At 71.2% G+C, this 227,554-nt stretch carries 205 protein-coding genes, 14 tRNA genes, 1 other RNA gene, 2 pseudogenes and 1 riboswitch (2 of these 223 only partly in view); of the genes and pseudogenes, 119 read left to right on the top strand and 103 right to left on the bottom strand.

Features of this window, described 5'->3' with window-relative positions; translation table 11 throughout:
* From ACFYZ4_RS25625 to ACFYZ4_RS25605, 5 genes are all read right to left on the bottom strand, one after another.
* A protein-coding gene (locus tag ACFYZ4_RS25625; protein ID WP_390784882.1) for a DEAD/DEAH box helicase crosses the window boundary here: on the bottom strand, positions 1–286 show its beginning. The gene continues 2,075 nt to the left of window position 1, outside the view; 286 of the gene's 2,361 nt are visible here — the first part of the coding sequence; it begins with the start codon at positions 284–286; its stop codon lies off the left edge, out of view.
* A 297-nt stretch (positions 287–583) separates the two neighbouring features.
* Positions 584–1,150: a hypothetical protein gene (locus ACFYZ4_RS25620; RefSeq protein WP_351290024.1), complete on the bottom strand. Its 567-nt coding sequence runs from the start codon at positions 1,148–1,150 to the stop codon at positions 584–586.
* Between the two features lie 94 nt (positions 1,151–1,244).
* The gene (crcB, locus tag ACFYZ4_RS25615; protein ID WP_384347953.1) at positions 1,245–1,619 is read right to left on the bottom strand and encodes a fluoride efflux transporter CrcB; all 375 of its coding nucleotides are present in this window, start codon (positions 1,617–1,619) and stop codon (positions 1,245–1,247) included.
* The gene (locus tag ACFYZ4_RS25610; RefSeq protein ID WP_390784881.1) at positions 1,616–2,122 is read right to left on the bottom strand and encodes a CrcB family protein; all 507 of its coding nucleotides are present in this window, start codon (positions 2,120–2,122) and stop codon (positions 1,616–1,618) included. The genes crcB and ACFYZ4_RS25610 overlap by 4 nt, the downstream gene beginning before the upstream one ends.
* Positions 2,119–2,469: a metallopeptidase family protein gene (locus ACFYZ4_RS25605; RefSeq protein WP_030012899.1), complete on the bottom strand. Its 351-nt coding sequence runs from the start codon at positions 2,467–2,469 to the stop codon at positions 2,119–2,121. Before ACFYZ4_RS25605 ends, ACFYZ4_RS25610 begins: the two co-directional genes overlap by 4 nt.
* 127 nt (positions 2,470–2,596) lie before the next feature.
* Here ACFYZ4_RS25605 and ACFYZ4_RS25600 point away from each other — a divergent pair.
* The 3 genes from ACFYZ4_RS25600 (at position 2,597) to ACFYZ4_RS25590 (ending at position 2,881) form a co-directional block, all read left to right on the top strand.
* Positions 2,597–2,669, top strand: a tRNA-Glu gene (locus tag ACFYZ4_RS25600).
* A gap of 39 nt (positions 2,670–2,708) precedes the next feature.
* A tRNA-Asp gene (locus ACFYZ4_RS25595) sits at positions 2,709–2,782 on the top strand.
* A gap of 22 nt (positions 2,783–2,804) precedes the next feature.
* Positions 2,805–2,881, top strand: a tRNA-Phe gene (locus ACFYZ4_RS25590).
* Between the two features lie 38 nt (positions 2,882–2,919).
* Here the strand turns inward: ACFYZ4_RS25590 and ACFYZ4_RS25585 are convergent.
* From ACFYZ4_RS25585 to ACFYZ4_RS25575, 3 genes are read right to left on the bottom strand one after another with little or no spacing between them, the layout of a single operon-like run.
* Complete coding sequence (locus tag ACFYZ4_RS25585) at positions 2,920–3,762, bottom strand: cytochrome c biogenesis CcdA family protein (protein WP_390784880.1); 843 nt, start codon at positions 3,760–3,762, stop codon at positions 2,920–2,922.
* Complete coding sequence (locus tag ACFYZ4_RS25580; RefSeq protein WP_351290017.1) at positions 3,759–4,505, bottom strand: thioredoxin domain-containing protein; 747 nt, start codon at positions 4,503–4,505, stop codon at positions 3,759–3,761. Before ACFYZ4_RS25580 ends, ACFYZ4_RS25585 begins: the two co-directional genes overlap by 4 nt.
* Before the next feature lie 54 nt (positions 4,506–4,559).
* Positions 4,560–5,000, bottom strand: coding sequence for a hypothetical protein (locus ACFYZ4_RS25575; protein WP_390784879.1), 441 nt, complete (start codon positions 4,998–5,000; stop codon positions 4,560–4,562).
* A gap of 111 nt (positions 5,001–5,111) precedes the next feature.
* On the opposite strand from ACFYZ4_RS25575, the gene hrpA reads away from it, so the two are divergent.
* Together hrpA and ACFYZ4_RS25565 are read left to right on the top strand one after the other, a co-directional pair.
* Complete coding sequence (gene hrpA / locus ACFYZ4_RS25570; protein WP_390784878.1) at positions 5,112–9,047, top strand: ATP-dependent RNA helicase HrpA; 3,936 nt, start codon at positions 5,112–5,114, stop codon at positions 9,045–9,047.
* Between the two features lie 69 nt (positions 9,048–9,116).
* Positions 9,117–9,190 (top strand) — tRNA-Asp (locus tag ACFYZ4_RS25565).
* 639 nt (positions 9,191–9,829) lie between these two features.
* Here ACFYZ4_RS25565 and bldC read toward each other — a convergent pair.
* Both bldC and ACFYZ4_RS25555 read right to left on the bottom strand, forming a co-directional pair.
* On the bottom strand, positions 9,830–10,036 hold the full coding sequence (bldC, locus tag ACFYZ4_RS25560) for a developmental transcriptional regulator BldC (RefSeq protein ID WP_003949541.1): 207 nt from the start codon (positions 10,034–10,036) through the stop codon (positions 9,830–9,832).
* Between the two features lie 567 nt (positions 10,037–10,603).
* Positions 10,604–11,458, bottom strand: coding sequence for a hypothetical protein (locus ACFYZ4_RS25555; RefSeq protein ID WP_351290011.1), 855 nt, complete (start codon positions 11,456–11,458; stop codon positions 10,604–10,606).
* Between the two features lie 206 nt (positions 11,459–11,664).
* Here ACFYZ4_RS25555 and ACFYZ4_RS25550 point away from each other — a divergent pair, with 206 nt between their 5' ends.
* Positions 11,665–12,759 (top strand): Glu/Leu/Phe/Val dehydrogenase dimerization domain-containing protein, encoded by a 1,095-nt coding sequence (locus tag ACFYZ4_RS25550; protein WP_351290009.1) that lies wholly within the window; start codon positions 11,665–11,667, stop codon positions 12,757–12,759.
* Between the two features lie 290 nt (positions 12,760–13,049).
* Positions 13,050–13,313: a DUF3073 domain-containing protein gene (locus ACFYZ4_RS25545; protein ID WP_319723731.1), complete on the top strand. Its 264-nt coding sequence runs from the start codon at positions 13,050–13,052 to the stop codon at positions 13,311–13,313.
* A 91-nt stretch (positions 13,314–13,404) separates the two neighbouring features.
* Here ACFYZ4_RS25545 and purM read toward each other — a convergent pair whose 3' ends face one another.
* Both purM and purF read right to left on the bottom strand, forming a co-directional pair.
* A complete protein-coding gene (gene purM, locus ACFYZ4_RS25540; protein WP_351290007.1) occupies positions 13,405–14,475 on the bottom strand; it encodes a phosphoribosylformylglycinamidine cyclo-ligase in 1,071 nt (356 codons plus the stop codon).
* 105 nt (positions 14,476–14,580) lie between these two features.
* Positions 14,581–16,098, bottom strand: coding sequence for an amidophosphoribosyltransferase (gene purF, locus ACFYZ4_RS25535; RefSeq protein ID WP_351290005.1), 1,518 nt, complete (start codon positions 16,096–16,098; stop codon positions 14,581–14,583).
* Between the two features lie 148 nt (positions 16,099–16,246).
* Here purF and ACFYZ4_RS25530 point away from each other — a divergent pair, with 148 nt between their 5' ends.
* Together ACFYZ4_RS25530 and ACFYZ4_RS25525 are read left to right on the top strand one after the other, a co-directional pair.
* The gene (locus ACFYZ4_RS25530; RefSeq protein ID WP_324617183.1) at positions 16,247–16,342 is read left to right on the top strand and encodes a putative leader peptide; all 96 of its coding nucleotides are present in this window, start codon (positions 16,247–16,249) and stop codon (positions 16,340–16,342) included.
* Positions 16,343–16,458: 116 nt separating this feature from the next.
* Positions 16,459–17,892: a sulfatase-like hydrolase/transferase gene (locus ACFYZ4_RS25525; RefSeq protein ID WP_390784877.1), complete on the top strand. Its 1,434-nt coding sequence runs from the start codon at positions 16,459–16,461 to the stop codon at positions 17,890–17,892.
* A gap of 42 nt (positions 17,893–17,934) precedes the next feature.
* Here the strand turns inward: ACFYZ4_RS25525 and ACFYZ4_RS25520 are convergent, their stop codons facing one another.
* The 5 genes from ACFYZ4_RS25520 to purS form a co-directional block, all read right to left on the bottom strand.
* Positions 17,935–18,786 carry an META domain-containing protein gene (locus tag ACFYZ4_RS25520; RefSeq protein WP_390784876.1) on the bottom strand — a complete coding sequence of 284 codons (852 nt, stop codon included), beginning with the start codon at positions 18,784–18,786 and terminating at the stop codon, positions 17,935–17,937.
* 8 nt (positions 18,787–18,794) lie between these two features.
* A complete protein-coding gene (locus ACFYZ4_RS25515; protein WP_390784875.1) occupies positions 18,795–19,586 on the bottom strand; it encodes a sterol carrier family protein in 792 nt (263 codons plus the stop codon).
* Positions 19,587–19,671: 85 nt separating this feature from the next.
* On the bottom strand, positions 19,672–21,921 hold the full coding sequence (gene purL, locus ACFYZ4_RS25510; RefSeq protein WP_351289996.1) for a phosphoribosylformylglycinamidine synthase subunit PurL: 2,250 nt from the start codon (positions 21,919–21,921) through the stop codon (positions 19,672–19,674).
* Positions 21,918–22,598: a phosphoribosylformylglycinamidine synthase subunit PurQ gene (gene purQ, locus ACFYZ4_RS25505; protein ID WP_351289994.1), complete on the bottom strand. Its 681-nt coding sequence runs from the start codon at positions 22,596–22,598 to the stop codon at positions 21,918–21,920. The genes purL and purQ overlap by 4 nt, the downstream gene beginning before the upstream one ends.
* Before the next feature lie 2 nt (positions 22,599–22,600).
* A complete protein-coding gene (purS, locus tag ACFYZ4_RS25500) occupies positions 22,601–22,846 on the bottom strand; it encodes a phosphoribosylformylglycinamidine synthase subunit PurS (RefSeq protein ID WP_030009438.1) in 246 nt (81 codons plus the stop codon).
* A gap of 351 nt (positions 22,847–23,197) precedes the next feature.
* On the opposite strand from purS, the gene ACFYZ4_RS25495 reads away from it, so the two are divergent.
* From ACFYZ4_RS25495 to ACFYZ4_RS25460, 8 genes are all read left to right on the top strand, one after another.
* Complete coding sequence (locus ACFYZ4_RS25495) at positions 23,198–23,515, top strand: Lsr2 family protein (RefSeq protein ID WP_351289992.1); 318 nt, start codon at positions 23,198–23,200, stop codon at positions 23,513–23,515.
* Positions 23,516–23,603: 88 nt separating this feature from the next.
* A tRNA-Gly gene (locus ACFYZ4_RS25490) sits at positions 23,604–23,675 on the top strand.
* Positions 23,676–23,747: 72 nt separating this feature from the next.
* A tRNA-Gly gene (locus tag ACFYZ4_RS25485) sits at positions 23,748–23,820 on the top strand.
* 151 nt (positions 23,821–23,971) lie between these two features.
* A complete protein-coding gene (locus ACFYZ4_RS25480; RefSeq protein WP_351289990.1) occupies positions 23,972–24,916 on the top strand; it encodes an ABC transporter ATP-binding protein in 945 nt (314 codons plus the stop codon).
* Positions 24,913–25,677 carry an ABC transporter permease gene (locus ACFYZ4_RS25475; protein WP_390784874.1) on the top strand — a complete coding sequence of 255 codons (765 nt, stop codon included), beginning with the start codon at positions 24,913–24,915 and terminating at the stop codon, positions 25,675–25,677. Before ACFYZ4_RS25480 ends, ACFYZ4_RS25475 begins: the two co-directional genes overlap by 4 nt.
* A gap of 29 nt (positions 25,678–25,706) precedes the next feature.
* Positions 25,707–26,945, top strand: coding sequence for a histidine kinase (locus tag ACFYZ4_RS25470; RefSeq protein ID WP_351289986.1), 1,239 nt, complete (start codon positions 25,707–25,709; stop codon positions 26,943–26,945).
* On the top strand, positions 26,942–27,553 hold the full coding sequence (locus ACFYZ4_RS25465) for a response regulator transcription factor (RefSeq protein WP_351289984.1): 612 nt from the start codon (positions 26,942–26,944) through the stop codon (positions 27,551–27,553). The genes ACFYZ4_RS25470 and ACFYZ4_RS25465 overlap by 4 nt, the downstream gene beginning before the upstream one ends.
* A gap of 24 nt (positions 27,554–27,577) precedes the next feature.
* A tRNA-Gly gene (locus ACFYZ4_RS25460) sits at positions 27,578–27,650 on the top strand.
* A gap of 50 nt (positions 27,651–27,700) precedes the next feature.
* Here ACFYZ4_RS25460 and ACFYZ4_RS25455 read toward each other — a convergent pair.
* The 6 genes from ACFYZ4_RS25455 to ffs form a co-directional block, all read right to left on the bottom strand.
* Positions 27,701–28,606, bottom strand: a complete 906-nt coding sequence (locus ACFYZ4_RS25455) for a phosphoribosylaminoimidazolesuccinocarboxamide synthase (protein WP_351289983.1) — start codon at positions 28,604–28,606, stop codon at positions 27,701–27,703.
* An 88-nt stretch (positions 28,607–28,694) separates the two neighbouring features.
* On the bottom strand, positions 28,695–30,173 hold the full coding sequence (locus ACFYZ4_RS25450; protein WP_390784873.1) for a N,N-dimethylformamidase beta subunit family domain-containing protein: 1,479 nt from the start codon (positions 30,171–30,173) through the stop codon (positions 28,695–28,697).
* Positions 30,174–30,407: 234 nt separating this feature from the next.
* Positions 30,408–32,207: a hypothetical protein gene (locus ACFYZ4_RS25445; protein ID WP_390784872.1), complete on the bottom strand. Its 1,800-nt coding sequence runs from the start codon at positions 32,205–32,207 to the stop codon at positions 30,408–30,410.
* Positions 32,208–32,494: 287 nt separating this feature from the next.
* Positions 32,495–33,748 (bottom strand): phosphoribosylamine--glycine ligase, encoded by a 1,254-nt coding sequence (gene purD / locus ACFYZ4_RS25440; protein WP_390784871.1) that lies wholly within the window; start codon positions 33,746–33,748, stop codon positions 32,495–32,497.
* Between the two features lie 60 nt (positions 33,749–33,808).
* Positions 33,809–36,004, bottom strand: coding sequence for a DNA polymerase III subunit gamma and tau (locus ACFYZ4_RS25435; RefSeq protein ID WP_390784870.1), 2,196 nt, complete (start codon positions 36,002–36,004; stop codon positions 33,809–33,811).
* Between the two features lie 65 nt (positions 36,005–36,069).
* Positions 36,070–36,168, bottom strand: an RNA gene (ffs, locus tag ACFYZ4_RS25430) — signal recognition particle sRNA small type.
* Between the two features lie 107 nt (positions 36,169–36,275).
* On the opposite strand from ffs, the gene ACFYZ4_RS25425 reads away from it, so the two are divergent.
* From ACFYZ4_RS25425 to ACFYZ4_RS25415, 3 genes are all read left to right on the top strand, one after another.
* Positions 36,276–36,363, top strand: a tRNA-Ser gene (locus ACFYZ4_RS25425).
* 175 nt (positions 36,364–36,538) lie between these two features.
* On the top strand, positions 36,539–36,754 hold the full coding sequence (locus tag ACFYZ4_RS25420; protein ID WP_351289973.1) for a type II toxin-antitoxin system VapB family antitoxin: 216 nt from the start codon (positions 36,539–36,541) through the stop codon (positions 36,752–36,754).
* Positions 36,751–37,173, top strand: a complete 423-nt coding sequence (locus tag ACFYZ4_RS25415) for a PIN domain nuclease (RefSeq protein WP_390784869.1) — start codon at positions 36,751–36,753, stop codon at positions 37,171–37,173. The genes ACFYZ4_RS25420 and ACFYZ4_RS25415 overlap by 4 nt, the downstream gene beginning before the upstream one ends.
* A 68-nt stretch (positions 37,174–37,241) precedes the next feature.
* Here ACFYZ4_RS25415 and ACFYZ4_RS25410 read toward each other — a convergent pair whose 3' ends face one another.
* From ACFYZ4_RS25410 to ACFYZ4_RS25395, 4 genes are all read right to left on the bottom strand, one after another.
* On the bottom strand, positions 37,242–38,786 hold the full coding sequence (locus ACFYZ4_RS25410) for an MFS transporter (RefSeq protein WP_390784868.1): 1,545 nt from the start codon (positions 38,784–38,786) through the stop codon (positions 37,242–37,244).
* Between the two features lie 124 nt (positions 38,787–38,910).
* Positions 38,911–40,314 carry a serine hydrolase domain-containing protein gene (locus ACFYZ4_RS25405; protein ID WP_390784867.1) on the bottom strand — a complete coding sequence of 468 codons (1,404 nt, stop codon included), beginning with the start codon at positions 40,312–40,314 and terminating at the stop codon, positions 38,911–38,913.
* A gap of 124 nt (positions 40,315–40,438) precedes the next feature.
* Complete coding sequence (locus ACFYZ4_RS25400) at positions 40,439–41,026, bottom strand: hypothetical protein (RefSeq protein ID WP_390784866.1); 588 nt, start codon at positions 41,024–41,026, stop codon at positions 40,439–40,441.
* 338 nt (positions 41,027–41,364) lie between these two features.
* On the bottom strand, positions 41,365–42,177 hold the full coding sequence (locus ACFYZ4_RS25395; protein ID WP_351289964.1) for a VOC family protein: 813 nt from the start codon (positions 42,175–42,177) through the stop codon (positions 41,365–41,367).
* A 113-nt stretch (positions 42,178–42,290) separates the two neighbouring features.
* Here ACFYZ4_RS25395 and ACFYZ4_RS25390 point away from each other — a divergent pair, with 113 nt between their 5' ends.
* A complete protein-coding gene (locus ACFYZ4_RS25390) occupies positions 42,291–42,893 on the top strand; it encodes an HhH-GPD-type base excision DNA repair protein (RefSeq protein ID WP_390784865.1) in 603 nt (200 codons plus the stop codon).
* Between the two features lie 55 nt (positions 42,894–42,948).
* Positions 42,949–43,422, top strand: a complete 474-nt coding sequence (locus tag ACFYZ4_RS25385) for a cupin domain-containing protein (protein ID WP_351289960.1) — start codon at positions 42,949–42,951, stop codon at positions 43,420–43,422.
* Here the strand turns inward: ACFYZ4_RS25385 and opcA are convergent.
* Together opcA and ACFYZ4_RS25375 are read right to left on the bottom strand one after the other, a co-directional pair.
* Positions 43,371–44,303 (bottom strand): glucose-6-phosphate dehydrogenase assembly protein OpcA, encoded by a 933-nt coding sequence (gene opcA, locus ACFYZ4_RS25380; protein WP_351289958.1) that lies wholly within the window; start codon positions 44,301–44,303, stop codon positions 43,371–43,373. The two genes, ACFYZ4_RS25385 and opcA, sit on opposite strands and share 52 nt — an antisense overlap.
* Positions 44,304–44,381: 78 nt before the next feature.
* Positions 44,382–45,992 carry a helicase HerA-like domain-containing protein gene (locus tag ACFYZ4_RS25375; RefSeq protein WP_390784864.1) on the bottom strand — a complete coding sequence of 537 codons (1,611 nt, stop codon included), beginning with the start codon at positions 45,990–45,992 and terminating at the stop codon, positions 44,382–44,384.
* Between the two features lie 88 nt (positions 45,993–46,080).
* Here ACFYZ4_RS25375 and ACFYZ4_RS25370 point away from each other — a divergent pair, with 88 nt between their 5' ends.
* Both ACFYZ4_RS25370 and ACFYZ4_RS25365 read left to right on the top strand, forming a co-directional pair.
* Positions 46,081–46,377 (top strand): type II toxin-antitoxin system VapB family antitoxin, encoded by a 297-nt coding sequence (locus ACFYZ4_RS25370; protein WP_030010424.1) that lies wholly within the window; start codon positions 46,081–46,083, stop codon positions 46,375–46,377.
* 114 nt (positions 46,378–46,491) lie between these two features.
* The gene (locus tag ACFYZ4_RS25365; RefSeq protein WP_390784863.1) at positions 46,492–47,175 is read left to right on the top strand and encodes a LytR C-terminal domain-containing protein; all 684 of its coding nucleotides are present in this window, start codon (positions 46,492–46,494) and stop codon (positions 47,173–47,175) included.
* A 75-nt stretch (positions 47,176–47,250) separates the two neighbouring features.
* Here the strand turns inward: ACFYZ4_RS25365 and upp are convergent, their stop codons facing one another.
* A complete protein-coding gene (gene upp, locus ACFYZ4_RS25360) occupies positions 47,251–47,886 on the bottom strand; it encodes a uracil phosphoribosyltransferase (RefSeq protein ID WP_030010426.1) in 636 nt (211 codons plus the stop codon).
* Positions 47,887–48,049: 163 nt separating this feature from the next.
* Between upp and ACFYZ4_RS25355 the strand changes: the two genes are divergently transcribed.
* The 10 genes from ACFYZ4_RS25355 (at position 48,050) to ACFYZ4_RS25310 (ending at position 54,881) form a co-directional block, all read left to right on the top strand.
* Positions 48,050–48,991: a universal stress protein gene (locus ACFYZ4_RS25355; RefSeq protein ID WP_351289952.1), complete on the top strand. Its 942-nt coding sequence runs from the start codon at positions 48,050–48,052 to the stop codon at positions 48,989–48,991.
* Positions 48,992–49,075: 84 nt separating this feature from the next.
* Entirely contained in the window at positions 49,076–49,255 is a 180-nt protein-coding gene (locus ACFYZ4_RS25350; RefSeq protein ID WP_030027564.1) for a hypothetical protein, read from the top strand.
* Between the two features lie 358 nt (positions 49,256–49,613).
* Entirely contained in the window at positions 49,614–50,162 is a 549-nt protein-coding gene (locus ACFYZ4_RS25345; protein WP_390784862.1) for a hypothetical protein, read from the top strand.
* Between the two features lie 59 nt (positions 50,163–50,221).
* Positions 50,222–50,650: a tRNA adenosine(34) deaminase TadA gene (tadA, locus tag ACFYZ4_RS25340; RefSeq protein ID WP_051836524.1), complete on the top strand. Its 429-nt coding sequence runs from the start codon at positions 50,222–50,224 to the stop codon at positions 50,648–50,650.
* A gap of 59 nt (positions 50,651–50,709) precedes the next feature.
* Positions 50,710–50,796 (top strand) — tRNA-Ser (locus ACFYZ4_RS25335).
* A 108-nt stretch (positions 50,797–50,904) separates the two neighbouring features.
* Positions 50,905–51,195, top strand: coding sequence for a hypothetical protein (locus ACFYZ4_RS25330; protein WP_351287782.1), 291 nt, complete (start codon positions 50,905–50,907; stop codon positions 51,193–51,195).
* 356 nt (positions 51,196–51,551) lie between these two features.
* Positions 51,552–51,713 (top strand): hypothetical protein, encoded by a 162-nt coding sequence (locus tag ACFYZ4_RS25325; protein WP_199808029.1) that lies wholly within the window; start codon positions 51,552–51,554, stop codon positions 51,711–51,713.
* A 254-nt stretch (positions 51,714–51,967) separates the two neighbouring features.
* Complete coding sequence (locus ACFYZ4_RS25320) at positions 51,968–52,954, top strand: RNA polymerase sigma factor SigF (RefSeq protein ID WP_351287785.1); 987 nt, start codon at positions 51,968–51,970, stop codon at positions 52,952–52,954.
* Between the two features lie 230 nt (positions 52,955–53,184).
* On the top strand, positions 53,185–54,027 hold the full coding sequence (locus ACFYZ4_RS25315; RefSeq protein ID WP_351287788.1) for an RNA polymerase sigma factor SigF: 843 nt from the start codon (positions 53,185–53,187) through the stop codon (positions 54,025–54,027).
* Between the two features lie 50 nt (positions 54,028–54,077).
* A complete protein-coding gene (locus ACFYZ4_RS25310) occupies positions 54,078–54,881 on the top strand; it encodes a hypothetical protein (RefSeq protein ID WP_390784861.1) in 804 nt (267 codons plus the stop codon).
* 81 nt (positions 54,882–54,962) lie between these two features.
* Here ACFYZ4_RS25310 and ACFYZ4_RS25305 read toward each other — a convergent pair whose 3' ends face one another.
* Entirely contained in the window at positions 54,963–55,205 is a 243-nt protein-coding gene (locus ACFYZ4_RS25305; protein ID WP_351287794.1) for a hypothetical protein, read from the bottom strand.
* A gap of 122 nt (positions 55,206–55,327) precedes the next feature.
* Here ACFYZ4_RS25305 and ACFYZ4_RS25300 point away from each other — a divergent pair, with 122 nt between their 5' ends.
* A complete protein-coding gene (locus tag ACFYZ4_RS25300) occupies positions 55,328–55,810 on the top strand; it encodes a MarR family winged helix-turn-helix transcriptional regulator (RefSeq protein ID WP_390784860.1) in 483 nt (160 codons plus the stop codon).
* Positions 55,811–55,896: 86 nt separating this feature from the next.
* On the top strand, positions 55,897–57,477 hold the full coding sequence (locus ACFYZ4_RS25295) for an MDR family MFS transporter (RefSeq protein ID WP_390784900.1): 1,581 nt from the start codon (positions 55,897–55,899) through the stop codon (positions 57,475–57,477).
* Positions 57,478–57,533: 56 nt separating this feature from the next.
* On the opposite strand, the gene ACFYZ4_RS25290 is transcribed toward ACFYZ4_RS25295, so the two are convergent.
* The 9 genes from ACFYZ4_RS25290 to ACFYZ4_RS25250 all read right to left on the bottom strand — a co-directional run bounded on the left by ACFYZ4_RS25290 (position 57,534) and on the right by ACFYZ4_RS25250 (position 67,006).
* Positions 57,534–58,208: a TetR/AcrR family transcriptional regulator gene (locus tag ACFYZ4_RS25290; protein WP_390784859.1), complete on the bottom strand. Its 675-nt coding sequence runs from the start codon at positions 58,206–58,208 to the stop codon at positions 57,534–57,536.
* 119 nt (positions 58,209–58,327) lie between these two features.
* Positions 58,328–60,595 (bottom strand): ArnT family glycosyltransferase, encoded by a 2,268-nt coding sequence (locus tag ACFYZ4_RS25285; RefSeq protein WP_390784858.1) that lies wholly within the window; start codon positions 60,593–60,595, stop codon positions 58,328–58,330.
* Positions 60,592–61,860 carry a bifunctional glycosyltransferase family 2/GtrA family protein gene (locus ACFYZ4_RS25280; RefSeq protein ID WP_351287805.1) on the bottom strand — a complete coding sequence of 423 codons (1,269 nt, stop codon included), beginning with the start codon at positions 61,858–61,860 and terminating at the stop codon, positions 60,592–60,594. Before ACFYZ4_RS25280 ends, ACFYZ4_RS25285 begins: the two co-directional genes overlap by 4 nt.
* A 25-nt stretch (positions 61,861–61,885) precedes the next feature.
* Positions 61,886–63,430, bottom strand: a complete 1,545-nt coding sequence (locus ACFYZ4_RS25275; protein ID WP_390784857.1) for a sensor histidine kinase — start codon at positions 63,428–63,430, stop codon at positions 61,886–61,888.
* Between the two features lie 86 nt (positions 63,431–63,516).
* Positions 63,517–64,284, bottom strand: a complete 768-nt coding sequence (locus tag ACFYZ4_RS25270; RefSeq protein ID WP_390784856.1) for a response regulator transcription factor — start codon at positions 64,282–64,284, stop codon at positions 63,517–63,519.
* A 76-nt stretch (positions 64,285–64,360) separates the two neighbouring features.
* A complete protein-coding gene (locus tag ACFYZ4_RS25265) occupies positions 64,361–65,242 on the bottom strand; it encodes an amidohydrolase family protein (protein ID WP_351287813.1) in 882 nt (293 codons plus the stop codon).
* The gene (locus ACFYZ4_RS25260; protein ID WP_351287816.1) at positions 65,226–65,564 is read right to left on the bottom strand and encodes an antibiotic biosynthesis monooxygenase; all 339 of its coding nucleotides are present in this window, start codon (positions 65,562–65,564) and stop codon (positions 65,226–65,228) included. The genes ACFYZ4_RS25265 and ACFYZ4_RS25260 overlap by 17 nt, the downstream gene beginning before the upstream one ends.
* Before the next feature lie 126 nt (positions 65,565–65,690).
* Complete coding sequence (locus ACFYZ4_RS25255; protein ID WP_390784855.1) at positions 65,691–66,575, bottom strand: DUF2797 domain-containing protein; 885 nt, start codon at positions 66,573–66,575, stop codon at positions 65,691–65,693.
* On the bottom strand, positions 66,572–67,006 hold the full coding sequence (locus ACFYZ4_RS25250) for an Lrp/AsnC family transcriptional regulator (protein WP_351287821.1): 435 nt from the start codon (positions 67,004–67,006) through the stop codon (positions 66,572–66,574). The genes ACFYZ4_RS25255 and ACFYZ4_RS25250 overlap by 4 nt, the downstream gene beginning before the upstream one ends.
* 107 nt (positions 67,007–67,113) lie before the next feature.
* On the opposite strand from ACFYZ4_RS25250, the gene ACFYZ4_RS25245 reads away from it, so the two are divergent.
* Positions 67,114–68,025 carry an SMP-30/gluconolactonase/LRE family protein gene (locus ACFYZ4_RS25245; protein WP_390784854.1) on the top strand — a complete coding sequence of 304 codons (912 nt, stop codon included), beginning with the start codon at positions 67,114–67,116 and terminating at the stop codon, positions 68,023–68,025.
* A 6-nt stretch (positions 68,026–68,031) separates the two neighbouring features.
* On the opposite strand, the gene ACFYZ4_RS25240 is transcribed toward ACFYZ4_RS25245, so the two are convergent.
* The 4 genes from ACFYZ4_RS25240 to ACFYZ4_RS25225 all read right to left on the bottom strand — a co-directional run bounded on the left by ACFYZ4_RS25240 (position 68,032) and on the right by ACFYZ4_RS25225 (position 69,822).
* The gene (locus ACFYZ4_RS25240; RefSeq protein WP_351287826.1) at positions 68,032–68,397 is read right to left on the bottom strand and encodes a PH domain-containing protein; all 366 of its coding nucleotides are present in this window, start codon (positions 68,395–68,397) and stop codon (positions 68,032–68,034) included.
* Between the two features lie 186 nt (positions 68,398–68,583).
* A complete protein-coding gene (locus tag ACFYZ4_RS25235) occupies positions 68,584–69,357 on the bottom strand; it encodes a DUF6193 family natural product biosynthesis protein (RefSeq protein WP_390784853.1) in 774 nt (257 codons plus the stop codon).
* An 83-nt stretch (positions 69,358–69,440) separates the two neighbouring features.
* Positions 69,441–69,513: transfer RNA gene (locus tag ACFYZ4_RS25230), tRNA-Arg, on the bottom strand.
* Positions 69,514–69,731: 218 nt separating this feature from the next.
* Positions 69,732–69,822: transfer RNA gene (locus ACFYZ4_RS25225), tRNA-Ser, on the bottom strand.
* 186 nt (positions 69,823–70,008) lie between these two features.
* Here ACFYZ4_RS25225 and ACFYZ4_RS25220 point away from each other — a divergent pair.
* The 3 genes from ACFYZ4_RS25220 to ACFYZ4_RS25210 all read left to right on the top strand — a co-directional run bounded on the left by ACFYZ4_RS25220 (position 70,009) and on the right by ACFYZ4_RS25210 (position 74,586).
* Positions 70,009–70,440: an SSI family serine proteinase inhibitor gene (locus ACFYZ4_RS25220; RefSeq protein WP_384339962.1), complete on the top strand. Its 432-nt coding sequence runs from the start codon at positions 70,009–70,011 to the stop codon at positions 70,438–70,440.
* A 119-nt stretch (positions 70,441–70,559) separates the two neighbouring features.
* On the top strand, positions 70,560–73,997 hold the full coding sequence (locus tag ACFYZ4_RS25215) for a PAS domain-containing protein (protein WP_390784852.1): 3,438 nt from the start codon (positions 70,560–70,562) through the stop codon (positions 73,995–73,997).
* Positions 73,998–74,010: 13 nt separating this feature from the next.
* Positions 74,011–74,586: an antibiotic biosynthesis monooxygenase gene (locus ACFYZ4_RS25210; protein ID WP_351287837.1), complete on the top strand. Its 576-nt coding sequence runs from the start codon at positions 74,011–74,013 to the stop codon at positions 74,584–74,586.
* A 34-nt stretch (positions 74,587–74,620) separates the two neighbouring features.
* Here ACFYZ4_RS25210 and ACFYZ4_RS25205 read toward each other — a convergent pair whose 3' ends face one another.
* From ACFYZ4_RS25205 to ACFYZ4_RS25135, 15 genes are all read right to left on the bottom strand, one after another.
* Positions 74,621–76,270 (bottom strand): long-chain fatty acid--CoA ligase, encoded by a 1,650-nt coding sequence (locus tag ACFYZ4_RS25205; RefSeq protein ID WP_384339966.1) that lies wholly within the window; start codon positions 76,268–76,270, stop codon positions 74,621–74,623.
* Between the two features lie 152 nt (positions 76,271–76,422).
* Entirely contained in the window at positions 76,423–76,956 is a 534-nt protein-coding gene (locus ACFYZ4_RS25200) for a SigE family RNA polymerase sigma factor (RefSeq protein ID WP_351287869.1), read from the bottom strand.
* Positions 76,957–77,089: 133 nt separating this feature from the next.
* A complete protein-coding gene (locus ACFYZ4_RS25195) occupies positions 77,090–78,256 on the bottom strand; it encodes a lipid-transfer protein (protein WP_384339968.1) in 1,167 nt (388 codons plus the stop codon).
* Positions 78,253–78,636, bottom strand: a complete 384-nt coding sequence (locus ACFYZ4_RS25190) for a MaoC family dehydratase (RefSeq protein WP_351287874.1) — start codon at positions 78,634–78,636, stop codon at positions 78,253–78,255. The genes ACFYZ4_RS25195 and ACFYZ4_RS25190 overlap by 4 nt, the downstream gene beginning before the upstream one ends.
* Complete coding sequence (locus ACFYZ4_RS25185; protein ID WP_390784851.1) at positions 78,633–79,676, bottom strand: acyl-CoA dehydrogenase family protein; 1,044 nt, start codon at positions 79,674–79,676, stop codon at positions 78,633–78,635. The genes ACFYZ4_RS25190 and ACFYZ4_RS25185 overlap by 4 nt, the downstream gene beginning before the upstream one ends.
* Positions 79,676–80,731 (bottom strand): bifunctional MaoC family dehydratase N-terminal/OB-fold nucleic acid binding domain-containing protein, encoded by a 1,056-nt coding sequence (locus ACFYZ4_RS25180; RefSeq protein ID WP_390784850.1) that lies wholly within the window; start codon positions 80,729–80,731, stop codon positions 79,676–79,678. The genes ACFYZ4_RS25185 and ACFYZ4_RS25180 overlap by 1 nt, the downstream gene beginning before the upstream one ends.
* Positions 80,728–81,885, bottom strand: a complete 1,158-nt coding sequence (locus tag ACFYZ4_RS25175; RefSeq protein ID WP_390784849.1) for an acyl-CoA dehydrogenase family protein — start codon at positions 81,883–81,885, stop codon at positions 80,728–80,730. Before ACFYZ4_RS25175 ends, ACFYZ4_RS25180 begins: the two co-directional genes overlap by 4 nt.
* 206 nt (positions 81,886–82,091) lie before the next feature.
* Positions 82,092–82,403: a hypothetical protein gene (locus ACFYZ4_RS25170; RefSeq protein WP_351287883.1), complete on the bottom strand. Its 312-nt coding sequence runs from the start codon at positions 82,401–82,403 to the stop codon at positions 82,092–82,094.
* Positions 82,404–82,925: 522 nt separating this feature from the next.
* The gene (locus ACFYZ4_RS25165) at positions 82,926–83,351 is read right to left on the bottom strand and encodes a DUF6344 domain-containing protein (RefSeq protein WP_384339976.1); all 426 of its coding nucleotides are present in this window, start codon (positions 83,349–83,351) and stop codon (positions 82,926–82,928) included.
* Positions 83,352–83,584: 233 nt separating this feature from the next.
* Positions 83,585–83,669 (bottom strand) — tRNA-Ser (locus ACFYZ4_RS25160).
* A gap of 151 nt (positions 83,670–83,820) precedes the next feature.
* A complete protein-coding gene (locus tag ACFYZ4_RS25155; RefSeq protein WP_390784848.1) occupies positions 83,821–84,768 on the bottom strand; it encodes a trypsin-like serine peptidase in 948 nt (315 codons plus the stop codon).
* A gap of 195 nt (positions 84,769–84,963) precedes the next feature.
* Complete coding sequence (locus ACFYZ4_RS25150) at positions 84,964–86,010, bottom strand: YeiH family protein (RefSeq protein WP_390784847.1); 1,047 nt, start codon at positions 86,008–86,010, stop codon at positions 84,964–84,966.
* On the bottom strand, positions 86,010–86,558 hold the full coding sequence (locus ACFYZ4_RS25145; protein ID WP_351584102.1) for a cysteine dioxygenase family protein: 549 nt from the start codon (positions 86,556–86,558) through the stop codon (positions 86,010–86,012). The genes ACFYZ4_RS25150 and ACFYZ4_RS25145 overlap by 1 nt, the downstream gene beginning before the upstream one ends.
* Positions 86,559–86,637: 79 nt before the next feature.
* Positions 86,638–87,543 carry a LysR family transcriptional regulator gene (locus ACFYZ4_RS25140; protein WP_351287896.1) on the bottom strand — a complete coding sequence of 302 codons (906 nt, stop codon included), beginning with the start codon at positions 87,541–87,543 and terminating at the stop codon, positions 86,638–86,640.
* Positions 87,544–87,633: 90 nt separating this feature from the next.
* Positions 87,634–89,184: a trypsin-like peptidase domain-containing protein gene (locus ACFYZ4_RS25135; RefSeq protein WP_390784846.1), complete on the bottom strand. Its 1,551-nt coding sequence runs from the start codon at positions 89,182–89,184 to the stop codon at positions 87,634–87,636.
* A gap of 237 nt (positions 89,185–89,421) precedes the next feature.
* On the opposite strand from ACFYZ4_RS25135, the gene ACFYZ4_RS25130 reads away from it, so the two are divergent.
* The 3 genes and pseudogenes from ACFYZ4_RS25130 to ACFYZ4_RS25120 all read left to right on the top strand — a co-directional run bounded on the left by ACFYZ4_RS25130 (position 89,422) and on the right by ACFYZ4_RS25120 (position 92,123).
* Positions 89,422–90,210 carry a glycerophosphodiester phosphodiesterase gene (locus ACFYZ4_RS25130; RefSeq protein WP_351287987.1) on the top strand — a complete coding sequence of 263 codons (789 nt, stop codon included), beginning with the start codon at positions 89,422–89,424 and terminating at the stop codon, positions 90,208–90,210.
* An 85-nt stretch (positions 90,211–90,295) separates the two neighbouring features.
* Positions 90,296–90,897: pseudogene (locus tag ACFYZ4_RS25125) on the top strand (ATP-binding protein).
* A 251-nt stretch (positions 90,898–91,148) separates the two neighbouring features.
* Complete coding sequence (locus tag ACFYZ4_RS25120) at positions 91,149–92,123, top strand: DUF5926 family protein (RefSeq protein ID WP_351287901.1); 975 nt, start codon at positions 91,149–91,151, stop codon at positions 92,121–92,123.
* A gap of 181 nt (positions 92,124–92,304) precedes the next feature.
* Here ACFYZ4_RS25120 and ACFYZ4_RS25115 read toward each other — a convergent pair whose 3' ends face one another.
* Positions 92,305–92,880, bottom strand: a complete 576-nt coding sequence (locus tag ACFYZ4_RS25115) for a hypothetical protein (protein ID WP_390784845.1) — start codon at positions 92,878–92,880, stop codon at positions 92,305–92,307.
* A 109-nt stretch (positions 92,881–92,989) separates the two neighbouring features.
* Positions 92,990–93,778 carry a bifunctional DNA primase/polymerase gene (locus tag ACFYZ4_RS25110; RefSeq protein ID WP_351287907.1) on the bottom strand — a complete coding sequence of 263 codons (789 nt, stop codon included), beginning with the start codon at positions 93,776–93,778 and terminating at the stop codon, positions 92,990–92,992.
* 407 nt (positions 93,779–94,185) lie between these two features.
* Here ACFYZ4_RS25110 and ACFYZ4_RS25105 point away from each other — a divergent pair, with 407 nt between their 5' ends.
* Together ACFYZ4_RS25105 and ACFYZ4_RS25100 are read left to right on the top strand one after the other, a co-directional pair.
* A complete protein-coding gene (locus ACFYZ4_RS25105) occupies positions 94,186–95,739 on the top strand; it encodes a PP2C family protein-serine/threonine phosphatase (protein ID WP_351287910.1) in 1,554 nt (517 codons plus the stop codon).
* 81 nt (positions 95,740–95,820) lie between these two features.
* A complete protein-coding gene (locus ACFYZ4_RS25100; protein WP_351287913.1) occupies positions 95,821–97,287 on the top strand; it encodes an aminopeptidase P family protein in 1,467 nt (488 codons plus the stop codon).
* 80 nt (positions 97,288–97,367) lie between these two features.
* Here the strand turns inward: ACFYZ4_RS25100 and ACFYZ4_RS25095 are convergent, their stop codons facing one another.
* On the bottom strand, positions 97,368–97,811 hold the full coding sequence (locus tag ACFYZ4_RS25095; protein WP_351287916.1) for an ATP-binding protein: 444 nt from the start codon (positions 97,809–97,811) through the stop codon (positions 97,368–97,370).
* 225 nt (positions 97,812–98,036) lie between these two features.
* Here ACFYZ4_RS25095 and ACFYZ4_RS25090 point away from each other — a divergent pair, with 225 nt between their 5' ends.
* From ACFYZ4_RS25090 to ACFYZ4_RS25040, 11 genes and pseudogenes are all read left to right on the top strand, one after another.
* Complete coding sequence (locus ACFYZ4_RS25090) at positions 98,037–98,882, top strand: hypothetical protein (protein ID WP_390784844.1); 846 nt, start codon at positions 98,037–98,039, stop codon at positions 98,880–98,882.
* 112 nt (positions 98,883–98,994) lie between these two features.
* Positions 98,995–99,717 (top strand): YcnI family protein, encoded by a 723-nt coding sequence (locus ACFYZ4_RS25085; protein ID WP_384339992.1) that lies wholly within the window; start codon positions 98,995–98,997, stop codon positions 99,715–99,717.
* Between the two features lie 66 nt (positions 99,718–99,783).
* Positions 99,784–100,437, top strand: a complete 654-nt coding sequence (locus ACFYZ4_RS25080; protein WP_390784843.1) for an SCO family protein — start codon at positions 99,784–99,786, stop codon at positions 100,435–100,437.
* On the top strand, positions 100,434–100,913 hold the full coding sequence (locus tag ACFYZ4_RS25075; RefSeq protein WP_351287927.1) for a copper chaperone PCu(A)C: 480 nt from the start codon (positions 100,434–100,436) through the stop codon (positions 100,911–100,913). Before ACFYZ4_RS25080 ends, ACFYZ4_RS25075 begins: the two co-directional genes overlap by 4 nt.
* Before the next feature lie 22 nt (positions 100,914–100,935).
* Complete coding sequence (locus ACFYZ4_RS25070; protein WP_390784842.1) at positions 100,936–102,978, top strand: copper resistance CopC/CopD family protein; 2,043 nt, start codon at positions 100,936–100,938, stop codon at positions 102,976–102,978.
* The gene (gene efeB / locus ACFYZ4_RS25065; RefSeq protein ID WP_390784841.1) at positions 102,903–104,276 is read left to right on the top strand and encodes an iron uptake transporter deferrochelatase/peroxidase subunit; all 1,374 of its coding nucleotides are present in this window, start codon (positions 102,903–102,905) and stop codon (positions 104,274–104,276) included. The genes ACFYZ4_RS25070 and efeB overlap by 76 nt, the downstream gene beginning before the upstream one ends.
* 42 nt (positions 104,277–104,318) lie before the next feature.
* Entirely contained in the window at positions 104,319–105,254 is a 936-nt protein-coding gene (gene pheA, locus ACFYZ4_RS25060) for a prephenate dehydratase (RefSeq protein WP_351287936.1), read from the top strand.
* A 538-nt stretch (positions 105,255–105,792) separates the two neighbouring features.
* Positions 105,793–107,070 (top strand): serine--tRNA ligase, encoded by a 1,278-nt coding sequence (gene serS / locus ACFYZ4_RS25055; RefSeq protein ID WP_351287939.1) that lies wholly within the window; start codon positions 105,793–105,795, stop codon positions 107,068–107,070.
* The gene (locus ACFYZ4_RS25050) at positions 107,067–107,879 is read left to right on the top strand and encodes an HAD family hydrolase (RefSeq protein ID WP_351287942.1); all 813 of its coding nucleotides are present in this window, start codon (positions 107,067–107,069) and stop codon (positions 107,877–107,879) included. The genes serS and ACFYZ4_RS25050 overlap by 4 nt, the downstream gene beginning before the upstream one ends.
* A gap of 179 nt (positions 107,880–108,058) precedes the next feature.
* Positions 108,059–108,610, top strand: a pseudogene (locus ACFYZ4_RS25045) (histidine kinase dimerization/phosphoacceptor domain-containing protein); the annotation flags it as partial.
* 456 nt (positions 108,611–109,066) lie between these two features.
* Positions 109,067–109,726 (top strand): response regulator, encoded by a 660-nt coding sequence (locus ACFYZ4_RS25040; protein WP_390784899.1) that lies wholly within the window; start codon positions 109,067–109,069, stop codon positions 109,724–109,726.
* Here the strand turns inward: ACFYZ4_RS25040 and ACFYZ4_RS25035 are convergent.
* The 5 genes from ACFYZ4_RS25035 to ACFYZ4_RS25015 form a co-directional block, all read right to left on the bottom strand.
* Positions 109,719–110,369 (bottom strand): rhomboid-like protein, encoded by a 651-nt coding sequence (locus ACFYZ4_RS25035; protein WP_351287951.1) that lies wholly within the window; start codon positions 110,367–110,369, stop codon positions 109,719–109,721. The genes ACFYZ4_RS25040 and ACFYZ4_RS25035 overlap by 8 nt on opposite strands.
* A gap of 83 nt (positions 110,370–110,452) precedes the next feature.
* Positions 110,453–111,172: an ABC transporter permease gene (locus ACFYZ4_RS25030; RefSeq protein ID WP_030707808.1), complete on the bottom strand. Its 720-nt coding sequence runs from the start codon at positions 111,170–111,172 to the stop codon at positions 110,453–110,455.
* A gap of 15 nt (positions 111,173–111,187) precedes the next feature.
* Positions 111,188–112,099, bottom strand: coding sequence for an ABC transporter ATP-binding protein (locus tag ACFYZ4_RS25025; RefSeq protein ID WP_351287955.1), 912 nt, complete (start codon positions 112,097–112,099; stop codon positions 111,188–111,190).
* Positions 112,096–112,983: an ABC transporter permease gene (locus ACFYZ4_RS25020; protein ID WP_351287958.1), complete on the bottom strand. Its 888-nt coding sequence runs from the start codon at positions 112,981–112,983 to the stop codon at positions 112,096–112,098. The genes ACFYZ4_RS25025 and ACFYZ4_RS25020 overlap by 4 nt, the downstream gene beginning before the upstream one ends.
* Complete coding sequence (locus ACFYZ4_RS25015; RefSeq protein WP_351287961.1) at positions 112,973–113,962, bottom strand: ABC transporter ATP-binding protein; 990 nt, start codon at positions 113,960–113,962, stop codon at positions 112,973–112,975. Before ACFYZ4_RS25015 ends, ACFYZ4_RS25020 begins: the two co-directional genes overlap by 11 nt.
* A gap of 217 nt (positions 113,963–114,179) precedes the next feature.
* Here ACFYZ4_RS25015 and ACFYZ4_RS25010 point away from each other — a divergent pair, with 217 nt between their 5' ends.
* The 3 genes from ACFYZ4_RS25010 (at position 114,180) to ACFYZ4_RS25000 (ending at position 117,937) form a co-directional block, all read left to right on the top strand.
* A complete protein-coding gene (locus ACFYZ4_RS25010; RefSeq protein ID WP_351287964.1) occupies positions 114,180–115,049 on the top strand; it encodes a M24 family metallopeptidase in 870 nt (289 codons plus the stop codon).
* 5 nt (positions 115,050–115,054) lie between these two features.
* Positions 115,055–116,836 carry an SDR family oxidoreductase gene (locus tag ACFYZ4_RS25005; protein WP_351287967.1) on the top strand — a complete coding sequence of 594 codons (1,782 nt, stop codon included), beginning with the start codon at positions 115,055–115,057 and terminating at the stop codon, positions 116,834–116,836.
* A 180-nt stretch (positions 116,837–117,016) separates the two neighbouring features.
* On the top strand, positions 117,017–117,937 hold the full coding sequence (locus ACFYZ4_RS25000; protein WP_351287970.1) for a MerR family transcriptional regulator: 921 nt from the start codon (positions 117,017–117,019) through the stop codon (positions 117,935–117,937).
* Between the two features lie 90 nt (positions 117,938–118,027).
* Here ACFYZ4_RS25000 and ACFYZ4_RS24995 read toward each other — a convergent pair whose 3' ends face one another.
* Positions 118,028–118,849 (bottom strand): aquaporin, encoded by an 822-nt coding sequence (locus tag ACFYZ4_RS24995; protein ID WP_390784840.1) that lies wholly within the window; start codon positions 118,847–118,849, stop codon positions 118,028–118,030.
* Between the two features lie 134 nt (positions 118,850–118,983).
* Here ACFYZ4_RS24995 and ACFYZ4_RS24990 point away from each other — a divergent pair, with 134 nt between their 5' ends.
* The 3 genes from ACFYZ4_RS24990 to ACFYZ4_RS24980 all read left to right on the top strand — a co-directional run bounded on the left by ACFYZ4_RS24990 (position 118,984) and on the right by ACFYZ4_RS24980 (position 124,655).
* A complete protein-coding gene (locus tag ACFYZ4_RS24990) occupies positions 118,984–119,523 on the top strand; it encodes an RNA 2'-phosphotransferase (RefSeq protein ID WP_390784839.1) in 540 nt (179 codons plus the stop codon).
* A 201-nt stretch (positions 119,524–119,724) separates the two neighbouring features.
* Positions 119,725–121,581: an HSP90 family protein gene (locus ACFYZ4_RS24985; RefSeq protein WP_384340010.1), complete on the top strand. Its 1,857-nt coding sequence runs from the start codon at positions 119,725–119,727 to the stop codon at positions 121,579–121,581.
* Positions 121,578–124,655: a tetratricopeptide repeat protein gene (locus ACFYZ4_RS24980; protein WP_390784838.1), complete on the top strand. Its 3,078-nt coding sequence runs from the start codon at positions 121,578–121,580 to the stop codon at positions 124,653–124,655. Before ACFYZ4_RS24985 ends, ACFYZ4_RS24980 begins: the two co-directional genes overlap by 4 nt.
* Positions 124,656–124,702: 47 nt before the next feature.
* On the opposite strand, the gene ACFYZ4_RS24975 is transcribed toward ACFYZ4_RS24980, so the two are convergent.
* Entirely contained in the window at positions 124,703–125,608 is a 906-nt protein-coding gene (locus ACFYZ4_RS24975) for an LLM class flavin-dependent oxidoreductase (protein ID WP_351290069.1), read from the bottom strand.
* 122 nt (positions 125,609–125,730) lie between these two features.
* Here ACFYZ4_RS24975 and ACFYZ4_RS24970 point away from each other — a divergent pair, with 122 nt between their 5' ends.
* Positions 125,731–126,600: a Cof-type HAD-IIB family hydrolase gene (locus ACFYZ4_RS24970; RefSeq protein ID WP_390784837.1), complete on the top strand. Its 870-nt coding sequence runs from the start codon at positions 125,731–125,733 to the stop codon at positions 126,598–126,600.
* Between the two features lie 39 nt (positions 126,601–126,639).
* On the opposite strand, the gene ACFYZ4_RS24965 is transcribed toward ACFYZ4_RS24970, so the two are convergent.
* The 4 genes from ACFYZ4_RS24965 to ACFYZ4_RS24950 are packed head-to-tail and all read right to left on the bottom strand — an operon-like array spanning position 126,640 to position 134,647.
* Positions 126,640–128,415: a GAF domain-containing sensor histidine kinase gene (locus tag ACFYZ4_RS24965; protein WP_390784836.1), complete on the bottom strand. Its 1,776-nt coding sequence runs from the start codon at positions 128,413–128,415 to the stop codon at positions 126,640–126,642.
* A 24-nt stretch (positions 128,416–128,439) separates the two neighbouring features.
* Complete coding sequence (cydD, locus tag ACFYZ4_RS24960) at positions 128,440–132,081, bottom strand: thiol reductant ABC exporter subunit CydD (protein ID WP_390784835.1); 3,642 nt, start codon at positions 132,079–132,081, stop codon at positions 128,440–128,442.
* 40 nt (positions 132,082–132,121) lie between these two features.
* On the bottom strand, positions 132,122–133,123 hold the full coding sequence (cydB, locus tag ACFYZ4_RS24955; protein ID WP_351290077.1) for a cytochrome d ubiquinol oxidase subunit II: 1,002 nt from the start codon (positions 133,121–133,123) through the stop codon (positions 132,122–132,124).
* Positions 133,124–133,141: 18 nt separating this feature from the next.
* Positions 133,142–134,647 carry a cytochrome ubiquinol oxidase subunit I gene (locus tag ACFYZ4_RS24950; protein ID WP_351591856.1) on the bottom strand — a complete coding sequence of 502 codons (1,506 nt, stop codon included), beginning with the start codon at positions 134,645–134,647 and terminating at the stop codon, positions 133,142–133,144.
* 190 nt (positions 134,648–134,837) lie between these two features.
* Between ACFYZ4_RS24950 and ACFYZ4_RS24945 the strand changes: the two genes are divergently transcribed.
* Positions 134,838–135,206 (top strand): cyclophilin-like fold protein, encoded by a 369-nt coding sequence (locus tag ACFYZ4_RS24945; RefSeq protein ID WP_351290081.1) that lies wholly within the window; start codon positions 134,838–134,840, stop codon positions 135,204–135,206.
* A 42-nt stretch (positions 135,207–135,248) separates the two neighbouring features.
* Here ACFYZ4_RS24945 and hisC read toward each other — a convergent pair whose 3' ends face one another.
* Positions 135,249–136,328 (bottom strand): histidinol-phosphate transaminase, encoded by a 1,080-nt coding sequence (gene hisC / locus ACFYZ4_RS24940; protein ID WP_030707773.1) that lies wholly within the window; start codon positions 136,326–136,328, stop codon positions 135,249–135,251.
* A 361-nt stretch (positions 136,329–136,689) separates the two neighbouring features.
* Between hisC and ACFYZ4_RS24935 the strand changes: the two genes are divergently transcribed.
* From ACFYZ4_RS24935 to ACFYZ4_RS24920, 4 genes are all read left to right on the top strand, one after another.
* Complete coding sequence (locus ACFYZ4_RS24935) at positions 136,690–137,805, top strand: LacI family DNA-binding transcriptional regulator (RefSeq protein WP_327414982.1); 1,116 nt, start codon at positions 136,690–136,692, stop codon at positions 137,803–137,805.
* 230 nt (positions 137,806–138,035) lie between these two features.
* Positions 138,036–139,271, top strand: a complete 1,236-nt coding sequence (locus tag ACFYZ4_RS24930; RefSeq protein ID WP_384340024.1) for a metallophosphoesterase — start codon at positions 138,036–138,038, stop codon at positions 139,269–139,271.
* 148 nt (positions 139,272–139,419) lie between these two features.
* Positions 139,420–140,238, top strand: a complete 819-nt coding sequence (locus tag ACFYZ4_RS24925; RefSeq protein WP_351290086.1) for a hypothetical protein — start codon at positions 139,420–139,422, stop codon at positions 140,236–140,238.
* A 113-nt stretch (positions 140,239–140,351) separates the two neighbouring features.
* Positions 140,352–141,461 carry a glycosyltransferase gene (locus tag ACFYZ4_RS24920; protein WP_390784834.1) on the top strand — a complete coding sequence of 370 codons (1,110 nt, stop codon included), beginning with the start codon at positions 140,352–140,354 and terminating at the stop codon, positions 141,459–141,461.
* A gap of 62 nt (positions 141,462–141,523) precedes the next feature.
* On the opposite strand, the gene thiC is transcribed toward ACFYZ4_RS24920, so the two are convergent.
* Positions 141,524–143,311, bottom strand: coding sequence for a phosphomethylpyrimidine synthase ThiC (gene thiC / locus ACFYZ4_RS24915; RefSeq protein WP_351591864.1), 1,788 nt, complete (start codon positions 143,309–143,311; stop codon positions 141,524–141,526).
* Positions 143,305–143,450: riboswitch (TPP riboswitch) on the bottom strand. It overlaps the preceding gene by 7 nt.
* 72 nt (positions 143,451–143,522) lie before the next feature.
* Between thiC and ACFYZ4_RS24910 the strand changes: the two genes are divergently transcribed.
* Positions 143,523–144,950, top strand: a complete 1,428-nt coding sequence (locus tag ACFYZ4_RS24910; protein ID WP_351290092.1) for a YibE/F family protein — start codon at positions 143,523–143,525, stop codon at positions 144,948–144,950.
* A 10-nt stretch (positions 144,951–144,960) separates the two neighbouring features.
* Here ACFYZ4_RS24910 and ACFYZ4_RS24905 read toward each other — a convergent pair whose 3' ends face one another.
* From ACFYZ4_RS24905 to ACFYZ4_RS24890, 4 genes are all read right to left on the bottom strand, one after another.
* Positions 144,961–145,410 carry an SsgA family sporulation/cell division regulator gene (locus tag ACFYZ4_RS24905; protein ID WP_351290094.1) on the bottom strand — a complete coding sequence of 150 codons (450 nt, stop codon included), beginning with the start codon at positions 145,408–145,410 and terminating at the stop codon, positions 144,961–144,963.
* A 97-nt stretch (positions 145,411–145,507) separates the two neighbouring features.
* The gene (locus ACFYZ4_RS24900) at positions 145,508–146,245 is read right to left on the bottom strand and encodes an IclR family transcriptional regulator (protein WP_384340135.1); all 738 of its coding nucleotides are present in this window, start codon (positions 146,243–146,245) and stop codon (positions 145,508–145,510) included.
* A 302-nt stretch (positions 146,246–146,547) separates the two neighbouring features.
* Positions 146,548–146,772, bottom strand: a complete 225-nt coding sequence (locus ACFYZ4_RS24895; RefSeq protein WP_390784833.1) for a DUF5326 family protein — start codon at positions 146,770–146,772, stop codon at positions 146,548–146,550.
* Positions 146,773–146,915: 143 nt separating this feature from the next.
* Positions 146,916–147,233, bottom strand: coding sequence for a cupin domain-containing protein (locus ACFYZ4_RS24890; RefSeq protein ID WP_319721218.1), 318 nt, complete (start codon positions 147,231–147,233; stop codon positions 146,916–146,918).
* A gap of 89 nt (positions 147,234–147,322) precedes the next feature.
* Here ACFYZ4_RS24890 and ACFYZ4_RS24885 point away from each other — a divergent pair, with 89 nt between their 5' ends.
* The 5 genes from ACFYZ4_RS24885 to ACFYZ4_RS24865 all read left to right on the top strand — a co-directional run bounded on the left by ACFYZ4_RS24885 (position 147,323) and on the right by ACFYZ4_RS24865 (position 150,991).
* Positions 147,323–147,703 (top strand): phage holin family protein, encoded by a 381-nt coding sequence (locus ACFYZ4_RS24885; protein WP_351290100.1) that lies wholly within the window; start codon positions 147,323–147,325, stop codon positions 147,701–147,703.
* A 20-nt stretch (positions 147,704–147,723) separates the two neighbouring features.
* Positions 147,724–148,215, top strand: coding sequence for a low molecular weight protein-tyrosine-phosphatase (locus ACFYZ4_RS24880; protein ID WP_390784898.1), 492 nt, complete (start codon positions 147,724–147,726; stop codon positions 148,213–148,215).
* Positions 148,212–149,369, top strand: coding sequence for a cystathionine gamma-lyase (locus ACFYZ4_RS24875; protein ID WP_351290104.1), 1,158 nt, complete (start codon positions 148,212–148,214; stop codon positions 149,367–149,369). Before ACFYZ4_RS24880 ends, ACFYZ4_RS24875 begins: the two co-directional genes overlap by 4 nt.
* Positions 149,370–149,545: 176 nt before the next feature.
* Positions 149,546–150,451: a LysR family transcriptional regulator gene (locus ACFYZ4_RS24870; RefSeq protein WP_390784832.1), complete on the top strand. Its 906-nt coding sequence runs from the start codon at positions 149,546–149,548 to the stop codon at positions 150,449–150,451.
* A gap of 60 nt (positions 150,452–150,511) precedes the next feature.
* A complete protein-coding gene (locus tag ACFYZ4_RS24865) occupies positions 150,512–150,991 on the top strand; it encodes an NUDIX domain-containing protein (protein WP_384340034.1) in 480 nt (159 codons plus the stop codon).
* A gap of 32 nt (positions 150,992–151,023) precedes the next feature.
* Here ACFYZ4_RS24865 and ACFYZ4_RS24860 read toward each other — a convergent pair whose 3' ends face one another.
* Complete coding sequence (locus ACFYZ4_RS24860) at positions 151,024–152,211, bottom strand: globin domain-containing protein (RefSeq protein ID WP_351290110.1); 1,188 nt, start codon at positions 152,209–152,211, stop codon at positions 151,024–151,026.
* A 142-nt stretch (positions 152,212–152,353) separates the two neighbouring features.
* A complete protein-coding gene (locus tag ACFYZ4_RS24855; protein WP_351290112.1) occupies positions 152,354–153,004 on the bottom strand; it encodes an HAD-IB family phosphatase in 651 nt (216 codons plus the stop codon).
* Positions 153,005–153,107: 103 nt separating this feature from the next.
* Between ACFYZ4_RS24855 and ACFYZ4_RS24850 the strand changes: the two genes are divergently transcribed.
* The 3 genes from ACFYZ4_RS24850 to ACFYZ4_RS24840 are packed head-to-tail and all read left to right on the top strand — an operon-like array spanning position 153,108 to position 155,731.
* The gene (locus ACFYZ4_RS24850) at positions 153,108–154,019 is read left to right on the top strand and encodes a GNAT family N-acetyltransferase (protein ID WP_384340037.1); all 912 of its coding nucleotides are present in this window, start codon (positions 153,108–153,110) and stop codon (positions 154,017–154,019) included.
* A gap of 17 nt (positions 154,020–154,036) precedes the next feature.
* Positions 154,037–154,498, top strand: a complete 462-nt coding sequence (locus ACFYZ4_RS24845) for a GNAT family N-acetyltransferase (protein ID WP_390784831.1) — start codon at positions 154,037–154,039, stop codon at positions 154,496–154,498.
* A gap of 57 nt (positions 154,499–154,555) precedes the next feature.
* Positions 154,556–155,731: a winged helix DNA-binding domain-containing protein gene (locus ACFYZ4_RS24840; RefSeq protein ID WP_390784830.1), complete on the top strand. Its 1,176-nt coding sequence runs from the start codon at positions 154,556–154,558 to the stop codon at positions 155,729–155,731.
* Positions 155,732–155,805: 74 nt separating this feature from the next.
* On the opposite strand, the gene ACFYZ4_RS24835 is transcribed toward ACFYZ4_RS24840, so the two are convergent.
* Together ACFYZ4_RS24835 and dnaB are read right to left on the bottom strand one after the other, a co-directional pair.
* Positions 155,806–157,191, bottom strand: a complete 1,386-nt coding sequence (locus ACFYZ4_RS24835) for a serine hydrolase domain-containing protein (RefSeq protein ID WP_384340043.1) — start codon at positions 157,189–157,191, stop codon at positions 155,806–155,808.
* Positions 157,192–157,200: 9 nt separating this feature from the next.
* Entirely contained in the window at positions 157,201–158,667 is a 1,467-nt protein-coding gene (gene dnaB / locus ACFYZ4_RS24830) for a replicative DNA helicase (protein ID WP_351290175.1), read from the bottom strand.
* A gap of 452 nt (positions 158,668–159,119) precedes the next feature.
* Here dnaB and ACFYZ4_RS24825 point away from each other — a divergent pair, with 452 nt between their 5' ends.
* Positions 159,120–160,457: an MATE family efflux transporter gene (locus ACFYZ4_RS24825; RefSeq protein ID WP_390784829.1), complete on the top strand. Its 1,338-nt coding sequence runs from the start codon at positions 159,120–159,122 to the stop codon at positions 160,455–160,457.
* A 129-nt stretch (positions 160,458–160,586) separates the two neighbouring features.
* Here the strand turns inward: ACFYZ4_RS24825 and rplI are convergent, their stop codons facing one another.
* The 4 genes from rplI to rpsF form a co-directional block, all read right to left on the bottom strand.
* Entirely contained in the window at positions 160,587–161,033 is a 447-nt protein-coding gene (gene rplI, locus ACFYZ4_RS24820; protein WP_351290121.1) for a 50S ribosomal protein L9, read from the bottom strand.
* A gap of 18 nt (positions 161,034–161,051) precedes the next feature.
* A complete protein-coding gene (gene rpsR / locus ACFYZ4_RS24815) occupies positions 161,052–161,288 on the bottom strand; it encodes a 30S ribosomal protein S18 (protein ID WP_005315025.1) in 237 nt (78 codons plus the stop codon).
* 43 nt (positions 161,289–161,331) lie between these two features.
* Positions 161,332–161,931, bottom strand: a complete 600-nt coding sequence (locus ACFYZ4_RS24810; RefSeq protein WP_351290123.1) for a single-stranded DNA-binding protein — start codon at positions 161,929–161,931, stop codon at positions 161,332–161,334.
* Positions 161,932–162,003: 72 nt separating this feature from the next.
* On the bottom strand, positions 162,004–162,294 hold the full coding sequence (gene rpsF, locus ACFYZ4_RS24805; RefSeq protein WP_004950685.1) for a 30S ribosomal protein S6: 291 nt from the start codon (positions 162,292–162,294) through the stop codon (positions 162,004–162,006).
* 249 nt (positions 162,295–162,543) lie between these two features.
* Between rpsF and ACFYZ4_RS24800 the strand changes: the two genes are divergently transcribed.
* From ACFYZ4_RS24800 to ACFYZ4_RS24790, 3 genes are all read left to right on the top strand, one after another.
* On the top strand, positions 162,544–162,846 hold the full coding sequence (locus ACFYZ4_RS24800; protein ID WP_351290125.1) for a hypothetical protein: 303 nt from the start codon (positions 162,544–162,546) through the stop codon (positions 162,844–162,846).
* A 142-nt stretch (positions 162,847–162,988) separates the two neighbouring features.
* The gene (locus ACFYZ4_RS24795; RefSeq protein WP_351290127.1) at positions 162,989–164,107 is read left to right on the top strand and encodes a peptidoglycan bridge formation glycyltransferase FemA/FemB family protein; all 1,119 of its coding nucleotides are present in this window, start codon (positions 162,989–162,991) and stop codon (positions 164,105–164,107) included.
* Positions 164,108–164,158: 51 nt separating this feature from the next.
* Positions 164,159–165,190 carry an alanine racemase gene (locus ACFYZ4_RS24790; protein ID WP_351290129.1) on the top strand — a complete coding sequence of 344 codons (1,032 nt, stop codon included), beginning with the start codon at positions 164,159–164,161 and terminating at the stop codon, positions 165,188–165,190.
* Between the two features lie 9 nt (positions 165,191–165,199).
* Here ACFYZ4_RS24790 and ACFYZ4_RS24785 read toward each other — a convergent pair whose 3' ends face one another.
* Both ACFYZ4_RS24785 and ACFYZ4_RS24780 read right to left on the bottom strand, forming a co-directional pair.
* The gene (locus tag ACFYZ4_RS24785) at positions 165,200–166,660 is read right to left on the bottom strand and encodes a glycosyltransferase family 87 protein (protein WP_390784828.1); all 1,461 of its coding nucleotides are present in this window, start codon (positions 166,658–166,660) and stop codon (positions 165,200–165,202) included.
* A 94-nt stretch (positions 166,661–166,754) separates the two neighbouring features.
* Positions 166,755–169,373 carry a transglycosylase domain-containing protein gene (locus tag ACFYZ4_RS24780; RefSeq protein ID WP_351290133.1) on the bottom strand — a complete coding sequence of 873 codons (2,619 nt, stop codon included), beginning with the start codon at positions 169,371–169,373 and terminating at the stop codon, positions 166,755–166,757.
* A gap of 272 nt (positions 169,374–169,645) precedes the next feature.
* Here ACFYZ4_RS24780 and ACFYZ4_RS24775 point away from each other — a divergent pair, with 272 nt between their 5' ends.
* The 3 genes from ACFYZ4_RS24775 to ACFYZ4_RS24765 all read left to right on the top strand — a co-directional run bounded on the left by ACFYZ4_RS24775 (position 169,646) and on the right by ACFYZ4_RS24765 (position 172,755).
* The gene (locus tag ACFYZ4_RS24775; protein ID WP_351290135.1) at positions 169,646–170,248 is read left to right on the top strand and encodes a PadR family transcriptional regulator; all 603 of its coding nucleotides are present in this window, start codon (positions 169,646–169,648) and stop codon (positions 170,246–170,248) included.
* Positions 170,249–170,297: 49 nt separating this feature from the next.
* Positions 170,298–171,380, top strand: a complete 1,083-nt coding sequence (locus ACFYZ4_RS24770) for an inositol-3-phosphate synthase (protein ID WP_351290137.1) — start codon at positions 170,298–170,300, stop codon at positions 171,378–171,380.
* A gap of 106 nt (positions 171,381–171,486) precedes the next feature.
* Positions 171,487–172,755 (top strand): MFS transporter, encoded by a 1,269-nt coding sequence (locus ACFYZ4_RS24765; RefSeq protein WP_351290139.1) that lies wholly within the window; start codon positions 171,487–171,489, stop codon positions 172,753–172,755.
* 64 nt (positions 172,756–172,819) lie between these two features.
* On the opposite strand, the gene ACFYZ4_RS24760 is transcribed toward ACFYZ4_RS24765, so the two are convergent.
* The gene (locus tag ACFYZ4_RS24760) at positions 172,820–174,286 is read right to left on the bottom strand and encodes a CCA tRNA nucleotidyltransferase (RefSeq protein ID WP_390784827.1); all 1,467 of its coding nucleotides are present in this window, start codon (positions 174,284–174,286) and stop codon (positions 172,820–172,822) included.
* 185 nt (positions 174,287–174,471) lie between these two features.
* Between ACFYZ4_RS24760 and ACFYZ4_RS24755 the strand changes: the two genes are divergently transcribed.
* From ACFYZ4_RS24755 to trxA, 7 genes are all read left to right on the top strand, one after another.
* Positions 174,472–176,736, top strand: a complete 2,265-nt coding sequence (locus tag ACFYZ4_RS24755; protein ID WP_351290143.1) for a DUF6049 family protein — start codon at positions 174,472–174,474, stop codon at positions 176,734–176,736.
* A 46-nt stretch (positions 176,737–176,782) separates the two neighbouring features.
* A complete protein-coding gene (murJ, locus tag ACFYZ4_RS24750; protein WP_351290145.1) occupies positions 176,783–178,957 on the top strand; it encodes a murein biosynthesis integral membrane protein MurJ in 2,175 nt (724 codons plus the stop codon).
* Between the two features lie 117 nt (positions 178,958–179,074).
* On the top strand, positions 179,075–180,802 hold the full coding sequence (locus tag ACFYZ4_RS24745; RefSeq protein WP_390784826.1) for a protein kinase family protein: 1,728 nt from the start codon (positions 179,075–179,077) through the stop codon (positions 180,800–180,802).
* A 143-nt stretch (positions 180,803–180,945) separates the two neighbouring features.
* Positions 180,946–181,647, top strand: coding sequence for an RNA polymerase sigma factor SigM (sigM, locus tag ACFYZ4_RS24740; protein WP_351290149.1), 702 nt, complete (start codon positions 180,946–180,948; stop codon positions 181,645–181,647).
* The gene (locus tag ACFYZ4_RS24735; RefSeq protein ID WP_390784825.1) at positions 181,644–182,564 is read left to right on the top strand and encodes a hypothetical protein; all 921 of its coding nucleotides are present in this window, start codon (positions 181,644–181,646) and stop codon (positions 182,562–182,564) included. The genes sigM and ACFYZ4_RS24735 overlap by 4 nt, the downstream gene beginning before the upstream one ends.
* 124 nt (positions 182,565–182,688) lie before the next feature.
* Positions 182,689–183,654, top strand: a complete 966-nt coding sequence (trxB, locus tag ACFYZ4_RS24730) for a thioredoxin-disulfide reductase (RefSeq protein ID WP_384340061.1) — start codon at positions 182,689–182,691, stop codon at positions 183,652–183,654.
* A 46-nt stretch (positions 183,655–183,700) separates the two neighbouring features.
* Complete coding sequence (gene trxA / locus ACFYZ4_RS24725; protein ID WP_351290154.1) at positions 183,701–184,036, top strand: thioredoxin; 336 nt, start codon at positions 183,701–183,703, stop codon at positions 184,034–184,036.
* A 67-nt stretch (positions 184,037–184,103) separates the two neighbouring features.
* Here the strand turns inward: trxA and ACFYZ4_RS24720 are convergent, their stop codons facing one another.
* The 9 genes from ACFYZ4_RS24720 to rpmH all read right to left on the bottom strand — a co-directional run bounded on the left by ACFYZ4_RS24720 (position 184,104) and on the right by rpmH (position 190,601).
* Positions 184,104–184,721: a GNAT family N-acetyltransferase gene (locus ACFYZ4_RS24720; RefSeq protein WP_030707724.1), complete on the bottom strand. Its 618-nt coding sequence runs from the start codon at positions 184,719–184,721 to the stop codon at positions 184,104–184,106.
* Between the two features lie 102 nt (positions 184,722–184,823).
* The gene (locus ACFYZ4_RS24715; protein ID WP_390784824.1) at positions 184,824–185,915 is read right to left on the bottom strand and encodes a ParB/RepB/Spo0J family partition protein; all 1,092 of its coding nucleotides are present in this window, start codon (positions 185,913–185,915) and stop codon (positions 184,824–184,826) included.
* On the bottom strand, positions 185,912–187,000 hold the full coding sequence (locus ACFYZ4_RS24710) for a ParA family protein (protein WP_384340064.1): 1,089 nt from the start codon (positions 186,998–187,000) through the stop codon (positions 185,912–185,914). The genes ACFYZ4_RS24715 and ACFYZ4_RS24710 overlap by 4 nt, the downstream gene beginning before the upstream one ends.
* A gap of 275 nt (positions 187,001–187,275) precedes the next feature.
* The gene (gene rsmG / locus ACFYZ4_RS24705; protein WP_030707721.1) at positions 187,276–187,992 is read right to left on the bottom strand and encodes a 16S rRNA (guanine(527)-N(7))-methyltransferase RsmG; all 717 of its coding nucleotides are present in this window, start codon (positions 187,990–187,992) and stop codon (positions 187,276–187,278) included.
* A gap of 162 nt (positions 187,993–188,154) precedes the next feature.
* Complete coding sequence (locus tag ACFYZ4_RS24700) at positions 188,155–188,667, bottom strand: R3H domain-containing nucleic acid-binding protein (protein ID WP_326589132.1); 513 nt, start codon at positions 188,665–188,667, stop codon at positions 188,155–188,157.
* Positions 188,668–188,682: 15 nt separating this feature from the next.
* Positions 188,683–189,786, bottom strand: coding sequence for a membrane protein insertase YidC (gene yidC, locus ACFYZ4_RS24695; protein WP_351290161.1), 1,104 nt, complete (start codon positions 189,784–189,786; stop codon positions 188,683–188,685).
* A gap of 3 nt (positions 189,787–189,789) precedes the next feature.
* The gene (gene yidD, locus ACFYZ4_RS24690; RefSeq protein WP_076043740.1) at positions 189,790–190,071 is read right to left on the bottom strand and encodes a membrane protein insertion efficiency factor YidD; all 282 of its coding nucleotides are present in this window, start codon (positions 190,069–190,071) and stop codon (positions 189,790–189,792) included.
* Positions 190,068–190,442: a ribonuclease P protein component gene (gene rnpA, locus ACFYZ4_RS24685; RefSeq protein ID WP_078892724.1), complete on the bottom strand. Its 375-nt coding sequence runs from the start codon at positions 190,440–190,442 to the stop codon at positions 190,068–190,070. Before rnpA ends, yidD begins: the two co-directional genes overlap by 4 nt.
* A gap of 21 nt (positions 190,443–190,463) precedes the next feature.
* On the bottom strand, positions 190,464–190,601 hold the full coding sequence (gene rpmH / locus ACFYZ4_RS24680; protein WP_008741645.1) for a 50S ribosomal protein L34: 138 nt from the start codon (positions 190,599–190,601) through the stop codon (positions 190,464–190,466).
* 357 nt (positions 190,602–190,958) lie between these two features.
* On the opposite strand from rpmH, the gene dnaA reads away from it, so the two are divergent.
* The 11 genes from dnaA (at position 190,959) to ACFYZ4_RS24625 (ending at position 205,254) form a co-directional block, all read left to right on the top strand.
* On the top strand, positions 190,959–192,755 hold the full coding sequence (gene dnaA / locus ACFYZ4_RS24675; protein ID WP_351290163.1) for a chromosomal replication initiator protein DnaA: 1,797 nt from the start codon (positions 190,959–190,961) through the stop codon (positions 192,753–192,755).
* Positions 192,756–193,630: 875 nt separating this feature from the next.
* On the top strand, positions 193,631–194,761 hold the full coding sequence (dnaN, locus tag ACFYZ4_RS24670; protein WP_351290165.1) for a DNA polymerase III subunit beta: 1,131 nt from the start codon (positions 193,631–193,633) through the stop codon (positions 194,759–194,761).
* 190 nt (positions 194,762–194,951) lie between these two features.
* Entirely contained in the window at positions 194,952–195,827 is an 876-nt protein-coding gene (gene gnd / locus ACFYZ4_RS24665; RefSeq protein ID WP_351290167.1) for a phosphogluconate dehydrogenase (NAD(+)-dependent, decarboxylating), read from the top strand.
* Between the two features lie 74 nt (positions 195,828–195,901).
* Positions 195,902–197,038: a DNA replication/repair protein RecF gene (gene recF, locus ACFYZ4_RS24660; protein WP_351290169.1), complete on the top strand. Its 1,137-nt coding sequence runs from the start codon at positions 195,902–195,904 to the stop codon at positions 197,036–197,038.
* Entirely contained in the window at positions 197,035–197,568 is a 534-nt protein-coding gene (locus ACFYZ4_RS24655) for a DUF721 domain-containing protein (protein WP_351290171.1), read from the top strand. Before recF ends, ACFYZ4_RS24655 begins: the two co-directional genes overlap by 4 nt.
* 381 nt (positions 197,569–197,949) lie before the next feature.
* The gene (gene gyrB, locus ACFYZ4_RS24650; RefSeq protein ID WP_351293268.1) at positions 197,950–200,010 is read left to right on the top strand and encodes a DNA topoisomerase (ATP-hydrolyzing) subunit B; all 2,061 of its coding nucleotides are present in this window, start codon (positions 197,950–197,952) and stop codon (positions 200,008–200,010) included.
* A gap of 43 nt (positions 200,011–200,053) precedes the next feature.
* Positions 200,054–202,669: a DNA gyrase subunit A gene (gene gyrA / locus ACFYZ4_RS24645; protein ID WP_351293271.1), complete on the top strand. Its 2,616-nt coding sequence runs from the start codon at positions 200,054–200,056 to the stop codon at positions 202,667–202,669.
* 3 nt (positions 202,670–202,672) lie between these two features.
* A complete protein-coding gene (locus ACFYZ4_RS24640) occupies positions 202,673–203,335 on the top strand; it encodes a DUF3566 domain-containing protein (protein ID WP_351293274.1) in 663 nt (220 codons plus the stop codon).
* A gap of 118 nt (positions 203,336–203,453) precedes the next feature.
* Positions 203,454–203,527 (top strand) — tRNA-Ile (locus ACFYZ4_RS24635).
* Positions 203,528–203,671: 144 nt separating this feature from the next.
* Complete coding sequence (locus tag ACFYZ4_RS24630) at positions 203,672–203,806, top strand: DLW-39 family protein (protein WP_208809277.1); 135 nt, start codon at positions 203,672–203,674, stop codon at positions 203,804–203,806.
* Between the two features lie 122 nt (positions 203,807–203,928).
* On the top strand, positions 203,929–205,254 hold the full coding sequence (locus ACFYZ4_RS24625; RefSeq protein ID WP_390784897.1) for a hypothetical protein: 1,326 nt from the start codon (positions 203,929–203,931) through the stop codon (positions 205,252–205,254).
* Here the strand turns inward: ACFYZ4_RS24625 and ACFYZ4_RS24620 are convergent.
* Together ACFYZ4_RS24620 and ACFYZ4_RS24615 are read right to left on the bottom strand one after the other, a co-directional pair.
* Entirely contained in the window at positions 205,241–206,527 is a 1,287-nt protein-coding gene (locus tag ACFYZ4_RS24620; RefSeq protein ID WP_390784823.1) for a protein kinase, read from the bottom strand. The genes ACFYZ4_RS24625 and ACFYZ4_RS24620 overlap by 14 nt on opposite strands.
* A 42-nt stretch (positions 206,528–206,569) precedes the next feature.
* The gene (locus tag ACFYZ4_RS24615; RefSeq protein WP_030707692.1) at positions 206,570–207,118 is read right to left on the bottom strand and encodes a transcriptional regulator; all 549 of its coding nucleotides are present in this window, start codon (positions 207,116–207,118) and stop codon (positions 206,570–206,572) included.
* Positions 207,119–207,279: 161 nt separating this feature from the next.
* Here ACFYZ4_RS24615 and ACFYZ4_RS24610 point away from each other — a divergent pair.
* The 11 genes from ACFYZ4_RS24610 to ACFYZ4_RS24560 all read left to right on the top strand — a co-directional run bounded on the left by ACFYZ4_RS24610 (position 207,280) and on the right by ACFYZ4_RS24560 (position 217,789).
* Positions 207,280–207,352, top strand: a tRNA-Ala gene (locus ACFYZ4_RS24610).
* 173 nt (positions 207,353–207,525) lie between these two features.
* Positions 207,526–208,080, top strand: coding sequence for a methylated-DNA--[protein]-cysteine S-methyltransferase (locus ACFYZ4_RS24605; RefSeq protein ID WP_384340075.1), 555 nt, complete (start codon positions 207,526–207,528; stop codon positions 208,078–208,080).
* Between the two features lie 67 nt (positions 208,081–208,147).
* Complete coding sequence (locus ACFYZ4_RS24600; protein WP_390784822.1) at positions 208,148–208,939, top strand: 2OG-Fe(II) oxygenase; 792 nt, start codon at positions 208,148–208,150, stop codon at positions 208,937–208,939.
* Between the two features lie 251 nt (positions 208,940–209,190).
* Positions 209,191–210,276: a class I SAM-dependent methyltransferase gene (locus tag ACFYZ4_RS24595; protein ID WP_351293286.1), complete on the top strand. Its 1,086-nt coding sequence runs from the start codon at positions 209,191–209,193 to the stop codon at positions 210,274–210,276.
* 70 nt (positions 210,277–210,346) lie between these two features.
* Positions 210,347–211,762, top strand: a complete 1,416-nt coding sequence (locus ACFYZ4_RS24590; RefSeq protein ID WP_390784821.1) for an iron-containing redox enzyme family protein — start codon at positions 210,347–210,349, stop codon at positions 211,760–211,762.
* Positions 211,753–212,130 carry a Rieske 2Fe-2S domain-containing protein gene (locus ACFYZ4_RS24585; RefSeq protein WP_351293292.1) on the top strand — a complete coding sequence of 126 codons (378 nt, stop codon included), beginning with the start codon at positions 211,753–211,755 and terminating at the stop codon, positions 212,128–212,130. Before ACFYZ4_RS24590 ends, ACFYZ4_RS24585 begins: the two co-directional genes overlap by 10 nt.
* A 144-nt stretch (positions 212,131–212,274) precedes the next feature.
* Positions 212,275–213,525, top strand: a complete 1,251-nt coding sequence (locus tag ACFYZ4_RS24580; RefSeq protein WP_390784820.1) for an ATP-grasp domain-containing protein — start codon at positions 212,275–212,277, stop codon at positions 213,523–213,525.
* Positions 213,522–214,850 carry an MFS transporter gene (locus tag ACFYZ4_RS24575; protein WP_390784819.1) on the top strand — a complete coding sequence of 443 codons (1,329 nt, stop codon included), beginning with the start codon at positions 213,522–213,524 and terminating at the stop codon, positions 214,848–214,850. Before ACFYZ4_RS24580 ends, ACFYZ4_RS24575 begins: the two co-directional genes overlap by 4 nt.
* Before the next feature lie 41 nt (positions 214,851–214,891).
* Positions 214,892–215,866, top strand: a complete 975-nt coding sequence (locus ACFYZ4_RS24570) for an alpha/beta hydrolase (RefSeq protein WP_351293300.1) — start codon at positions 214,892–214,894, stop codon at positions 215,864–215,866.
* 4 nt (positions 215,867–215,870) lie between these two features.
* Positions 215,871–217,148 (top strand): ATP-grasp domain-containing protein, encoded by a 1,278-nt coding sequence (locus tag ACFYZ4_RS24565; protein WP_390784818.1) that lies wholly within the window; start codon positions 215,871–215,873, stop codon positions 217,146–217,148.
* Positions 217,149–217,171: 23 nt separating this feature from the next.
* Positions 217,172–217,789, top strand: a complete 618-nt coding sequence (locus ACFYZ4_RS24560) for a LysE family translocator (RefSeq protein ID WP_351293306.1) — start codon at positions 217,172–217,174, stop codon at positions 217,787–217,789.
* Between the two features lie 17 nt (positions 217,790–217,806).
* Here ACFYZ4_RS24560 and ACFYZ4_RS24555 read toward each other — a convergent pair whose 3' ends face one another.
* Complete coding sequence (locus ACFYZ4_RS24555; protein WP_351293309.1) at positions 217,807–220,008, bottom strand: BTAD domain-containing putative transcriptional regulator; 2,202 nt, start codon at positions 220,006–220,008, stop codon at positions 217,807–217,809.
* A 446-nt stretch (positions 220,009–220,454) separates the two neighbouring features.
* Between ACFYZ4_RS24555 and ACFYZ4_RS24550 the strand changes: the two genes are divergently transcribed.
* Both ACFYZ4_RS24550 and ACFYZ4_RS24545 read left to right on the top strand, forming a co-directional pair.
* Entirely contained in the window at positions 220,455–221,060 is a 606-nt protein-coding gene (locus ACFYZ4_RS24550; protein ID WP_351293311.1) for an RNA polymerase sigma factor, read from the top strand.
* Complete coding sequence (locus ACFYZ4_RS24545) at positions 221,057–221,833, top strand: MGMT family protein (protein WP_351293314.1); 777 nt, start codon at positions 221,057–221,059, stop codon at positions 221,831–221,833. The genes ACFYZ4_RS24550 and ACFYZ4_RS24545 overlap by 4 nt, the downstream gene beginning before the upstream one ends.
* Positions 221,834–221,925: 92 nt before the next feature.
* Here the strand turns inward: ACFYZ4_RS24545 and ddaH are convergent, their stop codons facing one another.
* Entirely contained in the window at positions 221,926–222,792 is an 867-nt protein-coding gene (ddaH, locus tag ACFYZ4_RS24540) for a dimethylargininase (RefSeq protein ID WP_351293317.1), read from the bottom strand.
* Between the two features lie 335 nt (positions 222,793–223,127).
* Here ddaH and ACFYZ4_RS24535 point away from each other — a divergent pair, with 335 nt between their 5' ends.
* The 4 genes in view from ACFYZ4_RS24535 to ACFYZ4_RS24520 are tightly spaced (at most 54 nt apart) and all read left to right on the top strand, a layout consistent with a single transcriptional unit that may run on beyond the window.
* Positions 223,128–224,441: a SidA/IucD/PvdA family monooxygenase gene (locus tag ACFYZ4_RS24535; RefSeq protein ID WP_351293320.1), complete on the top strand. Its 1,314-nt coding sequence runs from the start codon at positions 223,128–223,130 to the stop codon at positions 224,439–224,441.
* 54 nt (positions 224,442–224,495) lie between these two features.
* The gene (locus ACFYZ4_RS24530) at positions 224,496–224,864 is read left to right on the top strand and encodes a cupin domain-containing protein (protein ID WP_351293323.1); all 369 of its coding nucleotides are present in this window, start codon (positions 224,496–224,498) and stop codon (positions 224,862–224,864) included.
* On the top strand, positions 224,861–226,480 hold the full coding sequence (locus ACFYZ4_RS24525) for a class I tRNA ligase family protein (protein ID WP_351293326.1): 1,620 nt from the start codon (positions 224,861–224,863) through the stop codon (positions 226,478–226,480). The genes ACFYZ4_RS24530 and ACFYZ4_RS24525 overlap by 4 nt, the downstream gene beginning before the upstream one ends.
* Positions 226,481–226,495: 15 nt before the next feature.
* On the top strand, positions 226,496–227,554 hold the 5' portion of the coding sequence (locus ACFYZ4_RS24520) for an MFS transporter (RefSeq protein WP_384340101.1). 264 nt of this gene lie beyond the right edge of the window; the window shows 1,059 of its 1,323 coding nt (coding positions 1–1,059); the start codon lies at positions 226,496–226,498; its stop codon lies beyond the right edge, outside the window.

Below are 227,554 nucleotides of genomic sequence, written 5' to 3'. Positions count from 1 at the left end.
GGATGGTCGCGGCCTGGATCGGGAAGGGGGCGGTGACGCCGTTCTGGGCGAGCTTGCGCACGATGCCCTCGGGCAGACCGAGGTCTCCGAAGGTGATCGAGGGCTCGGCGTCGGCGGCGTCGTCGTCGAAGTCGGTGTCGTCGTCGATGGAGTCCTCGACGGACTCACCGTTCGTCACGTCGGCCTCAAGGGCCTCGATGATCTCGTCGGCCTCTGCGGCCTCGATGGCCTCGGTGACCACAAGGGCCTCGGCGTCGACGATCTCGTTGGAGTCGTTCTCGGGCATGACGGAACGGTCAGAACTGGAAATGGACATGCGAAATGCGAAACCTTCCGGAGTCTCGGCACGCGCCCAAACTCCGTGAATCGCAAATCGACCGCCTCAATGCGGTCAGCCACGGCTAGGGAGAGTACGCGCCACACGGCGCTCTTCGGATTCGGCGCCGGGCAATGGGATCAAACGATCTATAACCATACGCACCCTCCCCGGGGTCTGGCAAGTCGATCCGGCCGAAACGCCTCTGACCTGCGAAAACACCCCATGCCCGGCTCCCCCGCCGGACCCGGGAGGCCACCGGCGGCCCTAGGGCTGGGGCACCGGCTGGGTCGTGGGCTCGGGCTGCGGACTCGGCGACTGCGGCGTGGGTTCCGTCACAGGGGGAGTCGTGGCCGGGGGCTGCGGGGTCGGGCTGGCCGGCTGCTGCCCACCGCCTGAACCGCCCGATCCGCCGGAGCCCCCGGAGCCGCCCGACCCGCCGGAACCGGCCGCGCCGCCCGAAGCACCCGCCGGGGGCTCCTGCGGGCCCTGCCCGCCCGCGCCGCCGCCCGCGCCCGCCGACGGCGCGGGCACGCCCGGCTGGCCGCTCGGCGCGCCCGGGCTGGGCGAGGCACCGGTCGCGCCGGAGGCCTTGCCGTCCTCCTTGGGCTTGCCGTCCTGGTTCCCCGTACCGTCCTTCGTGCCGTGCCCGTTGCCGTGGACCCCGGAGCCCCGCCCGGAGACGGACGCGCCCGCCTCGGCGCCGCCCCGGCGGTCCGCCGAGGAGGAGGGACCGGGCTTCGCCGCGTCCTCGCCGACGCTCATGCAGCCGGCCGTCGCCGCGACCGCGAGCGCGGTGACGGCCAGTCGGAGGGAAGCGGACAACTGGCGCACGGGGGCACCTCCGGAGCCTGAGGGTGAGAGTCCGCATGAGCGGGTCAATGTGCCCAACTCCCTTTGACCCGCAAGGGACACGCCCTCGGCGCCCTCAGCCGAACAGTTGCTCCGCCACCTGCGACCCGAGATGCACCGCGCCGAGCCCCACCAGCACCGACATCACCACGTTCGCCGCCGCCAGGAACCGCCAGCCGCGCTCGGCCAGCCGCAGCGTCTCGTACGAGAACGTCGAGTAGGTGCTCAGCGCCCCGCACAGCCCCGTCCCCAGCAGCAGTTGCAGCCGCGAGGAGGCGGCCCCCGCCAGCAGCGCGCCGGTCAGCACCCCGAGCATCAGGCAGGCGGCGGCATTGACCACGAAGGTGCCCCACGGGAAAACGGAGTCGTGCCGCGCCTGCACCGCACGGTCCGTCAGATAGCGCAACGGCGCCCCGACGACCGCGCCCACGACCACGAGCAGCCAGTTCACCGGGCGGCCCGGCCCGGCCGCCGCCGGCCGCCGCGGCCGTCCCCGACCGCGAGCCGGGTCACCGCGGCCGCCGCCCACACCGCGCCCAGCGCCGCCACCACCGTGAGTCCGGCGTAGACCAGCGCGGTCCCCGCCTCCCCCTCGTCGAGGAGCCGCGAGAAGTCCACCGCGTAGGTGGAGAAGGTGGTGAAGCCGCCCAGCACCCCGACCCCGGCGAAGGGCCGCAGCAGCGGATGCGGCGCGGTCCGGCCGCCCTCGCTGATCAGCACCATCAGTACGCCGATCAGCGCGCACCCGGACGTGTTGATCCAGAGGGTCGCCCACGGGAAGGCCCCGGGCCCGGCCGGCCACAACAGGGCGACCCCGTACCGCGCGGCGGCCCCGACGGCCCCGCCCGCCGCCACCGCCGCGAGCACCCGGCCCTGCGGCTCGGCGCGCTGCGCGGAGACGTGCAGGTCGACGTCCGGATCGATCGCCTCGGCGCCGGGAACCGGCCGGGTCACCCGTACCCCAGCGCGTGCAGCCGCTCGTCGTCGATCCCGAAGTGGTGGGCGATCTCGTGCACCACGGTGACCTCCGTCTCCGCGACCACGCTCTCCCGGTCCTCGCACATCCGCAACGTGGGGTTGCGGTAGATGGTGATCCGGTCCGGGAGCACCCCGGCGTACCACTCGCCGCGGTCCGTCAGCGGAGTCCCCTCGTACAGCCCGAGCAGCTCGGGGTCGTCGGCGGGTGGTTCGTCCTCGACGAACACCGCCACGTTGTCCATCAGCCGCGTCAGCTCCGGCGGGATCCGGTCCAGCGCCTCTGCGACGAGCTCTTCGAACTCCTCGCGCGTCATCTCCAGCACCCGGTCATTGTCCCTCCGGTGGGGGCGCCTCCCGCTTGCGGGGAGAAACCGTTTTGGCGATAGCTCCCCGGATCCCATATGCTTCTCACGTCCCCGACGCGCTGAAGAAGTGCCCGGCGGGCCTTTAGCCCTCATCGTCTAGTGGCCCAGGACGCCGCCCTTTCAAGGCGGTAGCACGGGTTCGAATCCCGTTGGGGGTACGCATTACCGTGTGCAAGACTTGGTCTCGCACACTGCAAGGACCTGTGGAGCAGTTGGTTAGCTCGCCACCCTGTCAAGGTGGAGGTCGCGGGTTCAAGTCCCGTCAGGTTCGCTGAAGCCGGAAACGGTTTCGTGGCTGGGTAGCTCAGTTGGTACGAGCGATCGCCTGAAAAGCGATAGGTCGCCGGTTCGACCCCGGCCCCAGCCACCATCAAGAAGGCCCCGTCCATCGGACGGGGCCTTCTGTGGTTACTCCCCCTCGGCCTCCGCCGCCGTCCGCGCCCTGCGGCGCCACTGCACCAGGCCGACGGCGAGCGCGCCCGCCGCGACCAGCCCGAGCAGCGCCCAGTCCGGAACCGCGTCCGCCACGGAGGCGACCCACTGCTCCACCGCGAACGAGTCGTCCACGTCCAGCAGCCCCGGCAGCGCGCTCGCCCCGTCGTAGACGAGGAACAGCGTGCCCAGGGTGATGAAGAACAGCCCGGACAGCAGCGAGGTGGTGTGCAGCTCGAAGCGGCCCACCGTGAAGGTCCGCCCGCGCAGCCAGCGCCGCCGGCCCAGCTCGAACCGCTCCCACAGCAGGGCCATCAGGAAGAGCGGCACGGCCATGCCCAGGGCGTAGACCGCCAGCAGCAGGCCGCCGTAGACGGGGCTGCCGCTGACTGCCGCGACCGTCAGGACGCTGCCCAGGATCGGGCCGGCGCAGAAGCCGGCCAGCCCGTAGACCGCGCCGAGGGCGTACACCGACAGGGCGGTGGTCGGCCGGATCCGGCCCGACAGCTCCGAGATCCGCCGCGAGGCGAAGCCCAGGCCCAGGATCTGCGCGAGACCGAGCGCGATGATCAGCCAGCCGCCGGCGAGGACGAGCTGGTCGCGGTTGCCGTGGAAGAACCGCCCGGCGTACGAGCCGGCCGCCCCGAGCGGTACGAGGGTGCTCGCGAGGCCCGCGTAGAAGATCCCGGTGCGCGCCAGCAGCCGGGAGGTGGAGTCGATCGAGTACGCGAAGAAGGCGGGCAGGAGCAGCGCGCTGCACGGGCTGAGCAGCGCGAGCAGGCCGCCCAGCAGGGCGGCCAGGTATCCGATGTCGGTCACTGCTTCGCCGCCGCGGCCTTGGCCTCGGCGATGGCGGCCGTGAAGGTGCCGAGCGGCTGGGCGCCGGCGATCGGCTTGCCGTTGAGCAGGAAGGACGGGGTGGAGGTGACGCCGATGCGGTAGCCCTCCTCCTGGTCCTTGCGCAGGGCCGCCGCAGCCTGCTCGCCGGCCATGTCCTTCTTGAAGCGCTCCAGGTCGGGGACGCCGGCCTCCCGGGCCAGCTCCACGAGCCGCGGCTCGCCGAAGCCCTTCTCCTTGGAGCCGTCGGCGTACGCGGCCGCGTGGAAGGCGGTGAACCGGTCCTGCTGCCCGGCCGCCCAGGCGGCCTTGGCGGCGGCCTCGGAGTCGGCGCCGAAGATCGGGAAGTTGCGCCACTCGATGCGCAGGGTGCCTTCCTCGACGTACTTCTTCACCAGTTCGGGTTCGGTGTCCCGGGCGAACTTGCCGCAGTAGCCGCACTTGAAGTCGGAGTACTCGATGAGCACGACGGGCGCGTCGGCGCGGCCCACGGCGAGCTTGTCGCCGGCCTCGCGGCGGGCCAGTGCCCTGAGTTCGGCGGCGGGGTCGGTCCGGGGCGCGGCCGCCGTGGAGGAGGCGGCGGAGCGCTTCTCGGCGGGTGCGGTGGCCTGCCAGGAGACGAGGCCGAGGGTGATCGCGGCGACGGCGACCCCGGCGGCGTACAGGAGGGGCTTGCGGGAGGAGGAAGGAGAGGAGGAAGGCTTGCGGGAGGAAGAAGAGGACATGCGGGTGCTCCAGTGCTGCGGGTGGTGAGGCGGACCGGTGGGGGAGCGGTCCTCCTAGACCCGCATCACGGACAGCTCCACCGGGCCGGGCGCCGGCCGGTCCGGACCGCGTACGAGGACCCGTACGGGCATCGCCGCGTACGGCCGCGCCCCCTCGGGCACCGGCCGCGCCGGCGGTACGTGCGCGTGCTCGCCCCCGGCCCGGGCCGGGGCGGCGGGGAGCCCGCCGTGATCGGGGACTCCGGGGGAACAGGCCGGACGGCCGTCGTCGGAGGCCGAGGCCGCGGCCGCTGCCGCGAGGAATCCGGAGGCGGCGGCCACCGCCGGGGCGGGCGCCACCGCCGGGGCCGAGCCCGCCGCCACCGCCGGGGCCGGCGCGGCAGCGGGCACGGGAGCCGGAGCGGACGCGGCCGGGAGCAGCACTGCGAGAACCGCCACCGCCAGGCCGGCCCACACCGTCAGAACGGCGCGGGCCAATCGGCGGGGGCGGGACAAGGTGGGCTGCCTCTCATACGTACGGCTGACTGAGTCGTCCCGAAATGGTACGGGTCCGCCCGACAAATGCGTTCGCCACCCGGAGGGCCCAGGTGAGATCCTCGACCAGGTATGTCTACTTCCTTCGCCGCCCTGCAGACGCTTCTCGGTGAGATCTCCCTCCGTGACGCGCACCGCCTCGGCCGCCGCCTCGAAGGCGCCCGCCGCATCCGCAAGCCCGAGGCCAAGCAGGCCGTGCTCGACGAGATCGCCGCGGAGGCCGAAAAGGCCGCCGCGCGACTGGCCGGGCGCGCCTCGCGGATGCCGGAGGTCACGTATCCCGAGAACCTTCCCGTCAGCCAGAAGAAGGACGAGATCGCCGAGGCGATACGCGACCACCAGGTCGTGATCGTCGCCGGTGAGACCGGTTCCGGCAAGACCACGCAGATCCCCAAGATCTGCATGGAGCTGGGGCGCGGCGTCCGGGGCATGATCGGGCACACCCAGCCCCGCCGGATCGCGGCCCGCACGGTCGCGGAGCGCATCGCGGAGGAGCTGAAGTCCGAGATCGGCCAGACCGTCGGCTGGAAGGTCCGGTTCACCGACCAGGTGGACCAGGACGCGACCTTCGTGAAGCTGATGACGGACGGCATCCTGCTCGCCGAGGTCCAGACGGACCGCGAGCTGCGCGCGTACGACACGATCATCATCGACGAGGCCCACGAGCGGTCGCTGAACATCGACTTCCTGCTCGGCTACCTGGCCACGCTGCTGCCCAAGCGCCCCGACCTCAAGGTGATCATCACCTCGGCGACGATCGACCCCGAGCGCTTCTCCCGGCACTTCGGCGACGCGCCGATCGTCGAGGTCAGCGGGCGGACGTACCCGGTGGAGGTCCGCTACCGGCCCCTCCTGGAAGAGGATTCCGAGGATGCGGACCGCGACCAGATCACCGCGATCTGCGAGGCGGTGGACGAGCTCCAGTCCGAAGGCGGGGGCGACATCCTGGTCTTCCTCTCCGGCGAGCGCGAGATCCGCGACACGGCGGACGCCCTGAACAAACGCAATCTTCGCTTCACCGAGGTGCTCCCCCTTTACGCGCGCCTCTCGCACGCCGAGCAGCACCGGGTCTTCCAGCAGCACACGGGCCGAAGGATCGTTCTCGCGACCAACGTCGCCGAGACCTCCCTCACCGTTCCCGGCATCAAGTACGTGATCGACCCGGGCAACGCCCGGATCTCCCGCTACAGCCACCGCACCAAGGTCCAGCGGCTGCCGATCGAGCGGATCTCGCAGGCCAGCGCCAACCAGCGCAAGGGCCGCTGCGGCCGTACCTCCGACGGCATCTGCATCCGGCTGTACTCCGAGGACGACTTCAACGCCCGCCCGGAGTTCACCGACGCCGAGATCCTGCGCACCAACCTGGCCTCCGTCATCCTCCAGATGACCGCGGCCGGCCTCGGCGAGATCGAGAAGTTCCCCTTCATCGACCCGCCGGACCACCGCAACATCCGCGACGGCGTACAGCTCCTCCAGGAGCTCGGGGCGCTCGACCCCGCGGAGAAGGACCCCAGGAACCGGCTCACGCAGATGGGCCGCCAGCTCTCCCAGCTCCCGGTGGACCCGCGGCTCGCCCGCATGGTCATCGAGGCCGACAAGAACAACTGCGTCCGCGAGGTCATGGTCATCGCGGCGGCCCTGTCCATCCAGGACCCGCGCGAGCGGCCCTCGGACAAGCAGACCCAGGCCGACCAGAACCACGCCCGCTTCAAGGACGAGACCAGCGACTTCCTCTCGTACCTGAACATGTGGCGCTACGTCCGCGAGCAGCAGAAGGAGCGCGGCTCCTCCTCCTTCCGCCGGATGTGCAAGCAGGAGTACCTGAACTTCCTGCGGATCCGTGAGTGGCAGGACATCTACTCGCAGCTGCGCACGGTCGCCAAGACCATGGGCATCCACGTCAACGAGGCCGATGCGCCCGAGCAGGTCATCCACGTCTCGCTGCTGGCCGGTCTGCTGTCCCACATCGGGCTCAAGGACACCGACAAGAACGAGTACCTGGGCGCCCGCTCGGCGAAGTTCGCGATCTTCCCCGGCTCCTCGCTGTTCAAGAAGCAGCCGAAGTTCGTGATGTCGGCCGAGCTGGTGGAGACCTCGCGGCTGTGGGCCCGGGTGAACGCCAAGGTGGAGCCCGAGTGGGTGGAGCCGCTGGCCCAGCACCTGATCAAGCGCACGTACAGCGAACCGCACTGGGAGAAGGACCAGGCGGCCGTGATGGCGTACGAGAAGGTCACGCTGTACGGCGTCCCGATCGTCGCCCAGCGGAAGATCAACTACGGCCGGATCGACCCCGAGGTCTCGCGCGAGCTGTTCATCCGCAACGCGCTGGTCGAGGGCGACTGGCGCACGCACCACAAGTTCTACGCCGACAACCGCAAGCTCCTCACCGAGGTGGAGGAGCTGGAGAACCGGGCCCGGCGCCGCGACATCGTCGTGGACGACGAGACCCTCTTCGACTTCTACGACCAGAAGATCCCCGAGCACGTGGTCTCCGGGGCGCACTTCGACTCGTGGTGGAAGCACAAGAAGCGCGAGGAGCCCGAACTCCTCGACTTCGAGCGGGAGATGCTGCTCACCGAGAAGGCGGCCGGGGTCACGAAGGCCGACTACCCGGACACCTGGCGGCAGGGGCAGCTGAAGTTCCGGGTGACCTACCAGTTCGAGCCGGGCGCGGACGCGGACGGCGTGACCGTCCACATCCCGCTCCATGTGCTGAACCAGGTCACCGACGAGGGCTTCGACTGGCAGATCCCGGGCCTGCGCGAGGAGGTCGTCACCGAGCTGATCCGCTCGCTGCCGAAGCCGATCCGCCGGCACTACGTGCCCGCGCCGAACTTCTCGACGCGTTTCCTCGACACGGCGGTGCCCCTGCAGGAGCCACTGCCCGTCACGCTGGCGCGCGAGCTCCAGCGGATGGTGGGGGTCCCGGTCTCGGCCGAGGACTTCGACCTCGGCCGGATCCCGGACCACCTGAAGATCACCTTCCGGATCATCGACGAGCGCCGCAAGAACCTCGCCGAGGACAAGGACCTGGAGGCCCTGCGGCTGAAGCTCAAGCCGAAGGCCCGCCAGGCCCTCTCCCAGGCCGCCGCGGCCACCGCCGAGCGGTCGGGCGGGGAGTCGGTGGAGCGGACCGGGCTGACGGACTGGACGATCGGCACGCTGACCAAGGTCTTCGAGACCCGTCGGGCCGGGCAGCCGGTGAAGGCGTACCCGGCGCTGGTGGACGGGGGCGCGACCGTCTCCGTACGGCTCTTCGACACCGAGGCGGAGCAGCAGCAGGCGATGTGGCTGGGCACCCGGCGCCTCATCCTGCTGAACATCCCGGTGAACCCGGCGAAGTTCGCCTCGGACCACCTGACCAACCAGCAGAAGCTGGCCCTGTCCAGGAACCCGCACGGCTCCATCCAGGCGCTGTTCGACGACTGCGCGACCGCGGCGACCGACAGGCTGATCGCCGACCACGGGGGCCCCGCGTGGGACGAGGCGGGCTTCCGCAGGCTCTACGAGGCCGTCCGCGCCGACCTCGTGGACACGACCGTGCGGACGGTGAGCCAGGTCCAGCAGGTGCTGGCCGCCTGGCAGGCCTGTGAGCGCCGCCTGAAGGCCACCAACAGCCTCGCCCTGGTCGCCAACATCCAGGACGTCAAGACGCAGCTGGCGGCCCTCACGCCGGCCGGGTTCGTCACGCTCACCGGGCTGCGCCGGCTGCCGGACCTGATGCGCTACCTGGTGGCGGTGGACCGGCGGCTCCAGCAGATGCCCACGGGCGTCCAGCGCGACACCACGCGCATGGAGAAGGTCCACGAGATGCAGGACGAGTACGCCTGGCTGCTGGAGCAGCTGCCGAAGGGACGGCCGGTACCCGCGACGGTCACCGACATCCGCTGGATGATCGAGGAACTGCGGGTCAGTTACTTCGCGCACGCCCTCGGAACGGCGTATCCGATCTCCGACAAGAGGATCGTGAAGGCGGTGGATGCGGCGGCCCCGCCGTCGGCTCGATGATCCGGTTCGACTGCACCCCCTGAGCTGCGGTACAGTCTGATTCGTAGCCGCCCAGCGGCTGCAAATCGAGGACCTGTGGAGCAGTTGGTTAGCTCGCCACCCTGTCAAGGTGGAGGTCGCGGGTTCAAGTCCCGTCAGGTTCGCAGAAACGTCAGGGCCCGTATCCCCCAGGGGATACGGGCCCTGACGCGTTGGCGGGTCAACACGGGCCACAGGCCAACACGGGCCAACGCCCGGGCGCCTGGGGGCTCCGGGGCCGCCGGAGGCCCACACGGAGCCGGTACGAGGTCCGTGCGCGCCCACGAGGCCACGGGCCGGCGCCGGCGCCACCCTTGGGAACCGCGAGGGCTGCGTGGGCTGCGAGGGGCCGCGGGAGCCGTGGGAGTCGTGGTGCACCCCTGTGACGGCTCCGGGGGAAAATCCACCGTTCGCGTGATGCGCCCTGCGAGGCACATCCCCTTTACGGGGTGCATTACCGGATATACAAGAGTGATCATCTGTGACGGGAGTCACCGCACGAGTTTTTGAGACTCCTACTTTTATCGCACCCCTACGCCCGCTCGATTTAATATGTGCAATGGCACCTACCCCCGTCGAGCTCCGCACGGCCGTTCGCACCGCCCTGACCTGGGCATAGAAAAGATCGCGCTGGACCCGGCGGAGTCCAGCGCGATCGAACGACAGAGGCCTGTTGGGGCAGGCTCCGTCGTATGAAGCCATGTGGGTTTCATCGGATTGGGGCACCCGATAAAGACCCGTTAAAGCGGGGTGTTTACGCGACCTCAGGCCTCGCTGCGCTGCTGCGGAATTCCCGCGAGCAGTGCGCGAACCTCGGCCTCGCGGTATCGGCGGTGTCCACCCAGGGTGCGGATGGACGTGAGCTTGCCAGCCTTGGCCCAGCGGGTGACCGTCTTCGGGTCCACGCGGAACATCGTGGCAACCTCAGCCGGGGTCAGCAGCGGCTCGGCATCAGGGGTGCGAGCGGTCATGAGCGGCCTCCTCGGGAGAACCGAACCATCTCGGTTCTTTCCTCTAAATTCTGCACCTTGGCCCGCGTTGCCCGAAATGGACATACGCGGGCCGAGTCGGTTATAGGACGAACGGCTTGTCCTCGGCACTACAACTACACCATCCGTCCAGCCTCGACGGCCAAACCGATGGAATTGCCCTCCGAGGTGTTCATCAGCGGCGGAAGCCGATGGACCGTCCCATAACGGACAGTCACCCCACTGTGACGATCAGTCACAGAGCGATCAGGAGTCGTCAGACCCCCCGTAGAGCGCAATGCCGAGCATTCCGCCCTTAGTTGGGCGGAAGGAACCCTCCCCGGACTCCTTGTCCTATTTTGGCACGAGGGTAGGGGAAGGGCGCAAGGGTGTAGTTAGTGCGGTCCGTCACGCTTGGGCCAATGGCCCGTATCGGGACGTAGGTCCTGGTACTACGTCCCGAATCTTACGATCAAGCCTCTGATCAGCCATTATTGGCCGATCGCCCGATACGCCACAGTACGTACGCGGGCCATCAGGGAGAAATAAGCCACACAGGACACTTTCGGCCTAATTCGCGAAAAGTCGCTCCCGGACCGCCCGCCACCGCTCCGCCAGCTCCCCGTACACCTCGGACGCCCCCTCCCTGTCCCCGGCCCGGAGCGCCGCGATCCCCGCCGCCAGGTCCCCGGCCGAGCGGTCGGCCGCCAGCCGGTCCGCCGGCAGTGCGTGCAGCAGCCCCCCGTAGTCCAGCTCGACCATCGACCGCGGGTGGAACTCCTCCAGCCAGCTCCCGACCTCCACCAGCCCCTCGGCGAGCATCCCGTACCCCTCCGCGTCGCGCAGGGTCCGCAGGGCGCGGGCGAGCCGCCGGCGGGCCTGCACCATCGGCGTCCGGTAGCGCAGCCGCTCGCCCGGCACGTACTCCCGCTCCTCGTCGGCCACCAGGACGAACCAGCGCAGCGGGATCTGCCACACGCCCGTGCGGATCCAGGGGCGCGCGTCCGGGTTCCGCTCGCGCCAGCGCTCGTACTCCTCGGCCGCCCGCCGGCGCGTCCCCGGCGGGAGCGCGGCGTCCAGCACCGGAAGCGGGAACGACGCGACCAGTTCCTCCAGCGCCAGCCAGCCGCGGAGCCGGGTGCGCCACGGGCAGACCAGCAGCACCCCGCCCACCTCCGCCGTGAAGGCGTCCGCGCTCTCGTGCGCCGGCACCCCCACCACGGGGACCCGAACCAAGTCCGCGAGCGACTTGCGCAGTTCGTCCTGAGCGGTCGGGGTCACCCCGCGCCGGGCGTACGCGGCCCAGTGCGTGCGCTCCGGCTCCGCGAACGCGGCCAGGGGCTCGTAGACGCGCAGGTAGGAGGCGTACGGGACGGTCGGCGCCGAGCGCGCGGACGGCAGCAGGGGTTCGGAGGATTCGCTCACGCTCTCGTACTCCCCTTTTTGAGGGCCCGGTTCACCTCCGGGGCGCTCCGGGCCCGGCCCGGGGGGCCTCGTACTCCGAGTGTGTTCCGATCCCCGGACAGGTCGCCTACGCGGGGCCCACAGGTCTTACTCTGCTCCCAGCACGCCCTCCCCCACCCGCAGGGCGGGCGTCTTTCCGCCGCATCTCTTCCATGGGAGTCACCACCGTGACCGAAATGACCGACGGCGTCCTGCACACCCTGTTCCGTACGGAGCAGGGCGGCCACGAGCAAGTCGTGCTGTGCCAGGACCGAGCCTCCGGCCTGAAGGCCGTCATCGCGATCCACTCCACCGCCCTGGGCCCGGCCCTCGGTGGCACGCGCTTCCACGCGTACGCCTCGGACGAGGAGGCCGTCCTCGACGCGCTGAACCTCTCGCGCGGCATGTCGTACAAGAACGCCCTCGCCGGTCTCGACCTCGGCGGCGGCAAGGCCGTCATCATCGGCGACCCGGACGTCATCAAGAGCGAGGAACTGCTCCAGGCCTACGGCCGGTTCGTGGAGTCCCTCGGCGGCCGCTACGTGACCGCCTGCGACGTCGGCACCTACGTGGCCGACATGGACGTCGTGGCCCGCGAGACCCGCTGGGCGACCGGCCGCTCCCCCGAGAACGGCGGCGCGGGCGACTCCTCGGTCCTCACCGCCTTCGGCGTCTTCCAGGGCATGCGCGCCAGTGCCCAGCACCAGTGGGGCGACCCGACGCTGCGCGACCGCAAGGTCGCCGTGGCCGGTGTCGGCAAGGTCGGCCACTACCTGGTCGAGCACCTGCTGGCGGACGGCGCCCAGGTCGTGATCACGGACGTGCGCGAGGAGTCGGTGCGCCGGATCCTCGACAAGCACCCGGGCAAGGTCACCGCGGTCGCCGACACGAACGCGCTGATCCGCGTCGAGGGCCTGGACATCTACGCCCCCTGCGCGCTCGGCGGCGCCCTGGACGACGACACGGTCCCCGCCCTCACGGCCAAGATCGTCTGCGGTGCGGCGAACAACCAGCTCGCGCACCCGGGCATCGAGAAGGACCTCGCGGACCGCGGCATCCTCTACGCGCCCGACTACGTGGTCAACGCCGGCGGCGTCATCCAGGTCGCCGACGAGCTGCACGGCTTCGACTTCGACCGCTGCAAGGCCAAGGCCACGAAGATCTTCGACACCACGCTGGAGATCTTTGCTCGCGCGAAGGCGGATGGCATTCCGCCGGCCGCCGCGGCCGACCGGATCGCCGAGCAGCGGATGGCGGACGCCCGCGCCGCCCGCGCGCTCTAGGCCCCTTCCCGGACCCCCGGACGCGCCCGCCGGGGTGCGGCGAGACGGAACTCACTGCACTTCGGCGGGTCGCCCGCCAGGAAAAGGTTAAAATCGCAGCTGACCAGCGAGGACGGGGTGCCTCGTTGGTTCTGCACCGGGGCGCGTCATGCGGGCGGCGTACCGTATGGCCGCGGAAGCAGGTACCGTTAAACCCCTACGGACGGTCTCTCCACGGAGAGCCCGCTCCGAACCATGAACGCGTGTCAGACTCTGGGGCCGTCGAGCCCCGTCACCGAGGGGGTCGAGCCATGGGGCGCGGCCGGGCAAAGGCCAAGCAGACGAAGGTCGCCCGCCAGCTGAAGTACAGCAGCGGCGGGACTGACTTGTCGCGTCTGGCCAACGAGCTGGGCGCATCGACCGCGGAACCGCTGCCTGTCAGCGAGCCGGTCGAGGTAGACGACGACGAGCTGGACGAGGACGACCCGTACGCTCGGTACGCGGAGCTCTACAACCGCGATGACGACGACGAGGACGAAGAGTCCGGTCCGTCGGCTCACCGCCGTGGGGCTTGACGCGCGGATCCTTCTGCACGGCAGCATCTGCGTCTGACAGAACATCGAAACCCGGTCCAGGGCCTAGCCCCGGACCGGGTTTCCGTGCTGCTCAGGCCTCGTAGGACCCGGTCAGGGTCGCGCCCTCGGCGTGGTCGCCGCGGTCCAGGATCTCGCCGGCGACCCAGGCGTCGACGCCCCGGTCGGCCAGCGCGGTCAGGGCCACGTCCACCGACTCCTGCGGGACCACGGCCATCATGCCGACGCCCATGTTCAGGGTCTTCTCCAGCTCCAGCTGCTCCACCCGGCCGGCCTTGCCGACCAGGTCGAAGATCGCGCCGGGGGTCCAGGTCGAGCGGTCGACCGTGGCGTGCAGGTGGTCCGGGATGACCCGGGCCAGGTTGGCCGCGAGGCCGCCGCCGGTGATGTGCGAGTAGGCGTGCACCTCGGCCGTACGGGTGAGTGCCATGCAGTCCAGCGAGTAGATCTTGGTGGGCTCCAGGAGCTCCTCGCCCAGGGTGCGGCCGAGCTCCTCGACGTGCTGGTCCAGGGACATCCCGGCCCGGTCGAAGAGGACGTGCCGGACGAGCGAGTACCCGTTCGAGTGAAGGCCGGACGATGCCATCGCGATGACGGCGTCACCCGTACGGATGCGATCCGCGCCGAGCAGGCGGTCGTACTCGACGACACCGGTGCCGGCGCCCGCCACGTCGAAGTCGTCCGGGCCCAGCAGGCCGGGGTGCTCGGCGGTCTCGCCGCCCACCAGGGCGCAGCCGGCGAGGACACAGCCCTCGGCGATGCCCTTCACGATCTGCGCGACGCGCTCGGGGTGGACCTTGCCCACGCAGATGTAGTCGGTCATGAAGAGCGGCTCGGCGCCGCAGACGACGATGTCGTCCATGACCATCGCGACCAGGTCGTGGCCGATGGTGTCGTACACGCCGAGCTGGCGGGCGATGTCCACCTTGGTGCCGACGCCGTCGGTGGCCGAGGCGAGCAGGGGGCGCTCGTAGCGCTTGAGGGCGGAGGCGTCGAAGAGGCCGGCGAAGCCGCCGAGGCCGCCGAGGACCTCGGGGCGCTGCGTCTTCTTCACCCACTCCTTCATCAGTTCGACGGCGCGGTCGCCCGCTTCGATGTCCACGCCTGCGGCTGCGTAGCTGGCACCGGTGGTCTTCTCTGTCATGACAGGAGAGAGCTTTCGTGTCGTTACTGCGTGTGGTGCTGGGCCCCCGGAGAAGCCTCAAAGAGAGGGCCCAGCGCAGGTTGAGCGGGGCGAACCGAGAATCGCCTACGGACGGCGGAGCGCGTCGGCGGCGTCGGTGCCGCCCGCGAGCTCGCTCTCCAGGAGCTGCTTGCCGAGGAGCTGCGGGTCGGGCAGGTCCATCGGGTACTCGCCGTCGAAGCAGGCACGGCAGAGGTTGGGCTTCTGGATGGTGGTCGCCTCGATCATCGCGTCGAGCGAGATGTACGAGAGCGAGTCCGCGCCGAGCGACGTGGCGATCTCGTCGACCGTCATGCCGTTGGCGATCAGCTCGGCCCGGGTGGCGAAGTCGATGCCGAAGAAGCACGGCCACTTCACCGGCGGCGAGGAGATCCGGATGTGGACCTCCGCCGCGCCGGCCTCGCGGAGCATCTTGACGAGGGCGCGCTGGGTGTTGCCGCGGACGATCGAGTCGTCGACGACCACGAGGCGCTTGCCGCGGATGACTTCCTTGAGGGGGTTGAGCTTCAGACGGATGCCGAGCTGGCGGATCGTCTGCGAGGGCTGGATGAAGGTCCGGCCGACGTAGGCGTTCTTGACCAGGCCGACGCCGTACGGGATCCCGCTGGCCTCGGCGTAGCCGACGGCGGCGGGCGTGCCGGATTCCGGCGTCGCTATCACCAGGTCGGCGTCGACCGGGGCTTCCTTGGCCAGGCGCCGGCCCATCTCGACACGCGAGAGGTAGACGTTCCGGCCGGCGATGTCGGTGTCCGGGCGCGCCAGGTAGACGTACTCGAAGACACAGCCCTTGGGCTTCGCTTCCGCGAATCGAGAGGTGCGCAGACCGTTCTCGTCGATCGCGATGAGCTCGCCCGGCTCGACCTCGCGGACGAAGCTGGCGCCGCAGATGTCGAGGGCGGCGCTCTCGCTCGCGACCACCCAGCCGCGCTCCAGGCGGCCGAGGACCAGCGGGCGGATGCCCTGCGGGTCACGGGCGGTGTAGAGGGTCCCCTCGTCCATGAAGACGAGGGAGAAGGCGCCCTTGACCTTCGGGAGGACCTTGGTGGCCGACTCCTCGATCGTCAGGGGCTTGCCGTCCTCGTCGGTCTGCCCTGCGAGCAGGGCGGTGACCAGGTCGGTGTCATTGGTGGCGGCCACCTGGGTGGCCCGCCCGTCCTGACGGGGGAGGTCGGCGACCATCTCGGCGAGCTCGGCGGTGTTCACCAGGTTGCCGTTGTGACCCAGGGCGATCGAGCCGTGGGCGGTCGCGCGGAAAGTGGGCTGCGCGTTCTCCCAGACGGAGGCCCCGGTGGTCGAATAGCGGGCGTGACCGACCGCGATATGACCTTGGAGCGAGCCGAGAGAGGTTTCGTCGAAGACTTGGGAAACGAGGCCCATGTCCTTGAAGACGAGGATCTGGGAACCGTTGCTCACAGCGATTCCCGCGGACTCTTGTCCGCGGTGCTGCAGTGCATACAGTCCGAAGTAGGTGAGCTTGGCGACCTCTTCACCCGGAGCCCAGACACCGAAGACGCCGCAAGCGTCCTGGGGGCCCTTTTCGCCGGGGAGCAGGTCGTGGTTGAGTCGTCCATCACCACGAGGCACGCTTCCGAGTGTAGGCGAGATCGACCACTGGTCCGAATTGGGGATGGCCGGGAAATGTCACAGCACAGAGGGTGACCGGACGCCTCCGTCTCGGTATTCGGATCACCTTGTTGACATGTACGAAGGCATTCGTACAGGCTCTCGGTTCATGCAGCCTCTCGGTGACCGCACCGTCACCCTCGTCGAGCGCCGGCACGTGGACCTGGTCCGTGTCGCGAGCGCCATCTGTCGCTGTTCCGCGTAGCCACAACTCGTCCTCTCCTTTTCTCATTTCCGCTCCGCCCCGCCCTGCTCCGCCGTGCCGCGCGCCGTCCCGCGCCCCGCCCGGAGCCGGCCGGCGGACCGTGCCTTGGAGTACCTGTGTCTTCGTACGAGAACAAGCTGTCCCGTCGTGCCTTCGGAGGCGCCGTCGGAGTGACCGCGGCGGCCGCCGCCGTGGGGCTGGGAGCCGCCCCCGCCGAGGCCTCCGAGGGCGCCGACGCCCGGGCCGCGGGCCCTCAGGAGCGGGAGTTCCGGGCCGACCGCGGACGGCGTGCCCGCCGGCCCAACATCCTGTTCATCCTGGGTGACGACCTGGGCTGGGCCGACCTCTCCGCCTACGGCTCCCCGCACATCAAGACCCCGAACCTGGACCGGCTGGCCCGCCAGGGCGTCCGGTTCACCGACGCCTACTCCGGCTCCGCGACCTGCTCGCCGACCCGGTTCAGCCTGTACACGGGGCGCTACCCGGGCCGTACCAAGGGCGGGCTGGCCGAGCCGATCGCCGACAAGTCCGCGGGCCTCGACCCCACCCACCCGACGCTGGCCTCACTGCTGAAGGGGGCCGGCTACGCCACCGCGCTGATCGGCAAGTGGCACGCGGGCTACCTGCCCGACTACAGCCCGACCAGGTCCGGCTGGGACGAGTTCTTCGGCAACTTCGGCGGGGCCCTGGAGTACTACTCCAAGCTGGGCCTGGGCGGCGAGTACGACCTCTACGAGGGCGACGCCGAGTACAAGGACCTGCGGTACTACACGCGGATCATCACGGAGCGGGCGAGCGAGTACGTCTCCCGCGACCACCACGGCAAGCCGTGGCTGCTGAACCTCAACTTCACCACCCCGCACTGGCCGTGGATCGCCGACGGGGACACCGAGGAGAGCGCCGAGATCGTCCGCCGGATCAAGGCGGGCGACGGCCGCGCCCTGTGGCACCAGGACGGCGGCTCCCTCGCGAAGTACAAGGAGATGGTCGAGGACCTCGACCGCTCGGTCGGCGAGGTGCTGAAGGCGCTGAAGCGCTCCGGCCAGGAGGAGGACACCCTGGTCGTCTTCTCCAGCGACAACGGCGGCGAGCGCTTCTCGTACAACTGGCCGCTGTCCGGCAACAAGGCCTCCCTGCAGGAGGGCGGGATCCGGGTGCCGAACATCGCGCGCTGGCCCGCCCGGCTGGACGGCGGCCAGGTCAGCCGCGTCCCGGTGTTCAGCCCGGACTGGACGGCGACGCTCCTGGAGGTCGCCGGGGCGCGCCCGCACCCCGCCTACCCGCTGGACGGGGTGAGCCTGGCCGGGTACCTGCTGCGCGGCGAGAAGGTCGCCGAGCGGGACCTGTTCTGGCGGGTGCGGGGGGAGCGGGCGCTGCGCCGCGGCGACTGGAAGTACTACCGCGGCAAGGCGGGCAGGGACCAGCTGTTCAACCTGGCCGGGGACGTCCGCGAGCAGGCCGACAAGGCCGCCGTGGACCCGGCCCGCCTGGCGCAGCTCCGTACGGCCTGGGAGCACGTGGACGCGGGCCTGCTGCCGTACCCGGGCTGACCCTTGCCATGAGCACGGCCCGCCCCGCGGCGCCCGTACGGGTCACTCGGCGGCGGAGGCGGCCTTTGCGGTGAGGCCCTTGCCGTCGGTGGCGGTGAGGGTCAGGGTCCGGCCGTCGATCTTCGAGGTGAGCGGGCCACTGGCGAACAGTGCGGTCAGCGTCCGCTCGACCTCGCCCGCCGGGCCCTCGCAGGCCATCCGGGTCGTGGTGAGCGGGCCGAAGGTGACCGTGGAGCCGTCCACGGTCGCCTTGGCGCTGAACCGGTTGCAGCCGAGGATGCCGCTCGCCGTGCCGTCCGCGGCGAGGGAGAACCGGGCCTTGCCGGCGGCCTCGGCGGGTACCGAGGACACGGTCTCCCCGCTGATCAGCGAGTCGACGGTCCAGTCGGTGACGATCAGCGGGGCGTCCGGGTCACGGGGCTGCGAGGTCATGGCGATGGTGCTCCCGTCGGCGGCCTTCAGGGTGAGCCGATCGGGCCCCCGGTCGATCGTCAGCCGGCCCGAGAACAGCTTGGCGAAGGCGGTCTCGAATTCCATCTCCGGGCAGGCCATGGCGGTCGACATGCCGGGGGTGACGGTCATGGCGGTGGTGCCGTCGAGGACGACCTCCGCCTGGAAGCCGTTGCAGCCGTAGCTGCCCTTGGCCGTGTCCTGCGCGAAGTCGACGCGGGCGGCTTCGGGAGCGTGCAGGGTGCGGCCGCCGGTGGTCAGGGACTCGACGGCCCAGGAGCCCACGACGGCGGGCAGCGGGGCGCTCCCGTTCTCCTCGGCCTTGCCGCAGCCGGCCAGGCCGAGGGCGAGTACGAGGACGAGGGCCGGCCCCGCGGGGATGTGGACGTGCCGGAAGGTACGCATGCCCCTGGGACGGACGGGGCGGCGGGACGGTTCCGTCATGGCCGCGCTCAGCTCATCAGCGGCAGCAGCGCGGACAGGTCGGCCCGCTCGCCGCCGGCGCTGACCCGCGCCCCGTCGAGTGCCTCGGCCCATCCCATACGGCCGGTCGCGAGCCGGATCCAGGTCAGCGGGTCGGTCTCCACCACGTTCGGCGGGGTGCCGCGGGTGTGGCGCGGCCCCTCGACGCACTGGACCACCGCGAAGGGCGGGATCCGTACCTCGACCGCGCCGCCCGGGGCCTTGAGCGCGAGGGCGTCGGCGAGCAGCCGGGTGCAGGCGGCCAGCGCCTGCCGCTCGATCGGGATGTCCAGTCCGGCGGCCCGGTTCAGGTCGTCGGTGTGGACCACCAGCTCGACGGTCCGGGTGACCAGGAAGTCGGCCAGGGTCATGTCCCCGATCCACAGGTCCAGCACGCGGGCGTCCGGGTTCGCCGCGAGCGCCTCGGCCATGCGGGCGGCCGCCCGCTCGTACAGCTCGGGCAGCGGGGCGCCGGCGAGGGTCTCCCGGGCCGCTTCGGAGATCTTCCCGGCGAGGGAGGCGGTGGCGAAGGGCCATTCGACGGGGGCCAGTTCGGCGACGGCGGCGGGCGGCCGGGCGAGGCCGGCGGCCAGCGAGTCGGCGATCCAGGCGATGTGTGCGGCGAGGTCGGCGACGGTCCAGTCCCCGAGCCCGCTGGGCCGCGCCAGCTGTTCGGGCCCCAACTCCCCGACGGCGCGGCCGACATGCGCGAACTGCGCGGTGACGGCCGTGCGGATCCGGGCCGGGTCGTAGGTACGCGGCTTCTTCCCTCGGGGCGGCATGGGCCCGACCCTACTGGGCGCGAAGAGCCCCCGGCCGGAACAACCGGTCGGGGGCTCGTCGTACGAGGTGGCGCGAGCGCCGTGATCAGGCCAGGAGGGCCGGGATCGTCGCCTCGTGGGCCTCGCGGAGCTCGGCCAGCGGGAGGGTGAACTCGCCCTGGACCTCGATCTCCTCGCCGTCCACCACGCCGATGCGGGCGACCGGCAGGCCCCGCGCACCGCACATGTCGGTGAAGCGGAGCTCCTCGCTGCGCGGGACGGCCACGATGGCACGGCCCGCGGACTCGGAGAACAGGAAGGTGAAGGCGTCCAGGCCCTCGGGCACCACGATCCGCGCACCGTTGCCGCCGCGCAGGCAGGACTCGGTGAGCGCCTGGATCACGCCGCCGTCGGACAGGTCGTGCGCGGCGTCGATCATGCCGTCGCGGGACGCCGAGATCAGGATCTCGCCGAGCAGCTTCTCGCGGCCCAGGTCCACCTTCGGCGGCATGCCGCCGAGGTGGTCGTGGACGACCTGGGACCAGGCCGAGCCGCCGAACTCCTCGGCCGTGTCGCCCAGCAGGTACAGCAGCTGGCCGGCCTCCGCGAACGCCATCGGCGTACGGCGGTTGACGTCGTCGATCACACCGAGGACCGCCACGACCGGGGTCGGGTGGATCGCGATGTCGCCCGTCTGGTTGTAGAGCGAGACGTTGCCGCCGGTCACCGGGGTGCCCAGCTCGAAGCAGCCGTCGGCGAGACCGCGGGTGGCCTCGGCGAACTGCCACATGACGCCCGGGTCCTCGGGGGAGCCGAAGTTCAGGCAGTCGGAGATGGCGAGCGGCTTGGCGCCGGTCGCGGCGACGTTGCGGTACGCCTCCGCCAGCGCGAGCTGCGCGCCCGTGTACGGGTCGAGCTTCGCGAAGCGGCCGTTGCCGTCGGTGGCCATGGCCACGCCGAGGTTGGACTCCTCGTCGATGCGGACCATGCCCGCGTCCTCGGGCTGCGAGAGCACCGTGTTGCCCTGCACGAAGCGGTCGTACTGGTCGGTGACCCAGGACTTGGAGGCCTGGTTCGGGGAGGAGACCAGCGCCAGGACCTGCGCGCGCAGCTCCTCCGAGGTCTGCGGCCGCGGCAGCTTGCCCGCGTCGTCGGCCTGGAGCGCGTCCTGCCACTCGGGGCGGGCGTACGGGCGGTGGTAGACCGGGCCCTCGTGGGCGACCGTGCCCGGGGGCACGTCCACGATCTGCTCGCCGTGCCAGAAGATCTCCAGGCGCTCGCCGTCGGTCACCTCACCGATGACGGTGGCGATGACGTCCCACTTCTCGCAGATCTCCATGAAGCGGTCGACGTACTGGGGCTCGACGATCGCGCACATGCGCTCCTGCGACTCGCTCATGAGGATTTCCTCGGGCGAGAGCGTCGCGTCGCGCAGCGGGACGGTGTCCAGCTCGACGCGCATGCCGCCGGAGCCGGCGGAGGCGAGCTCGGAGGTCGCGCAGGAGAGCCCGGCGCCGCCGAGGTCCTGGATGCCCGCGACCAGCTTCTCCTTGAAGATCTCCAGGGTGCACTCGATGAGGAGCTTCTCCTGGAAGGGGTCGCCGACCTGGACGGCGGGGCGCTTGGTGGGCTTGGTGTCGTCGAAGGTCTCGGACGCGAGGACCGAGACGCCGCCGATGCCGTCGCCACCGGTGCGGGCGCCGTAGAGGATGACCTTGTTGCCGGGGCCGGAGGCCTTGGCGAGGTGGATGTCCTCGTGCTTCATCACGCCGATGCAGCCGGCGTTGACGAGCGGGTTGCCCTGGTAGCAGGCGTCGAAGACGACCTCGCCGCCGATGTTCGGCAGGCCCAGGCAGTTGCCGTAGCCGCCGATGCCCGCGACCACGCCCGGCAGGACGCGCTTGGTGTCGGGGTGGTCGGCCGCGCCGAAGCGCAGCGGGTCCACGACGGCGACCGGGCGGGCGCCCATGGCGAGGATGTCGCGGACGATGCCGCCGATGCCGGTGGCCGCGCCCTGGTAGGGCTCGATGTACGAGGGGTGGTTGTGCGACTCGACCTTGAAGGTGACCGCGTAGCCCTGGCCCACGTCGACGACGCCGGCGTTCTCGCCGATGCCGACGAGCATCGCGTCGTTCTGCGGGACCTTCTCGCCGAACTGCTTCAGGTGGACCTTGCTGCTCTTGTACGAGCAGTGCTCGGACCACATGACGGAGTACATGGCGAGCTCGGCGCCGGTGGGGCGGCGGCCGAGGATCTCCCGGATGCGGGCGTACTCGTCCTCCTTGAGGCCGAGTTCCTTCCACGGCTGGGAGGCGTCCGGGGTTTCGGTGGCGTTCTTGACGGTGTCGAGGCTCATGCGCTGACCAGCTTCTTCAGGACCGAGGTGAAGAACGGGAGGCCGTCGGTGCGGCCGGTCCCGATCAGCGGCTCGACCGCGTGCTCGGGGTGCGGCATGAGGCCGACGACGTTGCCCGCGGCGTTGGTGATGCCGGCGATGTCGCGCAGCGAACCGTTCGGGTTGACGTCGAGGTAGCGGAAGGCCACGCGGCCCTCGGCCTCCAGTTCGTCGAGCACGTGCTCGTCGGCGACGTACCGGCCGTCCATGTTCTTCAGCGGTACGGAGATCTCCTGGCCGGCGGTGTAGTCGCCGGTCCACGCGGTCTCCGCGTTCTCCACCCGCAGCTTCTGGTCGCGGCAGATGAAGTGCAGGTGGTTGTTCCGGAGCATCGCCCCCGGCAGCAGGTGGGCCTCGGTGAGGATCTGGAAGCCGTTGCAGATGCCCAGGACGGGCATGCCGCCCTTGGCCTGCTCGATGATGGTCTCCATCACCGGCGAGAAGCGGGAGATGGCCCCGGCGCGCAGGTAGTCCCCGTAGGAGAAGCCGCCCGCGAGGACGACCGCGTCGACCTGGTGCAGGTCCTTGTCGCGGTGCCACAGCGAAACGGGCTCGGCCCCGGCGAGGCGGACGGCGCGCAGCGAGTCACGGTCGTCGAGCGTTCCGGGGAACGTGACGACTCCGATGCGAGTGGTCACCGTCAGGCCTCGACCTTCACGGTGAAGTCTTCGATGACGGTGTTGGCGAGGAACGTTTCGGCCATCTTGTGGATGCGGTCGAGGGCGGCCTGGTCGACCGGTCCCTCCACCTCCAGTTCGAAGCGCTTCCCCTGGCGGACGTCGGCGATCCCTTCGAAGCCCAGGCGCGGCAGCGCACGCTGCACCGCCTGGCCCTGGGGGTCGAGGATCTCCGGCTTGAGCATGACGTCGACTACGACGCGTGCCATCGGGCACTCCCGTGTGGTGGTTGGTGCGAAGGCGGTTCCCTCAGCGTACCCGGCCAAAATTTCTACGCGGGTAGATATCGGGCGGGTGCGATCACCGCGCCGTTTCGGCTTCACCAACGCTTCGCAAAATCCGCCGGAAAACCGCGTACCCGGCATTGCGGCGGGACACGCGGAGAGAATTAACTGGGCTTCGCAATGCAATGGGAATCGGGGTACAAAGGAATCACTCCGCGCGAGTGACTTTTGCCGCTTCGCAACGGGGGATGAATGATGCATTGCCCCGAAACATCCACACAGGCGACATCGCCCCACGTCAGCAGGTGGCGGCGTCGCACGAAGGGACCGATATCCGTGGCGCAGCGCGTAGTAGTCACGCTCTCCGACGACATCGATGGCGGAGAAGCGGCGGAAACGGTCGTGTTCGCTCTGGACGGTAAGTCGTACGAGATCGACCTCAATCTGGCCAACGCAAAGAAACTGCGGAAGGGCCTCGCGCCCTTCGTCGCCGCCGGCCGCCGCCAGTCGCGCTCGGGGAAGGCCTTCAAGCACACCTCCGTCGCCCCCGACCCCGCGGTCGTCCGGGCCTGGGCGCGGTCCAACCAGTACGAGGTGCCCCCGCGCGGCCGCATCCCGAAGAAGATCTACGAGGCCTACAACGCGGCCCACTGAGGGCCGATTTGCCATCCACCCCCATCCGTCGGCTAGTGTGTGGATCACGCCAAGGGGCCAGGCCGCAGGTCAGAGCCTCCAAGGTCGTGCGGGTGTAGTTCAGTAGCAGAACATCCCTCTTCCAGAGGGAAGGCGCAGTGTGCGATTCCTGTCACCCGCTCTGCATGACTTTCCGACCACCACGGTGGATCGGGTAGAGTGATGCACGCACCGCCCAGGCGGTGCACTGCTTGCGGACGTAGCTCAGTTGGTAGAGCACCACCTTGCCAAGGTGGATGTCGCGCGTTCGAGTCGCGTCGTCCGCTCTGTATGAAGAAGGCCCCGATCATTGCGATCGGGGCCTTCTTCGTACCTTCTTCGCGCCTTCTTCGGATTCCTGCCCTTTCTGACAAATGTCATCGCGGGCCATGACAGCGCGCACTGCCGACCCCGTCCGGCCGCCCCGAGGCTTGAGTCATGACTGACACCGTGATCGAAGCCCAAGGCCTGCGCCGCGGCTACGCCGGCGGCTTCGAGGCCGTCCGGGGCGTCTCCTTCTCCGTGGCGCGGGGCGAGGTGTTCGCCCTCCTCGGGACCAACGGCGCGGGCAAGACCTCCACCGTCGAGCTGCTGGAGGGGCTGGCCGCGCCGAGCGAGGGCCTGGTGCGCGTCTTCGGGCTCGACCCGTACACGCGCCGGGACCGGGTCCGCCCGCGCACCGGGGTCATGCTCCAGGAGGGCGGTTTCCCCTCCGACCTGTCGGTCGCCGAGACCGTCCGGATGTGGGCCGGGCTCACCACGGGCGCCCGCCCGGCGGCGGAGGTGCTGGACCTGGTCGGCCTGGGCGCGCGGTCCTCCGTACGGGTCAAGCAGCTGTCCGGCGGTGAGCGGCGGCGCCTCGACCTGGCGCTCGCCCTGCTCGGCCGGCCCGAGGTGCTGTTCCTCGACGAGCCGACCACCGGCATGGATCCCGAAGGGCGCCGGGACACCTGGGCGCTGGTACGGGAGCTGCGCGCGCAGGGCACCACGGTGCTGCTGACCACGCACTACCTGGAGGAGGCCGAGGAACTCGCGGACCGCCTCGCGATCCTCCACGAGGGCGAGCTCGTCCTGTCGGGCACCCCGGCCGAGGTCACCGCCACCCGGCCGGCCCGGATCCGCTTCACCCTGCCGGACGGGGTGCCCGCGGCCCGGCTGCCGCTGTCGCTGCACGCGGCGGCCTTCGGGCAGCGCGTGGAGATCCGTACCGAACGGCTCCAGGCGGACCTGACCGAACTGCTGGGCTGGGCCCGGGAGAGCGGAGTGGTACTGGACGGGCTCGATGCCCGGTCCGCCTCCCTGGAGGAGGCCTTCCTGGAGATCGCGGAGAGCCGCCGCAGCGCCGGCGGCCGCACCGAGGACACGATGGCGGGGACCCGATGAACACACTGACCCTGAACCCCGGCCGGCTCGTCTCGCTCGGCCGCTCCGAGATCACCCTGCTGGTGCGCAACCGGGCGGCGCTCGGCGTGGCCTTCCTGATGCCCCTGCTGATGGTGTTCGTCCTGCGCTCCTCCCTCAGCGGGGTCGAGGGCGCGCAGGCCATCGGCGAGGCCACCGTGACCGGCGGGATCGGCATGGTGCTGATCCTCGTCGTCTACATGAACCTGGTCTCCGCCTACGTCGCCCGGCGCGAGGAACTCGTCCTCAAGCGGCTGCGCACCGGCGAGGCCAACGACCTGGAGATCCTCGCCGGGACGGCACTGCCCTCCGCGGTCCTGGCGCTCGGCCAGATCGCGGTGCTCGCGGTGGCCGGAGCCGCCGTGCTCGACGTGCGCATGCCCCGCAACCCGCTGCTGCTCGTGGCGGCCGTCCTCGCCGGCGTCCTGCTGCTGGCCGGGCTGTCCGCGCTGACCAGCGCCTTCACCCGCACCGTGGAGACCGCCGGCTTCACCACGCTGCCGCTGTTCCTGATCACCGTGCTCGGCTCGGGGCTGTTCATGCCGGTGGACTCGCTGCCGGACCTGGCGGCCTCCCTGTGCGAACTGCTTCCGTTGAGCGGGGTGATGACCCTCGTGCGGGCCGGCTGGAGCGGTGGCGCCGAGGCCTACGACCTGCTGGGGGCCGCACTGAACACGCTGGCCTGGACCATGATCACCGTGTTTGCTGTGCAGAAGTGGTTCCGCTGGGAACCGCGCAGGTAGGGCGAGTCGGGGGACGGGGAGACGCGGAGATGCCGAAGCTGACGGGGTGGTGGAAGAGCCGCAGCAGTGCGGGGAAGCTGGAGCTCTACACCCGGTGGTCGTTCCACCTCTTCGTGCTCCTCGAGATCCTGTCCTTCGGGCTGCTTCCGCTGGCCGGCGCGGCGGGCAAGTCCTCGGCCCTGGTGCCCGGCACGCTCTTCGTGGTGCTGTGCGCCCACGCGGTGCTGTGCGGTGTGCTCAACTCCAGGGCGCTGGACTGGGTGGTGGGGCGGCGCGAACGCCCCGTCCGGCTCGCGGTGTTCATGGCCGTCGCGACGGGCGCCGCCACCCTGGCCGTCCTCGTCCTGGAGGCCGGCGGAAAGCTCGCGGACCGCTCGGTGGCGCCGGCGCTGGTGTCCGGGCTGACCTCGTTCGGCTCCGGCTCGCTGGTGCTGTGCCTGCGGTCGGTGCGCAGGATGCGGTACGTGCCCCCGGTCACGGCGGCCGGGACGAGCCTGGCCGCACTCGTCCTGGGGCTGCCCGGCGGAGAGGTCCTGGGGTATCTCGTCGGAGTCCTGCTGGGCAGCCTGTTCCTCGCCTTCACCAGCGGGTTCTCCGCGTGGCTGCTGAACACGGTCTACGAGCTGGACCGCTCGCGCGAGGTCCAGGCGCGCCTCGCGGTGGCGGAGGAGCGGCTGCGCTTCGGCCGCGATCTGCACGACGTGATGGGCCGCAATCTGGCGGTGATCGCGCTCAAGAGCGAACTGGCCGTACAGCTGGCGCGGCGCGAACGGCCGGAGGCGGTGGAGCAGATGATCGAGGTGCAGCGAATAGCCCGGGAATCCCAGCGCGAGGTACGGGACGTGGTGCGGGGCTACCGGGAAGCCGATCTCGCGGTGGAGCTGGAGGGTGCGCGCGGGGTGCTGAGCGCGGCCGGCATGGACTGCCGGGTCGACTTCCGGGCCGGCCGGGAGCTGCCCTCCGAGGTCCAGTCGGCGCTCGGCTGGGTGGTCCGCGAGGCGACGACGAACGTCCTGCGGCACGGGGACGCGCACCGCTGCCTGATCCGGCTGTCCGCCCCGGAGACCGGCCCGGTGACGCTGGTGGTGGAGAACGACGGGGCGCCCGACACCCCGGCCGGGCCGCCGGGCTCGGGGCTGGCCGGGCTGCGGGAACGGCTCGCGGCACTGGACGGGACCCTGCAGGCGGGCTTGGTGGGCGACGGCCGGTTCCGGCTGCTCGCGGAGATCCCGGACCGGGAAACGCAACGACTGGAGGTGCGGGCGTGAGCCCCGTACGCGTACTGCTCGCCGACGACGAGCACCTGATCCGCGGGGCGCTGGCGGCCCTGCTCGCCCTGGAGGACGACCTGCTCGTCGTCGCGGAGGCGGCCTCGGGGCCCGAGGCGCTCGCGATGGCACGGGCGCACCGGCCGGACGTGGCGGTGCTGGACCTCCAGATGCCGGGAGCCGACGGTGTGAGCGTCGCCACATCGCTGCGGGCCGAGCTCCCCGACTGCAAGATCATGATCGTGACCAGTCACGGCCGCCCGGGGCACCTGAAGCGGGCGCTGGCAGCGGGGGTGCGGGCCTTCGCGCCGAAGACGGTCTCGGCGCAGCGGCTGGCCGAACTGATCCGGACCGTGCACACGGGTGGCCGTTACGTGGACCCGGAGTTGGCTGCCGATGCCATCAGCGCGGGGGACTCGCCGCTGACCGCGCGGGAGGCCGAGGTGCTCGAACTGGCGGCGGACGGGGCACCGGTCGCGGAGATCGCCGAGCGGGCGGCGCTGTCGCAGGGGACCGTACGGAACTACCTGTCCTCGGCGGCGACGAAGCTGGGCGCCGAGAACCGCCACACGGCAGTGCGTCTCGCACGCGAGCGAGGTTGGGTATAGTGGTTCTCGCGCTACGGCGCACCTGCGGACATAGCTCAGTTGGTAGAGCACCACCTTGCCAAGGTGGATGTCGCGCGTTCGAGTCGCGTTGTCCGCTCTGTAGTGAAGAAGCCCCCCGGTCCTCGGACCGGGGGGCTTCTTCGTGTCTCAGGACCAGGTCTGGCCGGTGAGCCGCTCGTACGCCTCGATGTACTTGGCGCGGGTCTGCGCGATGACCTGCGTGGGCAGGGCCGGCGGCGGGAGCTCGCTCTTGGGGTCCCAGCCGGAGGCCGGGGAGGCCAGCCAGTCGCGGACGTACTGCTTGTCGAAGGAGGGCTGCGAGCGGCCCGGCTCCCACTGGTCGGCCGGCCAGAAGCGGGAGGAGTCCGGGGTCAGCACCTCGTCGGCGGCGATGAGGGTGCCGTCCTTCGGGTCGAAACCGAACTCGAACTTGGTGTCGGCCAGGATGATGCCGCGCTCGCGCGCGATGTCCCGGGCGCGGCCGTATACGGCCAGGGTGGTCTGGCGCAGCAGCGCCGCCGTCTCGGCGCCGGTGGTGCGCGCCACCTCCTCATAGGAGACGTTCTCGTCGTGCTCGCCGACCTCGGCCTTGGCGGCCGGGGTGAAGATCGGGCCGGGCAGCTCGGAGCCGTCCACGAGCCCCTCGGGGAGGCCGAGTCCGCACACCGTACGGGTCTGCTTGTACTCGGCGAGGCCGGAGCCGGTGAGGTAGCCGCGGGCCACGCACTCGACCGGGACCATGTCCAGGTTGCGGCAGATCAGCGTGCGGCCGGCCCAGTCGGCGGGGGCGCCCGCGGGCAGGTCGGTGGAGATGACGTGGTTCGGGACGAGGTCGGCGAGCTGGTCGAACCACCACAGGGAGAGCTGGGTCAGGACGCGGCCCTTGTCCGGGATCTCGGTGGGCAGGACCCAGTCGAAGGCGGACATGCGGTCGCTGGCGACCATGACGAGGCGGTCGTCCTCGTCACGGTAGAGGTCGCGCACCTTGCCGGTGTGGAGGTGGACGAGGCCCGGAACCTGAACCGGCTCGGGCTTTTCGACGAATCCGGACACGGGGTCTCCCTGTGGTTCTGTATGAAGCGCACCCCGATTCTCGCGCACCTTCGTCCCCTCCCGCGGACAGGGGTGGGTCGGCCGCGGCTCAGTCGCGCTTGCAGATCCGGTCGAGGAGGTTGGCGGTGGCCCGCTGCACCCGCTCGTCCACGTGGCCCGGGCGGTCGAGGGCCGGGGACCAGGCGAAGGTGCCGGAGGCGAAGACCAGGGCCCCGCTGGGCGCCCGGTAGAGGGAGGTCTCCTGGTGGCGCCGGTGGCCCTCGCTGTCGAGGTACGGGGAGTGCGCCAGCAGGATCCGGTCCTGGTGCTCGGGGAGCTGGGTGCGCGGGAAGTAGCGGTCGGCCTCGCCCGCGACCAGGCCGGGCAGCTCGTCGTTCTCGCCCGCTCCGGTGGAGTCCCAGAGCCAGTGCGTGGCGTTGCGCACGATCAGCGGCGCGGGCTCGGGGACCCGGCCCGCGTACTGGATGCCGAGCAGCTGCTGCTCCGGGCGGTCGACCTCGCGCCACAGGCTGGGGCGGCCCGGACCGCGCCGTTTTCGGCAGGTGAGGAGCCGGTCCTCGACCCCGGAGGGGGAGGGGGAGAGCTCGACCTGCCAGTACATGGTGTTGGCGGAGAGGAAGACGAGCGAGGTGCCGTGCAGGCGGGCGCGCTCGACGGTGCGGCGCATGGGGGCCGACCAGTACTCGTCGTGGCCGGGGAAGACCAGGCCCCGGTAGCGGGTGGGGTCGACGCGGCCGGCGTGCAGGTCGCGGGTGTCGGCGTAGGCGATGTCGTAGCCGTAGCGCTCGGCCCAGCGGATGAAGTCGTAGGCGTGGCCGACGTGCAGGGGCAGGCCGGCGCCCGCGTAGGGGCGGTCGAAGGAGACGGTGTGGGCCGCGTCCTGCTCGCCGAGCAGCCGGCCGTCCTCGTCCCAGGCGTGGTAGAGGCTGGCGCCGGTGTGGCCGTCCTCCGGGTAGAGGTTGTAGGCCTGCCAGGTGATGTCCGGGAGCAGGAGCAGGAGGTCGGCGGGGTGGTCGTCGCGGACCGTGAAGGGGATGTGGGAGCGGTAGCCGTCGGCGGTGGTCAGGACGGCGACGTACGCGCCGACGCTCCAGTAGGAGGGGACCTGCAAGCGCCAGGACAGCCACCAGTGGTGGCAGGAGACCGTGCGGTCGGCCGCCAGCGGGGCCGGCTGGACGATGCCGGACAGCCGCGGGCTCGTGGTGATCTTGGAGGCTCCGTCGCCGCCGTAGTGGCCGATCCGGTAGACGTCGACCGAGAACTGCTGGGGCGGGTCGACGGTGATGTGGAAGTCGATGGCCTCGCCGGGGGTGACGGCGCCGGTGGAGGCGAAGCCCTTGATCTGGCGGTGCACGTCGTCGGCGGTGCGGGGGCCGCCGTTGCCCCGGGCGCGGGGGATCTGGCCGGTGCCGGCGGCCGGGTCCACGTACCAGGGGACGACCTGGCCGGTGTCGTCGAAGTAGAGCTCGCTCCCCCGGAACCAGGGCAGGGGGCCCTGTCCGAAGGGGTCGTTCACCGCGTGCGCGAGCGCACCTGACTCCCAACGCCGGATCTGGTCCGCACCCATGACCGCTCCCCTCCCTCGCTCCCCCGAACGGGCGTACATCCTGTCGGTGCGCGGCAGACTCCCTGCTGAGACGGCAGTTCTCGGACACCCCGTTTCAGGACATCCAGCCGCGACCGATCCCAGCACATCACATAACGCACTCAGTCCGTCACCGTTCGTCGCGAATTGACGGGACCGGAACATTCACATCCGCTTGTTCGTACGAGCCGTAGCCCCTCCGGGGACGCAGCCGGCTCAGACCAGGCGGACCGGCTTCTCCGGGCGGACGCCGAGGTCGGCGAGCCAGTCCCGCAGCGGTTCCGGGTTCCCGTCCTCGACCAGGCACAGCACGCGCGGGGCCAGGTCGGAGCGGCGGTCGCCGCCGATCAGCAGGACCGGCCCGTCGAGCCAGTCCAGCCCGGGGGCCGCCCCGGCCGAGTCCACGGCTGCGCAGCACACCATCGCCGTCACGTGGTCGGCCAGCAGGTCCCGGCCGCTGCGCGGCGGCTGGAGCGGGAACAGCGGCACGGCGTCCGCGCCGCGCGCCTTCCCGGCGGAGGGCTGCGCAGCACCGGCGGCCCGCTCCTCGCGGGCCAGGTCCCCGCTGAGCCGGCCGGCCAGGGCCTCCGAGGCCGCGCCCGCGCCGGCGGGGTCCGTGAGGTAGCCCAGCACCCGCTCCAGCGTGGGTCCGGCGAAGCCGTCCACGGCGGGCCGGGCGGAGCCGGTGGCCTCGATCGTGGCCGGTCCCGCCGCGGCGGACGGGGACGGTGAGCCCTGTGAAGCCTGTGCTGCCGACGTGCCACCGGGCAGGGCTCCAGGTCCGGCGGATCCGGATCCGGCGAGGCCCGTAGGAGCGGCGGCCGGTCCGGCGGGGCCGGCGGGCCGTCCCGCCGGGACGGCCAGGGCGTCGAGCGCCGCGTGCAGCCGGGCGGCCTCCGCACGCCACTTGCGGTCCACGACCTCCTCCGGATACGCCGCCCAGTCCACCGGGGACCAGTCCGGCCCGGGCTCGGCCGGCCCGCCGTGGAAGAGCCGCGCGGCCAGCAGCGAGGTCGCCTCGTCGACCGCCCCGGGCTGCTCCAGCAGGTCACAGGCGGGGCGCTCGCCGAGCCGTGAGGTGAACCCCTCGGCCAGCCGGTCCCGCCGCGACAGCTCGGTCAGCGCGGAGACCACTCCGGCGTCGAGGTGCGCGGGCCAGCGGCCCATCCGCCAGGCGGGCAGCGCGACCCGGGTCAGCAGCCGGTCCCAGCCCGCGTAGGCGAGGCCGACCTGCTCCTGGGCGACGATGCGCAGCCCGTAGTCCACACCCTGTGCACGCTCCGAGGCGGCCGCGGCCACCCCGCGCTCCATTTCGGTGGCGTCCGTCCGGCACAGCCGCAGCAGCAGCCGGGCCGGGGCGCCGATCCAGCCGAGCCCGCGCCGGTTGCCCACGTCCACGGCCGCGTCCAGGCCCCGTACGAAGCCGCGCGCGTCGGCTATGTCCGGGTGCGCGGAAGGACCCGTACCGGCGACGACCGGCGCGAGGACGGCCCGTAGCTCCGCGACCCGCATCCACCACAGGAACGGCGAACCGATCACCAGCACGGGGGCGGCGCCCTGCTCGGACTCCGGGCCGGCGGATATGGCGCTCCGGCGGTGGGCCGCGTGGGTGCGGTCCTCCAGCCAGCTGTCGCAGTCCGGCGTCAGGGCTATCGCGGAGGGCGGCGGCACGTCCATGCGGTCGGCCAGGTCCCGCACCAGCCGGTAGAGATCGGGCGCGGCGGCCTCCGACAGCGGCACCGTCGGCGTGACGGCGGGGCTCGCCCGCAGCACCACGGCCGCGAAGACGCCGCCGACGAGCAGCACCACCGCCGCGACCACGCACACGACGAGGGTCACCACGGGCCAGGGGTCAGCGGACAGCCGCCCCGTCATCCGGGCGGCCACCAGCACCACCGCGAAGGCGGCGGGCAGCAGCCCGACCGCCAGGGCCCTGCTGCGCACGCGCAGCACGGCGAGAGCGCGGGAACGTGCGGACGGCACGCCCGCTTCCTTGATCGAACCGGTTCCGGACACGGCCGGACCTCACCCCCTCTGCCCTGCGGCGACGTTGCTCACTCCCCCACTGTGACACCCGCCACTGACATCGCAATGCCGGTGGGCCAAGTGCCGGAATGCTTGCGCCGCACCCTAGTTGGGGCACGCCCGGGCGTCAGGCAGACCGGGTGACGATCACCCGATGGAATGGCTTTGGGTAAAGGTGGGTGCGTTCGAACGCGGCCGGATGCACTCGCACGCGAACACGCCCGCGGGCCCGGGCGCAGGATCTGCGCACCGGGCCCGCGGGTCTGCGGAGCCGCTGGTCAGCCGAGTCCGGCGGCCTTCGCCGCGATGTCCGTACGGTGCTGCGAACCGTCCAGCCGGATGCGTGCCACCGCCTTATACGCCTTCTCGCGGGCCTGTGCCAGATCGGAACCGGTCGCCGTCACCGACAGCACGCGGCCGCCCGCGCTGACGATCGCGTCGCCCTCGCGCCGGGTCCCGGCGTGCAGCACATACGCGTCGGGCGCGTCCTCGGCGGCCACCTCGGCCAGGCCCTCGATCGGGTCCCCGGTGCGGGGGGTCTCGGGGTAGTTGTGGGAGGCGATGACCACCGTGACGGCCGCGTCCTCGCGCCAGACGAGCGGCTCCTCGGACTCCAGGGTGCCGTTGGCGGCGTTCAGCAGCACGCTCGCGAGCGGGGTGCGCAGCCGGGCCAGGACCACCTGGGTCTCGGGGTCGCCGAAGCGGGCGTTGAACTCGATGACCCGCGTACCGCGGCTGGTGATCGCGAGGCCGGCGTAGAGCAGCCCCGAGAAGGGGGTGCCGCGGCGGCGGAGCTCGTCGACGGTGGGCTGGAGGACCAGCTCCATGACCTCGTCGACCAGCTTCGGATCGGCCCAGGGCAGCGGGGAGTACGCGCCCATGCCGCCGGTGTTCGGGCCCTCGTCGCCGTCCAGGGCGCGCTTGAAGTCCTGCGCGGGCTGGAGCGGGACCACGGTGACGCCGTCGGTGATGGCGAAGAGGGAGACCTCCGGGCCGTCGAGGTACTCCTCGATGACCACGCGGTCGCAGCCGAGCGCGTGGGCGCGGGCGGCGGCCAGGTCCTCGGTGACCACGACGCCCTTGCCGGCCGCGAGTCCGTCGTCCTTGACGACGTACGGGGCGCCGAAGGCGTCGAGGGCCGCGTCCACCTCTTCCGGGGTGGTGCAGACGTAGCTGCGCGCGGTCGGGACCCCGGCCGAGGCCATCACGTCCTTGGCGAACGCCTTGGAGCCTTCGAGCCGCGCCGCCTCGGCGGACGGCCCGAAGACGGGGATGCCCGCGGCGCGGACGGCGTCGCCGACCCCGGCGACCAGCGGGGCCTCCGGGCCGACGACGACCAGGTCGGCGCCGAGTTCGGTGGCGAGGGTGGCGACGGCATCGCCGTCGAGGGCGTCGACCGGGCGGAGCTCGGCCACCTCGGCGATGCCGGCGTTGCCGGGAGCGCAGTACAGCGCGGAGACGTCGGGGTCGAGGGACAGAGAGCGGCACAGGGCATGTTCGCGGGCGCCGCCGCCGATGACGAGGACCTTCACGCCGCCCAGGGTAGCCCGGCCGCGGTGGCGCGTTTCGTGCGGCCACCCAATCGGGAGGCGCTACTCATTCGTGTATTCCTCCACAACGGTGGCTCCCAGCTCGCGCACGATCAGGTCGTGTCCGGTCAGGGCGCTCTCCACGAGGTCGGGATCGTCCTCCTCCGCGAAGTCGTCCTCGGGGGCGACCGGCGGGGGCGCCTGCTGCACGGGGGGCTGGGCCGGAGCCGACTGCTGGGGCGGTTGCTGCTGCGGGTACTGGGGCGCGGGGGCCGCCTGCGGGGCGGGCTGCGCCGGCGGCGGGTTGTAGGCGGGGGCCGGCGGGGCGGCGTAGGAGGAGGAGGCCTGGGTCAGGGGGGCCGGGCCGCCGCCGCCCACCACGGCGTCGATCTTCCAGTTGACCTGGAACTGCTCGGCCAGGACCGCCTTGAGCACGTCCTCGCTGCCGCTGCTGGCGAAGTTGTCGCGGGCTCCGGCGTTGGGGAAGCCGAGCTGGAGGGTGGTGCCGTCGAAGCCGGTGACCTGGGCGTTCTGGCTGAGCAGGATCCAGGTGAAGCGGCGGCGGTTCTTCACGGCCTCCAGGACGCCGGGCCACATCGCCTGGATCTGCCCCGCACCGGCGGCCATGCCGGGGGAGGGGGCGGGGGCCGCGGCGGCCGGGGCCGGTGCGGATGCCGCGGGCGGGGCGACGGGCGCGGGCGCGCCCTGGCCGGGGGCGGACGCGCTGGGCCAGGCACCGGCGGCCGGGGCGGCAGCCGGGGCTGCGGGGGCGGCCGGGGTCGCGGGGGCCGCGGCTCCGGGCCAGGCGCCGGGGGCGCCGCTGCCGGGCTGTGCGGCTCCGGGCCAGGCTCCGGGGGCGGGCGCGGGGGCTGCGGGTGCGGGCGCGGCGGGGGCCTGGGCGGCGGGCGCCGGCTGAACCGGAGCCTCCGGCTGCGCGGGAGCCCGTACCGGCGCGGGAGCCGGCACCTGGGCGGGCGGCTGGACGGCAGCGGCGGCGGCGCGCGCGGCGGCGGGGCCCCCACCGGGACCGGCCGGCGCCATGGCGTGCGCCTCGGGCCCGGGTACGTAACCCATGGCGGGCGCGGCCGCGAAGGCGACGGCCCCGCTGCGCTCCAGCCGGTCGAGCCGGGCCTGGAAGGACCGCTCGTCGTCGAAGGCGGCGGGCAGCAGCACGCGGGCGCAGATCAGTTCGAGCTGCAGCCGGGGCGAGGTCGCGCCGCGCATCTCCGTGAGCCCGGTGTTGACCAGATCGGCGGCGCGCGACAGCTCGGCGGCGCCGAACACGGACGCCTGGGCCTGCATCCGCTCCACCACATCGGCGGGGGCGTCGATCAGCCCCTTCTCCCCGGCCTCGGGCACGGCGGCCAGGATGACGAGGTCGCGCAGCCGCTCCAGCAGGTCGGAGACGAACCGGCGCGGGTCGTTCCCGCCTTCCACGACCCGGTCGACGATCTCGAAGGCCGCAGCGCCGTCCCCGGCGGCGAAGGCGTCGATGACGGAGTCGAGCAGGGACGCCTCGGTGTACCCGAGCAGGGAGGTCGCCATGGCATACGTCACACCCTTCTCACCCGCACCGGCGAGCAGCTGGTCCATGACGGACATCGAGTCACGCACGGACCCGGCGCCGGCGCGCACGACGAGCGGCAGCACGCCGTCCTCGACCGTGGCGCCCTCGCGCCCGCAGACCTCGCCGAGGTAGTCCCGCAGGGTGCCGGGCGGCACCAGCCGGAAGGGGTAGTGGTGCGTCCGGGACCGGATGGTCCCGATCACCTTCTCCGGCTCGGTGGTGGCGAAGATGAACTTGAGGTGCTCCGGCGGCTCCTCGACCACCTTCAGCAGGGCGTTGAAGCCCGCCGGGGTGACCATGTGGGCCTCGTCGATGATGTAGATCTTGTAGCGGCTGGACGCCGGCCCGAAGAAGGCCTTCTCGCGCAGGTCACGGGCATCGTCCACACCACCGTGCGAGGCGGCGTCGATCTCGATGACGTCGAGGGATCCGGGGCCGTTCCTGGCGAGGTCCCGGCAGGACTGGCACTCGCCGCAGGGGGTCGGAGTGGGACCCTGCTCACAGTTCAGGCACCGGGCGAGGATGCGCGCGCTGGTGGTCTTCCCACAGCCGCGCGGCCCGCTGAACAGGTACGCGTGATTGACCCGGTTGTTCCGCAGGGCCTGCATCAGCGGTGCAGTGACATGCTCCTGCCCGATGACCTCGGCGAACGACTCGGGGCGATAGCGGCGGTACAGCGCAAGGGACGACACGTCTACGAGGTTATCCGGGCCCACCGACAACAGCGGCCCCGCCGACGCCACGAAGGCCCCCGGGAACGCAAAGCGCCCCCCACGCACCCGCCAGAGCCCACTTACCCTTGCTGCCTTCCGGCCCTGGGGGAGTTGGGTGAGATAGCGCCACGTGAGGGGCTGGCCCCACCCTAGCGGATGGATGCCCCCGGAATCGAGCCGGACCCCGGCCCGTCCTCCCGCCGACGATCACGTTCGCGAGCACCCCTCAACGTCTTGTATTGTTTGCGGCGGAGGATTCGCCTAGTGGCCTAGGGCGCACGCTTGGAAAGCGTGTTGGGGGCAACCCCTCACGAGTTCGAATCTCGTATCCTCCGCCAGTGCCTCACCGGGCACTTGAAGGCCCCGACCGGGAAACCGGCCGGGGCCTTCTGCGTTCCCGGGCTCCGAATGGCCTCGCACCTCGCTTCGACAATCCACCGACCTCTCACCCCACCCATGGACATCGGGCGAGATATACTCGGCACACGACTTGATATCAGAGGAGGTGTCCGGATGAGTCGAACCGTGATCGACCTCGACGACGAGCTGCTGGCCGATGTGGCCCAGGCGCTCGGGACGAGCACCAAGAAGGAGACGGTCAACACCGCCCTGCGCGAGGTGTTGGAGAACCGCCGACGTGCGCTCGCGCTCACCCGGCTCCGGGCTGTCGCAGAAGAAGGCGGATTCGATCTGGACCTCTTCGAGGACAAGAGGAACTACCGGCGGTGAGCGCGGCACAGTTCCTGATCGACACCAGCGCGCTCGCGCGGTTCCTGCGGGGCGACGCCGAACAGTACGGCTGGGATCAGGCGGCGGCGGCCGGGCTCATCGCGACCTGCCCGATCACCGAGCTGGAGTTCTTCTCCAGCGCACGCTCCGCCGGGGACCGCGCGCGGGGCATCGAGGACATGCGGTCGGTGTTCGGCTGGGTGCCCGTCGACGACCGGGCGTACGACCGCGCCTGGCAGGTCCAGGAGTTGCTGACCCAGCGCGGGCAACACCTCAGTGCGGGTGCGGTCGACCTCGTCGTGGCCGCCACCGCGGAACTGCAGGGGCTGACCCTCCTGCACCGTGACCACGACTTCGCGTGCATCGCCGCCGTCACGGGCCAGGCCATGCAGTGGTACGGCCCGGAGGCCGGCAAGTGAGCACGGCAGCCCGCCCCGGGTCGGGCCGCTGAAGCCGCCGGCGGCGGCCGGCGACCGCACGGCACGCGTCAGTGCGCGACAGACTGCGCCGGTTCGGGGGCTGCGGTGTGGGTTCGGTCGCGCATGAGGATCAGGGCCAGGGCTGCGGCGGCCAGGACTCCGGCCGCCGCTGCCGTGAAGGTCGCCGACATCGCCGAGGTGAAGGCTTCGCGGGCGGCGGCCGCCAGGGCCGGGTCGGTCAGCGCCGCGGCGACGGAGTGGCGGGCGGCGTCCGGGGCCGAGCCGGGCAGCCCGGCGGCGTAGGTGGTGGAGAGCACGGCTCCCAGTACGGCCACGCCCAGGGCGGCTCCGGCCTGCTGGACGGTGTCGTTGAGGGCGGAGCCGACGCCGGCGTGCTCCTCGGGGACGGCTCCCATCAGGGCTGCGGTGGCGGCCGGCATGGCCAGCCCGCTGCCGATGCCCATCAGCACCATGGCGGTGACCAGCGGCGCGAGGCCGACGCCCGCTTCCAGGCCGGCCAGGACGCCGAAGCCGGCGGCGATGACCGCGAGGCCGACGGCGGTCATGACGCGGTTGCCGATCTTCTTGCCGAGCGTGGCGCCGAGGCCGTTGAACAGGAGCGCGGCGACCGCCAGCGGGGTGAAGGCGAGGCCGGTCTCGGTCGGGGTGTAGCCGCCGACGAACTGCAGGTACTGGGTCAGGACCAGCATCAGGCCGCCGTTGGCGAAGGTCAGCAGGACGAGGGAGAAGCCGGCGCCGCTGAACATCCGGTCGCGGAAGAGGGCGAGCGGGACCATCGGGGAGTCGGTCCGGACCTCGTGGACGACGAAGGAGGTCAGCGCGGCCACGGCGATGCCGAGCGAGGTGAGGGTGGACGCGGCGGTGAGGCCGTCCTTCGGGAGGGCGATGATCGTCCAGATCAGGGCGGTCATACCGGTGACGGACAGGGCCATGCCCGCGAAGTCGGGCCGCCGCCAGGGGCCCTTGGACTCCGGCATGAGGATCAGCGCGGCGGCGATGGCGAGCAGCGCGATCGGCACGTTCATCAGGAAGACCGCGCCCCACCAGAAGTGGGCGATGAGCACGCCGCCCAGCCCCGGGCCGCCGACGAGGCCGAGCACGGCCACCGCGCCCCAGGCGGAGATGGCCTTGCGGCGCTCCTCCTCGTCGAAGACGGTGATCAGGATGGAGAGGGTGCTCGGCATCACGAGGGCGCCGCCGATGCCCATCACCACGCGGCCGGCGATGAGCTGGGCGGGGGAGTCGGCGTAGGCCGCGAGGAGCGAGGCGACTCCGAAGAGGGCCAGCCCGATGATCATCACGCGGCGGCGGCCGAACCGGTCGGAGAGGCTGCCCGCCGTGAGCAGCAGTCCGGCGAAGACCAGGATGTACGACTCGATGATCCACTGGATGGCCTCGGCGCCGGCGCCGAGGTTCTCCGCGATCGGCGGGATCGACACGGTCAGCACCATGTTGTCGACGACCAGCACCAGGGTGCTGAGGCAGAGCACGATCAGGATGAGCCAGCGCCGCGGATTGCGGGCCCCGCCCCCGACTCCGCCCCCGACCCGGCCCCCGCCCTCGTGCCCGTCCCCGCCCTCGTACCCGTCCATGGCGATCCCTTCCCCTTTTCCCCGCGTCGCTGCGTACAGCGTTCGCTTGAACCAGAACAACGTACGCCGATGCGTACAGCGTTCGCAAGCGGCCGTTCTGACGGCCCTGCGGCCCTCCGCCGGATCACATGGAGGCGGCCGGCACCCGGCCGAACAGCCGGCCCGCCAGGTCGACCCCGACGACCGCCCCGCCGGCGTCGCGGGTGAAGAAGCCGCGCTGGCCCTTCAGACCGCCGCTGGTGACGATGTACTCGTCCCCCTCGCCCGGCAGCAGCCCCATGGACTCCGCCGGATAGTCCGCGGGCATCTCGCTCTCCGCGGCCGCGCGGATCTCCGGCTTGATCCCGACCTCCAGCGTCAGACCGGTCCCGTCGGCGGCGATCACGAGCGCCATGGCGTCGTTCTCGTACCGCCCGGCCAGCTCCGGGGCACGCGCCGGGTCGTACGGCAGCGGCTCCGGGTCCCGGTCGACCACGCCGAGGCAGTGCTCCAGCGCCCACCGGACGACGGCCTGGTTGAAGAGGTACCCGTTCGCGTGGTTGGCCAGCGAGACCACCGCGAGGTCGTGCCCGGGCACGAAGAGCAGCTCGGAGAACTGGCCGTCGACCGATCCGCCGTGCCCGACGGTCCGCACGCCGTCCACGTCGCGCAGGAACCAGCCGAGGCCGAAGGCGTCGCCGAGCGTGCTGCCCCGCAGCTCGACCGACGGCTCCCGCATCCGCGCGAGCAGCCCGGCGGGCAGGATCCGCCCGCCGCCCTCGCCGAGGCCGTCACCCAGGTGGAACCGGGCCGCGCGCAGCTGGTCGGCCACCGAGGACACGAGGCCCCCGCCCGGGTTGTCGCAGCGCTTCCCCTTCCACATCCCGGAGACCGACGGCCTGCCGTCCCCGTCGGGGTTGTGGCCCACGGCGAACCGCCGCGTCACGACGTCACCGGCGAAGAAGAGGCTGTCCGACAGCCCCATCGGCTCGAACACGAGCCGGGTGACCGCCTGCTCGTAGGTCAGCCCGGTGACCTTCTCGACGATCCGCCCCAGCAGGTTGAAGCCGGCCTGGCTGTACGAGGGCCGGGCGCCGGGCTCCCCGATCAGCGGCAGCGAGGCCAGCTCCGCGACGAAGCCCTCCAGGGCGTCGTCCCCCTCGCCGGTGTCGGTGACGAGGTTCCAGTCCAGCCCCGCGGTGTGGTTGAGCAGCTGCATCACGGTGATCTGCGCCGCGGCCCGTTCGTCGGCGAGCACGAGCTCGGGCAGGTACCGGCGCACCGGCGCGTCCAGCTCGACCCGGCCCTCCGCGACCAGGCGCATCAGTACGGTCGCCGTGTAGGTCTTGGTGACCGAGCCCAGTACGAACAGCGTCCGCTCGTCCACGGGCAGCGGGTTGGCCACGCTCGTCACGCCGTGGCAGGCGTAGGAGGCCCGGCCGTCCGCCCACACGCCGACGGCGACGCCCGGAATCCCGAACTCCGCGGCCTTCGCCGCGACGAACTCGGACAGTGCGGCCTGCGTCTTCGTGTTCTGGTCGCTGCTCATCGTGGTCTCTCCTCGGTGTCGTCCGTCTCGGTGGACAGGACGATGCCCGCACCGGCTGATACCGGGCCCTCCACCACCGCTGACAGCGGTGGTGGAGGGCCCGCGAAGATTGCCCGGGCAGGGCTTAGCCGACGTACGCGTCGAACGCCGGGAAGCAGACGGCGTTGTCCGCGCTGCAGATGTCGGGGCCGCCGCGCGGCGCGACGTCCGCGGCGGGGAGCTCGTACGTCAGCAGGCTCAGCGTCCGGCCCGAGGCGAAGACGGCCGTGGCGTCGCGGACCGGCCCGGCGCCGGGGCCTGGCGTCGCGGATCCGGCGTAGCGGTACGGGCCGTGGCCGCCGTCCACGACGGCGAGGAAGACCGTACGGGTGCCGGTCGCGCCGGGCTCGCCGGGGTACAGCCCGCCCTTGGTCACCAGCCGGATCCCGATCCGCGCCCAGAACGTGGGCAGCGGCCTGCAGCTGAGGTCCGCCCGCTCGGCACGGACCACGGCGAGGCAGTAGTGGCGGTCGTCCGGCATCCAGGCGAGCTCGCCCGCGCCGGCCGCGGGCTCACGGTGGATCACGATGATCGAGTCGTCGCCCTGAGCCCTGGCCCCCGGGTGCTGCCGGCGGACCGCTTCCAGCAGCGGGGCGTCGGCGGGGGTGACCTGCCCCTCCCCGACGGGCGCGGCCGGCCCGGACGTCGAGGGCGCCCCGGGCGTCGCCGGCACGGGCGAAGGGGACGCGGGCGAAAGCGAAGGCGACGCGGACGGCGAGGGCGGCACGGACGGCGACGACGGCACCGGCGAGGGCGGGAGCATCAGCGAAGGCGCGGGCGAGGGCGGTGCCCCCGGCGACAGCGGCGGTGCCGGGGGCGGTGCGCACGAGGCCGCCGCCAGCATCGCCAGCCCGCATCCCGCCGCCGCCAAGACCGTTCCACGTCTCATCAGATCCGCCCCCGCACCACTCGAACGTACGTGTAGGGGCGAAGTCTGCCGGGCGGTGCGGCGCAACGGTCCGGCGGGCCGCGAGACCCGCGACCCGCCGCATCTCCCCACACGCGCCCGGCTCAGCCGAAGGAGGGCATCTCCCCGACCGTCGTCGTCATGTCGATCACCGCGAAGGCGGCGCCCTGCGGGTCCGTGACCGCCGCGAACCGGCCGAACGGGCTGTCCATCGGCCCGAAGTGCAGCTTCCCGCCGTGCTTCTTCGTCTTCGCGACCGCCTCGTCGCAGTCCGGGACCCCGAAGTAGATCTGGATGTACGGCGGGAGCTCCGGCGGGAAGTCGTCGTCCATCTTCATCCGGCCGAGCACCGGGTTCCCGCCCCCGCCGACACTGAAGATCTTGAAGTCCATGTTCGCCATCTCGGGGTCGTCGCCCGGGTCCATCTGCTGGGCTCCGTACGGGAACACCTTCGGAAGGAACGCGTCCGGCTTGGCCGGCTCCCGGGTGAAGACCTCCGCCCAGGCGTACGCCCCGGCCTCGCCCATCTTCTCGAAGCCCTTGTGCTCGCCCGGCTGCCAGACGCCGAAGACGGCGCCGCTCGGCTCCTTGGCGATCACCATCGTGCCGAAGGCGCCCACCTGCATCGGGCCCATCAGCACCTCGCCGCCGGACGAGGTGATCTTCTCGGCCGTGGCCGCCGCGTCGGGCGAGGCGAAGTACAGACACCACTGCGAAGGGGCGTCGACCCCCGGCATCGGCGGCACGACGGCCGCCACGGCCTTGCCGTCGGAATAGGCCTGCGTGTAGTTGCCGTACTCGCTGCTGGCTTCGCCGAAGGTCCAGCCCAGCACGTCGGCGTAGAAGGTCTTGGCACCTTCCACATCGGTGAACATCGCGTCCACCCAGCACGGCGCGCCCTCGGAGAACTCAGGCATGTTCGATCGACTCCTCGACTCGTAGCTGTCGTCTCGTACCGGTCGTCGTACTCACGCTAGGCGCGCGGTGTGCCGACCGCGCGGGGAGCGCGCCCACGCGGGACGCTGGTGCCATGGACAAGGACATCACCATCCGGCTGGCGCAGCAGCCGGAGGCCGACGCACTGCTCGGCCGGAGCCCGCTCGCCGCGCTCGTCGGGATGCTGCTGGACCAGCAGGTACCCATGGAGTGGGCGTTCTCGGGGCCCTGGACGATCGCGCAGCGGATGGGCGCCGACGATCTGGACGCGCACGCCATCGCCGCGTACGACCCGGAGGCCTTCGCCGCCCTGCTCTCCGAGAAGCCCGCCGTGCACCGGTATCCGGGGTCGATGGCGACGCGGATCCAGCAGCTGTGCGCGTACCTGGTGGAGCACTACGGCGGGAACGCGGAGGCGGTCTGGGCCGACGCCGCGACGGGCGGGGAGCTGCTGAAGCGGCTCAAGGCGCTGCCGGGCTTCGGGGAGCAGAAGGCGCAGATCTTCCTCGCCCTGCTGGGCAAGCGGCTCGGCGTGCGCCCGACGGGGTGGCGGGAGGCCGCGGGCGGGTACGGCCAGGCCGGCGTCTACCGTTCGGCGGCCGACATCACGGGCCCGGAGTCACTGGCCAAGGTGCGGGCGCACAAGCAGGAGATGAAGGCCGCCGCCAAGGCCGCGAAGGCCGCCGGCGGGTCCTGACGGGCCCGGGAAAAGGAAGATCCAATTCCCCTGCCGGGACCGTAGATTGAGGCACATGACAGAGAATCTGACGCGCGCCGCCACGGCCGAAGCCATCCACGACGCCCCCGGCAGCCTCATCACCCTGCTCACCGACACCGCCGAACTCACCTGCAACACCGCGACCTTCGAGGAGGGCGCGGCCGGGGCCCCGGTGCACTTCCACACCAAGGCCACCGAGTTCTTCCACGTCACCTCCGGGCAGCTCGACGTCCTCGTCGGCGACGAGATCCACACCCTGGGCGCCGGCGACTTCATGGCGGTCCCGCCGGGCGTCAAGCACGCCTTCGCCCCCGCCGCCGGCCACACGGCCGGCGTCTTCGTCGGCTTCACCCCCGGCATGGCCCGCTTCGACTACTACCGGCTCCTCGGCCGGGTCAACGCGGGCGAGGCCACCGTGCAGGACATCAAGGACAGCTCGGCGACCTACGACAACCACTACGCGGAGAGCGCCGCCTGGAGCGGCCGCCGCCGCAGCGCGGAGCCGTAGACCACGTCCGCGTCGAGGCGGCGCAGCTCCTCCGAGATCAGTTCGGCGTTGCTGCGGATCTTCAGGGCCACCCTGCGGTCGACGCTCCCCGGCAGGACCAGGGTGGCCAGCGCGCCCGCGGGCCGGTCCACCCGGATCTCGCCGCCCGTGGTCCGCAGGCTGACCCGGGTGATCACCGGGCCGGGGCTCTCCACCCGGTCGACCGGCACGCCGAGCCGGTCCTCCAGCCAGCGCGCCAGCAGCTCCGCGCTCACGTTGCCGGCCTCGCTCTCCACCGTCGCTCCCGTCACGGGCAGCGGCTTCTGGTCGAGGGCGGCGGCCAGCAGCGCCCGCCACTGGGTCAGCCGGGTCCAGGCCAGGTCGGTGTCGCCGGGCTGGTAGCCCGCGGCCCGCTCGTCGAGCACGGCCACGGGGTCCGCGGCGGCGGACGCGTCGGTGATCCGGCGCTGCGCGAGCGCGCCCAGCGGATCCCCCGCCAGGTCGGCGGGGGCGTCGGCCGGCCACCACGCCACCACGGGCGCGTCCGGCACGAGCAGCGGCAGGACGACCGAGGCGGTGTGGTCGGCCAGCGCCCCGTGCAGGCGCAGCAGCACGATCTCCCCGGTCCCGGCGTCGGTGCCGACGCGCAGTTCGGCGTCCATCCGGGTGGCGCGGAGCGTGAGCGGGCCGCGCGAGACCCGCCTGATCACCGCGATGATGCGGCACGGGTGCTCGCGCGAGGCCTCGGAGGCCGCGCGCACGGCGTCGTAGGCGTTCTCCTCGTCGGTGACGACGACGAGGGTCAGCACCAGCCCCATGGCGGGGCTGCCTATGGCCCGGCGGGCTTCGAGCAGGGCCCGGTTGACCTTGCTGGACGTGGTGTCGGTGAGTTCGGTCCGCATACGACGAGTCTGTCAGCGCGCACCCGGGTAACGGCAATCGGTTCGCTCGACTCCGCCTCGAAGGCCCGCCCACCGCTGTCACCGACGTTTGCGGGCCGTCCCGAAGACGGAGCGCGAGATCTCCCGGCCAAGCTGGGTCCCGATCGACCGTGCCAGCGAGCGGAACAACCCGCTCCCCACCACCTGTTCGGCCAGTGAGGGATCCGGCTTCCGAGCGCTGCGCGCGGCCCTCGCCGCCTCCTTCTCCGCCTCCTTGGCCTGCTTCTCGGCCTCGGCGGCGGCCGCCGCGGCCTCCGCCCGCGCCTCGGCCGCGGCCTGCTCGGCGCTGATCTTCTCGTACGCCGACTCGCGGTCGACCGGCTCCGCGTAGCGCGACCAGAGCAGCGAGGACTTCACCGCCCGGTCCAGGGCGGCGGGTTCGATCGGCCCCATCAGCGACTGCGGGGCGCGCAGCCGGGTCGCGGCGACCGGGGTCGGGGCGCCCTTCTCGCTGAGCACGGTGATGACGGCCTCGCCGGTCCCCAGCCCGGTGAGCAGCTCCTCCAGGTCGTACGCGGAGTTCGGGAAGGTCTTCACGGTCGCCTTCAGCGCCTTGGCGTCGTCGGGGGTGAAGGCGCGCAGTGCGTGCTGCACCCGGTTGCCGAGCTGGGCGAGCACGTCCGCCGGTACGTCCTTGGGGGTCTGCGTCACGAAGAAGACGCCGACGCCCTTGGAGCGGATGAGGCGCACGGTCTGGGTGATGGAGGTGAGGAAGGCCTTCGAGGCCCCGCTGAACAGCAGGTGCGCCTCGTCGAAGAAGAAGACGAGCTTGGGCTGCTCCAGGTCGCCGACCTCCGGCAGGTCGTTGTAGAGGTCGGCCAGCAGCCACATCAGGAAGGTGGAGAAGAGCTGGGGCTTGTCCTGGACCGCCGGGAGTTCCAGTACGGAGACCAGTCCGCGGCCGTCCGGGGCCGTGCGCAGGAATTCGCTCGTGTCGAACTCCGGCTCCCCGAAGAACTCCGCGGCGCCCTGCTGCTCGAAGGCGGTCAGCGCCCGCAGGATCACCCCGGCCGTCACCGTGGACAGTCCGCCGATGCCCTTGAGTTCGGGTTTCCCCTGGTCGGAGACGAGGAAGGCGACGACCGCGCGCAGGTCCTTGAGGTCGATCAGCTCCAGGCCCTTGGTGTCGGCATAGTGGAAGATCAGGCCGAGGGACTGCTCCTGCGTCTGGTTGAGCTGGAGCACCTTGGACAACAGGACCGGGCCGAAGCTGGTGACGGTGGAGCGGACCGGGATCCCGGGGCCGATCCCGCCGAGGGAGTAGAACTCGCTCGGGTACGCGGTCGGCTCCCACTTCTGGGCCACCTCCCGGGCCCGTTCGTCGATCCTCGGGCCGGCCGTGCCGGGCGCCGAGATCCCCGAGACGTCCCCTTTGACGTCCGCCAGGAAGACGGGCACGCCGTTGGCCGACAGCTGCTCGGCGATGAGCTGGAGCGTCTTGGTCTTGCCGGTGCCGGTCGCGCCGGCGACCAGCCCGTGGCGGTTGAGCATCGACAGCGGGATGCGGATCTGACGGTCGGGCAGGCAGCCGCCGTCCCAGAGCAGGGCCCCGAGATCGAGCGTGGGTCCGGTGAAGGCGTACCCGGCGGCGATCTTGTCGGCCGGGCCCGTCTGGTCCGCCGGGACGGCGGGGTCGGTGCTCTCGCTCATGGATCACTCCCCAAATAGCGCTGTTCGTCACTTTTGCACCACCGCTTCGAGGCTGCGCCCGCAGGCGCGGGCCCGGTAGGCTTTCCGTGTGATCTTCAAGCGCATCGGAAGCGGGCGGCCGTACCCCGACCACGGCAGGGAAACCACCCGGCAGTGGGCGGACGTCGCGCCGCGCCCGGTCCGGCTCGACCAGCTCGTGACGACCAAGGGACAGCTGGACCTCGAAACGCTGCTCGCCGAGGACTCCACCTTCTACGGCGACCTGTTCGCCCATGTCGTGAAGTGGCGGGGCGACCTCTACCTGGAGGACGGGCTGCACCGCGCCGTGCGCGCCGCCCTCCAGCAGCGCCAGGTCCTGCACGCCCGCGTCCTCGAGATGGACTGACGTGTTCGCGTAATGGACTGACGTGTTCGCGTAGATTGCGCCTTTCGGGTCACCATTGACCTATCAGCAGATCATTTAGTAGGCATCGCCACCGGGCCGCACTACGCTGCGCCCATGAGCATGCTCACTCCCCCCGGCATGGGCGGAAAGTACCGCGTCACGGGAGCCGCCTACCCCCGTATGAGCCGCAAGCGGAGCCGTCCTCGGATCGTCCTCGCCATCCTCGGCTCGGTCCTCGCGCTTGCCCTGGTCGGCTACGGGGCAATGCAGCTCATCGACGTGTTCCGCGGCGACGGCCCGAAGCGGAACACGGCTGCCGGCGCCAAGGACTGCCCGACGACGCCTCCCAAGGGCGCTGCCAAGGGCGGCCCCACCGCCGCCTCCAACACCTCGGCCACCGCCTCGGCCGCCGCGAAACCCGCGGTCGTGCTCCCGCCGCCCGGCGAGATCACGGTCAACGTCTACAACGCGACCCCGCGCGCGGGCCTGGCCAAGGCCGTCGGCGACGAACTGGCCAAACGCGGCTTCGTCATCGGCCACGTCGGCAACGCCCCGGCCGACTTCGACAAGAAGGTCCCCGGCACCGGGATACTGCTGGGCTCCCCCGCGACGGACAAGGCCGCCTTCTCCGTCCTGGGCACCCAGCTCGCCGGCACCACCCAGCAGACCGACACCCGCGAGGGCGCGGACATCGACCTGATCCTGGGCGACGCCTTCAAGGAGCTCAGTACGAAGGAGGACGCGGACAAGGCGCTGGCCGTCCTGGCCAACCCCCTGCCCGCGCCCGCCAAATGCTGAACGCCTGAACCGCGTACCGGCGTGCCGGCCGGCCGCTCTCCCGCTGGAGCGCGGTGTCGGCCGGCCGCCGGACGGCTATTCGGCCGAGCCGTACATCCGGTCGCCCGCGTCGCCCAGCCCCGGCACGATGTAGCCGTGCTCGTTGAGCCGCTCGTCCACCGCGGCCGTCACCACGGTCACCGGCGTGCCCGCCAGCTCGCGCTCCATGATCTCGACGCCCTCGGGCGCCGCCAGCAGCACCACGGCGGTGACGTCGTCGGCGCCGCGCTTGATCAGCTCCTGGATCGCCGCGACGAGCGTGCCGCCGGTGGCGAGCATCGGGTCGACGACGTAGACCTGGCGTCCGGAGAGGTCCTCCGGCATGCGCGTCGCGTACGTGGAGGCCTCCAGGGTCTCCTCGTTGCGGACCATGCCCAGGAAGCCCACCTCGGCGGTCGGCAGCAGTCGCACCATGCCGTCGAGCATGCCGAGGCCGGCCCGCAGGATCGGCACGACCAGCGGCCGCGGGTGGGACAGCTTCACGCCGGTGGTCGGGGCGACCGGCGTCTCGATGTCGGCCTGCTCGGTGCGCACGTCGCGGGTGGCCTCGTACGCGAGCAGGGTGACCAGCTCGTCGGCGAGCCGCCGGAAGGTGGCGGAGTCGGTGCGCTTGTCGCGCAGGGTGGTGAGTTTGTGCGCCACCAAGGGGTGATCGACGACCTGCAAACGCACAACATCCTCCAAAACTGAGCCTGCGACCAGCAAAAACGGCCGCACGACGCGACCTGCACCCAAAAGGCTACGCGGTGACGCGGCCCCTTCGCGTCCGCAGCGGCAGCCACGCCCGCAGCGGCCTGCGGATGCGACCCGCCCGGACGCCCAGCACGCTGGACGGATGAGCAACGCACCGGTGATCGCAGCCGTCGACGGGTCCGAACACAGCCTCAAGGCCCTGGAGTGGGCGAGGGCCGCAGCCGTCCGGCACGGTACGGAGCTGATGATCGCCCATGTTCTGCCCGACCACGCCCAGTTGTATGCGGGCCGCCGGGCTGCCCTGCACGACGCCTCGCAGCCGGCGGAGTTCGCCGACCCCGTCAAGGACTGGGTACGGGCCCTGCTCGGCGGCGGCTCCGAGCTGCCCGAGGGGGTCCGGTACGAGGCCCTGGAGGGCTCGGTCCCCGAGGCGCTGCGGGTGATCGGTGCGGGGGCCCTGATGCTGGTGATGGGCTCCCGGGGGCGCGGCGGCTTCGCCAGCCTGCTGCTCGGTTCGAGCAGCAGGGCGGTGGCGTCGTCGGCCCCGTGCCCGGTGGTGGTGGTCCCGCACGCGGAGCGCAACGCCGAGGCGGCCGCCTCCGAGGAGTCCGCCGGGCGCGTGGTGCTCGGGCTGCACGCCGCCGAGACGCCCGACGACGTACTGACCTTCGCCTTCGCGGAGGCGGCCGTGCGGGGGACCACCGTCCAGGTGGTCTCCGCGTACGCCGTCCCGCCCGCACCGGCCCTGATGATCGACCGCCCCTTCGAGGTGATCCCGCCGGAGGGCCTCGCCGACGAGGGGGACGGCGTACCGGCCGAGCGGGAGATGCTCCGCTCCCAGACGGCGCGGCTGGCGCCCCTGCGCACGCGCTACCCGGACGTCCCCGTCGAGCAGGCCGCGGTCCCCGGCGACCCGGCGGGCCGGCTGGTCGACGCCTCGCGGTCGGCGGCCCTGGTGGTGGTCGGCCGCCACCACCCGCGGCGCACCGCCATGTCCCTGCAGATCGGCTCGGTGGCCCATGCGGTACTGCACCACGCGCACGGCCCGGTGGCGATCGTGCCGACCCTCAAGGACGACGTCTGACCTGCACAGGGGTGGCATCAAACGCCCCGTCCGGGGCAAGGTGGGTGCAGGGGGAAACGACCGACCTGCCCAGGGTGGTGGCCGATGCCCGACACGCAGCCGAGCGACGATGCGCCGGAGACCGCGGCCCAGCGCCGAGCACGCCGCGCGCAGTTCCTGCGCGACCTCATGGAGGCCCGCGCCCTGCGCGACCGCGTCCAGCCCCGCCGCGCCCGCGCGGCCCGCATGCGCCAACAGATGCGCATGCGCACCTTCCGCTGGTAACCACCCCATCCAGCCCCGCCTGCCCCCCATCCAGCCCCGCCGGCGTTTGAGGCGCGGGGTCCGGGGCGGAGCCCCGGGGGCCGGCCGCAGGCCCGGCACGCCGCGACACGGCCGAGCCGAACCGCCCGCCGCGCACCCCCCGGCACGGCCCCGCCACCCCGCCCCCACAACCCCGCAAGCCCCCCGCAGGGACACGGCACGGCACGACGCAAGCGCCGAAGACCTCTCGCAAAGCCGCTGTTTCTGCCACGATGCCGATTGGGCGGGGCACAAGCGGCGAGCACGCGGCCGTTGCGGCCCCAACCTCCGGCCGGGGGGACCTCCAACCGGCACGCCTAAGACCAGTGGGAGAGTCACGGTGTATTTCGCCGCACTGCTCGCGCGCACCGAAGACGGGTGGGAAGCGAGCGACATGGAACTCGACGACGTCGAGTCCCTCAGTGATCTGATCGATCTCGCCCGTTCCGCCGCTGTCGACGACGACACGGTGGTCGCCCTCATCGAGCAGGAGGACGCCTGGTTCGGCGTCGTCCGCGTGGACGGCGAGGAGGACCCGCGGTACTTCGTATCGAACGCCTCCGCGGCCGCCCGCAGCTCCTACGGCTCGATGCTGACCAAAGAGCTGCTGGGCAGCGACGAGGAGGACGACGAACTCGACGAGCTGGACCTGGACGGCACCGAGGACGGCGAGGAGGATGCCGTCGCCGCCTACACGGACGAGGACGCCGACGAGGACGGGACGGGCGGGGCCGGCGCGGAACCGGTACCAGCCGGTCCGCTCGGCGACCCCCGGCTGCTGGACGACCTCGGGGTGACCAACAAACAACTGATGACCCTCGACGGGGACGCCCTCTCGGAGATCGCCGAGTCCCTCGGCGCCACCGAGGTCCTGGAGGCCGTCCGCTAGTGATCCGCACGCACGACACGCACACCACCGATCCCGTACGGGACCCGTGGCGGGACTCCATGCGCCTGGCGCTCCAGGAGGCCGCCCGGGCGGTGCCGGCCGGCGATGTGCCGGTCGGCGCCGTCGTGCTGGGCCCGGACGGGGAACTCCTCGCCACCGGGTACAACGAACGCGAGGCGACCGGCGACCCCACGGCGCACGCCGAGGTCGTGGCGCTGCGCCGGGCGGCCGCCGCGCGCGGCGAATGGCGGCTTCCGGGGTGCACCCTCGTGGTGACCCTGGAGCCGTGCGTGATGTGCGCGGGCGCTCTCGTGCAGTCGCGCGTCGCCCGGGTCGTCTACGGCGCGGACGACGAGAAGGCGGGCGCGGCCGGGTCCCTGTGGGACCTCGTACGGGACCGCCGGCTCAACCACCGTCCCGAGGTGGTCCGCGGCGTCCTCGCCGAAGAGTGCGCCCGGCAGCTGACGGACTTCTTCCGTGAGCTGTGACGGCGGGGCCGCGGATACGGATTTCGGCGCACGGGCCACCTTGGGCTAAGCTCTCTCTCGGTAGCGTGTCCGAGCGGCCGAAGGAGCACGCCTCGAAAGCGTGTGATGGTGCAAGCTATCCGTGGGTTCAAATCCCACCGCTACCGCTCTGAACGAGAGCCCCGCCCCGCAAGGGTCGGGGCTCTCGTCGTTCGTGGCGCTCCCGTCCGGCGGACAGCCGCGTGACCGCCCGCCCCTTCGGCCGTTGTCACGGCATGACCAAGACCCAGCGCATCCTCGCCGCCATCGCCCTCGCGGGGGCCGCCGCGGGCCTCGCCGCACCCGCCGCCTCGGCCGCCCCGATCGCCCCCCTCGCCCTCCCGGACCTGCCGACGGCCGCGCCCGGGATGCCGGCGGGGGCCCAGCCCACTTCCGTCGCGGAGATCGGGTCGAAGCTCAGCGAGGGCGCGAACCAGCTCAACGCGGTCATGGAGGTGCCGAACCAGCTGTACCCGGTGGTCGCGCCCGTGGAGCCCGTGCTGGGCCTGGCCGGCGGCATCGAGTAGCCCGTACGGCACGAAGAAGGCCCCGACCGGGGTCGGGGCCTTCGACGAGTGGGACGGGGGAAGTGGCATCGGGGGGACAAAACCACTTCCCCCGACGAGGACGGACCTACCGGTCCGGGCCGCAGTCAGGGGGAAGCCGGCGGCTCGGACCCCGCAGTGAGGTCCTGTCCCTCACCCACCGATTTCCTGCCAGAACCGGTGGGCTCACACCCATCCTGTGCCCGCCGCGACCCCGGACCCAGCGGCAAAGGACCCGGAGTGCCGGGTCATTGGTCCTTAAAGGACACGTCAGTGTCCAATCTTGACCGGTTAGACTCACCCGACTTGCAAGGACCGGTTGGGGAGGCCGCCCGCTCGTGGACACCAGGAAACTCATCACGGGTGCCCTCACCGTGTTCGTCCTCTTCGTGATCATCACCCAGCCGAAGAGGGCGGCCGAGATGGTGGAAATAGGCTTCCAGGGGATATCGGATGCCGCATCCGGCATCGGCGAGTTCATGACCGAACTGGTGCGCTGACCCCGTACGCTGAAGCGGTTCCCGGAATTCCGGCCCCCCACTCCGACGGGTGGGGGGCTTTTTGCATACCCATCACTGGGCGTATTGCCCTGATATGCCCAACTTGCCCTCAACACGGCGTTATACGGTGCTTGCACACAGTGCACATCTCTTGTGATGCTATGACCGCTTTTGACGGATGAGTTGACTGAAGGGGTGGCGTGACCGTGCCGGCCAGTACTGCGCCTCAAGTGCCACCCCAGCAGGACCCCCAGGTGCCGACCCAGCAAGAGCCCCGCCAGGAATCCCGCCCGGATTCCCGCCCGGAATCCGGCCAGGAGTCCGGCCCGGAATCCGGTCAAGCGCCTGGTCAAGGGTCCGGCCGGGAGTCCGGCCGGGAAGGCCCGCGAGAAGCCCCCGGGGAAGCCCGCCCGGAGCCCCTTCCGGAGGCCCGCCAGGAGCCGCCCGAGGAGCCCCCGGCCCCACCGAGACCCCCGAGCCGGGGCGCGGACACCCGCGCCCTCACCCAGGTCCTCTTCGGCCAGCTGAAGGGCCTGGAGCCGGGCACCGGCGAGCACACCCGGGTGCGCGGGGCCCTCATCGAGGCCAACCTCCCGCTCGTCCGGTACGCGGCCGCCCGCTTCCGCAGCCGCAACGAGCCGATGGAGGACGTGGTCCAGGTCGGCACCATCGGCCTGATCAACGCCATCGACCGCTTCGACCCGGACCGCGGCGTGCAGTTCCCGACCTTCGCGATGCCGACCGTCGTGGGCGAGATCAAGCGGTACTTCCGCGACAACGTCCGCACCGTCCACGTACCGCGCCGCCTCCACGAGCTGTGGGTCCAGGTCAACGCCGCCACCGAGGACCTCACCACGCTCCACGGGCGCACCCCGACCACCCCGGAGATCGCCGAACGCCTGCGCATCACCGAGGACGAGGTGCTGTCCTGCATCGAGGCCGGGCGCAGCTACCACGCGACCTCGCTGGAGGCCGCCCAGGAGGGCGACGGCATGCCCGGGCTGCTGGACCGGCTCGGCTACGAGGACCCGGAGCTGGCCGGGGTCGAGCACCGCGACCTCGTCCGCCACCTCCTCGTACAACTGCCCGAGCGCGAACAGCGGATCCTGCTCCTGCGGTACTACAACAACCTGACGCAGTCACAGATCAGCGCCGAGCTCGGGGTCTCCCAGATGCACGTCTCACGGCTGCTCGCCCGGAGCTTCGCCCGACTGAGATCCGCAAACAGGATCGAGGCGTAACCGTAACGAGTGGAGATCATTCGCATGTTTCCCGACAGATCGGGCTGATCGCCTTCCGAGCGCTCCTGTCGCTGGAGATATATGTCGACTTGGCGCTACAGCGTGTTGCCGACATGTGACATTCTGCTTGAACCGCGTTTGCCGCAGCCCCGCCTCCGGTATTCAGGTGGAGGCTGCGTTCCTCCGACGGGCGCGCCGTACGCGACCGTCCGCGACCTCAAGGGGGTGGCATGTCCGTAGACCAGGGCAGCTCCAAGGTGCTCACACTCGTCAAGAGCGTGACGCCGCCGGCAGTGTCCGACCGCTCGGAAGCCATCGACACCCGCACCCTCTCCCGCTCCCTCTTCCAGCGACTCGCCACCCTGGACGCGGACAGCCCCGACCGGGCGTACGTACGCGACACCCTGATCGAGCTGAACCTGCCCCTTGTGCGGTACGCCGCGGCCCGCTTCCGCAGCCGCAACGAACCGATGGAGGACATCGTCCAGGTCGGCACCATCGGCCTGATCAAGGCGATCGACCGGTTCGACTGCGAACGCGGCGTGGAGTTCCCGACGTTCGCGATGCCGACCGTCGTGGGCGAGATCAAACGATTCTTTAGGGACACCTCCTGGTCCGTCCGCGTCCCGCGGCGGCTCCAGGAGCTGCGCCTGGCGCTGACCAAGGCCAGCGACGAGCTCGCCCAGAAGCTGGACCGCTCGCCGACCGTGCCGGAGCTCGCCGCCGTGCTCGGGGTCTCGGAGGAGGACGTGGTCGACGGTCTCGCCGTCGGCAACGCCTACACCGCCTCCTCGCTCGACTCGCCCTCTCCGGAGGACGAGGGCGGCGAGGGCTCGCTCGCGGACCGCCTCGGGTACGAGGACACCGCGCTCGAAGGCGTCGAGTACCGCGAGTCCCTGAAGCCGCTGCTCGCCAAACTCCCGCCCCGGGAACGGCAGATCATCATGCTGCGCTTCTTCGCGAACATGACGCAGTCGCAGATCGGCGAGGAGGTCGGCATCTCCCAGATGCACGTCTCCCGGCTGCTGACCCGCACCCTCGCGCAGCTGCGCGCAGGCCTCATCGGAGAGTGACCGGGCGCCGCCCGCTTCCCAATTGACGATCCGTCAGGAAAACTGGCGCGATGCGAAAGGGATCGCGAGCGGCCACCGCCCTCCTCGCCCTGTGCTGCACGGCCGTCGCCGGCCTCACCGGCTGCGGCGGCGCGGCGCGGGACGGCTACGTCGCCGTGGGCGCCGCGGCCCCGGGCCCCGAACGGGGCGCGGGGGAGAACGTGGCGCCGCAGGGACACGTGGAGTTCCAGCAGCTCGGCGGACCCTCCTCCGCGGCGGGCGGATCCTCCGCGTCGTCCGGCACGTCGACGGATGCGTCGACAGGTACATCGGCAGGTACGTCGGCCCAGGCTCCGGGATCCGGGCTTCCGGGCGGCTCCACCCCGGGCGGAGCCGCGGCCACCGCCTCCGGCGGCCCCGCGGGCACTCCCGGCGCCCCGGCAGGCCCCGGGCGGACCCCGCCGGCGGCGGGCGCGCCGAACGCTCCGGGGACCCCGTCGACCTCGCCCACGGGCCCGGGCGGCCCGTCCACCAAGCCCGGCACCACACCCCCGGCCCCGCCCACGACCCCGGCGAAGCTGACGCTGTCCACGCCGACCAGGGCGGCCGCGGCCGACCGCTGGTGCGAGCGGGTCACGGTGACCTTCACGAACACCGGGACGACGGCGGCCCGTGCGGGCACGGTCAGCTTCGCGACGCACATCATCGGCGCGCTCGGCATCGACTGGGCCACGATCACCACGACCCAGCCGCTGCCGTCGCCCCTCGCGGGCGGAGCCTCGAAGACGCAGACCTACACGGTGTGCGTGGAGGCCTGGCGGGTGCCGCTGGGCATGCACGTGGACACCCGGAACGTCACCGCCACCTGGAGCTGAGGCCGGCGGAGCCGGTCTCAGCCGACGGAGCCTGCCTCAGCCGGAGCCGGCCCGTGCCGGAGTCGGCCCGTGCCGGAGTCGTCAGTGCAGGACCACCCAGGCGGCCGCGCCGATCATGAGGACGAGCCCGATGATCAGCGCCACCTTGGCGGTCGAGCCCGAGGACCCGGACCGCTCCTGCTCCGCGGCGCGGCGCTGCTGGCGGGAGCCCGGTGCCGGCTGGCGGGCCGGTGCGGCCTCCTCGACGAACGCCCGGAACATCTGCGTGCTGCCCGCGGGGTCGTAGTTGCCCTCGGGGACCTGTGAGTTGTGGTTCTCAGCCATGGAGCAGGACCCTAGCCGGTTTTCCGATTCTTTTACCGCCCCACCCCCCGGATTCGTTTGCCTGTAGCAACCATTCGCTTCTATGGTTGCCTGAAGCAACAAGATGGGGGGACCCGGTGACGATGACCACGCGGACGACTGCGACCGCCCCGACCACTGCACCGACTCCGTCCGCTCCACCCGCTCCGCCCACTCCGCACGAGGAGCTGGCCCGCCAGCTCACCGGGATCGGCGCGGTCAAGCGCGAGCTCGCCCGCAGCCTGCCCCCGGACTGCCCGCCCGGCGCGGCCGCCGTCCTCACCGTGCTGGACCGGCACGGGGAGATGCGGCTGAGCCGGCTGGCCGAGTTCATGGCGGTCGACATCTCGGTGACCAGCCGGCACGTCACGCACGTCGCCGACCGCGGCTGGATCGAGCGCGAGACCGACCCCGGCGACGGACGCTGCCGGATCCTGCGGCTCACGCCGACCGGCCGGGCGCTGCTCGCCGAGCTCGGCGCCCGCCACACGGCCGCGCTGGAAAGAGCCCTGCACGGCTGGTCCGCCCAGGACATCGACCTGCTCAACACCCTGCTGGCCCGACTCCGATCGAGCTTCTGGACGTAAGGAAAGACATGGCGCAGTCGGAGACGACGACCGACAACTCACCCAAGGCCACGGCCGCGGGAGCATCCGCTTCCGCGGCCGTGACCATGACCCACCCGCAGATCATGAAGGCGCTGTCCGGGCTGATGCTCGGCATGTTCGTGGCGATCCTGTCGTCCACCATCGTGTCGAACGCCCTGCCCCAGATCATCAGCGACCTCGGCGGCACGCAGTCCTCGTACACCTGGGTGGTCACGGCAGCCCTGCTGTCGATGACGGCGGCCACCCCGCTGTGGGGCAAGCTGTCCGACCTGTTCAGCAAGAAGCTGCTGGTCCAGATATCCCTCGTGATCTACGTCCTCGGCTCCGTGGTCGCGGGCCTGTCCCAGAACACCGGCACGCTCATCGCCTGCCGCGTGGTCCAGGGCATCGGCGTCGGCGGTCTGTCGGCCCTCGCCCAGATCGTCATGGCCGCGATGATCTCCCCGCGCGAGCGCGGCCGGTACAGCGGCTACCTCGGCGCGGTCTTCGCCGTCGCCACCGTCGGCGGCCCGCTGCTGGGCGGTGTCATCACCGACACCGAGTGGCTGGGCTGGCGCTGGTGCTTCTACGTCGGCGTGCCCTTCGCGATCATCGCCCTGATCGTGCTCCAGCGGACCCTGCACCTCCCGGTCGTCCGCCGCGACGTCAAGGTCGACTGGCTGGGCGCCTTCCTGATCAGCGGGGCCGTCTCGCTGCTGCTGATCTGGGTCACGCAGGCCGGCGACTCCTACGAGTGGATCTCCTGGCAGACCTGGGCCATGACGGGCGGCGCGGTGCTGCTCGGCCTGCTCTTCGTCCTCGTCGAGTCCCGCGCGAGCGACCCGATCATCCCGCTGCGGCTCTTCCGCAACAAGACGATCACCCTGGCGTCGGCGGCGTCGCTGTTCGTGGGCATCGCGATGTTCTCGGGGACCGTGTTTTTCAGCCAGTTCTTCCAGTTGGCCCGCGGTGAGTCCCCCACGATGTCCGGAATCCTCACGATTCCGATGATCGCCGGCCTCTTCGTCTCCTCCACCCTTTCCGGTCAGGTGATCACCAAGACCGGCAAGTGGAAGGCCTGGCTCGTCTCCGGCGGCGTGCTGCTGACCGTCGGTCTGGGCCTGCTGGGCACCCTGCGGTACGACACCCCGTACTGGCACATCGCGATCTACATGGCGCTGACCGGCCTCGGTCTCGGCATGATGATGCAGAACCTGGTCCTCGCCACCCAGAACCAGGTGGCCCCCGAGGACCTGGGCGCGGCCAGCTCGGTCGTCACCTTCTTCCGCTCGCTCGGCGGCGCCATGGGCGTCTCCGCGCTCGGCGCGGTGATGGCCAACCGGGTCACGCACTACGTCCAGGACGGGCTGGCCGCACTCGGGCCGAAGGCCGCGGCCGCGGGCCGGAGCGGCACCGCCGGGGGCGGGATCCCCGACCTCGACAAACTGCCCGCGCCCATCCGCGAGGTCATCGAGTCCGCGTACGGGCACGGCGTCGGCGACGTCTTCCTCTACGCCGCCCCGTTCGCGCTCCTCGGCCTGGTGCTGGTGGTGTTCATCAAGGAGGTCGCGCTGAAGTCGAAGCCGGCGGCCCACTCCCCGGCGGCGGCCTCGGCCGAGCTGGCGGAAGCCACCGCCGGGACCACCGAGACCGCCGTCAAGGCCTGAGCGGTGTCAGGGCCCTGGCGGTGTCAGGGCCCTGAGCCGTGGCCTTGGCCCCGGTCTCACGCCGTGGCCTTCGCCTTGGGCTGGGCCTTGGCCTTGGAACGTGCCTTGGCCTCGGGCCGCGCCTTGGCCTCGATGCCCGCGATCAGGACGTCGAGCGCGAGACAGAAGTCGGCCTCGGGCGCCCGCCGGACCGCGCCCCCACAGCCCTGCAGGAACTGCGACACGGCCAGGTGGGCGCCGGTCCGGGCGGCGTCCGCCAGCCCGGTGGCGTCCAGCAGCCGCTGGAGGGCCGCGTCGAAGGCCCGCGCGTGCGGGCCGATGTTCGGATAGGCGGCGGTGAGCGGAGCCACCCACGGGTGGTCCGCCAGCACCCGCCGGTAGCCCCGGGCCAGCGTCTGCAGCCGGCCCGGCCAGCCCGCCTCGCCGCTCCCCGGCGGCGCGGCCGGCAGCCTGAACTCGCCCAGGGCACGGTCCAGGGCGAGTTCGAGCAGATCATGCTTGGTGTCCACGTACCAGTACAGGGACATCGCGGTGACCCCGAGACCGGCGGCGAGCCGCCGCATCGAGAAGCGGGCCAGCCCCTCGGCGTCGAGCAGCCGTACGGTCGCGGCGGTGATCCGCTCCCGGTCGAGTCCGGAGGGTGCCTCGGTGCGGCGTCTGGCGGGGGCGGCGGGCCTGGCGGTCAGCCACACACTGGTCCGGGTCTCGCCCGGATCGGCCGCGGTCACCATGCAGGCACCCTCCTCACGACAGGTGGATCAGCCCGGAATGCCCGGTCCGCCCTCTTGATGCTAGGGGGTGTCCCGTCGATCGGGCCGGATGAGACCCGATCGGACCGGATCCGACCGGGTCATGACGTCGGGGCGGTCAGATCGTAGAAAGTGGCCCCGCCGACCGTGGACTCCTTGAAGCCGGCCTTGACCCAGTTCTCGATCTCGCTGCTGGTGCTGCCGCCCGGCCCGCCGCCCGTCCGCGCGCCGCCCTCGGCGGTTCCGGGGCCGCCGGTGCCGGCCGTGCCGCCGGTGCCGGCCGTGCCGCCGGTGGAGCCGCCCTGGCCGATGAACCAGTGGATCTTCCCTTCCCGCACGTAGGCCTTGAACTGCTCCAGGGTCGGCGAGGGGTCGCTGCCGTTGAAGCCGCCGATCGCCATGACGGGCGCGCCCGAGGCCAGCTGGTAACTGGCCGCGTTCTGCGAGCCGATGGCCGCCGCCGCCCACCTGTACCTGGCCGCGTCGGTGGTGAGGGCCGCCTTGGCCTCGGCGCCGACCTGCGCCCCGTTCAGCAGACCGCCCGCGCCGCCCGGCCCGCCGCCCGTGCGCGCGCCACCGCGTCCGCCGTCGCGTCCGCCCGCAGCGCCCTGGCCCGGCGGCATACCGCCCTGCGGCAGTCCACCGCCCGGCAGCGCGGCACCCGGCTGACCGGCACCCGGCTGACCACCGCCGGTCCCGCCCGTGCCCGGCTGCCCGCCCTGGGCACCCTGGCCACCCGGCCCGCCCTGCGGCATCTCGCCGGCGGCACCCCGGAAGCCGCCCATCATGCCGCCGGGGCCGCCCCGGCCGCCCGCCACCGCCGGTCCGGCGGTCACGATGGAACCGGTGTGCCCGGTGCTCACCGTGGTCAGGCAGTACGCCAGCGGCCCGGCCAAGGACGCCGCCACGCCCAGCGCCGCCACGGCCGGCAGCATCCGGCGGCCCGCCCGCGCGGCGAACGGCAGCGCGGCCGCGGCGAGCAGCCCGCCCACCAGCACCGCCCAGCGCAGCCACGGCAGATAGCCGGTGGCGCGGCCCAGCAGGACGTACGACCAGACGGCCGTCAGGGCCAGCGTGCCGGAGAGGGTGATCGCCACGGCCACGCTGCCCCGCTCCTCCCACAGGACGGCGACGCCCATGCCGATCAGCGCGGCCACGAACGGCGCCAGGGCCACGGTGTAGTACTCGTGGAAGATGCCCTGCATGTAGCTGAAGACGATCGCGGTGATCAGCAGCGAGCCGCCCCAGGCCAGGAAGGCCGCCCGGGCCATGCCGTCCAGCGAGTCGGTGGCCCGGCGGGCCCGCCAGGTCACCACCAGCCCGGCCACCAGCAGCACCAGGGCCGCGGGAAGCAGCCAGGAGATCTGCCCGCCGATGTTGCCCGCGAACAGCCGGTCGAAGCCGGTCTCGCCCCAGCCGCCTCCCCCGGCCCTGCCGCCCGGGCCGCCCATGGCGCCCTCGGGCAGGCCGTAGGCCGCGGCGCCGCCGGTCCGGGCACCGCCGCCGACGCTGCCGGTCTCGTTGCCGTTGATCCGGCCCAGGCCGTTGTAGCCGAGGGTCAGTTCCAGGAAGGAGTTGTTCTGCGAACCGCCGATGTACGGGCGGGAGGACGCGGGCCACAGCTCCACGATCGCCACCCACCAGCCGCCGGCCGCCACCATCGCGAGCCCGGCCAGCAGCAGCTGGCCCAGGCGCCTGCGCAGCCGGGTCGGCGCGCAGACCGCGTACAGCAGCGCGAGCGGCGGCAGGATGACGAAGGCCTGCAGGGTCTTGGTGAGGAAGGCGAAGCCGACGGCGACACCGGCCCAGACCAGCCACTGGGTACGGGCCCCGTCGAGGGCCCGCAGCACGCAGTAGACGGTGACGGTCAGCAGCAGCGTCAGCAGGGCGTCGGGGTTGTTGAAGCGGAACATCAGCGCGGCGACGGGCGTGAGCGCGAAGGCCGCTCCGCTCAGCAGCGCCGCACCGGGCCCGAACTGCCTGCGTACGGCCGCGTACAGCACGGCCGTCGTACCGACGCCCATCAGGGCCTGCGGGACGAGGATCTGCCAGGAGCCGAGCCCGAACAGCCGGACCGACAGCATCATCGGCCAGAGGGCGGCCGGGGGCTTGTCGACGGTGATGGAGTTCCCGGCGTCGGAGGAGCCGAAGAAGAAGGCCTTCCAGCTCTCGCTGCCCGCCTGCGCGGCGGCGGAGTAGAAGGAGTTGGCGTAGCCGGAGGAGCCCAGGTCCCACAGCAGCAGGACGGCGGTGGCGATCAGCAGTCCGGCGAGGGCGGGCCGTTCCCAGCGGGGCCGTTCGACGGCGCGCCGGCCGGTACGGGCCCGGGTCTCGGGGACCGGGAAGAGCGGAGTTGCCGCGGTGGTCATCGAATGTCGTCCTTCGCAGGAGTGTCGCGCCGGTCGGGGAAGACCCAGGCGCGGAAGAGCAGGAACCGCAGCACGGTGGCGGCGAGGTTGGCGGTGATCAGGACGGCCAGTTCGGTGCCGTGCGCGGGATCGGCGGTGGCCGCTCCGAGCGCCGCCAGGGAACCGCTCGTCAGGGCCAGCCCGATGCCGAACACCACCAGCCCCTGGGCCTGGTGGCGCACGGCCCGGTCCCGGCCGCGGACGCCGAAGGTGAGCCGGCGGTTGGCCGCGGTGTTGGCGACCGCGGAGAGCAGCAGGGCGGCGCCGTTGGCCGTCTGCGGGCCGGTCCCGCCACGGAAGGCGGAGTACAGCAGCAGGTAGAGCAGGGTGGACAGGGCTCCGACGGCGCAGAAGCCGAGGAGCTGGCGGGCCAGTCCGCCGTCCACGCCGGGCAGTGCGGCGCGGTCGCGCGGATCGTCGCCGAAGGGGCGGGCGAGCCGGTCGAGCGGGAGCGCTCCGACGGCCAGCGCCCGGCCCACGCGCCAGACCCCCTTCAGGTCCTCGGTGGCGGTCCTGACGATGTGGACGGTGGAGTCGGGGTCGTCGACCCAGTCCACCGGCACCTCGTGGATCCGCAGCCCGGCCCGCTCGGCGAGGACGAGCAGTTCGGTGTCGAAGAACCAGCCCGTGTCCTCCACCAGCGGCAGCAGCCGCTCGGCGACCTCGCGCCGGATGGCCTTGAACCCGCACTGGGCATCGCTGAACCGGGCGGCGAGCGAGGACCGCAACAGGAGGTTGTAGGCCCGGGAGACGAACTCCCGCTTGGCTCCCCGCACCACCCGTGAGGATCGGGCCAGCCGGGTGCCGATGGCCAGGTCGGAGTGACCGGAGATCAGCGGTGCGACCAGCGGCAGCAGGGCGTTCAGGTCCGTGGAGAGGTCCACGTCCATGTAGGCGAGGACGGGGGCCTCGGAGTCGGACCACACGGTGCGCAGCGCCCTGCCCCGGCCCTTCTCCTCCAGCCGGGTGCTGCGTACGCCGTCCAGTGCGGCGGCGAGCCCGGCCGCGACCTCGGGGGTGCGGTCGGTGCTCGCGTTGTCGGCGACCGTGATCCGGAAGGGATAGGGGAAGGTCCTGGTGAGGTGCTCGTGCAGTCGGCGTACGCACGGGCCGAGGTCCTTCTCCTCGTTGAAGACCGGGATCACCACGTCGAGGACGGGCTCACCCGGCACGAGCGCGAGGGGCGCCCGTGCCGGAAGGGCCCCGGGAGAGGTGTCGGTTGGCATGCTCCGACCCTCGTGGAGCGGCCTGTCACCGCTGTGTGGTGAGCCTGTGCCCTGTCTGTGAGTCCGGCTCCGCCGTGCCCGTGCCCGTGTCCGTGCCCGTGCCCGTGCCCGCGGGCCGGGCGAGCGGCAGCACGACCTCGAAGCGGGTCCGCCCGGGCTCGCTCTGTACGCCGACCCGCCCGCCGTGCGCCGCGACCACGGCCTGGACGATGGCGAGCCCGAGTCCGGTGGAGCCAGCCGTGCGGGAGCGGGAGGCGTCGCCGCGGGCGAAGCGCTCGAAGACGTGGGGGAGCAGCTCCGGTGGAATACCGGGCCCGTCGTCCTCGATGCACAGCCGGATGGCGGATGTTTCACGTGAAACATCGGCGGTGACGGTGGTGCCGGGCGGGGTGTGCGTGCGGGCGTTGGCGAGCAGGTTCACCAGGACCTGCTGGATCCGGGCCGGGTCGGCCCGTACGGTCGCGGGCTCCTCGGGCAGGTTCAGGCGCCAGTGGTGCCCGGGCCCTGCGGCGCGGGCGTCGCTGACGGCGTCGACGACGAGCGGGGCCAGGTCGGTCTCGGCGTCGGCGGTGGAGGGCGGGCGGCCCGCGTCGAGCCGGGCCAGCAGCAGCAGGTCCTCGACGAGGCCGGTCATCCGGGTGGCCTCGGACTCGATCCGGCCCAGGGCGTGCCGGGTGTCGGGGCCGGGCTCCTCCCGCCCCCGGCGGGTCAGTTCGGCGTACCCGCGGATGGAGGCGAGCGGGGTGCGCAGTTCGTGGCTGGCGTCGGCGACGAACTGCCGGACCCGCATCTCGCTCTGCTGGCGGGCGGTGAGGGCGGAGGAGACGTGGCCCAACATCCGGTTGATGGCCGCGCCGACCTGGCCCACTTCGGTCCGCGGGTCGGCCTCGGCGTCGGGGACCCGCTCGTGGAGGGCGGGCTCGCCCTTGTGCAGGGGAAGTTCGGAGACCCGGGTGGCGGTGGCGGCCACCCGGCGCAGCGGGCGCAGCGCGACCCCGACCAGGGCCTGCCCGGCGAGGGAGGCCGCGATCAGCCCGGCCAGGGTGACGCAGACCTCCACCCCGACCAGGGTGCCCACGATGGAGTCGACCTCGCTCAGCGGGAAGGCGAGGGCGAGGCTCCCGTCGGGCGCGGCCAGCACCCGGTAGGAGCCGAGGCCGGGAAGGTCTATGTCCACCGGCCCGGACCCGGCCCGCGCGCGCTGCCCGCCCGGCCCGCCCTCCCCGCGCTGCGCTGCCTGCGCGGCCTTCCGAGCGGTCTCGGCGAGCGCTCTGCTCTGGGCCTCGGTGAGGGCCGGTGCCTCGTCGGGCACGCCCTCGACGCGGACGTTGCGGGCGGTCCCGAGCACCGTGCCGGCGGGGTCCAGACGTACCCCGGTGGCGTTCAGCGGGCTGCCGGGGGCCGTGACGAAGCCGGTGCTGTTCTGCCGGGCCGGCTTCCCGGCGGGCATCCGGACGGCCATCCCGACAGAGGTGATCAGTTTCTCGTCGAGCTGATTGACCAGGTACGAGCGCAGGGCGAGGGTGGTGACGGTCCCGATGGCCGCACCCACGACGGCGATCAGCGCCACGGCCGAGACGACGAGCCGGGTCCGCAGCGACCAGGGCCGGCGCGCGCGCGGTCGCCGCCTCTTGCGGGAAGGGAAGCGGAAGCGCACTACTCGGCCGGCTTGATCAGGTATCCGGCGCCGCGCCGGGTGTGGATCATCGGAGCCAGGCCGGGCCCGCTCTCCAGCTTCCTGCGCAGGTAGGAGATGTAGAGCTCGACCACATTGGCCTGGCCGCCGAAGTCGTACGACCACACCCGGTCCAGGATCTGCGCCTTGCTCAGCACCCGACGCGGGTTGCGCATGAGGTAGCGCAGCAGCTCGAACTCGGTGGCGGTCAGGTGGATCTCCCGGCTGCCCCGCACCACCTCGTGGCTGTCCTCGTCGAGCCGCAGGTCGCCGACGGCCAGCACCGAGCCGCCGCGCGCCGCCTGCGCCGCGCCCGAGCGCCGCACCAGGCCGCGCAGCCGGGCCACGACCTCCTCCAGGCTGAAGGGCTTGGTGACGTAGTCGTCGCCGCCCGCCGTGAGGCCGGCGATCCGGTCCTCCACGGAGTCCCGGGCGGTCAGGAACAGCACGGGGACCTGGGGGATCTCCCGGCGCAGCCGCCCGAGGACGGCGAGACCGTCCATGTCGGGAAGCATGATGTCGAGGACCACCACGTCCGGCCGGAACTCCCGCGCCGCCCGCACCGCACCGACACCGTCGCCGGCGCTGCGGACCTCGCAGCCCTCGTACCGCAGGGCCATGGACAGCAGCTCGGAGAGCGAGGCCTCGTCGTCGACGACGAGCACCCGGCAGGGTCCGCCGTCGGGCCGCACGAGGGCCGTGTGGTTGCTGGTGGACGTGGACGCGTGAGAGGTGGTCGTCGCAGTCATACCGACCACGCTGTCCTGGACCTCTGAGAGCGTTCTTGTGCCTGCCTGTGAATTTCCTGAGAAACGGAACGGGCCCTCAGCCGTCGAGCCGGAACAGCCTGGCGCCGTTGTCGTGGCAGACCGCCCGGAGCCAGTCGTCGCCGAGGCCGAGCCGTTCGAGGGCCGCCAGCTGGTGCTCGTAGGGGTAGGGGATGTTCGGGAAGTCGGTGCCGAGCAGGATCCGGTCGCCGAGATCGGCGAGCCGGCCCAGATCACCGGGCGGGAAGGGGCTGATCCGCTCGGAGAAGTCGGTGAAGGCCATGGTGGTGTCCAGGCGCACCTCGGGGTACCTGTCGGCGAGGTCGAGGAAGTCGGCGTACTCGGGCATGCCCATGTGGGCGATCACCAGCGGCAGCCGCGGGTGGCGGGCCAGCAGCCGGCCGACGGGCTCGGGTCCGGTGTACTTGGCCGGCACGGGACCCGACCCGCAGTGGATCACGGTCGGGATGCCGGCCTCGGCGAGCAGCCCCCACACCGGATCCAGCCGGTCGTCGTTGGGGTCGTAGCCGCCGACCTGGAGGTGGGCCTTGAAGATCCGGGCCCCGGAGTCGACGGCCTGGCGGACATACGCGGCCGCGCCCTCCTCCGGGAAGAAGGTCGCGGTGTGCAGGCAGTCGGGAGTGCGGGCGGCGAAATCGGCGGACCAGGCGTTGAGCCAGGCTGCCATCTCCGGCTTGTGCGGGTAGAGCATGGCGGTGAAGGCCCGGACCCCGAACTCCCGCAGCAGCGCGACCCGCTGCTCCTCCTCGTGCCGGTAGGTGATGGGCCACTCGACCCCGGTCAGCGGGCCGACCGCGTCGAAGTACTCCCAGACCTTGTCCAGGACCCGCTCGGGCATGAAGTGCGTGTGGACGTCGACCAGTCCGGGCAGCCCGAGGCGCTCCCGGAAGGCGCGGACCGCCTCAGCCGTTGCGGACAAAGCCGTGGCTCCGCTCGACGGTCGCGACGTGCAGGGTGTAGCTCTCGTACCAGTCGGCGCGGCCCTGCTTGATGGCCGCCCGGTGTTCCAGGTCCTCCCGCCACGCGGTGAGGGAGTCGTGGTCACGGAAGTAGGCGACGGTGATGCCGAGACCGCCGGGGGTGCGGGCGGACTCGTACCCGAGGTACCCGGGATTCGTCGCGACCATCTCCTCCATCCGGGCGAGGGTCTCGGGATATCCGCTGTCGTCGTCGGTCCGGACATTGCTGAAAACGGCCATGACATAAGGCGGTTCGAAGGCCGGTACCGGCTGAATGCTCATGCCCTCCACCCTCTGCGGACCGCCCCGACGTGTCCACCGCAAACGGCTCCCGCAGGCCAAAGGGATCCAAGTTTTGACCTTGGCCGACGGCGTCCGAGCAGCTCTGACCGGGGTGGGCGGTTCGCCTCAGAACAGCCCGTCCTGCTCGGCGGGCGCGCCGGCCGCCGACGGGATCTCCGCCAGCGGGACCGACGTCACCGCCCCGGCCGCCGGGGCGGTGAGCTCCCACCCGGCCAGCAGCCGGGTGTCCACGACGAGCCCGTCCTCGAAGTGCAGATCGGGCCCGGCCGCGCCCACCAGCCGCCCCACGACGGCCCCGCCGGGAACCATCTCGGTGAGCACCCGCTCGGCGGCCGGCAACCCGGCGAGCCCGAACGCCCCGGCATGGTCGACGACTTCGCACTCCACCCGCTCCAGCGAATCCGGCCACCCGGGCAGCGCCGCCGCCCGCGCGTGCAGCTCGGCGACCTCCCGGGCCCGGTCCGGTCCCGGCGGCAGCTGGGCCCGCACGGCGCGCTTACGGGCGTACGCGATCCGGTCCGGTACCCCGAGCGCCGCCCGCAGCAGCTCCTCGGTGCGCCGGGTGGCCATCAACGGGCCACGGCCCAGCCAGGCCCAGGCCACCGCGCCCTGCTCCAGCAGCCGGGCGGAGCCGCGCTCCTCTGCGGTGATCCCGACCTTGACCATGCCGGGCCCGAACCAGGCCAGGTAGACCCGGTAGGTGCGCGGATCGGCGGCATTGGTGTCGGCCGCCACGGAGAACGACCTGTCGAGGCGGGCGCATTCGGCGCACTGCGCGTTCCCGGCACGGCCCGGCACGAGGGCCGCGGTCGGACAGGGCGTCCGTCTCCCGGCCCGCCGCACACCGAGGCAGTGCCGCTCCCCGCTCGCCGTGAAGGCCAGCCGCTGCCCGTATGCCGGCGCGCTCGTCCGCTCGCCGCGCCCCTCCCCGTACCACCCGATGGCCGGCCGGCCGTCCTTCCACCGGATCCCGGTGCACCACCAGGTCACAGCGGGAGCGGCCGTTCGAAGAAGGTGTCCAGCACGACCGTGGCGTGCGTGCCGCTGACTCCCTCGATGGCGTAGAGGCGGCGCAGGACGTCCTGCAACTGCTCGGTCGAAGCCGTGCGCACCTTCACCAGCACGGAGGAACTGCCCGCGATGATGTGCGCCTCCTGGATCTCGGGGATCGCGGCGAAGTCGGCGCCGGACTCGCCCATCCAGGCGTTGGAGTCGACCATCACATAGGCGAGGACCCCACTGCCGACGGCCGCCGGATCGACGTCGATGGTGGTCCGCCGGATCACCCCGCGCTCCCGCAGTTTGCGGACGCGCTCGTGGGTGGCCCCGGCCGAGAGCCCGACGGCCGTGCCGAGAGCGGCGTACGACTGGCCGGCGTCCTGCTGCAGGCGCAGGACGAGCGCACGGTCGATGTCGTCCACGCAATCTTCCTCTCTTGGGCCTGTCGACCCTTGCGAAGACGGTACCTGATCCTGCAATCTCACCATCAGACCGAACAGAATTCGGTAGAACCGTCTCAGGGGGAATCATGTCTGCCATTGCCGACCTCACTTTGTACGAGATCCTGGACGAGCGCTTCCGGACCGGCCGCTGCGCCAACGGCGACGCCCGGCTGGAGCGGCTCTACGACGACTGCCGCTGGGCGGAGGGCCCGCTCTACCTCCCTGCCTGGCGGCAGCTGGTGTGGAGCGACATCCCCAACGACCGCATGCTCCGCTGGGACGAGGAGAGCGGCGCGGTCTCCGTCTTCCGCTCCCGGGCCGGCCACTCCAACGGCAACACCCTGGACCGCGAAGGCCGCCTGATCACCTGTGAGCAGGGCAACCGGCGCGTCACCCGCACCGAGCCGGACGGCAGGATCACCGTCATCGCCGACCGCTTCGACGGCAAGCGGCTCAACAGCCCGAACGACGCGGTGGTCCGCTCGGACGGCTCCGTCTGGTTCTCCGACCCGGACTTCGGCATCACCAGCGACTACGAGGGCCACCGCGCCCCCGGCGAGATCGGCGCCTGCAACCTCTACCGGGCCGACCCCTCGACCGGCGAGGTCCGCATGGTCGCCGACGGCTTCCTCGGCCCCAACGGCCTCGTCTTCTCGCCCGACGAGAGCGAGCTCTACGCCGCGGACACCCGCGCGGGCCACATCCGCGCCTTCAAGGTCGCCGACGCCGGCGCCCTCACCGACGACCGCGTCTTCACCGCCTGCCCCGGCGTCGACAACATCCGCTTCGACGACGAGGGCCGGCTGTGGGCGGCCGCGATGGAGAACGGCGTCCAGTGCCACGCCCCGGACGGCACCCTCATCGGCCGCGTCCGCGTCCCCGAGCCGGTCTCGAACATCGCCTTCGGCGGTGCCAAGAACAACCGCCTCTTCATCACCGCCACCACCTCCCTCTACTCCTTGGTGATGTCGGTGACCGGCCTCCCCCGGGTCCTGTAGCTCCCGCTACCGGGCGACGAACTGCGTCAGGATCGCCTGCACCTCGTAGATGTCGACCCCCTTGGTGAAGGTCTTCTCGATCGGCACCGGGTTCCCGGATATCCAGATCTTGAGCTCGGCGTCGAGATCGAAGTGTCCGGCGGTCTCCACGGAGAAGTGGGTGATGCTCCGGTAGGGGACGGAGTGGTACTCCACCTTCTTCCCCGTGAGCCCCTGCTTGTCGACGAGCACCAGCCGCCGGTCGGTGAACAGGATCGTGTCGCGGATCAGCAGGAAGGCGGCGTGCACCTGCTCCCCCTGCCCCAGCAGCCGCGCGTAGTCCCGCTGCGCCGACACGGGGTCGACGGTGTGCGCATTCCCGAACAGTCCCATGAGTGCCCCCGTTTTCCAGCTTCGGACGATCTTCGAAAACCGTACCGAGGCCGTCGCGTGGTCGGCATCACCCGCCAGAGCCATCCCACCCCTGAGTACCTCCGGGGGACCCCCTCCCCTTCAAGGAGGAGACAGGAGGAAACACCCCCGACAGGACACGCCCGGGGCTGGTCGGCGCCGTCGATGTCACCGATGACCGGGAACGGGGTGCGGCCAGCCTCCCTCGACGGCCGGGCCACTGCCCGCGGGAACGTTCGCGGCCACCAACGCCGCGGCCTCGCGAGCGCTGAGGCGGGAACCGAGCACGCGTGACGGCACCTCCGGCGACCACCGCGACCACTCGAGAACCACGTTCCACAGATCGTCTCCGCTGGGCACCACCCGCGGAACCTCCTCGTAGAACGGATCCTTGGTACTGCTGAGCAGGCTGAACTGACCGTGCGACGGGAAGGGAAAGAAAACGCGCAGGGTCGGCTGCGCGTACAGGGCCTCGGCCACTTCGGCGTCGCCCAGTCTGATCAGCGGCGAGCGCTCCAGAGTCAGCCGCCATGCGGTGGACACCACCCTCCCAGGAAGTGCCGCATCCAGAGGATTCGCCGCCAGCAACGTCCACTCACGACGTAGTTGATCGATCGGCGCCCCGTCACGCCAGTCATGCAGGACGGCGTTCACCACCGCGAGGTCATCGGTACTGCCGAATGCACCCCAAGGCCATCCGGACTCCGCCGAGATCTCGATGCGGAACTCGCGTTCCTCGACATTGGTGGCAAATACGGCGAACCGCGCCTCACCCTGTGTGCTGCACGCGGCGACCGCGGGATCGTAGCCCTCGACGGGATCCATGGGGCCGGCCTCACACCCGCGGCGAGCCGCCTCGCCGGCCAGCGCTTCCCGCAGCCCGCCCGACGCCGCCAGCTCCGGATAAAGGCCGGACAGCACTTCCCTCGAACGTTCGATCATGCACGCACCGTATGCCGCGGGAAGCGAAGCCCGGCCCAAACGACGGAAGCCCCAGACTTTCGTCTGGGGCTTCCGGCTTGCTGTGCACTCGGCAGGATTCGAACCTGCAACCTTCTGATCCGTAGTCAGATGCTCTATCCGTTAAGCTACGAGTGCTTGGGCTTCTCGGGGTTTTGCGCCCCGTTGGCCTTGCGAGAACAACAATACATGGACCTCGCCGGGACGCGAAATCCATTAGCCAAACCCATGCTGACCTGCGGAAACGCCCCGGATGAAGATCGTCCGGATGGGCTCGCACAGAGGTCGGAACCGAGTGGATTGCCCCGGAATGCATCGAAGCCCCGGTCCGTCAGGACCGGGGCTTCGATGAGGTGCGGAGGCGGAGGGATTTGAACCCTCGATGGGGGGTAAGCCCCAAACCGCATTAGCAGTGCGGCGCCATAGACCGGACTAGGCGACGCCTCCAGCACACCCCCGCGTACGAGGGTGCGTGCAGATGATGACACAGGCGCAGGGCCCCTCACCAATCCGCTCCCACGGTACTAGGAGGGACGGGCAGAGGGCAAAGCCTTAAAGCAGCCGCAGCACGCAACGTCGGCGGGCCCCCGTCGTTGGTCAGGCGTACGACGTACGGACGACCTGGAGTGCCCCATGCTGCGTCTCGCCGCCTTCGCCGTCACCTCCGCCCTGGCCGCCGCGGCCGCGGGGCCGCTCCCGCCGCTGCCCGTGCCCCTGAGCGGGCTGCTGGCCCCGCCCGACCGCCTAACCATCGCCATGGCCGACACCGGGAACCGTCAGTTGGACCGGGAGTACCGGCTCGAATGCGACCCGGTCGGCGGTGATCACCCCCAAGCCGCGGGCGCCTGCGCGCGGCTGGACCAGCTCGCCAAGGAGGGGAAGGACCCCTTCGCCCCGGTGTCCAAGCGACAGCTCTGCACCATGCAGCACGGCGGCCCCGCCACCGCCCGCATCACGGGAAACTGGAACGGCCACAAAGTGGACGCCACGTTTCGGCGGACGAACGGATGCGAAATCAGCCGCTGGGACGAGTTGGAACCTCTGCTTCCGAGTGGGCGTTCCTGACCTGGGAGGATGCGCGGAATGTGCGGTATCCACCGCACATCGGCCGCCCCGCCGCGGGCCTGTGGCCTTAGACTCCTCCCGTGACTTGCCGGTAGTTGTGGTCAGGGAGGAAGCTCGTCGTGAGCAGCAGGCCATCCCGAGGCGCTGCTCGCCTCGCAGCAATACTCGACGCTCTTCCGGACGCGCTGTTGCTCGTCAACGCCAACGGCACGGTCGTCAACGCCAATTCGATCGCTCTCGAGGTCATGGAGAGTCCCGGCACGGGACTCGTCGGCCGCGGCGTGCTCGACCTCCTGCCCGAGTTCGACTCCAAGCTGATCCCCGGCTCCATGCGCCGGCCCGGCGAGGACGAGGGCGGCCGCGCCAAACCCAAGCGGATGATCGCGCGCCGCACCGACGGCTCCGAGTTCCCCGTCGAGATCACCAGCGCCCATCTCGACGGCCGCGACGCCTACCGCGAGCCGCAACCCTCGTACACCGGTGACGAGCTGCTGATGCTCGTGGTCCGGGACCTCTCGCAGACCGTGGACACCGAGGCCGAGCTGGCCCGCTCCCAGCGGCAGACCGAGATGATCCTGCGCGCCGCCGCCGAGGGCGTCGTGGGCACCGACACCGACGGCCGGGTGGTGCTGGTCAATCCGGCCGCCGCCCAGATCCTCGGCTACCGCGCCACCGACCTCGGCAACCGCGAACTGCACGGCCTGGTCCAGCACTCCCGCACCGACGGCTCGCCGTTCCCCTTCGAGGAGTCTCCGCTCGCCGACACCCTGCGCAGCGGGCGCAAGCACCGCGTACGCGGGCAGGTGCTGTGGAACAAGGCCGGTCAGCCCGTCGCCGTCGACCTGACGACCTCTCCCGTACGGGACGGGGAGCAGCTCGTCGGCGCCGTCATGACCTTCACCGACCGGCGGCCCTACGACGCCCTGGCCGCGCGGCACGCGCAGCTGCTGGCCGTCCTCGGCGACTCGCTGCGCGGCCCGCTGGACGAGCTGCGCGGTGAGCTGGCGACCCTGGCCGCCGACGACGCCGGACAGCTGTGGCCCGAGGCCAACCAGCTGCTGCACCACCTGGCCGCCGGGTACTCGCGGATGACCACGCTGGTCGACAACGTGCTCGGCTTCCAGCGCCTGGACTCGGGCGGCGCCCGGCTCGCGAAGAAGAAGGTCCTGATCAACACCGTCGTGACGGCGGGCGTCGACGGCGCGGTGGAACTGATCGGTCCGGGCCGCGTGCAATTCGCGGTCCACGCGCCGACCATCGAGGCCGAGGTGGACGGCGCCCGCATCGCGACCGCGCTCGCGCACCTCGTCGCGGACGTCGCCGGGGTGGACGCCACCGGCAAGACCGCCCAGGGCAGCGGGTACGGCGACTCGACGATCGTGGTGGCCGCCGCCCAGCGCGGAGACGTCGTACGGATCGAGGTGCGCGGGCCGTACGAGGGCGGGAACCCGGTCCACGAGCCGATCGTGCGGGGGATCGTGACCGCGCACGGAGGCGTGCTGCAGACGGTGGAGGTTCCGGGCGCGCCCGGCGGGGCGTACGTGCTGGAGCTCCCGCTCGGCTCGGGCGCCGGGACGGTCACGCTGCCGGAACCCCCGGAGGAGCCCCCGGCCGGGCCGACCACGGACGGCGCCGGGACGTCCGGGGGCGCCGCCCCCGGCAAGGTCTCCGGCGGCCGGCGGGGCCGGCGCGGAGTGGACGCCTTCCTGGACGACGAGGCCACGGGTCCGGCCGCCGCGCCGGCCGGCCAGGGCGGGGGCGCGCTGGCGCTGCCGTCCGGACGGCGGCGGGCGGGAGAGGCGGGCCTTCCCGACGCGGGCCCGGAGCTCGCCCAGTCCCCGGTGAATCCGGCCGGACTCGGTACGGGGCGCAGGCGCGGCCGGGCCGGCGACGACAGCGGCGACGCCGACGGCAGCGGTGGCCCGGGCGGAGTCCGTGGCCCCGGCGGTCCCGGGGGCCCGGGCGGTCCCGGAGGTCCCGGAGGTTCGGGCGGTCCCGGGGGCCCGGGCGGCCAGGGCGGATCCGGGCGGCCCGTGCCCCCGCAGGGCACCGCCGTGCCCGCGCTCCCGCCCGTGCCCGCGGTGCCCCCGGTGCCCCCGGTTCCGCTGACCGAGCATCCCGCCGGGCGACGGCGGGCGCTGGGTCCGGCCGGTCCGGCGCAGCCCGGCGGCCCCGTTCCGGCGACCGGGCTCGGGCCGACGCCCGCTCCCGCGCGGCCCATCGCTCCCGAGGGCGGCTTCGCGCTGCCCGCCGGCCCGACTCCGGCCCCCTCCGCTCCGCAGGCCCCCGCCATGGCCGGTCCGGCCGCCGCTCCCGCCGAGGGCGACGCCGAGACCCCGGCCGGGCGCCGCGGCCGCCGCCCGCTGGGCGCTCCCGCCGGCGAACCCGAAGCCCCCGCCGCGCAGCCCGCCGAGTCCGCCGAGAATCCGACCGGGCGGCGCCGAGCGCTGCCCGGCACCCCGGCCTGGCCGGTTCCGGCGGCCCGTACCGCTGCCGAGGACGACGAGGCCTCCGGCCCGGCCGCCGTGCCCGGGGCACGTCGGCCGCAGGACACCCCGGCGGAGGGGCAGGCCGCGCAGCCGATCAGCGTGCGCGCCCTCGGCACCCTCGGACAGGGCATCTCCGTGGACCCCAACGCCACCGGCGGCGGGACGGGTGGCGGCTCCGGATCCGGCCGCCGGCGCCGGCTCGCCGAGCCCGCCCCACAGGGCCGGGCGTTCGCGATAGGAGCCCCCGAGGCGGGCTCCGACGAGGGGCCCGAGCCGCTCGACGGCCCGGGCGGCGCCGTCGAGGTGGTCAACCGGCCCGTCCCTCAGCCCGTGGACGACGAACTCCCGCCGGAGCCCCTGGACAACCCGCGCCGGCTCCTGGTGTGGCCCGCGCCCGATGTGCAGACGCAGCAGGCCCTCAGCGACCGCGGCTACCGCCCGGTGATCGTGCACTCCCGCGAGGAGGTGGACGCGCAGATCGCCGCGTTCCCCGCCGCGCTGTTCGTCGACCCGCTGACCGGGCCGATCACCCGGACCGCCCTCCAGTCGCTGCGCCAGGCCGCGGTGGCCGCCGAGGTGCCCGTACTGGTCACGGCCGGGCTGGGGCACGCCACGCGCGAAGCGGCGTACGGCGCCGATCCGGCCGTCCTGCTCAAGGCGCTGGCACCGCGCGACAGCGAACAGCACCCCTCCCGGGTCCTGCTGATCGAGGAGCACGACGAGATCGCGACCGCGCTGACGGCGGCCCTGGAACGGCGCGGCATGCAGGTCGCCCGGGCGGGCGCCGACACCGACGCCGTGGAGCTGGCGACCCGGATGCGGCCCAACCTGGTGGTCATGGACCTGATGCAGGTGCGCCGCCGCCGGGCCGGGATCGTGGACTGGCTGCGCGCCAACGGGCAGCTGAACCGCACCCCGCTGGTCGTCTACACGACGACGGGCATCGACCCGGCGGACCTGCCGCGGCTGGGCTCCGGCGAGAGCGTGCTCTTCCTCGCCGAGCGGGCCACGACGGCGGACGTACAGGGCCGCATCGTGGACCTGCTGGCCAAGATCGGCACCAACTAGTAATCCTGGCCCGATGGCCATCACCCACACGACCGAGCACACCGTCCCCGCCGACAACGGGGAGGTGAACCTGCTCATCGCGCGCCAGGTGGACCCGGGGCACGAGGAAACCTTCGAGGCCTGGGCCCACGGGATCCTGGAGACGGCCGCCGGCTTCCCGGACCACCTCGGGTACGGGCTCTTCCGCCCGGCGACGGAGGGCGGGCCGTGGTTCCTGGTCCACCGCTTCCGCAACCAGGCGGCGTTCCAGCGCTGGCAGGACTCCCCGGAGCGGGCCCAGTGGTTCTCCAACTGCCTCGGCCACCACCACACGGAGATAGCCCGCCGGGAACTGCACGGCATGGAGACGTGGTTCGCCAAGCCGGGTACGACCCGGCCCGCGCCGCCGCGGTGGAAGATGGCGATCAGCTCGGGGCTGGCCATCTTCCCGATCTCGCTCGCCGGCAACGCGGTGCTCGGGCCGTACCTGGTGGATCTGCACTTCGTGCTGCGGACGGCGGCCTTCGCCGTCGTCTTCAGCACCCTGATGACCTACGTGGCCATGCCCGCCGTCAGCAAGCTGCTGCGGCCGTGGCTCACCCGGGGCTAGGCCGTCCCATTCGGATCTTGCCGGCGGCGTCGCGTCAGTCGAGCTTGGTGACTTCCAGCGCGCCGTCCGCGTACTGCTGACGGATCACCTTCTTGTCGAACTTGCCGACACTGGTCTTCGGCACGGCCTCGATGACCGTCCAGCGCTCGGGCAGCTGCCACTTGGCGATGGACTGCGAGAGGAACTCGCGCAGCCCCGTGTAGTTCACGGTCGCGCCCTCCCTGAGGACGACGGTGGCCAGCGGACGCTCGCCCCACTTCTCGTCCGGGACGGCGACGACGGCGGCCTCGGCGACCTCGGGGTGCGCCATCAGCGCGTTCTCCAGCTCCACGCTGGAGATCCACTCGCCGCCGGACTTGATGACGTCCTTGGCACGGTCGGTGAGGGTGAGGAAGCCGTCGGCGCTGATGACGCCGACGTCCCCGGTCTTGAGCCAGCCGTCGGCGCTGAACTTGTCCTCGGGCCGGAAGGGTTCGCCGGACGCGCCGCCGTAGTAGGAGCTCGCGATCCAGTTGCCGCGCACCTCCAGCTCGCCCGCCGAGGCTCCGTCCCAGGGCAGGAGGTCGCCGCCGGGACCGATCAGGCGGGCCTCGACGCCTGCGGGGAAGCGGCCCTGGGTGATCCGGTAGGGCCACTCCTCCTCGGCGGTCAGTCCGGCCGGCGGGTGGGCCATCGTGCCCAGCGGGGAGGTCTCGGTCATGCCCCAGGCGTGGCAGACGCGGACGCCGATCTTGTCGTACGCCTCCATCAGGGAGGGCGGACAGGCCGAACCGCCGATGGTGACGTGCTTCATCGAGGTCAGGTCGCGCGGGTTGGCGGTGACCTCGGCCAGCAGACCCTGCCAGATGGTCGGGACGGCCGCGGCGTGCGAGGGCTTCTCCCGCTCGATCATCTCGGCGAGCGGCGCGGGCTGCAGGAAGCGGTCCGGCATCAGCATGTTGACGCCGGTCATGAAGGTGGCGTGCGGCAGCCCCCACGCGTTCACGTGGAACTGCGGGACCACGACGAGGGTGGTGTCCCGGTCGGTCAGACCCATCGACTCGGTCATGTTGACCTGCATGGAGTGCAGGTAGAGCGAACGGTGCGAGAAGACGACGCCCTTGGGGTCCCCGGTGGTGCCGGAGGTGTAGCACATGGCCGCCGCCTGGCGCTCGTCCAGCTCGGGCCAGTCGTAGCTGTCGGGCCGGCCCTCCAGCAGCTCCTCGTACTCGTGCACGCGCACGTTCAGCCCGTCGAGCGCGGAGCGGTCGCCGATGCCGGAGACCACCACGTGCTCGATGGTCGGCAGGTGCGGCAGCAGGGGCGCGAGCAACGGCAGCAGGGTGCCGTTGACCAGCACGACCCGGTCTGCGGCGTGGTTGACGATGAAGACCAGCTGCTCGGGAGGGAGCCGCAGGTTGAGCGTGTGCAGAACGGCGCCCATGGAAGGGATCGCGAAGTACGCCTCGACGTGCTCGGCGTTGTTCCACATGAGGGTCGCGACCCGGTCGTCCTGCTGCACGCCGAGTTCGTCGCGCAGGGCGCTTGCGAGGCGGGTGGCGCGGTTGCCGATCTCGGCGAAGCTGCGGCGATGCGGCTCAGCCTCCCCGGTCCAGGTGGTGACCTGGGACTTCCCGTGGATCGTCATTCCGTGACGGAGTATGCGGGTGACGAGGAGCGGTACGTCCTGCATGGTGCTGAGCAAAGCGTCCTCCCGATGAGCGCTGCGGCGCTGCGGCGGCTACGGATGCTGCCGATTCTGCGCACATACCGCTCGGCATGTCACTACCCGGGGGTAGAACCCGCGTCGTGTTTCACGTGAAACATCCTCTGGTTTCACGTGAAACATCCCGCGCCTCACCGGACGGGAGTGAGCTCCGGGTCCTCGCGGAGCTTGCCCAACGCACGGGAGACCGCGCTCTTGACCGTACCGACCGAGACGCCCAGCAGCTCCGCGGTCTGCACCTCGCTCAGGTCCTCGTAGTAGCGCAGGACGACCATGGCCCGCTGCCGGTCCGGCAGCCGGGTCACGGCGCGCCACATCGCGTCGCGCAGGGCCTGCGCCTCCGCGGGATCGGAGGCCGGCACCTCCTCGGTCTCCGGGAGCTCGTCGCAGACGAACTCGTCGACCTTGCGCTTGCGCCACTGGGAGGTACGGGTGTTGACCAGGGTCCGCCGGACGTAGCCGTCCAGGGCCCGGTGGTCCTCGATGCGGTCCCAGGCCACGTACGTCTTGGCCAGGGCGGTCTGGAGCAGGTCCTCCGCATCGCACGGGTTGGCGGTGAGGGAGCGCGCAGTGCGCATCAGGACCGTGCCGCGGGTCCGTACGTACGCCGAGAACGACGGGTACGGCGTCGGATTCGAGGCGAGCGTGCACACAGGCGTGGTCATGTCTCCACGCTAGGAGCGCACGCCCGCCGTGGGATCGGCCGCAGGTGCCGATGGGGGATCCATCTCAGGTTGTAGGAGTAGGGCGGGCCCCACCCCCTGAAGGTGGAGGGGCGGGGGCCCTGAGGACCGGGTCTCAGCCGTCGGCGCCGAGGATCAGCCCCGAGGTCGGCACCCCGGTCCCGGCCGTGACGAGGGCGTGCGCCGCGCCCGCGACCTGGTTGACGGAGGTGCCGCGCAGCTGGCGGACGGCCTCGGCGATGCCGTTCATCCCGTGCAGGTACGCCTCCCCGAGCTGGCCGCCGTGGGTGTTGATCGGCAGGGCGTCCGCGGCCACGAAATCGGCGGCCTCACCGGGCTTGCAGAAGCCGAACTCCTCCAGCTGCATCAGCACGAAGGGGGTGAAGTGGTCGTAGAGGATGCCCACGTCGATGTCCGAGGGCCGCAGTCCGCTGGTCCGCCACAGCTGGCGCGCGACCACGTCCATCTCCGGCAGCCCGGTGAGGTCGTCGCGATAGAAGGAGGTCATGGCCTCCTGGCGGCGTCCGGCTCCCTGTGCGGCCGCGGTGATCACGGCGGGTGCGTGCCGCAGGTCACGGGCGCGCTCGGCCGTGGTGACGACGAGCGCCTGGCCGCCGTCGGTCTCCTGGCAGCAGTCCAGCAGCCGCAGGGGTTCCACGATCCAGCGCGATGCGGCGTGCTCGGCGAGGGTGATGGGTTTGCCGTGGAAGTAGGCGGCCGGGTTGTTCGCGGCGTGCCGGCGGTCGGTGACCGCGACGTGCCCGAAGGCCTCGGGGGTGAGGTGGTAGGTGTGCAGGTAGCGCTGGGCGGTCATGGCCACCCAGGAGGCGGGGGTCAGCAGCCCCCAGGGCAGGGACCAGCCGAGGGCCGCCCCCTCGGCCGAGGGCTCCCGCTGCTGGACGCCGGATCCGAAGCGGCGCCCGGAGCGCTCGTTGAAGGCGCGGTAGCAGACCACGACCTCCGCGACCCCGGTGGCGACGGCGAGGGCGGCTTGCTGGACGGTGGCGCAGGCCGCGCCGCCGCCGTAGTGGATGCGGGAGAAGAAGGACAGGTCCCCGATCCCGGCCGCCTGCGCGACGGTGATCTCGGGGCTGCTGTCCATCGAGAAGGTGACCATGCCGTCGACGTCGGCGGGGGTGAGCCCGGCGTCGTCGAGGGCGGCGTGCACGGCCTCGACGGCGAGCTTGAGCTCGCTGCGGCCGGAGTCCTTGGAGAACTCGGTCGCGCCGATGCCGGCGATGGCGGCCCGGCCGCCGAGCCCGTCCCGGGTGCGGACGCTCATGCCGGCACCTCCGCGGTGACCGTCCCCGACACGTGGTGGCCGATGCCGTTGGCACCGACGACCCGGATCTCGACGGTGTTCCCGGACACGGCGGTGACCGTCCCGGTGAGGGTCATCGTGTCGCCCGGGTAGTTGGGGGCGCCGAGGCGGATGGCCACCTTGCGCAGGACGGCGTGCGGACCCAGGTGGTCGGTGACGTACCGGCCGACCAGGCCGTTCGTGGTCAGGATGTTCATGAAGACGTCCGGGGAGCCCTTCTCCTGCGCGAGCGCCGCGTCGTGGTGCACGTCCTGGTAGTCGCGGGAGGCGATCGCGCCCGCGACGATCAGCGTGCGGGTGACCGGGATCTCCAGCGGCGGCAGCGTGTCGCCGATGTTCATGCGTGTTCTCCCTCGGCTGTCGAAGCGATCGAAGCTCCCAGTTCGGCCAGCAGCTCGCTGCCGCAGCCCAGGTAGGCGTCCAGCTGGCGCCCCCACAGGAAGTGCCGGTGAACGGGATGGTCCAGGTCGGCGCCCATGCCGCCGTGCAGGTGCTGGCCCGCGTGCACGACCCGCTTGCCCGCCTCCGAGGCCCACCAGGCCGCCGTCAGCGCGTGTTCCCGGGCCGGCAGGCCCTGGTCGATGCGCCAGGCCGCCTCGTACGTGGTCACCCGGATCGCCTCGGTGTCCATGTAGGCGTCGGCCGCGCGGAGCATGACCCCCTGGTTGGTGGAGAGCGGCCGGCCGAACTGCTCACGGGTGGAGGTGTACTCCACGGCCCGGGCGAGCGAGCCGGCGCAGACGCCCGCCTGGAGCCCGGCGAAGGCGGTCCGGGCGGCGGCGAGCGTGTCCTCGTAGGCGCCGTCGCTCCCGATGCGTTCGGCTGCGGCTCCGGTCAGGGTCAGCCGGCCCGCCGACCAGGGGGCGGTGGTCTCCACCGGTGCCGTCTCCACTCCGGGCGCGTCGGTCCGTACGAGCCACAGCGCCCGGTCCGCGTCCGGGACCAGGACGTGCGTGGCGTCGCGCAGCCAGGGCACGGCGGGGGCAGTGCCGGTGAGGCGGCCGTCGGACGAGGCGACCATCCGGCCGCGTGCCGGGAAGGCTCCGGTGGCGACGGCCTCGCCCGTGCCGAGGGCGGGCAGCAGCCGGGCGCGCTGTTCGGGGCTGCCGTGCGCGGCCACGGGGAGGATCCCGTACGCGCAGGTGGCGGCGTACGGGACCTGCGCGGTGGTGCGGCCCTGTTCCTCCAGCAGCAGGACCAGCCCGAGCAGGCCGATCTCCTCGACGGCGGCGGTCAGTCCGGCCGTGGTGAGGGCCTTCCACAGTTCGGCGTCGCTGCCGGTGCCGGCGGCGGCGAGGCGTTCGTGGGTGGCGAGATCGGCGAAGATCCGGGCGGCGAGACCGGCCGCGGCGGCCTGTTCCTCGGTGGGGTGGAAGTCCATCAGCCCTCACTCCCGCGGAAGACGGGGAGTTCGAGGTCGTCGTCGACGCGCAGGAACTCCAGCTGGACGGGCAGGCCGATGCGCACCTTGTCGTACGGCACGCCGGTGATGTTGCCGATCATCCGGACCCCCTCGGCGAGCTCGACGAGTGCGACCGCGTAGGGCGGGTCGAACGCCGGGAAGGGCGGGTGGTGCATCACGACGTAGCTGAACACCGTGCCCGCTCCGGAGGCCTCGACGGTGTCCCAGTCGGGGCTCGCGCAGGCGTTGCAGCCAGGCAGCCACGGGAAGCGGAGGGTCGCGCAGGAAGTGCAGCGCTGGATCAGCAGCTTGTGGTCGCGCACCCCGTCCCAGAAACCCTGGTTGTCGCGGTTGACCACCGGGCGGGGGCGCCGGGCCTGCGGGTTCTTCTCCCGCTTGACCGCGGGGGCGTACTTGAGGATCCGGAAGCGGTGGGTGCCGGCCGGTTCCCCGCCCGCCTGCACGTCCATGCGGGTGGTCACGAAGTGGCCGGTGCCCAGCTTGGTCGTCTTGCGCGGCGACACGGACTCGATGACGGCGTCGAAGGTGATCGCGTCACCGGGGCGCAGGGGGCGGAGGTACTCCTGCTCGCAGTCGGTGGCGACCACGGAGGTGAACCCGGCGCCGTCGAGGAGCGCGAACAGCTCGTCGTAGGCGGAGGAGCGGTCGGAGTGGCCGGAGAGACCACCCATCGTCCAGGCCTGGAGCATGGTGGGCGGAGCGATGGCGTCCGGCCCGGTGTAGGCGGGGTTCGCATCGCCCATCGCCTCGCACCAGTGGCGGATCATGGGCTCGTTGACCGCGTCCTTGCCCCGGCCCGCGGTGGCGGCCGGCTGTCCCTCGAAGGCCGCCAGCAGGGCGTGGAACCGGGCTGCCTCCTCGGCTGTGCCGGTTCCGGTATCGGTGGTCAATCCGGGTCTGGTTCCCGTGCCGGTGCCGGTGCCGGTCCCCGTGCCGGTGCCGGTCCCCGTGCCGGCGCCAGTCCCCGTGCCCGTGCCCGTGGCGGTCCCCGTGCCCGTGGCGTCCGCGGTCATCGCTTCCTCCCCTTCATGCCGAGCCGCATCATGGCGACGATCTCCCGCTGGACCTCGCTCACCCCGCCGCCGAAGGTGTTGATCTGGGCGGCCCGGTTCATCCGCTCCAGCTCGCCGCCCGCGAAGACGCCGGGCCCCGGCCCGCGGATCAGGGCCTCCTCGCCCACCACCTCCTGGCACATCCGGTACACCTCGACGGTGGACTCGGTGCCGAGGAACTTCACGCCGCTGGCATCGCCGGGGGACAGGCTGCCGCCGCCCACGTCCTGGACGAGGCGCCAGTTGAGGAGGCGTACGGCGGCCAGGCGCGCGTGGGCCTCGGCCAGACGGGCCTGCACCCAGGGGAGGTCGGCGGGCCGGTCACCGGTGACCGGGTCGGGGGTGCGGGCACGGCTGAGGGCGTACCCGTAGAAGTCCTCCGCCTGCATGCCGATGGCGGCGAGGGCCACGCGCTCGTGGTTGAGCTGGTTGGTGATCAGGCCCCAGCCGCCGTGCTCGGGGCCGACTAGGTTGCCGGCGGGCACGCGGACGGAGTCGTAGTACGTCGCGGTGGTCGTGAGGCCGCCGACGGTCTCGATCGGGGTCCACGAGAAGCCGGGGTCGTCGGTGGGCACCAGGATGATCGAGATGCCCTTGTGTTTGGGGGCCTCGGGGTCGGTGCGGCAGGCGAGCCAGATCCAGTCCGCGTTCTGGGCGTTGGAAGTGAAGATCTTCTGCCCGTCGATCAGCCAGTCCGACCCGTCGCGGACCGCGCGGGTGCGCAGGGAGGCGAGGTCGGTGCCGGCCTCGGGTTCGGAGTAGCCGATGGCGAAGACGATCTCGCCGGCGAGGATCCGGGGCAGGAAGTAGTCCTTCTGCTCCTGGGTCCCGTACTTCATCAGGGTCGGGCCGACGGTGTTGAGCGTGACCATGGAGACGGGGGCGCCGGCCCGGTAGGCCTCGTCGAAGAAGACGAACTGCTCGTCGGCGCCACGGCCTTGGCCGCCGTACTCGACGGGCCAGCCGAGGCCGAGCAGCCCGTCGGCGCCGATGCGGCGCAGAAGTTCGCGTTGGCGGGCCGGGTCCTTGGGGACCCCGTCCGGCAGCAGGTCCTGGAAGTACTCCCGCAGTTCGGCGCGGAGCCGCAACTGGCCTTCGGTCGGGGCGAGGTGCACGGCGCTGGCCTCCCGGCATCACATCATCGAGTGAACCTGACTGTCCGTCAGATTCACCCGTGGTGTCAAGGTCGGGAAAGAAGGCGGGGCGGAGGACTCCCCTCGGGCCGGGGAGGGCGGGCATGCGCGAGGGCGCCTGCGCTACCGGACCCCAGCCGGTCCGGTCGCACAGACGCCCTCAAGAATCGGAGCGGCTCAGGCCGCATCTACCACCAAGGGTGGAAGTTGACCGCCACGTTCGAGTTGGCCTGGTGGATCGCCGTGAAGGCCGAGCCGTTGACCTGCGCGGTGTTGTTCTGGTTGGAGGCACCGGAACCGGTGGCCACCTGCTGCGAGGTGGACGAGTTGCCTGCGTTGTTTCCGCCCACGCCGCTGCCGATGATGCTGGCGACGCTCGCATTCGATCCGTCGTTCGCGAAGGAGCCGTTGTCGGCCGATGCCACCCCGCCGAAGAGTGCGACGGCGAGGGGGAGAGCGGCGACGGCGGCGATGACGCGGGCGGTACGGATGCTTGCCATGTCTTTATCCTCCAGAAAACCGAAGTGGGACTTGCTCCAAGGCAGTTGGCCGACCGCCTCGGTCGTTCGTGTGGTGACGACGTCGCGAGACCAGAGTTGCCCACCGAATCCCCGGCGAACCACCCCGGAGTCCCCGATTCCCCCGCAAGTATGACCAACATCGGATAAACCTCATTCGCGCCCCCGAAGGCCCAGGTCAGCCCCCTGGGACCGGCTGTGGGCCGCGGCGCACAAGAGAAAAAGCGTTCCGCCAGACCAACCGGTCGCGAACATGCCGAAAAGGGCCGCGCCGTCCGGGAACCCCACCGTCTCCCGGGCCTGCGGCCCTGCAATGCCAAGCTCCACGCCCCCTGCACCCCCCGGCGCACGCCGGGGTGTTCCATCCGTGCCCCGCTCCGGGGGCACCACGCGGCGCGATCCACGGTCGCGACGACCGGGCTCCAGCGCCGTACAACTACGACTGCGAATAAGACGACAGATACGACTACGAGTACGAGTACGGCTACGGCTACGGCTACGGGGTCACGCGGCCAGCGCGAGCGCTCCTCGGGCGGGGGCCACCGGGGCTCCGACTGCGACTCCGACTCGCGCTCCGACAGGGGATGCGCCCGAGGTCAGGAGCGGAGCGGCGGCTCCCGGTCCGGCACCCATGGCAGCCGCGGTGGTCGAGCGGCGGACGGAGGGGGTCTTGCCGTGGGCCTCGGCGCGGATCCGCTGCTTGATGGTCGGCGGCAGCGAGCCGCCCCGCATCATCGCCCGCCAGCTCCGCCGGGCCGCGACGGCCGGCCGGGCGACGGGGACCACGGCCGCGGCCGACGGGGCCGGGACATCGGCAGCCGGGGCAGCGGCCAGGGCCGCCTTCCCGCCGAGACCGAGGGAGGAGAGGAAGGCCACGAGGATGGTGAGGACGGAGGTCCAGATCGACGTGAGGACGCTGCGGTGAGCCATGACGGGGTGCCTCGATTCGCGATGTTCCGACGGGCGGATCTGCATACATTCGTCATGATGTGTTCGCAACCGCACCGCCCCCACCTTCCGCGCCGATGTTCCGACAAACACCACCCGGAAAGACGTATGAACGCGAAAGCAGGCCCGGGTCCAAGACCCGGGCCTGCTTCGGAAGAGCGGATTTCAGCAGAACGGCCCCCGGCCAGATCTCCTGGTCGGGGGCCGTTCACGTGCGGTGGGTGTGGGATTTGAACCCACGGTGACTCGCGCCACGACGGTTTTCAAGACCGTTCCCTTAGGCCGCTCGGGCAACCCACCCTTCGCCCCTGCCGACCAGCGGCGGAGCGGGTACAGAGTACCGGCTGGCGGGGCTGCTCGCGGCTCGGTTGATCCACCGTTGCCACTTGCCGGGTGGGGAGCCCTGCTCGCGCGCAGGTGAGGGATGCCCTGGCGGGCTCCCCACACGGCATCAGGACGTCTGGGCCTTGTCGTAGGCCGCCTTCGCCTCGTTGCCGAAGTAGGGGCCGTACATCCGGTTCGGCAGGAAGGTGTAGCCGAAGCTGTTCACCGAGACCTGGGTGCCCAGGCCCGTGGCCTCGTTGAAGTCCTGGAACCAGGGGCCGCCGCTGGAGCCGCCGGTCATGTTGCAGGCCAGGCTGTGGTCCCGGGTCAGCAGGAAGTCCTTGCCGCTGTTGCCGCTGCAGTAGACGAGCTTCGTGCCGTCGTACGGGGCGGCCGCGGGGAAGCCGAAGGAGTACATCTTCTTGTTGTAGCCACCGTTGAAGAGGATGCCCTGGGCGCCGACGGCCTGGCTGAGGGTCTGCCCGTTCAGCGGGGCGACGACGGCCAGGCCGACGTCCATGTTCATGTCCTCGCTCGCCGCCCACTGGTCGGTGGCGAAGGTCTTGGTGGCCGACCACTGGCCGTAGGGCGCGGACCCGTTGCTGTAGGCGGGGACGAAGACCCAGTTCGTGTGCCAGGCGCCCTGGTACTTCACGCAGTGGCCGGCCGTGATGACCGTGCTGCCATTGGCGCTGGTCACCGAGTCCCCGGAGCAGGAGGCGGTCCGGCCGCCCATGGTGAAGAAGACCCGGCCCGAGGTCTTCACGACCGCGCCGCCACCCGTCCACGCGCCGCCCGCCTGCGGGAAGGCCGTGGGGGACGCCACAGCCGTCGGGGCGATCCTGGTGGGCGCCGCCGGGGTCGCGACCGGGGTGCGGGCGGTGCCCGGGGCCGCCGTCACGTCGAGCGGGGTGGCGCTCCGCATCTGCTCGGCGGTCCAGAAGCCGGAGGTGTGCTGCTGCCGGAAGGACGCGGGGGCGTCCGCCGCGACCGAGGGCGTGGCCGCCGTCAGGACGCCCGCGACCAGGGCGCCAGCGGAGAGCAGGACGGATAAGGCCGTGCGATGACGATTCACGCAGGACTCCTTCTGCCGTGCCCGGTCCGGAGGAAGCCGGGCAGGGTGGGGGTGAAGAGCGGTCGGTGCGGATCGGCTGTGCATGGTGCGGCCTTGCCGGGGCAGAGTGGCACGGCCGCGCGTCAAAGTCAGCGGCCAGTCAGAACGTTCGGTCGGTTCCGGCCAGGAAATGGCCAACTCCCCGCCGTTGCGACGTCATACGGTGAGCAGCACACCCGCGTACGAGACGCCGGCCACCACCACCCACGCCCCGAGTCCCAGCGCCGCCGCCCGCCCGCCGGTCCGGGCCAGCGTCGGCAGGTGCACGGCGCTCCCGAGGCCGAACAGGGCCGCCGCCAGCAGCGCCTCCTGCGCGGTGTGTGCCCACTCCAGCGCTACGTCGGGCAGTGCGCCGGTGGCGCGCAGCGCGGCCGCGGCCAGGAAGCCTGCCACGAACAGAGGAACCGGGGCAGGGCGGCGGCCCGAGGCCGTACGCACCCCGCGCCGCCGGGCCCGTACGGAGAAGGCCACGGCCGCCACCAGCGGGGCGAGCAGGGCCACCCGCATGAGCTTGACCAGCACCGCCTCGCCCAGGGCATCCGGGCCCGCGGTCTGCGCGGTCGCCACCACCTGGCCGACGTCGTGGACGCCGGCGCCGACCCACCGGCCGAAGGCCGGGTCGGAGAGCCCCAACGGGCCCTGGAGGAGAGGGAGTACCGCGATGGCGAGGGTCCCGCACAGGGTGACCAGCGCCACCGATGCGGCCACGTCCTCCTCGTCGCTGCCCGACACCTCGCTCACCGCCCCGATCGCCGAGGCCCCACAGATCGAGTACCCGGTGGCGATCAACAAGGGCTGGTCGCCGGGTAGTCCGAGGCGCCGCCCGAGCCAGACCGTCCCGAGGAACGTGGCCGCGACCACCGCCACCACCATCGCCACCGTGGCCCAGCCCAGCCGCAGCACCTGGTCCAGTCCCAGGCCGAGGCCCAGCAGGACGATGCCGATGCGCATCAGCCGCCGCCCGGCCAGGGAGAGGCCCGGGCGCGCGGTTCCACGTACGAAGGTGCGCAGGCCGGGGAGATGCGCCACCGCGATGCCCAGCACCACCGAGGCGGTCAGCATGGGTACGGCGGGCACGACGCGGTGGATGCACCACGCGGTCAGCGCCCCGCCCGCGGCCATCGCCAACCCGGGCCAGGGAGTGGATGTTTCACGTGAAACATGCCGGACCACCCCGCCGTGCGGGCGGTGGAGGAGGGCCATCAGTCGACGGGGAGGGTGTAGACGCGGCGGATGCTGGTGCCCAGCCGGGACACATCGGCGCCGTAGACGTGCACGGATATCGCCTTGGTGTCACAGGAGTTGCGCACCTTGTGGATGTCACCGGGAGGAGCGAAGCCACAGACCTCGCCCTGGGCGTTGACGACGTCCTCGGTGGCCACCAGGCGGGCCGGGCCGGCGCCCGGCGCCAGCCGGAAGCGGCGTTCGCTCTCCTCCCCCTGGTGCACCCCCGCCACGCACCACGACACGTGATCGTGGATGCAGGTCTCCTGCCCGGGCAGCCACACCAGGGCCACCACCGAGAAGCTGCCGTCCGACTCGGCGTGCAGGATGTGCTGGCGGTACCGCTCCGGGTCGCCTTCCTGCTGCGCCGGCGCCAGGAGGTCGGGCGCGCCCAGGTGCGGGGCGAGCTTTTCACCCACCAGGTAGGCGGTGAGGTCGGGAGCCAGGCCCCGTTCCACGACCGTGCGGATCTCACTGACGAGGGCGGCCATCCTCGTGGTGGTGCGGGCCGGTGTGGTGGTGGTCATACCGGCAGCGTGCTGCCGTCGTTCCATCACGTCCAACGACAGTTATGACCTGAAATCCCAAGCACCGCTTATGGGTTGATCAGCAGCCGATCCGGTTCGCCGCCACCTGCTTCAGCGCGTCGAGCACCACGGCCGTCGCCGGAATCCGCAGGTGGTCCCGATAGACGTAGGCGGCGATGTGCCGGCGGGCGGCGGGCTGGAGTGCGCGCCCGCAGACCCGGTTCAGCGAGAGGGAGGGCAGTACCAGCGCGGGCATCATCGCGACCCCCAGACCCTGTGCGACCAGGCTCTGGACCACCAGGTTGTCGTCGGTGGCGAAGCGGATGTCGGGCACGAAGCCCAGCTCCGCGCACTCGTGCAGCAGGTTCGCCCGGCAGCGCGGACAGCCGGCGATCCAGCGTTCCTCGGCGAGGTCGGCCAGGTGCACGGCGCGGCGGCGGGCCAGCGGATGCCCGTTCGGGAGCAGCACTGTCAGCTGGTCCTCCAGCAGCCTGACCTCGGCGACCTCCTCCGGGATCTCCTCGTGCAGGCCGGGATAGGTGAAGGCCAGGGTGATGTCGCACTCCCCGCGCTCCAGCCGGCGCAGGGATTCCGGCGGCTCGCCCTCCAGCAGCTCCACCTGTACGCCCGGATGGTCCTTGGCCAGGCTGCTCAGGGCCTCCGGGACGAGGGTGACGTTGGCGCTGGGGAAGCCGCACAGCCTGACCCGCCCGGTGCGCAGGCGGGCGTACGCCCTGAGCTGGGCCTCGGCGGCGGAGAGGTTGCCGAGGATGGTCTCGGCGTGCCGGGAGAGCGACTCCCCGGCCTCGGTGAGCTGCATCTTGCGGCCCACGCGGGTGAACAGCGGGGTGCCGACGGCGCGTTCGAGCGCCTTCATCTGCTGGGTGATGGCGGGCTGGGTGTACCCCAGCACACGGGCGGCCGCCGAGTACGACCCGGAGGCGACCACCGCGTGAAAGGTCCGTATGTGCCGAGAATCGAACACCAACGAAGCATAAGCGGACGTTGGAGGGGGCCGTAGGCAGATTCCGCCTACGGCCCCCTCCTCATCGGGCCACCGCCGTGGCCTGTGGTGCTACTTGTCGCCGACCCGCGAGCCGAGCGTGATGTCGACCGTGGTCGGCTTGCCGCTGCGCAGGTAGGTCAGCTTCACGGTGTCGCCGGGCTTGTACGTCCAGATCATGCTGATCAGGCTCGGGCCGCTGTCGACCGGCTTGCCGCCGAATTCGGTGATGACGTCGCCGGGCTTCAGACCGGCCTTGCCGGCCGGGCCGTTCGGGTCGACGAGCTCGTTGGCCGCCGCGCCCTGGTCGGAGATCTTGGCGCCCTCCGCCTTGGCCTGGAGGTCCACGGAGACCGAGATCACCGGGTAGACCGGCTTGCCCGTCTTGATCAGCGATTCGGCCACGTTCTTCGCCTGGTTGATCGGGATGGCGAAGCCGAGGCCGATGGAACCGGCCTGGCCGCCGCCGAAGCCGCCGTTGCCGGCCGACTGGATCGCGGAGTTGATGCCGATGACCGCGCCGCGGCCGTCGAGCAGCGGGCCGCCGGAGTTGCCCGGGTTGATCGAGGCGTCCGTCTGGAGGGCGCTCATGTACGAGTTCTTGCTGCCGCTGCCGTCCCCGGAGGCGACCGGGCGGTTCTTGGCGCTGACGATGCCGGTGGTGACCGTGTTGGACAGGCCGAAGGGGGCGCCGATCGCGATGGTCGAGTCGCCGACCGCGACCTTGTCGGAGTCGCCGAGCGGGAGCGGCTTGAGGCCGGCCGGCGGGTTCTTCAGCTTGAGGACCGCGACGTCGTAGCCCTGGGCGCGGCCCACCACCTCGGCGTCGTACTTCTTGCCGTCGGAGAAGGTGGCGAAGAGCTTGCCGCCGTTCGCGGCGGAGGCCACCACGTGGTTGTTGGTGAGGATGTGGCCCTGCTGGTCGTAGACGAACCCGGTGCCGGTGCCGCCCTCGCCGTCGCCGGCCGAGGCCTCGATGGTGACCACGCTGGGCAGTGCGCCCGCGGCCAGCCCGGCGATGGAGCCGGCCTCGCGCTTGACGTCCTTGGGGGTGTTGGTCGCGCTGATCGTGGTCGAGCCGGTGCCGTTGTTGCTGCGCTCGGCGGCCCAGTAGCCGACGCCGCCGCCGATGCCGCCCGCGAGGAGGGCCACCACGAGCACGCCCGCGATCAGGCCGCCCTTGCCCTTCGGCTTGGGCGCGGGGGCGCCGTCAGTGGTCAGGGGAGCGCCCCAGGCGCCGCCGTGGCCGCCGCCGCCGTACGCCGGCACGGTGGGCGGCGGGGGCGGCCAGCCCTCGGCTCCGTGCGCAGCCGGGGCGGGAGCCTGACCGTAGGCCGGGGCCGCCGAGGCGGGAGCCTGGCCATAAGCCGGGGCCGCAGGGGTGGGCGGGATCTGCTGGGTGTGCTCCATGCCCGGCGCGGGCGTCGGCGGCAGCTGCTGGGTCGCCGGCTCGGCGGCCGCGGGCCCGGGCGCCGGAGCGGGCGCCGCGGCCTGCGGCGCCGCGTCGGCCGGCTGCGGAGCGGGCGCGGATCCGGCCGCCTGCGTCTCGGAGGCCGGAGCAGGGGGTACGGACGGGGCCGCGGGGGGTGTGGGGGCCGCGGTGCCCTCGTTCTCGGTGCTCACAGCGCTCTCTCCTCGTCACACACGGCTTCGAAAAATCTCTGGCGATCGGTCCGACTGAACGTTCGACGTGCCGCACAAGTTCCTGGGCAAAGCCTTTCCCATGACCCGTCAGAGCACTGTAAGCCGGACCTGTGCATCTCTCCCCATTCTTTATATCCGACATTTCGGACGGATCCACAGGATGGACCTCGACGCCGGGGGCCCTCGCGGTGGCACGATGACCCGGTGACCCACGCAATGCCTCGCACCATCCAGGTCGTCGCCCACCGCGGCGCTTCGGAGGATGCCCCCGAGCACACCCTGGCCGCCTACCGCAAGGCGATCGAGGACGGCGCCGACGGCCTCGAATGCGATGTCCGGCTCACCGCCGACGGACATCTGGTCCTGGTCCACGACCGCCGGGTGAACCGCACCTCGAACGGCCGCGGCGCCGTCTCGGCCCTGGAGCTGGCCGACCTCGCCGCTCTCGACTTCGGCTCCTGGAAGGACCGCGAGGAGTCCCCCGACTGGGACGCGGACCCCGAACGGACTTCCGTCCTCACCCTGGAGCGCCTGCTGGAGCTCGTCTCCGACGCCGGCCGGCCGGTGCAGCTCGCGATCGAGACGAAGCACCCGACCCGCTGGGCCGGACAGGTGGAGGAGCGCCTCCTCTTCCTCCTCAAGCGCTTCGGGCTGGACGCCCCGCCCGCCGGGGGGCCGCACCCGGTCCGCGTCATGAGCTTCTCCGCGCGCTCCCTGCACCGGGTGCGGGCGACCGCCCCGACGATCCCGACCGTGTACCTGATGCAGTTCATCTCGCCCCGGATGCGGGACGGGCGACTGCCGGCGGGGGTGACGATCGCCGGTCCCGGCATGCGGATCGTGCGCAACCACCCCACCTACATCCGCAAGCTTCAGGACGCGGGCCACTCCGTACACGTATGGACAGTGAACGAGCCGGAAGACGTTCAGCTCTGCGCTGATCTGGGTGTGGAAGCGATCATCACGAACAGACCCCGTCAAGTTCTGTCCCAACTGGGGCGCTGACGTCCCCTTTTGCGCACCCGTCACCCCCGACCCACAAGTAACAGGGTGTGCTCCGGCGCATCCGCTCCGCATTCGTTAGGCATGAATGCGTCAGAGCGGCCTGCTTCGGCGGTTTCCGGTCCAGGCCATTGGGGCATCCAGACCATGCGTGGGGCTAAGGAGGTTCCGGGGGTGGCGTTGGTGGTGGCACAAGAAGTGCCCACGTCGTCGTGCATGGACGTACGCCATGGTCCTGCGGGCGTGGGCGAGGCGAGACACCGGATGCGCGAACAACTGCGTATCAGCGGTGTGCCCGAATCGGTCGTGGACGATGCCGTACTGATCCTTTCCGAACTGCTCAGCAACGCCTGCCGACACGGCAGGCCCCTGGGCACACGGGAAGTCGGGGACGGGGAGATACGCGCCGCATGGCGCGTCGACAGAGCGGGGCGGCTGACGGTCGAGGTCACGGACGGGGGCGGTCCCACCCGCCCTGTTCCTGCCACGCCCTCGGTCACCGCGCGCGGCGGCCGGGGGCTGAACATCATCAGCGCCCTTGCCCAGGACTGGGGTGTCCGGGACGGAGCGGCGGGCGAGGTCACCGTGTGGGTGGTCGTTGCCTGTGGGCCCCGGCACGAGGATTTCGCTACGCGCGTTGCGCCCCCGGCGATCGACTTCAGCACGGCGTTCGACGACCTGGATCCCTGACCGCGGGATCCCTGACAGCACACAGCCCCGCAGCACGCGAAAAGCACAGCCAGAAGCACAGCCTGAGCACAACCAGAAGCACGACCAGAGCACAGCGAACAGAACAGCAGTACCGGTCATCCGTACAGGCGGCCGTCCGGGAGCGCACGCCGACCGTGCTCCCGGCCGCACCCCACCGGTTCCGGCGGTACGAACGGCTAGGCTCGCGCCCAGACACGACGCCGTACCGCCGCAACCGGGAGACACGCACGATGGCCAAGAAGCGCCCCGCAGCCAAGACTGCAAAGCCGCAGCTCAACAACGGTGAGATCCCCGTTGTGGGCGCGCGCGAGCCCTGCCCCTGCGGATCCGGGCGCCGCTACAAGGCCTGCCACGGCGCAGCCGCCGCGCACGCCGTCACCGAGCACGTGCGCCGCCCGTTCGAGGGCCTGCCGGGCGAGTGCGACTGGGTCGCGCTGCGCGAGCTGGTGCCCGCCGCCACCGTCCCGCTGACCCTCAAGGGCGGCCTGCCCGAGGGCGTGCCCTCCGTCACCCTGGTGACCGTACTGCCCATGGCCTGGCCGGCGCTGCGTCGCGAGGACGGGTCCGTCCTCCTCGGGCTGCAGAACGAGTCGTCCAGCGGGGACCTCGGCCGCGACATGGCCGACACCCTGGAGCGCGCGCTCGTCGCGGAGCCCGGTACGCCGGTCGCTGCCCGCCGGGTTCCCGCCGAGGGTCCCCGACTTCAGGATCTCCTGGACGCGGACGGCGGTTTCGAGCCGGTTGTGCACAGCGGCTTCGAATTCTGGATTCCGGAATCCGAGAGCGCGCAGAGCGCCTCCCCGGAGATCGCCGCCTCGCTGGAGCGCGCCAACGCGGCCGCCATTCCCACCGTCAAGCTGACCGGCGTGGACGCGGCCTACTGGTGCGAGACCCCGGACAAGAACCACCTGCGCTGGGTCATGCCGCACCCCGAGGAGAAGCTGCTCGACGCCCTCGCGCGGCTGCACGCGGCCGGCACGTCCTCGCTCGGCGAGGGCACGAAGCTCGTCGGTTCCTTCCGCGCGCACGGCCTCATGGTCCCCGTCTGGGACCTGCCCGTCGGGGTCACGGCCGACGACGTGGAGAAGCCCGCGGCGGAGTTCGCCGAGCGGCTGGCCGGGGCTCTGGCCACGGACGCCCCGCTGACCACGGAGGAGCGCCGGGCACGCGGCGGACTCACCAACCGCCAGGTGACCCTCAGCTGACCCGCGCGCACGCGTGGAGCCGGTGACCGGAGTCACAACTCCCGCTAATCGTCTGCAAATCGGTGTCTGAATATCAGAGATCGAATTTGCGAACAGGCGATCTCTTGTTACCGTTCTTGTAGCCCGGTCGCTGGTGCATCCCCCGTCGCCAGCGACCGGGTCCTTGTTTTTTCGGCGGTACTCAACCGTCACCCGGTACGGACGAGTTGCTTCCGGACCGCAGGAGCAGCTCCCCTTCATCATCCGGAACTGCAAACTCCGCTACGGCCGAGTAACTGTCCGGATCCCCGGCCGAGTCCTCCTTCGGGGTCTCGCACAGGCCCGGCTCGTCGCCCGCGCCGACCGCGCACCGGATCTGCACCGTGCGTCCGGCCGGACCCATCGTCGTCAGCACGGCATCCAGCGCGCGACCACTCGTGTTCCTGTAGTAACTCCGGCCCCACGTACGGCCCTCACCCACCAGCACGCAGGTCTGCGCCTCCACGCCATGCGGCGAGGACACTTCGGGACCGCAGCGGGAATCGGTACGGGGCTGCTCGGCCGGACCCGGCTTCCCGGGCTCCACCGCCCCTCCCGCCGGCCGTGCGGGTGCCATGGGGGAGGTGCGGGGAGCGTCCGAAAGCCCGAGCGCCGAGAACAGGCCGCCGCCCTTTCCGTCGTCCTGACCGGCAAAATCCGGCCCGGCGATCGCTCCGGCGAGCGGGAGCGACAAGATGATCAGCACACCGGCGCCGATACCGATCAGGCGGAGATTCATTCGCCGAAGATAGCGACGCGGGAATGGGGCACGGAGATCCCCGCGCCCAATTCCCCGCGAAACTCGTCCCGCTGGCACCCGTACGAGTGATCCGACGACGTCCTGCGGGTCAGTACGCGAGCCTGCTGCCGCCGCCCGGTGCGCCGCTGCTCGCCTCGACCAGCGCGTCCACGACCGCCTCGACCTCGGGCAGCCAGAGGTCCACCGCACCCCGCGGCTGCGCCTCCACCGGCGACTGCTGCGCCCGCCGTTGTTGCTGCTTTCGCTGCCGGGGCTGGGACGGGACCTGGTGGCCGGGCTGCGGCTCCCGTTCCCAGCGCACCTGGCCACCACTGGACGCGGCGGACGGCGGCAACAACAGGTAGCCGCCCTCGCCGTGGAAGCGCAGCGAGGAGGGCACGTGGTCCTTCGCGTAGAGGAGTTCGCCGAGCCGCTCCAGCGAATACGGCGCCACCAGCAGCGACCAGCGGGTGGGCGTGGCCACGACAGGACCGAGCCGCATGCCCTGCGCGTCCAGTCGTACGAGGGCCCGTGCGGCCGCGCCGGCCGGCAGGCTCACCGCGCACGGGGCGGTCCCGCCGGTGGCCATCAGAACGGGGGCGGTGGGCCGGTTGGTCCACCACCAGGCCACCATCCGGGGGTCGGTGGTGGCGGCGAGCAGTCCGGGGTCGAAGGGGTGGGCGCCGGGGACGACGCAGTCGGGATCGGGGCAGGCGCACCGCGAGCCGTCGGTGGCGGACCGGCCGACACCGGGCAGGACGGGCCACTGCCATGTGGTGGCGCAGACGAGCGCCGCGTCGAGGAGAGCGGACGCGGTGCCGCTCTGTCCCGTATCGGGGCGCAGGGATTGAAAGCGATCGCGGAGCCGCTGGAGACGCCTTCCGAGGATCTCGCGCATGAGCGCTCGTTCCTTTCCGTTGAACGCCGAGGGCCACATCACACCATGTAACCGGTGTCTCACCACACGTACAGGTTTCGCGTCAGTGTCCGCCAGAAGCGGGTTCACACGGTTCGTGCAGTTTTCTTACGGGTCCATCAAACGTCCGGCGGGGGCGGAGCGCGACCCGCGCCGGCGGCCGAGACCGGCTGCCGCCGCTAAGGACGACGGCCCTTGCCGGGTGGTTCCCATCGGTTCCCGACGGCACCAACTCGCCCCGGGCGCCACCGAATACGTACCCGAGCCCCCTGCGACGCCCGCCCAGTCGACCTCAAAAACCGACCGCTTCCAGCTTTTTCCGGCCAAGTTCTAGCCTTGGCTCGACCGTGAGTTGCCGTACCACGGACACCAGGATTCCCACCTGGGCAATGCTGGACATGCATCCACGTCTGCGTGTAGATGTGGATTCCTTGATGGCGGCGCAGCACGATCTGGGGGTTTGCGATGCTATTTGGCGAATCGCACCAGGTGGAAAGGCGGACGCCATGAGCGCCCCGCATCTGCCGAAAGTGGCTGGAATCGATCCAGCAGTTACGGCGTCACCGCACACTGCGGCGCCCACGCCCGCCCGCACCACCCCCGCACCGGCCCCGCCGCCCGGCCCGGGCAGCGTCATCCAGGACCGGCTGGCGGGCATGGTCTCGGATCTCACCACCCTGCACGAGCTCACCGAGCGGCTGGCCCGCACCCGTGACCTCGACGCCTCCCTCCACGAGTTCCTGCGCGCCGGAGCCTCACTCGTCGGCGCGCGCCGCGGACTGGTCGTCCTGGAGCCCTCCGACGGGCTCGGCCCGACCAGCACGATCGGCCTGGGTCTCGGCCACGCCGAACTCGGCCACATCGAGACCGTGCCGCGCAGCGCGACCTCGTACGGGCGGATCCTCGACGGACTGCCCGACGCCCACGGCGGCTCCGAGGTCCTCCCCGAACCGGGCGAGCCTCCCGGCACCGGGGGCTTCGCCGCCCCCGTCGATCCCCGTCACCGCGAGGTCGCCGCCCGTCTCGGCTACGCCGCCAGCTACGCGCTCCCGCTGACCGCCGAAGCCACCGGCCGGCTCGGCGCCGCCGTCTGGCTCTACGACGAGCAGGCCGAGCCGAGCGACCGCCAGCGCGACCTCGCCGGGCTGTACGTCCGGCACGCCGCCGAGCACCTGGCCCGGATGCTGGAGGTGGAGCGCTCCCGCTCGCGCCTGGCGACCATCGCCGAGGAACTGCTGCCCAGCAGGCTCCCCCGGATCCCCGGGGTGCAGCTCGCGGCCCGCCACCACACGGGGCCGCGCGGCGGGGGCGACTGGTACGACGCCCTGCCGCTGCCCGAAGGCGCCCTCGGGCTGGCCGTCGGTTCCGTCACCGGATCGGGGCCGAGCGCCGTCGCCGCCATGGGGAGGCTGCGCGCATCGATGCGTGCCTACGCCGTCATGGAGGGCGAGGACCCCGTGGCGGTCCTGTCCGACCTGGAGCTGCTGCTGCGCCTCACGGAGCCGGCGCGCTCGGCCACCGCGCTCTTCGCCTACTGCGAACCGGCCGGGGGCCCGCACTCCGACGGCCAGGGCCACAAGATCATCCTGGCCGGGGCCGGGCACACCCCGCCGCTCCTCATCGGCGAGCACCGCACCGAGTACGTGGAGACCTCGCTCTCCGCTCCGCTGGGCATGCTGTCCTGCTGGGAGGCGCCCAGCGTGGAGATCGAACCCGCACCCGGAGAAACGGTGCTGCTCTACACCGACGGGCTGCTGCGCCACACCGGAGACCCGATGGACCGGGCCTACGCGCGGCTGCACGCGGCGGCCGCGGGCGTGCCCCGCGGCGTCCGGGAGGACCCGGCGGCCCTGTGTGAGCACATCCTGCGGACCGTGCTGCCCGACGGGGAGCCGGCCGACGCCCCCGAGGACATCGTGCTGCTCGCCGCCCGTTTCGAGTGAGCCGGACCGGCTCTCTCCGTACACGCATACGATGGATGCGGTCCACACCCAGGTCCGTACCGTCGTAGCTGAGGAGAAGACGTGGCTGACGAGCTCACCCCGGAGACCCCGGAAGAAGAGCAGCCCAAGAAGACGCACAAGCAGCGCAAGAACGGTCTGTACCCGGGCGTCAGCGACGAACTCGCCGAAAGCATGCGCACCGGATGGGCCGACACCGAGCTGCACGGACTGGAGCCCATCGCCCAGGCCGGGCACACCGCCGACCGCCGCGCCGCGCTGTCCGCGCGCTTCCCCGGCGAGCGCCTCGTCGTCCCCGCCGGCCGGCTGAAGACCCGCTCGAACGACACCGAGTACCCCTTCCGCGCCTCGACCGAGTACGCGTACCTCACCGGTGACCAGACCGAGAACGGCGTCCTGGTCCTGGAGCCCACCGGGGCGGCGGGGCACACCGCCACCGTCTACCTGCTGCCGCGCTCCGACCGGGAGAACGGCGAGTTCTGGCTGTCCGGCCAGGGCGAGCTGTGGGTCGGCCGCCGCCACTCCCTCACCGAGGCCGAGCAGCTCCTGGGCATTCCCGCCAGTGACGTGCGCGAGCTCGCAGGGGCTCTCACCGAGGCCGAGGGCCCGGTCCGGTGCGTCCGCGGCCACGACTCCGTGATCGAGTCCGCCCTCACCGACAAGGTGACCAAGGAGCGCGACGGGGAGCTGCGCGTCTACCTCTCCGAGGCCCGCGCCGTGAAGGACGCCTTCGAGATCGGCGAGCTGCAGAAGGCCGTCGACTCCACCGTCCGCGGCTTCGAGGACGTCGTGAAGGTCCTGGACAAGGCCGAGGCCACCTCCGAGCGCTACATCGAGGGCACCTTCTTCCTGCGCGCCCGCGTCGAGGGCAACGACGTCGGCTACGGCTCCATCTGCGCCGCCGGCCCGCACGCGTGCACCCTCCACTGGGTCCGCAACGACGGCGACGTCCGCTCCGGCGACCTGCTGCTGCTCGACGCCGGTGTGGAGACGCACTCCCTCTACACCGCCGACGTCACGCGCACGCTGCCGATCAACGGCACGTACACCGACATCCAGCGCAAGATCTACGACGCGGTCTACGCGTCCCAGGAAGCCGGCATCGCCGCGGTGAAGCCGGGCGCGAAGTTCCGCGACTTCCACGACGCCTCCCAGCACGTGCTGGCCGAGAAGCTCGTCGAGTGGGGTCTGCTGGAGGGCCCGGTCGAGCGCGTCCTGGAGCTGGGCCTGCAGCGCCGCTGGACCCTGCACGGCACCGGCCACATGCTCGGCATGGACGTCCACGACTGCGCCGCCGCGCGCACCGAGGCGTACGTCGACGGCACGCTGGAGCCGGGCATGTGCCTCACCGTCGAGCCGGGTCTCTACTTCCAGGCCGACGACCTGACCGTGCCGGAGGAGTACCGCGGCATCGGCGTCCGGATCGAGGACGACATCCTCGTCACGGAGGACGGCAACCGGAACCTGTCGGACGGGCTGCCCCGCACCTCGACCGAGGTCGAGGCCTGGATGGCGCGCCTCAAGGGCTGACGCCTCCGCCGGTGGCCGACGCCTTCGCCGGTGCTCTTCGGTGGGCGGGATCCCGTACGGGGTCCCGCCCACCGCCGTGTCTAGGACACCTTCAGCAGCGCGTCGTCGCGCCACTTCAGCATCTTGTCGAAGCTCACCACCGCGCCGCGGCCCGGCCGGTTGCGGAAACGGACGTGGTCGGCGAGTTCGGCGATCAGGTCGAGGCCCCGGCCGTGTTCGGCCAGGGACGGTCTACGGCGGGGCTCCGTCGCGGGCGGGAACCCCGGACCGGAATCGGTCACCTCGATGCGGCAGCGGTCCCCGTCCAGGTAGGCCGTGACGTGGTACGCCGCGGTCTCTTCCGGAAGGTCACCGCCCCCGCCGTGCTCCACGGCGTTCGCACACGCCTCGCTCAGTGCCACCGAGAGGTCGAAGGAGATGTCCGGGTCCACCCCCGCGGTCTCCATGGTCCCCAGCAGCAATCGCCTGGCGAGCGGCACGCTCGCGGCTTCGCGCCTCAAGTGGAGAGACCACCAGATGCTCATACGGATACCTATTGCCGCCCGCGGGGGGCCGTAAGCGCCCTGCGGCCGTCCGGGACCGCATTGCCCTCGTTCGGCCGATGCGGCTCTCCCGGGGAGCGGTGTATGCGTCCCGCGGGCGCGCACCCGCCCGGGGCCGGGGCCGGACGGTCTGCGCAGAGGGGACCATGTGGACCTTCCGGACCTGCCGTATGGACGCCCTAAGCGCAGTGCGATGATGGCCCGGCCATGTTCGACCCCCACGCGACGCACGCCGGAGCCGGCCTCCGGCTCATCCGGGCCGCGGTGTTCACCGCGGTCTGCGTCGTGCTGTCCGCGGCCGGGCACGCGCTGGCGTCCTGCGCCGCCGTGCCGTGGTGGTCCCTGTGCACCGGCTTCCTCGCCGTCTTCGCGGTCTCGGCCGCGCTCGCCGGCCGTCGGCGCACGCTGCCCGGCATCGCCGCCGGGCTCGCCACCGGACAACTGGCCCTGCACGCGCTGTTCGGCCTCGGCCAGCACAGCGCCGTGGCCGCGCAGGCACCGGCCGGCGCCTCCGACAGCTCGCTCGCGGCGCTCGCCGCCCGGCTGGTCTGCGGGGGCAACTCCGTACCGCTCAGCCAGGCCGACGCCCGGCAGATCCTGGAGGCCGCGGGCCTGGACCCGGCCGCCCTGGCCCAGCAGGCCGGGCAGGTGGCCACGGCCGGACAGGTCGCCGCGCAGGGGCACAGCGCCCACGCGCACGTGGCGCAGGCCGCCACCACGGCGCCCGCGACGGGCCTGTTCAGCCCCGCCATGCTGCTCGGTCACCTGCTGGCCGCACTCGCCGCCGGCTGGCTGCTCGGCCGCGGCGACGCCGCGCTCTTCCGCCTCGTGGAACTGTCCCGGCTCTCCGCCGAAGCCGCCGCCCCCGTACGCCCGCTGCGCGCCGCCCTGGCCTTCGTACGGGCCCTCGGCGCGGGTCTTCCGGGTGCGCCCGCCCGGCTCCCGCAGGCCCTGCGCACCGGGTCCGACCCGGCCGCCCACACCGGCCGGGAAGCACTCCAGCACACGGTGATCAGGCGCGGGCCGCCCGCGGCCCTCGCCCTCGCAGCCTGACGCGGCACCCTCCTCCCCGGGACACACGGTGGGAGCACCGGTGCCGCGAAATCCCCGCGCGCGCCCGTGCGCGGAGCCACCGTCACCACTGCTTCCGTGGAGTGTTTCTGCCATGAAGACCTCTCGCATCTCCTTCGCCGCCGCCCTCGCCGCCGGTTCCGTCCTCGTCCTGTCCGGTACCGCCTTCGCGCACGTCGGCGTGCAGCCCGTCGGAGAGGCCGCCAAGGGTGGCTACGCGACGCTCAACTTCAAGGTCCCCAACGAGCGCGACAACGCCTCGACCACTCAGCTCGAGGTCAACTTCCCGGTCGACCAGCCGCTCACGTCCGTCATGCCGCAGGACATCCCCGGCTGGACCTCCAACGTCGAGAAGACCAAGCTCGACAAGCCGCTGACCGTGCACGGCAAGCAGGTCAACGAGGTCGTCACCAAGGTGACCTGGTCCGGCGGCAAGATCGAGCCCGGCAAGTTCCAGCAGTTCCCGGTCTCCGTCGGCAAGCTGCCCGAGAGCACCGACCAGATGGTCTTCAAGTCCATCCAGACCTACGACAACGGCGAGGTCGTCCGCTGGATCGAGGAGGCCAAGGAAGGCGCCGCGGAACCGCAGAACCCGGCTCCCGTCCTGAAGCTGACCGCCGCGAAGGGCGACGACCACCACAGCGACGCGAAGGCCGACGAGGCGAAGAACGCCGAGAAGGACGCCGGGCACGGCCACGACGAGGCCGCCGCCGAGCACGGCTCCGACACCACCGCGCGCGTCCTCGGCGTCGCCGGCATCGTCATCGGACTCGGCGGGGTCGCCTTCGGCGTCGCCTCGCGTCGCCGCTCCGCCTGACCTTCGGCGCCCGTGCGCGCCACCGCTCCGCATCCGAACCATCCCCGATCCCAGGGACTCCTCTCCATGCGCACCACACGTGTGGCGGCCGCCGCTCTCCTCGCAGCGGCCGCACTCACCCTCACCGCCTGCGGCGGTGAGTCCGCCAAGCCCGGCTCGGTCACCCAGATCGCCGGCGGCCAGGACAACGCCAAGGCCGCGACCGTCCTGGACCGCCCCTTCAACAAGCCGGAGCTCGTCCTCACGGACACCACCGGCAAGCCGTGGAACCTGCGTGAGCAGACCAAGGGCAAGCCGACGCTGATCTACTTCGGCTACACCCACTGCCCCGACGTGTGCCCCCTGACGATGAGCAACATCGCCGTCGCCAAGAAGGCGCTCCCCAAGGCCGACCAGGACAACCTCCGGGTCGTCTTCGTCACCACCGACCCCGAACGGGACACTCCCGAGTCCCTCGACGCGTGGCTCAAGGCACAGGACCCGTCCTTCATCGGACTCACCGGGGACTTCGCCGCCATCCAGGCCGGGGCGCGCACGCTCGGCATCGGTATCGAGGCAGCCACGAAGGATGCCAACGGCGACGTCGTCTCCATGCACGGCGCCCAGGTCATCGCGTTCTCGCCCAAGACCGACGAGGGCTACGTCCTCTACGGCGAGGGCACCACCGTCGACGACTACACCAAGGACCTGCCGAAGCTCGTCAAGGGAGAGACCCCGTGAACGCCCGCACCACCCGCACCTTCGCCGCCGCCCTCTCCCTGACGGCGGCCCTCGCCCTGTCCGGCTGCTCCGGCGACAGCGAGCCGAAGATGGCGGTCAGCGGCGCGTTCATGCCCCAGCCCGTGAACGACAAGATGGCCGGCGCCTTCATGGTCATCAAGAACAACACCGACGCCGCCGACAAGCTCACCGGCGTCACCTCCCCGCTCTCCGACGATCTGCAGATCCACGAGACCAAGGACCAGAAGATGCAGCAGGTCCAGGCAATGGACGTGCCGGCGAACGGCGAGCTCCGGCTGGAGCGCGGCGGCAACCACATCATGTTCATGGGTCTCAAGAACACGCCGAACGTCGGGGACAAGGTCACCGTCGAGCTCCGCTTCGAGAAGGCCGGCCCCGTCAAGGTCGAGCTGGACGTCAAGGAGCGGACGTACGACGCGCAGAATCCGAAATCCACGGCTGGCACAGCCCACTGACGGACCGAGGAACTGACACGCCATGACGGCCACCGCTCCCGCCCCCTCCACGGCCCGCGCCCGTGCCACGGCATTGCTGCCACGGCTCGCGCTGGTCCTCGCAGCCCTGCTGGCAACCCTGTTCACCGCGGCCTCACCGGCCACGGCGCACGCCGCACTCACCGCGAGCGACCCCAAGGACGGGGCGGTGGTCGCCACGGCACCCGCCCAGGTCACGCTCTCCTTCTCGGAGCAGGTCGCACTGGGCGACGACTCCATCCGCGTCCTCGACCCCCAGGGCCGGCGGGTGGACACCGGTGAGCTGCGCGACATGTGCAGCGGGAACACCGTCCGCTACGGCACCGCCCTGCACACCGGCCTGCCCGACGGCACCTACACCGTCGCCTGGCAGGCCGTCTCGGCCGACAGCCATCCGATCTCCGGCGCCTTCACCTTCTCCATCGGCGCGCCCTCGGCCACCGATGTCACCCTGCCCACCGCGCAGGCTGGCGGCGGACCTGTCGGCATCGCGTACGGGATCGCCCGGTACGCCGCCTACGCCGGGTTCACCGTCCTCGTGGGCGGCGCGGCCTTCATCCTGCTGTGCTGGCGCCGGGGTGCCGCCGAACGGCCGCTCCAGAAGCTCGTCGTGCGCGCCTGGGTCACCCTGACCACGGCCACCCTCGCGATGCTGGTGCTCCGGACCCCGTACACGGGCTCCGGGAAGTTCGCCGACGCCTTCGACCTCGACGGGCTCCGGGCCGTCCTGGAGACCAAGACCGGCGCCTCGCTCGTCTCCCGGCTGCTCCTGCTGGGCGCCGCCGCCCTCTTCGTCGCGGTCCTCTTCGGCGTCTACGCGCGCCGGGTGCAGGGTGCCGGGCCCGAGGAGGAGGCGCTCGCTTCGGAGGGCCCCGAAGAGGAAGCGCTCAAGGAGGCGCACGAGGAAGCCAGGGCCGCCAACGACCTCACCTTCGGCCTGGCCATCGGCGGCGCCGTCGTCGCCGGCGGCATCGCCGCCACCTGGGCCCTCTCCGAACACGCATCCACCGGGATCCAGCCCGGTATCGCCATGCCGGCCGACATCCTGCACCTGCTGGCCGTCGCCACCTGGCTCGGCGGTCTCGCCGCACTGCTCGTCGCACTCCACAAGGTCCCGGGACTGGAGCGCGCGGCCGTCCGGCGTTTCTCCACCGTCGCCTTCGTCAGCGTCCTGGTCCTCGCCGTCACCGGCGTCTACCAGTCCTGGCGCCAGCTCGGCAGTTGGTCCGCTCTCACCGGCACCGACTACGGACAGCTGTTGCTCGTGAAGGTCGGCCTCGTCGCCGTCCTCCTCGGCGTCGCCTACCTGTCCCGGAGGTGGACCGCACGGCTCGCCGATGCCCCCGAGGCAACCGAGGCCGCCACCGCGGAGGTGGCCGGGCCGGACGATGTTTCACGTGAAACAGGCTCCGACGACGTGGACGGCTCCGATGTTTCACGTGAAACAGAGCCCGTCACCGTCCCGGCGGACCCGGAGCGCGCCGCCCAGCTCGCCCGGCAGCGCGCCGCCCGTGAGAACGCGCGCGAGAAGCGAGTCCGCGACGCCGACCCCAACCGCGCCGGCCTGCGCCGCTCGGTCCTCGCCGAAGCGGGCATCGCCGTGGTCCTGCTCGCCGTCACCACGGTGCTCACCAGCACCGAGCCCGGGCGCACCGTGGAGCAGGAGGCCGGGCGCGGCAATGCCGGCGCCACCGCCGTCCCCGACCGCGCCATCAAGATCACCCTGCCGTTCGACACCGGCGGCCAGAACGGCAAGGGGTCCGTCCGGCTCGAGCTCGACCCCGGCCGGGTCGGCGCCAACACCCTGCACCTCTGGGCCGACTCCGGCGACGGCCAGCCCTTCGACCTCCCCGAGATCAAGGTCGCCTTCACCCTCCCGGCCAAGGACATCGGTCCCCTGCCGCTCGTCCCCGAACAGGCCGCCCCCGGTCACTGGACCGCGTCCGGTGTCCAGCTGCCGCTCGCCGGCGAATGGCGCATCGACGTGACCGTCCGTACCTCCGACATCGACCAGACCACCGTGCAGAAGACAGTGAAGATCGGCTGAGCAGCGTGACCGAGAGCAACCCCGACATCGAGATCTCCCGGCGCCGGCTGCTGGGCACCGTCGGCGCCGCGGGCGCCGCCGGACTCGCGCTCGGCGCCGCCGGCGGCGCCCTCGCGCACTCCGCGCTCGCCGACTCCGGGAGCGGCTCCGCCCCGGGCACCCCCGCCCCGGGCAACGCCGGAAGTCTGTCCTCCGTCGGCGCCACCCAGGTGGCCTTCCAGGGAGGCCACCAGGCCGGCATCATCACGCCCCTGCAGGCCAAGGGGCACCTCATCGCCTTCGACCTCACCGCCGGGGCGGGCCGGACCGAGGCCTCCGCACTGCTGCGACGCTGGTCGGACACCGCGCGGCGGCTCATGGCGGGCGAGCCCGCCGCGACCTCCGACAGCGGTATCGCCCTCGATGCCGGTCCGTCCTCCCTCACCGTCACCTTCGGCTTCGGCCACTCCTTCTTCGAGCGCACCGGCCTCACCGCCCGCCGCCCCGCCGCCCTCGATCCGCTGCCGGACTTCTCCTCCGACCGGCTCGACGCCCAGCGCAGCAACGGCGACCTGTGGGTCCAGATCGGCGCGAACGACGGACTCGTCGCCTTCCACGCCCTGCGCGCCCTGCAGAAGGACGCCGGGGACGCCGCACGCGTCCGCTGGCAGATGAACGGCTTCAACCGGTCCCCCGGAGCCACCGGCACCCCGATGACCGCCCGCAACCTCATGGGCCAGATCGACGGCACCGGCAATCCGAAGCCCTCGCAGCCGGACTTCGACAAGCGGATCTTCGTCCCCGCGGCGGGCCCGGGACCGGCGGAGCACGCCTGGATGGCCGGGGGCTCGTACGCCGTCGTGCGGCGCATCCGCATGCTGCTCGACGACTGGGACAAGCAGTCGCTCGCCCAGCAGGAGCAGGTCATAGGCCGTACCAAGGCCACCGGCGCGCCGCTGACCGGCGGCACGGAGACCACCGAGATGGCGCTCGACAAGCTCGGCGCGGACGGCAAGCCGGTGATCCCGTCCAACGCGCACGCCCGGATCTCCGCCCCCGCGCAGAACGGCGGCGCGGCCATGCTGCGGCGGCCCTTCTCCTTCCACGACGGGATCGGCGCCGACGGCGCCCCGGACGCCGGCCTCCTCTTCGTCTGCTGGCAGGCCGACCCGCTGCGCGGGTTCGTGCCGGTCCAGCGCAAGCTGGACCGCGGCGACGCCCTGTCGGCATTCATCCGGCACGAGTCCAGCGGTCTGTACGCGGTGCCGCCCGGCCCCCGCAGCGGCGAATACGTGGGGCAGCGGCTGCTCGAAGGATGAACAGGACCCCGGTGGGCGCGGCCCCGGCATTACGCTGATCGCATGTCAGCCACCCGCTTCACGTATCTCGGTCCCGAGGGCACTTTCACCGAGGCCGCCCTGCGCACCCTGCCGGAAGCCGCGACCCGGGAGCTCATCCCGATGGTGTCGGTACCGGCCGCCCTGGACGCTGTGCGCAACGGCGAGGCGGCCGCCGCACTCGTCCCGATCGAGAACTCGGTCGAGGGCGGGGTCACCGCCACCCTCGACGAGCTGGCCTCGGGCGAACCGCTGATGATCTACCGCGAGGTGCTGCTGCCCATCGCCTTCGCCCTGCTCGTACGGCCCGGGACCGCTCTGTCGGACGTCAAGACCGTCACCGGGCACCCGGTCGCCCAGCCGCAGGTGCGCAACTGGCTGCGGGCGAACCTGCCCGACGCGGTGTGGGAGTCGGCCGCTTCGAACGCCGACGGCGCCCGGCTGGTCCAGGAGGGCCGCTTCGACGCCGCCTTCGCGGGCGAGTTCGCCGCTGCCACCTACGGGCTCGTCCCGCTGGTCACCGAGATCCACGACGCGGAGAACGCCGAGACCCGGTTCGTGCTCGTGGGACGCCCCGCGCGGCCCGCCGCGCCGACCGGCGCCGACAAGACCTCCGTCGTGCTGTGGCTGGGCGACGACCACCCCGGTGCGCTGCTGGAGCTCCTCCAGGAGTTCGCGGTCCGCGGGGTGAACCTGATGCTGATCCAGTCCCGTCCAACCGGACAGGGCATCGGCAACTACTGCTTCGCCGTCGACGCCGAGGGCCACATCTCGGACCGACGGGTCAGCGAGGCGCTGATGGGCCTCAAGCGGACCTGTCCCCAGGTCCGCTTCCTCGGGTCCTATCCGCGAGCCGGGGTCGCTCAGAGTGATGTCCGGGCACCTCGCGCCGGAACTTCGGACGGTGACTTCACGGACGCCTCCGACTGGCTGACTCGCTGCCTCGACGGCCGCGCGTAGGGGTTCGTCCACCGTCCCCTCCACTGTCCACAGAGTTATCCACAGGGCGAGATGGGGACCTGGGGACAAGTCGACAGAACGGCATGACAAGGTCGACAAATCGGTCGGGGGGCCCAGGTTTCGCGCTGGGGAGCGGAAGGTGAACGGTGTCACCCCCGTATCACCGATCAACTCTTTGGGGCGAGTCATTCCCACCCGAATGAGTGTGTGAGGGTGGTTTGAACCCTGATTCGCCTCGGCCATCCGCCGATCAGGAATGATCTATTCCTGTGTCCACAGATGCAGCACACAGCCTGTGGATAAGATGCCGGCCGCGGCAATTCCTGTGGACAAGAACGCCCTCCGGCCCTGTTCAGGGACGGCCCGACCGTCGGCATTGTGCCCCTTTTCGGGGAATGTCAGCGCCTTTATTGACGGTCCGAGAAGGTTCGCTTCCGGTCAGCGATCAAGACTTATCCATTCGTTGCAATTAGGACATAGCGACACGCAGCGTGATATCGATGTGATCCCGTGAAGCCCCGCCCGGTAGCCTGGAGGGGTGATTGACCTCCGGCTGCTCCGTGAAGACCCTGACCGTGTCCGCGCCTCGCAGCGCGCCCGTGGAGAGGACGTCGACCTCGTCGACGCGCTGCTCTCCGCCGACGAGCGCCGCAGGTCCTCCGGCATGCGCTTCGACGAACTGCGCAATGAGCAGAAGTCCCTCGGAAAGCTCATCCCGAAGGCCTCCCCCGAAGAGCGGGCCGAGCTGCTGAAGAAGGCCGAGCAGCTCAAGCAGGACGTCAAGGCCGCCGAGGCCGAGCAGAACGAGGCCGACGAGGCCGCCAAGCAGCTCCTCCTGCAGCTCGGCAACATCGTCCACGAGGACGTCCCTGTCGGCGGCGAGGAGGACTTCACCGTCCTGGAGACGCACGGCACCATCCGCGACTTCGCCGCCGAGGGATTCGAGCCCAAGGACCACCTGGAGCTCGGCGAATCGCTCGGCGCCATCGACGTCGAGCGCGGCGCCAAGGTCTCGGGCTCGCGCTTCTACTACCTGACCGGTGTGGGCGCGCTGCTGGAGCTGGCGCTGGTCAACGCGGCCATCGCACAGGCCACCGAGGCCGGCTTCATCCCGATGCTGACCCCGGCGCTGGTCCGTCCGCGCGCCATGGAGGGCACCGGATTCCTCGGCCAGGCCGCGGAGAACGTCTACCACCTGGAGAAGGACGACTACTACCTGGTCGGCACCTCCGAGGTCGCGCTCGCCGCGTACCACATGGACGAGATCATCGACGCCGAGAAGCTGCCGCTGCGGTACGCCGGCTTCTCGCCGTGCTTCCGCCGCGAGGCCGGTACGTACGGCAAGGACACCCGCGGCATCTTCCGCGTCCACCAGTTCGACAAGGTCGAGATGTTCTCGTACGTCGCGCCGGAGGAGGCCGAGGCCGAGCACCAGCGGCTCCTGGAGTGGGAGAAGCAGTGGCTGACCAGCCTGGAGCTGCCGTTCCAGGTGATCGACGTCGCCACCGGTGACCTGGGTTCCTCCGCCTCGCGCAAGTTCGACTGCGAGGCGTGGATCCCGACCCAGGGCAAGTACCGCGAGCTGACCTCCGCCTCGAACTGTGACGGCTTCCAGGCCCGCCGCCTGTCGATCCGCTACCGCGACGGCAAGAAGACCCAGCCGCTGTCCACGCTGAACGGCACCCTGTGCGCCGTTCCGCGCACGATCGTCGCGATCCTCGAGAACCACCAGCAGGCCGACGGTTCGGTGCGGGTGCCCCAGGCGCTCCGCCCCTACCTGGGCGGCCGCGAGTTCCTGGAGCCGATCAACAAGTGAGCCCGGCCCCGTTCCCGTACAAGCTCGTCGCCACCGATCTCGACGGCACGCTGCTGCGTGGTGACGACACCGTCTCGGAACGTACCCGTGAGGCGCTCGTCGCGGCCACCGCGGCGGGCGCGGCGCACATCATCGTCACCGGCCGTGCCGTGCCCTGGACCCGGCACGTGCTGGACGATCTCGGCTACAAGGGGATCGCCGTCTGCGGGCAGGGCGCGCAGGTCTACGACGCGGGTGCGCACCGGCTGCTGACCTCGGTGACGCTGGACCGGCAGCTGGCCGGTCTCGCGCTGTCCAAGCTGGAGGCCGAGATCGGTCCGCTGGCCCTGGCGGCCAGCCGGGACGGGGTGGACGGCGAGGTCCTGTTCGGGCCCGGTTACCAGGTGCAGGAGGGCCTCCCGGCCCTCTACCTGGAGGACACCGCCGCGGTGTGGACGGCTCCGCTGAACAAGCTCTACATCCAGCACCCCGAGCTGGACGACGACGCGCTCGTCAAGGCTGCCCGGGAGACCGTCGGCAGCCTGGTCGACATCGTCATGGCGGGTCCGGGCATCGTCGAGATACTGCCGCTCGGCCTGACCAAGGCCACCGGCCTGTCGCTGGCCGCGCGCCGGCTGGGGGTGAAGGCGGCGGAGACGATCGCCTTCGGTGACATGCCCAACGACATCCCGATGTTCGGCTGGGCCGCGCACGGGGTGGCCATGGCCAATGCCCATGCGGAGCTCAAGGCGGTGGCCGACGAGGTGACGACCTCCAACGAGGAGGACGGCATCGCGGTGGTGCTGGAGCGTCTGCTGGGCGCCGCTTAGCCGGTACGGACGTACGAGAGGTCCGGGACAGCCCGCGCCGCGAGGCGCGCTCGAAGTGGCTGTCCCGGACCTTTTGTTGCTCCCCGCACGACTCACTCTGCCCCGGGCGGAAGTCGCGTACCAGCGAATTTCCGCGCATCAGCCGTGAATCCGGCGGCGTGCGCTCTTAGGGTCGGTCCATGACCGTCAACCTCCGTGCCGTGTATGCCCCGTTGCTGGCCGTGGCCGCACTGGTCGGCATCGCGGCCGCCGTGCTGCGGGTGCCCCCGTCCTGGCTGCTGGTCTGGCAGGGTCCTCTGCTTCTCCTGCTGGCGCTGGTCGCCCGCCGGTCCCCGGTGCGCCCGGCGGTCGCCGCGGGCACCCTGGGCGTGGCGGCCGTCGCGTTCTGGCCCGCTCCCCTGGTGTGGGAGAGCGGATCGTGGCTGGAGGCGTGCGGGGCGGCGGCTTTCTGGGCGCTGCCCGCCCTCGGTGCGGTGCTGGTCGGTGGCCACCTGCGCCGCCAGGCGGGCCGGCTGCGGCGGGCCGTCCGGGACGCGCGGCGCGACCAGCAGTTGGAACTGGCCCGGGATCTGCACGACTTCGTGGCACACGACGTGAGCGCCATCGTGGTGCAGGCCCAGGCGGCCCGGTTCGTGGCGGCGCAGGACCCCGGCCAGGCGGTCCGTGCGCTGGAGCGGATCGAGACGGCGGGGCTCAGCGCGCTGGCCTCGATGGACCGGACGGTGCACGCGCTGCAGGAGGCCGCGGGCGGGCCGACGAGCCCGGTTCCGGGCCTGGACCGACTGCCGGAGCTGGTGGAGCGGTTCGAGGGCGGAACGCTGGACGCCGACCCGGAGGCCGTACGGGGACTGTCGCGGGAGGCGGACACCACGGCGTACCGGGTGGCCGTCGAGGCACTGACGAACGTACGCCGGCACGCGCCCGGGGCGGCCGTGGTGCGGGTCGCCGTACGCCGCGCCGGGGCGGGCATGGAGCTCAGCGTGGTCAACTCCGCGGGGCGCCGGGGCGCCGGGGCGCGGGCGGGCTGCTGGCCCGCCGGAGGCGGGGCGGCACCGGACTGGCCGGCCTGCGCGGGCGGGTGGAGGCGGCGGGCGGGAAGCTGCGCGCCGGGGCGGACACGGGCGGCGGGTGGCGGGTTTGCGCGGTCTTCCCGGCGGAGGAGCGCCCCCTCGGGTGATCATGGCGGCGTGACCACACGCATCCTGATAGCCGATGACCAAGAGGACATTCGCAGCGGATTCCGGCTGATCCTGGATTCGCAGCCGGACATGACCGTCGTGGGGGACGCTGCGGACGGGGAGCGCGCGGTGGCGCTGGCCCGGGAGCTGCGCCCGGACGTGGTGGTGGCGGACATCCGGATGCCCCGGCTGGACGGGCTGGAGGTGACCCGGCTGCTGGCCCCCGAGACCCGGGTGATCGTGGTGACCACCTTCGACCTGGACGAGTACGTGCACACCGCACTGCGCAACGGGGCCTGCGGATTCCTGCTCAAGCGGTCCGGACCCGCGCTGCTGATCGAGGGGGTTCGGGCGGCGATGGCCGGGGACACGCTCATCAGTCCGCAGATCACGGTGCGGCTGCTGAGCCGGCTGACGGAGGCGGGTCCGGTCGCCGGCCGCGCGCCGCATCCGCTGACGGAGCGGGAACTGGACATCGTGCGCCTGGTGGCGCGGGGGCTGACCAATGCCGAGATCGGCGCGGAGCTGTTCATCAGCGCGGGGACGGCCAAGACGCACATCGCGAACGTCCAGGCCAAGATCGGGGCCAGGAACCGGGTGGGGATCGCCGCGTGGGCCTGGGAGCACGGCGTGGCGAAAGCGGAGGCCGACTCCTCACGTTTCACGTGAAACGAGGTCGTGTTTCACGTGAAACATCGTGGCGGGTGAGCGGCCAGGCGAGCAGGCCGACGGAGAGCGCGATGGCGTGACCGAGGTCGGTGAAGGTACCGCCGGTGGCGAGGGGGAGGCCGAAGAAGGCGATCGCTCCGGCCAGGTAGAACCACCGCCAGGGGCTGGGGAGCCGGTAGGTGAGGACGCCGACAGCGGCTGCCAGCCCGTAGCTGACGCCGATGTCGACGACATGGGTCATGCTGCGCGGGGCTCGGTGGTCCTCGATGGCCATCAGCAGGACCCGCTGGCTGACCAGGGTGGCGATGATGTGGGCGCTCGCCACGATCAGGAGCCAGCGCTGCGTGCCGAGCCAGCGTTCGACGGGGGCGTAGAACAGCTCGAAGAGGACGGCGTAGAGGGCGAGCGAGGCCGGGTTCTCGATCCAGAACGCGCTGCTGAGGAGCGCCCGTACGGGGTGCTGGACGAGCTGGTGGATGTTGCTGCTGTTGCGGTGGAGCAGGACGTGCTCGACCCGGTCGGGCGCGATGACGACGACGATGCTGGTGACGGCGATGATCAGCAGCCAGATGTGCGTCCCGGGCGAGGAGCGTATCCAGGACCGCAGGGGCCTGGACGGCTCCGGCTCGCTGTGCTCGATCATGCACCGATGATGACCCGCAAAGCTGTGCCCCGCCTGGCCGGTGGGCCGGGCGGGGCACTGTTTCGCAGGCGCTGCGGCGGGACTTACTCCTCGCCCGCCAGGGTGAGGCGGCGCAGCTTCTGGCCCGCGTAGACGGTGGCGCCGACGGTGACCACGGAGAGCAGGACGGCGGCGGTGGGAAGGCCCACGGTGGCGTCGACGTACCCGTCACCGGCGACCTTCTCGGCAAGGGCCAGGGCCCACTGCTGGACGCTGAGGGTCTTGGCGCCGGAGACCAGGCTGCCGAAGAGCGACTCCCAGATCAGGGCGTAGACCAGACCGAAGACGACCGCGTGCCGGCTGACGGTGCCGAGCAGCAGGAACAGCGCGCTGTAGGCGATCGAGGCCACGAGGGCGGCGATCGTGTAGGCGACGGCGATCTGCTGGCCGTTGCCGTTGAGGATGAACCCGGCGATCAGGGTGGGGATCGCGGAGAAGGCCATGGTGACGGCGATCGCCACGATCAGCTTGGTCATGATGATCGTCGGGCGCTTCAGCGGCTTGGAGAGCAGGTAGACGATCGAGCCGTCGTCGATCTCCGGGCCGATGGCGCCGGTGCCGGCGATGACGCCGATCAGCGGAACCATGGTGGCGAGGGCGAAGCCCCCGAGGAGGTCCGCGGCGACCTTGTCGTCCACACCGGCGAAGGCGCGGACGGCGAGGGCGATGACGATCAGCAGGGCGGGCAGCGCGAAGAGGATCAGTGCGCGCCGCCGGCCGAGCAGGGCCCGGTAGGTGAGCCGGGCAACGGTGGGGTCGTACATGGGTGCCAGCTCCTTTCAGGCCGAGACGAGGTAGGAGAAGACCGACTCGAGGGACTCGTCGGAGGGCGAGACCGTCATCAGCCGGATGTCGTGCGCGCGGGCCACACGGGGCAGCAGCTCCGTGAAGCGGCCGAAGTCGACGGCCTGGATGCGCAGCGCGCCTTCCTTCAGGTCGACCTCGATACCGGCCGTGGAGGGGTCGGCGATCAGGGCCGCTGCGAGGGCCCTGTCGTCGGAGGAGCGGACGAGGTAGCGGTGCGGGCGGTCCGTCATCAGGCGGCGGATCTTGCGGAAGTCACCGGAAGCGGCGTGCCGGCCGGCGACGACCACCTCGATGTGCGAGGCGAGCTGCTCGACCTCCTCCAGGATGTGGGAGGAGAACAGGACGGTGCGTCCCTCGTCACCCATGCGTCGCAGCAGGTCCATCAGCTGCATGCGCTGGCGCGGGTCCATCCCGTTGAACGGCTCGTCCAGGAGCAGCACGGACGGGTTGTGGACGAGGGCGGACGCCATCTTCACGCGCTGGCGCATGCCCTTGGAGTAGGTGGAGATCTTGCGGTCCTGGGCGTACTCCATCTCGACGGTGGCGAGGGCCCGCTGGGCGTCCGCGTCGTCGAGGCCGTGCAGCTCGGCGTTGGCGACGACGAACTCCCGGCCGGTGAGGAAGTCGTACATCGCCTCGCGCTCGGGCACGACGCCGATCTGCTTGTAGACCTGCTCGTTCTGCCAGATCGGCGCGCCGTCGAGGGTGACGGTGCCCGTGGAGGGGGCGAGGAAGCCGCCCATCATGTTGATGAGGGTGGACTTCCCCGCGCCGTTGGGGCCCAGGAGCCCGGTGACACCGGGTCCGATGCTCATGGTCACGTCGTTGACGGCGACGACGTTCCCGAACCAGCGGGAGGTGTGGTCGATGTCGATGGTGGTCACAGCCCGGCCTTCCGGTAGCGGGCCATCAGGGCGGCGTAGGAGCCGGCGATGAGGCCGAGGGCGACGAGCAGGTAGACGGCACCGACACCGGCCGAGGGGCCCTCGCCGCCGGGGAAGGCGGAGGTCGCGTTGAGGAACGCGGTCTGTACGCCGTCGATGAGGGTGATCGGGGAGAACAGGCCCATCCACTCGATGGCTCCGGCGTTCCCGGTGCTGTACGCGATCCCCTGGACCGCGGTCACCGCGCCGAACGGGATCAGGAGGACCGCGATGATCGCGGCGACGCCGAACCCGCGGCGCGGGGTGAGCGCGGCCATGACCAGGCCGAGGCCGGCGAAGAGCAGCGACAGCAGCAGAACCGACACGAGTCCCTGCCCGAATCCCTTGGTCTGGTGGGCGAAGTCGAACTTCGCCAGGAGCGCGCCGATCCACATGATCAGCAGCGGGGTCGCGGTGAGGATGAACAGGGCCGAGGCCATGGCCGCGTACTTGGCCACGACGTAGTCGACGCGTTCGATGGGCCGCGAGAAGTAGAGCGGCACCGTCTTGAAGCGCAGGTCCCGGGAGACGGACTGCGGTGCCTGGGACGCGAGGAAGAGGCCGATGATCACCTGGGTGGTCAGGGCGTACGTCGTGTACTTGATCGGCAGGTCGCTGGAGCCGGGCACCGCGATGGCGACCGCGACGATGATCAGCGCGGGGACGCACATCACCGCGAAGAGGATCATCGGCAGGACCTTGGACTTGGCCGAGCGACCGAGTCCGTAGGCGCCGCGCAGGGACTGCGAGAACAGCGACTTGCGGGCGTAGGCACGGCCGAGCCGGGGGCCGTCGTAGGACCGGTAGCCGATGTTGTGGATCTGGGTCGAGGTCTCAGGCGCCATCGGAACCGGCTCCCTTCTGCTGGACGGAGTGCGCGGGCTGATCGCTGTCGCGGAAGACCTCCGCGATGTGGTGGCGGCGCTGCTCCATGCGGACCAGGCCGATACCGAGATCGGCGACCGTGTCGCGGACGGTGTCGTAGGTGTCCTCGCCGGAGGCCTCGACGAGGAGGATGTGGCCGGCGCCGGGCAGGCCCTGCTCGCTGCCCTCGTGCAGGACAACGCCCGCCTCGGCGAGCGCCTTGCGCAGGGCGGCGGTGCCGTCCGGGTGCGTGTCGGAGTCGGTGACCTCGACCGCGAGGGTCGTGGTGATCTGGGTGAAGTCGCTGGTGGAGCTGGAGCGCAGCAGCTTGCCGCCGTCGACGACCACCACGTGGTCGCAGGTCCGCTCCAGCTCGCCGAGGAGGTGGGAGGTGACCAGGACGGAGATGCCGAAGTCCGTGTAGACGCGGCGGATCAGGCCGAGCATCTCGTCACGGCCGACCGGGTCCAGGCCGTTGGTCGGCTCGTCGAGGAGCACCAGCTGGGGGTCGTGGACGAGTGCCTGGGCGAGCTTGACGCGCTGCTTCATGCCGGTGGAGTAGCCGCCGATGGGGCGGTAGCGCTCCTCGTACAGCCCGACGTGGCGCAGGGTGTCGGCGGTGCGCTCGCGGGCCGCGGTCGGCGGCAGCCCGGACATGCGCGCCATGTGGACGACGAACTCGGTGGCCGAGACGTCGGGTGGCAGGCAGTCGTGCTCGGGCATGTACCCGACGCGTTCACGGATGGCACTGCCATGCGTTTTGACGTCGAGGCCGAGCACGGCGGCGCTGCCCTCGGTGGCGGGGGACAGTCCCAGCAGAATTTTGATCAGCGTGGACTTGCCGGCTCCGTTGGCACCCACGAGGCCGGTCACACCAGGCCCGATGTCCAGGGAGAGCCGGTCGAGGGCGGTCACTCGGGGGTACCGCTTGCTCAGGCTTTCGGTCGCGATGACAGTCACGAGCTCGACGTTAGTGGCGGAGCTCTCGCGAAGCGTCAGACCTTGAGTGGGATCCCGTCTCCGCCTTGAGGCGTACGTACCCGTACTGGAGGCTGATGTGGACCGGACAACTTTATCCACAGGTCTGTGCACGACCCTTGACGTGATCTCCGGTCATTGTCACATTCATCAGTGTCAAGTTACGGGCGCGTACGGCTAGACGGATGGACGGGCTGACATGGCTGGGGACACCAAGCAACGCACCGCGCGACTCTCCGGACGGCTCTCCGCCGATCTGAGCGGGTTCAGAGAGGTGCAGCGTCTCTCGTACGAGTGCGCCGAGGCCGTCGCGGCCCAGCTGCGGCCCGGTGTGACCGAGCGCGAGGCGGCGCGCATGCAGCGCCAGTGGCTGCGCGACCGCGGCGTACGGGACTGGTTCCACCTGCCCTTCGCCTGGTTCGGGGACCGCACGGCCTTCGCGAACTTCAAGATCCCGCTGCAGTTCTTCCCGACCAACCGGAAGCTGGAGCCGGGGATGCCGTTCATCCTCGACATGGCACCGGTCCACAAGGGCTACGCGGCCGACATCGGGTACTCCGGCAGCCTCGGACTGAATCCGGTGCAGGACCGCCTGATGTCCGACCTCCAGGCCCACCGCGTACTGATCCTGGAGCAGGTGCGCGAGCGCCGCTCCCTGCGCGAGATCTACGAGAACGTCGAGCGGCTGATGACCCGACAGGGGTACGCCAACCGGCACCGGGCCTATCCGTTCGGCGTGATCGCGCACAAGATCGACCGGGTCAAGGAGCGGCGCTGGTCCCCGACCGCCTTCGGGTTCGGCACCCAGTCCCTCAAGGGGCTGGCCGGTGACGCCCTGCACGGGCATCGCGAGGGCTGGTCCCCGCTGTGGAGTCCGTACCACTTCTCCGACCACCCGCCGCAGCCCGGACTGTGGGCGGTGGAACCGCACCTGGGATTCCGGGGCACCGGCGCGAAGTTCGAGGAGATCCTGGTCGTCACCGACTCCCGGGATCCCGAGGAGAGCGCGTTCTGGCTGGACGACGACCTGCCGCACGTGCGGCGCTGGGCCGAGGAGAAGGCAGCATGAGCGGCATGAGCGGAGCAGGAGTGGCGGGACCGGCGGGTGCGCGCGAGCGCTGGGTGAGCACCGGAGGGGTCGAGCTGTGCGTCGTCGAGCTCGGCGAGGCGGACCGCCCGACCGTGCTGCTGGTGCACGGCTACCCGGACAGCAAGGAAGTCTGGTCGGAGGTCGCCGAGCGGCTCGCCGCCCGCTTCCACGTGGTGCTCTACGACGTACGCGGCCACGGGCGCTCCACCGCGCCGCAGCCGCTGCGCGGCGGTTTCACCCTGGAGAAGCTGACCGACGACTTCTTGGCGGTGGCGGACGCGGTCAGCCCGGACCGGCCCGTGCACCTGGTCGGCCACGACTGGGGCTCCGTACAGGGCTGGGAGTTCGCGACGGCCGCCCGCACCGAGGGCCGGATCGCCTCCTTCACCTCGATGTCCGGCCCCTCCCTCGACCACTTCGGGCACTGGATCAAGAAGCGGATGACGCGGCCGACCCCGCGCGCGGCCGCGCAGCTGCTCGGCCAGGGCGCCAAGTCCTGGTACGTCTACATGCTGCACACTCCGGTGCTCCCGGAGCTCGCCTGGCGCGGACCGCTCGGCAAGCGGTGGCCGTCGATCCTCCAGCGCCTCGAGAAGGTTCCGGCCGGCTCGTACCCGACGGCCTCGCTGCCCTCGGACGCGGCGCACGGCGCCTGGCTCTACCGCGACAACGTGCGGGCGCGGCTGCGCCGGCCGCGCCCCGACGCGTACGCCCACGCCCCCGTGCAGCTGATCACCCCGACCGGGGACGCCTTCCTGTCCGAGCGGCTCTACGACGGCCTGGAGCACTGGGCCCCGGACCTGCTGCGGCGCACCCTGCCCGCCAAGCACTGGGTCCCGAGGACCCGGCCGGACCAGCTGGCCGCCTGGATCACCGAGTTCGTCACCGCCCGGGAGGAACCGGCCACGCGGGCACCGGAGCTCAAGGCCCCGGGCCGGTACGCCGACCGCTTCGGCGGCCAGCTGGTCCTGGTCACCGGCGCGGCCAGCGGCATCGGCCGGGCCACCGCCTTCGCGTTCGCCGAGGCCGGGGCCCGCGTGGTGGCCGTCGACCGTGATGCCGAGGGCGCGGCGCGCACGGCCGACATGGCCCGGCTCGTGGGCGCCGCCGAGGCCTGGGCCGAGTGCGTGGACGTCAGCGACGAGCAGGCGATGGAGAAGCTCGCGGCGAAGGTCGCCGCCGAGTACGGCATCGTGGACGTCCTGGTCAACAACGCCGGGATCGGTCTGTCCGGAGCCTTCCTCGACACGTCGGCCGAGGACTGGAAGAAGGTCCTGGACGTCAATCTGTGGGGCGTCATCCACGGCTGCCGGATCTTCGGCCGGCAGATGGCCGAGCGCGGCCAGGGCGGGCACATCGTCAACACCGCCTCCGCCGCGGCCTACCTGCCCTCCAGGACCCTGCCCGCCTACAGCACCTCGAAGGCCGCGGTGCTGATGCTGTCGGAGTGCCTGCGCGCGGAGCTGGCGTCGAAGTCGATCGGCGTCTCCGCGATCTGCCCGGGCATCGTCAACACCAACATCACCGCCACCTCGCGCTTCGCCGGGGTGGACGAGGCCGAGGAGAAGCGCCGCCAGGAACGCTCCTCGCGGCTGTACGGGCTGCGCAACTTCCCGCCGGAGAAGGTCGCCGACGCCATCCTGCGCGCCGTGGTCCGCAACGAGGCCGTCGTACCGGTGACTCCCGAGTCCAAGGGCGCCCTGTGGATGTCCCGCCACGCCCCGCGCGTCCTGCGGCGCCTCGCGAGGGTGGAGCCGAAGCTGTGAGCGGGGGCCCGCGGTGGAGAGAGCCCGGCACGGCCATATGCCGCTCCATCCGGCGGTCGTACCATCCCTCGCAGGAGGGCTCGCTGCGCAGGGCGGTCGAGCACCTTGCGGCTTCACCTGCCGCCCGGGCCGCGGAGGGCGGCGCGGTCGGCCCAGCCGCGATGTCGTAGGGAGCCGGGATTGTCCGATCAGGCGGTAGCCGAGTACCGGATCGAGGATCTGGCGCACCACAGCGGGGCGACGGTGCGCACGATCCGGGCGTACCAGGACCGCGGGCTGCTGCCGAAGCCGGAGCGGCGCGGCCGTTCCAACGTCTACCGGGACACGCATCTGGCGCGGCTGCGCCAGATCGCTGACCTGCTCGACCGCGGTTACACCCTGGCCTCCATCAAGGAGTTGCTGGAGGCCTGGGACGCGGGACGCGGCCTGGGCGGCGTACTGGGGCTGGTCGCCGAGGTGCACGGGCCGTGGACCGACGAGGAGGCCGCGCGGATCAGCCGGGAGGAGCTGAACGAGCGGTTCGGCGGCCGGCCGGACGACGAGGCGGTGGGCGAGGCGTGCGAGCTGGGGGTCCTGGAGCGGATCCCCGGGCGCCCGGACCAGTTCCTGGTGCCCTCCCCCCAGGAGCTGGCGGTGGCCGCCGAGCTGTACGCGGCCGGGGTGCCACTGCCGGCGATCACCCGACACCTGCGGGAACTGCGCGGGCAGGTGGAGCACATCGCCTCGCGGTTCCTGGAGTTCACCACCGAGCACGTCTTCGCGCGCTACCTCGGGCAGGTGCCGCCCACGGACGCGGACGCGGCGGAGGCGGCGACGATGGTGCGGCGGCTGCGCCCGCTCGCCCAGCAGACCGTGGACGCGGAGCTGGCGCGGGCGATGCGGCTGTTCGCGACCCGGCATCTGCAGCGGCACCTGGGGGCGGCGGGCACGCCCCAGGCGTCGGGGTCCTCGCCGGTGGCGCTGCCGGCCGGGACGGTACGGGCGGTGCAGGACCTGGTGGGCCCCGACCACGTGGCGGAGTTCGTCCGGGCGGCGACGGAGCGGGAGCTCCAGGCCCGGACCATGAACGATCTGGCGCGCCGGGCGGAGCCCGGCCGGTAGTCCACAGGGCGGATCATGCATTTGCCGTCAAAACCCGCCCAAACAGCTGTGGACAACTCCCCTTTTCCTGTGGGCAACTGAGGCGGCGCCTCAGCCGACGGGCTCGTACGCCGCCTTCGTGGGGCTCGCGCCGTCCGCCGGCCCGGTCTCGGGCAGGGACGTCGGCACGGCCGTCTCGACCGGCACCGGCTTCGCGGTCCGCGAGGCCCCGTTCTCGCTCCCGTTCCCGTTCCCGTTCCCGTACAGCAGGGCGGCCAGGGCCAGGCCGAGGATCCCGCCGATCAGCTGGGCGGCGACGAATCCGGGCAGCGACTCCGGGGCGATGCCGGTGAAGGAATCGCTGAAACTGCGCCCGATGGTGCCGGCCGGGTTGGCGAAGGAACCGGAGGAGGTGAACCAGATCGCGGCGGCGATGTACGCCGCGACCGCCGCCGGGACGAGCCGGGGGCGCCCGATCCGCCCGAGGCCCTGGATCACGAGGACGAGACCGGCGGTGGCGACCACCTCGCCGATGAGCAGGTGCCCGCCGTCGCGCACCTGGGTGGAGAAGGTGCCCGGGGTCCGGCCGAACATGGTCTCCGCGAGGAGGGCTCCGCCGATGGCTCCCGCGGTCTGGGCCACGGTGTACACGAGCGCCTCCCGGCCGCCGAGCCCGTCGCCGCCGGTGCGCCGGGCCCACCAGGAGGTGAGGGTGACCACCGGGTTGAGGTGGGCGCCGGACAGCGGCCCGAAGAGGGTGATGATCAGCCCGAGGCCGATGGCCGAGGCGAGCGAGTTGGCGATGAGGGCGACCCCGGTGTCCCGGCTGAGCTCGGCGGCCTGGAGTCCGGAGCCGATCACGACCACGAGCAGGCCGGCGGTCCCGATCAGCTCGGCAGCCGCACGGCGTGACAGAGAGGTATGGGCTGTCATGGTTTCTCCCCCTGGGCAGAAGTGGCAGCGGAAAATATATTCCGCATCTTGGAATGGCGATAGAGGGTGTCCAGCCCCGGGCCACACCCGAAAATCCCTGCCGGAGGACCGCCCGAGCGGGCACGCTGGGGCCCATGGATGAAAGACGCACCGTGAAGGTGTCGAAGTACGTCTCGAAACACCTGCGGCACCAGCCGGAACGGATCGGACTGGTGCTCGATCCCCGTGGCTGGGTGGAGATCGACGATCTGCTGGGGGCCGCCGCCGCCCACGGATTCCACTTCAGCCGCGCCGAGCTCGACCACGTCGTCGCCGCCAACGACAAGCAGCGGTTCGCCGTCGACGGGACCCGGATCCGGGCGAACCAGGGGCACACCGTCGCCGTGGACCTGGAGCTTCCGGAGGCCGAACCGCCCGCGTACCTCTACCACGGCACCGTCGCCGCCGCCCTGGACGCGATCCGCGCCGAAGGCCTGCGACCGATGGCCCGCCACCACGTGCACCTGTCCCCGGACCGGGAGACCGCGACCCGCGTCGGTGCGCGCCGCGGGCGGCCCGTCGTGCTCTCCGTGGACGCCGGTGCGATGCGCGCGGCCGGGCACGTCTTCCGGATCAGCGCCAACGGGGTGTGGCTGGTGGACGCGGTGCCGCCGCAGTTCCTGCGCTTCCAGTAGCCCTTGAAGCAGCCTTTCGGCAGCCCACCCGCCGGCGCACCCGGCAGCGCTTTCGGCGGCGGTTCCAGGGGCACTCCAAGGGCGGAAATTCACGCTGAGATTGTCGGACCATCCCCCTAATGTGAGTCCCACTCCGGGATCTGTGAGGGGGGCACCTCGCGGTCACCGAACCATCCCTGCACGTACGCGAGGTGACGCCCTATGACGTCCGCACCCCACAATTTCCAGGTCGATCTGCGCGGCCTGGTGGATCTCCTCTCCCACCACCTCTACTCCAGCCCGCGCGTCTACGTCCGCGAGCTCCTGCAGAACGCCGTGGACGCGGTCACCGCCCGCCACGCCCTCCACCCTGAAGCCGAGGTCCGCATCCGGCTGTCGGCATCCGGCGGTCGCGTGACCATCGAGGACAGCGGCATCGGCCTGACCGCCGACGAGGCCCATTCCCTGCTCGCCACCATCGGCCGCAGCTCCAAGCGCGGCGGCGACGGCTCCATCGCCGAGCACGGCCTGGAGGCCACCCGCCGCGAATTCCTCGGCCAGTTCGGCATCGGACTGCTCGCGTGCTTCGTCGTGGCCCGCCAGATCCGCGTCGTCACCCGCTCCGCCCGCGACCCCGACGCCGCACCCGTCGAATGGCTCGCCACGGACGACGGCTCGTACACCGTCCGCGAACTGCCCCACGAGGCGCGCCCGGAGCCCGGTACCACCGTCGTCCTCGAAGCCCGCCCGGGCGCCGCGGAATGGACCGTCCCGGCGACGGTCGAGCAACTGGCCCGCGACTACGGCTCCCTGCTGCCCTACGCCATCACCTTCGACGACGGCGAAGGCGGCGGGCCGCGCCCCGTCACCGACCGCCCCGCCGTATGGGACCGGCCCTTCCCCACCCCCGCCGCCCGCCGCGTCGCACTCGCCGGGCACTGCGCGGAGCTCTTCGGCTTCACCCCGCTCGACAGCATCGACCTCGACCTGCCGGTCGCCGGCGTGCGCGGGGTGGCGTACGTCCTTCCCGAGCCGACCAGCCCCGCCCACCGGGCCGGACACCGCGTGCACCTCAAGGGCATGCTGCTCACCGACCGGGCCGACAACCTGCTGCCGGACTGGGCCTTCTTCGTCCGCGCCGTCCTCGACACGGACACCCTGCGGCCCACCGCCTCCCGGGAGAACCTCTACGACGACGAGACCCTGGCCGCCGTACGGGAGGCCCTCGGCACCCGCGTCCGCGGCTGGCTCGCCGAGCTCGCCGCGAGCGAACCGGAGCGCCTGGCCGCCTTCCTGCGCGTCCACCACCTCGGTGTGAAGTCCATGGCCCGGCACGACTCCGAACTGCTCGGGCTGATGCTGCCGTGGCTGCCGTTCGAGACCAGCGACGGCTCGATGAGCCTGCAGGAGTTCGCGGCCGCCCACACGGACATCCACTTCACGCGCACCGTCGAGGAGTTCCGCCAGATCGCACCGATCGCGGCGGCCCACGGGCTCGGCGTCATCAACGCCGGCTACACCTACGACGCGGACCTGCTGGCCCTGCTGCCCGCCGTACGCCCCGACCTCAAGATCACCGAGCTGGACGCCGGAGCCGTCACCGAACGGCTGGACCCGGTACCGACCGCGGCCGAGCTGGAGCTCGCCGCCTTCCTGGCCACCGCGCGCACCCGCCTGGAGCCCCAGGGCTGCGACGTGGTGCTGCGCGCCTTCCAGCCCGTCGCCGTCCCCGCGCTCTACCTCGACGACCGCCAGGCCCGCCAGGAGCGCGACCGCACCGCCGCGCTGGAGAGCGCCGACTCCCTGTGGAGCGGCATCCTCGGCGCGCTGCGGGGCTCCGCGCCGCGCGCCCGGCTGGTCCTCAACCACAACAATCCGCTGATCCGGCGGATCGCCGCCCTTCCCGACGAGGCGCTGACCGGCACCGCCGTCGAATCGCTGTACGGGCAGGCCCTGCTGATGTCGCAGCGGCCGCTGCGCCCCGCCGACTCCACCCTGCTCAACCGGGCCTTCCTCGGACTCCTGGAATGGGCGACGCACTCCACCGATGCCCGCGATGCCCAGGAGGACCAGAAGTGACGACGCTGACGCACGAGGAGATCGTGCGGGGTCTGGCGGAGAACCGCGAGGCGCCGAACGGCGCGGCGCGCAACGCGCACGCCGAGGCCCTGGCCGGTGCGGCCGAGGCGAACGGCGACCGCCCGCTGTTCCGCGAGGCCCTGGACAACCTGATCAACGCGTATCTCTACAGCTCCGAATCGTCGAAGATGCTGGTGCCCTTCGCGCGGCTGCTCCAGGAGTACGACAAGGACCCGGGCGCCTTCGGCGAATGGGACGCGCACTCGCTGTTCTGGCAGTTCAAGTGGGTGGCCTCGGCCATCTCGGACTCCCCCGGGATCCCGCTGGAGTCGGCCGTCGGCTGGCTGGACGAGATGGAGCGCCGCTACAAGATCGCGGGCTACAGCGAGCGGCCCGTGCGCGAGGCCGAGCTGTGGCTCGCCCATGCGACCGGCGACGACGAGCGCGCCGAGCGGGCCTTCCGGCGCTGGCTGGCCGCGGAGCGCGACGACATGAGCGACTGCCAGGCCTGCGAGCTCAACGGCCAGGGCCAGTACGCCGTCGTGCAGGGCGACGACGCCGAGGCGCTGGAGCTGTGGAAGCCGGTGCTCACGGGCGATCTGGTCTGCGCCGAGGAGCCGCACCGGGTCCTGGCCACCTCGCTGCTGCCGCTGCTGCGGCTCGGCCGGGCCGACGAGGCGCGCTCGAACCATGTGCGCGGCTACCGCCTGGCCCGTGGCAACGAGAGCCTGCTGCCGTCGGTCGGCAAGCACATCGAGTTCTGTGCGCTCACCGGCAACGAGTCGCGCGGACTGGAGATCCTGGCCGAGCACGCCGCCCAGGTGGCGCCGCTCGCCAATCTCGACGACCGGCTGGCCTTCCACGGCGGCATCCTCGTGCTGCTGCGGCGTCTGAAGGAGCTGGGGCACGGCCGGAGCCCGGCCGTCCCGTACGAGGGGTCCCCCCGTACGGTCTCCGAGCTGTACGAGGTGCTCCACGCGGGCAGCCTGGACATCGCCCGGCAGTTCGACGCGCGCAACGGCACGACCCGCGTCTCGGACCGCTTCCTCGCGCGGGTGGGCCAGGAGCCGCTGGTGGGCGCGCTGCCGCTCGGGGTGCGCAGTGCGGAGCTGCCCCGGACCGGCACGGCCGGTGCCGGTGCCGGTGCCGCGGCCACCGCCGGAGCCGCCTCCACCGTGGCCGCCGTGCCCGCTCCGGTGCCGGTGCCCGCCGGGTTCACCGAACTCGTGGAGCGGGCCCGCGGTGCCCGTGACGTGGGCCATCCGGGTGCGGACGCCCTGTGGGCCGAGGTGGCCGTACGGGTGGAGGCGCAGCCGGAGCCCGATCCGCTGGTCCTTGCCGACCTCGCGGACCAGCAGGCCCTGGCCGCCGCGCGGCGCGGGGACGAGGCGGCTCCGCAGCTCCTGGCCTCGGTCCGCGACGGCTACCGGGCGCTCGGCCGGGCGGAGCGCGCCGCGCTCGCCGAGCTGCGGCTGGCCAGCGTGGCCGCGCAGTCGGGGGCCGCGCCCGCGGAGATCCGGGAGCTGCTGCGGGTCGCCCTGCGGTCCGCCGAGGCACTGGACACCGCCGAACCGTTGCGGGCCCGGCGGATCGCGCTCGCGGAACTGTCGGCGATCCGCGTGGAGTCGTACCTGCGCTCGGTCGAGGCGGCCGACGCGGACGACCACCACCAGGACCATCACCACGCCGGGGAAGAGGAGCACGGGCACGGTGGGCTCGCCGCCGAGCTGACCGCCTTCATCTCCGCCTACGAGGAGGTCGCGACCGACCTGGTCGCGGACGCCGAGGAGATGCTGGGCCGGGTGGCCCTCGCCCAGGGCGACCCGGAGCGGGCCCTGCCGCTGCTGGCGACCTCCGCCGCCCGGGCGGTCGCCGCCGGCCGGCCGTGGCAGGCCGTGGACCCGCTGGTGCTGCGGGCCGGGGTGCTGATGTCGCTGGACCGGCCCGAGGAGGCGGAGGAGGCCGCGCGCTCCGGGCTGGAGCACTCAGCCGAGCTGACCGACGCCGAGGCGCAGGGCGTCGTACGGCTGACCCTCGCGGACATCCTGCTGCGCCGGGGTGGCCCGGCGCAGGAGGCCGCGGCGCTCGCACTGGCCGGATCCCACTGGTTCGACCAGGCCGGTCTCAGCGCGGACGGCGGGGCACAGGCCCGGCTGCTGCTGGCGCGGGCGTACGCGCGCGAGGACCGGTCCGCCGAGGCCGCCGAGGTCCTCCAGTCGGCCCTGCCGGATCTGCTGGAGCACGGTGAACAGCAGGCGGTGTCCGTACGGGAGTTCCTGGGCGACCTGCTGCGCCGGCTGAACGAGCCCCGGCCGGCGGCGGAGCAGTACCTGCTGGCGGCGGAGCTGACCAAGGGCTGGGAGGATCCGCGCCCGCAGGCGGGCCTCGCGCAGTCGGCCGCCGACACCCTGTCCGACGCGGGGCTGCCCGCGGAAGCGGTCGCCGCCTACGAGCGCGCCCTGGAGCTGCACCGGCTGACGGGTGAGGCCCCTGTCGCCGAGGTACGGGTGCTGCGCTCCCTGGCCTGGCTCGGGCTGCGCGAGGAGGTCGAGGCCACGACGGTCGAGCAGGCCCGGGGCCGGATGGACGAGGCCGCCGAGGTCCTGGAGGCGGCCCTGGCCGCAGATCCCGGTGCTCCTGAGCTGCGGTCCGAACTCGCGCAGACCTGGCACCAGCTGGCACAGGTGCTCGACCGGCACGTCAGCACGAACGAGGAGGCCTCGGACGACGGGACACCCGAAGACGAGGCGCCGGCTGATGCCGGCCACGCCGCGAGCCCGGTCCCGGCCGCCCGGCTGAGCCGTGCGGAGGCCGACGCGCTGCGCCTGGAGGAGATCGAGCTGTGGGACCGGGCCGCCCGGGCCTACGCCGAGCTCGGTCCCGATCATCTGCGGGACCGGTTCCAGTGCCTGAACAACGCGGCCTGGACGGAGCAGGAGCGGGGCGACGCACCGGCGGGAGCAGCGCGTGTCTCCGCGCTGATCGACGAGGTCCGGGCACGGCCCGAGGACGAGCTGCCCGACTGGCTCCTGCCGTCGGCGGAGCGCCTCCTCGAGCAGCTGGGCGGGGCGTAGCGCCTCGGTCGTCGCCGCTCCGGTCCGGAGCGGCGACGACCGGTGGATCAGCTGTCGAGCTGGGCCAGGGCCTCGGTGGCGATCTTCTCGAAGACGGCCTCGTCCGCGGCGAAGTCGGAGTCCGGGATCGGCGCGTGGATCACCAGCTCGGTGAAGCCGAGCTCGCGGTGGCGGCCGGCGAAGTCGACGAACGCGTCGACGGACTCCAGCACGGTGTTGGCCTCGGGCGTGAAGCCGGTCAGCAGGATCTTCTCCATGGGCTCGGGATCCCGCCCGATCTCCACGAACGCCTTGTCGAGCCGTTCGAGCTGGCCGCGCAGGGCCTCCCGCGACTGCTCGGGCGTGCCCTCCTCGAAGAGCTTCGGGTCACCCGTGGTCACCCAGGCCTGGCCGTGGCGGGCGGCAAGCCGCAGACCGCGCGGTCCGGTCGCGGCGACCGCGAACGGCAGCCGCGGACCCTGCACGCAGCCGGGGATGTTGCGGGCCTCCTCGGCGGAGTAGAAGGTGCCCTCGTGGCTCACCGAGCCCTCGGTCAGCAACCGGTCCAGCAGCGGCACGAACTCGGCGAAGCGGTCGGCGCGCTCCCTCGGGGACCAGGCCTCCTGGCCCAGCACGGTCGCGTCGAAGCCGTTGCCGCCGGCTCCGATACCGAGGGTGACGCGCCCGCCGGAGATGTCGTCCAGGGAGATGAGTTCCTTGGCGAGGGTCACCGGGTGCCGGAAGTTCGGCGAGGTGACGAGTGTGCCCAGGCGCAGTCGCTCGGTGGCGGTGGCCGCCGCGGTCAGGGTGGGCAGCGCACCAAACCACGGGCCGTCGCGGAAGGTCCGCCAGGACAGGTGGTCGTAGGTGTAGGCGGTGTGGAATCCGAGCTGCTCAGCCCGGAGCCACTGATCGCGGCCCCCCTCGTGCCATCGACGTACCGGAAGGATCACCGTGCTCAGACGCAGACTCATGCGTCGAGCCTACGGCGAGGCGATGTTTCACGTGAAACATCGCCTCGCGTGAAACATCGTCCGGCGCGGCAGCCGGACCCGATCATGGTCCGGCCGTCCCCGACCATGGGCGAAGATGGAGCGTGACCTCGGCTCCCCAGCGCCCGGACGGGCCCACTCCCACTCCCCGGCTCATCGCCACCGACCTTGACGGCACCCTGCTGCGCGACGACAAATCCGTGTCGCCGCGTACCGTCGCCGCGCTCGCCGCCGCCGAGGAGGCCGGGATCGAGGTCTTCTTCGTCACCGGACGCCCGGCCCGCTGGATGGACGTGGTCAGCGACCACGTCCACGGGCACGGTCTCGCGATCTGCGCCAATGGCGCGGCGGTCGTCGACCTGCACGCCGGACGGGAATTCGTCCAGGTCAGGGCCCTCCCGCGGGCGGCCGCACTCGCCGTCGTCGATGCCCTGCGGATCGCCGCACCCGGTACGTCCTTCGCGGTCGAGCTGACCACCGGCATCAACTACGAGCCGGCGTACCCGCCGTTCTTCAAGGACCCGGCCGCCAGGATCGCCACGGCCGAGGAGCTGCTGCGGGAGGACACGGCCGGGGGCGCCGCGCCCGTGCTCAAGCTGCTGGCGCACCACTCCGAGATCGCCCCGGACGAATTCCTGACGCTGGCCCGCTCCGCCGCCGACGCCTACGCGTCGATCACCCGCTCCAGCCCCACGTCCCTGCTGGAGATCAGCGGGCACGGCGTCTCCAAGGCCAGCACGCTGGCCCTGTGCTGCGCCGAGCGGGGCATTTCCCCCGCCGAGGTCGTCGCGTTCGGGGACATGCCGAACGACGTGGAGATGCTGAGCTGGGCCGGCACCTCGTACGCGATGGGCAACGCCCACCCGGATGTGATCGCGGCCGCGTCCGGCCGTACGGTCGCCAACAACGAGGACGGGGTCGCCCTTGTCATCGAGCGGATCCTGGCCGAACTCACCGCCCAGCAGCAGGCCTGAGCAGCGGCTCCGAGCGAGCGGGCCGCAGCGGCGGGCACCTCAGAGCGGGGCCTCCCACACCAGGGTGGTCCCGCCGCCGTCCTCGCCGATGCCCGGGCCGTACGAGCTCGCGCCGCCCAGCGACTCGGCCCGTCGGCGCAGGTTGCGCAGCCCGCTGCGCCGGCCCCCTTCGGGGATGCCCACCCCGTCGTCGGCCACCTCCAGCCGGACACCCGGCCGGCCGTCGGCGAGCGTGACGGTGGAGTCGATGACCACCTCGATCCGGGACGCGTCGGCATGGCGGAAGGCATTGGACAGCGCCTCGCGCAGCGCGGCGATCAGGTTCTTGCCGACCAGCTCGTCGACGACGGTGTCGATCGGGCCGAGGAAGCGGTGCACGGGCTTGAAGCCCAGGGGTACGGCGGCCATGTTGATCTCCCGCAGCACCCGGGTGCGCAACCCGGACGGGGCCTCCGCCGGACCCTGCTGGAGGGCGAAGATGGCGGTGCGGATCTCCTGGATCGTCACGTCCAGTTCGTCCACGGCCTTGCCCACGCCGTCGCGGACCTCGGGAACGATGGACCGGCGCTGGGCTCCCTCCAGCATCAACCCGGTGGCGAACAGCCGTTGGATGACCAGGTCGTGCAGGTCGCGGGCGATCCGGTCCCGGTCCTCGAACACGGCCAGCCGCTCACGGTCGCGCTGCGCCTCGGCCATCATCAGGGCGAGCGCCGCCTGCGAGGCGAACTGAGTGGCCAGGGTCCGCTCGGCCTCGCTGAACGGACGCTTGCCACGCCCCCGGGGGGTCACCAGCGCGCCCAGCACCCGCCCGCCACTGTGCAGGGGCAGCATCATGCAGGGCCCGAACTCGCTGGTCAGCTTGCCGATCATGCGGGGGTCGGACGAGGCGTCGTCCACGAAGACCGGCTCGCCGTGCAACAGGCTGTCCACCACCGGGCTCTCGGCCGGGATCACCACACCGAGCGAGGTGGCCGGGTTCTCGGCCGAGACGGCGACGATCTCCATCCCGCCCTCCTCGGCCGGCAGCAGCACGATCCCCGCGGAGGAGTCGGCCAGCCGGCGGGCCTGCTCCGCCACCACCACGAGGGCGTCGTCCGCGTCCCCGCCGGACAGGAGGGCGGTGGTGACGGCCACCGATCCGTCGATCCAGCGCTCGCGCTGCGTGGCGGCCTCGTACAGCCGGGCGTTGCCGATGGCGATGCCGGCCTCGGTGGCCAGGACCCGGACCATGTGGACGTCGTAGTCGTTGAACTCGCCGCCGCCGTTCTTCTCGGCGAGGTACAGATTCCCGAAGATCTCTCCCTGCACCCGGATCGGGACACCGAGGAAGGTCTTCATGGGCGGGTGGTGCGCCGGGAACCCCGCGGAGCGCGGATCCTTCGTCAGATCGGCCAGCAGCACGGTGTCGGAATGTGAGATCAGTGCTCCGAGCAGGCCCCGCTTCCCGTCCGGACGGTGTCCGATCTTCCGGGCCAACTCCGGGGCGATCCCGTGGGTGACGAAGTCCGAGAGCCCGCGGCCCTCCGTGTCGACGACGCCGATCGCCGCGTAGCGGGCGCCCGCGAGCTCGGCCGCGGTCTCGCAGATGCGGTCCAGCGTGGAGTGCAGCTCAAGGCCGGTCCCGACCGACCGCATCGCCTCCAGCAGTTGCGGTACCCGGGCCGTGAGCTCGGTGGACAGGCCCTGCAGGCTCCTCGTGGCCTCGGTGGCGGCCACCAGCGGGTCCGACGTCACGGGTACGAGCGGTGCGGCCGTCGAGGGATCCGGCAGCGGATCCGACGAATCCGGCGACTGTTGCGACTGCTGCGCTGACATGCTCTTGAGAGTAGTTAGTGCGCATTAGCGGGGAAAGTTGGCCAAAGTCCCGTCCGTGGCCCTTTCGCGCTCCAGCAGCCTCCGCAGCGGTCCCTCGGCCGCGGCCAGCTCCGCGTACGCGCCCCGCTGCACGACCTCGCCCTGGTCCAGCACGAGCACCTCGTCGACCGCCGCCAGGCCGGCCAGCCGGTGCGTGATCAGCACGGTGGTCCGGCCCTCGGTCGCGGCCAGCAGGTCCGTCGTCAGGGCGTCCGCCGTGGCCAGGTCCAGGTGCTCGGCCGGCTCGTCCAGGACCAGTACGGGGAAGTCCGCGAGCAGCGCCCGGGCCAGGGCCAGGCGCTGGCGCTGACCGCCCGAGATCCGCTCGCCGTGCTCGCCGACCAGGGTGTCCAGGCCGTCCGGAAGTCCGTCGGCCCACTCCAGCAGCCGGGCCGCGGCCAGCGCGTCCCGCAGCTGCTCCTCGCTCGCCCCGGTCCGGGCCAGGCGCAGGTTCTCCCGCACCGAGCTGTCAAAGATGTGCGCGTCCTGGGCGCACAGGCCCACTAGTGCGCGGACGTCGTCGCCGTCGAGGGTGCGCGCTTCGGTCCCGCCCAGGGTGTAGGCGCCCTCGCGCGGATCCAGGAAGCGGAGCATGACCTGGGCCAGCGTGGTCTTGCCGGATCCCGAGGGGCCGACGACGGCGATGCGGCGGCCGGCCTCCAGGGTCAGGTCCAGCCCGTGCAGGGCGTCACGGTCCTGGCCGGGGTGGCGGGCGGCCAGCCCCGTCAGCCGCAGCGGGAAGGGCGAGGCCGGCGCGGCGGCGGGCTGCTCCGGCTCGGCGACCGGGACCGGCGCGTCGATGACCTCGTAGACCCGCTCGGCGCTGCGGCGCACCCGCTGGCGGTACTGGACGGCGAGCGGAAGTCCGTTCACCGCCTCGAAGGCGGCGAGGGGCGTGAGGACCGCGACGGCCATGGCCACCCCGGACAGTCGTCCGTCGTGGACGGCGTTCGCGGCGACGGCCGCGGCGGCCACCACGGTGAGCCCGCACACGAGGGCGGACAGCCCGCCGCCCAGCCCGCTCGCGGCGGCGCCCCGCGCGGCGATGCGGGTCAGCAGGCCGTCGCTCTCACGCACCCGGCCCTTGCGGTCCTCCAGCGCACCGGCCACGGTCAGCTCCGCGGTGCCGGTGAGGAGGTCGGCCACCCGGGTGGCGAGCTCGCCCCGGGCGGGCGCGAGCCTGCGCTCCGCCCGGCGGGCGCAGGCCCCGCTGACCAGCGGCACCCCGATACCGGCGGCGAGCAGCCCGGTGGCGAGCACGGCTCCGGCCTCGGGAAGCAGCCAGGTGGTGAAGGCGACCGAGCCGGTTGCGACGAGCACCGCGGTGCCGACCGGCAGCAGCCAGCGCAGCCAGTAGTCCTGGAGGGCGTCGGCGTCGGCCACCAGTCGGGCCAGCAGGTCCCCCCGCCGGTGCTCGCGCAGCCCGGCGGGTGCGATGCGCTCCAGCCGCCGGTAGACGGAGACCCGCAGATCGGCGAGCATCCGCAGCACCGCGTCGTGGGAGACGAGGCGTTCCGCGTAGCGGAAGACGGCGCGGCCCATCCCGAAGGCCCGGGTGGCCGTGACGGCCACCATCAGGTAGAGCACGGGCGGCTGTTCGGAGGCCCGTGAGATCAGCCAGCCGGACACGGCCATCAGGCCGACGCTACATCCGACGGCCAGCGCTCCGAGCAGCAGCCCGAGCCTGAACCGTCCCTGCCAGGCCTTGGCCACCGCCCGCACCCGGCGCAGCGGGTCCGCTCCGCGCACGTCGGTCCCGCCGCCGGCCCGCACCGGCTCGGGCGCGGCGCCGAGGATCCACTCCCCGGCGTCCGGGCCGCGGTCGCCGGGGGACTCGGAGGCCCCGTCACGGGAAGCGCCCAGGCGGGGGAGCGGCCCGTCAAGGTCCGGCCCCTCGGGAAGGGCACCATCGAGGCGAGGCCCCTGGGCAGGGGTCCCCTCAAGGTGGCGCCCGTCGGCGAGGAGCTCGGCGGGCCCGCCCGCCGACATCGGGACCACCCGGTCCGCGACCGCCAGCAGGGCCGGCCGGTGCACGACCAGCAGTACGGTCCGCCCGGCGGACAGCCGCCGGACCGCGTCCACGATCCCCGCCTCGGTCTCCCCGTCCAGGGCCGCCGTCGGCTCGTCCAGGAGCAGCACGGGCCGGTCCGCCAGGAAGGCGCGTGCCAGGGCCAGCCGCTGCCGCTGCCCGGCGGACAGTCCCACGCCGCCCTCGCCCAGCAAGGTCTGCGCCCCGCGCGGCAGCGCGTTCACGAACTCCCGGGCCCCGGCGTCCTTCAGGGCCTCGGCCACCTCGCTGTCGGAGGCCCCGGCGCGGGCCAGCCGTACGTTCTCGGCGATCGTGCCGGCGAACAGGTGCGGCCGCTGCGGCACCCACGCGACCTGCTGGTGCCAGTGCGCCGGAGACAACTCGGCCAGGTCCACACCGGCGATCCGTACCCGCCCCGCGGTGGGCGTCACGAACCCCAGCAGCACCTGGAGCAGGGTGGACTTGCCCGCGCCGCTCGGACCGGTGAGGGCCACGCACTCGCCCGGCGCGACGGTCAGCGAGACCGGCCCGGGAGAGTCCTCGCCCCGGCCCTCGTAGCGGACGGCGACCCCGTCGATCTCGATCCGCAGGGGGGCTCCGGCGGGCAGCTCGGCCGTCCCGGCCGGACCGGTGGCGGGGGTCTCCAGGATCTCGAAGATCTCCTCCGCGGCCGCGAGTCCTTCCGCGGCCGCGTGGTACTGCGCTCCCACCTGCCGCAGCGGCAGGTACGCCTCGGGCGCCAGGATCAGGATGACCAGGCCGGTGTAGAGGTCCAGTTCACCGTGGACCAGTCGCATGCCGATGGTCACGGCGACCAGGGCCACCGACAGGGTCGCCAGCAGTTCCAGCGCGAAGGAGGAGAGGAAGGCGATGCGCAGGGTCCGCATCGTCGCGCGCCGGTAGTCGTCGGTGATCTTGCGGATCGACTCGGCCTGCGCCTTGGCCCGGCCGAAGACCTTGAGCGTGGGAAGGCCGGCCACCACGTCGAGGAAGTGCCCCGACAGCCGGGACAGCAGCCGCCACTGGCGGTCCATCCGGGACTGGGTGGCCATGCCGATGAGCACCATGAACACGGGGATCAGGGGCAGCGTGACCACGATGATGGCCGCCGACACCCAGTCCTCGGTGACGATGCGGGCGAGGACCGCCACCGGCACGACGACCGCGAGCCCCAGCTGGGGCAGGTAGCGGGAGAAGTAGTCGTCGAGCGCGTCCACGCCCCGGGTGGCCAGCGACACCAGCGAACCGGTCTTCTGCCCGGTGAGCCCGCCGGGGCCGAGGTCCGCGGCCCGGTCCAGCAGCCGGCCCCGCAGTTCCGATTTGACCGCCGCACTGGCGCGGTGCGCGGCCAGCTCCGTCAGCCAGGCGATCAGGCCGCGCCCGAGCGCCACCGCCGCGAGCAGCAGCAGTGGCGTGCGGAGCGCTTCGCCGCCCAGGCCCTTCTCGAAGGCCCCGACCACGATCTCGGCGATCAGCATCGCCTGACCGACGACCAGCCCCGCCCCGACGAGCCCCAGGGCCACGACCGCGCCCAGGAAGAGGCGGGTGGAGCGGGCGTACCGAAGCAGGCGCGGGTCGATCGGTTTCACGTGAAACATCCCCCAGGGGAGGGTCGGACGGGCGGGGTGGCGCGGGAACTCAGTGCACGTCGACGATGTGCTGCGTACCGATCCGCTTGCGGAACACCCAGTACGTCCAGCCCTGGTAGAGCAGGACGAGCGGGGTGGCCACGGCCGCGCACCAGGTCATGATCTTCAAGGTGTACGGGCTGGACGAGGCGTTGGTGACCGTGAGGTTCCAGGCGTCGTTCAGCGAGGACGGCATGACGTTGGGGAAGAGCGTCAGGAAGAGCATCGCGACGGCCGCCGCGATGGTGACCCCGGACAGTGCGAACGACCAGCCCTCGCGGCCCTTCAGGTTGGTGCCGAGCGCCCCGAGCAGGGCCAGCACGGCGACGGCCATCGCGATCAGGCTCTTGCCGTCGCCGCGGGAGACCTGGGTCCAGATCAGGAAGACCAGGGCCAGCACGGCGGTGACGACGCCCAGCCCGGTCGCCAGCTTCCGCGAGCGGTCCCGGATGTCACCGACCGTCTTGAGCGAGGTGAAGACCGCGCCGTGGAAGGTGAAGAGGGTGAGGGTGACCAGTCCGCCCAGGATCGAGTAGACGTTGAGCAGGTCGAAGAGGCTGCCGACGTACTCCATGTTCTCGTCGATCTTCACACCGCGGACGATGTTGGCGAAGGCCACGCCCCACAGGAAGGCGGGGATCAGCGAGGTCCAGAAGATCGCGTGTTCCCAGTTGGTCTGCCACCGGTCCTCGGGGCGCTTGTGCCGGTACTCGAAGGCGACGCCGCGGATGATGAGGCAGACCAGGATGAGCAGCAGCGGCAGGTAGAAGCCGGAGAAGAGGGTGGCGTACCACTCGGGGAAGGCGGCGAAGGTCGCACCGCCCGCCGTGAGCAGCCAGACCTCGTTGCCGTCCCACACGGGCCCGATGGTGTTGATCAGGACCCGCTTCTCCGTACGGTCGCGGGCGAGCAGCTTGGTCAGTACGCCGACTCCGAAGTCGAAGCCCTCCAGGAAGAAGTAGCCGGTCCACAGGACGGCGATGAGTACGAACCAGACGTCGTGGAGTTGCATGGTGCGGTCTCCTCAGCCTCAGTACGAGAAGGCCATCGGCCGGTCGGGGTTCTTGTCGTCCCCGCCGATCTTGGTGGGCGGGTTGAGATCGGCCTCGGTGAGCTCGGGCGGTCCGGCCTTGACGTACTTGACGAGGAGCTTGACCTCGATGACGGCGAGCACCGCGTAGAGGAGGGTGAAGCCGATCATCGAGGTGAGCACCTCGGCCTGGGAGACGGTCGGCGAGACCGCGTCCCGGGTGCGCAGGACTCCGTAGACCACCCAGGGCTGGCGGCCCATCTCGGTGAAGATCCAGCCCCACGAGCTGGCGATCAGCGGGAAGCCCATCGTCCAGAGCGCGACGATCCAGTACAGGTTGGCGAACTTCGGGCTCAGCGCCTTCTTGAAGAGGACCAGGTTCGGGACCTCGTCCTCACCGGTCCGCAGACCCGGCGGCAGCATGAACTTCTTGCGGGTCAGCCACAGGCCCAGCACGCCGATGCCGAGCGAGGCCATGCCGAAGCCGATCATCCAGCGGAAGCCCCAGTAGGCGACCGGGATGTTGGGCCGGTAGTCGCCGGGGCCGAACTTCTCCTGCTCCGCCTTGTTGACGTCGTTGATGCCCGGGACGAACGAGGTGAAGTCGTCGTTGGCCAGGAAGGACAGCAGGCCGGGAATCTCTATCGCGACCTTGTTGTGGCCCTTCTCGACGTCGCCGTAGGCGAAGACCGAGAAGGGAGCCGGCGCCTCGCCGTCCCAGAGCGCCTCGGCGGCGGCCATCTTCATGGGCTGCTGCTTGAACATCACCTTGCCGAGCAGGTCACCGCTGAGGGCCGTGCCCATGCCGGCGATGATCATGACGACCAGGCCGAGCCGCAGCGAGCTCCGCATCACGGGGATGTGCCTCTTGCGCGCCAGGTGGAAGGCGGCGATGCCGGTCATGAACGCACCGCCCACCAGGAAGGCGGCCGTGATGGTGTGGAAGAACTGGGTGAGGGCGGTGTTCTGGGTGAGCACGAGCCAGAAGTCGGTGAGCTCGGCCCGGCCCCGCTCCTCGTTGATGCGGTAGCCGACCGGGTGCTGCATCCAGGAATTCGCCGCGAGGATGAAGTACGCGGACAGGACGGTGCCGATGGACACCATCCAGATGCAGGCCAGGTGGATCTTCTTGGGCAGCTTGTCCCAGCCGAAGATCCACAGACCGATGAAGGTCGACTCGAAGAAGAAGGCGATCAGCGCCTCGAAGGCCAGGGGGGCTCCGAAGATGTCGCCGACGAAGCGCGAGTAGTCGGACCAGTTCATGCCGAACTGGAACTCCTGGACGATGCCGGTGACGACGCCCATCGCGATGTTGATCAGGAAGAGCTTTCCCCAGAACTTCGTGGCCCTGAGGTACTTCTCCTTCTCGGTGCGCACCCATGCGGTCTGCAGGCCGGCCGTGAGCGCGGCGAGCGAGATCGTCAGGGGCACGAAGAGGAAGTGATAGACGGTGGTGATGCCGAACTGCCATCGCGCCAGAGTCTCCGGCGCCAAAGCTAGGTCCACGTCCTCGTCTCCTTCGCGTCGCCGTGGTCACGCGGCAGTCTGCCTGTTGTGTCCCACTCAATCCGGGAGGAATTGGGACACGCTTGTGAACGCGTTCACATTCACAAGCATTATGTCGTACCGCTCTCCACAGCCTTCGGGCGGGGTACCCCTCTAGCCAATCCATTCAACAGATTGTTGAATGCGGCTCATGCAGATACGGATTTCCTGGCCCGCGGGCCAGCTCACCGCGACCCTCGACGAGACCCCGACCAGCAAGGCACTGGCCGGGGCCCTTCCGATCTCCGCCTCCGCCAACACCTGGGGCGAGGAGGTCTACTTCGACACCGGCGTCTCCGTGGCCCTGGAACACGACGCCCGGCAGGTCGTCGAGCCGGGCACGGTCGCGTTCTGGACCGAGGGCGACGCGCTCGCGCTGCCCTACGGCCCCACGCCCATCTCACGCGGAGGCGAGAGCCGCCTGGCGAGCCCGTGCAACGTGCTCGGCTCGTTCGACGGCGACCCCCGCCTGCTCTCCACCGTCCGCGACGGCGATCCCATCCGCGTGGAACTGGCCTGACCGGCCCCCACCGGGTCCGGCCGCCAGGACAACCACGGCCGCCTACAGCTCCTTGAAGAACGCCTCCGCCGTGTGCAGGAAGAGGTCGTTCGCCTCGGTCTCACCGATCGTGACCCGCAGGCCCTCGCCCGCGAAGGGCCGGACCACCACACCGGCCTTCTCGCAGGCCGCCGCGAACTCGGCGGTCCGCTCCCCCAGCCGCATCCACACGAAGTTCGCCTGGGTGTCCGGCACGGACCAGCCCTGGGCGAGCAGCGTCTCGTGCACCCGCGCACGCTCGCCCACCAGCGCCCCGACGCGGCCCATCAGCTCGTCCTCGGCGCGCAGCGAGGCCACCGCCGCGTCCTGCGCGAGCTGGCTGACGCCGAACGGCATGGCCGTCTTGCGCAGCGCCGCGGCCACCGGCTCGTGCGCGATGGCGAAGCCGACCCGCAGGCCGGCCAGGCCGTACGCCTTGGAGAACGTACGCAGCACGGCCACGTTCGGGCGGTCGCGGTAGAGCTCGACGCCGTCCGGGACGTCCGTGTCGCGCACGAACTCGCGGTACGCCTCGTCGAGGACCACCAGGACGTCCGAGGGCACCCGGTCCAGGAAGCGCTCCAGCTCGGCACGGCGCACGGCGGTGCCGGTGGGGTTGTTCGGGTTGCAGACGAAGATCAGCCGGGTCCGGTCGGTGATCGCCGCCGCCATGGCCTCCAGGTCGTGCACGTCCCCGTCGGTCAGCGGGACCTGCACCGAGGTCGCACCCGAGATCTGGGTGAGGATCGGGTACGCCTCGAAGGAGCGCCAGGCGTAGATCACCTCGTCGCCCGGGCCGGCCGCCGCCTGGATCAGCGACTGGGCCACGCCGACCGAGCCGGTGCCCGTGGCGATGTGCTCGACCGGCACGCCGAAGCGCTCGGCGAGCTCGTTCACGAGACCGGTGCAGGCCATGTCCGGGTACCGGTTGAAGCTGCCGGCCGCCGAGACCGCGGTCTCCAGCACGCCCGGCAGCGGCGGGTACGGGTTCTCGTTCGACGACAGCTTGTACGCGACGGGCCCTCCCGCGGCAGCCGGCTTCCCGGGCTTGTACGTCGGAATGCCGTCCAGCTCGGCGCGCAGCTTCGGGCTCTTCTCGCTCACCGCAGGTCCTCCTCGACCGTCCCGTCCGACGTCGCCGTCGACTCAATACTGCTCACCTTATGAGGATTCCGCCGTTCCGAGAATGGGGGCGCCAGGAATGTGGGGGAGCGCGCGCATATATGCGCGCGCCGGTGGCCTGCGCCGTGGCGCGCGTCCCTCGTGCAGGTGAGTTGAGACCGTCCCGAGACCACACCGTTTTGGCATGCTCGGACCCGCCGACAAGCTCCACCCTCACTCTCAGCGACCAAATACCTTCATTTCCAAGGTCATTGGGGGTGGCGAACCATGCAGAATCGTGCCTGTCAACGGGTGCATATGCACCCGGACCACCCACCCCACCGAGCCCTACTATCGGCTCGCCATGACAGCAGCAGGGAAGCATCAGGTGAGCCGGACCGAGACCACCCGGCGGGCCGCCGGCCGACAGGGCCGGGCCGGCATCAGGGACGTGGCCGCCGCAGCGGGCGTCTCCATCACAACCGTCTCCGACGCGCTCAATGGCAAGGGGCGGCTGCCGGACGCCACCCGCCGCCACGTTCGCGAGGTCGCCGACCGGCTGGGCTACCGCCCGTCGGCCGCCGCCCGCACCCTCCGTACCGGCAAGTCGGGCCTCATCGGCCTGACCGTGACGACGTACGGGGATGAACCTTTCACCTTCACCGAATTCGCCTACTTCGCCGAGATGGCCAGGGCCGCCACCTCCGCCGCGCTCGCGCGCGGCTACGCCCTCGTCATCCTCCCCGCCACCTCCCGCCACGACGTGTGGTCCAACGTCGCCCTCGACGGCACCGTCGTCATCGACCCCTCCGACCACGATCCCGTGGTCACCGAACTGGTCCGCCAGGGCCTGCCCGTGGTCTCCGACGGCCGCCCCGCAGGCTCCCTCCCCGTCACCGCCTGGGTCGACAACGACCACGAGGCCGCCGTACTCGGCCTGCTCGACCACCTCGCCGCCGCCGGCGCCCGCCGGATCGGGCTGCTGACCGGCACCACCACCGACACCTACACCCGGCTCTCCACCACCGCCTACCTCAACTGGTGCGAGCGCGTCGGCCAGGACCCCGTCTACGAGTCCTACCCCGCCCACGACCCGTGCGCGGGCGCCGTCGCCGCCGACCGGCTCCTCGCCCGACCCGACCGGCCCGACGCCGTCTACGGGCTCTTCGACCCCAACGGCACCGACCTGCTCGCCGCCGCCCGGCGCTACGGCCTGCGCGTCCCCGAGGACCTGCTGCTCGTGTGCTGCAGCGAGTCCACCGTCTACGCCAACACCGAACCGCCCATCACCACGCTCTCCCTCAAACCGCGCCGCATCGGCACCGCCGTCGTGCAGCTGCTCATCGACGCGATCGAGGGAGTGGACACCGGGCGACCCGTCGAACAGGTCGTCCCGACCGAGCTCATCATCCGTACCTCGTCGCAGCGCAGGCAGCCGCGTACGACCGTCAGCCCACCCCGTTCTCCGGCCAAGGACTGACCGCCAGACCGTCCGGTCGGGCTGCCGACGACCCGGCCGAGCATTTCAGCAACACCGATATCGGTATAAAACGGTAGGAACGATCGGCTCCGCAAAGGATTCACCACCCCTGGTGCGTCACAGAGCGCGAGCCGCATTCCTATGATGGGCGCACGACATCACGGACCCTCCTCCACGGAGGTCAGGAGGGTCCGCAGGTGTACGGCAGCGCGACGGTGGTGGAGGGGTCGATGACTCAGGGGGCCGGTCAGGGACCCGCGATGCGGACGGACACGCTGCGGGACTTCCGGGTTCCAGTCACCGAACCCGCCGCCTACGCCGTATCCGCCGGGAATCACGGCGACGCTCCGGTGTACGGCGAGTACCCGGCGTACTACGACGACGGCACGCCGGCCGTGCCGCCGCAGCCCGGCTACGCGCCGGCGCCGACCGCGCCGCCCGCCGCACCGCTCGCCACGCCGCCCGCCGCACCGCCGGCCTCGCACCCCGGGCACGCGACGGGCCAGGGCCCCGAGGACGACGACTTCGAGGGCTACACCCCGACCCACCGCGACCTGCCGATCATCGGCCGCGGCGCCCTCGGCGGTCCCGGCGACACCGTCCAGGTCCAGTACGTCCCGGAGGAGGCCGCGGCCGACGGCCCGGGCCCGCTCTACGTCGTCGGCGACGTCCACGGCTATCTCGACGAGCTCGTCACCGAACTCCACGCCCAGGGCCTCATCGACGCGGAACGCCGCTGGTCCGCCGGCAACGCCCGGCTGTGGTTCCTCGGCGACTTCACCGACCGCGGCCCCGACGGCATCGGCGTCATCGACCTCGTGATGCGGCTGTCCGCCGAGGCCGCCGCCGCCGGCGGCTACTGCAAGGCCCTGATGGGCAACCACGAGCTGCTGCTCATCGGCGCCAAGCGGTTCGGCGACACCCCCGTGGTCTCCGGCGCCGGCACCGCCACCTTCCAGGCCGCCTGGCTCCTCAACGGCGGCCAGCGCTCCGACATGGAGCGCCTGCAGGACGTACACCTGCAGTGGATGTCGCGGCTGGACGCGGCCGTCCTGGAGGAGGGCCACCTGCTGCTGCACTCCGACACCACGGCCTACCTCGACTACGGCGACTCCATCGAGGACGTCAACGACACCATCCACGAGCTCCTCAACCGGGGCGACGCCGACATCACTTGGGACCTCTTCCGCAAGTTCACCAAGCGGTTCGCCTTCCGCGACGAGGGGACCGGCCCGCAGGCCGTACGCGAACTGCTCGGCACCTACGGCGGCAGCCGCGTCGTGCACGGGCACAGCCCCATCCCGTACCTGCTCGGCGAGGTGGGCACCGAGGACGGGGACGAGACGCGCGGCCCGGAGGCCGTGGACGGCCCGCACGTGTACGCGGAAGGGCTCGCCATCGCGATGGACGGCGGGGTGACGATGGCGGGCAAACTGCTTGTCGTACAACTCCCTCTGAGCGACTGAGAGCTTACCCATAGGGGTATTTCCCGAAAGCCCCTGTCACGGCGTGGTGCGGGCGCTCTACCATCGCTCTATCCGTAGCAGGCTCTCCTCCGTTTGTGCCGGCGCCCCGTTCTACGCGGGGATACCGGCTTCTACGGAGCATCGGGGGATGCACATGACCAGCGCTCCGCACCTGCTGACCGAAGACCGACCGGAGTTCGACCGCCTCCTCGACGAGGCGCTGCGCACCGCGAACGAACGGCCCGAGCTCGCCACCCTCGGCGAACGGCTGAACGCCGAACAGCTGCGCACCATGGCCCAGGGGGCCAGCGCACTGCTGGCGGCGGCCGCCGCGGCCGAGTACGGCCACTACGTGAAGGTCCGCGAGGAACGACGCGACGAGGTGCTGTCCACACCCGGCGCAGCGGGGGACGAGGACAACGGACAGGGCATGGGCGGCGGCGCGGGCGTCGGCGCCGTGGTCGCGGTCCTCGCGCCCGTCCTGGCGGGCACGGCCATGCTGATATTCCTGCTCGTGGGCTACATCCTGAAGCTGATCGAGCCCGAACCCGCCTTCGCCGAGACGATGCTGACGGCGGGCTGGCTGTTCGGCGGGCTCACCGTGGCGGCGCTGCTGTTCGCGGTGATCGGGCTGCTGGTGACGGCCGTCCGCAACAGCGCGACCGAAGTGGTGGCGGACGAGACCGAGGCCGTACCCGACGAGGTGGCGCGGGCCCGCGAGGCCTGGCGGCACGCCCTGCTGGAGCGGGGGATCATGCCGTTCCTGCGGGACGCGCTGGCCGATCCGAGCGCGGGGCCGGGCTTCCCGACCCCCAGAACGCCGGCGGCCGGGCGCATCCCCAACCTGGGATACAGCCGGCCCGACTTCACCAGTCCCGGCTCCCCCTCGGAGGGACCCCGCCCCGGCTACACGCCCCCGGACTTCACCAGCCCGGACTTCGGCGGCCCGGAGCACCGGCCGGAGTAGCCTCCGGCCGGCTGTCGCCGTGCGAAGAAGTCAACTTGTCGAACTGAAGCGGCACCCCCCATGGCCGTTCGAGCTTCCTTGCAGGGCATGACCCGGATCCCTACCGTCGGCTCGTGAAAGCAAAAGTCTGCCTGAACATGATCGTCAAGAACGAGGCTCCGGTGATCCGGAGGTGCCTCGAATCGGTGCGTCCGCTGATCGACACGTGGGTGATCGTGGACACCGGCTCGACCGACGGCACCCAGGACGTCATCCGGGAATTCCTCGGCGATCTGCCCGGCGTCCTGCACGAGCGGCCCTGGCGGGGATTCGACGGCAGCCGCGGCGAGGCGATCGAGCTCGCCCGCTCCTGTGCGGACTACCTGCTGTTCATCGACGCCGACGACGTGATGCGGGTCCGGCCCGGGTTCCGGATGCCGGACCTCACCCTCGACGCGTACCGCCTCGCCGTGCACCACGAGCCCGTCGTCCACTGGCGGCCCGCCCTCGTCTCCACCCGATTGCCGTGGACATACGTCGGCGTACTCCACGAGTACCTCGATTGCGAAGCCCGGTACAGCCAGGGAGTGCTCGACGGCCTCGACATCCTCGTCGTCGGCGGCGGGGCGCGCCTGCGGGAAGGCGGCGAGCGGGAGAAGTACCTGCACGACGCGGGGATCCTCGAACAAGGGCTGGCCGAGGAACCGGACAATGCCCGCTACGCGTTCTATCTGGCGCAGAGCTGGCGCGACGCGGGAGAAGCGGAGAAGTCCCTCGCCGCCTACGACCTCCGCGCGGGCATGGCCGGATTCGCCGAGGAAGCCTTCTGCGCCCGGCTCTACGCGGCGCGGCTCGCGGCCCGCCTCGGGAGACCTGCGGCCGAGGTGACGGACCGCTACCTGCGCGCCCACGAGAGCCGGCCCTCGCGGGCCGAGCCGCTCGGCGATCTGGCCCGCATCTGCCGCAACGACGGCCGCTGGCCCCTGGCGTACATGTTCGCCCGGCAGGCCGTACGGATCCCCCGCCCCGACGACGTCCTGTTCGTCGAGTTCGACTGGCACGAGTGGCGCGCCCTCGACGAACTCGCCGTGGCCGCCTACTGGGTCGGCGAGTACCAGGAGTCGCTGGACTGCTGCGAACGGCTCCTCGCGGGCGACGCCCTCCCCGACGAGCACCGGGACCGGGTCCTCGCCAACCTCGGTTTCGCCCGGCGCAAGGTGGACCCGTACCTCGTGGTCGCCTGAAACGGCAGGCGCCGCCCCGGCCCGACAGGCCTTGGAGCGGCGCCCTCCGGTCGTACGTCGCGTCAGTCGGCCAGCGGCAGGTAGACGCGGTTGCCCGAGGCCGCGAACTCGGCGGACTTCTCCGCCATGCCCGCCTGGATCTCGTCGGCCTTCAGGTCACCGCCGTGCTCGCGGCGGATGTCCTGCGAGATCTTCATCGAGCAGAACTTCGGACCGCACATGGAGCAGAAGTGCGCGGTCTTGGCCGGCTCGGCGGGCAGCGTCTCGTCGTGGAACTCACGGGCCGTGACCGGGTCGAGGGCCAGGTTGAACTGGTCCTCCCAGCGGAACTCGAACCGCGCGTCCGACAGCGCGTCGTCCCACTCCTGGGCGCCGGGGTGCCCCTTGGCCAGGTCGGCGGCGTGCGCCGCGATCTTGTACGTGATGACGCCGGTCTTCACGTCGTCGCGGTTGGGCAGGCCCAGGTGCTCCTTGGGCGTGACGTAGCAGAGCATCGCGGTGCCCCACCAGGCGATCATCGCGGCGCCGATGCCCGAGGTGATGTGGTCGTACGCGGGAGCGACGTCCGTGGTCAGCGGGCCGAGCGTGTAGAACGGCGCCTCCTCGCAGATCTCCTGCTGGAGGTCGATGTTCTCCTTGATCTTGTGCATCGGGACGTGGCCCGGGCCCTCGATCATCGTCTGGACGTTGTGCCGCTTGGCGATCGTGTTGAGCTCGCCCAGCGTCTTCAGCTCGGCGAACTGGGCCGCGTCGTTGGCGTCCGCGATGGAGCCGGGGCGCAGGCCGTCGCCCAGCGAGTACGTGACGTCGTACGTCGCGAGGATCTCGCAGAGCTCCTCGAAGTTCGTGTAGAGGAAGTTCTCCTTGTGGTGCGCGAGGCACCACGCGGCCATGATCGAGCCGCCGCGCGAGACGATGCCGGTCTTGCGGCGGGCGGTCAGCGGCACGTAGGGCAGCAGCACGCCGGCGTGGACCGTCATGTAGTCGACGCCCTGCTCGGCCTGCTCGATGACCGTGTCCTTGTAGATCTCCCAGGTCAGGTCCTCGGCGCGGCCGTCGACCTTCTCCAGCGCCTGGTAGAGCGGCACGGTGCCGATCGGGACGGGGGAGTTGCGCAGCACCCACTCGCGGGTGGTGTGGATGTTGCGGCCCGTCGAGAGGTCCATGACCGTGTCGGCGCCCCACTTGGTCGCCCAGGTCATCTTGTCGACCTCCTCCTCGATGGAGGAGGTGACCGCGGAGTTGCCGATGTTGGCGTTGACCTTCACCAGGAACCGCTTGCCGATGATCATCGGCTCGATCTCGGGGTGGTTCACGTTCGCGGGAAGCACCGCGCGACCTGCGGCGATCTCCTCGCGGACGACCTCGGGGGAGACGTTCTCGCGGATCGCGACGTACTCCATCTCCGGGGTGATCTCGCCCCGGCGGGCGTACGCGAGCTGCGTGACGGCGGCGCCGCCACGGCCCCGGCGGGGCTGGCGCGGGCGGCCCGGGAAGACCGCGTCGAGGTTCTTGAGGCCACCGCGCGGCGAGGTGTGCTTGATGCCGTCGTCCTCGGGGCGCACGGGACGGCCCGCGTACTCCTCGGTGTCGCCGCGGCCGATGATCCAGTTCTCGCGCAGCGGGGCGAGGCCCCGGCGGACGTCGGTCTCGATCTGCGGGTCGGTGTACGGACCGGACGTGTCGTAGAGCGTCACGTCCTTGCCGTTGGTGAGGTGGACCTGGCGGACCGGCACCCGGATGTCGGGGCGGGAGCCCGCGACGTAGCCCTTGTGCCAGCCGGGCTGGCGCTCGGTCTGGCCGTCGGCGTCCTGGCTGACGGCAGGCGTGCGTGCGTCCTGAATGGTCATGAGACCTATCTCCCTACGCCGGCATTACCCGGTAACAGGTTCGGCGGTCGACGCAGCCTCCTCCCGTACGCATCCGTGATGCGCGTACGGTGATCAGCGTCCTCTCAGCCCGGTGCTCCGAGCTCCCGCGTTGTGCAAAGGTGCCCCCACGCTAGCGTCATCCATGGCGTGCTGAACAGTGGGCCCCCTCATCTCTTGCGATGATCTGCTGGTGACGCCCTCGCCGCAGCCCCCCACCGAGCCCACAGAGCCCCACGGCCACAACGGCCACGAGCACCACGGCTCCGGGCACTCCGCAGAGCACTCGTCCGGGCCGTCCGCCGGTCACTCCGGCGGTCACTCCGGCGGCCATGCCCACAGCCACGGCCACGGTCCGGCGGCCCCCGTCTCGAAGCACCTGCGCAAGGTCATCGCGGCCGTACTGATCCCCTTCGCCACCGCCGTCTTCATCGGCATGGTGGTGCTCTGGCCGGGCGGCGCCCCCTCCCACGAGCGCACGGGGGTGGGCTTCGACCGCCAGACCCAGCAGGGCAAGGTCGTCTCCCTCGAACAGGTCGACTGCAAGTCCGTGAACGCCGCGCAGGTACCGCCGACCGCCGACCCCACCACGCCCGAGGGCCGCGAGGCCCAGGCGGCGCAGACCGGCGAGTGCAAGAAGGCCACCATCGAGGTCGGCACCGGCCCGGACAAGGGCCGCACCTTCGTGGAGATCGTCCAGCCGGGTGCGCCACGGCAGTTGACGGACGGCCAGGAGGTGGTCGTGGCGTACGCGCCGGACGCGCCCCAGGACCTCCAATACTCCGTGATCGACGTGAACCGCAAGATCCCCCTGGCGGTGCTGGCCGGCATCTTCGCGGTTTCGGTCGTCCTCGTCGGGCGGATGCGCGGCCTGTTCGCCCTGATCGCGCTGATCGTCAGCTTCGGCGTGCTGACCCTCTTCATCCTCCCGGCCATCCTGCAGGGTTCGAACCCGCTCGTGGTCGCGGTGATCGGGGCGAGCGCCATCATGCTGATCGCGCTCTACATGTGCCACGGCCTGACCGCCCGCACCTCGGTCGCCGTCCTCGGCACCCTCGCCTCGCTGCTGCTGATCGGCCTGCTGGGCTCGGTGTTCATCGACTGGGCGTCCCTCACCGGCAACACGGACGACAACACCGGGCTGATCCACGGGCTCTACCCGGACATCGACATGAGCGGTCTGCTGCTCGCAAGCGTGATCATCGGATCGCTGGGCGTGCTCGACGATGTGACGGTCACCCAGACCTCGGCGGTCTGGGAACTGCACGCGGCGGACCCCTCGATGGGGCCGCGCGGCCTGTACCGGGCGGCGATCCGGATCGGCCGCGACCACATCGCCTCGGTGGTCAACACCCTGGTGCTGGCCTACGCGGGTGCCGCGCTGCCGCTGCTCCTGCTGTTCTCCATCGCGAACAGCAGCATGGGGTCGGTGGCGAACAGCGAGCTGGTCGCGGTGGAGATCGTACGGACCCTCGTGGGCTCGATCGGACTGGTGGCCTCGGTCCCCGTGACGACGGCGCTGGCCTCGCTGGTGGTTTCCGCCGACCGGCCGGGATCCCCGGACGTCGCGCCGGCCTCGGGACCGGTCCGCGGCGGCCGGGGCCGGCGGCGCAAGCGCTGAGGGTCGGGCGTCAGCCGGCGTTCTGCTCGTTCTGCTTCGACTCGGCCAGGATCTTGCCGAGCGCCTCGTCGAGGTTCTCCTCGAAGTCGCCCAGGTTGCGCTCCTGTCCGAGCGGTACGAGCCGGTCGGTGCGGTCGAGGAACGCGACGAGCGGCGCCGCGCTGGCGCGGAACAGGGCCCTGTCGCCGCCGACCTGCAGCCGGATGTGGACGTCGGACAGGTCTTCCGGAGTGGTGGGGGCGATGTGCACATCGCCGTCACCGCACGGCTTGTTGATGCCGTCGAGGAGGAGCTCCCGGCCGAACGCCCAGGTCACGGGCGCGTCTCCGGGAAGGTGGAAGGTCAGCCGGACCGCGTAGGGATCACGGGCGTCGTACCGGAGTTCCACCGGAATCCTGAACGAGAGCTCCTCGGAAACGAGGAAACTCATCATGACCTCTGCCTGTACCGACTCGCGCATTGCCTACCCCGCTGTAGTGGAAGTGGCCAGGAATGATCCCCCAGGCTCCTCTTGACAAGAGTGGTGGAAGCGCTAGCAGATCACAAGGAGTGAGTTTTCAGATACTGATAGAGAACGAGAGGGTGCTCAACAGCGCGCCTACTTCACTCCGTAGCCGATCGACTACATAGAGCAATCGATCTTCCTGGTGCAAGGGGAGAGAAATCGCCATGGTTGCGGCGGTATCGCCCGCTGTGATGGGGATGGCCGCACAGACTGTGCCAAGTGCATATTCCTGGCGTTCGGTTACTGGCTGCATTCGCCCGAGGGCCCCGATCCGGTACTCCAGGGACCGGAGATCCCGCACGGTATAAGCGGTGATCGGCTCAACCGGATGACGGTCGTAATGGTCCTTGCGCATTTCCTCGTCGAGTTGTCCGAGCAGGCACTGCCCGATGGCGTGCGCATGGCCGGTCTCACGGAAGTCGGCCCACTCCTCGCAGGCCGGGCTGGACTGGGTGTCGGAAACGCCGACGACCTCGATCTCGCCCTCGCGGTAGACCGCGAAGTAGACGGGGGCCCCGACCGCGTCGCGGAAGTGCGCGAGGGAGTCGAGGATCATGCTGCGACGTTTCTGCTGGAGTCCCCCACCGGCGAGCCGACCCGCGGCGTCGCCCAGGACGAAGACACCGCCCTCCCGGCGCAGATAGCCCTCGTGCGTGAGGGTGCGCAGCAGGTGGTACGCGGTGGGAAGCGGGAGCCCGGCCTCGCGCGCGAGCTGTTTCGCCGGCGCTCCCTCGCTATGGGACCCCACTGCTTCGAGGAGCCTCAGCGCCCTCTGCACCGAACCGATCAGTGTCGGCACACCGGCATTGTGAACCGGAGACAAAGCTCACCCCCAGGTGTGGCGGCGGGCCTTCGGGGAGACCCACCCTGCGGGGGCCGCCCCCGCGTATGCCGTGGCCCCTGGGGGTCGTACTCGGCGGCTCGTTAGCATCGCCGCAGGTCAGAGCGGCAGTACCGGCTTTCGGTGCCCAGGGAACGGCGCAGATTGCCACTCTATCCGCCGATTCCCGGGATGTGAGCGGTTTAGCACTTCACGTTCCCTCACCTGGCTTAATCCCGGAACGACCCGGCTCGTCCGCTTCCGCCCTCCTCCTACCAATCGCCGGAGGAGGACTTCGAACGGCCGCCGATCTTCTTCACGACGAACACCAGGCCGGCGACGAGGCCGATGAAGAGGAGCAGCTTGAAGACGAACCCGATCAGCACGCTCAGGACGGTGGCGATCACACCGCCGAACACGAACAGCGCCAGCAGCGGAACGGCGACCCACTTAACCCACCAGGGCATGCCTGCGAATGTCTCTCGGATGCCGTTCATGTCCTCGACCTCTTCCTCGTCCGTGACTTCCTGCTCCCGATGCTAGGAGTCCACGGGCCCCGATCGGGGCCCGTGAGCCCCCGGAGTCCCCTGACCCTCCCCTTAGGGGAACCGGAGCGGCGACCCCCAGGCGTCCCGTGCGCTCAGCTCTCCGGCGGGGAGAACACCACCATCACCTTCAGGTCCTCGGTGATGTGGTGGAACTTGTGCGGGACGCCCGCCGGTACGTAGACGACGCTGCCGCGCGCCACGGTGGTCGTCTCCTCCCCGACCGTGATCGAGGCGCGCCCGCTCACGACGAAGTACACCTCGTCCTGGCGGTGCGGCTGCTGCGGATCGACCTGCCCGGCATCGAGCGCGTACAGCCCGACCGACATGTTCCGCTCGCGCAGGAACTGGAGGTAGGCGCCGTCGTTGGCGGCCCGCTCGGCTTCGAGCTCGTCAAGGCGGAACGCTTTCATCGTGGTTGTGCCCCTTGTGTTCGGTAGCGCCGTCGCATCCGCTGATCTGCGGATGTCCCACCGGGATCATCTCTGCCACGATCAGACACATGATGAATTTCGTAGTCAAGACGCTCGCCAACGCGGCGGCCCTGGCCGTCGCCGTCTGGCTGCTCGCCGGCATCACCCTCGACGACGGCAGCAGTCTGGGCCGCCGGACGCTCACCCTGATCCTGGTCGCACTGGTCTTCGGCCTGGTGAACCTGATCGTCAAGCCGTTGGTGAAGCTGCTCTCTCTGCCCCTGTTCGTCCTCACCCTGGGCCTGTTCACCCTCGTCGTGAACGCCCTGATGCTGCTCCTGACCTCGTGGCTGGCCTCGAAGCTCGACCTCAGTTTCCACGTCGACGGGTTCTGGACCGCGCTCCTCGGCGGCCTGATCATCTCCATCGTCTCCTGGGCCGTGAACCTGGCCCTGCCCGACAAGAACTGAACGGGACCTCCATGACGCCCATGTACCGCGTCTGCTTCGTCTGCACGGGGAACATATGCCGCTCCCCCATGGCCGAGTCCGTCTTCCGCGGCCACGTGACGCGGGCCGGCCTCGACGGCCTGGTCGAGGTGGACAGCGCCGGGACCGGCGGCTGGCACGAGGGCGACGGCGCCGACCCGCGCACCGTCTCCGTCCTGGAAGCCGCGGGCTACGAGCAGGACCACCGGGCCCGGCAGTTCCGCGCCTCCTGGTTCGACCGCCTGGACCTCGTCATCGCGCTCGACGCCGGACACCTGCGGGACCTGCGGGCGCTCGCACCCACCCCGCGGGACGCCGCCAAGATCCGGCTGCTGCGGTCCTACGATCCGGCGGCCGCGGCCGCGGAGACCGACGTACCGGATCCCTACTACGGGTCCCTCGACGGGTTCGAGGAGTGCCTGGAGCTGGTCGAGGCGGCGAGCCCCGGTCTGCTGGACGCCGTACGCGAGGCCCTGAAGGAGCACACCGCGTGAACGAGTACGCCCCCGAGAGAACCGCCGCAGCGATCGGCGACGGCACCCGCGCGGTCCGCGCCGGACTGCCGGAGCCCGTGAAGAACGAACCGACCCTGCCCGGGCCGGTCTTCGCCGCCCACTTCCACCTGCCGGGCGACGTCGAGGGCCCGTACGCCTACGGCCGCGACACCAACCCCACCTGGACCCTGCTGGAGCGGGCGATCGGGGAACTGGAGGCCCCCGGCGAGGAGGTGCACACCATCGTCTTCGCCTCCGGCATGGCGGCCGTCTCCGCGGTCCTCCTCTCCCAGGCGCGCACCGGCGACACCGTGGTCCTGCCCGACGACGGCTACCAGGCGCTGCCCCTGGTGCGGGAGCAGCTGGAGGCGTACGGGATCCACGTGCGCACCGCCCCGACCGGCGACGACGCGCAGCTCGCGGTCCTCGACGGAGCCCGGCTGCTGTGGATCGAGACCCCGTCCAACCCCGGGCTCGACGTGTGCGACGTACGGCGCCTCGTGGACGCGGCGCACGCCGGCGGGACTCTGGTCGCCGTCGACAACACGCTCGCCACCCCGCTCGGGCAGCGCCCCCTGGAGCTCGGGGCGGACTTCTCCGTGGCGAGCGGCACCAAGGGCCTCACCGGCCACGGCGACCTGCTGCTCGGGTACGTGGTCTGCCGCGACGCGGAGCTCGCCGCGGGCGTCCGGCGCTGGCGCAAGATCGTCGGTGCGATCGCGGGCCCGATGGAGGCCTGGCTCGCCCACCGCTCCCTGGCCACGATCCAGCTGCGCGCGCAGCGCCAGTGGGCCAACGCCCTGGCCGTCGCCGAGGCGCTGGCCGGCCGCCCCGACGTGACCGGGCTGCGCTACCCGGGCCTGGCCACGGACCCCTCGCACAAGACGGCCGCCCGCCAGATGCGGGGCTTCGGCTCGGTGGTCTCCTTCACCCTGCCCGACCGTGCCCACGCGGAACGCTTCATGTCCGCTCTGGATCTGGTCGAGGACGCCACGAGTTTCGGTGGAGTGCGGTCCACCGCCGAGCGGCGCGGACGGTGGGGCGGCGACGCCGTGCCGGAGGGGTTCATCCGCTTCTCCGCCGGGGCCGAGGACACCGAGGACCTGGTCGCGGACGTGCTGCGGGCCCTCGACCGCGCAGGCCGCGCCGGCTGAGCAGGCTCTGGACGGGCGGTCCGAGCCTCCCCCCTCGTGACTCGGACCGCCCAGGGTTCCGCGCGCGAAGAACCACGCGACAAGGCTAATTGACTCTGCGTCAGAGTCCAATCACGGTAACGACAGGGTCCTATCGGCATATTTATAGTTGAAGGCCCCCACCGAGAGGTGCCGCGATGGACCTGGCCCTGCTGCGCACCTTCGTCGCCGTTCACCGGGCCGGCTCGTTCACCCGAGCCGCCGCCCTGCTGGGGCTGTCCCAGCCGGCCGTGACCTCGCAGATCCGCACCCTGGAGCGGCAGTTGGGGCGGCCCCTCTTCCACCGCCGGGCCCGTGGCGTCACCCCCACCGCCGTCGGCGACGAACTGGCCCACAAGGCCGCCCCGCACCTCGACGCCCTGCTGCGGATCACCGAGGCGGAGCGGGAGGCCGCCGGTGCGTCGCGCACCCTCCACGTCGCCGGGCCACCCGAGTTCCTGGGCCTGCGCGTGCTCCCCGCCCTGGCGCCCCTCGTCGGCCAGGGCCACACCCTGCGCGCCACCGTGGAGGCCGGCGCCGAAGCGACCCTGGACGGGCTCGCCGCCGGACACCACGACCTCGTCGCCACCACCGCCCATCCGCGCGGCGGGCTCTTCACCGTCACCGCCCTGTGCGACGAGGAGCACGTCCTGGTCGCCGCGCCCTACTGGGCCGCCCTCGTCGGCACGGGGCGGCTGAGCGCGGAGGGTCCCGCCGCTCTCGACGGCATCCCGGTCGTGGAGGTCCACGAGAGCCTGCCGCTCGTCACCCGCTACTGGGCCGCCGTCTTCGACGCCCCGCCCGCTGCCCGGTCCCTGGCGGCCACCGTGGTCGCGCCCGACCTGCGGGCCGTACTGGAATGCGTCGGGGCCGGCGCGGGACTCGCGGTCCTGCCCCGCTACCTGTGCCGGGAAGCCCTCGACAGCGGCCGGATCGTGGCCCTGGCCGAGCCCTCCGTGCCGCCGCTGCGCACGTGGTTCCTGGTCGTGCGGACCGGGAGCCTCGCCCTCGCCCACCTCGCGAGGGCGCACGACATGCTGGTGGACGCCGCCGTGCACTGGTGAGCCCCTCTTTTCCGGCCCGCGGCGCGTTTCAGAAGGGGAGTGGTGGGCCACTCTTCTCCCATGACCGAACGTCCCGTGGTCAAACGCACCGCCCGCGCGATCCTGCTCGACGGTGGCGACCTGATCCTCATCAAGCGCACCAAGCCCGGCATCGATCCGTACTGGCTCACCCCCGGCGGGGGAGTCGAGTCCTCGGACGCCACCGTCGTCGACGCCCTCCACCGAGAGGTCCACGAAGAACTCGGCGCGAAGATCACCGATGTGGTGCCCTGCTTCGTCGACACCGTCGAGCACATCGCCGACCGGGGGGTGACGGGCGTGAAGGTGCAGCACTTCTTCGTCTGCCGCCTCGAATCGATGGACCCGAGCCTTCGCCACGGCCCCGAGATCGACGAACCCGAGGGCGAGTACGAGATCGTCCGCGTGCCCTTCAGCCGCGTGGGCATCGCCGCCGTCCATCTCGTCCCACTGTCCCTGCGGCACTACCTCGACGGCAACATCGAGGGCGTACGCGCCATGCACGCTCCCGACCTGGGCTGAGCCCGGCCGAGACCGGCGGCTGCCCGCCGGTCTCAGCCGGCGATGCCCGCCAGTTCCTCCACGGCGTCGTGGCGGATCCGCTCACCGGGGATGCCGATCCGAAGGAGTTCGTCCACCCCGCTCCGGATCATCGCGGGCGGCCCGGAGACGAAGGCGTCGTACGAGCTCCACGGCCCGTGTTCACCCACGGCCTGGGGCAGTTGCCCGGCCAGCCCGTCGCCCACCACCGGGCGCACCGACAGCCACGGATGCGAGCGCTGCAGCCCGAGCAGCGTGTCCTTGTCGTACAGATCGTTGTCGCTGCGTGCCCCGAAGAACACCTCCACCGGCCGGCGCTCGCCGTGCTCGGCCACGTCCTCGATCAGCGCCTTGATCGGGGCGATGCCGGTGCCGCCGCCCAGGCACAGCATCCCGTTGTCCGTGGTGTGGTCCACCACCATCGACCCGGCCGGCGGTCCGAGGCGCAGCACGTCCCCCGGGCGCGCGTGGCGCACCAGCGCGTTGGAGACCCAGCCCGCGGGGACTGCCTTGACGTGGAACGACAGCAGCCCGTCGGCGCGGGGCGCCGAGGCGAAGGAGTAGTGCCGCCAGACCCGCGGCCACCACGGGGTCTCCAGGCTCGCGTACTGGCCGGCCAGGAAGGCGTACGGCTGGTCGGGGCGGACCGTCAGCACCGCGATGTCCGAGGTGCGCAGATCGTGGGAGACCACCTCCGCGTGCCACCACGCCGGAGCCTTCACCTCGTCCTCGGCCGCCGCGTCGATCATGATCTGGGAGATCGCGGTGTACGCCCGCACCCACGCGGCCTCGGTCTCCGGCCCCCAGCTGTCGGCGGCGTACCGGGCCAGCGCCCCGACCAGGGCCTCACCGACCACCGGGTAATGGCCGGCCATCGTGCCGTACTTGCGATGCCCCGTGCCCAGTCGGCGCAGGTAGGGGGCGAGTACCTCAGGATTGTCGATGTGCTCGGCGGCGGTCAGCAGCGCCTTCAGCAGCCTGTCGCGCTGCGTGTCCATGGCGGCGGGGAACATGCCCCGCACTTCGGGGTGCCCGGAGAAGACCAGCGCGTAGAAATACGAGGTGACCTTGTCGGCGATGGGGGCGATCTCCGCGAGGGTCCGACGGATGAGCACGGCATCCGGTGAGGGCTCGGCCGCACCGCCCTCGACGGGTATCCGGGCCGATTCGCGTCTGGCCGATCTGGTGGGCGGAGCGTCCATGCGGTGCCTCGCTTCGAGCATCTCGGTCGGTCTGCACACGCCACGGTCTGTGAATCCGTGGTTCCGGGTTCCACAGCGTGCCAGCCGGTTCAGAGGCCGGTGGGGAAATGCGGAAAATCCGCGTTTCGAACCCACTTTCCTCCTAAGATGCCTGAACTCCCGGGCGTGCCACCCCTACGAGCTGGTATGCCTCCCGAAGGTCCCGACCCTGGTAGACGTGGGTCGCGCGCTCCGCCAGATAGGGCCGTGCGTTGACCGCCACCGACACCGGCACCACGTCGAAGAGCACCGAGTCGGTCACCGAGTCCCCGTACGCGACGCAGTCGCCCCGGGTCACGCCGAACCGCTCGCACAGCCGGTCCGCCACCGTGACCTTGCCCTCGGGCGTGAGGAGCCCTGCGGCCTCCACGGGCCGGGTGAACGGCACCTCCGGGAAGACCGAGCCGTGCGCGGTGTGCGCGCCCCACTCCAGCAGCAGCTCCACGAAGAAGGAGGGCGAGAGGGAGATCACCGCGCAGTAGTCCCCGAGCTCCCGGATCTCCTGCCAGACGTCCCGGATCCCCGCGAGCCAGGGAGACCCGTCGAACGCCGCCCGGACATGCGCGGGCGTGAGCTCGGCCCAGAGCGCGTGGACGGCCACCGAGAACTGGTGCGGACCGATCTCATGCGCGCCGAAGGCCCGTTCCAGCGCGGCGATCTCGGTACTCAGACCGAGTTGGCGGGAGATCTCGACCGGCGCGGACGAGCCGTACATCAGCGTGCCGTCGAGGTCGAAGAGGTGCAGGCGGGTCATAGGCATCGAGATTAGTGGCTATGTTTCACGTGAAACAGCGTCTTCTCGTCTCCCGTTTCACGTGAAACATCTCCCGCCAAATCCTCTGGACGACTCCCTGTCCATGATCCAGTCTGAGCCGGTGACACCACCACACATCACCGATCTGCCGATCCGGGCGCTGACCGTGGACGATCTCCACCGCTGCGCCGACCTGTCCGAAGATCGCGGCTGGCTCCGCGAGGACCACAAGTGGGGTCTGCTCCTCGCTGCCGGAGAGGGGTACGGCGTCGACGCCCCGGACGGCCGGGGACTCGCGGCCGCGTGCATCGTCACCCGGTACGGCCACACCGGTGCCGGCCCGGAACTCGCCGCCATCGGGATGGTCCTCGTGGCCGACCGCCACGCCCGTCAGGGGCTCGGTCGGCGCCTGATGACCCACGTCTGCGACGACGTGCTCAAGGGTGTTCCCCTCACCCTGCACGCCACTCCGTACGGCCGCCCCCTGTACGAGGAGCTCGGTTTCAAGACCACGGGCCGCGCCGAGATGCTGAAGGGCACCTTCCGGCCCGAAGGCACCCCCGGCGCGTACAGCACCTCCCTGGTCCGGCCGGCCACCGCCGGAGACCTCCTGGGCATCCTGCGTCTGGACGCAGAGGTCTTCGGCACCGACCGCACGCACATGATCACCAGACTGCCCGCCTTCGCCGACCAGTTGATCGTCGCCGAGGACTCCAGCGGAGACGGCACCCTCACCGGCTACGCGGCCGCCTGGCCCAACATGGACACCCACGTCATCGGCCCGCTGATCGCCAAGGACACCGGCACCGCCCAGTCGCTGGTCACCGCGCTCGCCGCGGGTACGGACCGGACGCTGCGCACCGATGTCGACGTCCGGCACGAGGAGCTCCTCGGCTGGCTCAAGGACCGCGGTCTCGGCTCCGTGGCCTTCAACGCCGTCATGACCCGTGACATCCCCGGCCTGCCCGGCGACTGGACCCGCCGCTGGGCCCCGCTGACCGTGGCAGCGGGCTGAGAGAGGAAACACCCCTCGTGACCGACACGCCCGAGCCGGCCATCCGGCCCGCGACCGAAGCCGATCTGCCCGCCATCGTCGCCATGCTGGCCGACGACCCGCTGGGGGCCACCCGTGAGTCCCCCGAGGACCTCACCCCGTACCGCGCGGCCCTGCGGCGCCTCGCCGGGGACCCTAACCAGCACCTGGTCGTCGCCGTCCGCGCGGACCGCGTCGTGGGCACCCTCCAGCTGACGATCGTCCCCGGTCTCTCCCGCAAGGGGGCCACCCGCTCCATCATCGAAGGCGTCCGTGTCCATGCGGACGAGCGCGGCGGCGGCCTGGGGACCCGGTTCATCGAATGGGCGGTGGAGAAGTCCCGTGCCGAGGGCTGCACGCTCGTCCAACTGACCTCGGACGTGACCCGGACCGACGCCCACCGCTTCTACGAGCGGCTCGGATTCACCGCCTCCCACGTCGGGTTCAAGCTGCAGCTCTGAGCCCGCCGGCCCGTAGGCCGGGCCGCCCTGTCGGCGGCCCGGCCTACGATCGGGAGGATGAGCCCCAGCCTGCCCCTCGTCACCACCGCCGAGCGCCGCCACCGGCTCGGCCGGCGCCACCGCCTCGCTCCCTCGGCCCGGGCCGCCACGGTGGCGGAGGCGGCGGACTCCGTCGTCGCCCTGCACGCCACCGACGCCGCGACGGTCTTCCTCTCCGCCCGCGCCCGGCTCGCCGAAGGCGGCCCCGGTCTGGTCGAGCAGGCGCTCTACGAGGACGTCAGCCTCGTGCGGCTGCTCAGCATGCGCAACACGCTCTTCGCGGTCTCGGCGGAACTCGCCCCGTACGTCGACGCCTCGTCCGCGCGGGCCATCGCCGTCAAGGAGCGCCGCACCCTCCTCAAGCACCTCGACGAGGACGGTCAGGGACTCGACGCGCAGTGGCTGGCCCGGGCGGAGGCCGCCGCGCTCGACGCCCTCGACGTCCACGGGCCGTCCACCGGAAGCCAATTGTCGGCCGCCGTGCCCGCACTGCGCCAGAAGATCACCGTCGGCCGGGGCAAGAAGTACGAGACGGAGACCGGTGTCGCCACCCGTGTCATCCGGCTGCTGGCCGCCGACGGCCGGATCCGGCGCAGCCGCCCGCGCGGGTCGTGGACCTCCAGCCAGTACCGCTGGGTGCACACCGAGCCGTGGCCGGCCGTGCCCGCCGCAGAGGCCCGCGCGGAGATCGCCCGCCGCTGGCTCCACGCCTACGGCCCCGCCACCGAGGCCGACCTCAAGTGGTGGACCGGCTGGACGCTGACGGACGTACGCAAGGCACTCGCCGCCGTGGACCCGGAACAGGTCCGCCTCGAGGACGGCGGCACCGCCCTCGTCGGCCCCGGGGACACCGCGCCCGAACCGGCCCCGGAGCCCTGGGCCGCGCTGCTGCCCGGCCTCGACCCCACCGGCATGGGCTGGGCCGACCGCGGTTTCCACCTCGACCCCGCCCACAGGCCCGCGCTCTTCGACTACGCCGGCAACATCGGCCCCACCGTGTGGTGGAACGGCGAGATCGTCGGCGGCTGGGCCCAGCGTTCCGACGGCGAGATCGTCTGGCGGCTGCCGGCCGGCCCCGGCCGCGCCGCCGAGGAGGCGATCACCGCCGAGGCCGCCCGCCTCGCCGCTTGGGTGGGCGAGGCCCGCATCACCCCGCGGTTCCGCACCCCGCTGGAACGCGAACTCGTCGCCTGAGGCCTGAGGGCCGGGGCCCGGGCCCCGGCCCTCAGGCCTCAGGCCTCAGGCCTCAGGCCTCAGGCCTCAGGCCGTCAGCCGATGCCCCGCCAGCCCTGCGGGTCGACCCCGCCGGGCACCGGGGCCTGGGCGTCGTACGGTTCGCGCGTGAAGACGAAAGACGCCAGATCGAGGTGGCTCACCGAGCCGTCCTCCCGGCGCACCGCCCGCAGCGTCTCACCGGCGTAGTAGCCGGACAGCCCGGTCCAGGTGCCGTCCGGCCCGGCACGGAAACGGGCCGTGCGTCCGGACCCGCCCACCGGGCCGAGCTCCAGCAGCCCGTCCGCAGTCAGCCGCACCACCTGCGCCGAAGTCCCCCAGTACCAGGGGCCGCACAGCTCCAGCGGCACCCGGTCCGATTCGAGGAAGGGCCGCCACGGCTTCGGGAACCGCGGCTCGGCGTCCGCGACGATCCCGACGAGTTCCGCCGCCACCGTCGCGGCCGGAAGCCCCGAGGTGCAGTTCGCCAGCACCACCGCCGCCACGTCGTCCGCCTCGCTCAGCCACAGGCCCGCGACGAACCCGGGCAGCGATCCGCTGTGGCCCGCGAGCCTGCGGTCGCCGTCGGCCGTCAGCTGCATCCCCAGCCCGTAGCCGAGATCGGCGAAACCGGGCTCCGGCGGCGCTGCCGGCGTGCGCATCTCCCGTACGGACTCCGCGCTCAGGACCCGCTCGTCACCGCGCAGCAGGAAGTCGGCGAACCGCGCCAGGTCCGTGGTCGTCGACCACAGCTGTCCGGCCGGAGCCATCAGCCCCAGGTCCTCCAGCGGCTCGGGCATCATCAGGTCCGCCCACGGGTGCACCGCCCAGCCGCCCGCGTGCGGGGCCTGCGGCTGCCCGCTCGTACGGTCCAGCCCGAGGGGCTCCAGCACCTCGGCCCGCAGCACCTCTTCCCAGGGCCGCCCGCGCAGCGCCTCCACCAGCGAACCCAGCAGGGTGTAGCCGGGGTTGGAGTAGTGGTGGCGGCGTCCCGGCACATGGGCGAACGGCTCGTCGCCCAGGACGTCGGAGAGCTCGGGCCGCAGGGCGCCGGGGGTGCGCTCCCACCACTCGCCGGGGGTCTCCGCCGCCAGTCCGCCGGTGTGGGCCAGCAGCTGAGCGACGGTCACCTCGCCGGCGCCCGTCCCCGGCAGGTGCTTCCCCAGCGGATCCGAGAGGCTCAGCAGTCCCTCGTCCCGCAGGCGCAGCACCAGAACTGCCGTGAAGGTCTTGGTGATCGAGCCGATCCGGTACTGGACGTTGCCGTCGGGACCGTGCCCTTCGACCGAGGTCCGAGAGCCCTCCCAGACCACCTCCCCGCCCCGCACGACGGCCGCCACGACGGACGGCGCCCGCCCCGCGCTCTGCGCGACGGCGATCCGGTGCCTGAGGGCACGCCGGGTGGCAGGGAGAAGTTCCAGGTCCTCAGAAAGATCATCCATGATCGGATGCTACGTGTTGGCCATGTCCACGAAGCGTGAATAGTGGCCCTGGAAGGCCACGGTGATCGTGGCCGTGGGGCCGTTACGGTGCTTGGCCACGATCAGGTCCGCCTCACCCGCGCGGGGGGACTCCTTCTCGTACGCGTCCTCGCGGTGCAGCAGGATCACCATGTCCGCGTCCTGCTCGATCGAGCCCGATTCACGCAGGTCCGAGACCATCGGCTTCTTGTCGGTGCGCTGTTCCGGACCACGGTTCAGCTGGGAGAGCGCGATCACGGGGACCTCGAGCTCCTTCGCCAGCAGCTTGAGGTTTCGGGACATGTCCGAGACCTCCTGCTGACGGCTCTCGGGACGGCGCGAGCCGCCCGACTGCATCAGCTGGAGGTAGTCGATGACCACGAGCGAGAGGTCGTTGCGCTGCTTGAGCCGGCGGCACTTGGCCCGGATCTCCATCATCGACAGGTTGGGGGAGTCGTCGATGTAGAGCGGGGCGGCGGAGACGTCCGGCATCCGGCGGGCCAGCCGGGTCCAGTCGTCGTCGGTCATCGTGCCGGAGCGCATGTGGTGCAGCGCCACCCGGGCCTCCGCCGAGAGCAGGCGCATCGCGATCTCGTTGCGCCCCATTTCGAGGGAGAAGATCACGCTGGGCAGGTTGGCCTTGATGGAGCAGGCCCGGGCGAAGTCCAGCGCGAGCGTGGACTTGCCCATCGCGGGACGGGCGGCGATGACGATCATCTGCCCCGGGTGCAGGCCGTTGGTCAGCGAGTCCAGGTCGGTGAAGCCGGTGGGAACGCCCGACATCTGGCCGCTGCGCGAGCCGATCGCCTCGATCTCGTCGAGGGCGCCCTCCATGATGTCGCCGAGCGGCAGGTAGTCCTCGGAGGTCCGCTGCTCGGTGACGGCGTAGATCTCGGCCTGGGCACTGTTGACGATCTCGTCGACGTCTCCGTCGGCCGCATAGCCCATCTGCGTGATCTTCGTGCCGGCGGCGACCAGGCGGCGCAGGACCGCTCTCTCGTGGACGATCTCCGCGTAGTACTCGGCGTTCGCCGCCGTCGGCACGGACTGCACCAGGGTGTGCAGGTACGAGGCCCCGCCGACCTTGCTGATCTCGCCGCGCCGCGTCAGCTCGGCGCCGACGGTGATCGGGTCGGCCGGCTCGCCCTTGGCGTACAGGTCGAGGATGGCCTGGAAGATCGTCTCGTGCGAGGGCCGGTAGAAGTCGTGGCCCTTGATGACCTCGACGACGTCGGCGATGGCGTCCTTCGAGAGCAGCATGCCGCCGAGCACCGACTGCTCGGCGTCGAGGTCCTGCGGAGGGACGCGCTCGAAGCCGCCACCGCCGCCGCCGTCCCAGGAGCCGCCCTCGCGGCCCCGGTCGTGCTGTTCGTCCCCGCGGCCACGGCCTTCGCTGTTACGGCGCGAACGGGCGGGCAGACGGTCTCCGGGACCGCTGTCGGCCCAGGGGTCGTCCATGGGCTCGGGCATGCTCACCGGGCCGCCTCCTCCCGTCCGCAAAGCGGACCTTGCCGTGCCACTCTTTCTACGACACGGCTCTGACATTTGGGGCACCCGAATCGGCTGTCGGCGAGTCGGGCAACGCACCACGGTAGGGCCGGGAGCGGCGTCAGCCAATCTTGTTATCCACAGGCTGTGTGGATGAGATGTGGATGACGGCGCCAATGCTGTGGGTAACTCCTCGGAAGCTGTGTACGGACCGGGGGACGACGCTGTGGACAAAATCACCCGCGCCACCTCGTTACCCCATCTGACCTGGGATTTCTCTCCCCGGACGCTGCGGGGAAGAAAAATCTTGGCCACTGTCTCAAGATCGCCTCCAACGAGTCGCGGAGAAGGCTCGGATCGACGCCACAGTAAGGATCACAGATGGGTTGCATCCATTACCTGTGGAAGATTACATTGAGCGCATGACACAGGCGATCACCGCGCCCAAGCCTGGGCCGAGACGGCACGACCGAGAGATATTCGCGCTCGCCGTGCCCGCCTTCGGCGCGCTCGTCGCCGAGCCCCTCTTCGTGATGGCCGACAGCGCCATCGTGGGACATCTCGGCACTCCTCAGCTCGCCGGCCTCGGCATCGCCGCCGCTCTGCTCACCACCGCCGTGAGCGTCTTCGTCTTCCTCGCGTACGCCACCACGGCGGCCGTCTCCCGCCGGGTCGGCGCGGGCGACCTGCAGGCGGCCATCCGGCAGGGCATGGACGGCATCTGGCTCGCCCTCCTGCTCGGCGTCGCCGTCATCGCCGTGGTGCTGCCCGCGGCTCCGTCGCTGATCTCCCTCTTCGGCGCCTCCGACGCCGTCGCCCCGTACGCCGTCACCTACCTGCGCATCTCCGTCTTCGGCATCCCGCCCATGCTCATGGTGCTGGCTGCCACCGGGGTCATCCGCGGCCTCCAGGACACCCGCACCCCGCTCTACGTGGCCGTCGGCGGCTTCACCCTCAACCTGGGCCTGAACGCCGCCCTCGTCTACGGTGCGGGGCTCGGCATCGCCGGCTCCGCCTGGGGCACGGTCATCGCCCAGTGCGCGATGGCGGCCGCCTATCTCGTCGTGGTCGTCCGCGGAGCCCGCCGGCACGGCGCCTCCCTGGTCCCGGACCCTGCGGGCATACGGGCCTGTGCCCAGGCCGGAGCACCCCTGCTGGTCCGCACCCTGTCCCTGCGCGCCATCCTGATGATCGCGACAGCCGTGGCGGCCCGGCTCGGGGACGCCGACATCGCCGCCCACCAGATCCTGCTCGCCTTGTGGAGCCTGCTCGCCTTCGCGCTCGACGCCATAGCGATCGCCGGACAGGCGATCATCGGCCGCTACCTGGGCGCGGGCGACACGGAAGGCGCAAAGACGGTCTGCCGCCGCATGGTGCAGTGGGGCATCGTCTCGGGCGTCGTCCTCGGCCTGCTGGTCATCCTGGCCCGCCCGGTGTTCATTCCGCTGTTCACCAGCGATCCGGCGGTCGAGGCCGCCCTGCTGCCCGCCCTGCTGGTCGTGGCCCTGTCCCAGCCCGTCTCGGGCATCGTCTTCGTGCTCGACGGAGTCCTCATGGGCGCGGGCGACGGCCGCTACCTGGCCCGGGCCATGCTCGTGACGCTCGCCGCGTTCATCCCGGCCGCCCTCCTCGTCCCGGTCGTGGGCGGCGGCATCACCACGCTCTGGTGGGCGATGACGCTGATGATGCTGGTCCGGATGGTCACCCTCAGGGTCCGCGCCCGCTCGGGCCGCTGGCTGATCGCGGGAGCCACCCGCTAGCGCGCGTTCCACGCCGATGTTTCACGTGAAACGCACACCCGTGTTTCACGTGAAACATCGCGTCACGTGAAGCATCGCGAAACGACGAAGGGCCGCACCCCGAGGGGTGCGGCCCTTCACGCGCAGCCCTTAGGCGGCGATGACCTCGATGCCCACGTTCGCGGCGACCTCGGCGTGCAGACGCACGGAGACCTGGTACGAACCGAGGGTCTTGATCGGGGCGCCCAGCTCAACGCGGCGCTTGTCGACCTTGGGACCACCGGAAGCCTCGATCGCCGTGGCGATGTCGGACGGGGTCACGGAGCCGAAGAGACGGCCGGCGTCACCCGCACGGGTGGCCAGACGCACCTTCACGCCCTCGAGCTTGGCCTTGACCTCGTTGGCCTGCTCGATGGTCGCGATCTCGTGGATCTTGCGGGCGCGGCGGATCTGCGCCACGTCCTTCTCGCCACCCTTGGTCCAGCGGATCGCGAAACCACGCGGGACCAGGTAGTTGCGAGCGTAACCGTCCTTGACGTCGACGACATCGCCGGCGGTGCCGAGGCCAGAGACCTCGTGGGTCAGGATGATCTTCATTATTCGGTCACCCTTTCCTTATCGCGCGGTGGACGTGTAGGGCAGCAGCGCCATCTCACGGCTGTTCTTCACGGCCGTGGCGACGTCACGCTGGTGCTGCGTGCAGTTGCCGGTAACGCGGCGGGCACGGATCTTGCCGCGGTCGGAAATGAACTTCCGCAGCATGTTCGTGTCCTTGTAGTCCACGTACGCGGTCTTGTCCTTGCAGAATGCGCAGACCTTCTTCTTAGGCTTGCGCACAGGCGGCTTCGCCATTGTGTCTCTCCTGTGTGATCAAGAAGTGGGGATGCGAGCTGCCCTAGAAGGGCGGCTCGTCCGAGTAGCCACCGCCGGAGCCGCCGGAGCTTCCGCCCCAGCCGCCCCCGCCGCTGCCGCCCTGCTGCTGGCCACCGGCCGGCGCGCTGGACGCCCACGGGTCGTCGGAGGGAGCTCCGCCGCCCTGCGGGGCGCCGCCGCTGGGGGCTCCGCCCCAGCCACCGCCGCCACCCTGCTGCTGGCCGCCACCGCCGCCGTATCCACCCTGACCGCCGCGACCGGTGGTCTTGGCGACCTTGGCCGTGGCCGTCTTCAGGCTGGGGCCGACTTCCTCGACGTCCAGCTCGTAGACCGTGCGCTTGACACCCTCACGGTCCTCGTACGACCGCTGCTTCAGCCGGCCCTGCACGATGACGCGCATGCCCCGCTGAAGGGACTCGGCGACGTTCTCCGCCGCCTGACGCCAGACCGAGCAGGTCAGGAACAGGCCTTCGCCGTCCTTCCACTCATTGGTCTGCTTGTCGAAGATGCGGGGAGTGGACGCGACACGGAACTTCGCGACCGCCGCACCCGAGGGGGTGAAGCGCAGCTCGGGGTCGTCGACGAGATTGCCGACGACCGTGATGACGGTCTCGCCTGCCATGGATGAACCTCTCGGCGGGGATTGCTGCTGGGCTGCTGTGCTACTCGGTCCCGATTACCGCTGAACCGAAGTTCAGTGGGTCTCGGGGCGAAGGACCTTGGTCCGGAGAACCGACTCGTTCAGGTTCATCTGTCGGTCAAGCTCCTTGACGACCGCAGGCTCGGCCTGAAGGTCGATGACCGAGTAGATGCCCTCGGGCTTCTTCTTGATCTCGTAAGCGAGACGACGACGGCCCCAGGTGTCGACCTTCTCGACCTTTCCGTTGCCCTCACGGACGACGGAGAGGAAGTTCTCGATCAGCGGGGAGACAGCGCGCTCCTCGAGATCGGGGTCGAGGATGACCATCACTTCGTAGTGACGCATGTGGAACCCACCTCCTTTGGACTCAGCGGCCACGGTCGTTCCGTGGCAGGAGGGTCGTGATGCGTGCGCACGGTGTCCAAGAGCAGACACCGCGCAGCTGTACAGACTACCTCCTCGACTCCTTCCGGTTGAAATCCGACGGGAGGGGGCCCCAATCTGTATCCATCGGGTGTGCTCGGTGCTATGCCCCCGGCCCTGCCGGAGGCCGCCCCGCCGCACCGCTCTGCGTCAGCCAGGAGGTGCCTTCCGATGGCACAGGCCATGCAACGTCAGCCCATCTCCCTGCTCTCCACCGACGGCAAGCCCCACCCGCTGCAGGACACCCTGATGGCGGTCACTCTGGCCCTGGGCGCCGTGGCGTTCGTCACGGCCTTCTTCCACAACCTGCACCTGATCAGCTCGTGGGCCGGACTGATCGGAATTCTGACCGGCGCGTACGGACAGTTCGTCTCCGTCACGACACGCGAGCGCTTCGCGCTGATCATCGGCCTTGGCGCGTCTGCCATCGGCTTCTACCTGGGCATGTTCCACGGCGGCCTCTTCGGCGGCTGACGGAGCCGGGCAGGGCACCTCCGCGGCAGGGCGCCGGCTCCGCACCGGCCCGGGCCTCCGGCCCGTCCCCCAGAAGGGTGGCGCCCTTGTCGCAGTAGGCTTCGCGCCATAGCCAGCGAAGCCGCCGGAGGAGACGCCCCGCATGAGCCTGTCCCTGAGGACCATCAGCCGAGAGCAGCATCTGGGTTACCTCCAGAGCCTGCCCTCGGCTAGCCACTGCCAGGTCCCGGCGTGGGCCGACGTGAAGAACGAGTGGCGTTCCGAGAACCTCGGATGGTTCAACGAGTCCGAGGAACTCGTCGGTGCCGCCCTCGTGCTGTACCGCCAGCTGCCCAAGGTGAAGCGATACCTCGCCTACCTCCCCGAGGGCCCGGTCATCAACTGGTACGCCCCGAACCTGGAGGAGTGGCTCCAGCCGATGCTGGCCCACCTCAAGCAGCAGGGCGCCTTCACCGTGAAGATGGGCCCGCCCGTCGTCATCCGGCGCTGGAACTCGACCGCCATCAAGGCCGGCATCCAGGACCCGGGCGTGAAGCGCCTGCGCGACGTGGAGGCCTCGGTCATCGAGCCCCGCGCCTTCGAGGTGTCCGACAAGCTGCGCCGCATGGGCTGGCAGCAGGCCGAGGACGGCGGCGCCGGATTCGGCGACGTCCAGCCCCGCTACGTCTTCCAGGTGCCGCTGGCCAACCGCTCGCTCGACGACGTCCTCAAGGGCTTCAACCAGCTGTGGCGCCGCAACATCAAGAAGGCCGAGAAGGCCGGCGTCGAGGTGGTCCAGGGCGGCTACGACGACCTGCCGACCTGGCAGCACCTGTACGAGATCACGGCCGAGCGCGACAAGTTCCGCCCGCGCCCGCTCAGCTACTTCCAGCGCCAGTGGACGGCCCTCAACGCCGAGGACCCCAACCGGATGCGCCTCTACATCGCCACGCACGAGGGGGAGCCGCTGGCCGCCGCCACGATGCTCACCGTCGGCCAGCACGTCTGGTACTCGTACGGCGCCTCCGCCAACCACAAGCGCGAGGTCCGCCCCTCGAACGCGATGCAGTGGCGCATGCTGCGCGACTCCTACGCGCTCGGCGCCAGCGTCTACGACCTGCGCGGCATCTCTGACACGCTGGACGAGAACGACCACCTGTTCGGTCTGATCCAGTTCAAGGTCGGCACGGGCGGCGAGGCCGTCGAGTACGTCGGCGAGTGGGACTTCCCGCTCAACAAGGTGCTGCACAAGGCGCTCGACATCTACATGTCGCGCCGCTGATCCCCTGATCCCCTGACCCCCGCTGTTATCGAGAAAGGTGCCGGACGGGCCATGGCGCTCACGCTCTACGTCGACACCGCGCGCTGGCGTGCGCACCAGAAGCAGATCCAGGACCAGTTCCCCGGGATGATCCCGGTCTGCAAGGGCAACGGTTACGGCTTCGGCCACGAGCGGCTGTGCGAGGAGGCGACCCGCATGGGCGCCGACGTGCTCGCCGTCGGCACGACGTACGAGGCCGCGAGCATCAAGGACTGGTTCGGCGGCGACCTGCTCGTCCTCACCCCGTTCCGCCGGGGCGAGGAGCCGGTGCCGCTGCCGGACCGGGTCATCCGCTCGGTGTCCTCGCTCGACGGGGTCCGCGGTCTGGTCGGCGCCCGCGTGGTCATCGAGTGCATGAGCTCGATGCGCCGCCACGGCATCTCCGAGCAGGATCTGGGCCAGCTGCACGGGGCCATCGAGGACGTCCGGCTGGAGGGCTTCGCCCTGCACCTGCCGCTGGACCGCCCGGACGGCTCGGACGCCGTCGAGGAGGTCATCGGCTGGATGGACCGGCTGCGCGCGGCCCGGCTGCCGCTGCACACCATGTTCGTCAGCCACCTGCGGGCCGCGGAACTGGCACGGCTCCAGCAGCAGTTCCCGCAGACCCGCTTCCGGGCCCGCATCGGCACCCGGCTGTGGCTGGGCGACCACGAGGCGACGGAGTACCGCGGTGCGGTCCTCGACGTCACGCGCGTGGCCAAGGGCGACCGGTTCGGCTACCGCCAGCAGAAGGCCGCCTCCGACGGCTGGCTGGTCGTGGTCGCCGGCGGTACCTCGCACGGAGTCGGCCTGGAGGCCCCCAAGGCCCTCCACGGCGTGATGCCGCGCGCCAAGGGCGTCGCCCGGGCCGGCCTGGCCACCGTCAACCGGAACCTGTCGCCGTTCGTCTGGGCGGGCAAGCAGCGCTGGTTCGCGGAGCCGCCGCACATGCAGGTGTCGATCCTGTTCGTGCCCTCGGACGCGACCGAGCCGAAGGTCGGCGACGAGCTCGTGGCGCACCTGCGCCACACCACCACGCAGTTCGACCGGGTGCTCGACGCCTGAGCCGGCCCGTCAGTCCTTGGGGTCCAGGCCCCAGTCGACCCGCTGTTCCCCCGAGGGCGCCGCGTACCGCGGCGCCCTCGCCGCGTCCGACAGCACGAACACGTCCTCGGCCCCGTCCAGGACGCCGCCGGACGGGTCGTCCGAACCGTCGCGGCGTACGACGTCCCGCTCGGGCAGCAGGATGTCCCGGACGACGACCGCGCACAGGTACAGCGTGGTCAGCAGGTGGGCGGCGATCGCCAGCTGGTAGCCCTCCACGGGCAGGCCCTGGTGCTTGTCCCCGCTGCTCGTGTAGGCGAGGTAGAACCAGATCCCGAGGAAGTAGACGACCTCGCCGGCCTGCCAGATCAGGAAGTCCCGCCAGCGCGGCCGGGCCAGCGCGGCGAGCGGGATGAGCCACAGCACGTACTGCGGCGAGTAGACCTTGTTGCACAGGATGAACGCGGCGACGACCAGGAAGACCAGCTGCGCGAACCGGGGCCGCCGCGGGGCGGTCAGGGTGAGCAGGCCGATCGCCCCGCACAGCAGGAGCGTCAGCCCCGTCGCGTACGTGTTGGCGTCTTCCATGGGGTTGCCGGAGCGCTGTGAGATCAGCAGCCACACGGAGCCGAAGTCGATGGGCCGTTCCTGGCTGAAGGTGTAGAACTTCGACCAGCCGTCCCAGGCGAAGAGCATGACGGGCAGGTTCACCAGGAGCCAGGCCCCGGCCGCGCCGAGGACGGCCGCGCCGAAGGCGCGCCATTTCCCGGCCCGCCAGCAGAGCACGAACAGCACCCCGAGCAGCAGGACGGGGTAGAGCTTGGCCGCGGTGGCCAGGCCGATCAGGACGCCGAAGAGGACCGTCCGCCCGCGGGACCACATGAGCATCCCGGCGGCGGTCAGGGCGATGGCCAGCAGGTCCCAGTTGATCGTCGCCGTCAGTGCGAAGGCGGGCGCGAGCGCGAAGAGCAGGGCGTCCCAGGGCCGGCGGCGGTGGGTGCGGGCGACGCACACGGCGATGACCGCCGCGCAGGCCATCAGCATGCCCGCGTTGACCATCCAGTACATCTGCTCGCGGTGCTGCATGGAGCCGCTGCCGGGGGTCAGCCAGGAGGCGATCTCCATGAAGAGCCCGGTGAGCACCGGGTACTCCAGGTACTCCATGTCGCCGGGAAGCCGGTCGAAGTAGGGCGTCAGGTTGTCGGCGAAGCCGCGTACCGCGTACAGGTGCGGGATGTCGGAGTAGCAGGCGTGGGTGTACTGCGAGCCCGCTCCCCGGAACCACGCCCAGTCGTAGCAGGGCAGCTTCTGCACCATGCCGAGCGCGAACATGCCGATGGCGAGGAGGGCCACGACGCGGACCGGCCCCAGCCAGTGGCCGCCGAGCCGCGCGTAGCGGCCGAGCGGGCCTCCGATGAGCTCACTGCCGGCTGCGGCGACCTCGTCCTGCTGCGTCGGCAGTACGGGACGGTCCTCGTGCACCTGGGTCATGGGGGTCATCCTGCCGTACGGGGCCGGACACGGGGGAAGGCCGCCGCACGACGGGTGCGACGGCCTTCCGGTGTTCACGGGGCGGTGGGGCGGGTCAGTCCGGCACGGTGCCGGCGGTGCCGGCGGTCCCTCCGGTGGCGCCGCCGGGGCGGCCCGGTCTGCCGCTGCCCGACGGGGACGGCGATCCGCTGGCCCCGCCCTGGGTGCCGGCGATGACCCCCGAGTTGGCGCCGGTGTTGGCGCCTCCGTTGGTCGTCCCGCGCGTGGGGTCGTCCGGGTCGCAGTACAGCTCCCACGGCTTGCAGGACGGCTTCCCGCCCTTGGACGGGGTCGGGGACGGCGTCGGGGAGCTCGGCGGGGTCGGCGACGGGGTCGGGGACGGCGAAGCCGGAGCCGACGGCGTGGGGGAGGGGGCACCTGCGGAGTCGGCGGTCACGCCGACTTCCTCGGGCTCCGGGAACGGCTTGATCGGCGCGTCCTTGAGCGCGTCGCGCATGTACTGGGTCCAGATCTCGGCCGGGATGTCACCACCGTGGATGGACGGGATGGCGCCCACGCCGTTCATGGACTGCAGCTTCCGGTCCTGCGAGTTGGGGTCGGTGCGGAAGAGGACGACGGAGGTGGACAGCTCCGGGGTGTAGCCGACGAACCACGCCGACTTGTTCTCGTCCGTGGTACCGGTCTTGCCCGCGGCGGGCCGGCCGAGCTTCTTGGCCTCCTTGCCGGTGCCGTTCTTGACGACGTTCTGCAGGACCTCGGTGATGTTGTCCGCGACGGCGTTGTCCATGGCCCGCTGGGGCTTGGGGGGCTCGAAGCCGGGCAGCTTCTCGCCGTCCTTCTCGACCTCGGTCACCGAGTAGGGCTCGTGGTGCGTGCCCGAGGCGGCGAACGTGGCGTACGAGTCGGCCATCCGGATGGCGCTGGGGGTCGAGGTGCCGAGGGCGGAGGAGGCGTCCGTGTTCGGGTTGATCGACTCCTCGAGGATGCCCGTGGACTTGGCCAGGTCCCGCACCTTGGTGTGGCCGACGTCGAAGATCAGCTGGGCGAACGGGACGTTGATGGACTTCTCCATCGCCTCGTTGAGGGTGACGTATCCGTAGGCCGTCGGGCTCTCGTTCTTCTGCTTGAACGGGTTGCCCTTGGCGTCGCGCAGCGGCCTGCCCTCCCGGTTGTTGATCACCGTGAGGTCGTTGGCCTGGTACTTGCTGTCGGCCGAGATGCCCCGGCCGTTGGAGTTCTGGGTGCCGTGCTGCATGGCCGCCGCGAGCACGTACGGCTTCCAGGTCGAGCCGACCGGGACACCGCTGGTGTTGGCGTTGTTGCTGAAGTACTTCTGGTCCCAGCCCGGGCCGCCGTACAGGGCCACGAGCGCCCCGGTCTTGACGTCCACGGAGGCCCCGCCGAACTGGACGAAGGTGTCGGTGTCGGGCCGCTTCTTCTCGTCGATGAAGCCGTCGCGGGCGTCCGCCACGGCCTTGGCCAGGGCGTCCACCCTCGGCTTCTCGAAGGTGGTCTTGATCCGGTAGCCGCCCAGGGCCATCTGCTCGGCGGTGATGCCCTTGGTCTTCATCACGTACGCCTTGGCCGTGTCGACCAGGTAGCCGATCTGGCCGGTCATGCCGCGGGCCTGCTCCGACTCGGCGCGGGCGGGGAAGTCCGAGTCCTTGTACTTCGCCCGCTCGGTCTTGTCCATCCGGCCGACCTCGACCTGGCGGTCCAGCACCCAGGCCCAGCGCTGGCGGGCCCGGCCCTCGTTGAGTTCGGGGGTGGCCGCGGGGCCGATGCCGCCGTCCGGGTTGTAGAGGTTGGGGCCCTTGAGCACGGAGGCCAGGAACGCGCACTCGGAGGGGTTCAGGTCCTGGCTGTCCTTGCCGAAGTAGGCACGGGCCGCGGCCTGGATGCCGTAGGCGTCGCGTCCGTAGTAGGCGGTGTTGAGGTAGCCCGCGAGGACCGTGTCCTTCTCCTCGGAGACGCCCAGCCTTATCGCGATGAAGAGCTCGGTGACCTTCCGCTTGAGCGTCTGGTCGGAGTCCAGGTAGGTGTTCTTCACGTACTGCTGGGTGATGGTCGAGCCGCCCTGGGTGGAGCCGCCCGTGCCCATGTTCCAGACGGCGCGGGCGATGCCCATCGGGTCCACGCCCTTGTCCGTCTCGAAGGACTCGTTCTCCGCCGCGATCACGGCGTCCCTCATCGACCGGGGAATGCTGGAGATGGGCACGATCTGCCGGTTCATCGAACCGCCCGTCGCCACCATCTGGCTGCCGTCGGCCCAGTAGAAGACGTTGTTCTGCGCCTTGGCCGCCTTGTTCGGGTCCGGCGTGCTCACCATGGCGATACCGATGCCGGCACCGGCGATGATCACCGCGAAGAAGCCCAGGGTGGTGCCGGAGACGAACTTCCAGGAAGGCACGAAGCGCTTCCATCCGTCCCGGTCTGACCGCGGGTAGTTGATCAGCCGCTTGTCGGGGCGGCCCGCGCCGCGAGCGGCGTTCGCGGCGCCTCGTCCGCGGCCCCCCGAGCCTCTCTGGGCAGCCCGGCGCGCCTCGGCGCGACTGGCCGGCACGGGCTCCTGCGTGTACGGGCCGCTGTGCGACGCGGTGGGGACGTCCCGTCCGGCCGGGGCGCCCCTGCCGGGGCGCTGCTGGGCGGCGCGGCGGGCTGAGGCCCGCCCACCGTCCTGGGGCTGCGGCGGTTTGCGGCGGTGCTCGCTCATCGAACGACTACTCCTCGGGCAGGCGAGTGGCCTGGAAGCGGCAGATGAATTCCGGTTCCCCCGGTGTCATGGCCCACAGACTACGCACGCTCAAAACCCGACCAGTGCCGAAGTTCACCCCAAATCAGGCAACTCCGCTGGTGCGAATTGGTGATGTGACACCGGTCACCAGATCACCCCTTGTCGATCAGGGCGCCCCGTTCTATCGTCTGGATGTATCGAGTCGATACATCAGCTCGGCATAAAGACTCAGGGGCAGAGGAGGCAGGCGGATGAGCAGACGCTCAGGCATCCTCGAGTTCGCCGTCCTCGGCCTGCTGCGCGAGTCCCCCATGCACGGCTATGAGCTGCGCAAGCGGCTCAACACCTCGCTGGGGGTGTTCCGAGCCTTCAGCTACGGGACGCTCTACCCCTGCCTCAAGACGCTGGTCGCCAACGGCTGGTTGATCGAAGAACCGGGCAACGCCCCGGAGGACGCTCTCGCCGCTTCACTCGCAGGGCGCCGCGCCAAGATCGTCTACCGGTTGACGGCCGCGGGTAAGGAGCACTTCGAGGAGCTCCTCTCCCACACGGGCCCCGACACCTGGGAGGACGAGTCCTTCGCCGCCCGCTTCGCCTTCTTCGGCCAGACCGAACGAGAAGTGCGCATGCGGGTGCTGGAGGGCCGCCGCAGCCGGCTGGAGGAGCGTCTGGAGAAGATGCGCGCCTCCCTCGTCCGTACGCGGGAGCGCCTCGACGACTACACGCTCGAGCTGCAGCGGCACGGCATGGAGTCCGTCGAGCGCGAAGTGCGCTGGCTGAACGAGCTCATCGAGAGTGAGCGGGCGGGACGGGATCGCAGAAGGTCCGGTCCGTCCGACGAAACTGAAAAATGAGGCCTGCATCTCGCAGACCTCGTCCGAGAACAAACAGGGAGCAACCGGAATGGGTTCGGTTCGCGTAGCCATCGTCGGCGTAGGCAACTGCGCCGCCTCGCTGGTGCAGGGCGTCGAGTACTACAAGGACGCCGACCCGGCGGCCAAGGTCCCCGGTCTGATGCACGTCCAGTTCGGCGACTACCACGTGCGTGACATCGAGTTCGTCGCCGCGTTCGACGTCGACGCGAAGAAGGTCGGCCTCGACCTTTCGGACGCCATCGGCGCCAGCGAGAACAACACCATCAAGATCTGCGACGTCCCGAACGCCGGGGTGACCGTTCAGCGCGGCCACACCCTGGACGGCCTGGGCAAGTACTACCGCCTGACGATCGAGGAGTCCGCCGAGACTCCGGTCGACGTGGTCCAGGTCCTCAAGGACCGCGAGGTCGACGTCCTGATCTGCTACCTGCCGGTCGGTTCCGAGGCTGCGGCGAAGTTCTACGCGCAGTGCGCCATCGACGCCAAGGTCGCCTTCGTCAACGCCCTCCCGGTCTTCATCGCCGGCACCAAGGAGTGGGCCGACAAGTTCACCGAAGCCGGTGTCCCGATCGTCGGCGACGACATCAAGTCCCAGGTCGGCGCCACCATCACGCACCGCGTGATGGCGAAGCTGTTCGAGGACCGCGGTGTCCGTCTTGAGCGCACCATGCAGCTCAACGTCGGCGGCAACATGGACTTCAAGAACATGCTCGAGCGCGACCGCCTCGAGTCGAAGAAGATCTCCAAGACGCAGGCCGTCACCTCGCAGATCCCCGACCGTGAGCTCGGCGAGAAGAACGTCCACATCGGCCCGTCCGACTACGTCGCGTGGCTCGACGACCGCAAGTGGGCCTACGTCCGTCTCGAAGGCCGTGCCTTCGGCGACGTCCCGCTGAACCTCGAGTACAAGCTCGAGGTGTGGGACTCCCCGAACTCCGCCGGTGTCATCATCGACGCCCTGCGCGCCGCGAAGATCGCCAAGGACCGCGGTATCGGCGGCCCGATCCTGTCGGCGTCCAGCTACTTCATGAAGTCCCCGCCGGTGCAGTTCTTCGACGACGAGGCCTACGCGAACGTCGAGAAGTTCATCAAGGGCGAGGTCGAGCGCTAGTCGAACCCCAAGGGTCCGCGAGGACACCTGGACTTCGGCTGTTCTTCCGCGGAGGGTCCCCGGGCAATATGCCCGGGGACCCTCCGCGTATGTGACCCTTGCCCTCATGCCTGTCGTACGTGATCTGCGCGTACTCCTGCGCCTCAGGGACTTCCGCAACCTGCTCGCCGTACGGCTGCTCTCCCAGGCGGCGGACGGCGTCTACCAGGTCGCCCTCGCCACCTACGTGGTCTTCTCCCCGGAGAAACAGACCTCGCCGACGGCCATCGCCTCGGCCATGGCGGTGCTGCTCCTGCCGTATTCGCTGATCGGCCCCTTCGCCGGGGTGCTGCTCGACCGCTGGCGCCGGCGCCAGGTCTTCCTCTACGGCAATCTGCTGCGGGCCTTCCTCGCCTGCGTCACCGGGATGCTGATCGTCGCGGAAGTACCCGACTGGCTGTTCTACGCCTCGGCGCTGTCCGTGACCGCCGTCAACCGCTTCGTCCTGGCCGGGCTCGCCGCCTCGCTGCCCCGCGTCGTTGGCCCCGATCAGCTGGTCACCGCGAACGCGCTCTCCCCCACCGCCGGCACCCTGGCGGCGGTCGCGGGCGGCGGGCTGGCCTTCCTCGTCCGGCTGCTCGCCTCCGACTCCAACGCCCTCGTCGTCCTGCTCGGGGCCGGGTTCTACCTGTGTGCGGCCCTGGTCTCCCTGCACCTGGCCATCGGCCTCCTCGGGCCCGACCATCCCGCCGGCCGGGTCCACCCCTCCGTCGCCGAAGGGGTCGCCCTCACCGTGCGGGGCATGGCCGAAGGCCTCAGGCACCTGGCCGGCCGGCGCGAGGCGGCCCGGGCGCTCGCCGCGATGACCATGATGCGGTTCTGCTACGGCGCCCTGTTCGTCATGCTGCTGATGCTCTGCCGCTACTCCTGGTCGGACAACGAAGCCGACGGGCTGGCGCTGCTCGGCGTCGCCGTCGGCGCCTCCGGGGCGGGGTTCTTCGCGGCCGCCGTCGTGACCCCCTGGCTGGCGGGCCGGCTGGGCACCCTCGGCTGGATCACGGCCTGCTCCGCGGGGGCCGCGGTCCTGGTGCCGGCCCTCGGCCTGTTCTTCGCCCCGGGGCCGATGCTGGTCGCCGCCTTCGTCCTCGGCCTCGCCACCCAAGGGGCCAAGATCGCCACCGACACGGAGGTCCAGTCCCGGGTGGACGACGACTTCCGCGGCCGCGTCTTCTCCGTCTACGACGTGCTCTTCAACGTCGCCTTCGTGGGAGCGGCGGCGGTGGCCGCCCTCATGCTCCCCGCCGACGGGCGCTCGGTGGCCCTGATCCTCTGTGTGTCCGCCCTCTACGCCGCGACCGCACTGCTGCTGGGCCGGCAGGAGCGACGTCTCGTCTGAGGACGCCCCGGCCGACGGCCGGCGTCGATGTTTCACGTGAAACATCGACGCCGACGGTCCTTCCTCAGGCCTGCGCGGCCCACCACTCCTTGAGGGCGACGACGGCGGCGTCACGCTCCATCGGGCCGTTCTCCAGCCGCAGCTCCAGCAGGAAGGCGTACGCCTTGCCGATCACCGGACCCGGGCCGACGTCCAGGACCTGCATGATCTCGTTGCCGTCCAGGTCGGGCCGGATCGAGTCCAGCTCTTCCTGCTCCTGCAGCTGCGCGATGCGCTCCTCGAGCCCGTCGTAGGTCCGGGAGAGGGCGTTGGCCTTGCGCTTGTTGCGCGTGGTGCAGTCGGACCGGGTCAGCTTGTGCAGGCGCTCCAGCAGCGGACCGGCGTCGCGGACGTAGCGCCGCACCGCGGAGTCGGTCCACTCCCCGTCGCCGTAGCCGTGGAAGCGCAGGTGCAGCTCCACCAGCCGGGACACGTCCTTGATCATGTCGTTGGAGTACTTCAGCGCGGTCAGCCGCTTCTTGGTCATCTTCGCCCCCACCACCTCGTGGTGGTGGAAGGAGACGCGGCCGTCGCTCTCGAAGCGGCGGGTGCGGGGCTTGCCGATGTCGTGCAGCAGGGCCGCGAGGCGCAGCACCAGGTCCGGGCCGTCCTCCTCCAGGGCCATCGCCTGTTCCAGCACGATCAGCGAGTGGTCGTAGACGTCCTTGTGCCGGTGGTGCTCGTCACTCTCCAGCCGCAGCGCGGGCAGCTCGGGCAGGACCCGGTCCGCCAGCCCCGTGTCCACCAGCAGTCCCAGACCCCGGCGCGGGTTGGCCGACAGGATCAGCTTGTTCAGCTCGCCCTGGACCCGCTCCGCCGAGACGATCTCGATGCGGTCGGACATCGCCTTCATGGCCGCCACGACCTCCGGGGCGACCTCGAAGTCCAGCTGCGCGGAGAACCGCGCCGCCCGCAGCATCCGCAGCGGGTCGTCGGAGAAGGAGTCCTCCGGGGTCCCGGGGGTGCGCAGCACACCGGCGGCCAGGTCCTCCAGGCCTCCGTGCGGGTCGATGAACTCCTGCTCGGGCAGGGCCAGGGCCATGGCGTTGACCGTGAAGTCGCGCCGCACCAAGTCCTCGTCGATCGAGTCGCCGTAGGAGACCTCGGGCTTGCGCGAGGTGCGGTCGTAGGCCTCCGAGCGATACGTCGTCACCTCGATCTGGAAGTTCCGCACGACGTCCCCGACGCGGGCGCTCTTCTGCGCCCCGACGGTGCCGAAGGCGATGCCCACGTCCCACACCGAGTCGGCCCACGGCCGGACGATCTTCAGCACGTCCTCGGGGCGGGCGTCGGTGGTGAAGTCGAGATCGTTGCCGAGACGCCCGAGCAGCGCATCGCGGACGGACCCGCCGACCAGGGCGAGGCGGAAGCCCGCCTCCTGGAATCGGCGGCCGAGCTCGTCGGCGACAGGGGCGACCCGCAGCAGTTCACTGACCGCGCGGCGCTGCACCTGACTCAGGGCACTGGGGGTGTCTTCGTTGGCGTTCGGCACAACAGAAAAGGGTACGTGCCCGGCCCACCGGGGGCCGCCCCGTTTTGAGCGACCCCGGTACGCGGCCGCCCCGGGGCTGAGCCGATCATGTGGAGCAAGGCGCGGCACTCGCACACAGCGGGCCTCGTTACCATGCCAGGACGCACAAAAGACGAGCACTGACACTTCGAGGAACGGGCTAGCGCGTGGCCGAGGCGGCAGACATCCAGGGGGCGTCCCCCGCTCCTGTCCGGCGCCGCTGGCTGCGGCGCGCGATCGTCCTGCTCGCCGGGACGCCCGTGATGGCCGCCCTGGTCTACTCTCCCGCCCCCGAGGCCCAGGCGGTCCAGGCGACGGGTGTGGACGTCCAGCTGACCTCCATGACCCCCGCCGCGCCGGTCAAGGGGGACACCCTGACGATCACCGGAACCGTGGCCAACACGGGCTCCGAGACGATCAACGACGCGCACGTCGGCCTGCGGGTCGGGCCCGCGCTCGCGGACCGGTCCTCCATCGACGAGGCCGCGGAACGCAACGGCTTCCGGGCCGGCGCCGACCCGGGCGAGATCGATCCGGCCTACGCCGTGAAGATCGCCTCGCTGCCGTCGAAGGTCCGCCAGGACTTCACCCTGACCGTCCCGGTGAACAAGCTCGAACTGGACAAGGACGGGGTCTACCAGCTCGGCGTCTCCCTGTCCGGGGCGACCGAGAGCCGCCCGTCCGAACAGGTCCTGGGCATCAAGCGGACCTTCCTGCCCTGGCAGCCCGAAGCGGCCTCCAAGCGCTCCCAGCTCACCTACGCATGGCCGCTGATCTCCACCACCCGCGTGACCGCGGAGACCGGCTCCGACGAGCTGCAGACCCCCGTCTTCCTCGACGATTCGCTCGCCGACGAGCTCAAGGCCGGCGGCCGCCTGGAGCAGATGGTCACTCTCGGCAAGGACCTGCCGATCACCTGGGTCATCGACCCCGACCTGCTCTACACGGTCGACGCGATGACCAAGGGCTACCGGGTCCGCACCCCGGGCGGAAAGCCCGTCCAGGGGAAGAACAAGGCCGTCGCCGAGCAGTGGCTGAACTCCCTGGAAGCCGCTGTCCAGGGCAAGAAGGTCGTCGCCCTGCCCTTCGCGGACCCCGACCTCGCCTCCCTCGCCCACCACGGCAAGGACGTCTCCGGCACCCTGGGCCAGCTGCGCCCCGCCACCGACAAGGCGAAGCACGCCGTCGAGACCGTCCTGCACGTCCCGGCGTCCACCGACTTCTCCTGGCCCGTGAACGGCGCCATCGACCCCTCGATCGTCAACGTCGCCACCTCGGCCGGCGCCCACAACGTCCTCACCCGCAGCGACAGCCTCGTGGAGAGCGGAGCCCTCGGCTACACGCCCTCGGCCGCCCGGCCCATCGGCGCCGGCACCACCGCCGTCGTCGCGGACGCCGACCTGTCCACCGCCTTCGAGGGCGACATGCTGAACGCCGGGGCCTCGACCCTGGCCGTGCAGCGGTTCCTCGCCCACAGCCTCGCCCTCAACCTGCAGAAGACCGACGAGCAGCGCAGCTTCGTCGTCGCCCCGCAGCGGATGCCCAGCGTCAGCCAGGTGCAGTCGATGGCCGCGGCCGTACGCGGGCTCCAGGCGGGCCGGTGGACGCAGCCCGGGGACCTCGAGGCCGCGGCCGCCGCCAAGCCCGATCCCGGGGCCGCCACCCAGGTGCCGGGCGCCGGGCAGTACCCCGAGGCCCTGCGCAAGCAGGAGCTGCCGGTGTCGGCCTTCGAGAAGATCCGCACCACGCAGAACACCCTCGACCACTTCAAGGTGATCCTTGCCGCGCCCGACCGCGTGGAGATCCCCTTCGGCAACACCACCAACCGGGAGATGTCCACGTCCTGGCGCGGGCGTCCCGAGGAGGCCCGCCTCTATCGGGACCAGGCGCAGGACTACCTGATCGGTCTCACCGAGAAGGTCAAGGTCATCCCCAAGTCCGACGCCACCCTGTCCGGACACAGCGCCACCATCCCGGTCAGCGTCCAGAACAGCCTCGTCCAGGACGTCCACGACCTGGTCCTGCGGGTGAAGTCCGCCAACCCGACCCGCCTGATGTTCGGCGACAGCGGTCAGGCCGAGCAGCAGGTGACCGTCCAGGGCGATCACACCCAGACCGTGAAGTTCACCGCCAACGCCACCGCGAGCGGTCCTGTCGAGGTCACGGCGCAGCTCTTCACCAAGGACGGCGTCCCCTACGGCAAGGCGCGGCGGTTCACCGTCGAGGCCACCGAGATCACCCCCACCGTGATGCTCGTCATCGCCGGCGGTGTGCTCCTCCTGGTCCTGGCAGGCATCAAGATGTACGCCAGCCGCAAGCGCGTCGCAGCCCGCGCGGCCGCCGAGGAGAGCACGCAGCCGAGTGACGAGTCCACGGACACCGGACCGCAAAGCACCGAGGGGTCCGGCACGGGTGAGACAGTGGACCGTTGAGCGATGCCGTGGCCGGTCGGCCTGGGGACGATGAGGTGGGGTTTCGATGAACGCGCCGTACGACGGTGACCGCGCGCAGGGCACTGGTGGGCCTGCGCCCTCCCAGGGCACTGCCCCGGGCACCCCGGTGCCCGGGCAGGTTCCCGCGCCTGCGCCCGCGCCGGAACGCGACCCGTATGTCCAGGATGCCTACGACTACGACCCGTACCGGGCCCAGGACCTGTCCGCCCAGGACCCCGTCGCCGAGGTCCTCTACGACCGCGCCTCGCACCCCCCGCCGCCGCCCGGCACCTACCAGGAGCCCGGACCGCTCTACGCGGCGCCGACCGCGCCCTCGTACTCCCCCGACCCGCGCGTCTGGGCCCAGACCCCGCCGCCCGAGCCGGACGGTCCCTCCCGCCACCTTCCGTACGGCGACCACGCGACCACCACCCAGTTCGTCGGCGTCGACTCCCTCGTCACCCAGGCCGGGGACGAGCAGCCGGAACCCGATGCCTTCGCGCACCTCTACCGGGACCAGGAGGCGGCGCCCCGCACCCCCGCCGAGGAGGCCCCCGTCGCGGCGCCGGCACCGAGCAAGCCGGCCGGACGCGCCTCCAGCCTCCTGAAGTCCAGCGCGCTCATGGCCGCGGGCACGATCGTCTCGCGCATCACCGGCTTCGGACGCACTCTGGTCATCGCCGGCGCGATCGGCGTGGGCACCTTCAACGACACGTACCAGATCGCCAACACCCTGCCCACGATGATCTACGTGCTGGTCGGTGGTGGCGCCCTCAACGCCGTCTTCATCCCGCAGCTGGTCCGGGCCATGAAGAACGACAACGACGGCGGAGAGGCGTACGCCAACCGGCTGCTGACCCTCGTCGTGGTCCTGCTGGCCGCCATCACCACCATCTGCGTCCTGGCCGCACCGGTGTTCATCACGATGATGTCGCCGAAGATCGCCTCCGACCCGCAGCAGATGGAAGTGGCCGTCGCGTTCGCCCGCTACTGCCTGCCCACCATGTTCTTCATGGGCATCCACGTGGTCCTCGGTCAGATCCTCAACGCCCGCGGCCGGTTCGGCGCGATGATGTGGACCCCGGTCCTCAACAACATCGTCGTCATCGCCACGTTCGGCGCCTTCATCTGGGCCTTCGGCGGCTTCACCACCTCCGGCGTCAACGCCACCACGGTCACCGCCGACGGTGTGCGCCTGCTGGGTGTGGGCACGCTGCTCGGCCTCACCGTCCAGGCCCTCGCGATGCTGCCCTACCTGCGCGACGCGGGCTTCCGGCCGCGCCTGCGCTTCGACTGGAAGGGCCACGGCCTCGGCAAGGCCGCCCGCCTGGCCAAGTGGACGTTCTTCTTCGTCCTCGCCAACCAGATCGGCCTCGTGGTCGTCACCCAGTTCGCCACCTGGGCCGGGTCCATCGCCGAGGAGCAGGGCCACTCCGGTACCGGCATCACCGCCTACAACTACGCGCTGCTGCTGTGGCAGATGCCGCAGGCGATCATCACCGTCTCCGTCATGACGGCCGTGCTGCCGCGCATCTCCCGCTCCGCCCACGACGGGGACGCCGCCGCGGTCCGCGACGACATCTCCTACGGGCTGCGCACCTCGGCAGTCGCGATCGTGCCGTGCGCCTTCGCGTTCCTCGCGCTCGGCGTGCCGATGGCCACCCTGCTCTACGCCGGCTCGGGCTCGGGCGCGCAGAACATCGGCTACATCCTCATGGCCTTCGGTCTCGGGCTGATCCCGTACTCCGTCCAGTACGTGGTCCTGCGCGGCTTCTACGCCTACGAGGACACCCGGACGCCCTTCTACAACACGGTCATCGTCGCCGCGGTCAACGCGGCCGTCTCCGCGGCCTCCTTCTTCGTGCTCCCCGCCCGCTGGGCGGTCGTCGGCATGGCCGCCGCCTACGGCCTCGGCTACACCGTCGGCGTGGGCGTGGCCTGGCGCCGGCTCAAGACCCGCCTCGGCGGCGACCTCGACGGCGCCCACGTGATGCGCACCTACGCCCGCCTCACCGGCGCCTGCGTCCCTGCCGCCGCGGTGGCCGGCGCCGTCGCCTACGCGGTCACCCAGTGGCTGGGCAGTGGAGTCGCCGGTTCCGCCGCTGCCCTCGTGGCCGGAGGCATCGCCCTGGCGGCCGTGTTCCTCATCGCCGCCAAGCGGATGCGGATCGAAGAGCTCAACGCGATGGTCGGGATGGTCCGCGGACGTTTGGGGCGCTGATGCGCACAACCGTCGCCCCCGTTCGTGTGTCGTGCATAGCGTCGGACTGTGGGCACAATTGGCATGGCTTCGCAGACTGGCCTACAGCGCGCAACGGATGGGGAGGCAGGAACGACGGTGGCGGAACGTAGCACGGCTGCCGTCGACGTGGCCGACAACAGCGGCGATGAGCCGCTGGCCGCACAAGCGGCAAAGGCCACGTCCGACGGGGTGGACACCCAGAACGGACGAGCCGCGGACGGACCCATGCCCGACAAGGACGGCGAACGCACAAAGGCGGCCCCCGCGGCCGCACCCGAACTCCACAGCGGCCACAAGCTCGCCAGACGCTACCGGCTGGAGGAGTGCGTCACCCGTGTGGACGGATTCAGCAGCTGGCGCGCGATGGACGAGAAACTGCGGCGGGCCGTGGGCGTCCACCTGATGCCCGCCGACCACGCGCGGGCACGCTCCGTCCTGGCCGCGGCGCGCTCCTCCGCCCTCCTCGGCGACCCCCGGTTCGTCCAGGTCCTCGACGCCGTGGAGGAGAACGACCTCGTCTACGTCGTCCACGAATGGCTGCCCGACGCCACCGAGCTCACCGCACTCCTCGCCGCGGGCCCCCTGGAGCCCCACGAGGCCTACCAGCTCGTCAGCCAGGTCTCCCAGGCCATGGCCGCCGCACACCGCGAAGGCCTGGCCCATCTGCGGCTGACGCCCAGCGCGATACTGCGCACCTCCTCGGGCCAGTACCGGATCCGCGGCCTCGCCGTGAACGCCGCCCTGCGCGGCATCACCAGCGAGACCCCGCAGCGCGCCGACACCGAGGCCATCGGTGCCCTCCTGTACGCCGCCCTCACCCAGCGGTGGCCGTACGAGAACGACGCGTACGGCCTCGCCGGCCTGCCCAAGGGCGTGGGCCTGATCGCGCCCGACCAGGTGCGCGCCGGTGTCCACCGGGGTCTGGGCGAACTCGCCATGCGGGCGCTCGCCAACGACGGGGCCACCGCGTCCCGCCAGGAGCCCGCCTGCACAAGCCCCGAGGAGCTGGCCAAGGCCGTCGCCGCGATGCCCCGCATCCGGCCGCCGGAGCCCGCCTTCACGGCCCCGCCGGAGTACCAGCACACCACCTACCAGCAGGGCAACTACGGCCGTCCCACGCCTCCCGGTGCCCACACCACCCAGGTCCGGCCCGTCCCGCCGCCGCCTCCCCCGCTGCAGAGCCGTACCGGCCGGGCCCTCAAGTGGGGTGTCGCCGCCCTGCTCATCGCCGCCCTCGGCCTGGGCAGCTGGCAGCTGGCCGACACCCTCCTGGGCCGCAACAACGGCGGCACCAACGGCCCGAACCAGACACAGACCGATTCCGAGGAAGACCCGAAACCGCCGGAGCGGACCGCACTGACCATCAAGGGCGCGGCCGAGTACTACCCGGACGACAAGGCCCAGGACCTCGACGGTGTCTCCAAGAGCTACGACAACGACCCGAGCTCGTTCTGGCGCACCTACCGGTACGAGGACGGTCCCGACCTGGGGGCCTACAAAGAGGGCCTCGGCCTCGTCTTCGACCTCGGTGAGGAGCAGGAGGTGAGTGCGGCCTCGATAGCGTTCAGGTACGACGGAGATCACACCACCGCGACCATCTACGCCGCGCCGAGCCTGTCGTCGTCGACCCCGATCAAGAGCATGAAGCAGATCGCCACGGGGAGCACGAAGGACAAGCAGCTGGAGCTCGCCACCAACACTCCGGTCAAGACGCGCTACGTGGTGCTGTGGCTCACGGCCATGCCGAAGGCCGGCGCTTCGGAGTACAGCGGGGCCGGCTACAAGCAGGGCATCTCGAACGTCGTCTTCTCCCGGACCTCCTAGCACTCACGTGCTGTACGCGGTCCGGTCCGGGCAAGAGGTCTGCGGGAAGGAATTTCCCGCAGACCCGCGGCGCCCGGCCGTGCGGGACGGCTCCGGGACGCACCCGGTTCGACACGTGCTCGGCTTCCCACAGGAGGGGAATCATGAGGCCTGCGCCTGACGGACCCGCCCCCGCCTCGGACCAGGAGCTGCTGGCCCGGCACGTGGCCGGCGACCCCGATGCGTTCGGGGAGCTCGTGCGGCGGCACCGGGACCGGCTGTGGGCAGTGGCGCTGCGGACCCTCGGCGACCGCGAGGAGGCCGCGGACGCCGTGCAGGACGCCCTGGTCTCCGCCTACCGGGCCGCCCACACCTTCCGCGGGGAATCCGCCGTCACGACCTGGCTGCACCGCATCACCGTGAACGCCTGCCTCGACCGCGCCCGCAAGGCCGCCTCCCGCAGGACCTCTCCCCTCGACGACACGGACCGCCTGGAGCGGCTCCTGGAGCCCCACGAGTCCGCTGAGGCCCCCGCGGAGCGCCAGGACCTCCACCGCCAGCTCCTGGCCGCCCTGAGCACCCTCCCGGCCGATCAGCGGGCCGCGCTGGTCCTCGTCGACATGCAGGGATACCCCGTCGCCGAAGCCGCCCGCATCCTCGAGGTCCCCACCGGCACGGTGAAGAGCCGGTGCGCACGCGGCCGGGCGAAACTCGTCCCCCTCCTCACTCATCTGCGCACGAATGCCGGGGATAACAGCCCCATCGAGCGGGGAAGGAACCGGACGCCGGGTCCACCCGTCCCACCAGCGGCAGAACCCAGGCATTCAGACCCAGACGCTGTGAAGGGCGGAGGTGGACGACCGTGAGCCCCACAACCGGCACGACCGGCACGATCCGGCACCCGGACGTCTCGGAGATCTCCGACCTGACCGAAGGTCTCCTCTCCCCGTCCCGTACCGCCGAAGTCCGCCGGCACCTCGGCGACTGCGCCCTGTGCGCCGACGTCCGCGCCTCCCTGGAGGAGATCCGCGGGCTCCTCGGCACTCTCCCGGGGCCGGCCCGGATGCCCGGTGACATCGCCGGCCGCATCGACGCGGCCCTCGCCGCCGAGGCCCTTCTCGACGCCACCCAGCCCCGGGCCAAGGCCAGGCCCGACGAGCGGACTCGCACCCCGAACCGCGATGTTTCACGTGAAACATCGCCCGCCGGTCACCCGACCGGCCCAACCGGCCCGGGCAGACGCCGCGCCCGGCGTCGCATCGCCGTGCTCTCGGGCCTGGTCGGAGCAGCCGCCTGTGCCCTCGGCCTCTTCCTGTTCGGCGATTTCTCCGGTACGCCCACCGGCGACACGGCCGCCCGTACCGAGACCCCGAACTCCGCGGATCGCGGCGCGGCCGTCGCGGCCGGCGGGGACTACACGGCACAAGGGCTCCAGGACACGGTGCGCGGGCTCATCGCCACCCAAGGCGCCAAGACCGCTCCGGGGGAGCAGAACAACACCTACGGCATGGAGAACACGGCTCCGGCCCCGGGAGTCGCTCCCGGCGACAAACTGGCGGCGGTGTCCGTCCCCACCTGTGTCCAGGGCGCCACCGGCCGCCCGGACTCCCCGCTCGCCGCCGAGCGCGGCACCTACCAGGGCGCCGGCGTCTACCTCCTCGTCCTGCCGCACCCGGGAGATTCCGCGCGCGTGGACGCCTACCTGGTCGACTCGGGCTGCGAGAACAGCGGCTCGGCCACCCCCGGAAAGGTCCTGCTGACGGGTACCTATCCGCGGAGCTGACGGGTTCAGGTCCGCAGTGGGGCGGGTGGGGAATGCATGCGCCGTAGGATCCGTTGGGTGGGGTGAGAGTCCGCACCGGCCCCCGGTAGGCAGCACGCAGTCCGCAGAGACGAGGAAGAAACCCGTGAGCGACGTACGAAACGTGATCATCATCGGCTCCGGGCCGGCCGGTTACACCGCCGCCCTGTACACCGCACGCGCTTCGCTCAAGCCCCTGGTCTTCGAAGGTGCGGTCACCGCGGGTGGCGCCCTGATGAACACCACCGAGGTGGAGAACTTCCCGGGCTTCCAGGACGGGATCATGGGCCCGGACCTCATGGACAACATGCGCGGTCAGGCCGAGCGCTTCGGCGCCGAGCTGGTTCCGGACGACATCGTGTCCGTGGACCTCAGCGGTGAGATCAAGACCGTCACCGACACGGCCGGCACCGTGCACCGCGCCAAGGCCGTCATCGTCACCACCGGCTCCCAGCACCGCAAGCTCGGCCTCCCCAACGAGGACGCGCTCTCCGGCCGCGGCGTCTCCTGGTGCGCCACGTGCGACGGGTTCTTCTTCAAGGACCACGACATCGCCGTCGTCGGCGGCGGCGACACCGCGATCGAGGAGGCCACCTTCCTCTCGCGCTTCGCCAAGTCCGTCACGATCGTCCACCGCCGCGACAGCCTGCGCGCCTCGAAGGCCATGCAGGACCGCGCCTTCGCCGACCCGAAGATCAAGTTCGCCTGGGACAGCGAGGTCGCCGAGATCCACGGCGACCAGAAGCTCTCCAGCCTCACCCTGCGCAACACCAAGACCGGTGAGACCTCCGCGCTGCCCGTGACCGGCCTCTTCATCGCCGTCGGCCACGACCCGCGCACCGAGCTGTTCAAGGACCAGCTGGACCTCGACGACGAGGGCTACCTCAAGGTCGACGCCCCCTCCACCCGCACCAGCGTCACCGGCGTGTTCGGCGCCGGCGACGTCGTGGACCACACGTACCGTCAGGCCATCACCGCTGCGGGCACCGGTTGCTCCGCCGCCCTGGACGCCGAGCGCTTCCTCGCCGCCCTTGCGGACGCCGAGAAGGCGACCGCGGCCGCCACCGTCTGACCGCTTCATCCCACACCCCACCCCGCAGGAAAGAAGGAGGCCCGCCGTGGCTCTCAAGACCGTGACCGACGCCGATTTCGACGCCGAGGTACTGGCAAGCGACAAGCCGGTTCTGGTGGACTTCTGGGCCGAGTGGTGCGGACCGTGCCGTCAGATCGCGCCGTCCCTCGAGGCCATCGCCGCCGAGTACGGCGACCAGATCGAGATCGTCAAGCTCAACATCGACCAGAACCCGGCCACGGCTGCCAAGTACGGCGTCATGTCCATCCCGACGCTGAACGTCTACCAGGGCGGCGAGGTCGCCAAGACGATCGTCGGTGCCAAGCCGAAGGCCGCCATCCTGCGTGACCTCTCGGACTTCGTCCAGGTCAAGACCGCCTGACGCACCACCGAAGTTCCACGTGAAACGGGACCGCCCCCTGGGGGCGGTCCCGTTTCACGTATCCCGCTCAGAGGGGACGCAGCGCCGGCTCCTTGCGCGCAGCGCCCAGCAGCCGGTCCAGCGCCAGCTCCACGTCTTCCTTCCAGGACAGCGTCGACCTCAGCTCCAGTCGCAGCCGCGGATGCACCGGATGGGGCCGTACGGTCTTGAACCCCACGGCCAGCAGATGGTCCGCGGGCAGCAGACACGCCGGACCCTCCCAGCGCGCATCCCCGAAGGCCTCGATCGCCCGGAAGCCGCGCCGCAGCAGGTCCTTCGCCACCGTCTGCACCATGACCCGCCCCAGGCCCTGCCCCTGATACCCCGGCATGATCCACGCGGTGATCAGCTGCACCGCATCCGGCGAGACCGGACTGGTCGGAAAGGCAGTGGCCCGCGGCACGTACGCCGGCGGCGCGTACAGCACGAACCCCACCGGAACCTCGTCCACATAGACCACACGGCCGCAGGATCCCCACTCCAGAAGGACAGCGGAGATCCACGCTTCCTTCTCCAGCGCCGGAGTCCCCGCCTTCACGGCGGCCTCACCACTGACCGGGTCCAGCTCCCAGAACACACAGGACCGGCAACGACGCGGCAAGTCCTGGAGGTTGTCCAGCGTGAGCGGTACCAGCCGACGACCCATGACCGCATCGTATCCACTGGTCCCTCGTTCTTCGACAGCACGGCGAAGGGGCGGACCGCGCCGGTTCGCACCGGCACGGCCCGCCCCTCGGCGGCCCTGGGATCACTCCCCGGAAAGACCCTGCTCCAGCACCCGGCCCTCGCCCGGCGCCAGCGTTCCCAGAATCCGCTCCAGATCCTCCATCGACGCGAACTCGACGGTGATCTTGCCCTTCTTCTGGCCCAGATCCACCTTCACCCGCGTCTCGAAGCGGTCCGACAGCCGCGTCGCCAGCTCGCTGAGCGCCGGAGCCACCCGGGTACCCGCGCGCGGACCCTTCGGCTTCACCCCGCTCGAAGGCTCCGAGGCCATCAGCGTCACGATCTCCTCGACCGCGCGCACCGACAGACCCTCGGCCACGATCCGGTGCGCCAGCCGGTCCTGCACCTCGGAATCGTCCACCGAGAGCAGTGCCCGCGCGTGCCCCGCCGACAGCACACCCGCGGCCACCCGGCGCTGCACCGACGGCGACAGCTTCAGCAGCCGCAGCGTGTTCGACACCTGGGGACGCGAACGCCCGATCCGGTCCGCCAGCTGATCGTGCGTGCAGTTGAAGTCCTGGAGCAGCTGGTCGTACGCCGCAGCCTCCTCCAGCGGGTTCAGCTGAGCCCGGTGCAGGTTCTCCAGCAGCGCGTCCAGCAGCAGCTTCTCGTCGTCCGTCGCCCGGATGATCGCCGGAATGGCCTCCAGCCCGGCCTCCCGGCAGGCACGCCAGCGCCGCTCACCCATGATCAGCTCATAGCGACCGGGAGCCGACTGCCGCACCACCACCGGCTGAAGCAGACCCACCTCCTGGATGGAGGTCACCAGCTCGGCGAGCGCGTCCTCGTCGAACACCTCGCGGGGCTGCCGCGGGTTCGGCGTGATCGCGTCCATCGGAAGCTCCGCGAACGTCGCTCCCGCCACCACATTGGTCTCGGCCGCCACCGGATCCGACTCTTGCGCCGGGACGACCGCGAGCGATGTTTCACGTGAAACATCCGCCTGCGCCAACGAGGCGAGCTTCGCCGCCGCGACCCCGCGCTCCGACGTCATGACCGGCACCGCCGACGGAGACGTCGAACCGGCACTGATCACCGGCGGCGTCTTCTCCTGCGGGGCCGCGGGAATCAGCGCACCGAGCCCCCGCCCCAGACCTCTACGTCGCTCGCTCACTGGATCCCCTCCGCCACACTCTGCGTGCTGTTCATGCCCGCGCCCAGATGGGCCTGCTGGGCGTCGTACTGCATTCCGACCCCTCGATACGCGATCTCTCGCGCCGCCTCCAGATAGGAGAGGGAACCGCTTGAACCCGGGTCGTACGTGAGCACCGTCTGCCCATAGCTCGGTGCCTCGGAAATGCGCACCGAACGGGGGATGCTCGTCCGCAGCACCTCCTTGCCGAAGTGGCTGCGCACCTCCTCCGCCACCTGCGAGGCCAGCCGGGTCCTGCCGTCGTACATCGTCAGCAGGATGGTCGACACGTGCAGCGTCGGGTTGAGGTGGGCCCGCACCAGGTCGACGTTGCGCAGCAGCTGGCCCAGGCCCTCCAGCGCGTAGTACTCGCACTGGATCGGGATCAGCACCTCCGCGCCGGCCACCAGCGCGTTCACCGTCAGCAGCCCGAGTGAGGGAGGACAGTCGATCAGGATGTAGTCGAGGGGCTGCTCGTACGCCTGGATCGCCCGCTGCAGCCGGCTCTCCCGCGCCACGAGCGACACCAGCTCGATCTCCGCGCCCGCCAGATCGATCGTGGCCGGAGCACAGAAGAGCCCCTCCACATCCACGACCGGCTGGACGACCTCCAGCAGCGGCCGGCTGTCCACGAGCACGTCGTAGATCGACGGCACGTCCGCGTGGTGGTCGATGCCCAGGGCCGTGGACGCATTGCCCTGCGGGTCGAGGTCGATCACCAGGACCCGCGCCCCGTGCAGGGCCAGCGAGGCCGCCAGGTTCACGGTCGTCGTGGTCTTGCCCACGCCGCCCTTCTGGTTGGCGACCACCATGATCCGGGTCTGCTCCGGCCGGGGCAGCCGCTCTCCGGTACGCCCCAGCGCCTCCACCGCCTGCTGGGCAGCTCGGCCGATGGGGGTGTCGTTGTCTACAAGGGGCGGAGGCAATGTTTCACGTGAAACATCGTCTCCCGCCGATTCAGAGCGGGGACCGGGGACCGGATCGGCCATCGGCCCCGCGAGGTTGGCGTCGGACCGCACGGTGTCACTCTCCTCGACATCAGGCTCGCGATGAACAGAGCCTGCCATGTCACCGGGGTCGCGAACCAGCGGGGCCCGTACTCCTGTGGATGAATCCACCGATGTGGACAACTCCGTCCCCCTTGCGTCCTTGCGGTGAAGGGGGGCCGCAGCCGCACGACTGCGACTGATGATTCCGTGCAGCAGAGAGCGACGTTTCACGTGAAACACGATGCCCGGACAGCGCCCGGACAGGGTCTTCGGGCCGCTACGACACTCCGAAATCCATACCTATGGGGCCCAACGCAGACGAAATCTCCGCCGGGCCCCCACACTTCAGAGAATCAACGGCGACGGCGGGTGCGTCCCACCCGGGCCGCCTTAGCCCGCTTGGCCGCGAACCTCACCCCACCGGGGCTCTCTCCGACCTCGACCCGGACCACCGTCGACAACGGGTCCACCAGACCCTCGCCCACGTGCAGCACTGAGGTCTTCACCACACCGAGCTTCGCCAGTGCGGTCTTCGCCGACACCAGTTCCTCTTCGGCGGTGTCGCCCTTGAGCGCCAGCATCTCCCCGTACGGACGCAGCAGGGGCACGCCCCAGCCGGCCAGCCGGTCCAGCGGGGCCACCGCACGCGCCGTCACCACATGCACCGGCTGCACCTTGCCGAGAACCTCTTCCGCCCGGCCGCGCACCACCGTGACGTGGTCCAGGCCCAGCAGCTCCACGGCCTCCTGGAGGAAGGTCGTGCGCCGCAGCAGCGGCTCAAGCAGTGTGATCTTGAGGTCCCGGCGCACCAGCGCCAGCGGGATACCGGGCAGACCGGCGCCCGAACCCACGTCGCACACGGTGACGCCCTGAGGCACCACCTCCGACAGCACAGCGCAGTTCAGCAGGTGCCGCTCCCACAGCCGCGGCACCTCACGCGGCCCGATCAGGCCCCGCTTGACTCCCGCGTCCGCCAGCAGCTCCGCATACCGCACAGCTTCCGGGAAAAACTCACCGAACACCGCGCGCGCCTCTTCAGGCGCCGGGGGAAGCTCAGCTGCCTCCGTCACGGGGACCGTCCTTCCGTACCGCATGGTTCTGGAAAAACCACGTCTTCAAGATGCCGCGTCGTTCACATGCCGCGTCGTTCACGTGCCGGGCGTTCACATGCCAGGCTGACAAACATCGGCCCCGCCTGCGACACAGACGGGGCCGAATACTCGCGCCAGGGGTCAGGCCGGGAGCACAACGACGAAGCGCTGCGGCTCCTCGCCCTCGGACTCGCTCCGCAGACCGGCGGCCGCCACGGCGTCGTGGACGACCTTCCGCTCGAACGGGGTCATCGGGGCCAGCTTCATCGGCTCGCCCGAAGCCTTCACGTCCGCCGCCGCCTGGGCGCCCAGCGCCGCCAGCTCCTCGCGCTTCTTCGCACGGAACCCTGCGATGTCCAGCATCAGCCGGCTGCGGTCCCCGGTCTCCCGGTGCACGGCGAGGCGGGTCAGCTCCTGCAGAGCCTCCAGAACCTCACCGTCGCGGCCCACGAGCTTCTGCAGGTCACGGCCGGCGGAGTCACTGACGATCGACACCGCGGCCCGGTCGGCCTCGACGTCCATGTCGATGTCGCCGTCCAGGTCGGCGATGTCCAGCAGACCCTCGAGGTAGTCGGCCGCGATCTCACCCTCCTGCTCGAGGCGGGTCAGGGTGTCGCCACTCTCAGCGGCGGCGGTGGTGGTGCCTTCCGTCACGGGAGGGACTCCTTCTTACTTCTTGGGAGAGGGCTTGCTGGGCGTCTGACGCTGCGACTTCGACTGCCGCTTGGGCTGCTGCCGCTTCGCGACACCACCGCTCGCCGCATCCGAATCCGCCGTGGCCTCGGAACTCTTGATCACGGAGCCGTCCGGCTGGGCGGCCATGCCCTGCTTCGTCAGAGCCGTGATGAACTTCCGCTCGTTGTCGTTGCGGTCCGGGCCCTTGGCCACGATCGCCGCGACGATCTTCTTCTTGCTCCGGCCCTTGACGTCACCGTGCGAGCCGATGTGCTTCAGCAGGCGGGTCAGGTACTGGTCCTGCGCCTTGCTGCCCGGCGTCGGGTTCTGGTTGATCACGTACATCTGCTGGCCCATGGTCCACACGTTCGTGGTCAGCCAGTAGACGAGAACACCGACGGGGAAGTTGATGCCCATGACCGCGAAGATCACGGGGAAGATGTACATCAGCATCTTCTGCTGCTGCATGAACGGCGTCTTGACCGAGAGGTCGACGTTCTTCTGCATCAGCTGGCGCTGCGTGTAGAACTGCGACAGCGACATCAGGACGATCATGATGGCGGTCACGATGCGCACGTCGGTGATCGAGGCACCCAGGGCGGCGACCTCGGCGGCGCTGTCCGTGAACTTGGAGGCCAGCGGGGCCCCGAAGATGTGGGCCTCACGCGCGCTGGCCAGCAGCGGACCGTCGATGTAGCCGATCTCTTCACCGTTGGCGATGCTCGCCAGCACGTGGTAGAGCGCGAAGAAGAACGGGGACTGCGCCAGGATCGGAAGGCACGAGGAGAGCGGGTTGGTACCCGTCTCCTTGTACAGCTTCATCATCTCTTCGGACTGACGCTGTTTGTCGTTCTTGTAGCGCTCCTGGATCGCCTTCATCTTCGGCTGGAGCGCCTGCATGCCTCGCGTCGCCTTGATCTGCTTCACGAAGAGCGGGATCAGACAGATGCGGATCAAGACCACCAGGGACACGATGGACAGACCCCAGGCCCATCCGCTGTTCGCGCCGAAGATCGCGCCGTACAGCGAGTGGAACTGGACGATGACCCACGACACAGGCGTGGTGATAAAGCTGAACAGACCGGCAATCGTGTCCACTAATCAGGCTCCTTGAGCATTGCGAGATCTACGCAACGCACTGCGCAGCTGCTCGTGCCAACGCGGGCGTTTACGGGGTGGGACGTGGTCCACACCACCCGGGGACCACGGATTGCACCGCAGGATCCGCCAGGCGGTCAGGGCCGTCCCCTTCACCGCACCATGCCGGTCGATGGCCGTGTACCCGTAGTGCGAACACGACGGGTAGTACCGGCACACCGGGCCGAGCAGCGGACTGATCGTCCACTGGTACAGCTTGATCAAAGCGAGCAGCGGGTACTTCATCGAGCCACGCCTCCCAGGAGCCGCACCAGAGCGGCATCCAGGTCCCGGGCCAGTTCCTCGGGGCCGGCATCGCCCGCTCCGGGCAACGCACGTACCACCACCAGGCTACCGGCGGGCAGCTGGGAGAGCCGCTCCCGGACCAGATGGCGAAGACGGCGCTTCACCCGGTTACGTATGACGGCGTTGCCGACAGCCTTGCTGACGACGAAACCCGCACGCGACGAGGGATCGATCTCCCCCGACTCGTGCGGGTCCGTTGCACCGCTTGTACGTAGGTGGACGACGAGGAGCGGGCGACCAGCCCGACGACCTCGGCGTACCGCGCTCGCGAAGTCCTCACGCCGCCTCAGCCGATTTTCGGGAGACAGCACGACGTCACGACCTGCGTGTTGTTACGCGGAAAGGGCGGCGCGGCCCTTGCCACGACGGTTCGCGAGGATCGCGCGACCGGCACGGGTACGCATCCGCAGGCGGAAGCCGTGGGTCTTGGCACGACGGCGGTTGTTCGGCTGGAAGGTGCGCTTGCTCACTCGGGGGCTCCAGAGAATGAATCGTTGTGGCGGGACATCGCCTGGCTGTCACCGTGCGCCCACGAGGAGAAACTCGCGTGTTCGCCCGAGTGGCACCGCTAAATGATCACTAACAGTGACCTTCGCCCATCGGTAGGCAGGCGGCAGCAGCCATCGACAACTCGACCTCGTTACGGTACGCGCGGCTACGCCATCCGGTCAAACCGAGCCGACGGGGCCCCACACTGTGCACAGGCTGTGGACAACGACTTGAACCGTACCCGCTGGCCTGACTACCGTTGTCCGACCCCGGTTTTTTTGTCCCGACCGTCCCAAAGAACCACACATTCGTGGGACCCCTGTGAGAGAGCGTGCTCTGTGGCTGACGTACCTGCCGATCTTGCCGCAGTGTGGCCAAGGGTGCTCGAAAAGCTCCTCGGGGAGGGACAGCCGGGGATCGAGCCGAAGGACAAGCAGTGGGTCGAGAGGTGCCAGCCCCTGGCACTCGTCGCCGACACCGCACTGCTCGCCGTCCCCAACGAATGGGGCAAGCGCGTCCTCGAGGGCCGGCTGGCCCCGCTGATCAGTGACGCGCTCAGCCGCGAATGCGGCCGCCCCATCCGGATCGCCATCACGGTGGACGACTCCGCCGGCGAGCCCGCGCCCCCCGCCCCGCCCGCGCAGCAGTCCGGCGGGTACGAGCCGTACGGCGGCCAGCGCCCCGGCGGCGGACCCGGCAACGGGGACGACCAGCTCCCGACCGCCCGCCCCGCCTACCCGGACTACCAGCAGCCGCGCCCCGAGCCCGGCGCCTGGCCCCGCGGCGGCCAGCAGGACGACTACGGCTGGCAGCAGCCGCGCCTCGGCGGTTTCCCCGAGCGCGACCCGTACGCCTCCCCGCAGCCGGGCTACCTCCAGCAGTCCGAGCCCAACGGCTACGACCAGGGCTCCTACGAGCAGCAGCAGTACGAGCAGTCCCCGTACGAGCCTCAGCAGCCCCGCCAGTCGCACCAGTCTCATCAATACGAGCAACAGAATTACGAGCAGCAGCAGTACGAGCAGCCCGCGCCGCGCCAGGCCCCCGGCCGGCCCGCCGCGCCCCCGGCCCCGTCCGGCGGCTCGACCTCGGGCCCGCTGGAGCCGACCGCCCGGCTGAACCCCAAGTACCTGTTCGACACCTTCGTCATCGGCGCCTCCAACCGCTTCGCGCACGCGGCCGCGGTGGCCGTCGCCGAGGCGCCGGCGAAGGCGTACAACCCCCTCTTCATCTACGGGGAGTCGGGCCTCGGCAAGACGCACCTGCTGCACGCCATCGGGCACTACGCGCGGAGCCTCTACCCCGGCACCCGCGTGCGGTACGTGAGCTCCGAGGAGTTCACCAACGAGTTCATCAACTCCATCCGCGACGGCAAGGGCGACGCGTTCCGCAAGCGCTACCGCGAGATGGACATCCTGCTCGTCGACGACATCCAGTTCCTCGCGAGCAAGGAGTCGACGCAGGAGGAGTTCTTCCACACCTTCAACACGCTCCACAACGCCAACAAGCAGATCGTGCTCTCCTCCGACCGGCCGCCCAAGCAGCTCGCCACCCTGGAGGACCGGCTCCGCAACCGCTTCGAGTGGGGCCTGATCACCGACGTCCAGCCGCCCGAGCTGGAGACCCGGATCGCGATCCTGCGCAAGAAGGCCGTCCAAGAGCAGCTCAACGCCCCGCCGGAGGTGCTGGAGTTCATCGCCTCCCGCATCTCGCGCAACATCCGCGAGCTGGAGGGGGCGCTGATCCGGGTCACGGCCTTCGCGAGCCTCAACCGGCAGCCGGTCGACCTGGGCCTCACCGAGGACGTCCTGAAGAACCTGATCCCCGGCGGCGAGGAAAGCTCGCCCGAGATCACCGCCACCGACATCATGGCGGCCACCGCCGACTACTTCGGGCTGACCGTGGACGACCTGTGCGGCTCCTCGCGCAGCCGCGTGCTGGTCACCGCCCGGCAGATCTCCATGTACCTGTGCCGGGAGCTCACCGACCTGTCGCTGCCCAAGATCGGGGCCCAGTTCGGCGGCCGCGACCACACCACGGTGATGCACGCGGACCGCAAGATCCGCGCTCTGATGGCTGAACGGCGGTCCATCTACAACCAGGTCACGGAGCTCACCAACCGCATCAAGAACGGCTGAGCGCGGCCTCCCGTACCGCTCGCCGGGGCCGCGAAAGGGCCCTTCAAACGCTTTCAGAGGGCGCTCCCGGACCGCGACGGGGGCGCCCTTCTTCGTCCGCGCGCCCCTGACCTGTTCGAATACGCCCCCTGAGGAGCAACTCATCCACAGATTCGGGGACTTTCTTCCGTCCACACCCTGGGGACACGTTCCGTCGCCCACAATCTGTCCACAGGCATGCGGGGTGAGGTTCCATCAGGCCAGGTCAGCCCCCTGTGGAATTGTGCGCAAGCGTCATCCACAGGCTGTGGACAAACATTTCGCCCACAGCCCTGTCCACGACGTTGTCCACCGTCCCCCCACAGGTTCGCGCACCCTGTGCACAGGATCGGGCCTGTTCTCCACACCCTTGTCCACTGTTCGGCAACGCACCAGCCCCTCTCACCGCCCGGAGTGAAAGCGGTCACACGGAAGTAGACGTTTGGGTTGTGGAGTACCGGGGGAAAGCTGGGGACACACCTGTGGAGTAGTCGGGGTCACCTGGGGACGGCCTGTGCAGAACTTTTCGTTCTCCACAGAGACACGGGGTTGTCCACCGGTGTCACCCACAGGGTCGGTGGATAAAAAACGCGGTGTGACCTGCGAAAACAGGCTTATCCACCGTTTCCACAGGCCCTACTACTACCCCCATAGACAGTTAGGCCGGTTTCGGTTTTCAAGCGGGTCCTGTGCACAACTCGTCGAGAGCCCGCCCCGACGCCTCGCTCCCGACTTGACCGCCGGCCGCACGGACTGTCGGCGCCGTACGTCAGACTGGTCCCCGGCATCGGTCGAGGCATCGACGAGCCGACGACGAAGGCCGGCAGACGAGCGAGCAACAGCAGGAGGCGGTTCCGGTGAAGATCCGGGTGGAGCGCGACGTACTCGCGGAGGCGGTGGCCTGGGCTGCCCGTAGCCTCCCGGCCCGGCCGCCGGTGCCCGTTCTCGCGGGCCTGCTGCTCAAGGCCGAGGAAGGCACGCTGAGCCTCTCCGGCTTCGACTACGAGGTCTCGGCCCGCGTCTCCGTCGAGGCGGACGTCGAGGAGGACGGCACCGTCCTGGTCTCCGGCCGGCTGCTCGCCGACATCTGCCGCGCCCTCCCCAACCGCCCGGTGGAGATTTCCACAGACGGTGTACGGGCGACCGTGGTCTGCGGCTCCTCGCGATTCACACTCCACACCCTGCCTGTGGAGGAATACCCGGCGCTGCCGCAGATGCCCACCGCCACCGGCACCGTGCCCGGCGAGGTCTTCGCCTCCGCCGCCAAGCAGGTGGCCACCGCCGCCGGCCGCGACGACACGCTGCCCGTGCTGACCGGTGTCCGCATCGAGATCGAGGGCGACCGCGTCACCCTGGCCTCCACCGACCGCTACCGCTTCGCGGTCCGCGAGTTCCTGTGGAAGCCGGAGAACCCGGACGCGTCGGCCGTGGCCCTGGTGCCCGCCAAGACGCTCCAGGAGATCGCCAACTCGCTGACCAGCGGCGACACCGTCACCCTGGCGCTGTCCGGCTCCGGCGCGGGCGAAGGCCTGATCGGTTTCGAGGGCGCCGGCCGCCGCACCACCACCCGGCTGCTCGAAGGCGACCTGCCCAAGTACCGGACGCTCTTCCCGACCGAGTTCAACTCCGTCGCCGTGATCGAGACCGCGCCGTTCGTCGAGGCCGTCAAGCGCGTGGCCCTGGTGGCCGAGCGCAACACCCCGGTCCGCCTCAGCTTCGAGCAGGGGGTGCTGATCCTGGAGGCCGGCTCCTCCGACGACGCACAGGCTGTGGAAAGGGTCGACGCGCAGCTCGACGGCGACGACATCTCGATCGCCTTCAACCCGACCTTCCTGCTGGACGGCCTGAGCGCGATCGCCTCCCCGGTGGCCCAGCTGAGCTTCACCACGTCCACCAAGCCCGCGCTGCTCAGCGGCCGTCCGGCGCTCGACGCGGAAGCCGACGAGGCCTACAAGTACCTGATCATGCCGGTGCGCCTCTCCGGCTGATTCTTTGCAGGTCAGGCCCGGTTTCGCGGTCCGCGAGACCGGGCCTGCGCACGTTGCGGGGACAGCGGCCCGGCCGCGCGCGCCCCGTGGGGCCGGGCGGCCCGCCCCGGCGTAGGCTCGGGGCCTGGGGTGTCCCCGGGATCCACGGACGCCCCGGCAAAGACGGCCACAACGCTTAAGGAACCACCTGATGGAGCTTGGTCTCGTCGGTCTCGGCAAGATGGGCGGCAACATGCGCGAGCGCATCCGCCGCGCAGGCCACACCGTCATCGGATACGACCGCAACCCGGACCTCGCCGACGTCCACAGCCTGCGGGAACTTGTGGACAGCCTGCAGGCCCCCCGCGTCGTGTGGGTGATGGTCCCGGCGGGTGCGGCGACCCAGTCCACCGTCGACGAGCTCGCGGAGCTGCTCTCGATCGGCGACATCGTCGTCGACGGCGGAAACTCCCGCTGGACCGACGACGAGAAGCACGCGGCGGAGCTGGCGGCCAAGGGCATCGGCTTCGTCGACTGCGGCGTCTCCGGCGGCGTGTGGGGCCTGGAGAACGGCTACGCCCTCATGTACGGCGGCGAGAAGGACCACGTCTCGCGGGTCCAGCCGATCTTCGACGCCCTCAAGCCCGAGGGTGACTTCGGCGCCGTACACGCCGGCAAGGTCGGCGCGGGCCACTTCGCGAAGATGGTCCACAACGGCATCGAGTACGCCATGATGCAGGCCTACGCCGAGGGCTGGGAGCTCCTGGAGAAGGTGGACTCGGTCACCGACGTCCGCGAGGTCTTCCGCTCCTGGCAGGAAGGCACCGTCATCCGCTCCTGGCTGCTGGACCTGGCCGTGAACGCCCTCGACCAGGACGAGCACCTGGAGCAGCTGCGCGGCTTCGCGCAGGACTCCGGCGAGGGCCGCTGGACCGTGGAGGCGGCGATCGACAACGCCGTACCGCTGCCCGCGATCACCGCGTCGCTGTTCGCGCGGTTCGCCTCGCGGCAGGACGACTCCCCGCAGATGAAGATGATCGCCGCGCTGCGCAACCAGTTCGGCGGCCACGCGGTCGAGAAGGCGTAATCCACAGCCTGTCGACAACCGCTCCACAGCAGGACAGAGCAGATCAGCAGGAAGCCGGGGGAGGTCGGCGCCGTATGCATGTTTCGCATCTCTCATTGGCCGACTTCCGCTCGTACGCCCGGGCCGAGGTTCCCCTCGACCCGGGCGTCACCGCTTTCGTGGGACCCAACGGCCAGGGCAAGACCAACCTCGTCGAGGCGATCGGCTACCTCGCGACGCTGGGCAGCCACCGCGTCTCCGCCGACGCCCCGCTCGTACGGATGGGCGCGGACCGGGCGATCATCCGCGCGGCCGTCACCCAGGGCGAGCGCCGGCAGCTGGTGGAACTGGAGCTGAACCCGGGGCGGGCGAACCGGGCCCGGATCAACCGGTCCTCGCAGGTCAAGCCGCGGGACGTGCTGGGGATAGTCCGCACCGTGCTGTTCGCGCCGGAGGACCTGGCCCTGGTCAAGGGCGACCCCGGGGAGCGCCGCAAGTTCCTGGACGAGCTCGTCACCGCGCGCTCGCCGCGGATGGCGGCGGTCCGCTCCGACTACGAGCGGGTGCTCAAGCAGCGCAACACGCTGCTGAAGTCGGCGGCGATGGCGCGCAGGCACGGCGGCCGCTCCATGGACATGTCCACCCTCGACGTGTGGGACCAGCACCTCGCGCGCGCGGGCGCGGAGCTGCTCGCGCAGCGGCTGGATCTGATCGCGACGCTGCTGCCGCTCGCGGACAAGGCGTACGAGCAGCTCGCGCCCGGCGGCGGCCCGCTGGGGCTGGCGTACAAGTCCTCGGCCGGCGAACCGGTGGACAGCGGCACCGCGCGCACCCGCGAGGCGCTCTACGAGGTGCTGCTGGCCGCGCTCGCGGACGTCCGCAAGCAGGAGATCGAGCGCGGCGTGACCCTGGTGGGCCCGCACCGCGACGACGTGCTACTGCGGCTCGGGGAGCTGCCCGCGAAGGGGTACGCGAGCCACGGCGAGTCCTGGTCGTACGCGCTGGCGCTGCGGCTGGCCTCGTACGAGCTGCTGCGCTCGGAGGGCAGCGAGCCGGTGCTGATCCTGGACGACGTGTTCGCGGAACTGGACGCGCGGCGCCGGGAGCGGCTGGCGGAGCTGGTGGCGCCGGGCGAACAGGTGCTGGTGACGGCGGCGGTGGAAGACGACGTCCCGGGGGTGCTGGTGGGAACGCGGTTCTCGGTGTCCGGCGGTGAGGTGACCCGGCTGTGAACGAGCAGGGAAAGAACCCGCAGGAGGGCCGCAAGGTCCCGGAGGTCTCCGGGGTGGACCTCGCCCGCCAGGCCCTCGCGGCCGCGCGGGAACAGGCGCGGGCCCGGGGCAACGCGGCCGGCGCCAGGAAGGGCCGCCAGCCGGGGCTGCGCTCGGGGGCGCGCGCGGACGGCCGCGACCCGATGCCGCTGATGGCGGCGCTGGACCGGCTGCGGACCGAACGCGGCTGGGAGATGCCGATGGCGGTGGCGGGCGTGATGGAGCGCTGGCCGGAGATCGTCGGGCCGGACATCGCGGCGCACTGTGAACCGGAGCGGTACGAGGACCGTGAGCTTGTCGTGCGGTGCGATTCCTCGGCGTGGGCGGCGCAGCTGAAGCTGCTGGCGCCGCAGCTGGTGGCGCGGCTGAACGCGGATCTGGGGCAGGGGACGGTGCGGATGATCAAGGTGCAGGGGCCGGGTGGGCGGCCGAAGGGGTACGGGCCGTGGCGGGCGCCGGGCAGCAAGGGTCCCGGGGACACCTACGGCTGATGCCGCGGCCCTGCGGGGCTGCCCGTGCGGCTGCGGACAGCCCGCTCCGCGGGCCCCGGGGCTGCGCCCCGGACCCCGCGCCTCAAACGCCGGCGGGGCTGGACTTCGTGGCGTCCCTCACGGTAGCCGGAGGTTGACAGGCCGAAGCGCTGGATGCCCGTGTGAGCCTCTTTGAGCCCCTTCCCGGATGTGGGGAGTCGGAGAGAGGAGGTTCAGGGCGGCACATGCGGACTCAGGTACCGGCAAACCCCCATTCATGTCCGTGGTACCGGTAGACTGAAGCGAATCCCGCCCGCTTGCGGGATCTAGCTGATACACGCTGACAACGCAGATTGACGCAGCCGCTCCTGCTTGCATGCCTGCTGGCCCGGAGTACGGCCTGTGCTGTGCCAGAAAGGGCGCTTCGTGGCCGATTCCGGCAACCCCAACGACAACCAGTCCACAGCCGGCGGGAACGGCGAGGTCACCGCCTCGTACGACGCCAGTGCGATCCAGGTCCTCGAGGGCCTGGACGCGGTCCGCAAGCGGCCAGGCATGTACATCGGCTCGACCGGTGAGCGCGGGCTGCACCACCTCGTATACGAGGTGGTGGACAACTCGGTCGACGAGGCCCTGGCCGGGCACGCGGACACCATCGACGTGACGATCCTCGCCGACGGCGGTGTGCGGGTCATCGACAACGGCCGCGGCATCCCGGTCGGCATCGTGCCGTCCGAGGGGAAGCCGGCCGTCGAGGTCGTCCTGACCGTCCTGCACGCGGGCGGCAAGTTCGGCGGTGGCGGCTACGCCGTCTCCGGCGGTCTGCACGGCGTCGGTGTGTCCGTCGTGAACGCCCTGTCGACCAAGGTCGCGGTCGAGGTCAAGACGGACGGCCACCGCTGGACCCAGGACTACAAGCTGGGCGTGCCGACGGCCCCGCTGGCCAAGAACGAGGCGATCGAGGAGACCGGCACCTCGGTCACCTTCTGGGCCGACGGCGACATCTTCGAGACGACCGAGTACTCCTTCGAGACGCTGTCGCGGCGCTTCCAGGAGATGGCCTTCCTCAACAAGGGCCTCACCCTGACGCTGACCGACGAGCGCGAGTCGGCGAAGGCGACCGTCGGCGCGGACGACCCGGACGCGGACGCGGCGGAGCCCGCGGCGCGCACGGTGAAGTACTACTACGAGGGCGGCATCGTCGACTTCGTGAAGTACCTCAACTCGCGCAAGGGCGAGCTGATCCACCCGACCGTCATCGACGTCGAGGCCGAGGACAAGGAGCGCATGCTCTCGGTCGAGATCGCGATGCAGTGGAACTCGCAGTACACGGAGGGGGTCTACTCCTTCGCGAACACGATCCACACGCACGAGGGCGGTACGCACGAGGAGGGCTTCCGTGCGGCGCTGACGGGTCTGGTGAACCGTTACGCGCGCGAGAAGAAGCTGCTGCGCGAGAAGGACGACAACCTCGCCGGCGAGGACATCCGCGAGGGTCTGACGGCGATCATCTCGGTGAAGCTGGGCGAGCCCCAGTTCGAGGGCCAGACGAAGACCAAGCTGGGCAATACGGAGGCCAAGACCTTCGTGCAGAAGGTCGTCCACGAGCACCTGAACGACTGGTTCGACCGCAACCCGGTCGAGGCCGCGGACATCATCCGCAAGTCGATCCAGGCGGCCACCGCGCGCGTCGCGGCCCGCAAGGCCCGCGACCTCACCCGTCGCAAGGGTCTGCTGGAGAGCGCCTCGCTGCCGGGCAAGCTGTCCGACTGCCAGTCGAACGACCCGACCAAGTGCGAGATCTTCATCGTCGAGGGTGACTCGGCCGGCGGCTCCGCGAAGTCCGGCCGCAACCCGATGTACCAGGCCATCCTGCCGATCCGCGGCAAGATCCTGAACGTCGAGAAGGCCCGGATCGACAAGATCCTCCAGAACACCGAGGTCCAGGCGCTGATCAGTGCCTTCGGTACCGGTGTGCACGAGGACTTCGACATCGAGAAGCTCCGCTATCACAAGATCATCCTGATGGCGGACGCCGACGTCGACGGCCAGCACATCAACACCCTGCTGCTGACCTTCCTGTTCCGCTTCATGCGGCCGCTGGTCGAGGCCGGTCACGTGTACCTGTCCCGCCCGCCGCTGTACAAGATCAAGTGGGGCCGGGACGACTTCGAGTACGCGTACTCGGACCGCGAGCGCGACGCGCTGGTGGAGCTCGGCAAGCAGAACGGCAAGCGGATCAAGGACGACTCGGTCCAGCGCTTCAAGGGCCTGGGCGAGATGAACGCCGAGGAGCTGCGCGTCACCACCATGGACGTGGACCACCGCGTCCTCGGCCAGGTCACGCTGGACGACGCGGCGCAGGCCGACGACCTGTTCTCCGTGCTGATGGGTGAGGACGTCGAGGCCCGGCGCTCCTTCATCCAGCGCAACGCCAAGGACGTTCGGTTCCTCGACATCTGAGTCGGCTCCGCTGACCGCCGCCTGAAAGGACTTCTGACCAGCAATGGCCGACGAAACCACACCCACCGCAGAGAACGCCGAGAACACTGCGGAGGAGCAGCCCGTCATGCGCATCGAGCCCGTAGGGCTCGAGACGGAGATGCAGCGCTCCTACCTCGACTACGCGATGTCCGTCATCGTCTCGCGCGCCCTGCCGGACGTGCGGGACGGCCTCAAGCCGGTGCACCGCCGCGTGCTGTACGCGATGTACGACGGCGGCTACCGGCCCGAGAAGGGCTTCTACAAGTGCGCCCGCGTCGTCGGCGACGTCATGGGCACGTACCACCCGCACGGTGACAGCTCGATCTACGACGCCCTGGTCCGCCTGGCCCAGCCGTGGTCGATGCGCATGCCGCTGGTGGACAGCAACGGCAACTTCGGCTCTCCGGGCAACGACCCGGCGGCCGCGATGCGCTACACCGAGTGCAAGCTGATGCCGCAGGCCATGGAGATGCTCCGGGACATCGACGAGGAGACCGTCGACTTCCAGGACAACTACGACGGCCGCAACCAGGAGCCGACGGTCCTGCCGGCGCGCTTCCCGAACCTGCTGGTCAACGGCAGCGCCGGCATCGCGGTCGGCATGGCGACCAACATCCCGCCGCACAACCTGCGCGAGGTCGCGGCCGGTGCCCAGTGGGCGCTGGAGCACCCGGAGGCCTCGCACGAGGAGCTCCAGGACGCGCTGATCGAGCGGATCAAGGGCCCGGACTTCCCGTCGGGCGCCCTGGTCGTGGGCCGCAAGGGCATCGAGGAGGCGTACCGGACCGGTCGCGGCTCCATCACGATGCGCGCGGTGGTGGAGGTCGAGGAGATCCAGAACCGCCAGTGCCTGGTGGTCACGGAGCTCCCGTACCAGACCAACCCCGACAACCTCGCGCAGAAGATCGCCGACCTGGTGAAGGACGGCAAGGTCGGCGGCATCGCCGACGTCCGTGACGAGACCTCGTCGCGGACCGGTCAGCGCCTGGTGATCGTCCTGAAGCGGGACGCCGTCGCGAAGGTCGTGCTGAACAACCTCTACAAGCACACCGATCTGCAGACGAACTTCGGTGCGAACATGCTGGCGCTGGTGGACGGCGTGCCGCGCACGCTGTCGATCGACGCCTTCATCCGCCACTGGGTGACGCACCAGATCGAGGTCATCGTCCGGCGCACGAAGTTCCGCCTGCGCAAGGCGGAGGAGCGCGCGCACATCCTGCGCGGTCTGCTCAAGGCGCTGGACGCGATCGACGAGGTCATCGCGCTGATCCGGCGCAGCAACACGGTCGAGATCGCGCGCGAGGGCCTGATGGGCCTGCTGGAGATCGACGAGATCCAGGCGAACGCGATCCTGGAGATGCAGCTCCGCCGCCTCGCGGCCCTGGAGCGGCAGAAGATCGTCGCCGAGCACGACGAACTCCAGACGAAGATCAACGAGTACAACGCGATCCTGGCCTCGGAGGGGCGTCAGCGCTCCATCGTGAGCGAGGAACTGGCCTCCATCGTCGAGCGGTTCGGCGACGACCGGCGTTCCAAGCTGGTGCCCTTCGACGGTGACATGTCCATCGAGGACCTGATCGCCGAAGAGGACATCGTCGTCACGATCACGCACGGCGGCTACGTCAAGCGGACCAAGACCGAGGACTACCGCTCGCAGAAGCGCGGCGGCAAGGGCGTGCGCGGGACGAAGCTGAAGCAGGACGACCTGGTCGACCACTTCTTCGTCTCCACCACGCACCACTGGCTGCTGTTCTTCACGAACAAGGGCCGCGTCTACCGGTCCAAGGCGTACGAGCTCCCGGACGCCGGCCGTGACGCGCGCGGGCAGCACGTGGCGAACCTGCTGGCCTTCCAGCCGGACGAGAAGATCGCGCAGATCCTCGCGATCCGCGACTACGAGGCGGCGCCCTACCTGATCCTGGCCACCAAGGGCGGCCTGGTGAAGAAGACGGCGCTCAAGGACTACGACTCGCCCCGTTCGGGTGGTGTGATCGCCATCAACCTCCGGGAGACCGAGGCCGGCGGCGATGATGAGCTGATCGGCGCGGAGCTGGTGTCGTCCGAGGACGACCTGCTGTTGATCAGCAAGAAGGCGCAGTCGATCCGCTTCACGGCGACCGACGACGCGCTGCGCCCGATGGGCCGCGCGACCTCGGGTGTGAAGGGCATGAGTTTCCGTGAAGGTGACGAACTGCTTTCCATGAGCGTGGTGAGGCCGGGTACGTTCGTCTTCACCGCGACCGACGGCGGCTACGCCAAGCGGACGCCGGTGGACGAGTACCGCGTCCAGGGTCGTGGCGGTCTGGGCATCAAGGCCGCGAAGATCGTGGAGGACCGCGGGTCGCTCGTAGGGGCGCTCGTGGTGGACGAAACGGACGAGATTCTCGCCATCACGCTCGGCGGTGGTGTGATTCGTACGCGCGTCAACGAAGTCAGGGAGACCGGCCGTGACACCATGGGCGTCCAGCTGATCAACCTGGGCAAGCGCGATGCCGTGGTCGGCATCGCCCGGAACGCCGAGGCCGGTCAGGAAGCTGACGAGGTCGAGGCCGACGAGAACGAGACCGAGGTGGCCGACGGACAGGCCGCCGAGGCCGCCGAGGGCACGCAGCCTTCGGCCGGGGAGCACGAGGAGTAAGTCGTGAGTGGAGCCACGGGCGCCGGACCGGCCAAGACTGGGGCGAACGGTGCCCGTGGCCCTGCCGCGGACTCCCAGGGTGGCGACGCCACCGCCGAGGGCAGGGGGATCGCCGTGACGGACACCCGAGAGCCGCAGTCGACGGCCGGCGCGGACGCCGGCCAGGACCGGCCCGCACCGCCGCCGTACCAGCCGCCGCAGGCCTACGCGGCGCCCTCGGGCCCGGGGACGCCGCGGGCGAACGGGGGAGCCGCCGCGCAGCGCAAGCCGCGTACGGGGGTCCGTACGGCGCCCAGGACGCGCAAGGCGCGGCTGCGGGTGGCCAAGGCCGACCCGTGGTCGGTGATGAAGGTCAGCTTCCTGCTGTCGATCGCGTTGGGCATCTGCACGATCGTGGCGGCGGCGGTGCTGTGGATGGTCATGGACGCGATGGGTGTGTTCTCGACCGTCGGCGGCACGATCAGTGAGGCGACCGGCTCGAACGAGAGCAACGGCTTCGACCTCCAGTCGTTCCTGTCGCTGCCGCGCGTGCTGACCTTCACGTCGGTGATCGCGGTGATCGACGTGGTGCTGGCGACGGCACTGGCGACGCTGGGCGCGTTCATCTACAACCTGTCGGCGGGCTTCGTCGGCGGTGTGGAGCTGACCCTCGCCGAGGACGAGTAGGGCCTTCGCCGAAGCGCCTGCGAGGGGTCGGATGACCTGCGCAGACGCCCCGTCGGAACGGATTTTGGCCTGACCGGGTCTGTGCGCTAATCTTCAGGAGTCAGCGCGCAGCGCGGATGGGGCTATAGCTCAGTTGGTTAGAGCGCATCCCTGATAAGGATGAGGCCACAGGTTCAAATCCTGTTAGCCCCACAGTGTCGAAGACCCCCAGGCCAAGGCCTGGGGGTCTTTGTCGTAGGGCCAGTTGGTGGGTTGGCAGGTCACCGATCGGTATCGGTCGGTGTGTATTGTTGGCTGCCAGAAGTCCCCTACGTCAACGAAAGACGAGGTCGCGCGGTGAAGAAGCTGCTCCTGGTCGCACTGGCCGCCATCGGCGGGCTCCTCGTGTACCGCCAGATCCAGGCGGACCGCGCCGAGCAGGACCTGTGGACGGAGGCAACCGACTCCGTGCCTTCTGGTTCCGGTGTGTGAGACCCAAGGCTGATCCCATGAAGCCCCGGCTGCCGCTGCGGCCGGGGCTTTGTGCTGTTCTGTGACGAAAACTTACGTTATGCAAAGATTTGGCTTGCGCTAGCAAACTCGGGGTGGACGTGATGGGTCGGGTGCGGACGACGGTGCGGCTGGGAGCCGTGGTGGGGGCGGCGGCCCTGGGCCTGACGGCCGGTCTGCCGGCGGCCGCCCGTGCCGAGGGGACGCAGCCGCAGCCGGTGCCGACGTACCGGGCCGCGGACGGCGCCAAGGCGGTCGAGGGCAAGGCCTCCACCGCGGACGCCCCGCAGATCGAGCCCGGCAGCGTCTACAAGGACACCCTCGGCCCCGGGGAGCGCGTGTACCGGCTCGTCCTGGAGAAGGACGACTCGAACGTCTACGTCTCCGCCGTGGTCCGGCCCGAGGCGGGCGCGAAGGTGTCCGGCGGCGACGGCATCGAGGTGGAGATCATGACCACCGCCGGGAGCTCCTGCCGGGACAGCGTCGGCCGGGCGAACTTCGGCTACGACCCCTACCCGATCAGCGCGGCCGGCGTGCGGTGGGGCGGGGAGGACGAGGACTGCGCGCCCGCCGGCGTGTACTACGCCAAGATCACCCGTACCTCGGCCAAGGGCTACGACCAGAGCCCCTGGCCGCTGGAGATCAAGGTCCAGCGGGAACCGGGGCGCGGCGCGGGCGCTCCCACCACCGCGCCGAGCGGCTGGCCCTCCGGGGCCCCGGCCCTGCCCGGCACCGAGGCGGTGGGCCGCACCGGGGGCACCGGCTTCAACGACGCGCGCGCCCTCGGCGCGGGCGTGTGGCGCGACGAGATGCGGCCCGGCCAGACCCGCTACTACCGGGTCCCGCTGGACTGGGGGCAGCAGCTGGGGGTCGGCGCCGAACTCGCCGCCGCCCGGATGACCAAGACGTACGGCTCCGCCTCGGGCGGGCTGACCGTCTCGCTCTACAGCCCGTACCGGGGCCTGATCTCCGACAAGGACGTCTCGTACGACGGCAAGCAGGCCGGGATCACCCTGGGGAAGACCCCTCCCGTCGTCTACGAGAACCGGTTCGCCGGTGACCGGACCGTGCGGTCCGTGGCCGTCGCGGGCTGGTACTACGTCGCGGTGACGATGGGCTCGAAGGTCGCCGACTTCACCGAGGACGCGGTGCCGGTGCCGCTGACCCTGCGGCTGGAGGTCGGCGGCACCCCGGCCAAGGCGCCCGCGTACCAGGGGAGTCCGGCCGCGGGCGGCTTCGGGGTGGGCGCGGAGGACCGGACCGCCGCCGAGGAGGGGCTGACCGCGCCGGAGGCCGCGCGGGCCGCCGACAAGCGGTCCGTGATGCGGGTCGTGGCCGGGGCGGGCTTCGGCACGGGGACCGTGCTGCTGCTCGTCCTCGGCGGCTGGACCCTGCTGGGGCGGCGGGGGCGCGGTCCTACAGCTGCGTGAGGGCCCAGACCGCTACGGCGAAGCAGAGGAGCGCCGCGGCGAGGATCGAGGCCACGGCCTTGGCCGGGGGCGGGGCGATGCCGCCGGCAGCCCGGACGGGCGGGGCGTCGGAGGCGAGCGTCGTCGGCACGGTCGCCGGGGAGGGCGGCGGCAGGTGGAAGCTGCCCGTCTCCGAGGGTCCGTACGCGGGTCCGTACGCGGGCCCGTACGCGGGCACCTGGGCCGGGACGGCCGGGTACGGGGTCGTCGGCGCGGTGGGAGCGGTCGCGGCCGCCGTCGCCGCCGTACCGCGCGGATCGGTACGGGCGGGCTCCGCGGGCGTCGTCACGGAGGCGGGCGCACCCGGCGGTACCACCCCGGCGGTGGGTGCCTGCGGGGTCACCGCAGCCGTGGCCGCCGGTCCCTGCGGGCCGAAACCGGGCGGGAGCGGGCCGAGTTGGTCGAACACCTCCACCGGATCCTCGTCCGGGGCGGGCGCCGGCAGCAGCTCCACGGCCTCGGCAAGGGCCTTGCGCGCCCCTGTGGCCGTACGGAACCGGCTCTGGGGGTCCGGCTGGAGGAGGCCGGCGAGGACGTCCCACAGCGGGGCGGGAACGCCCTCCGGGGCGTCCGGGGTGCCATGGGCCAGGAAGTGCTCCACGAGGCCCTGGGAGTCGGGCTTGGAGCCCTTGAGCAGGTACAGGGCGACCAGCCCGGCAGCGAAGAGGTCGGCAGGGAAGTCGGGCTCGGCGCCCAGCAGTTGCTCGGGGGCGAAATAGCCCGGGGTGCCGACCACGTAATTGGTCTCGGTCAGCCGGGGCTCGCCCTTGCGCATGGAGATGCCGAAGTCGGACAGCCGCAGGTGCGGCCGCCCGGTTCCGGTGGCCTCCATCAGGATGTTGGCCGGTTTGATGTCGCGGTGGACCACGCCTTCCGCGTGCACCGCGGCCAGCCCCGACAGGAGCTGGTCGAGCAGCAGGCACACGAAACGGGGCGGCAGCGGGCCGTAGTCCCCGATCACGTGGCCGAGGGAGCCGCCGCCGACCAGGTCCATCGTGAAGAGGACCTTGTCGTCGTCGGCCGCCCAGCTGGCGGGAGCGAGCACGTGCGGGTGGTCGATCCGCAGGGCCTGTTCCCGCACGAAGCGCAGGAGGGTGTGGGCGTCGCTCTGCAGGAGGACCTTCGCGGCGACGTAGCGGCGACGGCGGTGGTCCCAGGCGCGCCACACGGCGCCCGCGCCCCCGCGCCCGATCGGATCGATCAGCTCGTACCGACCGGCGAAGATCTCACCCATCGCTGCGCCCGTCCCCCGTCACCGTCGTCCGCCCCCGTGCCGTCAGTTCTGGTGGGCCTCGTAGTGGGCGACCGCGTCGGCGGTGCGGCCCGCGCCGTACACCCGGAGGAACTCTGCCAGTTCCGGGTGGCTGGGGGCGAGGGTGTTCGCCGCGTCGATGATGTCGCCGGCCGCGGAGACCGAGCGCAGCAGCGACTGGATCTCGCGGACGACCCGCTTGACCGTGGGTGCGCCGGAGCTGATGGTGGTCTGGCCGCTGTTGCTCAGGACGGATCCTCCCTGGGTCTTCTTGATCTCGTCCATCCGGTCGGTGGCCTCCCCGGCGCTGACGCTTCCGTCGGCCACCTGGCCGGCGAGATCCTGGAGGGCCTGGACGCGCTGCACCACGGCCGGGTTCCCGATCTTGGCACGCTGGCCGCTCATCAGCTGGGACAGCATGGGCGCCGACAGGCCGAGCACGGCAGCGAGGCGGGCCTGGTTCAAGCCGAGGTCATCTATGAGCCGGCGGAAGAGCGCTCCCAGAGGCTCCCCGTACCAACTGCGCTGAAGCTCTCTGGCTCTGGCCGTGGCCTCTTGCTGTACTGCGTCCACTCTTACTACTCCCCTTCGCTGGTGCGAACCTCGCGAGCATCTTACGGAGAGTGGTCGCACGACGGGAGTCCCTATCATTTTGCGAGATGAGGGGGTACACCCGGTACTCTGTTCTGCGGAACGACCCCCATCCCGCGTGGGACGGGTGCGTCCAGTTTCACGGGGCCTTAGCTCAGTTGGTAGAGCGCTGCCTTTGCAAGGCAGATGTCAGGAGTTCGAATCTCCTAGGCTCCACATCATCAAAGGTCCCCTGACCTGCGGAAACGCTGGTCAGGGGACCTTTTTGCGTGCCCGGCGCAGGTGCTGAGGACGGGCCCGGCGGCGGTGGTGCGCGGCGTTCCGCAACTGTTCGCACGAAGGCGGTGTTTCTACCCCACGACGACCACGACGAACGAAGGAGTCGCGCCATGCCGACCACCAGCCCTGCCACCGGCGTCGCCACGGTGGCGTTCCACGCCACGCGCCTGGGGTCGCTCGTGCTCGCAGCCACGGACGACGCGCTCGTACTGTGCTGCTACGGCACGGCGGAGACCGCGGCGGAGCGGTTGGGCCGGGCCGGACTGGCGCCGGTGGAGCCGGGGGAGGCGGGAGCGCCGGGGCTCAAGGTGCTGGACGAGTCCCGGGCGCAGATCGACGAGTACCTGAGCGGCGGGCGCCGCGAATTCACCGTTCCGGTGGACCTGCGACTGGCCACCCCGTTCAGCCGGCGCACGAATCTGGCGCTCGCCGAGTTCGTCCCGTACGGGCGGACCGCGACCTACGGGCAGCTGGCCGAGGCGCTCGACCGGCCCCGGGCCGCCCGCGCCGTGGGCACCGCGCTGGGCACGAATCCGCTGTGCGTGGTGCTGCCCTGCCACCGGATCATCGGCTCCACGGGGAGCTTCAGCGGGTACGCGGGAGGGCCGGAGGCCAAGCGCGATCTGCTCGCCCTCGAGGCGGCCGGCGTAGCGTCCGGGCACTGAGCCCTTCCCGCGCCTTCCCACGACTCCTGTCTCTCCCCGTCCCGTCCCGCTACGGAAAGCAGAGCACGTGAGCGTCTACGAGCCCCCGCAGCTTCCGGGCTTGGATCTGCCCGGTCCGGACTTCGCCCCGTACCCGCCGGAGGGCGCCCCGGTGCGGGGTGACGCGCCCGCACCGGGGAACCTCGACTGGCGGGCGCTGGCCGCCGAACTGGACCGGGAGGGAGTGGCGTTGACCCCGCCGCTGCTGACGCCCGGGCAGTGCGCGGACCTCCGGGAGCTCTTCGACGATCCCGCCGCGTTCCGCAGCACCGTGACGATGGCGCGGCACCGCTTCGGGGAGGGCCTCTACCGCTACTTCTCGTACCCGCTGCCCGAACTCGTCCAGGACCTGCGGGAGCAGCTGTACCCGCCGCTCGCCCGGATCGCCAACGACTGGGCGCGGCGCCTGGGGCAGCCGGCGTTCGCCCCCGGGTTCGACGGGCTGATCGCGGCGTGCGCGGCCGCCGGGCAGCACCGTCCGACGCCGTTGCTGCTCCGGTACGAGCGGGGCGGTTACAACTGCCTGCACCAGGACGTCTACGGGGACCTGACCTTCCCGCTCCAGGTGGCGATCATGCTCGACCGCCCGGACGAGGACTTCACCGGCGGCGAGAGCGTCTTCGTCGAGCAGCGTCCGCGCGCCCAGTCCCGCCCGCTCGTCAGGAGGCCCGGACAGGGCCAGGGGATGATCTTCACGGTCAGCCACCGTCCGGTGCGCTCGGTGCGCGGCTGGAGCCGGGTGACCCTGCGGCACGGGGTCAGTTCCGTGACCGGTGGGCAGCGCCACGTGCTGGGCGTCATCTTCCACGACGCCCGGTAGCGGCGGAATCAACCGGCGCGGAGACCCGGTTTCTGCCGCCTGCTTCCAGTGAACCGGCAGCACCGGCACGTTCGCAGGTCAACCCCTATCCACCGGGAATCAATGCCTGGCAGAACCGCCGGTACGACTGGAGGATCGCTGGAGTTTCGCACCACCGACCTTCCGTACGGTCGACCTTGCGACGGCGCGGGGGATCTTGCCGCCCGTTCGTGCACCACGGTTGATCCGGCGGTTCAACGGGAGGAGCGAACATGCAGCAGGTCCAGGGCGCGGAGGGCGCGACAACGAGGCAGGACCCCGGACCGGACGGTCCGGGTCCGGCGTCCACCAGCTCGCAGCACCGCCTGATCACGGCCTCGCTGCAGACGCTGGCGCAGCAGATGAACGAGATCGCCGAACAGGCGTCCGCGCTGCTCACGACGCCGGCGGGCGGGGCGGCCACCGACTCCGAGGTGTTCGGGCGGATCGCCCGCAGAACCGTTCCCCGCTGGCACTTCGCGATGCTGAACGACACCGGGCGCAACGAGGCCCTCGTCGGCGCACTGGAGCGGGGCATACCGGCCGGGGCGACCGTTCTGGACATCGGCTCGGGGAGCGGGCTGCTGGCCATGGCCGCGGCGCGGGCCGGCGCGGGGCGCGTGATCACCTGCGAGATGAACCCGATGCTCGCGGAGGTCGCCCGTCAGGTGGTCGACGCCCACGGGTTCAGCGATGTCATCACGGTGATCGGGAAGCCCTCCAACCTGCTGGAGATCGGCCACGACCTCGACGGCCCGGTGGACGTGCTGATCTCGGAGATCGTCGACTGCGGTCTCATCGGCGAGGGCCTCCTGCCGTCGATCCGGCACGCGCGCCGGCACCTGCTGAAACCCGACGGCATCATGCTTCCGTCCGCGGGCCGGCTCCACGGCCGGCTCGTCAGCAGTGAGGACATCCTGCGGCTCAACCAGGTGACGACGGCCGAGGGTTTCGACGTCTCGCTCATGAACGTGCTGGCCACCCGCGGTCACCTCCCGGTGCGGCTCAACACCTGGCCCCACCGGTTCCTGTCCGACGCCGCCGAGGTGCTGGCGTTCGACCTGGCGGAGGACACCCTGGAGCCGGGCGAGCGCCCTGTCGACCTCGTCGCGCGCGCCGACGGGGAGGCGCACGCCCTGGTCGTCTGGTTCGAACTGGACATGGGGCACGGCACCACGCTGTGCAACTCCCCGGAGAACACCCGCTCGCACTGGATGCAGGGGTGGGTCCCCCTGGAGAAGCCGGTGTCGGTGAAGACGGGTGAGACGGTCCCCCTCCGCCTGCGCTGGAGCGACTTCTCCCTCAGCGCGCACATCTGACACACCGGCCCCCGGCCCGCCCACCAGGCACACGGCCGTACGTCTTGCGATCCGGACCAAGGAGCACGCAATGAGTCACGTACCCGAGCACATCCCGTTCGAGCTCAGCGGCGCCGCCCTGCGCGACGCCATCGTGCAGTACGCCACGAATCCGATCTTCCTCGACAACCTGGACTGGCAGAACCACGACAATCCGTACCGGCGCCAGCTGCGGCCGCAGGTGCTGCCGCACCTCGACTTCGACAAGGTGCCGGGCCGGGAGAACATCCTCGACTACACGAGCCTGGCCGCGCAGCGCCTGCTCACCTCCATATACGAGGCCGACCTGGTGTTCTTCCCCAAGTCCGGGCTCAAGGGGAAGGAGGAGGACTTCCGGGCGTTCTACAGCCCGGCCAACCGCGCGCTCGGCGAGCGGGTCCGCCCCGCCCTGGAGCGGTACGCCTTCGGCTTCCTCGACGACGAGGTCGAGACCTCGGGGAAGTGGACCAGGGCCAGCCTCGACAGCTACCTGGACTCGCTCGACATGGGCGGCGGCGAGGAGCCGACGCCCGTGGAGCAGGCCATCACCGGCTCCGCCGACCCCGAGCGGGCGGCGCGGATGTGGCTGGTGCAGTTCGCCGCCGACTTCCTCTCCGAGGCGTCGCCGATGATCCGCAACGTGCTCGGCTACTACGGTCCCGTCCAGTCCGAGTGGTTCAAGGTCGTCATCGACGAGTACGGCTACGGCGTGCACGACACCAAGCACAGCACGCTGTTCGAGCAGACGCTGGAGTCCGTCGGCCTCCGGGCCGACCTCCACCGGTACTGGCAGTACTACCTCAACAGCAGCCTGCTGCTGAACAACTACTTCCACTACCTCGGCAAGAACCACGAGCTGTTCTTCCGTTACGTGGGCGCGCTGTTCTACACGGAGAGCTCGCTGGTCGACTTCTGTCAGCGCGCCGACCGGCTGCTGCACGGGGTCTTCGGCGAATCCGTCGACACCACGTACTTCACCGAGCACGTCCACATCGACCAGCACCACGGCCGCATGGCGCGCGAGAAGATCATCGCGCCGCTGATCGAGGCCCACGGCGAGGGGATCATCCCCGAGATCGTCCGGGGCATCGAGGAGTACCGCGTGCTCCTGGAGGTCGCCGACCAGGACTTCTGCGCGCAGATCTCCTGGATGGACGACCAGCCGGAGCTCAAGAAGCTGCACGGTCCCGTCTACGAGGCCATCCGGGAGGGCCGGGTGGAGGCGCCGGTGGCGCACCTGGTCGAGCCCTTCAACGAGCTGTCGAACACCCATTGCCACGAGGGCGACGAGCTCTGCCACATCGTCTCGGGCACCATGCGCTTCGAGAGCGGGCTGGGCTCCTCGCTGACCCTGGAGGCAGGCGAGGGCGTGGTCATCCGGCGCAACCGGCTGCACGGCGCCGACATCCTGTCCGAGGAATGCGTCTACGAGATCCACTCGGTGGGGGACTACCGCAAATGCCTGTAGTGACCTTCCCCGTCGCCGGGCGGGACAACTGTGTGGTCGTCGCGGGCACGTCGTACGTGTACGCGACGGTCGACGGCCGGGGTTTCGTGATGAACGCCGAGTGCCCGCACCGCGGCGGTCCGCTGCACCTGGCCGGCGTGACGCCGGACGCCTCCCGGCTCGTCTGCCCCTGGCACGACCGGAAGACGTCCGCGGCGCGGCTGCGCGCCGAGATCCCGGCGGTACGGGCCGGCAGCCGGGTCACCGCGGTCATCCCCGACCGCCGGCCGGCCGGGCGGCCGGCGGTATCCGGCCGGCCGTGCGGGGTCACAAGCCGGGAGTACCGGCCGCTGTCACCCGAACTCGCCCGCCCCGGCGCGGCTGTCTGACCCCCTTCCGGCCAAGCCCGCGGGAGGCTGCAACGCCCTGGGCCGGGCCGGTGTTCTACAGGTGATGGCGGGTGCGGTGCCGGGCCGTGAGGGGCCCCGCACCGCACCCGCCGGACGCATGACGACGAACGAGGAGAGTGGACCATGGCGTGGGACGGGGAGAAGCCCCTTCTGCTGTTGATCGGCAGCAGTGGCCGGCGCAGCAGGGAGTTCATCCTGCGGACGGTGAGCCGGCGCTACGCGTTATGGCTCCTCCAGCCCGCACCGGTGAGCTGGGAGGACCCGTACGTGGCGGGGAGCACGGTCGTCGACAACACCGACCCGCACGCCCTGGTCGAGGCCGCCCGTGAGGTGGCCGCCGCGCACCAGGTGGCCGGCGTGTTCTGCTACGACGAGGGACTGGTCACGCCCGCCGCCCACGTGGCGCAGGCGCTCGGGCTGCCGGGCAACTCCCCCGAGGCGGTGACCGCCTGCCGCGACAAGAACGCCACCCGGATCGCGCTGGACGCGGCCCGGGTCCCGCAGCCGGCCTCGATCGGCGTCCGCTCGCTGGGCGAGGCGCGGGCCGCGGCGGAGAAGATCGGCTTCCCCGTCGTGGTGAAGCCGCGCGGTCTGGCCGGCGGGATGGGCGTGCGCAAGGCGGACGGACCCGAGGACATGGAGAACGCCTACCGGGCCGCCTCCGGCGCCTCCTACCCCGGAGTGCCCGTCTTCGACGTGTCGGTCCTGGTGGAGGAGTACGCCGACGGCCCGGAGATCAGCGTCGACGCGGTCTTCTTCGACGGCGTGTGCGTGCCGCTCGTCGTGGCCCGCAAGCAGGTCGGCCTGGCACCCTTCTTCGAGGAGACGGGCCACGAGGTCGACGGGGCCGACCCGCTGCTGACCGACCCCGAGCTGCTGGAGGCCCTGCGCGCCGCGCACTCCGCGCTCGGCTTCCACACGGGAGTCAGCCACACCGAATTCCGGATCACCGCCGGCGGTCTGCGCCTGATGGAGGTCAACGCCCGCCTCGGCGGCGACATGATCCCCTACCTCGGGCAGCTGGCCAGCGGCGTCGACGTGGCGATGGCGGCGGCCGACACCGCCGCGGGCCGCACCCCGGACACCGCGGCGCAGCACCGCAAGGCCGCCGCGATCGCGTTCCTCTACCCCGACGAGGACGTCGAGATCGACGGCGTGACCGTCCACGAGGACCGCTTCGGTCCCGATGTGCACAGTGCCGAGGCCATGGTCGATCCCGGTGCGGTGCTGCGCCTGCCGCCCCGCGGCTACATCTCCCGCTACGCCCGCGTGATCGCCCTGTCCGACACCGTCGAGCAGGCGCGCGCCGCGCTGCTGCGCGTCCCGGAGATCGTGGAAGTCGCCTCCCGTCCGGTGGAGGTGCCGGCTCCGTGAGCACCACCGGACAAGGCTCCCCGGAGGGGCAGAAGGCCGTCCGGCCTTCCGTCACCGAGACACTGAGGGGGATCCCCGGCCCGATCTGGCTGGTCCTGGTCGGCATGCTGATCAACCGGCTGGGCACCTTCCTCCAGATCTACCTGGTGCTCTACCTCACCGACAAGGGCTTCAGCACCTCCGCGGCCGCCTTCGCGCTCGGCGCGTACGGAGTGGGCTCGGTCGTCGGCGTCCTGGTCGGCGGCTCGGTCTCGGACCGGATCGGCTACGCGCGGACCATCGTCGGTTCCATGGCCTTCGCCAGCCTGCTCACCCTCAGCCTGGTCTTCCTGGACACCCTGCCCCTGGTGATCGGGGTGGCCGCGGTGATCGGCGTGGTGGCGCAGGCCTACCGGCCCGCCTCCTCGGCGCTGCTGGTGGAGGCCACCCCGGAGGAACACCACGTGATGGTGTTCGCCGTCTACCGGATGGCGTTCAACCTCGGCACCACCGCGGGACCGCTGATCGGCGCCCTGCTCATCACGTACTCGTACAACCTGATGTTCTACGCCGAGGCGGGGGCGCAGGCGGGCTTCGCCCTGCTCGCGCTGGTCCTGGTCCGCACCGGCACGACCGCCTCCTCCGCCGGGCCGAAGCCGGAGGAGGGCAGCCGGTCGTACGCGGCCGTGCTGCGGGACAAGCGCTACATGTTCTTCCTGCTGGCGCTGTTCCTCAACGCCGTCGTCTACATCCAGCACACCTCCGCCCTGCCGCTCCAGCTCAAGGCCGACGGCCACGGCCCGACCTTCTACTCGGTCCTGCTGTCGATGAACGCGGCCATGGTCATCTGCCTGGAGCTGCTGTTCACCAAGTACGTGCAGCACCTCCCGGCCCGGTTCGCGGTCGCCCTGGGCATCGGTCTGGTCGGCGTCGGCATGAACCTGTACGTGGCCGGCCCCGGCATGGCCATGTTCGTCGTCGCGACCGTGGTGTGGACGATCGGCGAGATCGTCGGCACCCCGACCGCCTCCGCCTGGCCCGGCCGGGTCGCCCCCGCACACCTGCGCGGCCGGTACATCGCCGCCTGCGCGTTTCCCATGCAGATCGGCTACGCCGTCGGACCGGTGATCGGCATCGCCGCCTGGCAGGCCTCGGCGGCCTCCGTGTGGTGGTTGTGCGGCGGCCTGACCGCGGTGGCGGTCGTCGCCACCCTCATCGGCATGGCCGAACCCGCGGCCACCGGGAAGGAACCGGACGCCGAACCCGCTCCGGCCGACGCCCGTCCCGCCGAGCCGACCACGGCAACGCCCGGCCCGGCCGCACCGGCCACCGCAGAAACCCCCTGAGCACCTCCCCGCCCCGCATCCGGAAGTGAGCGAAGCTGCCCATGGCCTACGCAGACGGCATCGAGAAGTTCGTGGAGACCGTCGACGGCGCCCTGCCACCCGACTTCTACACCTACCCCGTCGAACGACAGCGCGCCCTGTACGACGCGTTGACCGAGGTGCTGCCCATCCCGGTGCCCGAGGGGGTCAGCCACCGGGACGCGACCGTCACCCACGCGGGCCGCACCGCCCGGATCCGCGTGTACGAACCGGCCCGGCGCACGGGCGACGCCCCGCTGTTCTACATACGAGGCGGCGGATTCGTCATCGGCTCGCTCCACAGCCACCACAGCCTGGTCGCCGAACTCGCCGACCGCACCGGTCTGGTGGCGGTCGCCCTGGACTTCGGCATGGCCCCGGAGAACCCGTACCCCGGGCCGCTGGAGGACTGTTACGCCGGACTGTGCGGGACCCTGGCCGACCTGCCCGCGCTCGGGCTCGACGGCATCGACCCCGAGGCCGCGGTGCTCTGCGGGGAGAGCTCGGGGGCCAACATGGCCGTGGTCCTCTCGATGATGGCGCGCGACCGGGGCGGCCCCCGGCTGCGCGGCCAGGCCGTGATCAGCCCGGTACTGGACTTCACCCGGTGGCGGCACGGCGGCGAGGACGCCCCGTTGCTCTCCGGCGGCGAGATGGAGTTCTACACCGCCTGCTACTGCCCCGAGCCCGAACAGGCGGAGGACCCGTACGTCTCGCCGCTGCTGACCGGAGACTTCCACGACCTGCCGCCCGCCTACGTGGTGGGCTGCGAGATGGACTCGCTGCGCGTGGACGCCGAGAAGTACACCGAGCGGCTGCGGCAGAACGGGACGCCGGTGACGTACGTGATGGAGCCGGGCATGGTGCACGCTCCGGTGCGCGCCCGCCGCATCAGCGAACCGGCCGGGGAGTTCTTCGCCCGCTACTGCGACGCCGTGGCCGCGCTGGCGGCGCCGGCCGGTCCGGACGGAAAGGCGGCCGGCCGTGACGGACGCTGACCGCGTGACGGGCGCTGACGGCGGGACGGGCGCAGCGCGGGGCGACGGGCCCTGCGTGATCGTCGACCCCTACTCCTCGGGGGCCCTCTTCGCCGAGCCGCTGACCGAACACGGCGTGCCGGTGGTGGCGGTGGTCACGGGCCCCCGCCCGCCGGAGGCCTACGCCTCCTCGTGGCAGCCGGAGGACTTCGCCGAGATCATCGTGTTCGAGGGGGACCTGGAGCCGGTCGTCGAGCGGCTGCGGGAGCTGGATCCGCGAGCCGTCCTGGCCGGCTGCGAGTCCGGGGTGGAACTGGCCGAGCGGCTCGCCCCCCGGGTGGTGCCCGCGCGCAGCAACGTGCCCGGACTGGCCGCGGCCCGGCGGGACAAGAGCAGCATGGCGGCCGCCGTCGCGGCGGCCGGCCTGCCGGTCATCCCGCAGATCTGCACCGACGACGCCGAGGAGGTGGCGGCCTGGCTGGGACGCGAGGGCCTGGCCGGGGCGGACCTGGTGGTCAAACCGCCCAAGAGCGCGAGCACCGACGGCGTGATCAAACTGGCGGGCGGCACGGACTGGCGGGCGGTCTTCGGCCGCCAGCTGGGCCGGACCAACCAGTTCGGCGAGACGGACGACCGGCTCATCGTCCAGAAGTTCGTCACCGGCACCGAGTACGTGATCGACACCTTCAGCCACGACGGGAAGCACGCCGTGGTCGACGTGTGTGCCTACCGCAAGGTCGACAACGGCCCGCACATGGCCGTCTACGACACCATGCGCTGGCTCCCCCCGGACGACCCGGCCATCCCGGGCCTCACGGAGTACGTCTTCGGCGTCCTGGACGCGGTGGGCCTGCGCTTCGGTTCGGCGCACGTCGAGGTGATGGGCACCGCGGAGGGTCCGCTGCTCATCGAGCTCGGTGCCCGCCCGCACGGCGGCGGCCAGCCGCGCTTCAACCGCAACGCCACCTCCGACAGCCAGATCGACCGCACCGTGCGCTGGCTGACCGGGGGCGAACTCCCCCAGGGCTACGAACTGCTCCTGCACCAGATGTGCGTCTTCCACATCGCGCCCCGCACCGGGACCGTCTCCGGCACGGCGGCCCTGGACTTCATCCGTGACCTGCCCAGTCACCACTTCTCGGTGCAGAGCCTGAACGACGGCGACCACGTCCGCGCCACCCGGGACCTGGTCGACAGCCTCAACTTCGGGTTCGTGATCCTCGCCCACCCCGACGAGGAGCAGATCCGGCGCGACTACGAGGCGGTCCGCGCCGCGGAGCGCCTCCTGTCCATCGAGGAGTAGAGATCAACACCGCCGCGTTCCTGGTGAGTTCCCTGATCGTGATCATGATGCCGGGCCCCGACCTCGTCCTGATCACGGGTCTGGTGCTGAACGGGTCCCTGAGGGTGGCCACCGCGGCGGCCCTCGGCATGATCACCGCGGGGGCCGTCCAGGCCGGCCTCGGTGCGGCCGGGCTGGCCGCGTTGCTCGCCGCCAGCCCGGAGCTGTTCGCGGCCTTCCGGTGGGCCGGCGCGCTGGTCCTGCTCGGCTGGGCGGTGCTCGCCCTGCGGCGGTTCTCCCGCCCGGCCGGCTCCGAGGACGCGGCGGCTCCGGCCGGGGCCGCCGCGGTCATGGCGGCCGGACCCTCCGAGCGGCAGGCCTTCGTGCAGGGCCTGCTGTGCACCGGGTCCAACCCCAAGGTGGGCATCTTCCTGATGGCGTTCCTGCCCCAGTTCGTGCCCGCCGGCATGACCCCCGAGGCGGGCGTGCCCCTGCTGGCCGCCTGCTACCTGGCCCTGGGCCTGGTCTGGCTGCTGACCTGGATGCGACTGGTCCACCGGCTCGCCCGGCACCTGCGGTCCCCGCGGACGCTGCGCATCGCCGACGGGCTCACCGCCGTCGTGTTCGGCGTGTTCGCCGTCCGGCTGGCACTCGGCGGGTGACGCGGCCGCCACCCGCGTCACACCGCATGCAGATGCTCCGTGTCCTCCTGCAGCGCCAGCCTGCGCGCGTAGCGCAGGAGCGGCGCGGGGAGCGAGAACCGGCCGGGCACGCACTCGCGGAGCAGGCTCGCACCGACCAGGCGCCGCAGCACGTGCGTCGCCTCCAGCGGGGTCGTCTGGGCCACTTCGGCCATGGTGTACGCGTTGACCAGCCGTCCCCCGGTCCGCGCGAGCAGCCGGAAACACCGGCGCACGGGTTCCGGCATGGACCGGTAGGACGGTTCGAACGCCGCGTGGGCCGCGGCGAACAGGTCGTCGCTCGCGACCGGCAGGTCCGCGAACGCCCCGGCCTCCTGCAACTCGACGCACAGCTGGGCGATACCGCTCCCGGGATAGTCCGCGAGCCGTGCCGCGAGCAGCCGGATCGCCAGCGGGAGCCCGCCGCAGTGCCGGACCAGCGCCATCGCGGCCAGCGGCTCGGCCTCCACGCGGCCGCCGCGCACCAGCTGGCCCAGCAGCGCGAGGCCCTCGTCCCGGTCGAGCACGTCGAGGTCGATCCGGGGCACACCGTCCCGGGCCACCAGCCCCGGCAGGGTGTTGCGGCTCGTGACCAGGACCGCGCACCCCGCCGTCCCCGGCACGAGCGGCCGGATCTGGCTCTCCTCGTGGGCGTTGTCCAGCACGATCAGCATCCTCCTGTCCGACAGCAGGGTGCGGTACAGGTTCGCGGCTTCGTCGAGGGTGCCGGGGATCTCCGCGTCCCGCACGCCCAGCGCCCGCAGGAACGAGGCGAGCACCTTCCCCGGATTCAGGGCGCGCCGGTCGCCGTACCCGTGCAGGTCGCCGTACAACTGCCCGTCCGGGAAGCGCTCTCTGACCCGGTGCGCCCAGCGAACGGCCAGTGCCGTCTTGCCCACGCCGGGAAAGCCGGTGATCAGCGCCGCCGGGACCTGTCCGCCCCGCTCGCAGGCGGGCAGGAGCAGCCGGTCCAGCAGGTCCAGCTCGGCGCCGCGGCCGACGAAGCCCGTGCTCGCGGCCGGGATCTGGGACGGCAGGGGGTGCGGCGGCGGCGCGGCGGCCGGCGGCCGTACGGGCGGTGCCCCCGTGCCGGAAGGCGTCCGTTCGGCCACCGGTCCCGTCCTCGGCCAGGGAAGTTCCTGGTGCAGGATCCGCAGATGGGCGCGGCGCAGTTCCTCGCCCGGCTGGACGCCCAGCTCCTGGTCGAGCCGGTGCGTCACCGCGGCGAAGACCCGCAGCGCCTCCTGCTGTTCCCCGCAGCTCGCCAGCGCGAGCATCAGCGAGGCCTGGAGACCCTCGTGCAGCGGCTCCTCCTCGGCGGCGCCGCGCAGCGCCTGCACCACCTGCCCGGGCCGGTGCAGTTGCAGGGCGAGGTCGGCGTACAGCAGCAGGCTCTCCACCCGCTGCCGGGCGGCCGCCGTGGCGGCGGGGTGGTGCGGCAACAGCGGTTCGCCCGCCAGGAGAGGTCCGCGCCAGCACCGGTAGGCGCGTCCGGCCAGCTCGTGGGCGGACGCGGCGTCCCCGGCCGCGTGCGCCTGCCGCGCCCGCAGCGAAAGGTCCTGGAAGCGGGTCAGGTCGACCTGGTCGCGGTCCAGGGCCAGCACGTACCCCGTGTGCGTACGCGTCAGGAACGAGTCGACCGGCACCCCCGCGACGGAGTCGGAGGGCAGCAGCAGCCGGCGCGCCTGGCTGACGTAGGTGTGGACCAGGCTCTGGTACGACCGGGGCGGGTCGTTCGGCCACAGGGTGTGGGTGATCTCCCCCAGGCTGGCCGGCTCCGGGTGCTGGAGCGCCAGCAGGGCCAGTAATCGCCGCACCTTGGTCGCCTGTACGGGCGTCTCCACCCCCCGGTACCGGACGGCGAGCGGCCCGAGGATGCCGATGTGGAGGCGCTCGTCACCCGGGCGCCGGTCACCGGGTCGCCCGCCGGCGGGGCGTACGGCACCGCGCGCGGGCAGGGAGAGCTGCCGCGCCGCGTCCGCGTCGAGGCCCAGTGCGTCGGCCAGCAGTTGCATGGTCCGTGTCTGCGGCCGGCGCACCCGGCCCTGCTCGATGTCGCGCAGCGTCCGTACGCTCACCCCGGCGCGTTCGGCCAGTTCGTGCTGGGGCAGGCCGGCCCGGCCCCGGAACGAGCGGAGCCGTTCACCGAACGACCAGCAGCATTCCTCCGTGGATCTCGTCCCGAAAACGCGGTTCTCCAACGTTCCCCCTGGTGGCTGAGGTGCAGCGCGGTGGTCCCTTTCCAGCGGCTGCGAGCGGAAGGTGCGCGGCGACGGAACGCGCGAGGCGCAGTCCGTGGGGATCTTTTGGGATCTTCGGATATCGGGTCACTGTGCGGTGCCGGACGGCGCGCCGCGACAGGAAGGAGCGGGAGAGGAAAACGCCCGGAAAAAAATCTTCCCAATACCCCGTGCACAATGGTTGACATCGTGCCCCCCGAAATCCCGCAGGACCGTGAACAATTCGAACCGTGGGGGCGCGGCTCAGCGCCCACGATCCGACCGTAACTCCAAAGCCTTGATGACCACGGGTAGGTTCTGGCCAAGAACACCGCTGTTTTGGCCATAAGCAAAAAATTCTTGTGTGCCGGCGCGCGCCCGGTGCAACGGTCTCGCGCGGTCCGGTGTTTACCCGGACGATGGACGAGATGGCGCTCCCGCTGACGGAACTGCTGGCGACCGACCTGGACGACGGGTTCACCGAACTCGTCCGCACCCAGGCGGGCGCCGTGCGCTCCGTTCTGCTGCGCCTCTCGGGCTCCGCGCGGGAAGCCGACGACCTGGGCCAGGAGACTTTCCTGCGGGCCTATGCGGCCCTGCGCGAGTACTCCGCCGAGCGGCGCCGGCAGCTCCAGCCGCGTGCCTGGCTGCTCACCATCGCGGCGAATGTGTGGCGCAACCACCTCCGCACCCTGAGCCGCCGGCCCGGAGTGGCCGACGGAGTCGAAGCGGCGTGTGTCGAGGCCTCGGACGATGCTCCGGGGCCGGAACAGCGCGCGCTCGAAGGGGCGCGGCGGGCCCGGCTGGTGGCCGCGCTGTCGGGTCTGCCGGACCACCACCGGCTGCCGGTGGTCCTGCGGTACATCGGCGAGCTGAGTTACCAGGAAATGGCCACCGTGCTGGACTGTCCGGTCGGAACGGTGAAGGCGCAGGTGTCGCGGGGTCTGGCCACTCTGCGCGCCGAGCCCGCTTTAGCCGCCGACCGCACCCGGCACGGACCGGCCCGAGAGGAACGGAAGGAGGCGGCGGGATGAGACTGCCGGACGAGTTGAGCACCCTGCGCCAGGTGGCACCCGCGGGGTTCGCGGTACGTGTGCTGGAGCGCGCCGGTGTTCCGGCGAACCGCTACGACTGCTACGTACGCACCGACTCCCCGGTCGGCCCCCTCTACGTCGCTCACGGGCGGGGAGCGGTGACCGGTGTCGCCGCCACGGACTGGTACGCCGACGAGGGGGAGTTCGAGGACGCCTACCGGGCCCGCACCCGGCGGTCGGTGCTCTCGGGGGCCAAGCCCCCGCCGGGTCTGGCACGGGCCCTGCGCGGGCGGGACCGCACCCTGCGCTACGACTTCGGGCCGCTGCCCGAGGAACAGCGTGCCGTACTGGAGGCCTGCCGGCTCATCCCCTTCGGGCAGCTGCGCCCTACGGCCTGGCTGGCCCGCGAGGCCGGACTGCCCGGCCTCGCCCCGGCGGAGGTGATGGCGGCGGTCCGGGCCAATCCCGTCCCCGTGCTGGTCCCGGCGCACCGGGTGTGCCGGGACGACGGACTGCCGGCGGACTGCGGGCTGCCGGCCGGGTTCGAGCGGGGACTGCGGGAAGGGGAGGGCGTGGACGCCGAGCGGGTGGAGCGGTTCGTGCGCCTCGGTGCCCGGTTCCTGGGCAGCGGGACCACGCGGATCTTCTGCTATCCGACGTGCGCGCACGCGCGCCGGATCACGGCCCGGCACGAGGTGCCGTTCACCTCGGCCGACGAGGCCGCCGCCGCCGGATTCAGGGGGTGCCGCAGCTGCCGCCCGGCCACCGTGTGACGCGCGGACCGCTGCCGCCCGGCCGCCCCTGCCCGGCCCGCCTTCCGTACCGCCGCACGGGCACGGAAGGCGCGGGGCCGTCACCTTCCCGCTCAGCGGTCGCGGAGTTCCAGCGTGCAGCACTTCACGCTGCCGCCGGCCTTGAGCAGCTCGGAGAGCTCGACCCCGATCGGCTCGAAGCCCCGCGCGCGCAGCTTCGCGTGCAGGCCGGTGGCCGCGGCGGGCAGCAGCACGTGGCGGCCGTCGGAGAAGGCGTTGAGCCCGAACACGGCGGCGTCCTCGGCGTCGGCCAGGATCGCGCTGGGGAACATGGCGCGCAGGACCGCCTGGCTGCCCTGGGAGAAGGCGGCCGGGTAGTACATGACCTCGTCGTCCGACAGCACGGAGAGCGCCGTGTCCAGGTGGTAGAACTCCGGGTTCACCAGCGTCAGCGAGGTGACCGGGAGACCGAAGAACTCCTGCGCCTCCGCGTGTGAGCGCGGGTCGGTGCGGAATCCGGTGCCGGCCAGCAGGCGCCGCCCGACGGTGAGGATGTCGCCCTCGCCCTCGTTGACGAACTCGGGCCACAGCGTGTCCGTGTAACCGCGGCCTTCCAGCCATCTCAGGTACGCGGGCCCCTCCGCGGTGCGCTCCGCGTGGCGGAAACGCGCCCCGAAGACCTTGCCGTCGACCACGGTGGCGCCGTTGGCCGCGAACACCATGTCGGGCAGGCCCTCGATGGGGTCTATCTCCTCGACCACGTGGCCGAGTTCGAGGTAGAGCTCGCGCAGCCCCTCCCACTGCTTCACGGCGAGCGCGTTGTCCGTGGCGTGCTGCGGGTTCATCCACGGGTTGATCGAGTACGTGACGTCGTAGTGCCGGGGCCGGCACATCAGCAGGCGGCGGCGGGTGGCGACCCGGGTGGGGCTTTCGGAACGGTAGAGAGCGCCGGCGGGGGTGATGGGCTCGGTGAGCGGCACGAGGGCTCCTTCTCATGGGGTGGGGATGGAAGCCCGGCCGCCCGCGGGATGTGCGGGCCGGCCGGAAGTGCGAACGCGATGGATCACTGGGACCCATGGAAATGGGGTCCCACATTGACCGGAAGTAATCGGGAACACCGGCCAATCAACCCTCTGACCAGGACCTCGGCGGAGTTGATTGTCCGTGTCCGACTTCGCTTCCGGGCAATCGGGCGCTCCCGTGGAATGTGGACATCACCCGGTTTCGGGAGGCAACGCAAGGACGGGAAAGAGACCCCGGACCGTCCTGACCGACCGAACAAACCTGTCCACCTGTTCCATCTGGAGGTACTTCCATGGCGCATCGCAACGTCGAACTGCTCGCAGTCGGTGCAGGACCGGCGAACCTCGCGCTGGCGGTCGCCGTCGAGGAGCTCGCCCCCGAGCTGGCCGGCGACACCCTGCTGATCGAGCGCGAGCAGGACATCGTGTGGCAGCGCGGCATGCTGCTGCCCGACGCGCTCAGCCAGGTCTCCTTCCTCAAGGACCTGGTCACCATGCGCAATCCGTGCAGCCGCTTTTCCTTTGTCAACTTCCTTCACTCGCAGGAACGGCTCGACGCTTTCGTCAATCTGGCCAGCTTCGTTCCGTACCGCAGTGAGATATCCGAGTACTTGCAGTGGGTGGCCGACGAACTCGCCACGGTAAAGGTCGAATACGGCCGCGAGTGCACCTCCGTCGAGGCCGTGAACGGCGCGGACGGCGAGCTCTCCGGCTGGGTGGTCACCCTCGCCAACGGCGACACCATCGGCTGCCGCTACCTGGTGATCGGTGCCGGCCGCGACGCCCACGTCCCCGCGGTGTTCGAGGGCCTGCCGGCCGAGCGCGTCATCCACAGCACGCAGTACACGCAGCGCATCGCCGAGGTGCGCGCGGACCTGCCGCACCGGGTCGCCGTCATCGGCGGCGCGCAGAGCGCGGCCGAGCTGTTCGGCGCCGCGCTGCGGGACCTGCCCGAGTGCAGGCCGACCATGATCATGCGGTCCATCGGCCTGAACGGCTACGAGAGCAGCAAGTTCACCAACGAGCTGTACTACACGTCCTTCATCGACGAGTTCTACGAGTCCTCGCCCGAGGCCCGCCAGCAGCTGCTCGCCGAGATGTACCGCTCCAACTACGGCGGTCTGTCCCCGGCCACCCTCGACGGCCTCTACCGGCAGTTCTACCAGGACCGCCGCAGCGGCCAGGAGCGCCTGGCGCTCCACCCCATGACCGACGTGACCGGCGCGCGGACGGACGGCGAGGAGATCGTCCTGACCCTCGTCGACCGCAAGTCGGGTGCCGAGCGGGAGCTGCGCACGGACCTCGTGCTGCTGGGCACCGGTTTCGTCCGGGAGATGCCGTGGGCGGTCAAGGCCCTCGCGCAGTCGATCGGACTCGACGAGATCAACGTGAGCCGGAGCTACCGGCTCGACCTGGGCCGCCCCGCGACCGCCGCCTGCTACCTGCAGGGCGTCAACGAGGCCACCCACGGCATCGCCGACTCGCTGCTCAGCGTGCTCGCCGGCCGCTCCGCCGAGATCACCGAGGACATCCTCGCGCACCGCCGGACGAGATCCGTGGAGATCCCGGCCCAGGAGCGCGAGCTGGCACTCGCCGGCGCGGTCTGAGTACCGCGCGCCCCTCACGAGCCGTACCCGCCTGACGAGGAGAGACCGACCCCCATGCTCACCAAGCAACTCGACCGCGACGGACTGACGCACGAGAACGGGCTGGACGCCCAGCGCCTGCTGCCCTGGCCCGAACTCAACGCCCCCTTCGAGGGCTCCTGGTGCGTGATCCGCCCCGGCACCGCGTCGACGGCCCACGCCCACCACGAGTACGAGATCTTCATCGCCGTCTCCGGCACCGCGGTCCTGGAGTCGCAGGGCGTCCGCAGGCCCCTCGTGACCGGCGACATCGTCTACTTCGCCCCCGGCTCGGACCACCGGGTGATCAACGAGTCCGCGGAGGACTTCGAGATGTATTCGGTCTGGTGGGACCTCGACATGACGCAGCGGTTCGCAGCACGCCACGAAGGAGTCCGGGCATGACACGCCGTACGGTCATCATCGCGCCGCCGCCGACCCCCAACGGGGATCTGCACACCGGGCACCTGGCGGGCCCGTACCTGGCGGGTGACGTGCACGCACGCTACCTGCGGGCCTCCGGCCGGCCGGTGATCTTCACCAGCGGCACCGACGACAGCCAGACCTACGTGGTGTCCAGCGCGGCCAAGGCGGGCCTGACGCCCGAGGAGCTGGCCCTGCGCTCCGCGACGCAGATCCGCGCCACCCTGGAGGCGGCGGGCATCTCCGTGGACGGCTTCGCCCCCTTCGACAAGGGGTACCGGCAGACCGTCATCGACTTCGTCACCGACCTCCACAACGACGGCGCGTTCCGGCTGAAGACCGTGCTCCTGCCGTACGTCGAGGCCACCGGCGAGTACCTCATGGAGGGCCTGGTCGCCGGCGACTGCCCGGTGTGCCTGGTGGAGAGCCGCGGCGGACTCTGCGAGTCCTGCGGACACCCCAACAACTTCGACGAGCTGCTGCGTCCGCGCTCCACCGTCGACCCGGACGCCGTGGTCACGCACCGCGAGGCGCAGATCCTGGTCCTGCCGATGGAGGAGTACCGCGACCGCCTCGCCGACTACTACGTCCGCCACCGGGACGTGCTGCGGCCGCACACCGCGCAGCTGGTCCGCGAGGCGCTGGAGCGTCCGCTGCCGGACTTCCCGATCACCTACCCCACCGGCTGGGGCATCCCGGCGCCGTTCGTCGAGACGCCCGGACAGGTCCTCAACGCCTGGGCCGAGGGCATGGCCGCCTCGATGTACTGCACCTGGTACGCGGCCGAGCAGCTCGGTGAGCACACCGACCGCTACGACGAGCACTGGCTGTCCGAGCACGGCATCGACCTCGTGTACTTCCTCGGATTCGACAACGTCTACTTCTGGGGCATGACGCACCTGGCCCTGCTGATGGCGCACGGCGACCGGTACGTCGAGCCCCACGCCATCGTGTCGAACGAGTTCTACGAGCTGGAGAACCAGAAGTTCTCAACAAGCAAAGGCCACGTGGTCTGGGCCGCCGATCTGGTGGCCGAGGTGCCCCGCGACCTGGTCCGCTTCTACCTGGCGCTCACCGCGCCGGAGCACTCCCGGACGAACTTCAGCCGCGAGGCGCTCGACACCCTGGCGAGTTCCCGGCTGGTCGAGCCGTGGAACCGGCTGGCCCGCCGCGTGGAGGAACTGCTCGCCGCCGTCCCGGCGGACGCGCTGCTCCCGGTGTCGCGTACCGGCGCCGACCACGCGGGCATCGTCGTCGAGCGCTTCCGCTCCCACTACGAGCTGGAGAGCTTCAGCCTCCACCGGGCGGCCGACCTGGTCGTCGTCCACCTCGACCGGCTGCTGAAGCAGGCGGACCGGGTGGCCGCGGACGTCCCGAGCGACCTCGGTGACCTGGTCCTCGCGGTCCGGACGCTGACGGCCTGCGCCGCTCCGCTGCTCGTCGACCTCGCGGCCCGTGCCGAGCGGGCCGGGGCCGATCTGGCCCTCCCGGCCGGCGCGTTCACCACCGACCCCGTCGCTCCGCTGCGACTCCCCCTCCTGTCCACCGCGGTCGGGGCGTTCGCGCCCGTGGCCGAGCCGGCCGACATCCGAGCCTGACCTCCGAGGAGCACTGTGTCCACGATCGCCCCGCCCCGTTCCAATCGGGCAGAACGCCTGCTGATCCCCGCGACCTTCATCACCAACCTGGGCAACGGCATCCAGCTCACCGCCGCCTCGTACCTGGTCTTCACCGAGGCCAACACCATGCTCGCGGTCAGCTGGCTGATGATCGCCGTCACCATCCCGCAGGTGGCGCTCTCCCTGTTCTTCGGCAAGCTCGCCGACCGCTTCGACCGCCGCACCCTGGCGATGATCTCCGACCTGGCCAGCGCCGCCGCCGCGCTCGGTCTGCCCGTCTGGCTGGCCCTCGGCGGCAACCCCTCGACCGTCAGCTACGTCGCCAGCTTCATCCTGTCGATCTCCGCGGCCCTCTTCTTCCCGGCCAGCAACGCCCTGATCAAGGAGCGCATCCCGGAGTCCCGGCTGGCCCAGTTCAACGGCAACGCCGAGATCGCCATCCAGGCCGGCACGCTCGCCTCGGCGGCCCTCGGCGGCTGGGTGATCGTCTGGGTCGGCACCACGTCCCTCTTCTACTTCAACGCGATCACGTTCCTGCTCTCCGCCGCCCTGCTGTTCCTCATCGGCCGTCGTCCGGCCGGCCAGGCCGTCACCGAGGCCGCGGCCAAGGCCGCGTCGGCCGCTGCCGCCAAGCTGTCCGCCTCCCGCCCGCCGCTGGCCCGCCTCGCGGTGCTCTACATCATCGGCAACATCGTCATCATCGTCGGCAACAGCATCATGCTGGTCCTGGTCATCGAGGGCTTCAAGTCCAACGCCGGCTACCTCGGCATCGTCGACGCCCTGTTCGGCATCGGTGCGCTGTTCGCGGCCTGGGCCTTCAAGAAGATCAGCTCCAAGGCCACCGTGCTGAAGACCGCCCTGATCGGCTACCTCGCCTTCGCGGTGCTCCTGTCCATGGAGTCCATCCACCTCTACGCGATGATGGCCGTCATCCCCTTCGCCGCCATCGCCTTCTGCGTGGCCCGCATCTCGGCCCGTACCGCCCTGATGAGCGCGGCGCCCGAGGAGAAGACGGGCTTCGTCTTCGGTGCCACCAACGCCTTCGGCCTCGCG

It is taken from the genome of Streptomyces sp. NPDC001513 (assembly GCF_042894695.1).
GTDB lineage: Bacteria > Actinomycetota > Actinomycetes > Streptomycetales > Streptomycetaceae > Streptomyces.
The sequence above is the reverse complement of the archived record's forward strand: the minus strand, read 5'-3'. Positions and strand labels throughout refer to the sequence as shown.

Excerpts from the sequence above, each read along its gene's own strand:
- ACFYZ4_RS25580 (WP_351290017.1), bottom strand. The coding sequence starts at position 4,505 with ATGTCCTCTTCTTCCTCCCGCAAGCCTTCCTCCTCTCCTTCCTCCTCC.
- hrpA (WP_390784878.1), top strand. The coding sequence starts at position 5,112 with ATGTCTACTTCCTTCGCCGCCCTGCAGACGCTTCTCGGTGAGATCTCC.
- bldC (WP_003949541.1), bottom strand. The coding sequence starts at position 10,036 with ATGACCGCTCGCACCCCTGATGCCGAGCCGCTGCTGACCCCGGCTGAG.
- ACFYZ4_RS25545 (WP_319723731.1), top strand. The coding sequence starts at position 13,050 with ATGGGGCGCGGCCGGGCAAAGGCCAAGCAGACGAAGGTCGCCCGCCAG.
- purM (WP_351290007.1), bottom strand. The coding sequence starts at position 14,475 with ATGACAGAGAAGACCACCGGTGCCAGCTACGCAGCCGCAGGCGTGGAC.
- ACFYZ4_RS25530 (WP_324617183.1), top strand. The coding sequence starts at position 16,247 with ATGCAGCCTCTCGGTGACCGCACCGTCACCCTCGTCGAGCGCCGGCAC.
- ACFYZ4_RS25520 (WP_390784876.1), bottom strand. The coding sequence starts at position 18,786 with ATGACGGAACCGTCCCGCCGCCCCGTCCGTCCCAGGGGCATGCGTACC.
- ACFYZ4_RS25515 (WP_390784875.1), bottom strand. The coding sequence starts at position 19,586 with ATGCCGCCCCGAGGGAAGAAGCCGCGTACCTACGACCCGGCCCGGATC.
- purL (WP_351289996.1), bottom strand. The coding sequence starts at position 21,921 with ATGAGCCTCGACACCGTCAAGAACGCCACCGAAACCCCGGACGCCTCC.
- purS (WP_030009438.1), bottom strand. The coding sequence starts at position 22,846 with ATGGCACGCGTCGTAGTCGACGTCATGCTCAAGCCGGAGATCCTCGAC.
- ACFYZ4_RS25480 (WP_351289990.1), top strand. The coding sequence starts at position 23,972 with ATGACTGACACCGTGATCGAAGCCCAAGGCCTGCGCCGCGGCTACGCC.
- ACFYZ4_RS25475 (WP_390784874.1), top strand. The coding sequence starts at position 24,913 with ATGAACACACTGACCCTGAACCCCGGCCGGCTCGTCTCGCTCGGCCGC.
- ACFYZ4_RS25470 (WP_351289986.1), top strand. The coding sequence starts at position 25,707 with ATGCCGAAGCTGACGGGGTGGTGGAAGAGCCGCAGCAGTGCGGGGAAG.
- ACFYZ4_RS25450 (WP_390784873.1), bottom strand. The coding sequence starts at position 30,173 with ATGGGTGCGGACCAGATCCGGCGTTGGGAGTCAGGTGCGCTCGCGCAC.
- ACFYZ4_RS25420 (WP_351289973.1), top strand. The coding sequence starts at position 36,539 with ATGAGTCGAACCGTGATCGACCTCGACGACGAGCTGCTGGCCGATGTG.
- ACFYZ4_RS25410 (WP_390784868.1), bottom strand. The coding sequence starts at position 38,786 with ATGGACGGGTACGAGGGCGGGGACGGGCACGAGGGCGGGGGCCGGGTC.
- ACFYZ4_RS25405 (WP_390784867.1), bottom strand. The coding sequence starts at position 40,314 with ATGAGCAGCGACCAGAACACGAAGACGCAGGCCGCACTGTCCGAGTTC.
- ACFYZ4_RS25395 (WP_351289964.1), bottom strand. The coding sequence starts at position 42,177 with ATGCCTGAGTTCTCCGAGGGCGCGCCGTGCTGGGTGGACGCGATGTTC.
- ACFYZ4_RS25390 (WP_390784865.1), top strand. The coding sequence starts at position 42,291 with ATGGACAAGGACATCACCATCCGGCTGGCGCAGCAGCCGGAGGCCGAC.
- ACFYZ4_RS25385 (WP_351289960.1), top strand. The coding sequence starts at position 42,949 with ATGACAGAGAATCTGACGCGCGCCGCCACGGCCGAAGCCATCCACGAC.
- opcA (WP_351289958.1), bottom strand. The coding sequence starts at position 44,303 with ATGCGGACCGAACTCACCGACACCACGTCCAGCAAGGTCAACCGGGCC.
- ACFYZ4_RS25375 (WP_390784864.1), bottom strand. The coding sequence starts at position 45,992 with ATGAGCGAGAGCACCGACCCCGCCGTCCCGGCGGACCAGACGGGCCCG.
- ACFYZ4_RS25365 (WP_390784863.1), top strand. The coding sequence starts at position 46,492 with ATGAGCATGCTCACTCCCCCCGGCATGGGCGGAAAGTACCGCGTCACG.
- ACFYZ4_RS25355 (WP_351289952.1), top strand. The coding sequence starts at position 48,050 with ATGAGCAACGCACCGGTGATCGCAGCCGTCGACGGGTCCGAACACAGC.
- ACFYZ4_RS25350 (WP_030027564.1), top strand. The coding sequence starts at position 49,076 with ATGCCCGACACGCAGCCGAGCGACGATGCGCCGGAGACCGCGGCCCAG.
- tadA (WP_051836524.1), top strand. The coding sequence starts at position 50,222 with ATGCGCCTGGCGCTCCAGGAGGCCGCCCGGGCGGTGCCGGCCGGCGAT.
- ACFYZ4_RS25330 (WP_351287782.1), top strand. The coding sequence starts at position 50,905 with ATGACCAAGACCCAGCGCATCCTCGCCGCCATCGCCCTCGCGGGGGCC.
- ACFYZ4_RS25315 (WP_351287788.1), top strand. The coding sequence starts at position 53,185 with ATGTCCGTAGACCAGGGCAGCTCCAAGGTGCTCACACTCGTCAAGAGC.
- ACFYZ4_RS25310 (WP_390784861.1), top strand. The coding sequence starts at position 54,078 with ATGCGAAAGGGATCGCGAGCGGCCACCGCCCTCCTCGCCCTGTGCTGC.
- ACFYZ4_RS25305 (WP_351287794.1), bottom strand. The coding sequence starts at position 55,205 with ATGGCTGAGAACCACAACTCACAGGTCCCCGAGGGCAACTACGACCCC.
- ACFYZ4_RS25300 (WP_390784860.1), top strand. The coding sequence starts at position 55,328 with ATGACCACGCGGACGACTGCGACCGCCCCGACCACTGCACCGACTCCG.
- ACFYZ4_RS25295 (WP_390784900.1), top strand. The coding sequence starts at position 55,897 with ATGACCCACCCGCAGATCATGAAGGCGCTGTCCGGGCTGATGCTCGGC.
- ACFYZ4_RS25290 (WP_390784859.1), bottom strand. The coding sequence starts at position 58,208 with ATGGTGACCGCGGCCGATCCGGGCGAGACCCGGACCAGTGTGTGGCTG.
- ACFYZ4_RS25285 (WP_390784858.1), bottom strand. The coding sequence starts at position 60,595 with ATGACCACCGCGGCAACTCCGCTCTTCCCGGTCCCCGAGACCCGGGCC.
- ACFYZ4_RS25280 (WP_351287805.1), bottom strand. The coding sequence starts at position 61,860 with ATGCCAACCGACACCTCTCCCGGGGCCCTTCCGGCACGGGCGCCCCTC.
- ACFYZ4_RS25270 (WP_390784856.1), bottom strand. The coding sequence starts at position 64,284 with ATGACTGCGACGACCACCTCTCACGCGTCCACGTCCACCAGCAACCAC.
- ACFYZ4_RS25260 (WP_351287816.1), bottom strand. The coding sequence starts at position 65,564 with ATGAGCATTCAGCCGGTACCGGCCTTCGAACCGCCTTATGTCATGGCC.
- ACFYZ4_RS25245 (WP_390784854.1), top strand. The coding sequence starts at position 67,114 with ATGTCTGCCATTGCCGACCTCACTTTGTACGAGATCCTGGACGAGCGC.
- ACFYZ4_RS25240 (WP_351287826.1), bottom strand. The coding sequence starts at position 68,397 with ATGGGACTGTTCGGGAATGCGCACACCGTCGACCCCGTGTCGGCGCAG.
- ACFYZ4_RS25235 (WP_390784853.1), bottom strand. The coding sequence starts at position 69,357 with ATGATCGAACGTTCGAGGGAAGTGCTGTCCGGCCTTTATCCGGAGCTG.
- ACFYZ4_RS25220 (WP_384339962.1), top strand. The coding sequence starts at position 70,009 with ATGCTGCGTCTCGCCGCCTTCGCCGTCACCTCCGCCCTGGCCGCCGCG.
- ACFYZ4_RS25210 (WP_351287837.1), top strand. The coding sequence starts at position 74,011 with ATGGCCATCACCCACACGACCGAGCACACCGTCCCCGCCGACAACGGG.
- ACFYZ4_RS25200 (WP_351287869.1), bottom strand. The coding sequence starts at position 76,956 with ATGACCACGCCTGTGTGCACGCTCGCCTCGAATCCGACGCCGTACCCG.
- ACFYZ4_RS25195 (WP_384339968.1), bottom strand. The coding sequence starts at position 78,256 with ATGAGCGTCCGCACCCGGGACGGGCTCGGCGGCCGGGCCGCCATCGCC.
- ACFYZ4_RS25190 (WP_351287874.1), bottom strand. The coding sequence starts at position 78,636 with ATGAACATCGGCGACACGCTGCCGCCGCTGGAGATCCCGGTCACCCGC.
- ACFYZ4_RS25185 (WP_390784851.1), bottom strand. The coding sequence starts at position 79,676 with ATGGACTTCCACCCCACCGAGGAACAGGCCGCCGCGGCCGGTCTCGCC.
- ACFYZ4_RS25180 (WP_390784850.1), bottom strand. The coding sequence starts at position 80,731 with ATGACCGCGGACGCCACGGGCACGGGGACCGCCACGGGCACGGGCACG.
- ACFYZ4_RS25170 (WP_351287883.1), bottom strand. The coding sequence starts at position 82,403 with ATGGCAAGCATCCGTACCGCCCGCGTCATCGCCGCCGTCGCCGCTCTC.
- ACFYZ4_RS25165 (WP_384339976.1), bottom strand. The coding sequence starts at position 83,351 with ATGGCTCACCGCAGCGTCCTCACGTCGATCTGGACCTCCGTCCTCACC.
- ACFYZ4_RS25150 (WP_390784847.1), bottom strand. The coding sequence starts at position 86,010 with ATGGCCCTCCTCCACCGCCCGCACGGCGGGGTGGTCCGGCATGTTTCA.
- ACFYZ4_RS25145 (WP_351584102.1), bottom strand. The coding sequence starts at position 86,558 with ATGACCACCACCACACCGGCCCGCACCACCACGAGGATGGCCGCCCTC.
- ACFYZ4_RS25130 (WP_351287987.1), top strand. The coding sequence starts at position 89,422 with ATGCCTCGCACCATCCAGGTCGTCGCCCACCGCGGCGCTTCGGAGGAT.
- ACFYZ4_RS25120 (WP_351287901.1), top strand. The coding sequence starts at position 91,149 with ATGGCCAAGAAGCGCCCCGCAGCCAAGACTGCAAAGCCGCAGCTCAAC.
- ACFYZ4_RS25115 (WP_390784845.1), bottom strand. The coding sequence starts at position 92,880 with ATGAATCTCCGCCTGATCGGTATCGGCGCCGGTGTGCTGATCATCTTG.
- ACFYZ4_RS25110 (WP_351287907.1), bottom strand. The coding sequence starts at position 93,778 with ATGCGCGAGATCCTCGGAAGGCGTCTCCAGCGGCTCCGCGATCGCTTT.
- ACFYZ4_RS25105 (WP_351287910.1), top strand. The coding sequence starts at position 94,186 with ATGCTGGACATGCATCCACGTCTGCGTGTAGATGTGGATTCCTTGATG.
- ACFYZ4_RS25095 (WP_351287916.1), bottom strand. The coding sequence starts at position 97,811 with ATGAGCATCTGGTGGTCTCTCCACTTGAGGCGCGAAGCCGCGAGCGTG.
- ACFYZ4_RS25090 (WP_390784844.1), top strand. The coding sequence starts at position 98,037 with ATGTTCGACCCCCACGCGACGCACGCCGGAGCCGGCCTCCGGCTCATC.
- ACFYZ4_RS25085 (WP_384339992.1), top strand. The coding sequence starts at position 98,995 with ATGAAGACCTCTCGCATCTCCTTCGCCGCCGCCCTCGCCGCCGGTTCC.
- ACFYZ4_RS25080 (WP_390784843.1), top strand. The coding sequence starts at position 99,784 with ATGCGCACCACACGTGTGGCGGCCGCCGCTCTCCTCGCAGCGGCCGCA.
- ACFYZ4_RS25070 (WP_390784842.1), top strand. The coding sequence starts at position 100,936 with ATGACGGCCACCGCTCCCGCCCCCTCCACGGCCCGCGCCCGTGCCACG.
- efeB (WP_390784841.1), top strand. The coding sequence starts at position 102,903 with ATGGCGCATCGACGTGACCGTCCGTACCTCCGACATCGACCAGACCAC.
- pheA (WP_351287936.1), top strand. The coding sequence starts at position 104,319 with ATGTCAGCCACCCGCTTCACGTATCTCGGTCCCGAGGGCACTTTCACC.
- ACFYZ4_RS25035 (WP_351287951.1), bottom strand. The coding sequence starts at position 110,369 with ATGATCGAGCACAGCGAGCCGGAGCCGTCCAGGCCCCTGCGGTCCTGG.
- ACFYZ4_RS25030 (WP_030707808.1), bottom strand. The coding sequence starts at position 111,172 with ATGTACGACCCCACCGTTGCCCGGCTCACCTACCGGGCCCTGCTCGGC.
- ACFYZ4_RS25020 (WP_351287958.1), bottom strand. The coding sequence starts at position 112,983 with ATGGCGCCTGAGACCTCGACCCAGATCCACAACATCGGCTACCGGTCC.
- ACFYZ4_RS25010 (WP_351287964.1), top strand. The coding sequence starts at position 114,180 with ATGGCTGGGGACACCAAGCAACGCACCGCGCGACTCTCCGGACGGCTC.
- ACFYZ4_RS25005 (WP_351287967.1), top strand. The coding sequence starts at position 115,055 with ATGAGCGGAGCAGGAGTGGCGGGACCGGCGGGTGCGCGCGAGCGCTGG.
- ACFYZ4_RS24995 (WP_390784840.1), bottom strand. The coding sequence starts at position 118,849 with ATGACAGCCCATACCTCTCTGTCACGCCGTGCGGCTGCCGAGCTGATC.
- ACFYZ4_RS24990 (WP_390784839.1), top strand. The coding sequence starts at position 118,984 with ATGGATGAAAGACGCACCGTGAAGGTGTCGAAGTACGTCTCGAAACAC.
- ACFYZ4_RS24985 (WP_384340010.1), top strand. The coding sequence starts at position 119,725 with ATGACGTCCGCACCCCACAATTTCCAGGTCGATCTGCGCGGCCTGGTG.
- ACFYZ4_RS24975 (WP_351290069.1), bottom strand. The coding sequence starts at position 125,608 with ATGAGTCTGCGTCTGAGCACGGTGATCCTTCCGGTACGTCGATGGCAC.
- ACFYZ4_RS24965 (WP_390784836.1), bottom strand. The coding sequence starts at position 128,415 with ATGTCAGCGCAGCAGTCGCAACAGTCGCCGGATTCGTCGGATCCGCTG.
- cydD (WP_390784835.1), bottom strand. The coding sequence starts at position 132,081 with ATGTTTCACGTGAAACCGATCGACCCGCGCCTGCTTCGGTACGCCCGC.
- cydB (WP_351290077.1), bottom strand. The coding sequence starts at position 133,123 with ATGCAACTCCACGACGTCTGGTTCGTACTCATCGCCGTCCTGTGGACC.
- ACFYZ4_RS24945 (WP_351290081.1), top strand. The coding sequence starts at position 134,838 with ATGCAGATACGGATTTCCTGGCCCGCGGGCCAGCTCACCGCGACCCTC.
- ACFYZ4_RS24935 (WP_327414982.1), top strand. The coding sequence starts at position 136,690 with ATGACAGCAGCAGGGAAGCATCAGGTGAGCCGGACCGAGACCACCCGG.
- ACFYZ4_RS24930 (WP_384340024.1), top strand. The coding sequence starts at position 138,036 with ATGACTCAGGGGGCCGGTCAGGGACCCGCGATGCGGACGGACACGCTG.
- ACFYZ4_RS24925 (WP_351290086.1), top strand. The coding sequence starts at position 139,420 with ATGCACATGACCAGCGCTCCGCACCTGCTGACCGAAGACCGACCGGAG.
- thiC (WP_351591864.1), bottom strand. The coding sequence starts at position 143,311 with ATGACCATTCAGGACGCACGCACGCCTGCCGTCAGCCAGGACGCCGAC.
- ACFYZ4_RS24905 (WP_351290094.1), bottom strand. The coding sequence starts at position 145,410 with ATGCGCGAGTCGGTACAGGCAGAGGTCATGATGAGTTTCCTCGTTTCC.
- ACFYZ4_RS24895 (WP_390784833.1), bottom strand. The coding sequence starts at position 146,772 with ATGAACGGCATCCGAGAGACATTCGCAGGCATGCCCTGGTGGGTTAAG.
- ACFYZ4_RS24890 (WP_319721218.1), bottom strand. The coding sequence starts at position 147,233 with ATGAAAGCGTTCCGCCTTGACGAGCTCGAAGCCGAGCGGGCCGCCAAC.
- ACFYZ4_RS24885 (WP_351290100.1), top strand. The coding sequence starts at position 147,323 with ATGATGAATTTCGTAGTCAAGACGCTCGCCAACGCGGCGGCCCTGGCC.
- ACFYZ4_RS24880 (WP_390784898.1), top strand. The coding sequence starts at position 147,724 with ATGTACCGCGTCTGCTTCGTCTGCACGGGGAACATATGCCGCTCCCCC.
- ACFYZ4_RS24870 (WP_390784832.1), top strand. The coding sequence starts at position 149,546 with ATGGACCTGGCCCTGCTGCGCACCTTCGTCGCCGTTCACCGGGCCGGC.
- ACFYZ4_RS24865 (WP_384340034.1), top strand. The coding sequence starts at position 150,512 with ATGACCGAACGTCCCGTGGTCAAACGCACCGCCCGCGCGATCCTGCTC.
- ACFYZ4_RS24860 (WP_351290110.1), bottom strand. The coding sequence starts at position 152,211 with ATGGACGCTCCGCCCACCAGATCGGCCAGACGCGAATCGGCCCGGATA.
- ACFYZ4_RS24855 (WP_351290112.1), bottom strand. The coding sequence starts at position 153,004 with ATGACCCGCCTGCACCTCTTCGACCTCGACGGCACGCTGATGTACGGC.
- ACFYZ4_RS24850 (WP_384340037.1), top strand. The coding sequence starts at position 153,108 with ATGATCCAGTCTGAGCCGGTGACACCACCACACATCACCGATCTGCCG.
- ACFYZ4_RS24840 (WP_390784830.1), top strand. The coding sequence starts at position 154,556 with ATGAGCCCCAGCCTGCCCCTCGTCACCACCGCCGAGCGCCGCCACCGG.
- ACFYZ4_RS24835 (WP_384340043.1), bottom strand. The coding sequence starts at position 157,191 with ATGGATGATCTTTCTGAGGACCTGGAACTTCTCCCTGCCACCCGGCGT.
- dnaB (WP_351290175.1), bottom strand. The coding sequence starts at position 158,667 with ATGGACGACCCCTGGGCCGACAGCGGTCCCGGAGACCGTCTGCCCGCC.
- ACFYZ4_RS24825 (WP_390784829.1), top strand. The coding sequence starts at position 159,120 with ATGACACAGGCGATCACCGCGCCCAAGCCTGGGCCGAGACGGCACGAC.
- rplI (WP_351290121.1), bottom strand. The coding sequence starts at position 161,033 with ATGAAGATCATCCTGACCCACGAGGTCTCTGGCCTCGGCACCGCCGGC.
- rpsR (WP_005315025.1), bottom strand. The coding sequence starts at position 161,288 with ATGGCGAAGCCGCCTGTGCGCAAGCCTAAGAAGAAGGTCTGCGCATTC.
- ACFYZ4_RS24810 (WP_351290123.1), bottom strand. The coding sequence starts at position 161,931 with ATGGCAGGCGAGACCGTCATCACGGTCGTCGGCAATCTCGTCGACGAC.
- rpsF (WP_004950685.1), bottom strand. The coding sequence starts at position 162,294 with ATGCGTCACTACGAAGTGATGGTCATCCTCGACCCCGATCTCGAGGAG.
- ACFYZ4_RS24800 (WP_351290125.1), top strand. The coding sequence starts at position 162,544 with ATGGCACAGGCCATGCAACGTCAGCCCATCTCCCTGCTCTCCACCGAC.
- ACFYZ4_RS24795 (WP_351290127.1), top strand. The coding sequence starts at position 162,989 with ATGAGCCTGTCCCTGAGGACCATCAGCCGAGAGCAGCATCTGGGTTAC.
- ACFYZ4_RS24790 (WP_351290129.1), top strand. The coding sequence starts at position 164,159 with ATGGCGCTCACGCTCTACGTCGACACCGCGCGCTGGCGTGCGCACCAG.
- ACFYZ4_RS24785 (WP_390784828.1), bottom strand. The coding sequence starts at position 166,660 with ATGACCCAGGTGCACGAGGACCGTCCCGTACTGCCGACGCAGCAGGAC.
- ACFYZ4_RS24780 (WP_351290133.1), bottom strand. The coding sequence starts at position 169,373 with ATGAGCGAGCACCGCCGCAAACCGCCGCAGCCCCAGGACGGTGGGCGG.
- ACFYZ4_RS24775 (WP_351290135.1), top strand. The coding sequence starts at position 169,646 with ATGAGCAGACGCTCAGGCATCCTCGAGTTCGCCGTCCTCGGCCTGCTG.
- ACFYZ4_RS24770 (WP_351290137.1), top strand. The coding sequence starts at position 170,298 with ATGGGTTCGGTTCGCGTAGCCATCGTCGGCGTAGGCAACTGCGCCGCC.
- ACFYZ4_RS24765 (WP_351290139.1), top strand. The coding sequence starts at position 171,487 with ATGCCTGTCGTACGTGATCTGCGCGTACTCCTGCGCCTCAGGGACTTC.
- murJ (WP_351290145.1), top strand. The coding sequence starts at position 176,783 with ATGAACGCGCCGTACGACGGTGACCGCGCGCAGGGCACTGGTGGGCCT.
- sigM (WP_351290149.1), top strand. The coding sequence starts at position 180,946 with ATGAGGCCTGCGCCTGACGGACCCGCCCCCGCCTCGGACCAGGAGCTG.
- ACFYZ4_RS24720 (WP_030707724.1), bottom strand. The coding sequence starts at position 184,721 with ATGGGTCGTCGGCTGGTACCGCTCACGCTGGACAACCTCCAGGACTTG.
- ACFYZ4_RS24710 (WP_384340064.1), bottom strand. The coding sequence starts at position 187,000 with ATGGCAGGCTCTGTTCATCGCGAGCCTGATGTCGAGGAGAGTGACACC.
- yidD (WP_076043740.1), bottom strand. The coding sequence starts at position 190,071 with ATGAAGTACCCGCTGCTCGCTTTGATCAAGCTGTACCAGTGGACGATC.
- gnd (WP_351290167.1), top strand. The coding sequence starts at position 194,952 with ATGGAGCTTGGTCTCGTCGGTCTCGGCAAGATGGGCGGCAACATGCGC.
- recF (WP_351290169.1), top strand. The coding sequence starts at position 195,902 with ATGCATGTTTCGCATCTCTCATTGGCCGACTTCCGCTCGTACGCCCGG.
- gyrA (WP_351293271.1), top strand. The coding sequence starts at position 200,054 with ATGGCCGACGAAACCACACCCACCGCAGAGAACGCCGAGAACACTGCG.
- ACFYZ4_RS24625 (WP_390784897.1), top strand. The coding sequence starts at position 203,929 with ATGGGTCGGGTGCGGACGACGGTGCGGCTGGGAGCCGTGGTGGGGGCG.
- ACFYZ4_RS24620 (WP_390784823.1), bottom strand. The coding sequence starts at position 206,527 with ATGGGTGAGATCTTCGCCGGTCGGTACGAGCTGATCGATCCGATCGGG.
- ACFYZ4_RS24605 (WP_384340075.1), top strand. The coding sequence starts at position 207,526 with ATGCCGACCACCAGCCCTGCCACCGGCGTCGCCACGGTGGCGTTCCAC.
- ACFYZ4_RS24595 (WP_351293286.1), top strand. The coding sequence starts at position 209,191 with ATGCAGCAGGTCCAGGGCGCGGAGGGCGCGACAACGAGGCAGGACCCC.
- ACFYZ4_RS24590 (WP_390784821.1), top strand. The coding sequence starts at position 210,347 with ATGAGTCACGTACCCGAGCACATCCCGTTCGAGCTCAGCGGCGCCGCC.
- ACFYZ4_RS24585 (WP_351293292.1), top strand. The coding sequence starts at position 211,753 with ATGCCTGTAGTGACCTTCCCCGTCGCCGGGCGGGACAACTGTGTGGTC.
- ACFYZ4_RS24580 (WP_390784820.1), top strand. The coding sequence starts at position 212,275 with ATGGCGTGGGACGGGGAGAAGCCCCTTCTGCTGTTGATCGGCAGCAGT.
- ACFYZ4_RS24570 (WP_351293300.1), top strand. The coding sequence starts at position 214,892 with ATGGCCTACGCAGACGGCATCGAGAAGTTCGTGGAGACCGTCGACGGC.
- ACFYZ4_RS24550 (WP_351293311.1), top strand. The coding sequence starts at position 220,455 with ATGGCGCTCCCGCTGACGGAACTGCTGGCGACCGACCTGGACGACGGG.
- ACFYZ4_RS24545 (WP_351293314.1), top strand. The coding sequence starts at position 221,057 with ATGAGACTGCCGGACGAGTTGAGCACCCTGCGCCAGGTGGCACCCGCG.
- ACFYZ4_RS24535 (WP_351293320.1), top strand. The coding sequence starts at position 223,128 with ATGGCGCATCGCAACGTCGAACTGCTCGCAGTCGGTGCAGGACCGGCG.
- ACFYZ4_RS24530 (WP_351293323.1), top strand. The coding sequence starts at position 224,496 with ATGCTCACCAAGCAACTCGACCGCGACGGACTGACGCACGAGAACGGG.
- ACFYZ4_RS24525 (WP_351293326.1), top strand. The coding sequence starts at position 224,861 with ATGACACGCCGTACGGTCATCATCGCGCCGCCGCCGACCCCCAACGGG.